The sequence below is a fragment of the Malaciobacter mytili LMG 24559 genome (assembly GCF_003346775.1).
Taxonomy (GTDB): Bacteria; Campylobacterota; Campylobacteria; order Campylobacterales; family Arcobacteraceae; genus Malaciobacter; species Malaciobacter mytili.
On sequence record NZ_CP031219.1, the window covers coordinates 2,421,114 to 2,651,799 of the forward strand.

General features: G+C 27.6%; 189 protein-coding genes and 3 tRNA genes (2 of these 192 only partly in view). 64 read left to right on the forward strand and 128 right to left on the reverse strand.

The features are described from left to right. Together acnD and prpF are read left to right on the forward strand one after the other, a co-directional pair. Positions 1-411, forward strand: the 3' portion of a protein-coding gene (gene acnD, locus AMYT_RS11895; RefSeq protein WP_114842742.1) for a Fe/S-dependent 2-methylisocitrate dehydratase AcnD. The gene continues 2,184 nt to the left of window position 1, outside the view; only the last 411 of its 2,595 coding nucleotides appear in the window; its start codon lies beyond the left edge, outside the window; its stop codon occupies positions 409-411. Between the two features lie 211 nt (positions 412-622). Further along, positions 623-1,801, forward strand: coding sequence for a 2-methylaconitate cis-trans isomerase PrpF (gene prpF, locus AMYT_RS11900; protein ID WP_114842743.1), 1,179 nt, complete (start codon positions 623-625; stop codon positions 1,799-1,801). Between the two features lie 64 nt (positions 1,802-1,865). Here prpF and AMYT_RS11905 read toward each other — a convergent pair whose 3' ends face one another. The 5 genes from AMYT_RS11905 to murI all read right to left on the reverse strand — a co-directional run bounded on the left by AMYT_RS11905 (position 1,866) and on the right by murI (position 7,154). Then, a complete protein-coding gene (locus AMYT_RS11905) occupies positions 1,866-2,408 on the reverse strand; it encodes a hydrolase (protein ID WP_114843197.1) in 543 nt (180 codons plus the stop codon). Positions 2,409-2,436: 28 nt separating this feature from the next. Next, entirely contained in the window at positions 2,437-3,375 is a 939-nt protein-coding gene (gene hemC / locus AMYT_RS11910) for a hydroxymethylbilane synthase (RefSeq protein ID WP_114842744.1), read from the reverse strand. 3 nt (positions 3,376-3,378) lie between these two features. Further along, positions 3,379-4,215, reverse strand: a complete 837-nt coding sequence (locus AMYT_RS11915) for a DsbA family protein (protein WP_114842745.1) — start codon at positions 4,213-4,215, stop codon at positions 3,379-3,381. A 69-nt stretch (positions 4,216-4,284) separates the two neighbouring features. Beyond that, on the reverse strand, positions 4,285-6,360 hold the full coding sequence (locus AMYT_RS11920) for a DNA polymerase III subunit gamma/tau (protein ID WP_114842746.1): 2,076 nt from the start codon (positions 6,358-6,360) through the stop codon (positions 4,285-4,287). Further along, positions 6,357-7,154 carry a glutamate racemase gene (gene murI / locus AMYT_RS11925; protein ID WP_114842747.1) on the reverse strand — a complete coding sequence of 266 codons (798 nt, stop codon included), beginning with the start codon at positions 7,152-7,154 and terminating at the stop codon, positions 6,357-6,359. The genes AMYT_RS11920 and murI overlap by 4 nt, the downstream gene beginning before the upstream one ends. Positions 7,155-7,250: 96 nt before the next feature. Between murI and AMYT_RS11930 the strand changes: the two genes are divergently transcribed. Then, positions 7,251-7,910 carry a uracil-DNA glycosylase family protein gene (locus AMYT_RS11930; RefSeq protein ID WP_114842748.1) on the forward strand — a complete coding sequence of 220 codons (660 nt, stop codon included), beginning with the start codon at positions 7,251-7,253 and terminating at the stop codon, positions 7,908-7,910. A gap of 233 nt (positions 7,911-8,143) precedes the next feature. Here the strand turns inward: AMYT_RS11930 and rho are convergent, their stop codons facing one another. Both rho and AMYT_RS11940 read right to left on the reverse strand, forming a co-directional pair. After that, on the reverse strand, positions 8,144-9,499 hold the full coding sequence (gene rho / locus AMYT_RS11935) for a transcription termination factor Rho (RefSeq protein ID WP_162919506.1): 1,356 nt from the start codon (positions 9,497-9,499) through the stop codon (positions 8,144-8,146). Between the two features lie 165 nt (positions 9,500-9,664). Continuing rightward, on the reverse strand, positions 9,665-10,261 hold the full coding sequence (locus AMYT_RS11940; RefSeq protein ID WP_114842749.1) for a peroxiredoxin: 597 nt from the start codon (positions 10,259-10,261) through the stop codon (positions 9,665-9,667). Between the two features lie 136 nt (positions 10,262-10,397). Here AMYT_RS11940 and metK point away from each other — a divergent pair, with 136 nt between their 5' ends. The 8 genes from metK to AMYT_RS11980 all read left to right on the forward strand — a co-directional run bounded on the left by metK (position 10,398) and on the right by AMYT_RS11980 (position 15,478). Next, on the forward strand, positions 10,398-11,555 hold the full coding sequence (gene metK, locus AMYT_RS11945) for a methionine adenosyltransferase (RefSeq protein WP_114842750.1): 1,158 nt from the start codon (positions 10,398-10,400) through the stop codon (positions 11,553-11,555). A 101-nt stretch (positions 11,556-11,656) separates the two neighbouring features. Next, positions 11,657-11,932 carry an NADH-quinone oxidoreductase subunit I gene (locus AMYT_RS11950; RefSeq protein WP_114842751.1) on the forward strand — a complete coding sequence of 92 codons (276 nt, stop codon included), beginning with the start codon at positions 11,657-11,659 and terminating at the stop codon, positions 11,930-11,932. A 119-nt stretch (positions 11,933-12,051) separates the two neighbouring features. Continuing rightward, on the forward strand, positions 12,052-12,465 hold the full coding sequence (gene ndk / locus AMYT_RS11955; RefSeq protein ID WP_114842752.1) for a nucleoside-diphosphate kinase: 414 nt from the start codon (positions 12,052-12,054) through the stop codon (positions 12,463-12,465). Between the two features lie 10 nt (positions 12,466-12,475). Beyond that, positions 12,476-12,853, forward strand: coding sequence for a DUF177 domain-containing protein (locus tag AMYT_RS11960; RefSeq protein WP_114842753.1), 378 nt, complete (start codon positions 12,476-12,478; stop codon positions 12,851-12,853). Positions 12,854-12,864: 11 nt separating this feature from the next. Next, a complete protein-coding gene (rpmF, locus tag AMYT_RS11965) occupies positions 12,865-13,017 on the forward strand; it encodes a 50S ribosomal protein L32 (protein WP_114842754.1) in 153 nt (50 codons plus the stop codon). Beyond that, positions 13,017-14,009, forward strand: a complete 993-nt coding sequence (gene plsX / locus AMYT_RS11970; RefSeq protein ID WP_114842755.1) for a phosphate acyltransferase PlsX — start codon at positions 13,017-13,019, stop codon at positions 14,007-14,009. Before rpmF ends, plsX begins: the two co-directional genes overlap by 1 nt. Positions 14,010-14,024: 15 nt before the next feature. Continuing rightward, positions 14,025-15,023, forward strand: a complete 999-nt coding sequence (locus tag AMYT_RS11975; protein WP_114842756.1) for a beta-ketoacyl-ACP synthase III — start codon at positions 14,025-14,027, stop codon at positions 15,021-15,023. A gap of 98 nt (positions 15,024-15,121) precedes the next feature. Next, positions 15,122-15,478 (forward strand): hypothetical protein, encoded by a 357-nt coding sequence (locus tag AMYT_RS11980; protein WP_114843199.1) that lies wholly within the window; start codon positions 15,122-15,124, stop codon positions 15,476-15,478. Here AMYT_RS11980 and AMYT_RS11985 read toward each other — a convergent pair. From AMYT_RS11985 to AMYT_RS11995, 3 genes are read right to left on the reverse strand one after another with little or no spacing between them, the layout of a single operon-like run. Next, a complete protein-coding gene (locus AMYT_RS11985) occupies positions 15,473-15,793 on the reverse strand; it encodes a branched-chain amino acid transporter permease (RefSeq protein WP_114842757.1) in 321 nt (106 codons plus the stop codon). The genes AMYT_RS11980 and AMYT_RS11985 overlap by 6 nt on opposite strands. Beyond that, entirely contained in the window at positions 15,790-16,473 is a 684-nt protein-coding gene (locus AMYT_RS11990) for an AzlC family ABC transporter permease (RefSeq protein WP_114842758.1), read from the reverse strand. The genes AMYT_RS11985 and AMYT_RS11990 overlap by 4 nt, the downstream gene beginning before the upstream one ends. Further along, entirely contained in the window at positions 16,473-16,913 is a 441-nt protein-coding gene (locus tag AMYT_RS11995) for a hypothetical protein (RefSeq protein ID WP_114842759.1), read from the reverse strand. The genes AMYT_RS11990 and AMYT_RS11995 overlap by 1 nt, the downstream gene beginning before the upstream one ends. A gap of 44 nt (positions 16,914-16,957) precedes the next feature. On the opposite strand from AMYT_RS11995, the gene AMYT_RS12000 reads away from it, so the two are divergent. Then, a complete protein-coding gene (locus AMYT_RS12000; RefSeq protein WP_114842760.1) occupies positions 16,958-17,599 on the forward strand; it encodes a transglutaminase-like cysteine peptidase in 642 nt (213 codons plus the stop codon). Here AMYT_RS12000 and AMYT_RS12005 read toward each other — a convergent pair. Next, entirely contained in the window at positions 17,581-18,147 is a 567-nt protein-coding gene (locus tag AMYT_RS12005; RefSeq protein ID WP_114842761.1) for an aminotransferase class IV, read from the reverse strand. The two genes, AMYT_RS12000 and AMYT_RS12005, sit on opposite strands and share 19 nt — an antisense overlap. A gap of 73 nt (positions 18,148-18,220) precedes the next feature. Here AMYT_RS12005 and AMYT_RS12010 point away from each other — a divergent pair, with 73 nt between their 5' ends. After that, positions 18,221-18,985: a dienelactone hydrolase family protein gene (locus tag AMYT_RS12010; RefSeq protein ID WP_162919507.1), complete on the forward strand. Its 765-nt coding sequence runs from the start codon at positions 18,221-18,223 to the stop codon at positions 18,983-18,985. On the opposite strand, the gene AMYT_RS12015 is transcribed toward AMYT_RS12010, so the two are convergent. The 3 genes from AMYT_RS12015 to AMYT_RS12025 form a co-directional block, all read right to left on the reverse strand. Further along, a complete protein-coding gene (locus AMYT_RS12015) occupies positions 18,975-20,048 on the reverse strand; it encodes a Cj0069 family protein (protein ID WP_114842763.1) in 1,074 nt (357 codons plus the stop codon). The two genes, AMYT_RS12010 and AMYT_RS12015, sit on opposite strands and share 11 nt — an antisense overlap. 71 nt (positions 20,049-20,119) lie before the next feature. Beyond that, positions 20,120-21,073: an aminodeoxychorismate synthase component I gene (locus AMYT_RS12020; protein ID WP_114842764.1), complete on the reverse strand. Its 954-nt coding sequence runs from the start codon at positions 21,071-21,073 to the stop codon at positions 20,120-20,122. An 8-nt stretch (positions 21,074-21,081) separates the two neighbouring features. Continuing rightward, positions 21,082-21,957 (reverse strand): aspartate carbamoyltransferase catalytic subunit, encoded by an 876-nt coding sequence (locus AMYT_RS12025; protein ID WP_114842765.1) that lies wholly within the window; start codon positions 21,955-21,957, stop codon positions 21,082-21,084. A 154-nt stretch (positions 21,958-22,111) separates the two neighbouring features. Here AMYT_RS12025 and AMYT_RS12030 point away from each other — a divergent pair, with 154 nt between their 5' ends. From AMYT_RS12030 to gdhA, 3 genes are all read left to right on the forward strand, one after another. Beyond that, complete coding sequence (locus AMYT_RS12030) at positions 22,112-23,305, forward strand: aspartate aminotransferase family protein (RefSeq protein WP_114842766.1); 1,194 nt, start codon at positions 22,112-22,114, stop codon at positions 23,303-23,305. Beyond that, positions 23,283-24,458, forward strand: a complete 1,176-nt coding sequence (locus tag AMYT_RS12035; protein WP_114842767.1) for a TolC family protein — start codon at positions 23,283-23,285, stop codon at positions 24,456-24,458. Before AMYT_RS12030 ends, AMYT_RS12035 begins: the two co-directional genes overlap by 23 nt. A 300-nt stretch (positions 24,459-24,758) precedes the next feature. Continuing rightward, positions 24,759-26,111, forward strand: a complete 1,353-nt coding sequence (gene gdhA, locus AMYT_RS12040) for an NADP-specific glutamate dehydrogenase (RefSeq protein WP_114842768.1) — start codon at positions 24,759-24,761, stop codon at positions 26,109-26,111. Between the two features lie 32 nt (positions 26,112-26,143). Here the strand turns inward: gdhA and pyk are convergent, their stop codons facing one another. After that, positions 26,144-27,592, reverse strand: a complete 1,449-nt coding sequence (gene pyk, locus AMYT_RS12045; protein ID WP_114842769.1) for a pyruvate kinase — start codon at positions 27,590-27,592, stop codon at positions 26,144-26,146. A gap of 144 nt (positions 27,593-27,736) precedes the next feature. Here pyk and AMYT_RS12050 point away from each other — a divergent pair, with 144 nt between their 5' ends. After that, positions 27,737-28,744: an SAM-dependent methyltransferase gene (locus AMYT_RS12050; protein WP_114842770.1), complete on the forward strand. Its 1,008-nt coding sequence runs from the start codon at positions 27,737-27,739 to the stop codon at positions 28,742-28,744. 26 nt (positions 28,745-28,770) lie between these two features. On the opposite strand, the gene AMYT_RS12055 is transcribed toward AMYT_RS12050, so the two are convergent. After that, positions 28,771-29,142 (reverse strand): DUF779 domain-containing protein, encoded by a 372-nt coding sequence (locus tag AMYT_RS12055; protein ID WP_114842771.1) that lies wholly within the window; start codon positions 29,140-29,142, stop codon positions 28,771-28,773. A 36-nt stretch (positions 29,143-29,178) separates the two neighbouring features. After that, positions 29,179-30,675: an aldehyde dehydrogenase family protein gene (locus tag AMYT_RS12060; protein ID WP_114842772.1), complete on the reverse strand. Its 1,497-nt coding sequence runs from the start codon at positions 30,673-30,675 to the stop codon at positions 29,179-29,181. Between the two features lie 195 nt (positions 30,676-30,870). Between AMYT_RS12060 and AMYT_RS12065 the strand changes: the two genes are divergently transcribed. The 4 genes from AMYT_RS12065 (at position 30,871) to AMYT_RS12080 (ending at position 34,051) form a co-directional block, all read left to right on the forward strand. Further along, positions 30,871-32,790, forward strand: coding sequence for an FIST N-terminal domain-containing protein (locus AMYT_RS12065; RefSeq protein ID WP_114843200.1), 1,920 nt, complete (start codon positions 30,871-30,873; stop codon positions 32,788-32,790). Then, positions 32,771-33,430, forward strand: coding sequence for a response regulator transcription factor (locus tag AMYT_RS12070; RefSeq protein WP_114842773.1), 660 nt, complete (start codon positions 32,771-32,773; stop codon positions 33,428-33,430). The genes AMYT_RS12065 and AMYT_RS12070 overlap by 20 nt, the downstream gene beginning before the upstream one ends. An 81-nt stretch (positions 33,431-33,511) precedes the next feature. Further along, positions 33,512-33,712, forward strand: a complete 201-nt coding sequence (gene thiS / locus AMYT_RS12075) for a sulfur carrier protein ThiS (protein WP_114842774.1) — start codon at positions 33,512-33,514, stop codon at positions 33,710-33,712. A gap of 6 nt (positions 33,713-33,718) precedes the next feature. Next, complete coding sequence (locus AMYT_RS12080; RefSeq protein ID WP_114842775.1) at positions 33,719-34,051, forward strand: YraN family protein; 333 nt, start codon at positions 33,719-33,721, stop codon at positions 34,049-34,051. On the opposite strand, the gene AMYT_RS12085 is transcribed toward AMYT_RS12080, so the two are convergent. From AMYT_RS12085 to AMYT_RS12105, 5 genes are all read right to left on the reverse strand, one after another. Next, positions 34,041-34,709 (reverse strand): DUF502 domain-containing protein, encoded by a 669-nt coding sequence (locus AMYT_RS12085; protein WP_114842776.1) that lies wholly within the window; start codon positions 34,707-34,709, stop codon positions 34,041-34,043. The two genes, AMYT_RS12080 and AMYT_RS12085, sit on opposite strands and share 11 nt — an antisense overlap. Before the next feature lie 76 nt (positions 34,710-34,785). Continuing rightward, positions 34,786-37,305: a methyl-accepting chemotaxis protein gene (locus AMYT_RS12090; RefSeq protein WP_114842777.1), complete on the reverse strand. Its 2,520-nt coding sequence runs from the start codon at positions 37,303-37,305 to the stop codon at positions 34,786-34,788. Positions 37,306-37,398: 93 nt separating this feature from the next. Next, positions 37,399-38,580, reverse strand: coding sequence for a YbfB/YjiJ family MFS transporter (locus AMYT_RS12095; protein ID WP_114842778.1), 1,182 nt, complete (start codon positions 38,578-38,580; stop codon positions 37,399-37,401). Positions 38,581-38,652: 72 nt separating this feature from the next. Beyond that, entirely contained in the window at positions 38,653-41,043 is a 2,391-nt protein-coding gene (locus AMYT_RS12100; RefSeq protein ID WP_114842779.1) for a methyl-accepting chemotaxis protein, read from the reverse strand. A gap of 375 nt (positions 41,044-41,418) precedes the next feature. After that, positions 41,419-43,872: a methyl-accepting chemotaxis protein gene (locus AMYT_RS12105; RefSeq protein WP_114842780.1), complete on the reverse strand. Its 2,454-nt coding sequence runs from the start codon at positions 43,870-43,872 to the stop codon at positions 41,419-41,421. 342 nt (positions 43,873-44,214) lie between these two features. Here AMYT_RS12105 and AMYT_RS12110 point away from each other — a divergent pair, with 342 nt between their 5' ends. From AMYT_RS12110 to mqnE, 5 genes are read left to right on the forward strand one after another with little or no spacing between them, the layout of a single operon-like run. Beyond that, positions 44,215-45,309, forward strand: a complete 1,095-nt coding sequence (locus AMYT_RS12110; protein ID WP_114842781.1) for an aminotransferase class I/II-fold pyridoxal phosphate-dependent enzyme — start codon at positions 44,215-44,217, stop codon at positions 45,307-45,309. Next, positions 45,306-45,545, forward strand: coding sequence for a hypothetical protein (locus AMYT_RS12115; protein ID WP_114842782.1), 240 nt, complete (start codon positions 45,306-45,308; stop codon positions 45,543-45,545). The genes AMYT_RS12110 and AMYT_RS12115 overlap by 4 nt, the downstream gene beginning before the upstream one ends. Further along, positions 45,545-46,195 carry a carbonic anhydrase gene (locus AMYT_RS12120; protein ID WP_114842783.1) on the forward strand — a complete coding sequence of 217 codons (651 nt, stop codon included), beginning with the start codon at positions 45,545-45,547 and terminating at the stop codon, positions 46,193-46,195. Before AMYT_RS12115 ends, AMYT_RS12120 begins: the two co-directional genes overlap by 1 nt. Then, the gene (locus tag AMYT_RS12125) at positions 46,185-46,502 is read left to right on the forward strand and encodes a hypothetical protein (protein ID WP_114842784.1); all 318 of its coding nucleotides are present in this window, start codon (positions 46,185-46,187) and stop codon (positions 46,500-46,502) included. Before AMYT_RS12120 ends, AMYT_RS12125 begins: the two co-directional genes overlap by 11 nt. Positions 46,503-46,510: 8 nt before the next feature. Beyond that, complete coding sequence (gene mqnE, locus AMYT_RS12130) at positions 46,511-47,572, forward strand: aminofutalosine synthase MqnE (protein WP_114842785.1); 1,062 nt, start codon at positions 46,511-46,513, stop codon at positions 47,570-47,572. A gap of 44 nt (positions 47,573-47,616) precedes the next feature. Here mqnE and AMYT_RS12135 read toward each other — a convergent pair whose 3' ends face one another. From AMYT_RS12135 to AMYT_RS12150, 4 genes are read right to left on the reverse strand one after another with little or no spacing between them, the layout of a single operon-like run. Beyond that, positions 47,617-49,182, reverse strand: coding sequence for a hypothetical protein (locus AMYT_RS12135; protein ID WP_129085788.1), 1,566 nt, complete (start codon positions 49,180-49,182; stop codon positions 47,617-47,619). Positions 49,183-49,194: 12 nt separating this feature from the next. Continuing rightward, the gene (locus AMYT_RS12140) at positions 49,195-49,821 is read right to left on the reverse strand and encodes a lysophospholipid acyltransferase family protein (protein ID WP_114842787.1); all 627 of its coding nucleotides are present in this window, start codon (positions 49,819-49,821) and stop codon (positions 49,195-49,197) included. 2 nt (positions 49,822-49,823) lie between these two features. Next, positions 49,824-51,140 (reverse strand): tRNA (N6-isopentenyl adenosine(37)-C2)-methylthiotransferase MiaB, encoded by a 1,317-nt coding sequence (miaB, locus tag AMYT_RS12145; RefSeq protein WP_114842788.1) that lies wholly within the window; start codon positions 51,138-51,140, stop codon positions 49,824-49,826. A gap of 11 nt (positions 51,141-51,151) precedes the next feature. Next, positions 51,152-51,403 carry an HP0268 family nuclease gene (locus AMYT_RS12150; RefSeq protein ID WP_114842789.1) on the reverse strand — a complete coding sequence of 84 codons (252 nt, stop codon included), beginning with the start codon at positions 51,401-51,403 and terminating at the stop codon, positions 51,152-51,154. Positions 51,404-51,556: 153 nt separating this feature from the next. Here AMYT_RS12150 and nusA point away from each other — a divergent pair, with 153 nt between their 5' ends. Together nusA and cysS are read left to right on the forward strand one after the other, a co-directional pair. Next, positions 51,557-52,738, forward strand: coding sequence for a transcription termination factor NusA (gene nusA, locus AMYT_RS12155; RefSeq protein ID WP_114842790.1), 1,182 nt, complete (start codon positions 51,557-51,559; stop codon positions 52,736-52,738). Continuing rightward, positions 52,738-54,144, forward strand: coding sequence for a cysteine--tRNA ligase (gene cysS / locus AMYT_RS12160; protein ID WP_114842791.1), 1,407 nt, complete (start codon positions 52,738-52,740; stop codon positions 54,142-54,144). The genes nusA and cysS overlap by 1 nt, the downstream gene beginning before the upstream one ends. Positions 54,145-54,227: 83 nt before the next feature. Here the strand turns inward: cysS and rpsR are convergent, their stop codons facing one another. The 4 genes from rpsR to holA form a co-directional block, all read right to left on the reverse strand. After that, entirely contained in the window at positions 54,228-54,485 is a 258-nt protein-coding gene (gene rpsR, locus AMYT_RS12165; protein ID WP_114842792.1) for a 30S ribosomal protein S18, read from the reverse strand. 16 nt (positions 54,486-54,501) lie between these two features. Then, positions 54,502-55,038, reverse strand: a complete 537-nt coding sequence (locus tag AMYT_RS12170; protein WP_114842793.1) for a single-stranded DNA-binding protein — start codon at positions 55,036-55,038, stop codon at positions 54,502-54,504. Between the two features lie 23 nt (positions 55,039-55,061). Further along, positions 55,062-55,415: a 30S ribosomal protein S6 gene (gene rpsF, locus AMYT_RS12175; protein WP_114842794.1), complete on the reverse strand. Its 354-nt coding sequence runs from the start codon at positions 55,413-55,415 to the stop codon at positions 55,062-55,064. Between the two features lie 72 nt (positions 55,416-55,487). Continuing rightward, complete coding sequence (gene holA, locus AMYT_RS12180; protein WP_114842795.1) at positions 55,488-56,468, reverse strand: DNA polymerase III subunit delta; 981 nt, start codon at positions 56,466-56,468, stop codon at positions 55,488-55,490. Positions 56,469-56,551: 83 nt separating this feature from the next. Between holA and fliW the strand changes: the two genes are divergently transcribed. After that, positions 56,552-56,920: a flagellar assembly protein FliW gene (gene fliW, locus AMYT_RS12185; RefSeq protein WP_114842796.1), complete on the forward strand. Its 369-nt coding sequence runs from the start codon at positions 56,552-56,554 to the stop codon at positions 56,918-56,920. Here the strand turns inward: fliW and AMYT_RS12190 are convergent. Continuing rightward, positions 56,907-58,766: an RNB domain-containing ribonuclease gene (locus AMYT_RS12190; protein ID WP_114842797.1), complete on the reverse strand. Its 1,860-nt coding sequence runs from the start codon at positions 58,764-58,766 to the stop codon at positions 56,907-56,909. The two genes, fliW and AMYT_RS12190, sit on opposite strands and share 14 nt — an antisense overlap. A 61-nt stretch (positions 58,767-58,827) precedes the next feature. On the opposite strand from AMYT_RS12190, the gene AMYT_RS12195 reads away from it, so the two are divergent. From AMYT_RS12195 to AMYT_RS12210, 4 genes are read left to right on the forward strand one after another with little or no spacing between them, the layout of a single operon-like run. Continuing rightward, on the forward strand, positions 58,828-59,589 hold the full coding sequence (locus AMYT_RS12195) for a substrate-binding domain-containing protein (protein ID WP_114842798.1): 762 nt from the start codon (positions 58,828-58,830) through the stop codon (positions 59,587-59,589). Between the two features lie 10 nt (positions 59,590-59,599). Then, entirely contained in the window at positions 59,600-61,669 is a 2,070-nt protein-coding gene (locus AMYT_RS12200; RefSeq protein ID WP_114842799.1) for a sensor histidine kinase, read from the forward strand. 48 nt (positions 61,670-61,717) lie between these two features. Further along, positions 61,718-62,740: a ketol-acid reductoisomerase gene (gene ilvC, locus AMYT_RS12205; RefSeq protein WP_114842800.1), complete on the forward strand. Its 1,023-nt coding sequence runs from the start codon at positions 61,718-61,720 to the stop codon at positions 62,738-62,740. 44 nt (positions 62,741-62,784) lie between these two features. Further along, positions 62,785-63,849, forward strand: a complete 1,065-nt coding sequence (locus AMYT_RS12210) for a divergent polysaccharide deacetylase family protein (RefSeq protein WP_191287670.1) — start codon at positions 62,785-62,787, stop codon at positions 63,847-63,849. On the opposite strand, the gene AMYT_RS12215 is transcribed toward AMYT_RS12210, so the two are convergent. The 6 genes from AMYT_RS12215 to AMYT_RS12240 all read right to left on the reverse strand — a co-directional run bounded on the left by AMYT_RS12215 (position 63,846) and on the right by AMYT_RS12240 (position 70,584). After that, positions 63,846-64,616, reverse strand: coding sequence for a DNA-processing protein DprA (locus tag AMYT_RS12215; RefSeq protein ID WP_114842801.1), 771 nt, complete (start codon positions 64,614-64,616; stop codon positions 63,846-63,848). The two genes, AMYT_RS12210 and AMYT_RS12215, sit on opposite strands and share 4 nt — an antisense overlap. Before the next feature lie 156 nt (positions 64,617-64,772). Further along, positions 64,773-66,827 (reverse strand): TonB-dependent receptor plug domain-containing protein, encoded by a 2,055-nt coding sequence (locus tag AMYT_RS12220; protein WP_114842802.1) that lies wholly within the window; start codon positions 66,825-66,827, stop codon positions 64,773-64,775. 13 nt (positions 66,828-66,840) lie between these two features. Further along, the gene (locus tag AMYT_RS12225) at positions 66,841-67,818 is read right to left on the reverse strand and encodes an ABC transporter substrate-binding protein (RefSeq protein WP_114842803.1); all 978 of its coding nucleotides are present in this window, start codon (positions 67,816-67,818) and stop codon (positions 66,841-66,843) included. An 11-nt stretch (positions 67,819-67,829) separates the two neighbouring features. Beyond that, complete coding sequence (locus tag AMYT_RS12230; RefSeq protein WP_228197863.1) at positions 67,830-69,065, reverse strand: NnrS family protein; 1,236 nt, start codon at positions 69,063-69,065, stop codon at positions 67,830-67,832. Continuing rightward, positions 69,065-69,814 carry an ABC transporter ATP-binding protein gene (locus AMYT_RS12235; RefSeq protein WP_114842805.1) on the reverse strand — a complete coding sequence of 250 codons (750 nt, stop codon included), beginning with the start codon at positions 69,812-69,814 and terminating at the stop codon, positions 69,065-69,067. Before AMYT_RS12235 ends, AMYT_RS12230 begins: the two co-directional genes overlap by 1 nt. After that, positions 69,802-70,584 carry an ABC transporter permease gene (locus AMYT_RS12240; protein ID WP_114842806.1) on the reverse strand — a complete coding sequence of 261 codons (783 nt, stop codon included), beginning with the start codon at positions 70,582-70,584 and terminating at the stop codon, positions 69,802-69,804. The genes AMYT_RS12235 and AMYT_RS12240 overlap by 13 nt, the downstream gene beginning before the upstream one ends. A 102-nt stretch (positions 70,585-70,686) precedes the next feature. On the opposite strand from AMYT_RS12240, the gene AMYT_RS12245 reads away from it, so the two are divergent. Further along, entirely contained in the window at positions 70,687-71,322 is a 636-nt protein-coding gene (locus AMYT_RS12245; protein ID WP_114842807.1) for a Crp/Fnr family transcriptional regulator, read from the forward strand. A gap of 36 nt (positions 71,323-71,358) precedes the next feature. On the opposite strand, the gene nhaA (AMYT_RS12250) is transcribed toward AMYT_RS12245, so the two are convergent. The 8 genes from nhaA (AMYT_RS12250) to AMYT_RS12285 form a co-directional block, all read right to left on the reverse strand. After that, entirely contained in the window at positions 71,359-72,540 is a 1,182-nt protein-coding gene (gene nhaA / locus AMYT_RS12250) for a Na+/H+ antiporter NhaA (protein ID WP_114842808.1), read from the reverse strand. Positions 72,541-72,689: 149 nt separating this feature from the next. Then, positions 72,690-87,911, reverse strand: a complete 15,222-nt coding sequence (locus AMYT_RS12255) for an immunoglobulin-like domain-containing protein (RefSeq protein ID WP_114842809.1) — start codon at positions 87,909-87,911, stop codon at positions 72,690-72,692. 341 nt (positions 87,912-88,252) lie between these two features. Then, positions 88,253-95,563, reverse strand: coding sequence for an immunoglobulin-like domain-containing protein (locus AMYT_RS12260; protein WP_114842810.1), 7,311 nt, complete (start codon positions 95,561-95,563; stop codon positions 88,253-88,255). 240 nt (positions 95,564-95,803) lie between these two features. After that, on the reverse strand, positions 95,804-96,991 hold the full coding sequence (gene nhaA / locus AMYT_RS12265) for a Na+/H+ antiporter NhaA (RefSeq protein WP_114842811.1): 1,188 nt from the start codon (positions 96,989-96,991) through the stop codon (positions 95,804-95,806). A 60-nt stretch (positions 96,992-97,051) separates the two neighbouring features. Continuing rightward, entirely contained in the window at positions 97,052-98,350 is a 1,299-nt protein-coding gene (gene murC, locus AMYT_RS12270; RefSeq protein ID WP_114842812.1) for a UDP-N-acetylmuramate--L-alanine ligase, read from the reverse strand. 4 nt (positions 98,351-98,354) lie between these two features. After that, positions 98,355-98,933: a hypothetical protein gene (locus AMYT_RS12275; protein WP_114842813.1), complete on the reverse strand. Its 579-nt coding sequence runs from the start codon at positions 98,931-98,933 to the stop codon at positions 98,355-98,357. After that, entirely contained in the window at positions 98,926-100,056 is a 1,131-nt protein-coding gene (locus tag AMYT_RS12280; protein ID WP_114842814.1) for a succinyldiaminopimelate transaminase, read from the reverse strand. Before AMYT_RS12280 ends, AMYT_RS12275 begins: the two co-directional genes overlap by 8 nt. Positions 100,057-100,065: 9 nt before the next feature. Next, positions 100,066-101,490 (reverse strand): COG3400 family protein, encoded by a 1,425-nt coding sequence (locus tag AMYT_RS12285; protein WP_114842815.1) that lies wholly within the window; start codon positions 101,488-101,490, stop codon positions 100,066-100,068. A gap of 89 nt (positions 101,491-101,579) precedes the next feature. Here AMYT_RS12285 and tgt point away from each other — a divergent pair, with 89 nt between their 5' ends. Beyond that, positions 101,580-102,710, forward strand: a complete 1,131-nt coding sequence (gene tgt / locus AMYT_RS12290) for a tRNA guanosine(34) transglycosylase Tgt (protein WP_114842816.1) — start codon at positions 101,580-101,582, stop codon at positions 102,708-102,710. Here tgt and AMYT_RS12295 read toward each other — a convergent pair. Further along, the gene (locus AMYT_RS12295; RefSeq protein ID WP_114842817.1) at positions 102,700-103,458 is read right to left on the reverse strand and encodes a GGDEF domain-containing protein; all 759 of its coding nucleotides are present in this window, start codon (positions 103,456-103,458) and stop codon (positions 102,700-102,702) included. The two genes, tgt and AMYT_RS12295, sit on opposite strands and share 11 nt — an antisense overlap. Next, positions 103,445-104,236, reverse strand: coding sequence for an oxygen-binding di-iron domain-containing protein (locus tag AMYT_RS12300; protein ID WP_114842818.1), 792 nt, complete (start codon positions 104,234-104,236; stop codon positions 103,445-103,447). Before AMYT_RS12300 ends, AMYT_RS12295 begins: the two co-directional genes overlap by 14 nt. Before the next feature lie 310 nt (positions 104,237-104,546). Between AMYT_RS12300 and gatC the strand changes: the two genes are divergently transcribed. Further along, complete coding sequence (gene gatC / locus AMYT_RS12305; protein ID WP_114842819.1) at positions 104,547-104,837, forward strand: Asp-tRNA(Asn)/Glu-tRNA(Gln) amidotransferase subunit GatC; 291 nt, start codon at positions 104,547-104,549, stop codon at positions 104,835-104,837. A gap of 2 nt (positions 104,838-104,839) precedes the next feature. Then, entirely contained in the window at positions 104,840-105,181 is a 342-nt protein-coding gene (locus AMYT_RS12310; protein ID WP_114842820.1) for an arsenate reductase family protein, read from the forward strand. Between the two features lie 16 nt (positions 105,182-105,197). On the opposite strand, the gene AMYT_RS12315 is transcribed toward AMYT_RS12310, so the two are convergent. The 3 genes from AMYT_RS12315 to serB form a co-directional block, all read right to left on the reverse strand. Then, entirely contained in the window at positions 105,198-106,556 is a 1,359-nt protein-coding gene (locus tag AMYT_RS12315; protein ID WP_114842821.1) for a class II 3-deoxy-7-phosphoheptulonate synthase, read from the reverse strand. Between the two features lie 69 nt (positions 106,557-106,625). Continuing rightward, positions 106,626-107,618 carry a transaldolase gene (locus tag AMYT_RS12320; protein WP_114842822.1) on the reverse strand — a complete coding sequence of 331 codons (993 nt, stop codon included), beginning with the start codon at positions 107,616-107,618 and terminating at the stop codon, positions 106,626-106,628. 15 nt (positions 107,619-107,633) lie between these two features. Further along, positions 107,634-108,254, reverse strand: coding sequence for a phosphoserine phosphatase SerB (gene serB, locus AMYT_RS12325; RefSeq protein WP_114842823.1), 621 nt, complete (start codon positions 108,252-108,254; stop codon positions 107,634-107,636). A gap of 84 nt (positions 108,255-108,338) precedes the next feature. On the opposite strand from serB, the gene AMYT_RS12330 reads away from it, so the two are divergent. Together AMYT_RS12330 and ruvX are read left to right on the forward strand one after the other, a co-directional pair. Continuing rightward, on the forward strand, positions 108,339-109,250 hold the full coding sequence (locus AMYT_RS12330; RefSeq protein WP_114842824.1) for a methylenetetrahydrofolate reductase: 912 nt from the start codon (positions 108,339-108,341) through the stop codon (positions 109,248-109,250). Next, a complete protein-coding gene (gene ruvX / locus AMYT_RS12335; protein ID WP_114842825.1) occupies positions 109,247-109,630 on the forward strand; it encodes a Holliday junction resolvase RuvX in 384 nt (127 codons plus the stop codon). The genes AMYT_RS12330 and ruvX overlap by 4 nt, the downstream gene beginning before the upstream one ends. On the opposite strand, the gene acpS is transcribed toward ruvX, so the two are convergent. Next, positions 109,631-109,981 carry a holo-ACP synthase gene (gene acpS, locus AMYT_RS12340; protein WP_114842826.1) on the reverse strand — a complete coding sequence of 117 codons (351 nt, stop codon included), beginning with the start codon at positions 109,979-109,981 and terminating at the stop codon, positions 109,631-109,633. 32 nt (positions 109,982-110,013) lie between these two features. On the opposite strand from acpS, the gene AMYT_RS12345 reads away from it, so the two are divergent. Together AMYT_RS12345 and panC are read left to right on the forward strand one after the other, a co-directional pair. Further along, the gene (locus AMYT_RS12345) at positions 110,014-110,970 is read left to right on the forward strand and encodes an ABC transporter permease (RefSeq protein WP_114843202.1); all 957 of its coding nucleotides are present in this window, start codon (positions 110,014-110,016) and stop codon (positions 110,968-110,970) included. A gap of 9 nt (positions 110,971-110,979) precedes the next feature. Next, positions 110,980-111,798, forward strand: a complete 819-nt coding sequence (gene panC / locus AMYT_RS12350) for a pantoate--beta-alanine ligase (RefSeq protein ID WP_114842827.1) — start codon at positions 110,980-110,982, stop codon at positions 111,796-111,798. A 4-nt stretch (positions 111,799-111,802) separates the two neighbouring features. Here panC and AMYT_RS12355 read toward each other — a convergent pair whose 3' ends face one another. Next, positions 111,803-112,183 carry a SpoIIAA family protein gene (locus AMYT_RS12355; RefSeq protein ID WP_114842828.1) on the reverse strand — a complete coding sequence of 127 codons (381 nt, stop codon included), beginning with the start codon at positions 112,181-112,183 and terminating at the stop codon, positions 111,803-111,805. A gap of 131 nt (positions 112,184-112,314) precedes the next feature. Between AMYT_RS12355 and rimO the strand changes: the two genes are divergently transcribed. Both rimO and tilS read left to right on the forward strand, forming a co-directional pair. Further along, positions 112,315-113,658 (forward strand): 30S ribosomal protein S12 methylthiotransferase RimO, encoded by a 1,344-nt coding sequence (gene rimO, locus AMYT_RS12360; RefSeq protein ID WP_114842829.1) that lies wholly within the window; start codon positions 112,315-112,317, stop codon positions 113,656-113,658. Next, entirely contained in the window at positions 113,649-114,647 is a 999-nt protein-coding gene (gene tilS / locus AMYT_RS12365) for a tRNA lysidine(34) synthetase TilS (protein ID WP_114842830.1), read from the forward strand. The genes rimO and tilS overlap by 10 nt, the downstream gene beginning before the upstream one ends. On the opposite strand, the gene AMYT_RS12370 is transcribed toward tilS, so the two are convergent. The 11 genes from AMYT_RS12370 to AMYT_RS12420 all read right to left on the reverse strand — a co-directional run bounded on the left by AMYT_RS12370 (position 114,634) and on the right by AMYT_RS12420 (position 122,674). After that, the gene (locus tag AMYT_RS12370) at positions 114,634-114,906 is read right to left on the reverse strand and encodes a hypothetical protein (protein WP_114842831.1); all 273 of its coding nucleotides are present in this window, start codon (positions 114,904-114,906) and stop codon (positions 114,634-114,636) included. The two genes, tilS and AMYT_RS12370, sit on opposite strands and share 14 nt — an antisense overlap. After that, positions 114,882-115,238, reverse strand: a complete 357-nt coding sequence (fliS, locus tag AMYT_RS12375; RefSeq protein ID WP_114842832.1) for a flagellar export chaperone FliS — start codon at positions 115,236-115,238, stop codon at positions 114,882-114,884. Before fliS ends, AMYT_RS12370 begins: the two co-directional genes overlap by 25 nt. Before the next feature lie 112 nt (positions 115,239-115,350). Then, positions 115,351-116,709: a flagellar filament capping protein FliD gene (gene fliD / locus AMYT_RS12380; protein WP_114842833.1), complete on the reverse strand. Its 1,359-nt coding sequence runs from the start codon at positions 116,707-116,709 to the stop codon at positions 115,351-115,353. A gap of 12 nt (positions 116,710-116,721) precedes the next feature. Continuing rightward, positions 116,722-118,572, reverse strand: coding sequence for a flagellar hook-associated protein FlgK (locus AMYT_RS12385; protein ID WP_114842834.1), 1,851 nt, complete (start codon positions 118,570-118,572; stop codon positions 116,722-116,724). Positions 118,573-118,631: 59 nt separating this feature from the next. Next, positions 118,632-119,339, reverse strand: coding sequence for a flagellar basal body L-ring protein FlgH (locus tag AMYT_RS12390; RefSeq protein ID WP_114842835.1), 708 nt, complete (start codon positions 119,337-119,339; stop codon positions 118,632-118,634). Then, complete coding sequence (locus tag AMYT_RS12395) at positions 119,329-119,757, reverse strand: hypothetical protein (RefSeq protein WP_114842836.1); 429 nt, start codon at positions 119,755-119,757, stop codon at positions 119,329-119,331. Before AMYT_RS12395 ends, AMYT_RS12390 begins: the two co-directional genes overlap by 11 nt. Before the next feature lie 8 nt (positions 119,758-119,765). Continuing rightward, positions 119,766-120,299: a flagellar basal body-associated FliL family protein gene (locus AMYT_RS12400; RefSeq protein ID WP_114842837.1), complete on the reverse strand. Its 534-nt coding sequence runs from the start codon at positions 120,297-120,299 to the stop codon at positions 119,766-119,768. Between the two features lie 2 nt (positions 120,300-120,301). Further along, positions 120,302-120,790: a MotE family protein gene (locus tag AMYT_RS12405; protein ID WP_114842838.1), complete on the reverse strand. Its 489-nt coding sequence runs from the start codon at positions 120,788-120,790 to the stop codon at positions 120,302-120,304. A gap of 10 nt (positions 120,791-120,800) precedes the next feature. Beyond that, on the reverse strand, positions 120,801-121,205 hold the full coding sequence (locus tag AMYT_RS12410; protein WP_114842839.1) for a hypothetical protein: 405 nt from the start codon (positions 121,203-121,205) through the stop codon (positions 120,801-120,803). Between the two features lies 1 nt (position 121,206). Continuing rightward, on the reverse strand, positions 121,207-121,473 hold the full coding sequence (locus tag AMYT_RS12415; RefSeq protein ID WP_228197864.1) for a flagellar biosynthetic protein FliQ: 267 nt from the start codon (positions 121,471-121,473) through the stop codon (positions 121,207-121,209). Between the two features lie 4 nt (positions 121,474-121,477). Next, a complete protein-coding gene (locus tag AMYT_RS12420; RefSeq protein ID WP_114842840.1) occupies positions 121,478-122,674 on the reverse strand; it encodes a hypothetical protein in 1,197 nt (398 codons plus the stop codon). Positions 122,675-122,763: 89 nt separating this feature from the next. Here AMYT_RS12420 and AMYT_RS12425 point away from each other — a divergent pair, with 89 nt between their 5' ends. Both AMYT_RS12425 and fliM read left to right on the forward strand, forming a co-directional pair. After that, the gene (locus tag AMYT_RS12425) at positions 122,764-123,819 is read left to right on the forward strand and encodes a flagellar basal body P-ring protein FlgI (RefSeq protein WP_228197865.1); all 1,056 of its coding nucleotides are present in this window, start codon (positions 122,764-122,766) and stop codon (positions 123,817-123,819) included. 2 nt (positions 123,820-123,821) lie between these two features. Beyond that, on the forward strand, positions 123,822-124,919 hold the full coding sequence (fliM, locus tag AMYT_RS12430; protein ID WP_114842841.1) for a flagellar motor switch protein FliM: 1,098 nt from the start codon (positions 123,822-123,824) through the stop codon (positions 124,917-124,919). A 16-nt stretch (positions 124,920-124,935) separates the two neighbouring features. Here fliM and pyrC read toward each other — a convergent pair whose 3' ends face one another. The 5 genes from pyrC to AMYT_RS12455 form a co-directional block, all read right to left on the reverse strand. Then, a complete protein-coding gene (pyrC, locus tag AMYT_RS12435; RefSeq protein WP_114842842.1) occupies positions 124,936-125,961 on the reverse strand; it encodes a dihydroorotase in 1,026 nt (341 codons plus the stop codon). 1 nt (position 125,962) lies between these two features. Continuing rightward, entirely contained in the window at positions 125,963-126,301 is a 339-nt protein-coding gene (locus tag AMYT_RS12440; RefSeq protein ID WP_114842843.1) for a P-II family nitrogen regulator, read from the reverse strand. Between the two features lie 66 nt (positions 126,302-126,367). Then, positions 126,368-127,555, reverse strand: a complete 1,188-nt coding sequence (locus AMYT_RS12445; RefSeq protein ID WP_114842844.1) for an ammonium transporter family protein — start codon at positions 127,553-127,555, stop codon at positions 126,368-126,370. A gap of 114 nt (positions 127,556-127,669) precedes the next feature. Continuing rightward, positions 127,670-128,008: a P-II family nitrogen regulator gene (locus tag AMYT_RS12450; RefSeq protein WP_114842845.1), complete on the reverse strand. Its 339-nt coding sequence runs from the start codon at positions 128,006-128,008 to the stop codon at positions 127,670-127,672. A gap of 17 nt (positions 128,009-128,025) precedes the next feature. Continuing rightward, positions 128,026-129,240, reverse strand: a complete 1,215-nt coding sequence (locus AMYT_RS12455) for an ammonium transporter family protein (protein ID WP_114842846.1) — start codon at positions 129,238-129,240, stop codon at positions 128,026-128,028. 252 nt (positions 129,241-129,492) lie between these two features. Here AMYT_RS12455 and AMYT_RS12460 point away from each other — a divergent pair, with 252 nt between their 5' ends. From AMYT_RS12460 to AMYT_RS12470, 3 genes are read left to right on the forward strand one after another with little or no spacing between them, the layout of a single operon-like run. Beyond that, positions 129,493-130,350, forward strand: a complete 858-nt coding sequence (locus tag AMYT_RS12460; RefSeq protein WP_114842847.1) for a hypothetical protein — start codon at positions 129,493-129,495, stop codon at positions 130,348-130,350. Between the two features lie 14 nt (positions 130,351-130,364). Further along, the gene (locus tag AMYT_RS12465; protein ID WP_114842848.1) at positions 130,365-131,117 is read left to right on the forward strand and encodes a transcriptional regulator; all 753 of its coding nucleotides are present in this window, start codon (positions 130,365-130,367) and stop codon (positions 131,115-131,117) included. Continuing rightward, positions 131,117-133,651, forward strand: a complete 2,535-nt coding sequence (locus AMYT_RS12470) for a [protein-PII] uridylyltransferase family protein (protein ID WP_114842849.1) — start codon at positions 131,117-131,119, stop codon at positions 133,649-133,651. The genes AMYT_RS12465 and AMYT_RS12470 overlap by 1 nt, the downstream gene beginning before the upstream one ends. A 31-nt stretch (positions 133,652-133,682) precedes the next feature. Here AMYT_RS12470 and AMYT_RS12475 read toward each other — a convergent pair whose 3' ends face one another. Next, positions 133,683-137,135: an acyl-[ACP]--phospholipid O-acyltransferase gene (locus AMYT_RS12475; RefSeq protein ID WP_114842850.1), complete on the reverse strand. Its 3,453-nt coding sequence runs from the start codon at positions 137,133-137,135 to the stop codon at positions 133,683-133,685. Between the two features lie 216 nt (positions 137,136-137,351). On the opposite strand from AMYT_RS12475, the gene AMYT_RS12480 reads away from it, so the two are divergent. Both AMYT_RS12480 and AMYT_RS12485 read left to right on the forward strand, forming a co-directional pair. Continuing rightward, positions 137,352-138,842, forward strand: coding sequence for a SulP family inorganic anion transporter (locus AMYT_RS12480; protein ID WP_114842851.1), 1,491 nt, complete (start codon positions 137,352-137,354; stop codon positions 138,840-138,842). Between the two features lies 1 nt (position 138,843). After that, positions 138,844-139,683, forward strand: coding sequence for a universal stress protein (locus AMYT_RS12485; RefSeq protein WP_114842852.1), 840 nt, complete (start codon positions 138,844-138,846; stop codon positions 139,681-139,683). A 15-nt stretch (positions 139,684-139,698) separates the two neighbouring features. Here AMYT_RS12485 and rarD read toward each other — a convergent pair whose 3' ends face one another. The 10 genes from rarD to AMYT_RS12535 form a co-directional block, all read right to left on the reverse strand. Then, on the reverse strand, positions 139,699-140,577 hold the full coding sequence (rarD, locus tag AMYT_RS12490; RefSeq protein ID WP_114842853.1) for an EamA family transporter RarD: 879 nt from the start codon (positions 140,575-140,577) through the stop codon (positions 139,699-139,701). A 71-nt stretch (positions 140,578-140,648) separates the two neighbouring features. Continuing rightward, positions 140,649-140,879, reverse strand: a complete 231-nt coding sequence (locus AMYT_RS12495; RefSeq protein WP_114842854.1) for a thioredoxin family protein — start codon at positions 140,877-140,879, stop codon at positions 140,649-140,651. An 8-nt stretch (positions 140,880-140,887) separates the two neighbouring features. Continuing rightward, on the reverse strand, positions 140,888-141,838 hold the full coding sequence (locus AMYT_RS12500; RefSeq protein WP_114842855.1) for a permease: 951 nt from the start codon (positions 141,836-141,838) through the stop codon (positions 140,888-140,890). Further along, on the reverse strand, positions 141,838-142,239 hold the full coding sequence (locus AMYT_RS12505; protein ID WP_114842856.1) for an arsenate reductase ArsC: 402 nt from the start codon (positions 142,237-142,239) through the stop codon (positions 141,838-141,840). The genes AMYT_RS12500 and AMYT_RS12505 overlap by 1 nt, the downstream gene beginning before the upstream one ends. An 11-nt stretch (positions 142,240-142,250) precedes the next feature. Further along, on the reverse strand, positions 142,251-142,802 hold the full coding sequence (locus AMYT_RS12510; RefSeq protein ID WP_114842857.1) for a manganese efflux pump MntP: 552 nt from the start codon (positions 142,800-142,802) through the stop codon (positions 142,251-142,253). A gap of 9 nt (positions 142,803-142,811) precedes the next feature. Beyond that, complete coding sequence (locus tag AMYT_RS12515; protein ID WP_114842858.1) at positions 142,812-144,062, reverse strand: arsenic transporter; 1,251 nt, start codon at positions 144,060-144,062, stop codon at positions 142,812-142,814. Between the two features lie 61 nt (positions 144,063-144,123). Beyond that, a complete protein-coding gene (locus AMYT_RS12520) occupies positions 144,124-144,468 on the reverse strand; it encodes a gamma-glutamylcyclotransferase family protein (protein WP_114842859.1) in 345 nt (114 codons plus the stop codon). Next, positions 144,461-144,781, reverse strand: a complete 321-nt coding sequence (locus AMYT_RS12525; protein ID WP_114842860.1) for an ArsR/SmtB family transcription factor — start codon at positions 144,779-144,781, stop codon at positions 144,461-144,463. The genes AMYT_RS12520 and AMYT_RS12525 overlap by 8 nt, the downstream gene beginning before the upstream one ends. Before the next feature lie 77 nt (positions 144,782-144,858). Then, positions 144,859-146,952: a TonB-dependent siderophore receptor gene (locus AMYT_RS12530; protein WP_162919508.1), complete on the reverse strand. Its 2,094-nt coding sequence runs from the start codon at positions 146,950-146,952 to the stop codon at positions 144,859-144,861. A 121-nt stretch (positions 146,953-147,073) separates the two neighbouring features. Then, on the reverse strand, positions 147,074-148,147 hold the full coding sequence (locus AMYT_RS12535) for a hemolysin family protein (RefSeq protein WP_114842862.1): 1,074 nt from the start codon (positions 148,145-148,147) through the stop codon (positions 147,074-147,076). A gap of 221 nt (positions 148,148-148,368) precedes the next feature. Here AMYT_RS12535 and AMYT_RS12540 point away from each other — a divergent pair, with 221 nt between their 5' ends. Then, positions 148,369-150,822: a transporter substrate-binding domain-containing diguanylate cyclase gene (locus tag AMYT_RS12540; protein WP_114842863.1), complete on the forward strand. Its 2,454-nt coding sequence runs from the start codon at positions 148,369-148,371 to the stop codon at positions 150,820-150,822. 8 nt (positions 150,823-150,830) lie between these two features. Here the strand turns inward: AMYT_RS12540 and AMYT_RS12545 are convergent, their stop codons facing one another. Beyond that, a complete protein-coding gene (locus AMYT_RS12545; RefSeq protein WP_114842864.1) occupies positions 150,831-151,544 on the reverse strand; it encodes an LrgB family protein in 714 nt (237 codons plus the stop codon). Next, positions 151,534-151,887 carry a CidA/LrgA family protein gene (locus AMYT_RS12550; protein ID WP_114842865.1) on the reverse strand — a complete coding sequence of 118 codons (354 nt, stop codon included), beginning with the start codon at positions 151,885-151,887 and terminating at the stop codon, positions 151,534-151,536. Before AMYT_RS12550 ends, AMYT_RS12545 begins: the two co-directional genes overlap by 11 nt. Before the next feature lie 111 nt (positions 151,888-151,998). Between AMYT_RS12550 and AMYT_RS12555 the strand changes: the two genes are divergently transcribed. Next, complete coding sequence (locus tag AMYT_RS12555) at positions 151,999-152,607, forward strand: helix-turn-helix transcriptional regulator (RefSeq protein WP_114842866.1); 609 nt, start codon at positions 151,999-152,001, stop codon at positions 152,605-152,607. A gap of 3 nt (positions 152,608-152,610) precedes the next feature. Here the strand turns inward: AMYT_RS12555 and AMYT_RS12560 are convergent, their stop codons facing one another. The 17 genes from AMYT_RS12560 to AMYT_RS12640 form a co-directional block, all read right to left on the reverse strand. Then, positions 152,611-153,837: a dicarboxylate/amino acid:cation symporter gene (locus tag AMYT_RS12560; RefSeq protein ID WP_114842867.1), complete on the reverse strand. Its 1,227-nt coding sequence runs from the start codon at positions 153,835-153,837 to the stop codon at positions 152,611-152,613. A gap of 61 nt (positions 153,838-153,898) precedes the next feature. Next, complete coding sequence (locus AMYT_RS12565) at positions 153,899-154,558, reverse strand: response regulator transcription factor (protein WP_114842868.1); 660 nt, start codon at positions 154,556-154,558, stop codon at positions 153,899-153,901. Continuing rightward, a complete protein-coding gene (locus tag AMYT_RS12570) occupies positions 154,533-156,761 on the reverse strand; it encodes a sensor histidine kinase (RefSeq protein ID WP_114842869.1) in 2,229 nt (742 codons plus the stop codon). Before AMYT_RS12570 ends, AMYT_RS12565 begins: the two co-directional genes overlap by 26 nt. 83 nt (positions 156,762-156,844) lie before the next feature. Further along, positions 156,845-157,894 carry a type II asparaginase gene (locus tag AMYT_RS12575; RefSeq protein ID WP_114842870.1) on the reverse strand — a complete coding sequence of 350 codons (1,050 nt, stop codon included), beginning with the start codon at positions 157,892-157,894 and terminating at the stop codon, positions 156,845-156,847. 65 nt (positions 157,895-157,959) lie between these two features. Beyond that, a complete protein-coding gene (locus AMYT_RS12580) occupies positions 157,960-159,261 on the reverse strand; it encodes an anaerobic C4-dicarboxylate transporter (RefSeq protein WP_114842871.1) in 1,302 nt (433 codons plus the stop codon). Positions 159,262-159,302: 41 nt separating this feature from the next. Beyond that, positions 159,303-160,694 (reverse strand): aspartate ammonia-lyase, encoded by a 1,392-nt coding sequence (gene aspA / locus AMYT_RS12585; protein ID WP_191287699.1) that lies wholly within the window; start codon positions 160,692-160,694, stop codon positions 159,303-159,305. Between the two features lie 511 nt (positions 160,695-161,205). Then, positions 161,206-161,922, reverse strand: a complete 717-nt coding sequence (locus AMYT_RS12590; protein ID WP_114842873.1) for a fumarate reductase iron-sulfur subunit — start codon at positions 161,920-161,922, stop codon at positions 161,206-161,208. Further along, positions 161,922-163,904 carry a fumarate reductase flavoprotein subunit gene (locus AMYT_RS12595; RefSeq protein WP_114842874.1) on the reverse strand — a complete coding sequence of 661 codons (1,983 nt, stop codon included), beginning with the start codon at positions 163,902-163,904 and terminating at the stop codon, positions 161,922-161,924. The genes AMYT_RS12590 and AMYT_RS12595 overlap by 1 nt, the downstream gene beginning before the upstream one ends. A gap of 9 nt (positions 163,905-163,913) precedes the next feature. After that, positions 163,914-164,684 carry a fumarate reductase cytochrome b subunit gene (locus AMYT_RS12600; RefSeq protein WP_114842875.1) on the reverse strand — a complete coding sequence of 257 codons (771 nt, stop codon included), beginning with the start codon at positions 164,682-164,684 and terminating at the stop codon, positions 163,914-163,916. A 253-nt stretch (positions 164,685-164,937) separates the two neighbouring features. Next, a complete protein-coding gene (gene tkt / locus AMYT_RS12605; RefSeq protein WP_407657360.1) occupies positions 164,938-166,851 on the reverse strand; it encodes a transketolase in 1,914 nt (637 codons plus the stop codon). A 116-nt stretch (positions 166,852-166,967) separates the two neighbouring features. Next, the gene (locus AMYT_RS12610) at positions 166,968-185,777 is read right to left on the reverse strand and encodes an immunoglobulin-like domain-containing protein (RefSeq protein ID WP_114842877.1); all 18,810 of its coding nucleotides are present in this window, start codon (positions 185,775-185,777) and stop codon (positions 166,968-166,970) included. A 244-nt stretch (positions 185,778-186,021) separates the two neighbouring features. Then, positions 186,022-186,831 (reverse strand): sensor histidine kinase, encoded by an 810-nt coding sequence (locus tag AMYT_RS12615; protein WP_114842878.1) that lies wholly within the window; start codon positions 186,829-186,831, stop codon positions 186,022-186,024. A gap of 11 nt (positions 186,832-186,842) precedes the next feature. Next, positions 186,843-187,499, reverse strand: coding sequence for a WG repeat-containing protein (locus tag AMYT_RS12620; RefSeq protein ID WP_114842879.1), 657 nt, complete (start codon positions 187,497-187,499; stop codon positions 186,843-186,845). Positions 187,500-187,509: 10 nt separating this feature from the next. Next, on the reverse strand, positions 187,510-188,475 hold the full coding sequence (locus tag AMYT_RS12625; RefSeq protein ID WP_114842880.1) for an ankyrin repeat domain-containing protein: 966 nt from the start codon (positions 188,473-188,475) through the stop codon (positions 187,510-187,512). 10 nt (positions 188,476-188,485) lie between these two features. Continuing rightward, complete coding sequence (locus AMYT_RS12630) at positions 188,486-189,913, reverse strand: HlyD family type I secretion periplasmic adaptor subunit (RefSeq protein ID WP_114842881.1); 1,428 nt, start codon at positions 189,911-189,913, stop codon at positions 188,486-188,488. 2 nt (positions 189,914-189,915) lie between these two features. Further along, positions 189,916-192,069 (reverse strand): type I secretion system permease/ATPase, encoded by a 2,154-nt coding sequence (locus tag AMYT_RS12635; RefSeq protein ID WP_114842882.1) that lies wholly within the window; start codon positions 192,067-192,069, stop codon positions 189,916-189,918. 97 nt (positions 192,070-192,166) lie between these two features. Further along, a complete protein-coding gene (locus AMYT_RS12640; RefSeq protein WP_162919509.1) occupies positions 192,167-193,804 on the reverse strand; it encodes a TolC family protein in 1,638 nt (545 codons plus the stop codon). A gap of 121 nt (positions 193,805-193,925) precedes the next feature. Between AMYT_RS12640 and AMYT_RS12645 the strand changes: the two genes are divergently transcribed. Next, a complete protein-coding gene (locus AMYT_RS12645) occupies positions 193,926-194,648 on the forward strand; it encodes a response regulator transcription factor (RefSeq protein ID WP_191287671.1) in 723 nt (240 codons plus the stop codon). Here the strand turns inward: AMYT_RS12645 and AMYT_RS12650 are convergent, their stop codons facing one another. Together AMYT_RS12650 and AMYT_RS12655 are read right to left on the reverse strand one after the other, a co-directional pair. Next, a complete protein-coding gene (locus tag AMYT_RS12650; RefSeq protein ID WP_114842884.1) occupies positions 194,649-195,686 on the reverse strand; it encodes an AI-2E family transporter in 1,038 nt (345 codons plus the stop codon). A gap of 10 nt (positions 195,687-195,696) precedes the next feature. Beyond that, complete coding sequence (locus tag AMYT_RS12655; protein WP_114842885.1) at positions 195,697-197,580, reverse strand: sensor histidine kinase; 1,884 nt, start codon at positions 197,578-197,580, stop codon at positions 195,697-195,699. A gap of 159 nt (positions 197,581-197,739) precedes the next feature. Here AMYT_RS12655 and AMYT_RS12660 point away from each other — a divergent pair, with 159 nt between their 5' ends. Both AMYT_RS12660 and AMYT_RS12665 read left to right on the forward strand, forming a co-directional pair. Continuing rightward, the gene (locus AMYT_RS12660; RefSeq protein WP_162919510.1) at positions 197,740-199,863 is read left to right on the forward strand and encodes an ATP-binding protein; all 2,124 of its coding nucleotides are present in this window, start codon (positions 197,740-197,742) and stop codon (positions 199,861-199,863) included. After that, entirely contained in the window at positions 199,850-200,290 is a 441-nt protein-coding gene (locus AMYT_RS12665; protein WP_114842887.1) for an META domain-containing protein, read from the forward strand. Before AMYT_RS12660 ends, AMYT_RS12665 begins: the two co-directional genes overlap by 14 nt. A 25-nt stretch (positions 200,291-200,315) precedes the next feature. Here the strand turns inward: AMYT_RS12665 and AMYT_RS12670 are convergent. From AMYT_RS12670 to AMYT_RS12685, 4 genes are all read right to left on the reverse strand, one after another. Further along, positions 200,316-200,391: transfer RNA gene (locus AMYT_RS12670), tRNA-Cys, on the reverse strand. A 62-nt stretch (positions 200,392-200,453) separates the two neighbouring features. Next, a complete protein-coding gene (locus AMYT_RS12675; RefSeq protein ID WP_114842888.1) occupies positions 200,454-201,353 on the reverse strand; it encodes a DMT family transporter in 900 nt (299 codons plus the stop codon). A gap of 58 nt (positions 201,354-201,411) precedes the next feature. Beyond that, positions 201,412-201,500, reverse strand: a tRNA-Ser gene (locus tag AMYT_RS12680). 14 nt (positions 201,501-201,514) lie between these two features. Beyond that, positions 201,515-201,601, reverse strand: a tRNA-Leu gene (locus AMYT_RS12685). 202 nt (positions 201,602-201,803) lie between these two features. On the opposite strand from AMYT_RS12685, the gene ilvD reads away from it, so the two are divergent. The 4 genes from ilvD (at position 201,804) to AMYT_RS12705 (ending at position 206,936) form a co-directional block, all read left to right on the forward strand. Continuing rightward, positions 201,804-203,492, forward strand: coding sequence for a dihydroxy-acid dehydratase (gene ilvD / locus AMYT_RS12690; protein WP_114842889.1), 1,689 nt, complete (start codon positions 201,804-201,806; stop codon positions 203,490-203,492). Positions 203,493-203,612: 120 nt separating this feature from the next. Then, positions 203,613-205,031: a Do family serine endopeptidase gene (locus AMYT_RS12695; RefSeq protein ID WP_114842890.1), complete on the forward strand. Its 1,419-nt coding sequence runs from the start codon at positions 203,613-203,615 to the stop codon at positions 205,029-205,031. Between the two features lie 10 nt (positions 205,032-205,041). Further along, complete coding sequence (locus AMYT_RS12700) at positions 205,042-205,719, forward strand: response regulator transcription factor (protein WP_196779643.1); 678 nt, start codon at positions 205,042-205,044, stop codon at positions 205,717-205,719. Next, positions 205,716-206,936 (forward strand): ArsS family sensor histidine kinase, encoded by a 1,221-nt coding sequence (locus AMYT_RS12705; RefSeq protein WP_114842892.1) that lies wholly within the window; start codon positions 205,716-205,718, stop codon positions 206,934-206,936. Before AMYT_RS12700 ends, AMYT_RS12705 begins: the two co-directional genes overlap by 4 nt. Here the strand turns inward: AMYT_RS12705 and AMYT_RS12710 are convergent. The 13 genes from AMYT_RS12710 to AMYT_RS12770 form a co-directional block, all read right to left on the reverse strand. Further along, positions 206,923-207,345, reverse strand: a complete 423-nt coding sequence (locus tag AMYT_RS12710) for a hypothetical protein (RefSeq protein WP_114842893.1) — start codon at positions 207,343-207,345, stop codon at positions 206,923-206,925. The genes AMYT_RS12705 and AMYT_RS12710 overlap by 14 nt on opposite strands. Next, positions 207,323-208,222, reverse strand: coding sequence for an adenosylcobinamide-phosphate synthase CbiB (gene cbiB / locus AMYT_RS12715; RefSeq protein WP_114842894.1), 900 nt, complete (start codon positions 208,220-208,222; stop codon positions 207,323-207,325). The genes AMYT_RS12710 and cbiB overlap by 23 nt, the downstream gene beginning before the upstream one ends. Continuing rightward, positions 208,212-209,603, reverse strand: a complete 1,392-nt coding sequence (locus AMYT_RS12720) for a cobyric acid synthase (RefSeq protein ID WP_114842895.1) — start codon at positions 209,601-209,603, stop codon at positions 208,212-208,214. Before AMYT_RS12720 ends, cbiB begins: the two co-directional genes overlap by 11 nt. Before the next feature lie 8 nt (positions 209,604-209,611). After that, a complete protein-coding gene (locus AMYT_RS12725; protein ID WP_114842896.1) occupies positions 209,612-210,295 on the reverse strand; it encodes an SDR family NAD(P)-dependent oxidoreductase in 684 nt (227 codons plus the stop codon). Between the two features lie 16 nt (positions 210,296-210,311). Beyond that, positions 210,312-210,842, reverse strand: a complete 531-nt coding sequence (locus tag AMYT_RS12730; protein ID WP_191287672.1) for a hypothetical protein — start codon at positions 210,840-210,842, stop codon at positions 210,312-210,314. Between the two features lie 58 nt (positions 210,843-210,900). Then, positions 210,901-211,917, reverse strand: a complete 1,017-nt coding sequence (locus tag AMYT_RS12735; protein WP_114842898.1) for an aminotransferase class I/II-fold pyridoxal phosphate-dependent enzyme — start codon at positions 211,915-211,917, stop codon at positions 210,901-210,903. Further along, entirely contained in the window at positions 211,914-212,654 is a 741-nt protein-coding gene (locus AMYT_RS12740) for an adenosylcobinamide-GDP ribazoletransferase (RefSeq protein ID WP_114842899.1), read from the reverse strand. Before AMYT_RS12740 ends, AMYT_RS12735 begins: the two co-directional genes overlap by 4 nt. After that, complete coding sequence (locus tag AMYT_RS12745) at positions 212,651-213,142, reverse strand: bifunctional adenosylcobinamide kinase/adenosylcobinamide-phosphate guanylyltransferase (protein ID WP_114842900.1); 492 nt, start codon at positions 213,140-213,142, stop codon at positions 212,651-212,653. The genes AMYT_RS12740 and AMYT_RS12745 overlap by 4 nt, the downstream gene beginning before the upstream one ends. Before the next feature lie 2 nt (positions 213,143-213,144). After that, complete coding sequence (locus AMYT_RS12750; RefSeq protein WP_114842901.1) at positions 213,145-213,756, reverse strand: MarC family protein; 612 nt, start codon at positions 213,754-213,756, stop codon at positions 213,145-213,147. Between the two features lies 1 nt (position 213,757). Continuing rightward, on the reverse strand, positions 213,758-214,825 hold the full coding sequence (cobT, locus tag AMYT_RS12755) for a nicotinate mononucleotide-dependent phosphoribosyltransferase CobT (protein ID WP_114842902.1): 1,068 nt from the start codon (positions 214,823-214,825) through the stop codon (positions 213,758-213,760). A gap of 107 nt (positions 214,826-214,932) precedes the next feature. Next, a complete protein-coding gene (locus tag AMYT_RS12760; protein WP_114842903.1) occupies positions 214,933-215,124 on the reverse strand; it encodes a thioredoxin domain-containing protein in 192 nt (63 codons plus the stop codon). A gap of 55 nt (positions 215,125-215,179) precedes the next feature. Beyond that, positions 215,180-215,830, reverse strand: coding sequence for a response regulator transcription factor (locus AMYT_RS12765; RefSeq protein WP_114842904.1), 651 nt, complete (start codon positions 215,828-215,830; stop codon positions 215,180-215,182). After that, positions 215,805-218,018 carry a sensor histidine kinase gene (locus AMYT_RS12770; RefSeq protein ID WP_114842905.1) on the reverse strand — a complete coding sequence of 738 codons (2,214 nt, stop codon included), beginning with the start codon at positions 218,016-218,018 and terminating at the stop codon, positions 215,805-215,807. Before AMYT_RS12770 ends, AMYT_RS12765 begins: the two co-directional genes overlap by 26 nt. A gap of 99 nt (positions 218,019-218,117) precedes the next feature. On the opposite strand from AMYT_RS12770, the gene AMYT_RS12775 reads away from it, so the two are divergent. Further along, positions 218,118-219,524, forward strand: coding sequence for a DASS family sodium-coupled anion symporter (locus tag AMYT_RS12775; protein ID WP_114842906.1), 1,407 nt, complete (start codon positions 218,118-218,120; stop codon positions 219,522-219,524). Between the two features lie 18 nt (positions 219,525-219,542). On the opposite strand, the gene dsbD is transcribed toward AMYT_RS12775, so the two are convergent. Further along, entirely contained in the window at positions 219,543-221,276 is a 1,734-nt protein-coding gene (dsbD, locus tag AMYT_RS12780) for a protein-disulfide reductase DsbD (protein WP_114842907.1), read from the reverse strand. A 9-nt stretch (positions 221,277-221,285) separates the two neighbouring features. Beyond that, positions 221,286-221,645 (reverse strand): thioredoxin, encoded by a 360-nt coding sequence (trxA, locus tag AMYT_RS12785; RefSeq protein ID WP_114842908.1) that lies wholly within the window; start codon positions 221,643-221,645, stop codon positions 221,286-221,288. 148 nt (positions 221,646-221,793) lie between these two features. On the opposite strand from trxA, the gene AMYT_RS12790 reads away from it, so the two are divergent. After that, positions 221,794-222,147 carry a rhodanese-like domain-containing protein gene (locus AMYT_RS12790; protein WP_114842909.1) on the forward strand — a complete coding sequence of 118 codons (354 nt, stop codon included), beginning with the start codon at positions 221,794-221,796 and terminating at the stop codon, positions 222,145-222,147. Here the strand turns inward: AMYT_RS12790 and AMYT_RS12795 are convergent. From AMYT_RS12795 to AMYT_RS12805, 3 genes are all read right to left on the reverse strand, one after another. Beyond that, on the reverse strand, positions 222,144-222,539 hold the full coding sequence (locus tag AMYT_RS12795) for a rhodanese-like domain-containing protein (RefSeq protein ID WP_114842910.1): 396 nt from the start codon (positions 222,537-222,539) through the stop codon (positions 222,144-222,146). The genes AMYT_RS12790 and AMYT_RS12795 overlap by 4 nt on opposite strands. A gap of 68 nt (positions 222,540-222,607) precedes the next feature. Continuing rightward, positions 222,608-222,838 carry a hypothetical protein gene (locus tag AMYT_RS12800; protein WP_114842911.1) on the reverse strand — a complete coding sequence of 77 codons (231 nt, stop codon included), beginning with the start codon at positions 222,836-222,838 and terminating at the stop codon, positions 222,608-222,610. A 99-nt stretch (positions 222,839-222,937) separates the two neighbouring features. Continuing rightward, positions 222,938-223,744, reverse strand: a complete 807-nt coding sequence (locus tag AMYT_RS12805; RefSeq protein ID WP_114842912.1) for a phosphatidylserine decarboxylase — start codon at positions 223,742-223,744, stop codon at positions 222,938-222,940. Between the two features lie 158 nt (positions 223,745-223,902). On the opposite strand from AMYT_RS12805, the gene AMYT_RS12810 reads away from it, so the two are divergent. Beyond that, entirely contained in the window at positions 223,903-224,142 is a 240-nt protein-coding gene (locus AMYT_RS12810) for a hypothetical protein (RefSeq protein ID WP_114842913.1), read from the forward strand. 82 nt (positions 224,143-224,224) lie between these two features. Beyond that, the gene (locus AMYT_RS12815; protein ID WP_114842914.1) at positions 224,225-225,109 is read left to right on the forward strand and encodes a nucleoside recognition domain-containing protein; all 885 of its coding nucleotides are present in this window, start codon (positions 224,225-224,227) and stop codon (positions 225,107-225,109) included. Here the strand turns inward: AMYT_RS12815 and mltA are convergent. From mltA to AMYT_RS12840, 5 genes are all read right to left on the reverse strand, one after another. Continuing rightward, on the reverse strand, positions 225,106-226,215 hold the full coding sequence (gene mltA, locus AMYT_RS12820) for a murein transglycosylase A (protein WP_114842915.1): 1,110 nt from the start codon (positions 226,213-226,215) through the stop codon (positions 225,106-225,108). The genes AMYT_RS12815 and mltA overlap by 4 nt on opposite strands. Positions 226,216-226,267: 52 nt before the next feature. Then, entirely contained in the window at positions 226,268-226,567 is a 300-nt protein-coding gene (locus AMYT_RS12825) for a hypothetical protein (protein WP_114842916.1), read from the reverse strand. A gap of 11 nt (positions 226,568-226,578) precedes the next feature. Continuing rightward, the gene (gene dnaK, locus AMYT_RS12830) at positions 226,579-228,465 is read right to left on the reverse strand and encodes a molecular chaperone DnaK (RefSeq protein ID WP_114842917.1); all 1,887 of its coding nucleotides are present in this window, start codon (positions 228,463-228,465) and stop codon (positions 226,579-226,581) included. Positions 228,466-228,562: 97 nt separating this feature from the next. Beyond that, positions 228,563-229,126: a nucleotide exchange factor GrpE gene (grpE, locus tag AMYT_RS12835; RefSeq protein ID WP_114842918.1), complete on the reverse strand. Its 564-nt coding sequence runs from the start codon at positions 229,124-229,126 to the stop codon at positions 228,563-228,565. 9 nt (positions 229,127-229,135) lie between these two features. Continuing rightward, positions 229,136-229,927, reverse strand: coding sequence for a heat-shock protein (locus AMYT_RS12840; protein ID WP_114842919.1), 792 nt, complete (start codon positions 229,925-229,927; stop codon positions 229,136-229,138). A 263-nt stretch (positions 229,928-230,190) separates the two neighbouring features. Between AMYT_RS12840 and AMYT_RS12845 the strand changes: the two genes are divergently transcribed. After that, positions 230,191-230,568 carry a DUF302 domain-containing protein gene (locus tag AMYT_RS12845; protein WP_114842920.1) on the forward strand — a complete coding sequence of 126 codons (378 nt, stop codon included), beginning with the start codon at positions 230,191-230,193 and terminating at the stop codon, positions 230,566-230,568. On the opposite strand, the gene AMYT_RS12850 is transcribed toward AMYT_RS12845, so the two are convergent. Then, positions 230,565-230,686, reverse strand: the end of a protein-coding gene (locus AMYT_RS12850) for a DEAD/DEAH box helicase (protein WP_114842921.1). It continues 2,638 nt past the right edge of the window; 122 of the gene's 2,760 nt are visible here — the last part of the coding sequence; its start codon lies beyond the right edge, outside the window; it ends in the stop codon at positions 230,565-230,567. The genes AMYT_RS12845 and AMYT_RS12850 overlap by 4 nt on opposite strands.

Sequence of the window (230,686 nt, forward strand, 5' to 3'; positions counted from 1 at the left end):
GAGTATAACAATAGAAAACAACCACTTATTATTATTGCTGGTACTAACTATGGTCAAGGAAGTTCAAGAGACTGGGCTGCAAAAGGTGTTAGACTTGCAGGTGTTGAAGTTTTAATTGCTGAAAGTATTGAAAGAATCCATAGAACAAACCTTGTTGGTATGGGTGTATTACCATTACAATTTAAAGAAGGTGATACTAGATTTACTTACAATATTGATGGAAGCGAAGTTTTTGATATTGAAGGTGAAATCACTCCAAGATGTGACTTAACTGTTGTTATGACAAGAGCAAATGGTGAAGTTGTTAAATTCCCTGTATTATGTAGATTAGATACTTCTGCTGAAGTTGAAGTTTACAAAAATGGTGGTATTTTACAAAAATTCGCTAAAGATGTAATTGCATCTAAATAAAGAGGCTTTTGCCTCTTAATTGAGAGTTAAAAGAGAGTTTGAGATTTATTTTGGCTAAGTATTTAGCCCTTTAGTATTTTGCTTCTTTTAGGGTCTCCTTTAAAAAAAACATTTTTTAAAGGCACCGCTTAGCATAAATTCATTTTATGCGCTAAAAAGAAGACATTTATTGGTTCCTAAAAAATAGGAACTATTTTTAAGGATACAAATTATGAGTAATTACGCACCACAAATTACTATACCAGCTACTTATATGAGAGGTGGTACAAGTAAAGGTACATTTTTTAATATTGCTGATTTACCAAAAATTGCTCAAGAAAATCAAGAAGCAAAAGATAAATTACTTTTAAGAGTAGTTGGAAGTCCAGATCCATATGGGAAGCAAATAGATGGTATGGGTGGAGCTACTTCTAGTACAAGTAAGACTGTTTTAGTTGGAAAAAGTAGTGTTGCAAATCACGATGTTGATTACTACTTTGGACAAGTTTCAATTGATAAACCATTTATGGATTGGAGTGGAAACTGCGGAAACTTATCATCTGCTGTTGGACCTTTTGCAATTAAATGTGGATTAGTTGATAATGTGGTTGAAAATGGTATTCAAACAGTTAGAATATGGCAAGCAAATATTAAAAAAACTATTCTTTGTTATGTTCCAATGAAAGATGGAAGAGTTCAAGAAATTGGTGATTATGAGATTGATGGAGTTGCGTTCCCTGCTGCTGAAATCAAACTTGAATTTGCTGAACCTGTTGATCCATCAGAAGAGTTATTTCCAACTGGTAATTTAATTGATGATTTAGAAGTTCCAGGTATTGGTACTTTTAAAGCTACAATGATAACAGCAGGAATTCCTACAATTTTCTTAAATGCAGAAGAGTTAGGATATAAAGGAACAGAATTACAACCTGATATAAATTCAGATAAAGAAGCTTTAGCAAGATTTGAAACAATAAGAGCTTATGGTGCTATTAAAATGGGACTAATTTCAGATTTAAAAGAGGCTGAAACTAGACAACATACACCAAAAATTGCCTTTGTATCACCTGCTCAAAACTATATAGCTTCAAGTGGGAAAGAAATTACAGTGCAAGATATAGATTTAAATGTTAGAGCTTTATCGATGCAACAATTACACCATGCTATGATGGGAACTGCTTCGGTTGCAATTGGTGTTGCTGCTTGTATTCCTGGAACACTTGTAAACTTAGCTGCAGGTGGGGGAGAAAAAGATGCCGTAACTTTTGGTCACCCTTCAGGAACACTAAAAGTTGGTGCAGTTATTAAAAAAGATGGTGATAAATATTTAGTTGATAAAGCAAGTATGAGTAGAAGTGCAAGAATTATTATGGAAGGAAATGTACACGTACCTGCAAATACTATGAACTAAAAAAACTTTTTATTTTTTCGATTTACCTAAAAGGCCTAGTTATCTAGGCCTTTTTTTTTAGCTATTATTTTACTAGCTGAGAAATTTCTTTAAATACAGGATGTTTAGCATTTACTGTAAGTTCAAATAATAATGACTCATAAGTAGTTGGGATTACTCCTGCTTGAACTAATCTATCTATTGCTACTTTAGTATCATTTTCTTTTCTAGAACTAACACAATCAGTAACAAGTACAGGTTGTAATCCAGCTTCAAGTAAATCTATACAAGTTTGAAGTACACAAACATGAGTTTCAATACCTGCAACTATTACAAATTTTCTTTTTAAATCTTTAATAGCATCTAAAGTTGGTTCATTTTTACAACAAGAAAAAGTTGTTTTTTCAAAATGAGGATACTCATCTACTAGCTCTTTTAAACTAGGAATTGTTTCCCCTATTCCTTTTTTATATTGTTCATTTATAACAAAAGGTATTTCATGTAATTGAAGTCCTTTTACTAAAATTAAAAGATTTTTTTCTAACTCTTCATTATTTCTTATATGTGGAAAAAGTCTTTCTTGAACATCTACTAAACAAAATAGTGCATCATTTGCATGAATTCTCATTTTAACCCCTCTAATTAAAATTTGACCATTATTTAAATGCAACTGCCTCCGCTCTTTTTAATAATTCAGTTGCACCTTTTTTTATAAAAGCCTGTGCTAAATTTTGCCCTATTGTTTCAAAATTGTCAATATTTTCTACTATTTCATCACTAATAGTTTCACTTCCGTCCGGCATCCCTACAATTGCTTGAACTTTTATATTTTTTTCATCTAAAATTGTAGCTTTTACACCTATTGGAACTTGACAACCACCTTGTAAAGTATCTACAAATCCTCTTTCAATAGTTGATTCAATATGTGCATTTCTATCATTTAAAACTGATACTAATTTAATTATCTCTTCATTAGTAGTTGTCTCTATTCCTAAAGTTGCTTGTCCCATTGAAGGTATCATAGTATCTGTATCAATAGGAGTAAAATATTTTACTTCATTTTCAATTTTTAATTTTTGAACACCAGTTGCAGCTAAGATAATAGCATCATACTCACCTGCATTTAATTTTGCAATTCTTGTATTAATATTACCTCTTAAATCTTTTAGTTGAATATCTGGTCTTAAAAGTTTAATAGCCATTCTTCTTCTTAGACTTGTTGTTCCTATAACTGCACCTTGTGGTAATTCTTCTATTGTTTGATATTTATTACTTAATAAAGCATCTCTTGGGTCAAATCTTTTTGTAACTGCCGCTAAAGTTAGTCCATCTTCAAATTGAGTTGGTACATCTTTTAATGAATGAACAGCCAAATGAGCTTCACCATTTAACATAGCAACCTCTAACTCTTTTGTAAATAACCCTTTTCCACCAATTTTTGCTAAAGGAACATCTAAAATTTTATCTCCTTTAGTTACAAACTCCTGTAATTGAATTTCTAAATGAGGATAATGTTTTTGAAGTTCTGCTTTTACATATTCACTTTGCCATAGTGCCAATTGGCTTCTTCTTGTTGCTATTACTAATTTTTTCATCTATTATTTTCCTAATTCTTCATATTTTAATTTTGATTTATCTTGTTCACCATTAATAAATATAGTTGGAGTTCCTTGAACCATAACCTCTTCACCCATAGCTACATCTTCAAAAATCTCTTCTCGAAGTTTTTTATCTTCTAACTCTTCAAGTTTAATATCTGTTTTTATTAACTTATTAAAAGCTTCAAGAATTTTTTCTTTACTAGTCTCTTTTGAATCAAAAAAAGGCTCAAAATCAGCTTGATAAACTTTTAATTCTATATCTTTTACGCCTTTATTTTTTGCAATAACCATAGCTTTTGTAATAGTTTCTGCAGCTGGATGTATTCTTAAAAGAGGGAAATGATAATAATACAATGCTATTTTATTCTTGTGCTCTTTTACAAATTTAATAACTTCAGGAACATAATCTATACAAAAAGGACATAAAGGATCAGAGAAAATTACAATTTTATCTTTTGCATTTTCATTTCCAGCAATAAGTCTTTTTTTATCATAATATTTAGAAGTTAAAGTAGGAGTCATTATATCTTTTAATGATTTTCCTGTATTTATATCTAAAAGTTCAGGAGCAATAAAAGTTCCATTTGAAAATAAAACATCTTTAGCTTTTATACTTTTATCAGCAATTTTTGCTTCCACATCTATAATATAACCATACCAATTTTCAAGTGAAAGTTTTTTCTTTAAATTAATTGATAATTTTTCTACTTTTACTCTATCATTTTTTGAAAATCTATCTTTTTCAAAATTTAAAACTTTTTCATCAATATTATTTGCATATATACTACTAATTAGCAATGTACTTGCAAGTAGTGTTTTTGAAATAAAAGACATCAATATCTCCTTATAAAAATTAGATTATTATAATAAAAGGCAACTTAAATACTTTGTCACCTTAATTTCTTATGTTTTTGTTTTTACAGTTATTTTTCTAATATCAAAAAGTTCTTTTGCTTTATTTAACATTTTTGAATTTAAAATATCATTTATTTGTAATTCTTGTTGTGCAGGAGTAGGATTACTATTATTATACATACTAGCAACACAACCTGAACCTCCTACTAAATTCTCTTCAATATTTTCAGGTTCAGTTGATGTTATTTCTTGAATTTCTTCTTTTTCTTGAACTTTTTCTAGCTCAATTTTTTTTTTTGATGGCTCTTCTGAGTCATCTTTAATAAAATCAAGTTCTATATCACTTCCAAAAACATCATAAATAAATGTTTTTAAAAGTCCAAAGTGCTTAAATAAAAATTTTCTTTCTTCACCTTGGGCATAAGAGATAATTTGTAATTTTTTATTTTCATAACTTTTATATACAAAGTTATCTTCAAAACACTCCCCAAGCTTAATATCTCTATCATAAACTTTATTGATAACCTTTTCATACATATTAAAATATGCATCATCTTCTTTTTTTAAATTTTCATTTATAGCTTCATCTAAAGCATCAACTTGCTCTTCTTCAAAAGGATTAGCTTTTTTTATTGTATCTTCAACTTTTTCATAAAAATTCTCAAGACTTTTTGAAGTATCTTCTACTTTTGCAGGCTCTTGATTTGATGTTTTTTCAAAGTCAAATGAATTAAACTCTTCATCAAAAGGAGTGATAAATTCTACTGCATCTACAACTTCTAAAGGAAGAGTATTATTACTAAGAACTTCATCATATACATTTGGTTCATCAATTACTGTTTCATATTCATCATATGTAATAGAACTCTCTTCTACTTTTTCATTTAAATTAAAATTTTCTTTTGTCTGTTCTAATCTGCTTTCAACTATATTTTTTTCACCATCAACTTGTTTTTCATTGGAAATTGTTACCTCATAAATATGATTTTCATCATTTTTAGCATGTTCTACAATTTTTTCTTTTGATATTGCCTCTTTAACAACTGGTTTAACTTCAATTTGCTCAACTTGATTTATAATATCTTGAATTGATTTTAAATTAGTTGCTTCTTGCATTTTTAATAAAGTTAAAATTAAAACAAAACTTCCATCAGAATTTAAAGCTAATAGATGTTTAGCATCACCTAAAATTCTGAAAAATCTATCAAATAATAATAAATCAAATTTAGCATCTTTATCAAGCATTTTTTGTTTTAAATAAATTGTCATTTCATCACAAATTTGAGATACTTCATAGTTTTCTAAACTTTTTACTAAAGAAGTTATATCTTTTCTATTTAATACAATATCAAAAATTTTATCCATTACTTTTGGTTCAATTAAACCTAACATTTCCACAACAGCAATAGTATTTATACTTCCTTTTGAAAAAATAATTGCTTGGTCAAGTAGTGTTAAAGTATCTCTTAAACTTCCTTGTCCACTTCTAGCAAGTATTTCAAGTGCTTCAGTTTCATAATCAATATTTTCTTCATTTAAAATATGAGATAAATGATGAATAACATCAGAATTTGAAATTTTATTAAATCTAAAATGCTGAGTTCTACTTAAAATTGTTGCTGGTAGTTTAAGAGGGTCTGTTGTTGCTAAAATAAATTTTACAAAAGAAGGAGGTTCTTCAAGTGTTTTTAGTAAAGCGTTAAAAGCTTGAGTTGTAAGCATATGAACTTCATCGATTATAAATACTTTAAATCTTGCACTACTTGGTTTATATTTTGTATGCTCAATTAAATCTTTAATATCATCAATCCCTCTATTACTTGCAGCATCCATTTCTATAATATCAAGATGTCTATTTGCATTTGCACTTTGACAATTTTCACAAACTTCACAAGGTTTTGAAGTTGGTCCATTTGAACAAAGAAAAGCTTTTGCCATAATTCTAGCAGTACTTGTTTTTCCACTACCTCTTAATCCACTAAATAAATAAGCGTGTGATAACCTATTTGAGTCTAAAGCAAGTGATAAAGTTTGTGAAATTGTACTTTGTCCAACTAAATCTTCAAATCTTCTTGGTCTATATTTTAATGCTAAAACCTTTTTTTCAATATTTGTATTACTCATATTTCACACTTCCTTACTTTTATTTCATCTTTGTTTTTACTATCTTTAAAAATCTCTTTTATCATTATTTCGTTTATTGTTCCTGTGTAATAAATTGATATTTTTAGAGGGTCAATTTTACAATGACCTTTTTCTTTACATAATTGATTTAATCTTTTTGCAATTGCAGGACCAGTTTCTATTAAATTTATCTGCTCACACATAATCTCTTTTATACTTTCTTGAACTAAAGGATAATGTGTACAACCTAAAACTATAGTATCTACTTTATTTTCTTTCATTGGAGTAAGCCATACTCTAAGCATATCTTTAGTAGTTTCACTAAAAATTTCACCTTTTTCAATTTGCTCAACTAAACCAGGACAAGCTTGCTCAAATAAAGTAATCTCTTTATCTTTTGATAATTCATCTACTAAAGCTTGATACTTTTCACCTCTTAAAGTTACATTTGTTGCCATAACTCCAACTTTTAAAGTTTTTGTTATTTGTATTGCTGGTTTTATTCCAGGTTCTGTTCCAATAACTATTAAAGAAGGATAATTTAATCTTAAATACTTAATTGCAGCAGAAGTTGCTGTATTACAAGCTACTATAAGTGCCTCAATATTATGAGTTTTAATTAAATAATCTGTAAGTTCTATACATCTATTTAGTATTTCTTCATGGGTTTTAATACCATATGGAGCATATGCTGTATCAGCTATATATAAAATATCAGCACCTTTAAAAACTTCATTTATAGCTTTTACAACAGTTAATCCTCCAAGCCCCGAATCAAATGCCCCTATCTTCAACTTTTGCCTTATATCAAATTTAGATGATTATAACAAAAGTTTGATAATCACTTTGTTAAAATAAAAAAATATGAAATCCAAATTAAAAGGCTATTTTTGTTTTTTCATTTTCATCCTTTTAAACCTTTTATTTTTAACGATACAAAATATCTAATTATTGGAACTTTACCACCACCTAGATTTTGTACTAAAAATTTAAAAAAAAATGATGTGGACTTTTGTTATGGTTCACAAGATAATTTACTTTGGCAAGTTTTAGATAAAATTTATAAATTAAATCTTTTATATGATAACTCAAAAGAAGCAATAAAGCAAAGAAAAGAGTTTTTAATTAAAAAAAATATTGGTATTTGTGATATTGTTGAGTCTTGTTTTAGAGAAAAAATAGATGCAAGTGATTTGGGAATGAAAGATATAAAATTAAGAGATATTTTAAAATATTTAAATAAGTATAAAAATATACAAAAGATAATTTTTACAGGTAAAAATAGTAAAAACTCTCCCGAATATTTTTTTAGAAAAACTATTTTAAATAATTATAAATTAGAAGAAATAAAAAACTCAAAAATTAGAACTCATAAACTTATTTTTAATAATAGACAAATTCTTGTATATAGTTTAACTTCTCCTTCAAATGCTGCAAATCGCTCAATTGGTACAAATAAAGATTTTAAAGAAAAAAAGTTAAAAAATCCAAATTATAAACCTTTTGATTTTAGATATGAGGAGTATAAACTAGCTTTTTTAAATAGTTAATTTACTTCTAATTAAATTTTCTCTACAATTTCTTTTAAGATTGAATGACTATTCATTTATATAAAAAAGGGAAGGTTATGTTTATTACAGAAATAGTATTGTTCATTATATTTGGACTTGTTGCATTTGCAGGTTTTAGTTGGATTGTAGGTCTTTTTGTAAAAGAAAAATAAATTTTAATTTATAATAAAAAAGCAAAATTTCTGCTAATAGCAGAAATTTTAAGCTTTTATCTATTCATTCATTGAAGCAAAGAACTCTTCATTATCTTTTGTTTTTTGCATTTTTGAATATAAAAATTTAAGTGCTTCAACTTCATCCATTTGAGAAATTGCATTTCTTAAAATCCATGTTTTTTGTAGAACTTCAGGAGTTAATAATAACTCTTCTTTTCTAGTTCCTGATTTAACAATATCAAGTGCAGGATAAACTCTTCTATTTGCAGCATTTCTACTTAATACAACTTCTGAGTTACCAGTTCCTTTAAACTCTTCAAAAATAACTTCATCCATTTTTGAACCAGTCTCAATAAGTGCAGTAGAGATAATAGTAAGGCTTCCACCTTCTTCAATATTTCTTGCAGCTCCAAAAAATCTCTTTGGTTTATGAAGAGCATTTGCATCAACCCCACCTGAAAGAACTTTTCCAGAACTTGGTGTTACAGTATTATATGCTCTTGCTAATCTTGTAATTGAATCTAAAAGAATAACAACATCTTTTTTCATCTCAACAAGTCTTTTTGCTTTTTCAATAACTATTTCAGCAACTCTTACATGATTGTGTGCAGGTAAGTCAAAAGTTGAAGAATAAACTTCTCCTTTTACACTTCTTTGCATATCAGTAACCTCTTCGGGTCTTTCATCTATTAATAGAACCATTAAGTGTGTTTCAGGATGATTTCTTGCAATACCATGAGCTAACTCTTTAAGTAGTTCAGTTTTACCTGTTTTAGGAGGTGCAACAATAAGTCCCCTTTGACCTTTACCCATAGGAGCAAATAAGTCAAGTATTCTTCCAGTCATTTTTGAAGAATCATATTCAAATTTAAATCTCTTTGTAGAATATAAAGGAGTTAAGTTATCAAATAGTGGTCTATTTTTTGATTCATTTACAGGTAGATAATTTATTGCTTCAATTTTTAATAAAGCATAATATTTTTCGCTCTCCTTATTTGGAGGCCTAACCTGCCCTGTTACAATATCACCTGTTCTTAAAGCAAATTTTCTAATTTGTGTTGCGGATACATAAGAATCACTTGAAGTATCTGAAAAGTTTCCATCAATTGCCCTTAAGAAACCAAAACCACCCTCTTTTATTTCTAAAATACCTGTAAATAAGACGAATCCGCCTGCATCAATTTGATTTTTTAAAATAGAGAATACTAAGTCTTGTCTTTTAAGCTCTTGCGGATTTTCTACTTTAAGTTCTTTTGCAATTTTTAATAAATCTTCGAGAGGATATTCTCTTAATTTTTCTATCGTATGCCCTTCAACGGGAATATGTGTCCTTGCTTTTTTGCTAGCACTAGCACACGCTGTTGCTGCTTTCGAGCTTTTTGTTGTTTTTGATTGAGTATTTGACTCTTCCATAAGTTTATTTAACCTTTTAAATTCGATATACATAAAGTTATGTAGTTTTTGAAGTTTAGTTTAAAATTTTAAGTTGTGTAATTGTAGTCTTTATTTAAAAAAAAGTCAATTAAATAAAAGAGACACCATTTTATGGTGTCTCCAAAGGTTGCTATAAAGGAAATATTATAAATCACCTTCGTGTTTTGCTAAATATTCAGCAACACCTTCAGTTGAAGCTTTCATACCTTCATCACCTTTATTCCATCCAGCAGGACAAACTTCACCATGTTCATTAGTAAATAACATTGTGTCTACCATTCTAATCATTTCATCAATATTTCTTCCTAATGGTAAGTCATTGATTACTGCATGTCTTACAGTTCCATCTTTGTCAATTAAAAAAGATCCTCTTAAAGCAACTGAATCACCAAATAATACATCATAATCTCTAGAGATTTGTTTAGAAAGGTCTGCCACTAATGGATATTTAACTCTTCCAATTCCACCTTGCTCAACAGGAGTTTCTCTCCATGCAAAGTGAGAAAATTGAGAATCAACAGAAACACCAATTACAGATACACCTCTTGATTCAAATTCTTCAATTCTTTTAGAGAAAGCGATAATTTCTGATGGGCATACAAATGTAAAATCTAATGGATAAAAGAATAATACTGCACCATTCTCACCTATATTATTATATAAGTTAAAATCCTCTACAATTTGTCCATCTGCTAAAACAGCTGTTGCTGTGAAATCTGGAGCTTTTTTAGTTACTAACATGTGATTTCCTTTTCAATTAAATTAAGTTGCGTAATTATATAATAAAAATCTAAAAGAAACCATTACATTTTAGTTACATTCTAAATTTAAGAAAAATCTTACTTTATAATAAAATTTTTCCACAAAAGGGTATTTTATGACTAACAAATATATATTTACAAGTGAGTCAGTAACAGAAGGACATCCAGATAAAATAGCAGATCAAATTTCAGATGCAATTTTAGATTATATAATTGAAAATGATAAAAATGCTAGAGTTGCTTGTGAAACTCTACTAACAAATGGATTATGTTTAATTGCAGGGGAAGTAAAAACTTCTACTTATGCTCCTATTCAAGATATTGCAAGAGAAGTTATAAGACAAATAGGATATACAGACTCTTCTTATGGGCTTGATTATAGAAGTGTTGGTATTTTAAATGCCATTGGAGAACAAAGTGTTGATATTTCAATGGGAGTTGATAAAAGTACGGAAGATATTGGAGCAGGTGATCAAGGAATTATGTTTGGATATGCTTGCAATGAAACTAAAGAATTTATGCCTTTACCTATTTTATTAGCACATAAATTAACACAAAGATTAACACAAGTAAGAAAAGAAGGCATACTTCCTTATTTAAGACCAGATGGAAAAGCTCAAGTTAGTGTTGAATATATAGAAGGTAAACCCTCAAAAATTACAACAATTGTAATTTCAGCTCAACACTCTGATACTATTTCTATGAAACTATTAAAAGAAGATATTATAGAAGAGGTTATAAAAGAAGTAATACCAAAAAAGCTATTAAGTGAAAATGTGGTTTTTCATATAAATCCAACTGGAAGATTTGTAATAGGTGGTCCACAAGCAGATGCAGGACTTACAGGAAGAAAGATTATAGTTGATACATATGGAGGAAGTTGTCCCCATGGAGGAGGAGCCTTTTCAGGAAAAGATCCAACAAAAGTTGATAGAAGTGCTTCATATATGGCAAGATATATAGCAAAAAACTTTGTAGCTTCTGGGGCTTGTGAAAAGATGATGATTCAACTATCATATGCCATTTCTGTTAGTGAACCAATTTCTATAATGATAGATACTTTTAATACAAATAAAGTAGCAGAAGAGAAAATCTTACAAGCAATTAAATCAATTTTTAATTTAACTCCAGCAGGAATAATAAAACAATTAGATTTATTAAAACCTATATATAAAAAAAGTGCAACTTATGGACATTTTGGAAGAGAAGAAGAAGAATTTTCTTGGGAAAAATGCGATAAAATCGAGGATATTAGAAATTTTCTATCTATATAAATAAGCTTTAATTATATCTGTGTAATTGATAATAAGCCAAATTTAATTATATATTTATTTATAGTGTGATAAAGTTTCTTAAAATTTTCCAAGGAGATAATATGGCAGTTAAAATTACTGACATCTGTATTAGTTGTGATGCTTGTTTAGATGAGTGTCCAGTAGAAGCTATCGTTGATAATGATGAGAATCCAACAGGTGAAGATATTTATTACGTATATGCTGACAAATGTGTTGAATGTGTAGGACACCATGATTCTCCTGCATGTGCTGATGCATGTCCTACAGAGGGATGTATTGTTTGGGACGAGCCAGGTGTAGGTTCTGTTGAAAGTCCAGACAGAGGGGAAGCAGGTAGTCCTGTAGTAGAAGACTAATTATCTAGTTTTATACAAATTTTTAATAAAAAGGCAAGTAGATTTTAATTCTACTTGCCTTTTTTTAATTTTTTAGGTATAATCCGCGACTTAATAAAATTAGTAGAGGAATATACTTAATGGAACAAACATTATCAATCATCAAACCTGATGCAGTTGCAAAAAATGTAGTAGGAAAAATCTTAGATAGATTTGAGTCTGCTGGATTAAAAATTGCTGCAACTAAAAAATTACAATTATCAAAAGCTGATGCTGAAGCATTCTATGCAGTACATGCACAAAGACCTTTTTTCAACGATTTAGTTGAATTTATGATTTCTGGTCCAGTTGTTGTTTCTGTTTTAGAAGGTGAAAATGCAATGGCTAAAAATAGAGAATTAATGGGTGCAACTAACCCAAAAGAAGCAGCAGCTGGTACAATTAGAGCTGATTTTGCTGATTCTATTGATGCAAACGCAGTACATGGTTCAGATTCATTAGAAAATGCAGCAAACGAAATTAAATTTTTCTTTTCAGATAGAGAAATTTGCTAAGAATTAATCTATGAAAATTGAATTTAGAAAAGTACCTACAACTCCAAAAGAGTTTATTAATGATTTTGCTTCAGTAAAATTAGAGGGGACTTTTTGTAAAATTTCGCCAACTCTAATCAAAATTGATGCGTCATTGACAGGAGAAACTACTGTTCAATGTATAAGATGTGGTGAAGAAGAGAATATAAGCTTAGATGAAAAACTAGATTTTTTATTAAGTGATGGAATTTTTAAAGGTAACGAATCAGAAGATTTGGTTATCGAAATAGAAAATGGTATAATAGATTTTGATGATATTTGTGAAAGTGAACTTTCATCAATAAAAAGTGATTACCATATATGTAACAGTTGTTTAAAAAACAACGAAGAAATTGAAAAAGAATTTTAAGGAGATAAACTATGGCAGTACCTAAGAGAAGAGTGTCTCATTCTAGATCAGCTAAAAGAAGAACTCATTATAAAGTGGCTTTAAAAAGACCTATTAAAGATAGTGATGGAACTTGGAAAATGCCTCATACTGTTAACCCTACTACGGGTGAATACAAAAGCTAATGATTAAAATAGCAATTGATGCGATGGGTGGGGACTTCGGTCCAGAACCCATTGTTGATGGACTTGTTGCTGCATTAAAAAGCAACACTAACTTTACAGCTATAGCTGTAGGTAAAAAAGAAGAACTACTAAACCTTATACCTAATAACTTTTTAAGCAGAATAGAAATTTTAGATGCATCTGATGTAATTTCTATGAGCGATAGTGCAACTGATGCACTAAAAAGAAAAGAATCTACAATATATAAAGCAATTGATTTAGTTAAAGAAGGAAAAGCAGATGCTATTGTTTCTGCTGGTCACTCTGGTGCTTCAATGTCACTTGCCACACTTAGAATTGGAAGAATTAAAGGTATTTCAAGACCTGCAATTGCAACACTTATGCCAACTAGCGAAAATCAAAATACTTTAGTATTAGATGTTGGTGCTAATGTTGATTGTGATGCAAAAAATCTTTTTGAATTTGCTGTAATGGGACAAGTTTATGCACAAGATGTATTAAAACTTGACGAGCCAATTATTGGACTATTAAGTAATGGTGAAGAAGAAAGTAAAGGTAATGAAGTTACAAAAGAAGCATATCAGCTTATAAAAAGACTTCCAAATTTTGGTGGAAATGTAGAAGGAAATGATATATTTAAAGGTTCGGTAGATGTTGTTGTTTGTGATGGTTTTATAGGTAATATTTTACTTAAAACAGCTGAAGGTGTAGCTGATACTATCGGAACAATTATAAAGAAAAATCTAAAACGTTCACTTATTTCTATTGCTGGTGCAGTTTTAATGAGAAAAGTTTTCAAAAACTTAAAAGTAAGAGTAGATTATGCTGAATATGGTGGAGCACCACTTTTAGGTGTAAAAGCTCCTGTTATTATTGCACATGGTAAATCAAATGCAAAAGCAGTTAAAAATGCAATTTTTCAAGCAATTACAGCAGCAAGTTCTAACCTTAACCAAAATATAGAAGATAGAATAAATAAGTATAAACAATAAGTAAGGATTGTGTGTATGGCTTACGCAGCATTTAGGTCAATTGGTGCTTATATTCCACCAAAAATAATGACAAACCAAGATTTTGAGAAAATCATTGATACTAGTGATGAATGGATCACTAAAAGAACAGGAATAAAAGAAAGAAGAATTTCTGAAGAAAATGAAGCTTCTTCTGATTTAGGAGCAAAAGCTGCTCAAGTTGCAATAACTAGAGCAGGAATAGCTAAAGAAGATATAGATTTAGTAATTTGTGCAACAGTTACGCCAGATTATTTGTGTATGCCTTCAACAGCTTGTCTTATTGCATCAAAATTAAATCTACCTCCTGTAATGGCATATGATATTAGTGCTGCTTGTACAGGTTTTGTTTATGCATTATCTGTTGCAAAAGCATTTATTGAATCTGGTATGAAAAAAAATGTTCTAATAATTGGGGCTGAGACATACACTTCTATTTTAGACTATACAGATAGAACTACATGTTTTATTTTCGGAGATGGAGCAGGTGCTGCTATTATCTCTGCTACTGATAATAAAGATGAAGCAATTATAGATATTAACTGTTCAAGTGATGGTAACTATGATGATTTAATTAAAACTCCTGGTGGAGGAAGTAAACATCCTTGTTCACAAGAAGTTTTAGATAATAAAATGGCTTGTATTAAAATGAAAGGTAATGAAACTTTCAAACTTGCAGTTAAAACTTTAACATCAGATGTTAAAGATATGATGATAAAACATAACTTAACAAATGAAGATATTGACCATTTTATTCCACATCAAGCTAATTATAGAATTATTAAAGCAGTTGGTGATGCTTTAGGATTAAATGAAGAACAAACTGTTGTTACAGTTGATAAATATGGAAATACTTCTGCTGCTTCTATTCCAATGGCAATGAACTATGCATTTGAACAAGGTAAAATCAAAAAAGGCGATACAGTTCTTTTTGATGCTTTTGGTGCTGGTTTAACTTGGGGAAGCGCACTATTTAAATTCTCACCTAAAAACTAAAAATAGAGCTTTTTGCTCTATTATCTTTCAATTTGCTATATTTTAAATCATTTTTTTTATTTTTTGTTAAAATTCCAAAAAAACTTGGAGCAAAGATAATGATACTTGGGAAATGTCCTTATTGTAATGCAAATGTAATCTCAAAAAAAATCACAGCAAGAGGGAAAAATATTAAAGTATATAGCTGTGAAAATGCTAAAAAACAATATGATGAAAGTGAAATATATGTTTTTACTTCGGATTCTACATGTAGATTTAGAGTCTATTCAAATACTTTTTTAAAATGGAATAAAAAAAGTTTTTCAGAACTTGAAATGAAAAAACTTTTAAAAGATGGTCAAACTATTGTAAGACTTCATGGTAAAAAAGGAAGTAGTGAATATTTTAAGTATGTAATACCCCATAAAGAATATGGAGTATCAATACTTTGGGAAGAAGAGATAGAAACTTTATAAATATTGAACTAAAGCCATATAAAAAATTGTTCCACCAAAAATAGAGATAAGATAGTTTTTTATACTTAAATGCAAAAATGCCGTTACACAAATACCAAGCAACTCTTTAAATCCATAAGGATATATTTTAAAATCTATATCTTTTAAGGTATAAACTATAAGTATCATCATAATAACAGGTGGAAAATACTTTTCAATAAATATAATATATAAAGGTGGTTCTTTTTTTATAAAAAATATAAAAGGGAATACCCTTGTAAAGTAGTTTACAACTGCCATAACTAAAATGGCTAAATATATCTCTAAAGAACTCAAGCTTCAACCTTTTTTCTTAAAAAAAACATTAATATCAATGAAGACACAATAGAAACAATTAGCATCTTATCACTAGAAACAAAAATAAGTGCAAAGATAGAAGAGATGGCACCTATTATAAAAGGATAAATATTTTTTAAGTTTTTATATTGTTCTATACATAATACAACAAAAAGAGCAGTTAAAGAAAACTCCAAGCCTGCTGTATTAAACTTTACATAAGAGCCAATTAAAGCCCCACTAGTACATCCAATAATCCAATATAATTGATTTAATAGACCTAAAAATAAATAGTAGTGCTTTTTACTTAAACTCTCATCATCCTTTATTGTAGTTAATAAAGCATATGTTTCATCTGTTAAACCAAAAATTAAAAAAGGTTTAAAATTTCCACTATTTTTAAATCTTTTTAATAAAGATAATCCATAAAAAGATTGTCTAATATTTACAAACCAAGAAGCAATAGCAATATCAATTAATCCAGCTTTTGCATTAAAAAAGTTTATTGCTACAAACTGTAAAGCACCCGCATATATAAATATAGACATAATAGGTGCTAAATACCAAGGATAATTAAAACTTGTTAATAATAAGCCAAAAGCAAATCCTAAAACAATATATCCCATCATAACAGGGATTGAAATAGAAAAAGCTTTTTTTAATTCTTTTTCATATTTCATTATTTAATCAATTTAAGGTTTCTTGGATTGTTTTTAAAATTATTTAAAGATTTTTCTTTTGGTTTTGTATTAAATTTATCTACTGTTGCAATTGGATTTAAGTATAAAATTGAATCATCAATAATTATTTGAAAAATTGAATGTAAAGGAACTTGTACTGTTGAACCAAAATTTTCACTTCCAAATCCTGCTTCAAAAGATAAAATAGTTTCATTTATAATTTTTACAGTTGTATATGTATAATTTGATAAAATATATAAAGAAAATTTAGATAATTGTGATTTTATTGTACTTGGTAATTCAGGATTAAATTCCATCGCCTCTAAATTAGCAGTTATTGAGAATTCTTTATTATTTTTTAGTAAAAAATTTATTATCTCATTTATTTGAGAAGCTACTAAATCTTTATAACTATTCTGTTCTATTATTTCATTTATCATAAGAACTTTATCCTCTTTTTTAAAATAACTTGTTATTATAACTTATGAAACAGATAATTCTACTTATTTTGATAACAATTTCATCTTTACAAGCTAAAAAGGTAACCTTAACAAAAGAGGATTTAGCTCTAATTCAAAAGAAACCTACTAGTTCACAAATTATACATAGACTAATTAATTATAAAAGATTACTAGATACAACTAAAGATTTGGAATTAATAAAAAAGCTTTCTTATGTAAATAGTTTTTACAATAAAATTCTTCCAGTTAATGATGAGGAAAAATATAAAGTTGATGATTATTGGGCTACACCAAAAGAGTTTTTAATTGAAGGTAAAGGTGACTGCGAGGACTATGCTATTGCAAAATATTTTACACTCCTTACTTTGGGAATACCTAAAGATAAATTATATTTAGCAATAGTAAAAGTTAAAAATGCAACTTCATACCATATGGTTTTATTATATATTAAAAACAAAGATTCAATGCCTCTTGTTTTAGATAATTTAAGTTCAAAAGTTATAGAGTTTAATAAACGACCAAAACTTATTCCTAAAGTTATTTTTAATGAAAATAATATTTATATTTTAAAAAATAAAAAAATTTATAAAAAAGCAAATATACAGTGGCAAGGGGAAAATAAATGGGAAAAAATTCTAAAAAGAGTCTATAAAGACAATGAATAATCTTCTATAATATCAAAATCTATCATTGCATTTAAAAGTGCTATTTTAGAAGCTTTTTTTAATATATCAAAAGTTATATCCAACTGTTTTAAAAATCCACTATCTAAATATCTTTGTCTTGTTGTTCCTTGTAATAGAGGTTTTTTGGGAGTAAACCAAATATTATCAACTAAAACTGCAATATTTGAGATTGTAGTATCAGTTAAATACCCCTGTTTAAATATCATTACCTCATCACAACCTTGTTTATCAATATTATCTAAAATTTCTCTATTTAAATACTTTTTTGAATAGGAGATATTATCATTATTTACTATTTTAAAGCTTTTGATTTGTCTTTTTTTATATTCAAAATAATTAATATCTATAATCTCATCTTCATTATAAATAACTTTACATCTTAGAAGTTTATTACTTAAAGGATAGATATATTCACCCAAATCAAAATTTTTAGCTATTGTATTTGCTACTCTTTTATTATGATACTCTAAATTAAAAATTTCATAATCTTCACATTTTATTGTTTCAAAATATACTTTATTTTCCATATTAATGTTTTATTTTATTCCCAAGTTTTTTTCTTTTGTTATAATAGCCAAAAAATTTTTAGGACATATAAAAGTGAAAGAGTTAAAAAAGACTATAAAAAAATATGAGAATTTTGAAGATACCTATAAAAAAGGGTTTATTGGAATACCAAAAAACTTTTTTAATAATAATGAAGCTTTAATTTTAACTATTGAAGAATTTAAAGAAAAATTTTCAGACTTAAAAATAACTAAAAACTATCCAACTTTATTTTATATGCATGGCTCTGCTGGATTTTCCTATGGAAAAGAGTATTGCAAAGCTATAATAGAAGAAGGCTTTATCTTTTTTGCTCCAAACTCTTATGAACTAAAAAATAGACCAACATATAAAACTCCAACAAAAATAAGAAACTATGAAGAAGTTCATAAAGTAAGAGTTGCTGAAGTTTTTTATAATATTAATAGATTAAAAGAGTTTTCATTTATAAATATAGAAAATATTTTTTTAATGGGAAGTAGTGAGGGTGCATTAGCTGCTGCAAAATATAAAGGAAAAGAGTTTAAAGGAAGAGTTGTTGTTGCTTATGCTTGCGAAAATGGTTATTATAGTCGTGATTTTAAAATTGGAGCCAAAAAAAAAGACCCATTTTTAAATATAATTGGTACACATGACCAATATTTTAGCAAATACTCAAAATATGAAGAAAAAAAAGTAAATGGACATTGTGCTATGGCACTACTTGAATATAAAAATGCAAAAGTTGTACTACTTCCAAAAACAAAACATAATGTAATTGAAAATCCTTACACTATTTATGAAGTAGTAAACTTTTTAAAATTTTGGACTAATATGTAGCTTTTTTTAATAAAATATCTTTATCAAGTTTAAAATCAATAGCCTGAGGTTTAAATACCTTTGCAATATCTCTTGCATACTCTAATTGTGTTGTTATTCCCACACACGAGCAGTTTATTTCACTTAAAACATATATATCATTTAACTGTTTATCATAATCTAAAATATAATCCATTGTCCAAAGTAATGGAAAATCTTCATTTTTGCAATAGGGTTTTATTTCATCTAAACCTTGCATAGTTAAATCTATAACTTTTTTATATTTTGGTAAAGTTGGCTCTTCATATTTATATTGTGCGCCTGAAAATAAAGTTGCAGAAAATTCCCCCTCTTGAGGCTTTTTATGTACTACTGAAATTGGTCTATCATTAACAAGTAAAACTCTAATCTCACCTTCATTAATTCTACTTAAATATTTGCAAGAAACAAAACCTTTTTTATTTTTAAAATAGACTGCATTTTTTTCCTCTTCTTCAAATTTTAAAGAAAAATTAGCTAAAAACTCATCAAGATTACTAAAATGTTCTTTTTCATTATTTACAGCTTCAGTTGAAGAAATAGTATTATCTTCATTTAATGATATTAAATAAACCCCCTCACCTGTTGAACCATAATTTGTTTTAAGAACTCTTATTTTTTCCCTATTTAATACCTTTGGGAAATCTATTTTAAACTCTTTAAAATCTTGATAAAATTTAGTGCTTTTTTCACCTAACACAGTATCTTTTAATTTAAATAAAATATCTTTAAAATCTAAGTTAATCATTACATCTGGATGAGTATGCACTATTACTTGTTTATTTGCTAAGTTTTTTAAAAACTGAAAATACTCATCTATTTGTTTTAAGTTTCCAGGATTTATTCTACTAATTACACAATAAGCATTATTTACTAAATATTCAAATAACTGCTCTTTTTTATTTGGTATATAAAATACAATTTCAGTTTCTAAAGAAGTTGCTTCCTCAATAGCCTTTAATATTGGCTTAGTATCTGGTCTAAAGCCATCAAAACCTTTATCAGTTCCAGCAGCATACTCAATAACTACAACTTTATTTTTCATAATGTCTCCTACTATTTTTTAAAAAATATTATAGGAATTTTATAAAATTATAGTTACAGAATAATTACAGTTTAAGAGGGAATATAAATTTTATCTAGAAGTTCTTGATATTCTAAAGTTACATTTGAATCACAAGTTATTCCTCCACCACTTTTATAAAAAAACTCATTTTTATGTTTTTCAATAAATCTAATTAATACAAAACTTTGAACTTTTTGTGAAGTAAAAACTCCAGCAATTCCCGTATAAAAATCTCTTTTATATGCTTCTACTTTATTTAAAATATCAACTGTTATTTTTTTAGGAGTTCCTGTAATAGAACCTGCTGGTAAAATTGAAGTTATAATATCTCCAAATTTACTTTGCCAATTATCATCTAAAGTTCCATGAATTTTAGAACTTACTTGAAGAAGTTTTTTTTCACCTGCATTTATCTTCTCACAAAATCTAAACTTATCAACTTTAACTTTTGAAGAGACAATTGCTAAATCATTTCTTAGTAAATCAACAACCATTGTATGTTCAGCCATCTCTTTTATATCACCTAAAATTCTAGTTTGAGCATTTGGTATTTTTGTGTCAATTGTTCCTTTCATAGGATAAGTATAGATTTTATTTTTTTTAATTTCTATAAATCTTTCAGGAGAGAAACATACAAACTCATCTTTATATTTTAATTTAAACCTAGCTTTTGCTTTTTTATATATCTCTTCTAAAGATAAAGAAGTTTGTATTTTTGTTTTGCAAGTTAGATTTAAAAGATAGCTATTTCCATTTAATATTTCTTCTTGCAAAATATCAAATTTACTTTTATACTCTTTAAAACTTATAGGATATTTTTTTACTAAAATTTTTTCTTGAAGTTTTGATTGACTTTTTTCACAAAGCTCAAACTTTATATTAGAAGGTAAGTCTTTAAGTTTAATTATCTCATATTTACTTAAATCATAAGAAATCATAAAAAAAAATGGCTCATTTTCTGAGCCATATTTATTTAATAATAGTCTAATTTCCTCTTTTTTCAAAGAACTACTTATTTTAATAATTTTTTTAGAACTGCCATTCTTATAGCAACACCATTTGATACTTGTTCTAATATTTTATTTCTAGGATCCAATAGCATCTCATCATCAATATCAATATTTCTATTTACAGGACCTGGGTGAAGTAATAAAATATCTCTATCTTGGAAACTATCTTTTGTTATACAATAATCTTTTGCATACTCTTGCATAGAAGTATAATAAATTTCAGAGTGTCTTTCTAATTGAGTTCTTAAACTCATTACAATATCCACTTCATTGATTATTTCATTTAAAAATGTTACTTGTCTAAAAGCTGAATCTTCTGATTTAAAATGATCTGGTGCAACAATAATTGGTTCTATTCCAAATCTTGGTAAAAGTTCAAGATTAGATGATGCAACTCTTGATGTTTTAACATCTCCAACTATTGCTATTTTTTTACCTTCTATATTTGCATTAAAATGTTCACTTATTGTAAATAAATCCAATAAAGCTTGTGTAGGATGTGCATTTTTACCATCACCTGCATTTAAAATAGGACAATTTACATGCTCCACTAAACTTCCAGGTAATCCGCACTCGCTATGCCTTATAATAATAGCATCTGGTTTCATAGCATTAATGTTTGCAACAGTATCAAAAATAGTCTCACCTTTACTTCTTGAACTTGTACCAACATCTAAAGAAACTACTTCTGCACCTAATCTTTTCGCTGCTATTTCAAAAGAACTTCTTGTTCTTGTTGAGTTTTCAAAAAATAGTGTTACAACTAATTTACCTTGTAAAAAAAGATTAGATTGTAAATCCTTAAACATTCTAGCATCGTCAAAAAGATTTAAAATTTCCTCATTAGTAAAATCAGAAGGTGTAATCAAGTGCTGCATTTTTTTCCTTTAATTTTAGTTTTGATTATACCCAAAGAGCCATTAAAAAAATCCTTTAAAATGAAGATTTTTTTAACTTATTTTTTCAATTAACATTTTGTTCAATTAAATTAGATATAATCCTACTATTATATAAATTTCGTTAGGGAAAAAAATGTCAAAAGAGTTAGAAAATCTTGATAAAAGCTATGTGTTATCAACATATGCTAGAAATTATGTAAACTTTAAAAAAGGTATAAATGCTACATTATATGATGAAAACGGTAAAGATTATATCGATTTTACATCAGGGATTGGTGTAGTATCAGTAGGTCATGGTAATAAACAAGTTGCAAATGCAATTTGTGAACAAGTAAATAATATTACTCATATTTCAAATTTATATGTTATTGAACCTCAAGCAAAATTAGCACAACAAATCGCAAAATTAAGTGGATATGATGTTGCTACTTTTTTTGCAAATAGTGGAGCTGAAGCAAATGAAGGTGCAATTAAAATTGCAAGAAAATATGGGGAAACAAAATTTAAGAAAAAAAAATACAAAGTTATCACATTAGAACACTCTTTTCATGGAAGAACAATTACAACTGTTAAAGCAACAGGGCAACAAAAATTTCACTCGCCTAACTTTGCTCCATATCCAGATGGGTTTTCATATGATACAACTATTGATGATATTTATAATTCAATAGATGATGAAACTGTTGCTGTGATGATTGAGCTAGTTCAAGGAGAAGGTGGAGTTCAACCTTTTGAAAAAGCAGCTATTCAAGAACTTGCAAAGTTTTTAAAGCAAAATGATATTTTTCTAATTGTTGATGAAGTTCAAACAGGTGTTTATAGAACAGGTGAATTTTTAGCTTGTAACTTATATGAAATTGAACCAGATATTATTACACTTGCAAAAGGATTAGCTGGAGGTGTTCCAATTGGGGCAGTTTTAACTAAACATAAAGATATTTTTGAGCCAGGAGACCATGGTTCTACTTTTGGTGGAAACTATTTAAGTACAGCAGCAGGACTTGCGGTAGTTAATATTTTAGAAAACTATAAAAATAGTGGTAAACTTGATGAAACAATAATCTATTATGAAAAAAAGCTAAATGAAGTTTATGAAAGAAATAGAGATATTTTTCTTGATAGTGTAGGTCTTGGTCTTATGAGAGGATTAAGAGTAAAAGATGAAAAAACTCTATCAGATATAATTAAAAAATCTTTAGAAGAAGGAGTAATGGTACTTAAAGCTGGAAAAAATACTTTAAGACTTTTACCTGTTTTAACAATATCAAAAGAAGAGATTGACGAAGGGTTCAAAAGGTTAGAAAATGCACTTAGCAAAATCTCTTAAGATAAAACTACTTTTATGTAGTTTTATCCCTTTATATCTAAACTCATCAAATTTAGAAAATATTCTTTCAGAAGATAGGCTAAAAAAGTTTGAATTAGATGAAAAAAAAGTAATAGAAGATAGTAGTAAGCTAAGAAAAGATTGGATAAACCCTATTACTTATACCTACTCAAAAGTAGATGGACAGACAAATGATTATGAAAAATCTGTAATTAGAGTAGATCAGCCAATTTTTAAAAGTGGTGGAATTTATAAAGCTATTAAATATGCTGATGCTTCTGAAAAATACTCAAATTTGGGTATAAATATTGAAAAAAAATCTTTAATTACACAAGCTTTAAACCTATTATATAATATCCACAAGATGGATTTAGAGATTGAAAAAACTACTTTTATTTTAAAAAATGCACAAATAGATGTTCAAAGAAAAAAAGAGCAAGTTTTAAATGGCTTTTTAGATACTTCATATTTAGATAATGCAATTTTAGATGCAAATAGTGCTAAAAAGAACCTAATTGATTTAAAATATCAAAAAAAAGAACTAATAAATAAGTTTAATAATATAGCAAGTGGAGAGTATGAAAAGTTTGATTTACCAACTTTTGAATTGGTTTCAAAAGAAGAGTTTATAAATAAAAACTTAGAACTATTACAAGCACAAGCAAATACAAATACAAAATATGAATTAAAAGGAATGGTATTATCAAAATATTTACCAACTTTAAGTGCAACTTATGATTATACTAGAAACCACTCTTCTACAACTATTGTAGATAAGGAGACTCAAAGTGTAGGAATCTCTATTTCTATGCCCTTTGATGTACGAACTTTTAATGATATAGAAGCAACACAAATTGATTATTTAAAATCAAAACTAGAATTAAAAAATAAAATCTTAGAAGAAGAAAATTTTTATAAATCAAAATTAGCAAAAATAGAGACTATTGAAGAAAAAATAGATATTACAAAAGATGATTATAAACTATATAACTCTTTACTTGACACTATAATGGAAGAAAAAAATGCAGGCTTAAAAACTACAAGTGATGTGGAAACTCTTTTAAACTCTTCAAAAGTTAAAGAACTAGAATTAAAGATTTTTAAATTAGATAAACAAATCGAACTATTAGAAATCTATGCTAAATTAAATTAAATACAAAAGAAGAAGAATAATGTTCAATAATAAATATTTAACTTATTGAATTATTATTCTTCCTATTATCACTATCTTAATTACCTCAATACTCTTTTTATATAAATTTATTCCCTATGAAAATCAAGCTTTTAAAAGAGAGTTTCAAAAAAAATCACTTCCTTACTCAAAGTATTACTTGTCTTGTCTATTTTTTAATCAGATTTATTAAAATTGAAACTTTTTGTGATAAAATTTAACATTTTAGTTAAATTAACTTTAATATTAATTACACTTTTAGTTTATAAAAAAAGGAGAAATATGCCATACGTAAAAGAAGTTTTTAATTATTTAAAAAGATCAAGTCCATCTCAAACAGAATTTTATCAAGCAGCTGAAGAAGTTCTTGAATCACTAAGACCTTTAATCGAAAAATATCCAAAATATGCAAAACACAAAATTATAGAAAGAATTGTAGAACCTGAAAGACAAATCTTCTTTAGAGTAAATTGGGTTGATGATAATGGAGAAATTCAAGTTAATAAAGGATTTAGAGTTGAGTTTAACTCAGCATTAGGCCCATATAAAGGTGGTCTTAGATTTCATCCAAGTGTAAATGCTGGTGTTATTAAATTTTTAGGTTTTGAACAAATATTTAAAAATGCTTTAACAGGACTTCAAATAGGTGGAGGAAAAGGGGGAAGTGATTTTGACCCTAAAGGAAAATCTGATAATGAAATTATGAGATTTTGCCAAGCGTTTATGACAGAACTATTTAGACATATAGGTGCAAATACTGATGTTCCAGCGGGAGATATAGGAGTTGGAGCAAGAGAGATTGGATATATGTTTGGAATGTATAAAAAACTTGCAAATAGATATGAGGGTGTTTTAACTGGAAAGTCTTTATTATGGGGAGGTTCTTTAGGTAGAACACAAGCAACAGGATATGGAGCTGTTTATTTTGCAAAATATATGCTAGAAGCTAGAAATGAAACTTTAGAAAATAAGATTTGTGTTGTTTCAGGTTCTGGAAATGTTGCTATTTATACTATTGAAAAACTTTATCAAATAGGTGCTATTCCTGTAACTTGTAGTGATTCAAGAGGTATGATTTATGATAAAGAAGGAATAGACTTAGAACTTCTAAAAGAGTTAAAAGAAGTAAAAAGACAAAGATTAACAGAATATGTAAAACATAGACCAAATGCTATTTATACTCCTGTTGAAGAGTATAAAGAGGGAACAAATGCAGTATATAGTATCCCATGTTTTGCTGCATTTCCAAGTGCTACACAAAATGAATTAAATTTAAAAGATGCAAAGAATCTATTAGCAAATGGATGTATTTGTGTAAGTGAAGGAGCAAATATGCCTTCTACTCCTGATGCTGTAAATTTATTTATAAAAGAAAAAATAGCTTATGGTCCAGGTAAAGCTGCAAATGCTGGTGGGGTTGCAACAAGCCAATTAGAAATGGCACAAAATGCTTCAATGGTAAATTGGACTTTTGAAGAAGTTGAAGCAAAATTAGAGCAAATTATGAAAAATATTTTTGAAACTACTAGCAAAACTGCTGCTGAATTTGGTGAACCTACAAATTTAGTTCTTGGTGCTAATATTGCTGGATTTAGAAAAGTTGCTGATGCAATGATTGAACAAGGTTTAGTATAAACCAAAAAGAGTTTAAAAGAAGTAAGTTAAACTTACTTCTTTTGGTGAGGAAGATTTAAATAATATTCTATTTCGCTCTCAGTTAAAATTTTAATTGTATTTGTACTTCCTGGCATACCAACTGGGTATCCAACAGTTGCCACATAAGGACCTTTTTTATCTAATAACCCTTTTGAATCTAAAGTTTTTAGCATTTTTTGAAACATTTTTGAAGCTTGAGACTCTTTTATTGTATCAATTGGATAAATACCCCAAACTGCTGTTAATCCACTTAATACTCTTTTTTTATGCGTAAAAGTAAAAATCTTAGTTCTTGGTCTATATCTTGACATTCTAATAGCAGATTGTCCAGAACTTGTTAAAGCTAAAATTCCTTTTGCATTAATATCATCAGCAAGTTTTGTAACTGTAGATTGAATAACATCAAATTCATCGATATAATTCATCTTATCTTGTTTATCAAAAGCATAAATCTCTTCAGTTTTTGCAATAATATTTCTCATTGTTTCAACAACATTTACAGGGTCATCTCCAACAGCACTCTCTTCACTTAACATTACCACATCTGTTCCATCTAAAACAGCATTTGCAACGTCAGAAATTTCTGCTCTTGTAGCTCTTTCATTATGTGTCATTGATAAAAGCATTTGTGTTGCTGTAATTACTGGTTTACAAGCAATATTTGCTTTTTTAATAAGTCTTTTTTGAATTGTAGGAACTTCATAATAAGGAACTTCAATCCCTAAATCTCCCCTTGCAACCATTAATCCATCACTTGCTTCTAAAATCTCATCAATATTCTCAACTGCATCAAATTTTTCAATTTTTGCAATTAATTTTCCTTTATATTCACCTAATAGTTTCCTTGCACTTAACATATCTTTTTTATTTTGTACAAAAGAAATAGCAAAATAATCAACCTTATTTTCAACTCCCCATTCAATATCTTTTTTATCTTTTTTAGTAATTACATCAATATCAATTACTGTATTTGGGAAGTTTACTCCTTTTCTTGAACTTAAAATTCCATGATTTTCAACTTTAGCTTTAATTTCAATTCCAGTTTCAATAACTTTTGCTCTAATAGTTCCATCATATAAATAAATATACTCATCTTCTTTTACTTTATCAAGTAGCTCAGGATAATTAATAGATACAACATAACTTTTATTACTTTCTTTATAACCTACTATATCATCTTTTAAAAATGTAATAATATCACCTCTATGTAATTCAAAAGGCTCTTTAATATCTCCAATTCTTACTTTTGGACCTGAAATATCTTGTAATACACCAACTGTTGTATTTAAATTTCTCATAGCAGTTCTAATATTTTTTAAAGTTTGTGAATGATATTCATGATCTCCATGAGAGAAGTTTAATCTAAACATATTAGCACCAGCTTTTATAAGCCCTTCAATTACCTCAACACTATCACTAGCTGGCCCTAATGTTGCTAAAATTTTTGTTCTTTTTACCATGGGCTTCTCCTTTAATTATTTTTATTTCAAATGTATTATACCTAAAATCTATTACATTGTAGTAACAAACCTACTAGTAGATTTTATACAAATTATAAAATTATAATAACTACAATATAACAATTTTTTTGATAAAATCCCAAGATGAAAACATTTAGTAATTATATGAACTCTTGGCTATATGATAATGATGGCTACTATGCAAACTATAAAATTATAGGAAAAGAAGGAGATTTTTTTACCTCTGTTTCTACTACTTCTTTTTTTGGAGGAACAATTGCTAAAAAAATAGTAGATTCAATAGAAGAAAAATCTTTAAGCAAAACTTGCAGTATTGTTGAAATTGGGGCACATCATGGCTACTTACTTGCAGATATTATTCAATTTATTTATACTTTAAAACCTGCACTTTTAAACTCACTAAATTTTATAATTATAGAAAAATTTGAATCCTTACAAAAAAAACAAAAAAGTTATCTTTATGAATCTTTTGGTGATGCTATTAATTTAACTTTTTATAAAGACCTTAGTGAAGTTAAACTAAATGAGGCTTTTATTGTAGCAAATGAAATTTTTGATGCTTTTACTTGTGAGCTTGTTTATACAAAAGATAATATTTTACATCAAGCTTTTGTAAAAGAAAATACTATTTTGTTTCATCCTTGTAAAGATAAAAATATATTAAATTACTGTAAAAAGTTTAATATAACTAAAGGTGAAGTAGCCCTTTCTTATAAATCTTTTATTGAAACTTTAAATAAAAATATAGAAAAATTTATCTTTATTACTTTTGATTATGGGGATAATTATGCAAGAAATGACTTTTCAATAAGAGTTTATAAAAATCATAAAGTTTATGCTTTTTTTGATAAGAGTATAAATGTTTTACAATTTTATAAAAATAGTGATATTACATATGATGTAAACTTTAAATATTTAATAGATATTGCACATAAACTCTCTTTACAAACTAATTTTAAAACACAAGCTATGGCATTAATTGATTTTGGTATAGTTGAACTTTTAGAGCTTTTAAGAAAAAATGTAGATGAAAACAATTACTTAAAACAAACACAAAAAGTAAAACTACTAATTGAACCAACAGGAATGGGTGATAGATTTAAAATGCTTGAAATTAGGAAATTAAAATAATTTACTTAAAAAACTTATGAGCCAAATTAAATTGGCTCTAAGTTTTTATACTCTTCATCAGTAAAAATTCTAGATTTTGTAATAAATTGATACCCTAAATTTATCTCTAAAGAAAAAGAGTTTCCAAAGGCTGCTTTCTCTTCTTTTACATCAATTGTAATTTGAGAATGTCTAAAATACTCAAATTGGTCTTTATCCATAAAAAATTCACATCCACAAATTTCTCCAAGTTTTACATTTCTACTTGGAACATAAAAATCATCTTTTGCATAGCACATAGGAGCTGTACCATCACAGCATCCTCCACTTTGATTAAAAACCAACTCACCATGCTCTTTTTTTAACATTTCAATTATTTCACAAGCTTTAGGAGTTACTTCTACTCTATTAATTTTCATTTTATCTCCTCACATAGGCAAAAAGCCTATGGGTTTTTAAAAGAATCCTAACGCATTTTTGCTATATGAAGTTAAGATATTTTTTGTATGTCTATAAGAGTTTAACATCATCATATGTGTTTCTCTACCAATTCCAGATTTTTTATATCCTCCAAAAGAAGCGTGAGAAGGATATAGATGATAACAATTTACCCAAACTCTACCCGCTTGAATTGCTCTACTTAATTTATGAAGTTGATGGGCATCTCTTGACCAAACTCCTGCACCTAAGCCATAAACTGTATCATTTGCAATTGCAATTGCTTCTTCTTCATCTTTAAAAGTAGTTACAGCTAACACAGGCCCAAAAATCTCCTCTTGGAAAATTCTCATTTTATTATGACCTTTAAAAATTGTAGGTTTTATATAATTTCCATTAGGGAAAGTTGTACTTTTATACTCTTCTCCTCCAATTAAGCACTCAGCCCCCTCTTCTTTTCCTATTTTAATATACTCTAAAATCTTCTCTTTTTGATTTACAGAAGCTTGAGCTCCCATCATATTTGAGCTATCTAAAGGATTATCTTGTGTAATTTTTTCAACTCTTTGTAATACTCTTTGCATAAATGGTTCATAAATTGACTCTTGAATTAAAGCTCTTGAAGGGCAAGTACAAACTTCTCCACTATTAAAAGCAAATAAAACTAGTCCCTCAATTGCCTTATCAAAAAACTCATCATCTTTATGCATAATTGATTCAAAAAATACATTTGGTGATTTTCCACCAAGCTCTAAAGTAGAAGGAATAATATTCTCTGTTGCATATTGCATAATTAGTTGTCCAGTAGTTGTCTCTCCTGTAAAACCTACTTTTTTAACATCTGGATGAGTTGAAAGATATTTTCCTATTTTTCCCCCTGCCCCATTAATAATATTAACAACTCCTTTTGGTAAAACATCTTGAATTATCTCCATAAGTAATAAAATAGACATAGGTGTAGCACTTGCTGGTTTTAAAACTACACAATTTCCAGCTGCTAAAGCAGGAGCTAATTTCCAAGCTGCCATAAGTAAAGGGAAATTCCAAGGAATAATTTGAGCAACTACTCCATAAGGCTCATATATCTCTTGTGAAACTGTATCATTGTCCAAATCTGCAACAGTTCCAGCTTCACTTCTAATAACAGAAGCAAAATATCTAAAATGATCAACAACTAAAGGAATATCTGCATTTAGTGTTTCTCTAATTGTTTTTCCATTATCAAGTGTTTCAGCAATTGCAAGTCTTTCTAAGTTTGCTTCAATAGCATCTGCTACTTTATTTAGCATTGTACTTCTTTCAATAACAGTTGAATATTTATAACTTTCAAAAGCTTTTTTTGCAGCACTTACTGCTAATTCCACATCTTGTTCATTTGATCTTGGAATTTTTGTAAGAACTTCTCCACTAACAGGAGAAAGATTCTCAAAATATTCACCACTTTTTGGTTCAATCCACTCTCCACCAATAAAATTCTCATATTTTTCTTTAAACTGTGGTTTTTCATATACCATTTTTTATCCTTTTATTAGTTTTTTTCGTAGTGATTTTTCACTTTGAAAATAATACTACTTTTGTATAGCCATAGTTTAGCTACAAAATAGCTTTAAAATAGCGATATAAGAAACTACTAATTTATGGGATTTAAACTCTTTAATTAAAAGGATTTTTTTATAATTTCTACTCTTTTTTTGGATAAAATCTTTTTTATGAAATGTTATAACTATAATTTAAACAATAAAAATCTTGAAAATGTTATAAATTTTGAGAAATTTAAAGATAAAAAAAATATCTTAGTTCAAATCTTTTGTGGGAATAACCATAAAGTATTTAAAAAAATAAATAGCTATATACAAAAAAACCTGCCCCAAGCTACAATTATTGGTGCAACTACTGATGGAGAGATTATTGAAGATAAAGTTACTACTTTAAATAGTATTATTTCTATTAGTATTTTTGATAAAACCTCTTTAGTTAGTGATTTTTCAACTTTAGAAGATAGTTTTGAAAATGGAAAAGAGTTAGCCACTAAACTAATAAAAGAAGATACAAAACTTCTTATTTTATTTACAGATGGGATAAAAATGAATGCTGAAGAGTTCTTAAATGGTATTTCTTCTGTAAATAATAAAGTAAAAATTTGTGGTGGAATGGCAGGAGATAATAGTGAATTTATCCAAACTTTTATCTCTTGTCAAAATAAAATTTTAAAATTTGGCTCGGTGGGAGTTGCTTTAAATTCTAAAGAATTAAAAGTTTATAATGATTATCGATTTAATTGGTCTGCAATTGGAGTTGAACATACTTTAGATAAAGTAATTGGCAATAGAGTTTACTCTATTTCAGGTATGAATCCAATTGATTTTTATGCTAGATATTTAGGGACTGATGTTGCAAAAAATCTTCCTTCAACAGGAATAGAATTTCCTTTAATTATAAAAGATGAATTTTTAAATACTGCAAGAGCAGTTATAAAAAAACATAAAGATGGAAGTTTAAGTTTTGCTGGTAATTTAAAAGAAGGGGATATTGTAAAACTTGGTTTTGGTAATGCTGAAATGATTATGCAAAACCCAATAAAAAAACTAAAAAAAAGTTTAGAGAAAATAAATCCTGAAGCTTTTTTTCTTTTTTCTTGTATGGCAAGAAGAAGATATATGCCAAATTTTATACAAATTGAAATTGAACCTTTTAGTACAATTGCACCTACAAGTGGATTTTTTACTTATGCTGAATTTTTTCATAAAAAAAATGAAAATAAGCTTTTAAATCAAACTCTTACAATAATAGCCTTAAGTGAAAATACAAAAGAAAAAACTATTTATATAAAAAAGAAAAATAGTAAAAAAAATAGTGAATATGCAAGAACAGTAAAAGCCCTTACACATCTAATAGAACAATCTTCAAAAGATTATGATAAACAAACAAAAAAACTTCATAAACAAAAAAGCTACTCAAATAGTCTACTTTTATCCCAAAAACAGTTTTTAAGACATGCTGTACATGAAACAAATACTCCTTTATCTGTAATTATGGGTAATATTGAATTATATGAGATGCAATATGGTAAAAATGCCTATATTTCTAATATTGAAGTTGCAATGAAAAATATCTTTTCTATTTATGATGATTTAACTTATCTAATAAAAAAAGACCAATTAGATAATAGTAAAATAAAAATTGATTTTGTAGATTATATAAGAAGTAGAATAGATTTTTTTTCGCAAGTTGCTTTGCAAGTAAAATCAAATTTTATTTTCAATTTTACACATAAAGATATGCCTATGTTTTTCAATGAATCAAAACTTCAAAGAATAGTTGATAATAATCTAACAAATGCTATAAAATATACTTTTGAAAATGAAGATATTTTTATAAATCTTTCAAAAGAAAATAGTGATTATATTTTAAGTATCTCAAGTCACTCTTGTGTGATTCAAAACCCTAAAAAAATATTTGAAGAGTATTATAGAGAAGAAAAAAACCAAAAAGGCTTTGGGCTTGGATTAAATCTAGTAAAAAGAGTTTGTGATGAAGAGAATATTTTAATAGATGTAGTTTCAAATAAAGATATTACATGTTTTACATATAAATTTAAAGGAGTTGCAAATGAAGATATTATTGCTTGAAGATGATATTATGTTAAACAATGCAATAAAACAGTATCTAACTTCCGTAGGTCATGCAATTACAGCAACAAGAGATGGAGATAGTTGTCTTGATATACTTGATAATGAAAATTTTGATTTATTAATTTTAGATATTAATGTTCCAAATATTGATGGCTTAACCGTATTAGAAATTCTTCATAAACAAAAAAAATCTATTCCTACAATTTATATTTCAGCACTATTAGATATTGAAGATATTTCTAAAGCTTTTGATATAGGATGTAATGATTATTTAAAAAAACCTTTTCATTTAAAAGAGTTACATCTAAGAATTAATAGAATTTTAAAAAATTCAAGTTTACCTTTAAACCATAAAAGACTTTCAAAATCATATAGTTTTGATTTAGAAACAACAACTTTATATTATAATAAAGAGCCTCATATTTTACCTAAAAGACAACTTATGATAATTTCATTATTGGCTAAAAATAGAAGTTTGGTAGTAAATTATGATATGTTTAGAACTTATGCTTATAATGATGAAGATATTGATATAGGAACTATTAGAGCAGAAGTAAATAGAATCAAAAAAATTTTAAAAGAGGATTTTATTATAAATGTAAGAGGTGTTGGCTATATGGTTGAAAGACCACATTAGATATTTTTTTACATATATATTTTGATATACAATAAAGAATAATTAGATAAAATTTTATATAAACAATCAAAGGCGTAAATAATGCAAATTATAGTTAATGGTGAAAATAGAGAGTTTAATGACGAAATAACTCTACAAGAAGTTATTACTACTTTACAAATTGAAGATAAAGTAATGGCTGCTGCTGTTAATATGCAAATAGTAAAAAAAGAGAAATGGGAAAGTTTTAGATTAAGCAATGAAGATAAACTAGAACTTTTACAATTTGTTGGTGGTGGGTGAGTTACCTTGAGTAAAAGTATAGGTGATTTAGCAGAAGAAAAAGCTTGCAAATTTTTACAAAACAAAGGCTTTGAAATTTTGCAAAAAAACTTCTATGCTAAAAAATTAGGAGAGATAGATATTATTGCATCTAAAAATAATATCTATCACTTTTGTGAAGTAAAATCTGCAACTTCATATGAAACTGCTATTTTAAATATAACTTCAAAAAAACTTTCAAAATTAAAAAGAAGTATAAACTACTACTTACAAGTAAAAAACCTAGAGGTTCCTTACTGTTTAGATGCACTTATAGTTGTGGAAGAACAAATCTTTCACTTAGAAAATATTACTTTTTAAGATACTCTTCTATAGTTATAAACTCTTCAATATTTTTTGGTTCGATTTTTAAAATCTCAGCTAAAGATTTAACTCCCATTGATAAAAGATATTGTAAATTTGAATCAAAAGTTGCCTCTTGTATAACATATATCTTATCTTTAGGAACTTCAAACATATACCCTCCATTTGGAATAGGTGTCATAGATAAAGTAACCGTATAATGATCTTTTACAACACTTTGTTTTGTTGAATACATAAGTCCTATATTGTACCCTTGTGTTGTAAACCCTTTTATTAGTACAACTAAAACTTTTTTCTCACCTGATTTTGAAGTATTAAAGATATTTACTAACTCTTTTATTGTTTGATAACCTGGAATTTTTGAATAAATCCTTTGAATAAAATCCCCAAGACTTGTCTCTACAAAAATACCAATAATATATGCAATAAATCCAAGAACAATTACACCAATAACTGTCCATAAAAAAGGATGGTTTTGTGGATTTAAACCAAAAAGTTCAAACATATTACCAGTTAAGGCATTTATATTTTCATAAATCCAAAGTATTATAATTGTAATTGCAATAATTGGAGCTAACCAAAAAAGACCTTTTATAATAACTGTAAGAAAATGGTCTTTTCCATGAGAAAAATATTTCTTTATTTTATTTAACATATTGTTCCTTTGAAATAATATGTTAAATTATATCTTAAGTTGTTTAACCAAAAGTATAAAGAAAATTCTTTATACTTTATTTTTTCCCTTTAAACTCTTTTGTATTAGCATCTTCTACTATTTTTAAAGCTATTTTATTTGTCTGTAAAGATACATCTTGAGTTTGATTAGCAATTGATGCATTTTTTTGTGTTTGTTGGTCTAATAATGTAACTGCATCATTAATCTGCTCAATTCCACTTTGTTGTTCTTTTGAAGCTGCACTAACTTCTGTTATAAGTTCTATTGCTCCATTAATATTTTCATTTAAAGAAGTATATCCCTCAATCATCAATGCTGCTATTTTTTTACCTTCATTTGCTTTTAATGTAGCTTGTTCAACTATGTGTTTTATTTTATTTGCTGCTTCTGCACTTCTACTTGCTAAATTTCGCACCTCTTGTGCAACAACTGCAAAACCTCGCCCTGCTTCACCAGCAGTTGCTGCTTCTACTGCTGCATTAAGTGATAGAATATTTGTTTGAAATGCTATTTGGTCAATTACTGTTATTGCCTCATTTATGGCTTCTACTTGTGCATTTATATCTTCCATTGATTTTGTTGTATTTAATGCTAACTCTTGACCTCTTGTTACTGAACTTGTAAGTTCTTTTGCATTTTCACTCATCTTTTGTACATTATTTGAGTTATTTATTACTGTACTTGTTATCTCTTCTAAAGCTGCTGCTGTCTCTTCTAAAGATGCCGCTGCTTCATTTGCACTTGTATTTAAAACTTCCACATTATTTAAAAGATTTTTTGAACCTTTTTGTAAAATTAGTCCAGTTTCTTGATTTTCAATTAACATAGAAGTAATAGAATCACCTAAAATATTAATTCCATCAATAAGCTCTTCAATCTCCCCTTTTAGATTTTTCTTATCTACGCTATTTAAATAGTTATAATTTGAATACTCATTTAAAACTTCTAAAATAGAGCCAATATTACCTTCTAAATTATTAAGCATTTGATTAATTAACTCTTTTAACTCATTTAAACCTTTATTATCTGAGTTTAAAGTTATTCTACTTTTTAAATCTCCAGAATTTACAATACTAATAACCTTACTTGCATCTTCAATTAAAGCTTTTTCTTTTTCAATTGCTATTTTTATAATATTAATATTATCATTTACTACACTTGACATTATTCCAATTTCATCATTTGATTTAATCTCTAAGCTTTTAACTTCATCACTTTGTTTATTTAAGTATTTAAAAAAAGCAAGTAATCCCTCTTGAAAAGATTTTAAAGGAGATACTATAATTTTATTTATAAAAAATAAAATTACAAAAACTACTACTATTATAATAGCTAAAGAGATTAGGCTAATTAAGTTTCTTAAATTATATGCTGGAGTAAAGGCCTCTTGCTTATCAATTTCAGAAACAATTGCCCACGAAGTTGTATTAAATATATTTATTTTACTAAATACACTTAAAACTTCTATCCCCCTATAATCAATAATTATCTCTTTTCCTATTTCATCTTTAGTAAACTCTTTTAAGGCTTTTTTTGTAGCATCAGATTCTATTTTCCAAACACCAATAGTTGAGTTTAACTCTTGCACAACTTTATTCTCTATATCTTTTATAAACCTAGAGTTATTTCTCATTTTATAATCTTGCCCTACAAGATATACTTCTCCACTCTTTCCCAAACCTGATTCTTCAAATTTTCCATCAAGTCCCATTATTTTGTTGATTTTATTAACAGGCATTTGAAAGATTAAAACACCTTTTTTTTCATTGTTTATATAAATAGGTGTTGCTATAAATGAAGCACTTGAATTATAACTTGGTTCATATGGCATAAAATCTTCAAAAGCTAACTCTTCATTATTTAAAGATAAAGCTTTTTTATAAACTTTACCTAATCCAGTATTTGAATATACTCCCTCTTTTAAATTTGTAGCAAAATCTTTTTCTTTAAAATCTGTATAGATTAAATTTCCTTTTAAATCCACCATAAAAATATCATATAAAGAAAACTCTTTTAAAAATTTATCAAAAGTAGGATGATAAGCTTTATGATTATCCATATAAGTTGAAGAAAATTTTTCATCATATATTAGATTATTCTTTTCGCCAAGTTTTTCTTTATTATTGCTAATAAAAATATATTGGGCAATTTTTGCACTATTTAGTGTGGGGATATACTCTTTTATCTCTTTTCTTTGTTCACTATTTGGAACAGAATAATTTACAGAATTTATATAGTTTGATTGAAAATCTCCTTTTAAGTTTTTTTCAACCATATTAATATCTATATTAACTTCTTCTTCTAATTTATAAAATCCCTCTTCAAAACCTAAAAAAGCATCTTGTGTTATTTTAGAGTTTGAAAGTGATATAAGTAAAGATTCCAAAGACTCAAAATAGTGTCTAATTTCCTCATTTTTTGTAACATTTAATGTTGTTAATTTATTATATTCTGCTTGTAAAAGTGCATCTGTTGATTTACTAATAGATAAAAATATAATACAAATACCTAAAATTACCAATGAAAAAATTGAGATTAATGTTATTTTTGTTTTAATTGTAAAATCACTTTTCATAATTTACTCCTTTCAATTATATTTTAAAATCTTAACCAAAAGAAGTAACACGAAAGTACTAAAAAATAATAAACTATAAAAATAAATTCTAACTTAATTTAAAAAACATTTTTTAGCTATAAAAAGTAGTAAAATACCTATAAATACCATAAAGGCAGTTAAATATAAAGCATAATTATAGTTTCCAAAATGCTCTATTAAAACAACAGAGTACAAAGGAGCTATAACTTGGCCTATTCCATATGAAGTAGTTAAAGCACCCATTAAAACCACAGGATTTCCCTTTGAAAGTTTCCCTCCCAAATTCATAAAAAGAGCAACTAATCCTACAAAAGTTCCTCCATATAAAACTCCAGAAATTAAATTTAAATATATATTAGAACTAATAGTTGGAATTAAAATTCCAATTAACTGTATAATCATTGCAACTATAATAATATTGACACTACCATATTTATGAGCTAATCTCATCCAAATTATACATGAGAAGATTCCAGATATTCCAACAACTAGCCAAGTTAATCCTCCAAAACCTTCTAAACCTTTTAAAGAGTTTATAATATCAGGTAAAAAAGTTCCTTGAACTACAAAACCTATACCTTCAGTAAAATATGCAACAATTAAAATTAAAACAAAAGGAGTAAATAAAGATGTATCAAATTTATAATATGTATTTGTTGTTTTTATTTTTTTATCAAAAGATAAAATATATACTGGATATAAACTAAAAACTATTGCAAAAAAAACTAAGATAAACCAAGTATCTTGCCAAGTATTTCCATAATTAAGTGAAATTTTACTTATTATATCTGTAATAGCAATAGAAAATCCTATTCCTGAAAAATGTATTCCCATTGCTTTTGTTTTATCTTCAAAGTTTAATTTAGTCATCACTAAAGCTGAGCCAACTACTAAAACCATAGCTGCACCAAAACCAGCTATAATTCTAGAAATTAGCCATAAAGTATCATTTGTGGTAGTTGCTAAAACTAAAGTAGTTAAAATAGAAAGTATTAAGCCTATTCTAAAAAGTATTACTTTTGTATTTATATTTTTTATAAATACAGCAAGTATTGAACCACTTAAATAACCTGCAAAATTAACTGAAGCTAAAACTCCTGCAAAAGTAATAGTCAAATAATCTTCAAGCATTAAAGGAAGAAGCGAAGTAAAAACAAATCTTGCAACTCCAACACCAATAATCAAAGCTATTATACCAGCTAATAAAATAGAAAAATTATGATTTTTATCTAAAAGTATTTTTAAAAGTTTCATAAGATATAGTAACCAAAATAAGTAGCACTAAAATAGCACAAGTTATTTTTGGTTACTATTTTTTAGAAGAGTTTAAAAACTCTCCCAATCGCTATTTTTGCTATTATCAGTAAAAGTATTTTTAGAATTATTATTTTCTATTATAACTTCACTTTTAGCTTTTGATTTAGGTATAGTAATACTATTTTTACCAATAAATTCTTTTTTATCTGCATCTTCTACAATACTATCAGCAAGTACATTTGTTTTATTTGCTATTTCTTGAGTTTTTGTAGCAATAGAGGCATTTTTTTGTGTTTGTTGATCTAATAATGCAACTGCATCATTAATCTGCTCAATTCCACTTTGTTGTTCTCTTGAAGCAGAGTTTACCTCTGTAATAAGAGTTATTGTACCACTAATATTATCATTTAGTGCTTTATAACCTTCTATCATTTGAGTTGCAACTTGCTTACCTTCATTTGCTTTTAATGTAGCTTGTTCAACTATGTGTTTTATCTCATTTGCTGCTTCTGCACTTTTACTTGCTAAGTTTCGCACCTCTTGTGCAACAACTGCAAACCCTTTTCCAGCTTCACCAGCACTTGCTGCTTCTACTGCTGCATTAAGTGATAAAATATTTGTTTGAAATGCTATTTGGTCAATTACTGTTATTGCCTCATTTATGGCTTCTACTTGTGTATTTATATCTTCCATTGATTTTGTTGTATTTAATGCTAAATCTTGACCTCTTGTTACTGAACTTGTAAGTTCTTTTGCATTTTCACTCATCTTTTGTACATTATTTGAATTATTTATTACTGTACTTGTTATCTCTTCTAAGGCTGCTGCTGTCTCTTCTAAAGATGCCGCTGCTTCATTTGCACTTGTACTTAATGTATTTACATTTACTAATAACTCTGTTGAACCATCTTTTAATGTTAATCCATTTTGCTTATTTTGAACTAACATTTTTGTTATAGCATCTCCTAATTTATTTATGCCATCACTTAGTTCTCCTATCTCTCCTTTTGTATTGCCTTTTTCTACACTATTTAAATAGTTATAATTTGCATACTCATTTAATACTTTTAAAATATTTTGGATATTCCCTTCTAATTTCTCAAGCATACTATTTATTAAATCTTTTAATTGATTTAATCCTTGATTATTTGAGTTTAGTAAAATTCTATCTGTTAATACTCCTGTATTTACTGTATTTATTATTTCACTTGCATTATCTATTAATTTCTTCTCTTCTTCTAACCCTTTTTTTATCTTATTTATATTCTCATTTACGATACTTGACATTAATCCTATTTCATCTTTTCTATCTACTATTAACTCTTGTGTATCTTCTGTCTCTTTATTTAAATATTTAAAAAATGATAATAACCCATTTTGAAATACATTTAATGGTTTTACTACCATTATATTTATAAAAAAATATATAATAATTCCTATAATAACTATAAGAGATACTGAAGCAATAGCAATAATATTTCTTATTCTATTTGGTGTTATAAGAACTTCTTTTTTATCTATTTTTGAAATAATTGCCCACTTTAAATCTTTTCCCACTTTTATAGGAGCATAATATTCAAATACAGTTTGCCCAGAATAAGCAGTAACTTCTCCTTCACCACTCTTTCCAGATAAAGCAGCTTTTACAAATTCTGTTTCAATTTTATTTTTTTGTGGATTTTGTAATGATTTTTTTATACTATATAGATCAGGAAATAATACACTATCATTTCTCATTAAATAATCAGATCCAATTACAAGTGTCTCTTCACTAGCTCCAAAACCTTCTCTAAAATTCATTATTTCATTTATAGCTACTTCATCAAATCTAAAAACCAAAACTGCTTCTAATTTATCTTTTAAATATACTGGTGTTCCTATAAACATTTCTGGAGAATTTTTTGTTGGAAGATAAAGACTCATATCTTCAATAATTGGATGTTTTGTATCAACTACTTTTTTAAATACTCTTGCAAGACCTGAGTCTCTTAATTCATTATTTAACAAATTTGTTCCATAATCAGAATATTTTTTAGTAGAATAAAGAACTCTTGCATTTTCTGCACTTATAATTAATAAGTCTTTATATCCTGATTCTTTTATATAATTTATAAAAAAGTCATCATATTCATTTATAACTTTTTTTACATTTGAATTATGCACAGGAAAGTTATCTGTATTATTAAGGCTTAAACTTGATTTTATTTCTAATAATTCCTTAACAAAAGATTTTATACTTAAGTTATTACTTAAAATTTTAACATCTTCAGTTGTTTCTTGAAAAAATGTTTCAAGTTGATGTTGTTTTATTAAAGTTATAGTTTTTAACCTATCATAACTCTCCTTTTCTAAAACTTTTGTTGATTCTGTTACTGCAATAGTTGCTAATATAACTCCTAATAGTATAAGAGAACATAAGGTAATAACCAAGATTTTTGCTTTTATTGTTAGATTTTTCATTTGCTTTCCTTTTATATGCTAAATTAATTATCTATATTAAATAATTAAAATAGTGATTAAATTATCTTAATGTAATATTATATTAATAAAACTAAAAATAAAATTATATATTTAATTATTTATAAATAATATTTTTTATTGGAAATATAATCTAATTATGTAATTTATTTTAAATATTCATTTTGTAGTTATTTTGTAGTTACTTTTAATAAAAGATTATTTAATTGATATTTGATGTATTTTTAAAAAATAATTTCATATTTTTTTTATGAAAAAGAAAAGAAATTGCCAAATTTTTCATTTTTTTAGTAAAAATAATAAAAAATGACTATAAATAATTTTTAGAATTTTTAACTAAGAATTAAGTGAAAGAGTTTAAAAACTCTCCCACTCATCATCACTACTAGATTTAGAAGCAAAGACTTTTTCTTCTTTATGTGTTTTAATTGGCTTATGCTCAAAAGTAGGCTCTACTTTTTTTACAGTTCTTTGTACTTTTTCATAACCAAATTCATCTTTAGATTTGCCTTTTTTAGAAGATTGTACATTATTTTTACCATTAAATTCTTTTGCATTAGCATCTTTTACTATACCATCAGCAAGTAAATTTGTTTCATTTGCTATTTCTTGAGTTTGATTAGCAATAGAGGCATTTTTTTGTGTTTGTTGGTCTAATAATGTAACTGCATCATTAATCTGCTCAATTCCACTTTGTTGTTCTTTTGAAGCTGCACTAACTTCTGTTATAAGTTCTAAGGTATTACTAATATTGTCATTTAGTGCTTTATAACCTTCTATCATTTGAGTTGCAACTTGCTTACCTTCATTTGCTTTTAATGTAGCTTGTTCAACTATGTGTTTTATCTCATTTGCTGCTTCTGCACTTCTACTTGCTAAGTTTCGCACCTCTTGTGCAACAACTGCAAACCCTTTTCCAGCTTCACCAGCAGTTGCTGCTTCTACTGCTGCATTAAGTGATAGAATATTTGTTTGAAATGCTATTTGGTCAATTACTGTTATTGCCTCATTTATGGCTTCTACTTGTGTATTTATATCTTCCATTGATTTTGTTGTATTTAATGCTAAATCTTGACCTCTTGTTACTGAACTTGTAAGTTCTTTTGCATTTTCACTCATCTTTTGTACATTATTTGAATTATTTATTACTGTACTTGTTATCTCTTCTAAGGCTGCTGCTGTCTCTTCTAAAGATGCCGCTGCTTCATTTGCACTTGTACTTAATGTATTTACATTTACTAATAACTCTGTTGAACCATCTTTTAATGTTAATCCATTTTGCTTATTTTGAACTAACATTTTTGTTATAGCATCTCCTAATTTATTTATGCCATCACTTAGTTCTCCTATCTCTCCTTTTGTATTGCCTTTTTCTACACTATTTAAATAGTTATAATTTGCATACTCATTTAATACTTTTAAAATATTTTGGATATTCCCTTCTAATTTCTCAAGCATACTATTTATTAAATCTTTTAATTGATTTAATCCTTGATTATTTGAGTTTAGTAAAATTCTATCTGTTAATACTCCTGTATTTACTGTATTTATTATTTCACTTGCATTATCTATTAATTTCTTCTCTTCTTCTAACCCTTTTTTTATCTTATTTATATTCTCATTTACGATACTTGACATTAATCCTATTTCATCTTTTCTATCTACTATTAACTCTTGTGTATCTTCTGTCTCTTTATTTAAATATTTAAAAAATGATAATAACCCATTTTGAAATACATTTAATGGTTTTACTACCATTGAGTTTACAAAAGTAAATAAAGCAATACCTATTAATATAATAAGTAAAATTGAAGCAAGTGCGATTACATTTCTTATCTCATTTGGAGTAAGTAAAACTTCAGCTTCATCAATTTCAGCCATTATTGCCCACTTAAAATCTTCTCCAATTTTTACAGGTGAATAAACTGATAATACAGGATTATTGTTATAGTCAATTATAATTTTCGCGCCACTTTTTCCTTCTAGTGCTTCTTTTGTTGCTTCTGTATCTACTGAACCTTTATCAGGGTTTGAAAAAGAAGCTATTAATGTATGATTTTTAGGGTCTAAAAAGCTATCACTTCTCATAAGGTTATCAGCCCCTACTAAGTATGTTTCTTCACTCTCTCCAAAACCTTCTCTAAACTTCATTATATCATTTATAGATTTATCAGAAATTTGAAAAACTAATACTGATTTAATTTCTCCATCAATATATACAGGAGTTGCTAAGAACATTGCAGGTGCGCCGTTACTTGGGGCATAAGGTTCCATATCAACATATACTGGTCTTTTTAACTCTTTTGCTTTTTTCCAAGCATCAGCAAGGGCAGAATCTTTTAAAGAACCATTTGATAAATTTGCTCCATAATCTGACTCTTTTGCTGCACTATACATTACATGTCCATGCTGAGCACAAATTACAAAAATATCATAATACCCATAATCATTCATATAACTTTGAAAGAAATCTTCATGAGGCTTTGTCTCATCTTTTACCATCTCATTTGTAACAGGAAAATTATCTGTACTTTTGACACTTAATTCATTATGTGTTTCAGTTAAATCATTTATTATATTTTTAATATTCTCACTTTTTGCCAAGACTTTAATATCAGCAATTCTCTCTTGAAAAAATACTTCAAGTTGATGCGCTTTTATATCTTTTACTGTTTGAAGTCTATCAAAGCTTTCCTGCATTAACACATCTTTTGAATACTTTACAGAAATTATTGCAAGGATTACTCCAAGTAAAATTAGTGAACTTAAACCAATAAGTAATATTTTGGTTTTTATAGCTACATTTTTCATTATTTTCCCTTTTTTTGACTCTCTTTTTTATAATTATTACTTATTTATTCTTTAAAGTTGTTGTTTTTTAGACAAAGTGTCATACAAATAATTATTTTTTTATATAAATGTATAAAAAATGACCAAATGTTTATTTTTTAACAATATTATTATAGTCTTTTTAGATTTTGCTTTAGAATAAAAGTAGCTAGAAGGTCTAACTACTTTTATATGAGGAGGAGTACTTAAAAATTAGTACAAAAAAATTATAACTATATACAATAGCATAATAGTAGCAGTTAAAAAAATTTAACAAATTTTTAGAAATTTTGATATATAATAACTAAACTTATAGGAGAAATTTTGTACTCTAAAGAACTAAATTCCATAAAAAAATCAAATAGATATAGAACTCGAGAGATTTTTAATGAAAATTTAATCGATTTAGCTTCAAATGACTACTTAGGTTTTACTCAAGATAAAAAACTTTTTGAAAATGCTTATAAAAGAGTTCTAAAAGAAAACTACACTGCACCAAAAGCTTCACAACTTGTAAATGGCTACAATTTAATTCATAAAGAGTTTGAAGATTTATTATGTGAAAAAAATCACTTTGAAGCAGCGATAACTGTAGGTTCTGGATTCTTAGGGAATATCTCAATGATAGAGGCATTAGTTAGAAAAAAAGATAAACTTTTTATAGATGAAGACTACCATGCAAGTGGTATTCTTGCTACAAAATTACTTGAAGCAAATCAAGTAATTATATTTAATCACAATGATTATAAAGATTTAAAAGAAAAATTTGAAAAATATAAAAGTTCAAATAGAAATATAATTGCCATAGAAGGCGTTTACTCTATGCAAGGGGATTTAGCCCCAAAAGAGATATTTGAATTTGCCGATGAAAAAAATGCTTTATTAATAGTTGATGAAGCCCACTCAAGTGGAGTTTTAGGTGATAATTTACTTGGTATTTTTGATTATTATAAGATAAAACCAAAGTCAAATCATATAAAAATGGGGACTTTAGGAAAGGCTTATGGAAGTTATGGAGCCTATATTCTAGCAAGTTCTCATATTATAGAATATCTTCAAAATAGAGCAAAAGCCATCATCTACACAACAGCCCCCTCACTTTTTGATATAAGTTTAGCCTTACAATCTTTAAAGAAAATAATTACTCATAAAGAAGAAATTAAAAGTAAAATCCAAAAAAATCTAAATATAGTAAAAGAGATTTTAGATATTGATTCAAAAAGTTTAATTATACCTATTGATATAAAAGATAATAAAAAAGTAAAACTTATTCAAGAGGAGTTAAAAAAGAAAGGTTATTTAGTTGGAGCAATTAGACAACCTACAGTTAAAAGTGCAATAATTAGACTTATTGCAAAAATAGATATAAATGAAGATGATTTAAGATATGTCTGTAACTATTTAAAGGAAAATCTATGAAAAAGATAATTTTACTTAGTTTTATCACACTAATTACATACGCCAATGATAATATTATAAATCCAAAAAATTGTGAAATTGTGAAATTATCAAAATTCACTACTTTAGTCTCTTGTAATAAATTAGATTATATTGTACAAACAAAAGAGGCAAGAAGGGATGATGAAGACAATGTAAAAAAAATTATTGTTCTTACACAAAAAGAAAGCAAAATAATTTTAAGTGAAGGAAATTAATGAAAGAGTTAATAAAAGGTAATAAAAGATTTAGAGAACAAAAATTTCCCTCTTTAAAAAATGATATTCAAAAATTAGTTAAAGAGGGACAAAAACCTGATGTACTATTTATAGGATGTTCAGATAGTAGAGTTACTCCAGATATTATGCTTGATGTAAATCCAGGAGATATGTTTATTTTAAGAAATGTTGGTAACTTTGTACCTCCATTTAAATGTGATGAAGATTACCATGGAAGTGCAGCAGCAATTGAATATGCTGTATCAGTTTTAGAAGTAAAACATATTATTGTATGTGGACATTCACATTGTGGAGCTTGTCAAAGTCTATATAAAGAAATCCCACTAGAAAAAGAAAAAGTTGTTCATATTGTAAAATGGTTAGAGTTAGGTGCAGAAGCTAAAGCTAAAACTTTAAGTTTAATAAAAGACCCAGAAGATAAAGAAAAACTTTATAGTCTTACTGAAAAAATATCTGTAACTTACCAGCTAAAGAACTTATTAACATATCCTGATGTAAAAAGAAGAGTTGAAAATGGTAGTTTAAAAATCCATGGTTGGTATTATAAACTAGAAGATGGTTCAATTGAATGTTATGACCAGCAAAAAGAGAGATTTATATCTTTAGAAGAGTGTGTAAATGGAAAATGAAATTAGAAAAATACCTAAAAAAAGTAAAATTATAATCTTGATTTTAACTCTTCTTGCTATTATGTCATTCTTAGTAATTACATACTTAAAAGAGTTAAAAATAAAAGGGATATTAAACTCTTTAGGATATACTCAAATTAGCAGTGTAAAAGTAATTAATAAACTTAGTGTAGAAGATAAAGATACAAAAAGAAAAGGAACTGTTTATAAAGTTCTATTTTTCAATAATAAAACAAATCAAGAATGTATTGGATTTTTACACAAAGATAAATCAAACAAATACTTTGAAGATTTTGATTGTAAATAGGTAAATAAATGGATATTTTAAAAAAATTAGAAAATAAAGAAAGATTAAATTTTGATGATGCAGTAAAACTTTATGACCTAGATCTTTTTGAACTAGGAATGATTGCAAATCAAATTAGAGAAGAGAAGCATGGGAAAAAAACATACTTCAATATAAATAGACACATTAATCCAACAAATATCTGTAAAGATGTATGTCAGTTCTGTGCTTATAGTGCAAGTAGAAAAAATCCCAATCAATATACAATGACACATGAACAAATTTTAGAAGCAGTTGGAAACTCTTCTAAAAATGGGATAAAAGAAGTACATATCGTATCAGCACACAATCCACACACTGGTTTACAATGGTATTTAGATGTATTTAAAATCATAAAAGAAAAGTTTCCCTCAATTCATATAAAGGCTTTAACTGCTGCTGAAATTCATTTTTTAGCAACAGAATATAATTTAACATATGAAGATATTATAAGTAAAATGTTAGAACATGGTGTTGATTCTATGCCTGGTGGTGGAGCAGAAATTTTTGATGAAAAAGTAAGAAAAAGAATCTGTGGTGGAAAAGTAAGCTCAGAGCAATGGCTTAATATTCATAAACTTTGGCATAATCATGGTAAACATAGTAATGCTACAATGCTTTTTGGACATATTGAAACTAGAGAACATAGAATTGATCATATGTTAAGATTAAGAAATTTACAAGATGAAACAGGTGGATTTAATGCTTTTATTCCATTAGTTTTTCAAACAAAAAATAACTACTTAAAAGTAAAAGAACCACTAACTGGTCAAGAAATTTTAAAAACATATGCAATTGCTAGAATCTTGCTTGATAATATTTCTAATATTAAAGCATATTGGGCAACTTCAACAGTAAAACTTGCTTTAATTGCTCAAGAATTTGGAGCAAATGACTTAGATGGAACTATTGAAAAAGAGTCAATTCAAAGTGCTGCTGGTGCTCAAAGTGCCCATGGAGTTCAAGTACAACAGTTTGTAGATTTAATTAAAAACTCTGGATTTACTCCTGTAGAAAGAGACTCAGTTTATAATGAATTAAAAGTTTGGTAATATTAGGGCTTTGCCCTATTACCTACTAAAAATAGCTTAAATTTTTACTTTGGTTGATGAAATTGTAAAATAAATTCTAATTCTATTCCAGCTTCTGTTTTTACTATTGAAATAGGATAAGAAATATGAATTGAATATAGTTCATTATTTAGCATTTTAACCACATCAAAAAGTCTTGTTGGAGTATCTACTACAAAATTTACAATATAATTAAAAGTAACTACATCTGATTTAAAACTAGATTTAAAATTAATCTTTGCATCTTGTGGAAATAGTGTTTTTAACTGTTCTGTTACTCTAATAATAGGTATAAATTCATCAGTTATATATGTCTCTTCATATATTTTCATAGAAGAAGTTACAGGTTTTGCACCACTATTTGTAATAACTCCCTCATATACAACTTTTTTACTATTTAAAAATTCAATAGTTGAACTTTCATAATATTTTAAAAGTTCTGGTTGCATTGTTTTTATAAAAGTATCATTATTTAAAAAGTCGGCTACTAATTTAGAGCCTTCTTTTGTAATTTCTATTTCTTTTAAAACAACATCATATGGTATAGAATTAAATAATTCCTCTACTCTTTTTTTAACTATTAAATTCTTTTCTATGTGATTTGGTAGTTTAAATTGCTTGATAATTACTTGTTCTTTTTTCTCTAACTCTTTTTTATTTTCTTTTATTATTTCATTTAAAGGTATTGTTAAATACCCTACTAATCCTACAATAATAATAGATAAGATAGTTAAGATAATCTTAGAAGTATTTTTACTTTTTTTCTTTCTTGCTACAATAAAACTTTTATGCTGATGTTTATCTTTTACTAATTCAAAAAGCTCTTCTTCAATTGAAATTGGATGATAAAATACTTCCATCATCATCTCATCTTTTAACTGTTCTATTTGCTTTTCACTTAGTTGTTTAACCGTATATAATAGTCTTATTTCCTCTATGAAAATATCATTTGTATTTTCATAAAATTCATTAATAATACCATTTATTGTATCAATAACTTCAAAATAGTGAATTTCATCAAAAAGTTTTTGCCCTAATACATCATTATCATAAAATTTACTATTTTTTACATTTTCAAAAGTAGTAAACTCTTCAACCTTAGCAAAAACAATTTCACCTTTTGTATTTAAAATTACAATATATGCTTTATTATTAAAAAATAGTGCTATTAATGAATTTCTATATGGATTTTTTTCAATAAATAAGTTTAAAATATGAAATATTGAATAAACATAATCAATACCCGTAGCTTCAAAATAGTGTCTTGTTTCAAAAAGTTTATTTTTTAAAATTGCAACATCATATTCATTATTTAAATTTGTAGTGGAATAATCTTTTAATCGTTTAGATAAATTTCTTTTTACAAGCTTTGTGTCATCACTTATTAATAAAGTTGAAACATATGTTTTATCTATTTCTTTTTGAAAAGCATTTATTTTATGAACTGCATCTCTAGGTAAGATTTCCTCTTTTGATAAAAACACGGATTGAGATGATTCTACAATTTCATTATTTTCTAACTTCTTAAAATCTAGTTTTAAAGAGTTTGTGTTTTTAATAGCATTAATATATAAAGAGTGTTTATTAAACATAATCATATTTTCCTAGATTACAGCATTTATCAGCATTTTTTCTTTTATTAAAGCTTTTGCTTCTTCATTTTCTAAACCACTAATATCAAGTGGCTCTTGAATAAAAAACTCTAAAGTTCCAAAAGGTTTTGGAACAATAAATTTATCCCAAGATTTCATTTGCCAATATTTTGATGGTTTACAATTGAAAATAACAATCCTTGCATTTGCTTTATTAGCAATTGCAACTATTCCATCAGCAACAGAAAATCTAGGTCCTCTTGGACCATCAGGAGTTATAGCTATATCATTTTTTGCTTTTAACTCTTTAATTGTACTAATTAAAGCTTTAGCCCCACCTTTTGAAGAAGAACCTCTAATAGAACCAATACCTAAATATTCAACTGTTCTAGTAATGGCTTCTCCATCTTTGTGCTGACTAATAATAGCTTTAATTAGACTATTTGGTCTAAGTTTTTGATAATTAAAAGGTTGCATTAGTAATTCACCATGCCAAAAAGCCACAATAATAGGCTCTTTGGGATTAATCTTTGCATGATGGAATACTTTTTTATTTGTAAGATAAATAAATCTTACAATTAAATGCAATATAAATGGCATTACTGTTAAAGATATAAAAGTTTTAATTCTTTTTTTCATATCTATGCTACTACTTCACCTTTTAATGCTGTTCTTGTAACATCTGTGATTTTAACATCTACAAATTTACCAAGAAGCTCATCACTACCTTTTGCAAATACTTGAAGATAGTTATCTGTATATCCAGAAACCTCTGCATTTGGTTTTAGGCTCTCAACTAAAATATTTACAGTAGTTCCAATAAGTTTTGGCATACACTCTTCTAAATATCTTTTATGAAGTTCAATAAGTTCAGTTAATCTTGAACTTCCTATTTCATCATCTATTTCTAAATGCTGTAATTTTAAAGCTTCTGTTCCAGGTCTAGGAGAATATTTAAAGTTAAAAATTTGATCAAATTTCACTTCATTTACCACTTCTAAAGTATCTTCAAAATCTTCTTGTGTTTCCCCTGGAAAAGCTACAATAATATCAGTTGTAATTCTTAAATTAGGAACTAAATCTCTTAACTTTTTAGCTCTATTTAAAAACCACTCTTTAGTATATCCTCTTTTCATAGCTCTTAAAATCTCTGTCGAACCACTTTGTAATGGCATATGAATACATTTTGAGATTTTAGGATTTTTTGCAAACTCTTCTATAAATTCATCATCCATATGTAAAGGATGAGGAGATGTAAATCTTATTCTTTCTAAACCTTCTATAGCAGATACATCCCTTAAAAGTTGTGTAAAGCTATATTTTCCTCTTCCATCAGAAAATCTTCTACCGTAAGAGTTTACATTTTGACCTAAAAGCATTACTTCAACAGCCCCATCAGCAACTGCTTTTTTTATTTGATCAACTATCATTTCAGGAGGAATAGAAATCTCTTCACCCCTTGTACTTGGAACAATGCAATATGTACATGTTTTATCACAACCAATAGAGATATTTACACTTGCTCTATATTTATTAGTTTTTGCAGGTGCAAAATCATATGTTGATTCATCATTATCAATTGCAATTTCAACTGCACCTTTTACATCAACAACATCTTTAATTTTAGATATATTTCTAGCCCCTACAACAAAATCCACATAAGGTGCTCTTTTGATAATATCATTTCCAAGATGGCTTGCAGTACATCCACAAACACCAATTTTAGCACCTTGTTTTTTCTTAATATTAAATTGTCCAATTTCTGAGAAAAGCTTTTGTACAGGTTTTTCTCTAACAGAACAAGTGTTAATAATAATTAAATCAGCATCTTCTATATTTTGTGTTGTATCATAGTTTTTATATTTCTTTAACTCTGCTGCAATATGTTGGCTATCAGTATCATTCATCTGACAGCCAAGCGTTTGAATAAATAATTTTTTTGACTCTTCTTTACTCATATAAATCTTGCCTACTTAATTAAAAGTGCATGAACCTCATACATATACTCATCATCAGCTAATCCATACTTTACCTCTCTAAAGTATACATTAAATCCTTCTGCTTCTAAAGCATCAACTAATGCCATCATATCTTTATGCGAGTTATCTCTATCAAAATAGAATATTTTCTCACCAACTTTTGATAATTCCTCTTTAATTTTTTCTAATTGCACTTTTTTTGGTTTTTCAGTTAACTCATTTCTTGCAAATAATAATTCCATATTATTAAACCTTTTGTCATTTAAATTAGCTATATATTTTAGCTTAAATCGGCTTTAATTTGTATAAAAGAAGTTTTAGATATAATATCCGTCTAACTATAACATTGAAAAATCAAAAACAATCATTTCAATGTCAATAAACAAAGGGTTTTAATGGATAAAATTATTGATATTTTAGATTCAATTGCCTATGAAAAAGGCCTAAAAGTTGAAGATGTGGAGAAAGCATTAAAAGAGGCTTTAATTAAAACAGCCCAAAAGATGGTTGATCCATCATTAAATTTTGATGCACATATTGATAGAGTTAATAAAAAATTAGAATTATTTCAAAAAATTGAAGTTGTACATGATGAAGATAAAAGATTATTAGGTATAGCTGTTGATGAGTATAACAATGTAATTAACCCTGAAAATTTTATTTCAATAGAAGAAGCAAAAGAGATTGATTCTGATTTAGAAATTGGCGATTTTGTTAATTATGATTTAGAATTTGAAAATATGGGTAGAAATGCAGCTACAATTTTACATACAAATTTTGAATATAAAGTACAAAGGTTTATAGAAGAAAACCTAGTATCTAAATATAAAAACAAAGTAGGTAAAATTGTTCATGGTTCTGTTACAAGAGTAGATAGAAATGAAAATACTTTTATTGAAATAGGTGAAGTTAAAGCTATTTTACCAAGAAAAAATAGAATTAAAGGTGAAAGCTTTAAAATTGGTGATACTTTAAAAGCAGTTGTAAAAGCTGTTAAAATTGATAAATCTCTTGGACTAATCATTGAGATTTCAAGAACTTCTCCAAAATTCTTAGAAGCACTTTTAAGACTTGAAGTTCCTGAAATAAAAGATGATAGAATTAAAATAGAAGCAAGTGCTAGAATTCCAGGAAGTAGAGCTAAAATTGCCCTATCTACAACTGAAGCAAATATTGATCCAATTGGTTCAGTAGTTGGAGTAAAAGGTGTTAGAATTAGTGCAGTAAGTCAAGAATTACATGGAGAGAGTATTGATTGTGTTGAATATTCAACAGTACCTGAAATGTTCCTATCAAGAGCTTTATCTCCTGCAATTATTTCAAGTGTTGTGATTGAAAAATCATTAATTCCAAATAAAAATGATAAAGCAACAGTTACAATTCCAAGTGACCAAAAATCAAAAGCTATTGGAAAAGCTGGTTTAAATATTAGACTTGCTTCAATGCTTACAAAAACTGATATTGAGTTAATAGAAATTGAAACAAATAATGCTTTATCAAGTATCACAGGTGAAAATAGTATTTCAAATATTGAAAAAACAACTGATACAACAGATTTAGAGGCTTTATTTAAATAATGAAAAAATTACACTTATTCGATTCAGTAAAAAAAGAAAAAGTAGTATTTCAGCCAATAAAAGACAATGATGTAAAAGTTTATGTATGTGGACCCACAGTGTACGATGATGCACACTTGGGTCACGCAAGAAGTGCCATAGCTTTTGACTTATTACATCGAGTTTTAAAAGCAAATAACTACAATGTTACTATGACAAAAAACTTTACTGATATTGATGATAAAATCATCAAAAAAATGAATGAAACAAATAACTCTTTAGAAGAAATTACAAACCACTACATCAACTCATATAAAAAAGATATGAACTCTTTAAATATCCTAGAAAACACATTAGAACCTAAAGCAACACAAAACCTTGATGTAATGATTGATATGATAAATAACCTTCAAACTAAAGATATTGCCTATAATACTAGTGATGGGGTATATTTTGATACTTCTAAAGATGAAAATTATGGAACTATTAGCCATAGAGCTAGTGATGAAAACTCTCAAGCAAGAGTTGAAGTAAATGATGAAAAAAGAAATCAAAAAGATTTTGCACTTTGGAAATTTCAAAAAGAGCCAAATGAAGTAGCATATGAAGCACCATTTGGAAAAGGAAGACCTGGTTGGCATATTGAATGTTCAGCTATGATTGATAAACATTTAGCATATAAAAATAGTGAATATGCTATTGATATTCATGGTGGAGGAGCAGATTTACTTTTTCCTCACCACGAAAATGAAGCAGCACAAACTAGATGTTCTTCAAACCAACATCTTGCAAAATATTGGATGCACAATGGTTTTGTAAATATAGATGGAGAAAAAATGAGTAAATCTTTAGGAAATTCATTTTTCCTAAAAGATGTACTAAAATCTTATGCAGGTGAAGTTGTAAGATTTTATCTATTATCTGCTCATTATAGAGCAAACTTTAACTTTAATGAAGAAGATTTAATTTCAAGTAAAAAAAGACTTGATAAGCTTTATAGAGTTAAAAAAAGAGTTTATGCTCTTGGAAAATCAGTAGTTAATAAAGAGTTTAAAGAAGAACTTATGAATGCTTTAAATGATGATTTAAATACTGCAAAAGCTATTTCTATAATTGATGAGATGATTACAAAAGCAAATGATACTCTTACAAATGAACCAAAAAATAAAAACTTTAAAAAAGAACTTGTTGCTAATTTAGAGTTTATTGAGGAAATTTTAGGAGTTGCCACATTGGATGCTTATGAATATTTTCAATTTGGAATTTCGCCAGAACAAAAACAAAATATAGAAGCTTTAATTAAAAAAAGAGTAGAAGCAAAACAAAATAAACAGTTTGATGAAGCTGATAATATTAGAGAAGAATTACAACAACTAGGTATTTCTATTATGGATACTGTAAATGGTGTAGTTTGGGAAAAACTATAAGATTTAGATTTTTTTCTAAATTTTATTAGATATAAAAAAAGGGAAGAGTAACCTCTTCCCTTTTTTATTCCACTTTACAATAATTATTTAATGTGAGCTGGATCTGTAACAGCTTGTGTATTAACAATATATGGAACTAATGCCATATGTCTTGCTCTTTTAATAGCTTTTTCTACCATCTCTTGAGCATTTTTAGAGTTACCAGTAAGTCTTCTAGGCATAATTTTACCTCTTTCACTCATTGATAATTTTAATAACTCAGTATTTTTATAATCAATGAAATCAACTTTCATCTCAGTATATTTACAATATTTTTTTCCGTATTTTCTTTTTTCTGCCATTTTTTATCCTTATATTCTAGAAAGGTATTTCGTCTTCATCAATATCAATTTCAGGTATTCTATGCTCAGAATTAGCATTCATACCACCATAATTATTCCTTTGACCATAATCATTCTCTGAAGCAGAAAGATTGTATTGATTAGATGGATTAGATGGTTGAGAATATCCCATATTATTATCATAATTATAGTTATTGTCAGCCCCAGCTTGTGGCATTACACCCTCAGATTTTGTATCTAACATTTTCATAGTATCAACTCTTAAAGAGTGCTTACTTCTATTAGACCCATCTTGTGCTGTCCATTGCTCTAAAACTAATCTTCCTTCTAATAAAACTTTAGAACCTTTTCTTAAATATTGGTTAGCAACTTCAGCAGATCTACCAAAGATATTAAAATCTAAAAAACAAACCTCATCTTTTTGTTCACCCGTTGAAGTTTTATATTTATAACTAGTCGCAATAGCTGATTTTGCAATTGCTGCACCGCTTGGTAAATATCTAAGTTCAATATCCCTAGTAAGATTTCCTACCATTACTATTTTATTATACATTTAAAGGTCCTTATCTTTCGTTATTAGTTAGCTTTTTTAGCTGCCTCATCACTCATTTTTGTCCAAGCAGTAACTTCTTTTTTACTTTCATATTTAATAAAAATAAATCTTAAGATTTGCTCATTGATTCTGTAATTTCTTTCTAATTCTAAGATAGCATCAGCAGGTGATTTAAAATAAATTACGAAATAGTAACCTCTTTTGTTTCTTTCAATTTCATATGCTAATTGTCTAGAACCCATATCATCACAAGATACGATTTCACCACCATTTTTTTCAATATTAGCTTTTACTAACTCGATTTGTGCCTTTGTTTCTTCTTCAGTTAAAGTAGGCTTTAAAATAAACATTGTTTCATAATGTTTTAATTTTGACATTTGGTTTCTCCTTATAGTTTATGCCGGTATCTTTACATAATATCAGCAAGGATTTTTGTAAAGTTCGTGATTTTATCTAAACTTAACTGTGAATTTTCTTAGACTTGCCTGTAAAAATAGGTTTTGATTATCGATTTTTGAAGATTTTAATTGAAGTTCCAATTCCAAAAGATACTCAAACATCTCTTGAAATTTTTCAGGTTTTATTGAAATTGCAAGCTTAGTTTTCTTCTCCCAAATATTTTTAGGAGGTATAAATCCTAAAATTTCTTTTGCATTTGGAGCCCCAAAAACTCTTGCATATGCGCTTATCATAAAAAGTTGTTGTACAAAAGAAGTAACTTGATTTAAAAGATATATTTCATTCATTCCTTCTTCTAATAAAAGTTGTAATTCATTTGAAATATCATTTCCAAACATTAAATCAGTTAAAAAATCTTCAAAAGATACATTTCCTATACCAAAACAATGAGAATTTATTATATTTGTAGTAACTCTTTTATTTAAAACTGCAACTTTTTTTAAATCATTTATACATAAACTTAAATCTTGTCTATGCATAAAATAAAGATGATTTAAAGCACTTATATCATACTGCACTTTTAATTCTTTTGCTTCATGCTCTAAGATTTTTATAGCTTCATTTGTAAAAGGAGAAAACATTCTTACACTAATAGAATTTGTAGTAGTTGAAAAACAAGAACTCATTGTTTTAAATTCACTATCTCCCAAACAAGCCAAAATTAGTGTAGAATCTGGATTTATATTACAAGCATTTATAAGTTCTGTAAGTTCTTTTTTTTGTATTTTCTTTTCAGTTTTAATAACTATTAAATTAGTTGAAGAAAATAGTGATGATTGAAGTAGTTTATCTTTAATCTCTTTAAAATTGTAATCATCAAAATATACTCTTTCTATCTCATCTTTTTGAGCAATACTTTTTGCTACTATCTCTGTATAGTATTCTACTAAAAACGTCGATTGCCCATAAAACATATATGCATCAAACTTTTTATTTTGCTTTAATAAGTTATCAAATTCATTTTTATACATAAGTAGATAATACCTAAAATTAAGTTATTTTTCTATAAAATCAATCTAATTTGATAAATAAGAATTAATTAAAAGGTTTAAAATTGTATATAGTAAAAATGCCTATTTTAGGTTTTGATAACAATAAAAATATGAATATTAGTAAATTAGATAAAAATTTTGCAATTTTACAAATAAATGAAGAAACAAATATGCACCTGTTAGACTCTATTGCCATTAAAAATCTTGAGATAGATATTGAAGATAACTTCTCAAAAGAATTAGAACTTGAAAACACATCTCATATTTCAATTTATTTTTCAATAGTAATAAATAATCCAGTTTCAAAATCAGTAGTTAATTTAACTGCCCCAATAATTGTCAATGAAGATAAAAAACTATTAGGGCAATATATAATCAATCAGCCAATGAAAGCTATGTTTTTAACAATGGACGAACTTAATACTTTATAGAAGCAACTATTTGTTTTGTAATAATATCAGCAGATTTTATTACTACTCTTAGTTTAGTATATAAATTTTGTCCCTTATAATTATCTAAAACTACTCTCATGCCAGGAATTTTAGAACAAATTTTTGCTTGTCCTTTTTCACAATCAGTAATTACAGCTTTAAACTCTTCATTAATATTTTTATAGGCATATCTTGCGTATTTCCTATCTTCATAATCCCATACAAGTTGATCAACTTTTCTTTCTTGAATTGAAATATGTTCACAAATTTCTTCAATATTTGCAGGAGTTTGCTTACTTTTTAACATTCTATGTAAAACTAAATCTGAGTATCTTCTAATAGGACTTGTAAAATGTGAATAAGAATCAAATCCCAAACCAAAGTGTCCTAAATTTTTTGAAGAGTATTTTGCTTGTGTTTGAGCATGAATAATTAATTCATCTATCTCTTTTGCTAATACAGACATTTTTGCTTTTTGTTGGATATGAGTAATAGTATCATGTACATTTCCTTGAAGTTTAACTTCAACTCCAAGCATATTTACATCATCAATTAATTGGCTAATAGCTTTAAAAGGTGGTTCTTCATGTATTCTAAAAATACCAACTTTATTTACTTTTTTACTAGCTTCAATATTAGCTAATAGCATGCACTCTTCTACTAATTGATGAGAAGCAGTTGAAAACTCTTCTTCAATATCTTCAAGTTCAGCTTTATGATTAAGCTTTAATCTTAGTTCACTTGACCTAAAATCATACCCTTTTAATAATCTTTTTGCTCTAAAGGCTTTTGTAACTTCATAAAGTTTTATTAGTGAGTCAAAAATAGTTTTTTCTAAAGTTGTAAAAGTATCAAATTTTTTATCTAATACCCTATCAATTCTTCCATAAGAGAATTTTCTTTTTGATTCAATTATAGCTTCATATAATTTTGATTTTTTTACACTAAGCTCTTTTATATCTAAATGTATTTCAAATACATAAGCATATCTTTTTTCATTTTCTCTTAAAGAACACATATTTTCACTAAGTTTTTTAGGAAGCATTGGTAAAACTCTATTTGGCAAATATATAGAAGTTGATTTTAAAAAAGCTTGTTTATCTAAAGCTGAATTTTCTTTTACAAAATAAGAAACATCAGCAATTGCCACATATAAAATTTGATTTTCTTCATCATAATAAATTGCATCATCATGGTCTTTTGCACTTGCTGGATCAATTGTAGTAAAATTTAAATGTGTTAAATCAATCCTTTGATTTTTATCATCCATTTTTGCTTCAACTTCAAGCTCATTTTCAAGTCTAATTAACTCTTTATAAAGATATAAACTTATATATTCATCAATCTTAGGATTATTAATTTCTCCAATTTCTAATATAATTTCATAACTTTTATTATCTACTAAATAAACATAATTTTCTTTAAATTTTTTAGTATCTTTACAGTGAAGTAAAATCGACTCTTTAACAGTATATAATGCCTTATCTTTAACATATACTAAAGCTTCAGTTTTTTTATTTGTATCACTAAAAACTTCAATAATTTTTGCTTTAACTTTACTTCTTGGATTAAATACTTTTTTTGCTATTACAAGGTCACCTTCATAGGCACCATTTAAACTATCAAAATCCAATTTTATATTTTTATGTTCATTAGAAATATCTTCTAAAATAACAAAATTTTTTTCAACTTTTATAGTTCCAATCTTATATTTAGAATTTATTTCAATAGTGTCATTAATTTTAATTAAAACTTCATTTTCAATAAGTTTATTAAAAACTTTTAATTCATCTTCAGAAAAATCAAAATTTTGATTTATAATTTTTTTAAATAGTTCTTTATACAAGATTATTCCTTAGAAATATTATGTTAGAATAGTATCTAAATTCCTTTTAAGGCTTATTGTAATGATTAAAAAACTTGCATTATCTTTACTTATGTTTTTCTTTTTAAATCAAACACTTTTTGCAAAAGAGAAACCAACACTAATCTTTTATTGTGGAATAACAATGGTTAAACCTATAAAAGAAATGGCAAAAATTATTGAAGAAAAATATAATTGTGAAATAAAAATTTCACAAGGTGGTTCAAAAGATTTATATGATTCTTTAAAATTTTCAAAAAAAGGAGATTTATATCTTCCGGGAAGTGACTCATATAGATTAAATAATTTAAAAGATGGTTATTTACTTGATGGTGTTTATATTGGATATAATCAAGCAGCTATTTTTGTGCAAAAAAACAATCCTAAAAATATTAAAAACTTAGATGATTTTTTAAATACACAAAATTCTTCTGTTTTATGTGACCCAAACTCTGGAAGTATTGGAAGAATGACAAAAAAAATCTTTTTAAAATATAAAGATGAAGAGTTTTTAAATAAAGCATATGATAATGCTGTTGAAATTGGAACAGATTCAAGAAATTTAAATAAAGCACTTATTGATAAAAGAGCTGATATTTCTATTAATTGGAGAGCAACTGCTTTTTGGCCAGAAAATTACCAATCAATTGATATTATACAAATAGATGAAAAATATGCTCCTAAAAAGAAATTAGTTTTAAATCTTCTAAGTTTTTCACAAAATAAACAAATAGCAAGGGCTTTTATGGACTTTGCTAAAAGTGAAGAAGGTAGAGAAATTATGAAAAAATATGGATTTTTGTAAAAGGTAAAGTTTGTTAAAAAAATATCATTCAAGTACTCTATCAAAACTTATTTTATTAGTTAGTATTTTTTTTATAGGAATATTTTCACTTATAATAATTCACTTATTTTTCCTTGATTTAATGGAAAGATTAGATAATAAAACAAAAAATCAAAAAGCAAAAATACAAATAGGTGAATATATTGTAAATGATTTATATAAAATTCGGTCAGATTTTTATGAATTAGCAACTACAGCAACAAATAAAAAAGGTAGAGAACTAATTGCTAGAAGATTGGAAGAAAGAATAAATGATATTAAAGAAGCTTTACATATTTTAGAAAATGGTGGAACTTTAAAAAGAGTTATTAGATTAAATATTGCTGGACATAACCACACTACAAAGATAATCAATTATAAAAAAGATAATAATGAATCTTTTTCTTTAGAAGCAATTGATTTAAGACCAAAGTTAGAACAACTTTTACAAATGACTGAACATTTACAAAACTTACTTGATATTGCAAGTGAATATAGAAATAATAATGATCATAAAAAATTTACTGAATTTATTAGAAATATTACAAGGTACTATAAATCAACTCCTGCTTTTTTTATAAGAATTACAGAAAATACAAGAAGACTTTTATATGAAGGTGAAAATACCTTAGCTACTTTAGAATATACAATACAAGAGGAAAAACAACAATATCAAAGACTAGAAATTCTTTTAATTATAGTAATTATACTGTTAGTTTTAATTCTTGCATATATTATTGGTACACAAATAAATAAAAATTCAAAAGATTTAATAAAACTAAATAATGAATTACAGAAAAAAATGCTTCAATTAAAAATCCAAGAAGAAGCGACTAGAGGGATTTTAGATGGACAACCAAATATGGTTGTAGTAAGTAATGGAACAGAAATGATTGATGCAAATAGTGCTTTAATTGATTTTTTTGATGGTTATCACTCTTTTAATGATTTTAAAGAAGAACATGCTTGCATTTGTGACTTTTTCCAAAAAATGAATGATGATGATTTCTTAGAAGACAAAGATTATGATGGGTTAAGATGGTATGAATATATTATTGAAAATCCTAATAAAATGCACAAAGTTGCCATGAAAAACTTAAGTGGTTTACATTTTTTTACTATTACTGCAAAAAGAAAGGTTTTAGAAAAAGAAAACTTTATCATTATTATTTCATTAAATGATATTACAAATGAAATATCTGTACAAAAAGAGCTTGAACAATTAAATGATAATTTAGAAAATATAATTGATTATAAAACTAAAGAGCTTCAAGAATTAAATGAAAACCTAGAAAAAAAAGTGCAAAAAGAAGTTGAAAAAAATAGACAAAAAGATAAAAGAATGATTCAACAATCAAGATTTGCTGCTCTTGGAGAGATGATAGGTAATATTGCCCATCAATGGAGACAACCCCTTTCTGCTATTTCATCAACAGCTTCATCTATGCAACTTCAATTACAACTAAAACTAACAAATGAAGAAGAAATAGAAAAATCTTATAAAACTATAATCTCTTATGTTGAGTTTTTAACTCATACAATTGAAGATTTTAGAAACTTTTTTAAAGAAGATAAACAAAAAGTAGAATATGAAATTTTAGAAGTATTAAAAAAGACTTTAAATATTACAGATGCAGCATACAAAGATAGAAATATTCAAGTTATATTAAATAAAAAACAAGAATACTTTAAAAGCTTTGGTTTTCCAAATGAACTATCACAAGTATTTTTAAATATCTTAAACAATGCAAAAGATGCTATTACAAATAATAAAATAAACTATCCAATAGTGCAAATAAATATTTATGAAGAAGAAAACTTAAATATTATAGAAATCCTTGATAATGCAGGGGGGATTAACCAAGAAATTATTGATAAAATTTTTGATCCTTATTTTACTACTAAACATCAAAGTCAAGGTACAGGTATTGGTTTATATATGAGCAAAGAGATTATTGAAAAACATATGAATGGGATTTTAAAAGTAGAAAATAGAACTTTAATAGAAAAAGATAATAAACAGCAAGGAGCTTGTTTTATTATCTCATTACCAAAAATTTAGAATACTTTTTGTATAATTGCCCAAATTAACTTATATAGAGGGAAAAATATGACATTAAATGTTTACTATGACAAAGATTGTAATATCGATTTAATAAAGTCTAAAAAAGTTGCTATGATCGGATTTGGTTCTCAAGGTCACGCACACGCTGAAAACTTAAGAGATTCAGGTGTTGAAGTAATCGTTGGACTAAGAAAAGGTGGATCATCTTGGGCTAAAGCTGAAGCTAAAGGATTTACTGTAAAAACTATCTCTGAAGCAACTGCAGAAGCTGATGTAGTAATGATTTTATTACCAGATGAAAATCAAGCAGACATCTATAAAAATGAAATTGAAGCTAACTTAAAAGACGGTGCAACTGTTGCATTTGGACATGGTTTCAATATTCATTATGGAAGAATTAAACCTGCTAAAAATATTAATGTTATGATGGTTGCTCCAAAAGCACCAGGACACACTGTAAGAAGTGAGTTCCAAAGAGGTGGAGGAATCCCTGACTTAATCGCTATTCACCAAGATTCAACAGGAAATACTAAAGAATTAGCATTATCTTATGCAAGTGCTATTGGTGGTGGAAGAACAGGAATTATTGAAACTACTTTTAAAGATGAAACTGAAACTGATTTATTTGGTGAGCAAGCAGTATTATGTGGAGGAGTTTCTGCACTAGTTCAAGCTGGATTTGAAACATTAACTGAAGCTGGTTACCCTGCTGAAATGGCATACTTTGAGTGTTTACACGAATTAAAATTAATCGTTGATTTAATGTTCGAAGGTGGAATTCATGATATGAGATACTCTATTTCTAATACAGCTGAGTATGGAGATATGGTTTCTGGACCAAGAGTTATTAATGAAGAATCTAAAAAAGCTATGAAAGAAATCTTAAAAGAGATTCAAAATGGTGTATTTGCTAAAGACTTCATCTTAGAAGGTCAAGCTGGATACCCAAGAATGACTGCTGAAAGAAATAACTTATTTAATCATCCACTAGAAGTAACTGGTAGAAAATTAAGAGATATGATGCCTTGGATTAAAGCTAATAAAATAGTAGATCAAGACAAAAACTAAGAATTAAAGTAAGGTTTTTCCTTACTTTAAACTTTTATTTATCAATGACAAAAAGAAAACCAAGAAAACCAAAAACTACAACTCCAAGACAAAAAAGAAACTATAAAAAAGATAACTCAAAAATAAAAATAATTAATTTAGTTTTATTTATTTTGATTATTACTTTAGTAACATCAATTTTAAGTTACTTTTTTTTACTAAAGAATACTGAAAATAAAAATACACCTACACAGACAAAAAAAGCTGAAATAAAAAAAGATATAGATTTAAATAATTATGCAAATGAAAAATTAAATAAATATTTTATGGATGAATCAAATAAACTAAAATTTGAAGAATATACAGATGAATTTGATAAAGAATACCATCCAAAACAAGAAGAAAAAAAAGAAGAAGAAACTAAAATAGAAAAAAAAGAAGAGATAAAAAAAGATATACCAATAATTTCAAAAAAGCCTAAACTTGCAATTGTTATTGATGATGTAACTACAAGAAGACAAGTAAAAGATATTTTAAATGTTGGATATAAAATAACTATGTCTTTTTTACCCCCAACAAGACAACATAAAGACTCTGCAATAATTGCACAAAATTTGCCTTTTTATATGATACATTTTCCATTACAAGCTCAAACTTTTAAGTTTGCAGAAGAAAAAACTTTAAAAGTTGGTGATTCATATGAAAAGATTGAAAAAAGAGTTATTCAACTTAAAAAATGGTATCCAAATGCTATTTATACAAATAATCATACAGGAAGTAAATTTACAGAAGATGATGTAAGTATGGACTACTTATTTAAAGCTTTAAAAAAGCATAATCTCATTTTTGTAGATAGTAGAACAACTGCAAAAACAGTTGCTAAAAAATATGCTAAAAAGTATGATATGCCTTATATTGCTAGAAATATTTTTATAGATAACCAAAAAGATTTTAGCTATATTCAAAATCAATTAAAAAAAGCTATAAATATAGCAAAGAAAAATGGATACTCAATGGCTATTGGACATCCATATGATATTACAATACAAGTATTAAGCCAATCAAAACATTTACTAAAAGATTTAGAATTAATCTATGTAAATGAGCTTCCTTATCTAAAAAAAGATTAATTTAGATAAATTTTTCCTTCTTTTATAAAAATAAAACCATTTAATTCATACTCAAAAACTCTATTTCCAAATAAAAAAATAGCCTCTTCTAAACTTGGATGATTTTTACAGTATTGTAAAAATTCATCTTCTTTTTTAAAGCTATTAAATAACCCTAAAAACTCATCTATATCATAAATAGCTTTTACTTTATTTTCTTTTAGCAAAAGATTTGTACCTATGCTTTCATTTATTCTATGGGGAAGAACATACACTTCTTTTTTCATCGTTAATGCAAACTCCACACTTCTTAAACTTCCACTATTTATATCAGCATAAGTTACTATTAGAATATCTCCTAAAGCTACTACAATTTCATTTCTTTGAACAAAACTATAAGCTGTTGCTTTAAACTCTGGTTCATAGCTGCTTACAAGTAAACCTTTTTCTTCTATTTGATTTATTAGTTTTTTATTTATTGAAGGGTATTTATGATTTAATCCACAAGGACTTACTAAAATTGTATTTTCCACACCTGCAGCACTATGTGCAATAGCATCTACTCCTATTGCTCCACCACTTACTATACAAAAGCCTCTACTTGAAAGCTTTTGAGCTAAAGTATAAGTATATGCCTTAGAATAAGAATTTGGTTTTCTACTTCCTACAATTGAAACTTTTTTTCTTTTTAGTAAATCTATATTTCCTTTATAATAAAGCTTTTTAGGATATTTTTTCATAGAGTCTAGTTCAGAAATCTTATAATTTATTTTTTGAATATTTTGCATTTATTAAATCCAAGTTTAAGATTTTACTAATTTTTAATTTTAAAAACTTATATAATTATAAAAATTATATCTTAATAGTTGTTAATTTAAAATCTTAAAAAAATCTAAGCTTTGAGAGTTATTTCTCAAAGCTTAAAACTATAAACTCATACATAATTAAAAGTTAAATCTTAATCCAACAAACATATATGTACCAGCATTTACTCCTAACTCTTCTTCAACTTTTTTATCAAAAATATTATCTATTCCACCATAAACACTTGCCGTTTTATTTATTTTATAATTTAGACCTAAATCAACAAGCGTATAATCATCTGTTTTATCACTATTTTGACTATTTGTATATTGTTCACCAATATATCTAAAAGAAAGGTTTGTTTTTAAATTATTAGATATTTTGTAATCTAAGCCTAAATAAGCAGATACTTCAGGAGTAAAAGTAAGCTCTTTATTTAATGTTTTATCTTCTGTGTCTAAATATGTCAGATGGAAATTTGTATTAAAATACTCATTAAAATCATAATCAAGTCTTAATTCAAGTCCATTAATTTCAACTTTATCTAGATTTTCTGAAGTATAATATTTACTAGCTCCTGCACCATAAGAAACCAGTTCTATTTTATCTTTTATATTTGTATGAAATGCAACAATTTCAGATGAAAAATTATTATATTTGTTTGAAAGTGCTATTTCAAAACTTTGTGATTCTTCAGGTTTTAAATCATAAGAACTTGTTTTTGGTCCATAAATCACATCTGATCCAAATCTTTTTCCATCTTTATATACAGGAGAAACAACATAAAGTTCTGCAATGTCAGGAGCTCTAAACCCTTGAGAATAGTTAGCTCTTAAAGAAGTGTTTTCAGTAAATCTTTGAACAACTCCTGCTTGAAAAGTAACTTTACTATCTGCATTTGAAATATGATCATATCTCGCACCAATAGTTGCATTTAAAGAATCTGTAATACCAATTTCATCTTGTAAATAAATAGATTTATAAGTTACTTCTTTTGTAATAAAATCACTTGAATTTGCATTTGGATTAATTGCACTTGAATCTCTTGTCTCTTTTCTATACTCTGCACCAAATGTAAAAATATTAGAGTCATTTAAAAGATAGGTAGTTGTTGATTCCACATTATCAATTGTTACATTTGCACTAAATTTTTTATTTACTGGACCTGCAAAATTAACAGGTGTTGTTTCATTTCTTTTTTTATAATATGATCTATAAAATCTTAAATTTGTTGTTAAATCATTATTTACTTGATATTCAAAATCAGTAGATACATCAACTCTTCTATTATCATCTTTTGATAATATAGGAGTATTTTTTATAAGTCCTCCACCTGCAAATTTTGCATTTCCTAGGTAAACACCTTCTCTTTCTTCTTTAAAATAATTAAAATCTAATCCTGCTAAAAGCTTTGGTGTTAAATATTTTTCAAATCTTGTTCCAAAACTTAAAACAGTAGCATCATCCATATAAGTTATATCTTCACTTCCTAAAATACCATTTTGTGGATTTGCTCCTATTACACTTCCTGTATTTGGATTTACAGCAGATTGAGTATATTTTTTCTTTTTTGTAAAAGGAGTTGAATCTACAATAGAACCAAAAACTTTATAGTTAAAGTAGTCATTTTTCCCAATATTAGTAAAGTTAAAGTTTTTTTGTTTTGCATCACCTTTATTATTTAAGCCATATTTTAAATCAACTGCTGTTTGAGGTTTTGTTATTTTCTTTGTTATTATATTTATAACACCACCAATTGCATCTGAACCATAAAGTGTAGACATAGAGCCTTTTACTATTTCAATTCTTTCTATTATTGAAGCTGGTATTCTATTCATTTCATAAGGATTTTCTGTTTCAGCTGATAACCTTTTTCCATCTAAAAGAATAAGTGTCCCATTTGCTCCAACACCTCTTATAGAAATAGAAGCTTTTGAAGCAGAACTAGGGTGAGGAAATCTTGCAAATTGGGCATTTATTGATGGTATTTTTTCCAATACATCTTTTAATGTTGAAGCAGATATTTTCTCAATTTCTTCTTTTGTAACAACTATAATTGAAGCACTTACTCCCTCAATATTTTTTTCTGTTTTAGTAGCAGTTGTTACTAAAACTTCTCCTAAATTTGTATTTGCATAAGAATTATTTGTTAAAATAATAGCAGTTACACTTGATAAAATAAGACCTTTTTTCATTTAAATTTTCCTTTTAATTAGAGTTATAATATAAATTTTCATTTGGCAAATTACCACCTATAAGTTTTGCATTACTATTTTTTAAAATAGTAAAGAAAAACTCTAAATCCTCTTTGGCTTCAAAAGCAGATATACTTTCAAGCTTCACATATTTTATGGAGTCAGCTAAACCTTTTTCTTCAAGCATAGGAAGTGTTTTAACAACTAAAGTTGCAGCTTTTTGTGGATTTTGTTTATACCAAGCAAGAGATTTTTCATATTCTTGTAAAAATCTATTTATAAGTTCTTCTTTACCTTTTGTATTTCCTAAATATGCAATTCCAGCTTGTGGCACTTTTGATTTTGTATTAAAAAGTTTTCCCCACTCCTCTTGTAAATCAACACTTCTATATAACTCTGGAGCAACTATTTTTATAGGAAAAGAATCTGTTTTTCTCAAAGCTATAGAAATAGCAGGCTCTGCTAAAAGAGCATGATCTACTCGTCTTAAAATAAGCATTTGCATTGCATCAATTGGATTTGTTACATATTGAATTTTAAAATCTTTCTTAGGATCTAATCCATACTTTTTTGTAAGTTCTTGAAAAATAATATCTGGCATATCTGCTCTAAAAGGAATAGCTATTTCTTTACCTTTAAAATCTTTTAAGGTTTTTAAATTTGCATCTCGACTTATCATTGCAAGTATTCCCCAAACAGATACATTTAGAAGTTTTAAATCAACTCCTTTATTGTAAAGATTTGAAGCCACATTTGTAGGTAAAGCTATAAAATCAATATTTGAGTTTAAAATCATTGCTTTTAATTCATCAGGATTTTTCCATAATTTAAACTCGATTTTTTTATTTAAATCCTTTAGTGCATCATTTTCTATCATATGCATAATAGGGTGTGATACAGAAGCAAAAGGACCAGCTACAACTATTTTATTTTCATCTTTTGCAAAAAGTGATAATAAAAACACAAAACTAAATAATAAACTTTTTTTCATAATTTTCCTTTTTAACCTTTTATTCCATCTTCTCTTTTTGAGAGTAAAAATGGAAAAAAGATTTTCATATATATAATAAATGGTATTGCCCATAAAATAGAAGAAATAAGATATGCTTCAATATTAAACTCTTCATAAAAAGGTATTAAAGTTCTTATAAAAGTTGCTAAAAGGATTAAAAAAACTCCAAGGTTTAACCAAAGATTTGTAAAAAGCTTTCTTCCCGTATGAATAGTTGAAACAATTATCATCACAATATAAAAAACAAGACCAAAAGTACCACTTGTAAGAAAATGTCTAAAGTGATTTAGTGCATATAACTCATCATTTAAATAATCATAAGCCAAAAAAAGATAACCAAGAGCAGTTATTAAAATAATACTAATCATATAAATAACAAAAGGCTTTCTTAAAATATTGTAATCTTTTAAAATAAAATCATTTGATATATTTAAAATAGATGCAAAACAAGCAAGAGCAAGATATGCTAAAATAGAGTTTTGAGGGAAAAGAAACTCTATAAAAGTATATAAAAGTACACAAAAAATAGCTAGATTATATCTTGGAGCCTTTGAATAAAAAGTTTCATCAATATTTTCATTTTCCAAAAGTTCATTTATAGCTTCCATATTTATTCTTCTTAATGCAAGTAAAATTAAAACAATAAAAAATCCTAATGCCAAAAATAAAATAGATGATGACTCTATATTCAAATGCTCTGAAATACTTAAAAAAAACATACTTTGTATAAATAATAATGCAATAAGATTAAAAGCTAGTGAAATATGTCTTTTATTTACATCTTTAAATACTGGTTTAGCAATTAATAAAATTATATAAAAGCTTAAAAAAAGGTTTAAAAAAGCTACAAGATATACCCCTAAAAAGGATATAAACCAAAAGCTTATTCTTGAAGTTAGCCATAGTAAAACTATAAAAAGAAGTCTTCTTCCTACAATTGGAACAGCCCCTGGAAACATCTCTGGAACACCAGTTAAAAAAAAAGCAATTATACCTGCACTTCCTATTCCAAAAAGCATTTCATAAATATGCCAAATTAATAAATTATCAATAAACTCTAAAGAGATCAAACCACTAAAAGTAAAGCTCCAAAGAATAATAGAAATTACAATATAAGGAGCAAGAATTAAAAATATAGGTCTAAATCCATACGCTAAATATATGGGAAAATCTCCTTTTGGATAATATTTATAGTGTTTAGATGCATACTGCTTTTTATTTTCCATTATTTTAATTCCAATTCAAAAGTATTTATAATATATTCATCACTTAAAAGTTTTGCAGTTTGTTCATAAACAAAACTATCATCTCTTTTATCTCTTGCTTTATCAAACTTAAATTTTTTTACTATATGTCCTACAGGCTCAGCTTTTAAAACTAAAATTTCATCACTTAGTTTTATTGCTTCCATTAAATCATGTGTAATAAATAAAATACTTAATTTCTCTTTTTCAATTATTTCAATAAGTAAATTTTGAAGTTCTTTTTTCAAACCAATATCTAAAGCTGAAAAAGGTTCATCTAAAAATAAAAGTGAAGGTTTTACAACTAAAGCCCTTGCAAAGGATACTCTTTGTTTCATACCTCCACTTAAATCTTTTGGAAATTTATATAAGTCATCTTCTTGTAATCCAAACTTTATAGCAATTTGTTTTGCTAAAACTTGGGCTTTACTTTTTTTAACATTTTTTGCAAGAAGACCTAAACAAATATTATCAAGAACATTTTTCCAAGGAAGAAGTCTTGCTTCTTGAAATGCAAAAGAACTACTTTTAAAACTATTTTTTATTCTTCCATCTTCAAGTGTCAAAAGTTTTGCACAAAGATGAAGTAAAGTTGTTTTTCCACCACCACTTGGACCTACAATAGAAATTACTTGAGCTTTTTTTAGTTCAAAATTTATATTTTTTAAAATTTCTTTAAAACCAAAAGAGAAAGAAACATCTTCTACTAATAACTGTTCTAATTTCTCCATGCTTCAACCTCTCTTTTAATTGGCTCTAAAATTAAGTACTCAATTAATAATAAACTTCCTATCATAATAACAACCAAAGCAAGAGCTGTTGCCGTATCTAATTGACTTCTTGCAATTGCTAAACTAGCACCAATTCCCTCATTTGAAGAGAGTAATTCTGCCATTACAACAATTTTCCAAGACATTCCCAAGGCGCTAATCCAAGAGGGAAAAATATAAGAAAAAATATGAGGAAAATATAAATCAACCATCTTCATTTTAAAAGATAAATTAAAACTATCTGTCATTTGTTTTAAGTCTCCTTCTAAAGTTCTTGTCCCTTGTAAAGCACCTACGAAAATAATAGGGAAAGATGCAACTATAACAGTAAAAATTACAGTCATATCACTCATTCCAAACCAAATCATTGCTAAAACAATCCATGCAATGGGTGGCATTCCTACAAGAATTGTAACTATTGGTCTACTCATCATAGATGTAGTTACAAATAATCCAGCTAATAAACCTAAAAATGTTCCAATAATAAGTGAAATAAAAAAACCGATTAAAGCTCTTTTTATTGTTATTAATACATTAGTAATGGTTTCATCATTTGTAATAATTGAGATTAAAGTTAAAATTGTCTCTTTTGGACTTGGTAAAATCAAATTTCCATATAATTGATTACCTAAATCCCAAAGGGCAAAAAAAAGAAAGATTGAAGAAATAGAACCCCAACCACTCCAAAGATAAGAAGGAAAATCTTTTATAATTTTTAATATAAATTTCATATGCACCTAAATTAAATATTTTTTCTAATTTTAATGAAAACAATAGTGATTATCAATGACTTAAATCAACAAATCTTAAGTTGATATAAGTTAAGATTTTTTATGTATAAAGATATATTAAAAAAAATAGACTTTTTTAAACTATTAAATGAAGAAGAAATTGAATTAATCAATAACTCATGCAAAATAATCACATTAAATAAAAATAATATACTTTTTTATGAGGGTGATTTTGCAAAATCTTTTTATATTATGCTTCAAGGAAGATTGAAACTGTATAAAACTGGAACTATGGGAAATGAGATAATAATTCATAGTTTTAATAAACCAACAATATTTGCTGAAATGGCAACTTTTCAAGAATCAACTTTTCCTGCAACAGCTATTAGTACTAGTAATCTTACAAAAGTTGCAATTTTAGAAAAAAAAATATTTATTTCTCTTTTACAAAATAATGCTAATTTATCATTTCATATTATAGGTTCACTTATAAAAAAGATGAAAACTTTAGAACAAACAATTCACCGTAATTTAGTATATGATGCAACACAAAAAGTATGTTCACTTTTAAAAGAGAAGCCTAATATATTAATTGAAAAAAAACATTCTGAAATTGCTAATAAATTAAATATGGCACCTGAAACACTATCAAGATCACTAAAAAAAATTAAAGAAAAAGGATATATAAATCAAAATAATATTGTAATAGATAGTTCTTTTTATGAAATATTACATTAAATTTACAATTTTTTTAAAATAAGTCAAAGTATAAAATTATACTTTTGACTCACTGTTTGAAGTAGTTCTTTTAAGAACTAAATAACCAAATATTCCAGAAATAAAAGAACCTAATAAAATAGCTAGTTTATCAGTAAAAGCGAATAATGAATCATCTGTAAAAGCCAATGAATCAACAAATAAACTCATGGTAAATCCAATACCTGTTAATATTGCTACTCCATAGAGCTGTTTAAAGTTTGCTCCCTCTGGCAATGTTGCTAATTTTAATTTTATAGCAATATATGAAAATCCAAAAACACCAATTTGTTTACCTAAAAATAATCCAAGCATAATTCCTAAAGGTACACTTGTAGCTAATTGATTTATAGAAATATTTCTTAAATCTACTCCTGCATTTACAAATGCAAAAAGAGGTAAAATTAAAAATATAACCCAGTAGTGTAATGAATGTTCCATCTCTTTTAACATAGAAAATTCTTTACCATTTTCATCTCTAGATTTTAAAGGAATAGTAAAAGCTAATGCAACTCCAGCTAGTGTAGCATGAACTCCTGATTTTAATACAGATACCCATAAAATTACCCCAAGAAGAATATAAGCGGCTGGTTTTATAACTTTAAATCTATTTAAAGCAATAAGTCCAACTAAAGCCACACTTGCAATAACAATTGAAGTGATAGATAAATCTGTAGTATAAAATAATGCAATAACAACAATGGCACCTAAGTCATCAATAATCGCTAAAGCCATTAAAAATATTTTTAATGAAACAGGAACTCTACTACCAAGAAGTGATAAAATACCTAAAGCAAAAGCAATATCCGTTGCAGTTGGTATTGCCCAACCTCTCATGGCAACTTCATCACCAATATTAAAATAAACATATACTAAAGCAGGTACAACCATACCACCAACTGCTGCAATTGCAGGAAGTGTTATTTGTTTTACACTAGAAAGATGTCCTTCAAGTAATTCTCTTTTTACTTCAAGACCAATAAGAAAGAAAAATATAGCCATAAGACCATCATTTATCCATAGAAGTAAAGGTTTTGCAATATTTAATGCTCCAAATCTAATCTCCACTGGAGTATGTAAAAATGCATCATAAATAGGCGAAAAATCTGTATTTTTTAATATTAATGCGGCAATAGTTACAAAAATAAGAACTATTCCCGCACTTGACTCTTTCTTAATAAAATCTTCAATTGTAAACATAAATCTCCTCTTTTTTTATTTTAAGTTTATACAATTATTCTTTGAATAACTTTAAAATGTAAGATTATTATATCTTTGTTTTTTTAATGAAATTTAAATAAAATTCTTTTATATCTAAATTATAAAAAGAGAAGATTACTCTTCTCTTTTTAAATAGTTGGATCTACACTAATATCTTCATCTATTAAAATCTTGATATTTGAATTTCCATTTTGATAAACATTAAATTTTTCTCCATCTATTGTCTCTTGAGTATTTGATTTTTCCCAATTACCTTCTAATTTAACTCTATCTTCTTTTGATTCATCTCCAAATATTTTAAGAAGATGTTGATTATTTGTTAAATCTTCAACACTTTCATCTTTTATAATAATACTATCAAGTGTATTATTAGTTAAATCTATCTCATTTGTAGTAGGCTGTGTGCTATCATTTATAAAGTTACTTAAATTTATCACTTGATCTAAATACATATTATCTGGTTCATTAATAGTTGTATTTATTGCATTATCATCTACAACTACCTTTTCATAACCATCACCACCACTTACAACTTTATCAATAGAAACTTCAAAATGATTTTCTCCTTCATTTTTTCCTAAATCTACTGTTACACTTACAACTGATGTTCCAGAACCATCTAATGAAGAAGAGTTATTTCCTATCCATCCAATAATAAAACTATTATCATCTGTTACTTCTACACTTATACTATCCCAAGCTAAATTATCAACTGAGTCTAATAAACTACCTGTTCCATTTGTTACACATACTTGGTCAGAAATAGCTTTTCCATTACTATCAAAAATACGATAATAAATAGGTGCATCGCTTGAAGCTGTATCATGCCAAACTGCAACAAAATTTCCATCACCAAGTGCTTTTACAATTGCAGGACCAGCATATGTATGTCCAGAAGCAGTACTTGTATTAACTTGCGTTTCACTCCCTGGTATTACTTTACCTGTTGAAGAATCAATTACTGCTATCATTGGAGCATCATTACCTGAATTATCTGTATTTCTTACCCAGCCAACTACAATATTTCCATTTGATAAAGTTTCTAAATTTAATAAAGGAACATTAATAGAACTCCATCCATCTATACTATTTTGTGTTAAAACAAATTGATCTGTAGCTGCAGTTCCATCTTCATTAAATACTCTTGCATAAAGTTTTCTATAACTTCCCGCATTATCAGAACCTGCACCTCCATACCAAATAGTCATAAACTTACCACCATCTAATTCAACTATTCGAGGAGCAGATTCATAAGCTCCTGGATTATCTTTTCCTCTTACATCAACATCACTTGCCACACTAAAATCACTATCTGTTGGATTTTTAGTTGGGTCTATAATATTTACTATTGGTTTATGTCCACCTTTTCCATATTCATTTGCTATACCTACTACTACTTTTCCATTAGATAACTCTTCCACATATATATTTTGTTCATGATTACCCCATGTAGTTTGATCAACATTACCCTTTCCAACTCTAAACTCATCACTTACAGCATTTCCATTTGCATCAAAAATTCTTCCATAAACAGTAGCATTACTTCCACCACCTATATTTTTAACATAAACAGCTAACAATCTACCATCTGATAAAACTGTAAGAATAGGTGCACTTTCATGAGTTGTTGTATCATTTTGTTGAATAGAAACATCTTTATTTACAAAAAACTCTGAACTACTTGAGTCTTTACTTGGGTCTATTACTGTCATTATTGGTTTTTGGCTACCATCATACGCTGCATATCCAATTATAATATTTCCATTATCCATAACTTTTATATCAAGTCCTTTTACAAACCAATAGTCACCATTTAATTCTGATGCACTTTTATCACTTATTGTAAAAGTATCTACTTTTACATTTCCAAAAGCATCATATATTTTACCTTTTAAATAGTTTGAAGTATTACTTGATGTATTATCACCCCATACATATAATACATCTCCATTATCAAGTTTTGTTACTATTGGTGCTGATTGATTTCCACTTCCATGTCCTGTATTTATTACAGTTACATCTCCTGTAGAATCAGGTTCTACTAAATAGTTATCATTTACAATTTCTACTTCAAAATCTACTTCAGTTGCTCCTTTTGGTATAGTAACCTCTTTTACTTCTACTATATCTTCATTTGTAGTTGGATCTTTATAAGTATATTTTACTGATACTTTCATATCTTCAAGTGCTACAATAGGATTTCCATTATCATCTGTTAAAGTTACTTTATATTTAGCACTTTCACCTTCGATAACGTCTGTTTCTATTCCTTCAATTTTTACATTTATATTATCTACATCATCTTTTATTGTTGTCTCTACTGATGAATCATCAATAGCAACTTTTTCAAATTGATCTGTATTTGTTACACTATCTATAGAAATTTCAAATTTCTCATCACTTTCTTTATATACATTATCTACAGTTTCAACTTCAAAACTTGCTTCACTTTCTCCAGCTTTAATTGTTACTGTTTTTACTTCTGTTATATCTTCTCCTGAAGCTGTTGTATATGTATATGTGAATTTTACTTCCATATCCTCTTTTGCAATTACTGCTTTTCCATTTTCATCAGTTAAAGCTACTTTATATGTGGCACTATTACCCTCTTCAACTGTTGAATCTCCACTTAATTTTATATTTACAGTATCACCTGGAGTATCATCTTTAATAATAGTTTCAACTCCTATTTCATCTATTGTAACTTTTTCAAATTGATCTGTATTTGTAATACTTACTATTTCTATATAAAATTTCTCTGCATCTTCTGCATATACATCATCAAGAGTTTTTATATCTATGCTTGTAGAGCTTTCTCCTGCTTTTATAGTTACAGTTCCTACTTTTTCTATATTTTTACCATCTAATGTTGTAAATGTATATTTAAAAGTTACTATCATATCCTCTTTTGCTATTACTTTATTTCCATCATCATCTGTAAGTGTTACTTCATATGTTGCTGTTTCACCTTCACTTATTGTATCTCCTTCTTCTATAACTCTACTTCCATCTGCATTAAATTTTTGTGTATATATTGGTCTTTCTGATGAAGAACTACCTTCCCAAGTTACTATATAAGAACCATCTGCTAATACTGTTATTTGCGGATTAATATCAAATCCTGCTGTATTACCTATTGATTCTAATTTTACATTTTCTCCATCCATTGTTCCATCAGGATTAAATTTTTGTACAAAGATTGACCAATCTCCACCTGCATCTACTCCTTGCCATGTTACTACATAAGATCCATCTTTTAAAGCTATTATTTGTGGTGATATATCAGCGCCCACATTATTATCTACTTTTTCTAATTGTACTGTTTCTTCAACTTTACTTCCATCAGAATCAAACTGTTGTACAAATATTGAAGAAGTTCCTTGACTATCACTTCCACTCCATGTTATTACATACCCTCCATTTGCTAAAATAGTTATTTGTGGATTAAAATCATTTCCTGTTGTATTATCCAAGGCTTCTAATTGTACTACTTCTCCAGCTTTACTTCCATCAGAGTTAAACTGTTGTACAAATATTGAAAAATCTCCTTGACTATCTAATCCTGACCATGTTACTACATAAGATCCATCTTCTAATGTTTCTATTTGTTGATGAGCATCATTTGTTCTTATAAAATCTGAGGCTTCTAATTGTACAGCTGAACCATCTTTACTTCCATCAGAATTAAACTGTTGTACAAATAGTGAATAATTTCCTTGGCTATCTTTTTCTCTCCAAAGTACCACATATCCTCCATCATTTAATTCAGTTATTTTTGCCATAGAATTAGGAGTACTCTTTATTATTTCTATTTCACCTACTTTAACTCCATCTGCATCAAACTGTTGAATAAATATTTCTCCATTCGCTTTACTTCCAACTGCTGCATATCCTCCATTTGCTAAAAGAGTTATGTCTATTGTAGAAATATCTGTTCCAAATCCTATAGTCTCTCCTACTTTACTTCCATTAGAGTTAAACTGTTGTACATAAGTACCATAATCATAATTTGCACAACTTAATATATATCCTCCATCTTCTAAGCTAACTATTTTTGCTGAATCCTTTGCACCTTTTACTTCTACAGTATCTCCTATTTTTTCATCATTAGCATTATATTGTTGTAAAAACAAAGAAAGTTTTCCTGTACTATTTTGTGCAAACCAAGTTACTACATATCCTCCATCTTTTAAAGCTGTTATTTGAGGACCAAATCCTATATTCACAACCTTTTCTGTTGTATATTCTCTTTCTTCACCACTTGCAACTAAATTTATATTTACATTATCGGCAGGAGTATCATCTTTAATAATAGTTTCAACTCCTATTTCATCTATTGTAACTTTTTCAAATTGATCTGCATTTGTGATACTTACTATTTCTATATAAAATTTCTCTGCATCTTCTGCATATACATCATCAAGAGTTTTTATATCTATACTTACAGAACTTTCTCCTGCTTTTATAGTTACAGTTCCTACTTTTTCTATATTTTCACCATCTAATGTTGTAAATGTATATTTAAAAGTTACTACCATATCCTCTTTTGCTATTACTTCATTTCCATCATCATCTGTAAGTGTTACTTCATATGTTGCTGTTTCACCTTCACTTATTGTATCTCCTTCTTCTATAACCATACTTCCATCTGCATTAAATTTTTGTACTTTTATACTTCCTTCATTCCAATATCCAGAAGAAGTAACTATATATGATCCATCTGCTAATACTGTAACTGAATGTTCATATGAATCATATAGTACTTCTGTAACTTCTGTAGCAGGTGTTCCATCAGAATTAAATTGTTGTGCAAATAAAGTAAATTTTCCTTGACTATTGTATGCAGACCATGTTACTACATATGATCCATCTAATAGTTCTGTCATCTTTAACTTTAAAGCCCAAGATGTTCCATTTGCATCTATTTGTACAACTTCTCCACTAAGTGTTCCATCACTATTAAATTTTTGTATATAAAAATTTGTATTAAGATCAGCTTCATCTTGTCCCCACCAACCAATAATATATGTTCCATCTGCTAACTCTGTTATCTGAGGAGTCTCTTTATTATAATTATATTTATAGTTTGGAGCTTTTAGTTCAATAGTACTTCCACTTAATGTACCATCACTATTAAATTTTTGTGTAAAACAAGACCAAGTTCCTTGTTCATTTTCTCCATACCATGTCACAATATAAGAGCCATCACTTAAACTCTCCATTCCTTGGTGTTGATCTCTTCCATCTGTTTTATTTACTCCTTCAAGTTGAATCATTTCTCCTACTTTACTTCCATCAGAGTTAAATTGTTGAACAAATATTGACATATCACCTTCACTATCATTTCCCCACCAACTAACAGCATATGAGCCATCTGCTAAAGTTACAATTTTTGGATCATATTCCCATTTTGCAGAGTTTAAATTAACTATATTTCCATCAGTTGTTCCATCTGCATTAAATTTTTGTACATTAATAGATAGATTATTATCTTTATTTTGCCAAACTATAATATATGATCCATCAGGAAATGTTGTTATATCTTTATATATGTTGCCTGAAGAATCTTTAAAAATATTCATTTCTATTATACTTCCATCTTTTGTTCCATCAGGATTAAATCTTTGTGTATATAAAGAATTATTATTAACTAATTCATCAGAACTTTTTCCAAGCCAAACTACTATATATGAACCATCTTCAAAACTTTCTATTTGAAGGTTTTCTCGCCTAGCAGCTTCATGGGCATTCTCACTAAAAACTACAGTATCTCCTAATTTATTTCCACTATTATCAAATTTTTGTACAGATGTTTCCCAGAATCCATCACTATTTTTTGTAATCCAAGTCATAGCATATGTACCATCTTCAAATGTTGTAATATCTGCATATGAACCTTTAACTATAGTTTCTAATTTATATTCTCTTTCTTCACCACTTGCAACTAAATTTACATTTACATTATCTACATCATCTTTTATTGTTGTCTCAACAGGTGTACTATCAATAGTTATCTTTTCAAATGCATTAGTATTTGATACAGTATTTATATTGATTTTAAAACTTTCATCACCCTCTTTATATACATTATCTACAGTTTCCACTTCAAAACTTACTTCACTTTGTCCAGCTTTAATTGTTACTGTTTTTACTTCTGTTATATCTTCCCCTGAAGCTGTTGTATATGTATATGTAAATTTTACTTCCATATCCTCTTTTGCAATTACTGCTTTTCCATTTTCATCAGTTAAAGTTACTTTATATGCCGCATTTTCTCCTTCAGTAACACTTGTATCTCCACTTAGCTTTACTTTTACCACATCTTCATCATCACTTATTGTTGTTGAAACTGCTGTACTATCTGCTTCTAGTTTTTCAAAGCTTGCTCCACCACTTACTTCTTTTATTGAGTTTGAAATTGAATCACTCTCTTTATATACATCATCTCTATTTACTGTTGTTGTTGCAGTTCCACTTGACTCACCTGCTTTTATTGTAATTGTTTCACCATTACTTAATGTGATTTTTACATCTTCTTTTGCTACAACTGAAGTTCCATTCTCATCTACTAAGTTTACTGTATATGTGATCTCTCCACCATCTTCACTTACGCTTGATGTTGCACTTAATTTTGCTTTTACCACATCTTCATCATCACTTATTGTTGTTGAAACTGCTGTACTATCTGCTTCTAGTTTTTCAAAGCTTGCTCCACCGCTTACTTCTTTTATTGAGTTTGAAATTGAATCACTCTCTTTATATACATCATCTCTATTTACTGTTGTTGTTGCAGTTCCACTTGACTCACCTGCTTTTATTGTAATTGTTTCACCATTACTTAATGTGATTTTTACATCTTCTTTTGCAACTGTTGCTGTTCCATTCTCATCTACTAAGTTTACTGTATATGTGATCTCTCCACCATCTTCACTTACGCTTGATGTTGCACTTAATTTTGCTTTTACCACATCTTCATCATCACTTATTGTTGTTGAAACTGCTGTACTATCTGCTTCTAGTTTTTCAAAGCTTGCTCCACCACTTACTTCTTTTATTGAGTTTGAAATTGAATCACTCTCTTTATATACATCATCTCTATTTACTGTTGTTGTTGCAGTTCCACTTGACTCACCTGCTTTTATTGTAATTGTTTCACCATTACTTAATGTGATTTTTACATCTTCTTTTGCTACAACTGAAGTTCCATTCTCATCTACTAAGTTTACTGTATATGTGATCTCTCCACCATCTTCACTTACGCTTGATGTTGCACTTAATTTTGCTTTTACCACATCTTCATCATCACTTATTGTTGTTGAAACTGCTGTACTATCTGCTTCTAGTTTTTCAAAGCTTGCTCCACCACTTACTTCTTTTATTGAGTTTGAAATTGAATCACTCTCTTTATATACATCATCTCTATTTACTGTTGTTGTTGCAGTTCCACTTGACTCACCTGCTTTTATTGTAATTGTTTCACCATTACTTAATGTGATTTTTACATCTTCTTTTGCTACAACTGAAGTTCCATTCTCATCTACTAAGTTTACTGTATATGTGATCTCTCCACCATCTTCACTTACGCTTGATGTTGCACTTAATTTTGCTTTTACCACATCTTCATCATCACTTATTGTTGTTGAAACTGCTGTACTATCTGCTTCTAGTTTTTCAAAGCTTGCTCCACCACTTACTTCTTTTATTGAGTTTGAAATTGAATCACTCTCTTTATATACATCATCTCTATTTACTGTTGTTGTTGCAGTTCCACTTGACTCACCTGCTTTTATTGTAATTGTTTCACCATTACTTAATGTGATTTTTACATCTTCTTTTGCTACAACTGAAGTTCCATTCTCATCTACTAAGTTTACTGTATATGTGATCTCTCCACCATCTTCACTTACGCTTGATGTTGCACTTAATTTTGCTTTTACCACATCTTCATCATCACTTATTGTTGTTGAAACTGCTGTACTATCTGCTTCTAGTTTTTCAAAGCTTGCTCCACCACTTACTTCTTTTATTGAGTTTGAAATTGAATCACTCTCTTTATATACATCATCTCTATTTACTGTTGTTGTTGCAGTTCCACTTGACTCACCTGCTTTTATTGTAATTGTTTCACCATTACTTAATGTGATTTTTACATCTTCTTTTGCTACAACTGAAGTTCCATTCTCATCTACTAAGTTTACTGTATATGTGATCTCTCCACCATCTTCACTTACGCTTGATGTTGCACTTAATTTTGCTTTTACCACATCTTCATCATCACTTATTGTTGTTGAAACTGCTGTACTATCTGCTTCTAGTTTTTCAAAGCTTGCTCCACCACTTACTTCTTTTATTGAGTTTGAAATTGAATCACTCTCTTTATATACATCATCTCTATTTACTGTTGTTGTTGCAGTTCCACTTGACTCACCTGCTTTTATTGTAATTGTTTCACCATTACTTAATGTGATTTTTACATCTTCTTTTGCTACAACTGAAGTTCCATTCTCATCTACTAAGTTTACTGTATATGTGATCTCTCCACCATCTTCACTTACGCTTGATGTTGCACTTAATTTTGCTTTTACCACATCTTCATCATCACTTATTGTTGTTGAAACTGCTGTACTATCTGCTTCTAGTTTTTCAAAGCTTGCTCCACCACTTACTTCTTTTATTGAGTTTGAAATTGAATCACTCTCTTTATATACATCATCTCTATTTACTGTTGTTGTTGCAGTTCCACTTGACTCACCTGCTTTTATTGTAATTGTTTCACCATTACTTAATGTGATTTTTACATCTTCTTTTGCTACAACTGAAGTTCCATTCTCATCTACTAAGTTTACTGTATATGTGATCTCTCCACCATCTTCACTTACGCTTGATGTTGCACTTAATTTTGCTTTTACCACATCTTCATCATCACTTATTGTTGTTGAAACTGCTGTACTATCTGCTTCTAGTTTTTCAAAGCTTGCTCCACCACTTACTTCTTTTATTGAGTTTGAAATTGAATCACTCTCTTTATATACATCATCTCTATTTACTGTTGTTGTTGCAGTTCCACTTGACTCACCTGCTTTTATTGTAATTGTTTCACCATTACTTAATGTGATTTTTACATCTTCTTTTGCTACAACTGAAGTTCCATTCTCATCTACTAAGTTTACTGTATATGTGATCTCTCCACCATCTTCACTTACGCTTGATGTTGCACTTAATTTTGCTTTTACCACATCTTCATCATCACTTATTGTTGTTGAAACTGCTGTACTATCTGCTTCTAGTTTTTCAAAGCTTGCTCCACCACTTACTTCTTTTATTGAGTTTGAAATTGAATCACTCTCTTTATATACATCATCTCTATTTACTGTTGTTGTTGCAGTTCCACTTGACTCACCTGCTTTTATTGTAATTGTTTCACCATTACTTAATGTGATTTTTACATCTTCTTTTGCAACTGTTGCTGTTCCATTCTCATCTACTAAGTTTACTGTATATGTGATCTCTCCACCATCTTCACTTACGCTTGATGTTGCACTTAATTTTGCTTTTACCACATCTTCATCATCACTTATTGTTGTTGAAACTGCTGTACTATCTGCTTCTAGTTTTTCAAAGCTTGCTCCACCGCTTACTTCTTTTATTGAGTTTGAAATTGAATCACTCTCTTTATATACATCATCTCTATTTACTGTTGTTGTTGCAGTTCCACTTGACTCACCTGCTTTTATTGTAATTGTTTCACCATTACTTAATGTGATTTTTACATCTTCTTTTGCAACTGTTGCTGTTCCATTCTCATCTACTAAGTTTACTGTATATGTGATCTCTCCACCATCTTCACTTACGCTTGATGTTGCACTTAATTTTGCTTTTACCACATCTTCATCATCACTTATTGTTGTTGAAACTGCTGTACTATCTGCTTCTAGTTTTTCAAAGCTTGCTCCACCACTTACTTCTTTTATTGAGTTTGAAATTGAATCACTCTCTTTATATACATCATCTCTATTTACTGTTGTTGTTGCAGTTCCACTTGACTCACCTGCTTTTATTGTAATTGTTTCACCATTACTTAATGTGATTTTTACATCTTCTTTTGCTACAACTGAAGTTCCATTCTCATCTACTAAGTTTACTGTATATGTGATCTCTCCACCATCTTCACTTACGCTTGATGTTGCACTTAATTTTGCTTTTACCACATCTTCATCATCACTTATTGTTGTTGAAACTGCTGTACTATCTGCTTCTAGTTTTTCAAAGCTTGCTCCACCACTTACTTCTTTTATTGAGTTTGAAATTGAATCACTCTCTTTATATACATCATCTCTATTTACTGTTGTTGTTGCAGTTCCACTTGACTCACCTGCTTTTATTGTAATTGTTTCACCATTACTTAATGTGATTTTTACATCTTCTTTTGCTACAACTGAAGTTCCATTCTCATCTACTAAGTTTACTGTATATGTGATCTCTCCACCATCTTCACTTACGCTTGATGTTGCACTTAATTTTGCTTTTACCACATCTTCATCATCACTTATTGTTGTTGAAACTGCTGTACTATCTGCTTCTAGTTTTTCAAAGCTTGCTCCACCACTTACTTCTTTTATTGAGTTTGAAATTGAATCACTCTCTTTATATACATCATCTCTATTTACTGTTGTTGTTGCAGTTCCACTTGACTCACCTGCTTTTATTGTAATTGTTTCACCATTACTTAATGTGATTTTTACATCTTCTTTTGCTACAACTGAAGTTCCATTCTCATCTACTAAGTTTACTGTATATGTGATCTCTCCACCATCTTCACTTACGCTTGATGTTGCACTTAATTTTGCTTTTACCACATCTTCATCATCACTTATTGTTGTTGAAACTGCTGTACTATCTGCTTCTAGTTTTTCAAAGCTTGCTCCACCGCTTACTTCTTTTATTGAGTTTGAAATTGAATCACTCTCTTTATATACATCATCTCTATTTACTGTTGTTGTTGCAGTTCCACTTGACTCACCTGCTTTTATTGTAATTGTTTCACCATTACTTAATGTGATTTTTACATCTTCTTTTGCAACTGTTGCTGTTCCATTCTCATCTACTAAGTTTACTGTATATGTGATCTCTCCACCATCTTCACTTACGCTTGATGTTGCACTTAATTTTGCTTTTACCACATCTTCATCATCACTTATTGTTGTTGAAACTGCTGTACTATCTGCTTCTAGTTTTTCAAAGCTTGCTCCACCACTTACTTCTTTTATTGAGTTTGAAATTGAATCACTCTCTTTATATACATCATCTCTATTTACTGTTGTTGTTGCAGTTCCACTTGACTCACCTGCTTTTATTGTAATTGTTTCACCATTACTTAATGTGATTTTTACATCTTCTTTTGCTACAACTGAAGTTCCATTCTCATCTACTAAGTTTACTGTATATGTGATCTCTCCACCATCTTCACTTACGCTTGATGTTGCACTTAATTTTGCTTTTACCACATCTTCATCATCACTTATTGTTGTTGAAACTGCTGTACTATCTGCTTCTAGTTTTTCAAAGCTTGCTCCACCACTTACTTCTTTTATTGAGTTTGAAATTGAATCACTCTCTTTATATACATCATCTCTATTTACTGTTGTTGTTGCAGTTCCACTTGACTCACCTGCTTTTATTGTAATTGTTTCACCATTACTTAATGTGATTTTTACATCTTCTTTTGCTACAACTGAAGTTCCATTCTCATCTACTAAGTTTACTGTATATGTGATCTCTCCACCATCTTCACTTACGCTTGATGTTGCACTTAATTTTGCTTTTACCACATCTTCATCATCACTTATTGTTGTTGAAACTGCTGTACTATCTGCTTCTAGTTTTTCAAAGCTTGCTCCACCACTTACTTCTTTTATTGAGTTTGAAATTGAATCACTCTCTTTATATACATCATCTCTATTTACTGTTGTTGTTGCAGTTCCACTTGACTCACCTGCTTTTATTGTAATTGTTTCACCATTACTTAATGTGATTTTTACATCTTCTTTTGCTACAACTGAAGTTCCATTCTCATCTACTAAGTTTACTGTATATGTGATCTCTCCACCATCTTCACTTACGCTTGATGTTGCACTTAATTTTGCTTTTACCACATCTTCATCATCACTTATTGTTGTTGAAACTGCTGTACTATCTGCTTCTAGTTTTTCAAAGCTTGCTCCACCGCTTACTTCTTTTATTGAGTTTGAAATTGAATCACTCTCTTTATATACATCATCTCTATTTACTGTTGTTGTTGCAGTTCCACTTGACTCACCTGCTTTTATTGTAATTGTTTCACCATTACTTAATGTGATTTTTACATCTTCTTTTGCAACTGTTGCTGTTCCATTCTCATCTACTAAGTTTACTGTATATGTGATCTCTCCACCATCTTCACTTACGCTTGATGTTGCACTTAATTTTGCTTTTACCACATCTTCATCATCACTTATTGTTGTTGAAACTGCTGTACTATCTGCTTCTAGTTTTTCAAAGCTTGCTCCACCACTTACTTCTTTTATTGAGTTTGAAATTGAATCACTCTCTTTATATACATCATCTCTATTTACTGTTGTTGTTGCAGTTCCACTTGACTCACCTGCTTTTATTGTAATTGTTTCACCATTACTTAATGTGATTTTTACATCTTCTTTTGCTACAACTGAAGTTCCATTCTCATCTACTAAGTTTACTGTATATGTGATCTCTCCACCATCTTCACTTACGCTTGATGTTGCACTTAATTTTGCTTTTACCACATCTTCATCATCACTTATTGTTGTTGAAACTGCTGTACTATCTGCTTCTAGTTTTTCAAAGCTTGCTCCACCACTTACTTCTTTTATTGAGTTTGAAATTGAATCACTCTCTTTATATACATCATCTCTATTTACTGTTGTTGTTGCAGTTCCACTTGACTCACCTGCTTTTATTGTAATTGTTTCACCATTACTTAATGTGATTTTTACATCTTCTTTTGCTACAACTGAAGTTCCATTCTCATCTACTAAGTTTACTGTATATGTGATCTCTCCACCATCTTCACTTACGCTTGATGTTGCACTTAATTTTGCTTTTACCACATCTTCATCATCACTTATTGTTGTTGAAACTGCTGTACTATCTGCTTCTAGTTTTTCAAAGCTTGCTCCACCACTTACTTCTTTTATTGAGTTTGAAATTGAATCACTCTCTTTATATACATCATCTCTATTTACTGTTGTTGTTGCAGTTCCACTTGACTCACCTGCTTTTATTGTAATTGTTTCACCATTACTTAATGTGATTTTTACATCTTCTTTTGCTACAACTGAAGTTCCATTCTCATCTACTAAGTTTACTGTATATGTGATCTCTCCACCATCTTCACTTACGCTTGATGTTGCACTTAATTTTGCTTTTACCACATCTTCATCATCACTTATTGTTGTTGAAACTGCTGTACTATCTGCTTCTAGTTTTTCAAAGCTTGCTCCACCACTTACTTCTTTTATTGAGTTTGAAATTGAATCACTCTCTTTATATACATCATCTCTATTTACTGTTGTTGTTGCAGTTCCACTTGACTCACCTGCTTTTATTGTAATTGTTTCACCATTACTTAATGTGATTTTTACATCTTCTTTTGCTACAACTGAAGTTCCATTCTCATCTACTAAGTTTACTGTATATGTGATCTCTCCACCATCTTCACTTACGCTTGATGTTGCACTTAATTTTGCTTTTACCACATCTTCATCATCACTTATTGTTGTTGAAACTGCTGTACTATCTGCTTCTAGTTTTTCAAAGCTTGCTCCACCACTTACTTCTTTTATTGAGTTTGAAATTGAATCACTCTCTTTATATACATCATCTCTATTTACTGTTGTTGTTGCAGTTCCACTTGACTCACCTGCTTTTATTGTAATTGTTTCACCATTACTTAATGTGATTTTTACATCTTCTTTTGCTACAACTGAAGTTCCATTCTCATCTACTAAGTTTACTGTATATGTGATCTCTCCACCATCTTCACTTACGCTTGATGTTGCACTTAATTTTGCTTTTACCACATCTTCATCATCACTTATTGTTGTTGAAACTGCTGTACTATCTGCTTCTAGTTTTTCAAAGCTTGCTCCACCGCTTACTTCTTTTATTGAGTTTGAAATTGAATCACTCTCTTTATATACATCATCTCTATTTACTGTTGTTGTTGCAGTTCCACTTGACTCACCTGCTTTTATTGTAATTGTTTCACCATTACTTAATGTGATTTTTACATCTTCTTTTGCAACTGTTGCTGTTCCATTCTCATCTACTAAGTTTACTGTATATGTGATCTCTCCACCATCTTCACTTACGCTTGATGTTGCACTTAATTTTGCTTTTACCACATCTTCATCATCACTTATTGTTGTTGAAACTGCTGTACTATCTGCTTCTAGTTTTTCAAAGCTTGCTCCACCGCTTACTTCTTTTATTGAGTTTGAAATTGAATCACTCTCTTTATATACATCATCTCTATTTACTGTTGTTGTTGCAGTTCCACTTGACTCACCTGCTTTTATTGTAATTGTTTCACCATTACTTAATGTGATTTTTACATCTTCTTTTGCAACTGTTGCTGTTCCATTCTCATCTACTAAGTTTACTGTATATGTGATCTCTCCACCATCTTCACTTGCTGATTCACTTGCACTTAATACTGCTTTTACTGAAATCTTTTCTTCTATCAATTCTTCCATTTTATCTCTATCAATAATAGTTAGATCTTGTAGAGTTTCACTTTCTTCTAACCTACTTCTACCATTTAAAGTATTACTAATATATTCTTCATTTAATTGATTGTTTCTAAAATTTGCAATATTATTTATCATTTCATTTCCAGCAGCGGCTGCTTCTATTGTAGTTGATAAAGATGCAAAATCATCTATTATTACCCCATCTTTAATATCTTCACCTAGGGAAGAGTTGGATAACATTTCTTTTAAAGTTCTTATTATATTATCACCTTCAAAGTTATCATTTAATACTGTTTTATTTAATTCTTCTAAGCCCTCTGGAGTATTAATAATACCAAGAACACTTATCTTATTTGATATTGTCTCAACAACATCTGTTAAAATAAATTCTATTTCTGGATTTGTTTGAAAAAGTAATTTTATTGATTTATCATTATTTATTAATTCAATTTTATATACTAATCCTTCACTATTATCAATAAAAAGTTGTTCTGTTTCTTTTAATTTGATAGCTATATTTTTATTTAATTCCAAAACTTTAGTTTCTTGAGTACTAATATCTTTTATAATAACTTTTAGCATAATAAGTCCTTTTTTTTAATTCTGAAATTATTATAAAAGTAAATAGTTTCTAAAAAGTTTCTTATTATAGAATTTATAATATTTAAAATTATTTATTTTGGCTATGAAATTATTATTTAGACACATATTTGATTATTTAATGATAATTAGTGTTTTTTATTATTATTAATTGTTATTTTTTTAGATATAAATTTTAAAATTTATTTTTATTTTTTACACAAACCTAGAATTTTCTTTAAATTAATTGATTAATTTTTATAAATAATTATCTTTTTACACTTTTATTACATATAATTTAGCTATAAAATGCAAAAAAAGAGAAGAAAAACTTCTCTTTTTTACTAAATATCTGAATCTACAGATATATTTTCATCTATAAAAACTTTAATATTAGAAGTAGTTGAAGTTAAACCTTTATAAATATTAAATGTATCTCCATCTATTATTTGTGTTCCTTCTTTTGTCCAATTTTGTGAACCTCCTTCTAAAGTAACTTTATCTCCTATCTCATCTCCAAATATTTTAAGAATATTATTTTCACTTATATCTAATATATCTTCTAACTTTAGAGTAATATGGTTTGCTTTTCCATCTTCTAAATCAATAATTCCAGGATTTTCTACTTTTGTAAAACTTGAAATATCAATTTCATTTTCTAAGTATATATTTCCAATACTTCTTACATTACTAGTAGAAGAATCAGTTATTATTGTTTCAATACCTGCTTTTTCTAAATTTACTGTTTCATATTTATCTGTATTTGTTATACTTTCGATTGAAATTTTATATTTTTCTAATCCCATATCACTATCATTTACTGCTTTAACATCAAAGCTTACTTCACTTTCTCCTTTTTTTACTGTTACTGTTTTTACTTCTTCTATATCATCACCAGTTGCTGACATATATGTATATTTTAAAGTTACTACCATATCTTTTTTTGCTACTAAAGCATTGCCATCATCATCTGTAAGTTTTACTTTATATGTTGTATTTTCTCCTTCTCCTACAGTTGATTGTGTTAAAGTCTTTGTACCATCTGCATTGAATTTTTGATTAAGTACTTTAAAAATAGCATTACCTATATGTTCATACCAAGTTATTAAATAACTTCCATCTTTAAATGAAGTAAATTCAGGACTACCAGCCATATTAGAATTCTTATTTACTTCTACTATATCTCCATCTTTTGTTCCATCACTATTAAACTTTTGCATATATGTATTTCTCAAAAGTCCATTTACAGTTTTTCCCCCTGTTGCCCAAGACATTACAAATGAACCATCAGATAAACTTAATATTTCTGGATTTGCATCATATAAGTTCTTATTATCTACTATTATAGGTTCTCCTACTTTTACTCCATCTTCATTATATTTTTGTACAATAATCGATACAGATGAATTTTCTGGTAATTTAAGCGTATAAGTTACTACAAATGAACCATCTGCAAGTTCAATTATCTTAGGTTTAGTACCATTTATAACATCATCTTGTACTTCAACTTGATCTCCTTTTTTTGTTCCATCAGCATTAAATCTTTGAAAAAAGACTGCCCTTTTGCCTGATGTGTTATAACCTTTATAAGTGATTATAAATTCACCATTTTCTCCATACTTAGTAAGATGTTGGTTTCCATCTACTCTTTTATTATATTCAAGTTGGCCAATTTGATCAACAACAGGATCAATTTGATGATTAGCTTTATCATATCTTCCTTCAAGTACTATAGGATCTGTTAATTTTACTCCCTTTGCATTAAATTTTTGTACAAAAACTGAATGATCTCCTTGACTATCTTTTCCACCCCAAGTTATTACATATGAACCATCATCAAAAGTTTCAATTATTCCTGGTGATGCATTTGTTTTATGAAGAGTAATTTCTTCTCCATCTTTACTTCCATCTTTATTATATCTTTGAGCAAGAAGAACTTTTGAACCTGTCCTCAAGGTAGTAATAACTCCTCCATCACTTAATTCTCTATAAGTTACAGCACCATTACTAGGAAGTTTAATATACTCCCCATCTCTACTTCCATCTTCATTATATCTTTGTATAAAAGAAGTAGTTCTTGTCCCAGGTGATACAGTTGTAGCTGCATGAAATGTCATAATAAATTTTCCACTATCTTTTAAAGGAATTAAATCCATACTAGTAGTAGTATATAAATTTTTAGTCATATGTATTAGTGCTCCACTTTTTGTTCCATCTGAATTATACTTTTGTCCCAAAATCCCATGGTAACCTGGTACTGTCCAAGTTGTTATATATGACCCATCAGCAAAAGCCATAGATTGATGATGACCATAAGAATTACCTACTGCTTCTACATTATAAGTTGAAATACTACTATTATCTGCTAATAATTTAACATTTAAATTACCAGATATTTCATCAGCATTGATTGTTGTTGTTATTGCTGTTTTATCTAAAGTTATATTTTCAAATTGTGAAGTACTTGTTGCACTATCTATTTCAATTTTATATATTTCTGCCTCTTCTTTATTGCCATTTTCTATTGCTTTTACATTAAAGCTTACTTCACTTTCTCCTTTTTTTACTGTTACTGTTTTTACTTCTACTATATCATCTTTACTTGCACTTACATATGTATATTTAAAGCTTACTTCCATATCTTCTATTGCTTTCACTACATTTCCATCATCATCTGTAAGTTTTACAGTATATGTTGTATTTTCTCCTTCTTCCACAATTACTTTTATATAATCTTTACTTCCATTATCATTTAGTTTTTGTGTATATACTTTTGACTCGCCAGAAGAATTTTCTCCTGTCCAAGTCACTACATAAGTTCCATCTTCTAAATCTATAATTTGAGGATTGCTAACTTTAAAATTTAAATCTCCATTAAATTCTAATATATTGCCATTTTTTGTTCCATCACTATTAAATCTTTGAACAAAAACTGTTTCTGATTGTTCTGACTTACCAGACCAAGTAACTATATATTCATTATTATATAAACTCGTTATTTGTGCAGAATGTTCTGAAAAGTTTGTAGCATTTAAAGACTCTAATATAACTATCGTTCCAGCTTTAGACCCATCACTATTAAATCTCTGAACAAATATTGAAAAATCCCCATCACTATCTTGTCCTTCCCAAGTTACCACATAACCACCATTTTTTAAACTTATTATTTGTTGATTTTTATCAAATCCATCTGTTTTATTTGGAGCTTCCAATTTAACTATATCAGCTTTTGTTCCATCACTACTAATTTTCTGAACAAATACAGATAAGTCTCCACCTTGATCAATTCCACTCCAAGTTACTACATATGAACCATCAACTAAACCTATAATTTGTGGTTCCATATCATGCGTTAAACTACTTGTTACTCCATCTAATTTTAATAAATTTCCATTTTTTGTTCCATCACTATTAAACTTTTGAACATAAATTGATAAATCTCTATCATTCCCAGAATGCCAAGTTACCACATATGAACCATCTGTTAAATCTGTTATTTGTGGTGATTTTTCATGCCAAGAAGAAATACTTCCCTCTTCTAGATTTAACATATTTCCATTCTTTGTTCCATCACTATTAAACTTTTGAATAAATATTGAAGAATCTCCTTGAATATCTACTCCTTTCCAAGTTACTACATAACTTCCATCAACTAAACTTGTTATTTGTGGTGTCTCATCAGTTCCATATGCTACATTTGAAGCTTCTAATTTAACAATATCTGCATTTTTCGTTCCATCAGCATTGAATCTTTGAACAAAAATAGAGAAATCTCCACTAGAGTCACTTCCTTCCCATACTACAATAAAAGAATTATCTGCTTGTGAGACTAGTTGAGCATTTCTATCCGTTCCAGTAGTCATACCTATGGCTTCAAGCTTTACTAATTGTCCATCTTTTTCGCCACTACTATTAAATTTTTGAACAAATATTGAACTATCTCCATCACTATCTTTACTTTCCCATACAACAGCATAAGAATCATGTAAAGAAACTATTTTTGAATTTTTTCCACTTCCTACTTCCACAATATTATAACTTCCTGACTCAATATTATTACTATTTAATTTTATATTTACATTATCAGGTATTGTTTCATCTTTAATCGTTATTTCTACTGGCTTATCATCAATTGTAAGTTTTTCAAATTGATCCATATTTGTAATACTTTGTATTTCTATAAGAAACTTTTCACTGCCTTCTTTATATACATCATCTACTGCTTTTATATTAAAGCTTACTTCACTTTGTCCTTTTTTTACTGTTACTGTTTTTACTTCTACTATATCTTCTGCACTAGCACTTATATATGTATATTTTAAAGTTACTACCATATCTTCGATTGCTTTTACTACATTTCCATCATCATCTATAAGAGTTACTTTATATGTTGTATTTTCTCCTTCTGCTAAAGTAGCTCCTTTATAAACTGTAGCTTTTGTTCCATCACTATTAAACTTTTGAATATATACTGATGAGTCATTGTTAGTATTCATATTTGTACCTTCCCATTTTACAATATATGAACCATCTTTTAATATATAAACTGAAGGTCTCCAATCTTCTTGCATATTACCTCTAAGTCTAATTATCTCACCATCTTTATTTCCATCACTATCAAATCTTTGAATATATACTCCAAGTTTATCATTTTCATCTCTTCCAGGCCAAGATACTATATATCCACCATCCTCTAATCTAGATACAGAGGTACGATAATCTTGTCCTGTAGTATTATTTAAAGCTTCTAGCTTTATAGTATCTCCACTTTTTGTTCCATCACTATTAAATTTTTGAACATAAATTGATAAATCCCCATCACTATCTTCTCCAGCCCATGATAAAACATATGAACGATCAGTAAGCACTGTAATTTTTGAACGTATATCACTATCATCTGTAACACCACTTGCTTCATATTTTTCTAAAGTTCCATCTTTTGTTCCATCTTTTTTAAATTTTTGAACAAATATTGATCTATCCCCATCACTATCTTGCCCACTCCAAGTTACAATAAACCCACTACCAAATCTATTTGTATAAAGCATCCCATCAACTTGTGATTTATCACTTGTACCATCTAATTGAATAATATCTCCATTTTTTGTTCCATCTGCATTATATCTTTGAATAAAAATTGAGCTATTTCCTTTAGAATCTCTTCCTTCCCAAGAATATATATAAGAATCATCACTTAAAGTTAATATGCTAAAATTATCATTATTTGTTGTATTACCTATATCACTAACTGTTGTAATTTCACCATTTTTACTTCCATTAGCATTATATTTTTGAATATTTATAACTTGTTCTTTATTACTATTTTGTCCCTCCCAAGTTAAAATATATGCTCCACTAGCCAAAGTAACAATATATGGATACCAATCATGTCCTGTAGTAGTACCTGCTGTTTCTAATTTTGTTATAATTCCATTTTTAGAATCATCCCTATTAAATTTTTGCATATATACAGAATAGTCTCCATCACTATCTATTCCACTCCAAGATACTATATATGATCCATCTTTTAAGATCGATATAGATGGAGCTATATCCTCTCCATTATCATTATCAAAAGCTTCTAATTTTACTTTTTCACCATCAGTTTTTCCATTTAATGTATATTTTTGTAAAAATATAGATGCATCTGCATTACTATCTATTCCACTCCAAGATACTATATATGAACCATCTGAAAATCTTGTAATAGAAGAATGTTTTGCATCTTTTATCTCTTCTGCATACTCTATTTCTGCTAATTCTGAACAATCTGAATTTACCAATTTTACATTTACATTGTCTTGATTAGTTGTAGACTCATCAGTAATTGTTGTTTCTACTGCTGTTTTATCTAAGGATACTTTCTCATAGTTTGTAGTTCCTGTTGCACTATCTATTGCAATTTTAAATTTTTCACTGCCTTCTTTATATACATCATCTACTGCTTTTACATTAAAGCTTACTTCACTTTCTCCTTTTTTTACTGTTACTGTTTTTACTTCTACTATATCATCACCACTTGCACCATCACTTGGATATGTATATTTAAATGTAACTGTCATATCTTCAATTGCTTTTACTACATTTCCATCATCATCTGTTAAGCTTACTTTATATGTTGCATTCTCACCTTCTACTACACTACTAGCTCCACTTAATTTTACATTTAAGTTATCTTTTTCACTTGGATCTGGATTTGTGGGATCACTATAATCAGTAATTGTTGTTTCTACTGCTGTTTTATCTAAGGATACTTTCTCATAGTTTGTAGTTCCTGTTGCACTATCTATTGCAATTTTAAATTTTTCACTGCCTTCTTTATATACATCATCTACTGCTTTTACATTAAAGCTTACTTCACTTTCTCCTTTTTTTACTGTTACTGTTTTTACTTCTACTATATCATCACCACTTGCACCATCACTTGGATATGTATATTTAAATGTAACTGTCATATCTTCAATTGCTTTTACTACATTTCCATCATCATCTGTTAAGCTTACTTTATATGTTGCATTCTCACCTTCTACTACACTACTAGCTCCACTTAATTTTACATTTAAGTTATCTTTTTCACTTGGATCTGGATTTGTGGGATCACTATAATCAGTAATTGTTGTTTCTACTGCTGTTTTATCTAAGGATACTTTCTCATAGTTTGTAGTTCCTGTTGCACTATCTATTGCAATTTTAAATTTTTCACTGCCTTCTTTATATACATCATCTACTGCTTTTACATTAAAGCTTACTTCACTTTCTCCTTTTTTTACTGTTACTGTTTTTACTTCTACTATATCATCACCACTTGCACCATCACTTGGATATGTATATTTAAATGTAACTGTCATATCTTCAATTGCTTTTACTACATTTCCATCATCATCTGTTAAGCTTACTTTATATGTTGCATTCTCACCTTCTACTACACTACTAGCTCCACTTAATTTTACATTTAAGTTATCTTTTTCACTTGGATCTGGATTTGTGGGATCTGGCTTTGTAGGTTCAGTTGGATTAATATCATCACTTTCAGAACTACTAGGATTTATATAATTATCATTATCTAATATATTTCCACTTTTGTTAGTCTTTGATTGGATATTTTCATTTGGTGTTTCATCTAATCTTGTTCTTTTTGATAAAAGTTCATTTTTGATATTTTCATTACTTAATAAAAAGTTTTTAAATACTGAACTATCTGATTTTATTTCTTCACTAGCAGCTGTTACTTGCATTGATGCTGTTAAAGAATTAAAATCATCTATTATAATTGTATCTTTTATATCTGTATTAATGGAAAAAGTCAAAAGTTGTTTTTTAAAACTTGCTATTATTTCTTCATCTTTTAGAGAATTACTTAAACTATTAAACTTCTCTAAACTTTCTTTAGTATTTAATATACAAAGAACAGATTTTGTATCATTTACATTACTTATAATTTCTACAAAATTTTTAAAAATAATTTTAATTTGAGGGTTTGTTTCTAATAAAATTATAAGTGATTTTCCATTATCAATTAAAGAAATAGAGTATTTTAATCCATCACTATTATCTAAAAAGAATTGTTCACCTTTTTTAGCATTTAATATAATATCTCTAGAAATAGTTTTTATTTCCATATTACCAAATTGATTTTTTACAATTAATGTTACCATAAGAAACTCCTTTTATCATCTTGAGCTAATTTAATGATAAAAAAGTTTCTAAAAAGTTTCTAAAATAAAATAAAATAATAATTATTATCATTAAATTTAATAAAATAGATTATTATAAAGACACTCAAATATTATTTTTGTTTTTTATTGGTTATTTGGAAGATTATTTTATATAAGATTTTTTTTAAAAAAATTTTAAAAAAAATTTAAATAATTTGTATATTTTATAAAATTTCTCTTTTATATAAAGCAGAATTTTTTACTTTTTGCATATTTTAGAATAAAATATCCTAAAACTCCAGAAAGAATTGAGCCAATTAATATTGCTAATTTATCAGTATAAGCATAAATATTTGAATCTTGGTAAGCTAAAGAATCAATAAATAAACTCATAGTAAAACCAATACCAGTTAATACAGAAACACCATACATTTGTAACCATGTAGAGCATCTAGGAAGTGCAGCTAGATTTAGTTTTACAGCTAAAAATACAAAAAGCATAACACCCAATTGTTTACCTAAAAATAATCCTAAAATAATTCCTAAAGAAACAGGTGTAAAAACCTGTTCGAAAGATAAACCTTTTAAATTTACTCCCGCATTTACAAAAGCAAAAATAGGTAAAATAGTAAATGCAACCCAAAAGTGAAGATTATGTTCTAAGTTTTTTAAAGGAGAAACTGCTTTATTTTTATCATTTTTTATAGATAAAGGAATAGTAAAAGCTAAGATTATACCAGCAAGTGTGGCATGCACTCCTGATTTTAAAACAGATACCCAAAGAATAATACCTACTAAAATATATGCTGTTGGTCTTATAATATTTAATCTATTCATAATGATTAATACCACTAAACAACTAAAAGCTGCTAAAAATGAAAGCATTGATAAATCATCAGTATAAAAAATCGCAATAATTAAAATAGCTCCCAAATCATCAAAAATAGCTAAAGCCATTAAAAATATTTTTAAGGAAACAGGTATTCTTTTACCCAATAAAGATAAAATTCCCAAAGCAAAAGCAATATCAGTTGCAGTGGGAATTGCCCAACCTCTCATGGCAAATTCATTATCATAATTAAAAACTATAAAGATTAAAGCAGGGACAATCATCCCTCCAACTGCTGCAATTGCGGGAAGTGCTATTTTAGATACAGAAGAAAGATGCCCAGCTAATAACTCTCTTTTTATTTCTAACCCAATAAGAAGAAAAAAAACAGTCATAAGTCCATCATTTATCCATAAAATAAGAGGTTTTTCTATAAGTAGTATTTCGCCAAATTGAAATTTTATTGTAGTTTTTAGTAAAGCATCATAAAAATCTGAAAAAAAAGAGTTTCTAAAAAGAAGTGCAATAATAGTAACAAAAATTAAAATTATTCCCGCAGTAGATTCTTTTTTTATATATTCTCTAACTAAAATTTTCATATTCTGCCCTACTTATATAAAAAATCTCAATATCTTTTTTATATATTAGGGCAAAACTAATTATTTTTTTCTTAATTGATAAGTTATATCTCCAGCACCAACGCCTAATACAATCCCATCACTATATTTATAAACAACTTTTTCATCTTTTATTAGATGTATTTCTTTATCTACTGCTTCAACTTTATCTACAAAAATAGGATTATAAGAAGCAAACTCTTTTTCAAAGTCTATTTCCACTATTTCTTCACCAGCACTATATACAGGTAAGATTACTAAAGCATCACAGCCATTAAAACATTTTTTAAACTCTTCAAGATTGCTTACTGTTCTACTATATTTATGTGGTTGCCAAACAACAACTATTTTTTCCATATTTTTTAAATTTGAGTATAAAGAGACAGATTTCATAGTAGCTGCAACTTCTGTTGGATGGTGTGCATAATCATCTATTACAACAAATTGTTCGCTTTTATGTACAATATCAAATCTTTTTTTAATACCTTTATAGTTTTTAATATTCTCTTTTATTTCAACTAAAGGTAGTTCATTTAATGCAGCAAGAATTGCTAAAGAAGCATCTATTGCAATATGATAACCAAATCCCCAAACTTCAAACTCACCTAAATCTTTTAAATGAAATTTAGTATAAGGTTCACCATTTTTTAAAGTATATGAAACTTCCGTAATATCAACACTTGGATGAAGTTTTATAGCATCTATATCTAAAGTTGATAAAAACTCATCTTCAGCATTTATTACTCTTATTTTTGCAATTTTTAAAAATGATTCATAAGCATGATAAAATCTTTTTAAATCATAATTATAATACTCCATATGTTCTGGTTCAGCATTTGTAACTATTGCACAGTAAGGATTAGAAAGTAAAAAACTTCCATCACTCTCATCTGCTTCAAAAGCAACAAGATCATCCACATATCGAAAGTTAGAATCAAACTCTTTTGAAATTGCACCTATTAAAGTCGAACTTTTTAAAATAGAAGCCAAAATAGCAGTTGTTGTACTTTTTCCATGAGCTCCTGCTACACAATAGTTTTTCTTATCACCTAAAACAATAGGCAAAGCCTCTTTTCTTGGAATTGTTTTAATCCCATTTTTTAAAGCTTTTATAACTTCAACATTATTTTGTTTTACAGCTGCTGAGTAGATAACTATATCTTGATTATCAATAATTGAAGCATTATGAGGAGTAATTACTTTTATTCCCTCTTGTTCAAGTTGTTGTGTAATAGGAGAGCTTTTCATATCAGAACCACTTACAAAGTGCCCATCATGTTTTAAAAATCTACCAAGTGCAGAAAGACCTATTCCACCAATTCCAATAAAGTGTATATTCATATAATTAATCCAATAAATATTTTAAATTTTCATATTCTTTTTCTAAAATTGAAGCATTTTCTTTTAAAAAAAGTTTTGGAGCAAAGTTAAAATTAACAATAAAATAACCATGTGTTTCATCTTCTAATACATTGTTTATATCAACTTTTTTCTCATAAAAAGTATCTAAATCCATACCTTTTGCAAGTGCAATTACATGGATTTTTAAGGCATCTTCCAATCTTTCATCATCTAAGATATTATATAAAACAAAGAAAAGTTGTTTAGCACCTTTTATATCACCATAACTCCATTTTTCTATGGCATGCTCATAAAAAGATCTTACATAGAAAAGTTGTTCTTCTTTTAAAGCTAATTTTTTCCCACTATTTACTATCTCTTCTACTTTTGAAAAAGAGATTTTTAAAATAGCTTCATAAACTTCATTTACCTTATCTTCATCTAAATCTAAGATTAAAAAAGAGTCTAAAACTTCATATAATGCAGAAATATTTTCTGTTTTAAGTGCATCTACTCTTGTTTGTTCTAAGTAGTTTAAAAAATCAGGATTTGTTCTTGCTTGATTTAACTCTGATTTATCCATCAATAAAATCCTTCAATCTTTTTAATACTTCTTTAGTTTTTTGTGCATTTTCAACAAGGGCAATTCTTACATATCCTTTTCCAGCACCATTTCTTCCCAAGAAACTTCCTGGAAGAACTTTTATATTTTTTTGTTTATAAAGCTCTTTTGTAAACTCTAATTCATCTTCTACTTTAAGCCAAATATAAAAAGTAGCTTGTGGAGTTTGTATTCCTAAAATCTCTTTTGCTATTTCAAAGTTTTCTTTATAGATTTTTCTAAACTCTTGTACATGAACTTCATCATTCCAAGCAACTGCAGCTGCATTTTGTAAAGGAACAGGACTTGCACATCCCACATAAGTTCTATATTTCATATACTCTTCTAAAATATGTTTATCTCCCGCTATAAATCCACTTCTAAGTCCAGGGGCACTACTTCTTTTAGAAATAGAGTTCATTACAAGCACATTTTTAAACTCACTATTTCCAGCTTTAATACTAGCTTCTAAAAGTGATACAGGTTTATCATTTTCATCAAAGAAAATCTCACTATAACACTCATCATTTACTAAAATAAAATCAAATTCTAAGGCTTTTTTAACCCATAAAGCTAACTCATCAATATGCATTTTTGCAGATGTTGGGTTATTTGGATAGTTTAAAATAACTAAATCACATCTTTTTAGTTCATCATCACTAAGTATTGCTTTAAAATTATTTTCACTATTTAAATCTAAATGTATTACCTCAGCTCTACTTGCAATTGCTGCACCTTCATAAATTTGATAAAAAGGGTTTGTAAAAGCCATAACAGGATTTTGTTTATCAAAAAGTGCAAATTGAGGAAAGTTAAATAAAACTTCTCTTGTTCCAAAAGTAGGAATTATTTCATCTTTTGAAAGCTTTACATTAAATCTTTTTGATACAAAATTTATCATAGCTTCTTTTAGTTCAGGAATACCCGCACTTGCAGGATATTTTCTAAGTAAATCTGAACTATCTTTTAAAGCATTTTGAATAAATAAAGGAGTAGCAAACTGTGGCTCTCCTATAGTTAAAGCTGAAGGCTCAAAATCTTTATTTGGCTCTATATTTTCTAATAGTGCACTTAACTTTTCAAACGGATAAGTTTCAAAATTCATCTATTTCCTTTAATCTTCAATAATTGGAATTAATAATTGGTTATATTTTGACATATCAAAAGATATTAAATCTGAGTTTGTATATAAGAAATTCCAAGAGAATCTCTTTTGAAACATACTCTTTTTTAAAGGTAAAATCTGTAAGATATTTTCCTCTTGTCTAAGTTGTCTAATTGGATTTTTTTCACAAGATACAACTTCGATTTTTTGACTAAATATTTTAGATAGATTTTCAAAATGATCTAATAGTTTTGATTTATCTTCTACTCCTACGGGGTCCATATCAAAAATCTTTGTTTTTGTCTTTAATTGACTTGATACATCAAATACAATAGGAGAAATTTGCTCATATGATTTTGTATCATTTAATACAATTAAAGTATTTTTTGTAGAACCTATTGGTTCTTTTCCTAGTTTAAATAAAGGAACTTTTGAATTTATTAATTCAGAAGCTATTTCTTTATTTTTAAACATCTCATTTGTAAGCATCATTAGACCAATATCTAACTTTTTAAAATCCATTCTTCTAATTTTTGAAAATCCTAAGTTATGATAATCAATTATTATCTCAACAGTTTCATCTTTTTTAAATTCTGATTTAATAAAATCCATAATTCCTACTGTGGTAGGTCTTGTAATTCTAATTATCAATTTTTTATTTTTTAGATGCTTATGTAGATATTTTGCTTCATAAACTGCTTTTTCCACTCTATTTTTTGCCATAAGATAAAGGTCTAAATATAAATATAAATTGTGTCCAAAAGGCATAGGAAATTGCCCTCTTGTTTTACCTATGGCACTATATACTTGCATTAATACTTTTGGTTCACCAATTACTAAAATCGTATCATTTGGTTTTAAAATTAGTGAGGGTTTTAAATCTTCTAATTTTTCATTTCTATATAAAGCAAAGATTCTCCAATTTTTTTGCTCTATTGAACCAATATATCTATATGCATAAGAGCTTCCAAATGGAATTCTAATTTCCATAATTTCCCCATGTTTTAGACCAATATTTTGAGCAACAACAGGGATATTTGGTAATCTCTCAACCATTCCATTAGCTAAAACTTCAATTCCTTTATATACATTTATATAAGGATCATCAATTTCCAGATTCCAATAATCCAAAATATTCATTTGAAGATTATGTTTGTGTGATTTTATATTTTCAATAACACTTAACATTTCATCTTTTGAGTTAAGTACAATCAATACTTCATAATGAATATCTTTATCTAAAACCATTGCTAGTTTAGATTTTGATGTTGGATCAAACTTATAAAAAGTAAAATTCGATAATTTTTGTTGTGGCACTATTGCATCATTTACATAAACAATATCATAATAGTTTTCACCTGTATTTGATTCAACTATTCTTTGCATTAGGTTTTTAGCAACAATTCCATCTAATATAACTAGTATCTTTTTCATAGTAGATATTATATCTTTTTATCTCTAATCATTTTCTTTTACCAAAAATTTGATACAATCCGTTTAGATTTTATAAGGATATTTATTAGATGCAATTTACTATAGACGCAACACAAAACAAAGCAAGAGCATGTACAATAAAAACTGCTCATAGCACAATCTTAACACCAGTATTTATGCCAGTGGGAACTCAAGCAACTGTAAAAGCATTAGATGCAAATGATATGTTAAGTTTAGGTGCTAAGATTATATTAGGTAACACTTATCACTTATATTTAAGACCTGGAAGTAAACTAATAAAAAAATTTGGTGGACTTCATGGCTTTTCAAAATTTCCAAATTCATTTTTAACTGATAGTGGCGGATTTCAAGCCTTTTCACTTAGTGATAATTCAAAACCTGATGAAAATGGAATTATGTTTAGATCTCATATAGATGGAAGCAAGCACTACTTTACTCCTCAAAGTGTTTTAGATACACAGTATGACTTAGGTAGTGATATTATGATGATATTAGATGATTTAGTAGCACTTCCAAATACAAAAGAAAGAATTAAGAAATCTATAGAACGAACTACTAAATGGGCAAAAGAGGCAATTACTTACCATAAAGAGCAACAAGCAAAAGGAATTGGAGTAAATCAAAATATTTTTGCTATTATTCAAGGTGGAACAGATAAAGAGTTTAGACAAATGAGTGCCCAACAACTTTGTGCTTTAACTGATTTTGATGGATATGCAATTGGTGGATTAAGTGTAGGAGAGCCAAATCAAGATATGTATGATACTGTTGAGTGGACTACACAGTTTATGCCAGAAGATAAACCAAGATACCTTATGGGAGTTGGAACACCTGAAGACTTAATAGAAAATATTCACAGAGGAGTGGATATGTTTGATTGTGTTATGCCTACAAGAAATGCTAGAAATGGTACATTATTTACAAGCTTTGGAAGAGTAAATATAAAAAAAGCTTCATATAAAGAAGATGCAACACCTATTGATGAAACTTGTGAGTGTTATACTTGTAAAAATTTTAATAAAGCCTACTTAAATCACTTATTTAGAGCAGGTGAAATTACTTATTTTAGATTAGCTTCAATGCACAATATTCATTATTATTTAGACCTAATGAGACAGGCAAGACAAGCTATTTTAGAAAAAAGATGGGAAGAGTTTAGAAAAGAATTCTATGAAAAAAGAGGGGTTACTATAAGCTAGTTATAGTAACCTTATTTCTTCCTCTTTCTTTTGAAATATATAAGTTTTCATCAGCTATTTTAAAAACTTCTTCTTTAGTTAAAGTTTTATCTTTAGTAACAATAGCACCAATTGAGACTGTTAAATATTTATGTGGATTTAAAAAGTGCTCAATTTGCTCTTTTAAAATTGCTTGTTGAATAGATTCTGCTAATTTTAAAACTTCATCTCTTGTTTGAAAACAGCTTATATAAACAAACTCTTCTCCTCCATACCTAAAAGCAAAATCATTTGCTCTTCTTGCATATCTATTTAAGACTTTTCCTACACTAACTAAAGCTTCATCACCTTTTGCATGACCATATGTATCATTGTATTTTTTAAAATAATCCACATCAATTAATAAAAAGTTAAATTCATAGTTTTGTCTTTTTGCTCTATTAAATTCTTGAAGAAAAATTTCATCAAAACCTCTTCTATTTCTTAAAGAAGTAAGAGCATCTGTTGTTGAAAGCTCCTCCAATAAAATAAGATTGTTTTGAAGTTTTTCATTTATTAATTCTAAATCTTTAGTTCTTTCTTTTACTAATTCTTCTAGCTTTTCATTTATTTCATTAAGATTTTTATCTTTTTCTTCTAACTTTTTTATCAAAAAATCATAATTTTGTTTAATAGAATTAAATTGATTTAAAGTCTGTTCCATAAGCTTGATTTTTCTTTTTAGCTTTTTATTCTCTACTTCAAAATCAATTACATCATTTGCAACCACTTATATCTCCATATATAATATCTAGTCCACATTTTAACTCTTTTAGATATGTTAAAGCCTCTTGAACATAATCACTATTTATAATTGAACCATGTTGAGGCAAAATAGCTTCGATTTTTTTATCTTTGATTTTATTTACAAACCCTCTTGTGGCCAAATTTGATGCCATATAATCTATATGAAATAAATTCATATTAGAAATATGTTTATCAAAATCACTTACAACTAATTCCCAATCAACATCAAGTGCTGCCCAAATATCTCCTGAGAATAGAAAATTTGAAGTTTTATCATATGTGGCAAAAGCTCCTGAAAAATGTAAAAAAGGAGCTTCTATAAACTCTAATTCTTCTCCAGATTTAAAAATATATTTTTTACATGTATTTATATTAAAAAACTCATAATCATCTTTTCCATAATGGGGTAATAAAACATTTGTTCTTTCTGTTGTTATAACTTTTAAGTTAGGAAGAATTTCTAACCAATCAATCATTGATGCACAAACATCAGGGTCTTGATGACATACGATTATTGCTTTAATCTCTTCAAGTTTTACAACTTGTAAGGCTCTTTTTTTTACAACTTCAAAAAAAGCTCTACTTCCTGGGTCTACAATAATAGCTTCATTACCACTTTTAATTAAATAAACATTGCATCTAAAAGCTGTTTCATTATCTATTCCCAGCCAAAAGATTTCATAATTATCTTTTTTAAATAAACAAGTTACTTTTTCTAAATCAATTTCATAATTTTTATATGTATCTATTAAATTTGACATTATGATTAACAAAACTCCAATTATTAATGACACTATAATAACATAATTTTTATAATAATATTTTTAAGTAAAATAAATAAAAGATTAGAATAATTTTAAAATAACCTTAAAATAACCCTTTTAAATCCCTTTATTTAAGATTTATTATATTTAAAATAATTTTTAAGTGTCATTTTTTTATTTAATATTTTTCTTTTAAATAGTGTCAAATAAAAATTTATAACTTTTTTTGATAGTTTTTTTTGATTAAACCCTTAACAAACTCTTTTTAGATATAATACTGGCAATTTAAACTTCGTGAAGGAAAAAAATGACAGTTGATGATAAATTAATTGAAAAATTAGCAAAACTATCTAGCTTAGAAATTGATGATTCAAGAAAAGAAAAACTTAAATCTGAACTTGCAGATATTATTAACTTTGTAGAAAATTTAAATGAAATTGATGTAAGTAATATTGATGCAACATTTAATACTGTTGAAGGTGGGACACCTTTAAGAGAAGATATTTCTACTCAAGACCTACAAAGAGCTAAACATATTTTAGAACATGCTCCAAAATCAGAAGATGGTTATTTTATAGTTCCAAAAATCATTGAGTAATTATGATTATAGTTTATGGTATAAAAAACTGCGATAGCGTAAAAAAAGCTCTTAAGTTTTTTAAAGAAAACAATCTTGAAATTGAATTCTTTGATTTAAAAAAAGAGCAACCTTCAAATGAAAAAATAAAAAGCTGGGTAGAAAAAAGTTCTATTGATAAAGTATTTAACAATAAAGGCACAACTTATAGAACTTTAAAATTAAAAGATTTAAACTTAGATGAAAATGGTAAGTTTGAATGGCTTTGTAAAGAAACAATGCTTATAAAAAGACCTATTATTGAGTTTGAAAATAGTGTTATTGTAGGCTTTAACGAAGAAGAGTATAAATCAATATTTATATAAAAGAGGAGTTCCTCTTTTATAATCCTTTTCTTGCTTCTTTTAATGTATCAGCAATCATAAATGCTAACTCTAAAGCTTGGTCTGCATTTAATCTTGGGTCACATTGAGTATGGTATCTACTTGCAAGTGCTTCTTGAGTAACAGCAGAAGAACAAGACCCTGTACACTCAGTTACATTTTGACCTGTCATTTCTAAGTGAATTCCACCTGCATATGTACCTTCAGCTTTATGAATTTGGAAGAATTGCTCAACTTCTTTTAAAATTGCAGCAAAATCTCTTGTTTTATATCCATTTTCAGCTTTTATAGTATTTCCATGCATTGGGTCACTTGACCAAAGTACATTTCTACCTTCTGCTTTAACTTTAGCAAGAAGTTTAGGGAAATGATCACCAATTTTTTCAGCACCCATTCTTACAATAAGATTTAATCTTCCTGCTTCATTTTCTGGGTTAAGCGCATCAATTAGTCTTATTAGTTCATCTTCTTGCATAGATGGACCTACTTTACATCCAATTGGATTTTTAATACCTCTAAAATACTCAATATGGGCATCATTTAATCCTCTTGTTCTATCTCCAATCCATAACATATGAGCACTACAATTGTACCAATCGCCAGTTAGTGAGTCTTTTCTTGTTAAAGCTTCTTCATAGTTTAAAAGTAAAGCTTCATGAGAAGTATATAAAGTCGTCTCACTTAGTTGATTTGTATTTGCTGATGTAATACCACAAGATTTCATAAAATTTAAAGCTTCAGCAATTTTAGTTGCTAGTTGCTCATATTTTTCACCTAAAGTATTATCTTTAACGAAATCTAAATTCCAAGAATGTACTTGGTTTAAATCAGCCATTCCACCTCTTGAAAAAGCTCTTAAAAGGTTAAGTGTTGCGGCACTTTGATTATATGCTTTTAAAAGTTTTTTAGGTTTTGGAACCCTTGCTTTTTCTTCAAAATCAATTCCATTTACAATATCCCCTCTATATGAAGGAAGAGAGATACCATTTAATTCTTCAAAATCTGCACTTCTTGGTTTTGCAAATTGACCTGCTACTCTTCCTACTTTTACCACAGGACATCCCCCTGAGAAAGTAAGAACAACAGCCATTTGCATCATTACTTTAAATAAATCTTTAATATTATTTGCATTAAATGCATTAAATGACTCAGCACAATCTCCACCTTGTAGTAAAAAAGACTTCCCATTTACTACATCAGCTAATTTATTTTTCAAGCTTCTTGCTTCTCCCGCAAAAATAAGTGGAGGATATGAAGCTAATTCTGCTTCAACTTTTGCTAATTTTTCTAAATCCGCATAAGTTGGTTGTTGCTTTATTGGAAAATCTCTCCAGCTACTTGGACTCCAGTTATTCATTATAAACCCTTTTTATTCTAGTTAAAAAAGTTTAACACAAACTTTCTTAATAAAATTGCTTTGATATACCTATTTTGCTAACTTTTGTAATAAATCAGCAAATGAAACTTTAAATGCTTCTAACCCATCAGTTAATAGTTGATTGTAAATTTTATTCATCTCAATATCAACTTTTTTTAATTCTTTAAAATATTCATCACACTCAACTTCAGTTGGAATTTTTGAAGCTTCTTTTGCTCCATCACTAACCCAATCTTCAATTGTATTTAAAGGTGCTGTATTTACAGAGTTTGGATATAAAAGATTATCAACATAATAGCTTGGTGCTAGCTCATCACCTTTTACTCCTGTACTTGCAAAAAGTGTTCTTATATTTTCATTTTCAAATTTATTTATTTCATGATAACACTTAGTTGCATTCATTATTCCTAAAGTCGATCTTTTTAGACCCTTATTTGAAAATAAATCATCACATAATCTATCAAATCTTGAAACAAATACAGAAATAACAGCTTTTGTATCTTTATTTGATTCTTTAATTCCTGCATCTAATGCTTTTGCACACTCTATTGCTTGTTCAACTGAAAAGATTAGTGTTGCATTAACATGAATACCTTGAGAAGTAAGCTCTTTCATAGCAATATACCCAGCTTTTGTTGCTGGAACTTTTATCATTACATTCTCACAATTTATTAATGAATTTAGTCTAAGTCCTTCTTCAATTGTACCTTGTGCATCATCACAAAGTGTTGGATCAACTTCTAAAGATACAAATCCATCATTGTTATCTTCATCATATAAAGGTTTTAAAAGCTCAGCTGCTCTTTTAATATCCCTAACTGCTAACTCTTCATAAATTGTTTTTGGTTCATTTGCTTTTAGCATATCAAGTTGTTGTCTATAAGCAGTTGAATTTGAAATTGATGATTCGAAAATAGCTGGATTTGAAGTTGCTCCATGAATTATCTTATCATTAATTATAGTTTGAAATTTATTTTCTAAGAAATCTCTTTCTATAAAATCGCACCATAATGAAAAGTTTATATCCTCTTTTAAACTCATTTTCTTCTCCTTGTATTAAATACTATTTAAAATTTCAGTTAAGTCTTTTTTATCAATAATAATATTTGCTTCTTTTTTTAATACTTCTTTTGCACAAAAAGCTACTTTTTTAGCAGCATAAGGAAACATACTTACATCATTTGCCCCATCTCCTGCAACTAAAGTATTTTCAATTGATACTCCTAGCATCGCTTGCACTCTTTGAATCATATCCCCTTTTGAAAAACCAAACATCATATCGCCACCTACAAGACCAGTTAAGATTCCATTTTTTTCATGTAAAATATTTGAAAAATCTGCATCTAATCCTAGCTTTTCTTTTGCAGGAGTTGTTCCAATTCTAAATCCACCTGAGAAACAAATAACTTTATATCCCATTTTTTTAAGCTCACTTACAGTTTCATAAGCTCCTGGCATAAGTGGTAAGTCTTTACATATTTCCACTGCTTTTTTATATTCTAAACCTTTTAGTAAAGATACTCTTTCAACTAAAGATTCAAAAAAATCCAATCTTCCTGCCATCGCTTCTTCAGTAATCTTTGCAACTTTTTCTTCAAGTCCTAAAGGTTTTGCTAAAAAATCGATTGTTTCCCCATCCATCAATGTAGAATCAAAATCAAAAACTGCTAATTTCATACCTATTTTTCCTAGTTAGATAAATACTTTTATTCTTTAAAGGGTATAATAATATCTAAAATATACTAAAAGGATAGTTTTTCAATGTTTGAAATACTGATACAAAAGTTACAAGAGGATAAATACTTAACACTTGAGACAACACCTCAACATGAACCAACAATGCACAATATTATTGAAAAAATTAAAAAATTTGATTTACAAAATAGAGTTGATGGTTTCTCAACAACAGATAATCCTTTAGCAAAATTAAAATATAACGCACTATTTGCAAGTATAAGACTGCAACAAGAATTTAAAAAACCTGTAATAGCAACTATGAGTATGAGAGATAGAAATAAAATCTCTTTACAATCTGATTTATTAGGAGCAAATGAGTTTGATGTTAGAGCTATTTTGGCCCTTACAGGTGACCCTGCAAAAATGAGTGACCAACCACATACAAAAGGAGTATTTGAGTCAAACTCTTCTATGCTTTTAAAAATGATTAAATCATTTAATTATGGTATGGATATGGCAGGAAGACCTTTTAAAATTGAGCCAAAACAAATATACCCTTTTGCAGTTTCAAACTCTTATGCAAAAAACTTTAGTTCTTTACAAAAAAAGATGCACAATAAGATTCAAAATGGTGCAGTGGGAATTATCACACAACCTGTTTTTGATATAGATAATGCAAAAAAACTTTTAGAAACTTTTGAATTGGCAAAAGAAGAAGTAACAGGAAATAAGAAAAAAGCTCAACTTATTTTTGGAGTTTTCCCTATAACTAAACTAAGAACAGCCCTATTTTTATCTGCTCAAGTTCCGGGTATTCATGTACCACAAGAGTGGATTGATAAACTAGAAGCAGCAAATCAAATATCTGAAGAAGAAGAGTATAAAGTAGGTATGCAACTAAGTAAAAATATTTTTGATGAATTAAGAAGATTACATCCAAAAATCCACTTAATGACTGCAAATAGATTTGATTTAGCTGATGAGATTTTAGATTGAAATTAGCTAGTATTGATATAGGTTTAAAAAGAATAGGTGTTGCGCTTTGTCTTGCTTCAAATATAGTAACACCTCAAGTTGCTATTTTAAGAAAAAACAGAAACCAAGCGGCAAATGAAGTAAAAGCTTTTTTAAAAGAGTGGGAAATTGAAAAACTAATAGTTGGTTATCCAAGTGCTAGTGAAGAGATGCAAAGAAGAATAAAACACTTTGTAAATTTACTTGAACTTGAAATAGAAGTTGCATATTTTGAAGAAAATATGAGTTCTATTGAAGCCGAAGATTTAATCAAAGGAGATATAAAGTATAAAAGAGATGGAAGAGTTGATTCTATCGCTGCTAAAATTATACTTGAAAGGTATCTTGCAAAAAAGCAGTAGTTACTTTTTAGTATTGTGTACTACTGCTATTACTATTCCTTCGTCATGAGTAATTGAAAGATATGATTTTTTAATTTTATATTTTTTTCTTATTTCTTTTTTATATTTTAGCTTTGGTGCACCAAGGGCACTTTTAGAGATTTTTATATCGTGAAAACCACACTCTCTTCCAATACCTGTGCCAATTGCTTTACTTGCTGCTTCTTTAGCAGCCCAAAATCCAGCAGCAGTCTCTACTCTTTTAATCAAGGCAATTTCATCTTCACTTAAAAATCTTTCATAAGCTCTTTGCCCAAATCTTTCATACATTCTTTTTATTCTATTTATAGAAGTTACATCAATTCCAATCATTTTTTAAACCTATCTTTGTGTATAATACAACTATGAAAATTGCACTAAAAAAAATATTATACCTAATCATTATGCTATTTATTATTAGCCTTATCTCTTTTCTTGCTATTAGTTTAGCTCCAAACTCATTTTTTGCAAGTGGAGAGCTAAATCCAAATATTACTCAAGAAGCAATTGAGCAATTAAAGGCCGTTTATGGTTTGGATAGATCTTTATATATACAATATTTTTCTTGGCTTTGGGCTATTTTACAATTGGATTTTGGTATTTCATTTTCTAGTGGAACTTTAGTAAAAGAAGAAATTTTAAGTAGATTACCAATTACTCTTGCTTTAAATATTACTTCAATGATTTTTATTTTTATTATTTCTTTATATTTAGGAATAAAATCAGCAATAAGTAAAAATAGCTTTTTTGATAGATTTTCAACACAACTTTCACTTCTTAGTTTTGCTATGCCCTCTTTTTATCTAGCACTAATAGCTATTTTAGTTTTTGCGGTAAATTTAGAGTTACTTCCAATAGCAGGTCTTAGTTCAGTTGCAAATGATGGAAGTTTAAATTATTATTTAGATTTAGTTTGGCATTTAATTATGCCTATTTTTGTAATTGTATTTGGTGGAATTGGAAGCTTGACTTTATATATTAGGTCATTAGTTGTGGAAATTTTAAAATCTGATTATATTTTTTTTGCAAAAAGTAGAAATTTAAGCAAAAAACAAATTTTAAGATACTATATTTTGCCAAATCTTTATCCACCAGTAATTACACTACTTGGATTATCACTACCTGGGATTATAGGGGGAAGTGTAATTTTAGAATCAATTTTTTCTATTGATGGAATGGGTTTACTTTTTTATAAGAGTGCTTTAGCACATGATTACCCCGTAATTATGGGGATTTTAATTATTGGTGCGTTTTTAACACTACTTGGAAATATATTAGCTGATTTAGTGCTTTTAAAACTAAATCCAAATTATAATGAATAAGGAAAAGAGTTGAAAATTTTAACAACAATTGAAGAGTTACAAGAAGTAAGAAAAGAAATCTCTTCTTCAGTTGGTTTTATCCCAACAATGGGAGCATTACACGATGGACATATTTCACTAATAAAAAAAGCAAGAGCTGAAAATGATATTGTAATTGTCTCTATTTTTGTAAATCCTACTCAATTTTTGCCAGGGGAAGATTTAGATAAATATCCAAGACGGGATGAAGCAGATAAAAAAATCTGTCAAATGTGCAAAGTTGATTATTTATTTATGCCAAAAATTACTACAATGTATGAAAAAGAAGAGGTTTTAATAAAAGCTCCAAATAGAAGTTATGTTCTAGAAGGAGAGACTAGACCTGGACACTTTGATGGAGTGTTACAAGTAGTTTTAAAGCTATTTAATTTAGTAAAACCAACTAATGCTTATTTTGGTAAAAAAGATGCACAGCAATTATCACTAATTATTCAAATGGTTAAAAATTTATTTTTAGATATAAATATTATTGCATGTGATATAGTAAGGGAAAGTGATGGTCTTGCTATGAGTAGTAGAAATGTATATTTAACTCCTGAGCAAAGAAGTGAAGCTTTAAAAATCTCAAAATCTTTAAGAAAAGCGGGAGAATTAGTAGGTAAAAAACAACTAAATGTTGAAACTATTAAAGCTACTATGAAAGAGGTTATGAGTGGTCTTGATATAGAATATATTGCTGTTGTTAATAGAAATTTTGAAGAATTAACACAAGTAGAATTATCAAATACAATTATCCTAGTAGTGGCTAGATTTGGTAATACTAGACTACTAGATAATCTTTGGTTATAAAATACTATACTTTTAGCCATAAAATAGCTTCTTCTTCACTTTCAAAGAATTTAACTTCACCTTGAATAAACCAAGAAGCTATTTTTGAGATATATTCTTGCCATTTTTTATTTCCATAAATTGCGATTTTTTCAAACTCATTATTATGTTTTAATCCTAGTTTAAAATCATCCCAAGCAGCTCTTAATTCCCATCCTTCAAGTTGTGTTGCATCTATAAATACTTTAACTTTTGCATCTTTTACACCATTTAAAGCATTATCAATCATTGGAGTGATTTTTTCATAATCTTCATGAGTTAATTTACCAATAGCCTTTAAAGCCAAATAAAACTCATTATCTATTCTATTTATACCAATACTAAGACCATGTTTATACACTTGCATAAAAACTCCTTTATTTAATTTAATTGTTTAATATTATCAAAAGTTGAGATTTTGTTTAATAAAACTATTATCTAAACTTTATAATAAAAATTATGATAAAATCACGAAAAAATTGAGGTAAAAAATAACATATGAAATTTTCAACGCAAAAACCACAAAAAACTTTACATATGGTAAGTTTAGGCTGTACAAAGAATCTAGTAGATTCTGAAGTAATGCTAGGTAAATTAAGTGATTATAAACTTACAGATGATGCTCAAAATGCCGATGTAATTATAGTAAATACTTGTGGATTTATTGATAGTGCAAAAGAAGAGAGTATTAATACTATTTTAAATTTACATGAAGAAAGAAAAGATGAATCTGTTTTAGTAATGGCAGGTTGTTTAAGTGAAAGATATAAAGAAGAATTACAAAAAGAGTTACCAGAAATTGATGTATTTACAGGAGTTGGTGACTATGATAAAATAGACCAACTTGTAAATGAAAAAAGATCAAACTTTACAAATGAAGTATTTTTACAAAATGAGACAAATGAAAGGGTAATTTCTGGGTCTAATTACCATGCTTATATTAAACTAAGTGAAGGATGTAACCAAACATGTTCTTTTTGTGCAATTCCAAGCTTTAAAGGTAAATTACACTCAAGAACTTTAGAATCACTAGTAAAAGAAGTAAAAGCTTTAGTTGCTAAAGGATACTGTGATTTTACATTTGTTTCACAAGATAGTTCTTCATTTTTAAGAGATTTAGGTATTAATGATGGACTTGAAAGATTAATAGATGAAGTGGAAAAAATAGAAGGTATTAAAACAGCTAGAATTTTATATTTATATCCCTCAACTACTACTTTAAAACTAATTGATAAAATTGCTGATTCTAAAGTATTTTTAAACTATTTTGATATGCCTTTACAACATATCTCGGCTTCTGTTTTAAAAATTATGAAAAGAGGTAAAGGAGTTGAAAAATTAAGAGAATTAATGCAACATATGAAATCAAAACCTAACTCTTTTGTAAGAACAACTTTTATTGTGGGACACCCAGGGGAAACACAAGAAGATTTTGAAGAGTTATGCTCTTATGTTAAAGAGTTTAAATTTGATAGAGCAAATGTATTTTCATATTCTGATGAAGAAGGAACAACTGCTTTTGAAAGAGAAGATAAAGTAGAACAAGAACTTATTGATGAAAGAGCAGAGATTTTGGGAGAAATTATTGCTTCAACTACACAAGAGAGCTTAGAAAATGAAGTTGGAAAAGTTTTTGAGGTTTATATTGATGGAGAGAGTCAAGAGCATGAATATTTATTAAGTGCTAGAAAAACTCTTTGGGCTTGTGATATAGATGGAGAGATTTATATCAATGATAATGAACTTGAAGAACAAATTGAATTTGGAAAAATGTATAAAGTTAAAATCACTGAACTTGTAGGTGATAAACTTATAGCTACAGTTATTGAAAAATGCAACTAAATTTAAAAAAACTTAACACAAGCAGAAACCTATTGGCTTTTTCTGCTGGTGTTGATTCTACAGCTTTATTTTTTTTACTACTTGAAAATAAAATAGAATTTGATATTGCAATTGTAAATTATAATCAAAGAGAACAATCTAAAAAAGAAGTTTTATATGCAAAAGAACTTGCAAAAAAATATAATAAAAAAATCTTTTTAAAAGAACTAGAGTATGAAGAAATTAGCAATTTTGAAAAAGTTGCAAGGGATATTAGATATAGTTTTTTTGAAAATATTATAAAAGAGTTTTCTTATGAGACTTTAATTACTGCTCATCAATTAAATGATAAATTAGAGTGGTTTTTTATGCAGTTATCTAAAGGCGCAGGAGTATTTGAACTTTTAGGCCTACAGGAGTATCAAAAAAGAGAATTTTATACTATAAGCAGACCTCTACTTAATATCTCTAAAGAAGAGTTAGAAAGCTATCTAATAGAAAATCAAATCAAATACTTTATAGATAATACTAACTTTGATGAAAAATATAAAAGAAACTATTTTAGACATAACTTTAGTGATAAATTTTTACAAAATTTTAAACAAGGAGTTTTAAGAAGTTTTGAATATATGCAAAATGATTTAGACTCTTTAAATATACAATTAGAACCTATTTATCAAAAAGAACAACTTTTTATTTTTAAAAATTTAAAAGATAAAAATTTAAATATAAAAGTAATAGATAAATGTTTAAAAAGAGTTGGAATACTTATTTCCAAAGCACAAAGAGATGAGATTTTAAAACAACAGCAAAGTGTAATTTCAAATAAATTTGCTATTTGTATCCAAGAAAAAACTATTTGGATTTGCCCATATATAAAAGATACTATGAGTAAAAAATTTAAAGAAGAGTGTAGAGTTTTTAAAATACCTAAATTATTAAGAAGTTATCTTTTTTCTAAAGGGATTATGCCAAAAGAGATTTTAAAAGATTTAGCTATTTATTTTTAGCAAACTCTTTTAATTTTTTAGTATTTGTTAATTCAATTCTTGTTTCATCTCGATAAGATTTTAAAAAATTTATATTTTTAAAAATAAGTTCTGATAATCTTTCTAAGTCATTAATTTCTAAATCAAAATCATTTATAGTATTTGTAGTAAAATATTCATTATGCCATCGCACTAGGCCATCAGCTTTTTGTTCTGAATCAAGCGAGTCAATATAATTTAACTCACTTAATGCTTTTAAAGACCAGTTTCGTCTTTCCATGCGTCAATTAAACCTTGAGTTACTTTCATTACTTGATTTATAGAGTTTACATTATCATCAATTCCAGCAGAGAATAAAGTCTCAATTTGATATAAATAAAGACCATCTAAATAATATGCAACATCTCCTCCATCAAAATCTAAAACATTTCTTAATTCATCGAAGATTGCAATTGATTTATTTATATATGTAAACTTTTGTTCTACATCACCATTTTCCATTGCATTCTTTACAAAAGATAGATACTTTAGTAATCCTTCATAAAGCTTTAATATCAATACATACGGATCATCAGATACAGCACTATGTTGTTGGTAAGCTTCAATTCCCATTAAATAACTCCAAAAGTCTTTGTTCTTAAAGAGTTTAGTATATTATATATTTACTTAAATTTAGTTATGTTAGGGGAAAGTTCAAATAGGCTAAAGATTATTTAGCCTATTTTTAGTTTTGTGCAGTAGATTGTAAAATCATTTGTTTTAAACCAGAAAATGAATTTTCCATTTGAGAAATAATTGCACTATATTGAGCAAATTGTAAAGCTAATTGTCTATATTTATTATCTAAAGATTCAACAGCATTATCTTTTTCTGTTGTTAAAGTCTTTTTTCTTTCAGTTAAAAAAGTATCATATCTTCCTACAATACCTTCTGATAAAGTAGTATCAGTTAAGAACTCTTTTAATTGTGTACCTAACCCTTTTGCTTCTGCTTTACCAATAAATAAATCTTTTAATCCTTCAAAATCATTATCAATTGCCGCTTGAAAATCTGTTGTATTAACACTTAATTTCCCTTCTTTATCAACTTCAAAACCATAATTAAATAAAGATTTATCATCAGTTCCATATTGACCAAAAATCTTTTCTTTAATTGCACTTTGTAAGTTTCTTAATGCAGATTTATCAGAAATTTGTAAATCTTGATTTGAAATTGCTTCATCAAGCATTGTTACAAATTCATTATATTTATCAACAAATGAATTTACTTGTGTTGAAATTTGAGCTTTATCATCACTTATATTAATTGAAGCTTCACCCAATTTAAGTGCAGTGATTTTTAATCCTCCATCAACTGTAATAACATTTGAAGATACATTATAATCAACACCATCAATTGTTGCTTCAAGATTTTGAGCTTTTAAGATATGATTTGTTGCATTTTCTATTGTACCATCAGTTGTATAACCTAAAGCTTGACTAGCTTGTCCTGTTATTGTAATAGCATTATCAAGACCAGTATCACTACTTTTAATTATCAGTCTATAAGAGTCACTACCCACTTGTTCTAAACTAGCACTCATTCCTGTTTTACTATTAATTTCATCAGCTAACTCTTGATAAGTTTTTCCAGCTGTATCAAATGAAGTAGTAGTCCCACCAATTGTAATATCCAATGTTCCTGCATCAACAGTTCCATTTTTTGTTGTAGTATCAATTACATTTGATTGAAAAACATCTTTTTGTGCAAGTTTTGAGATATTTACAGTTGTAATACCATTATTTAATTTAGAAACATCTGGTGCTTCAAAAATTACTGAATCACCTGTTGTAGAAGCAGCTTTTTGTTCAAAAGCATCTGTTCCACCAGAAACAAATAAGTCAAAAGGCTTAATAGCTTCTAATAATTCATTTAATTTATTTTGAATTTCTGTAAATTTTTCTCTTTCTATACCCAAATTTTCTAAACTTGTTTCAAGAGGTTCAACTTGTGCTTTTCTCTCTGCTGCTTTTAATTTATCAATTAATTCTTGGTTTAAAGCTGTACTTTGACCACTTCCTAATCCTAAAATTCCTTCAGCCATGATAAACTCCTATTATCTTTTTAACCCTAAAATAGTTTGTAACATTTCATCAATTACTGTAACTATTTTAGCATTTGCAGTATATGCCGATTGAAACTTAATTAAGTTCAACATCTCTTCATCTTTATCAACTTTTGTCAAATTATCATAACTACTTTGAACAGATTGTGTAACAGCCTTTTGAGTCTTTAATAAAAAGTTATTACTCTCTTTATCAGAAGAAACATTTATTCTAAGTTCTTGATAGAATTCTGAAAAAGAAGAGGCATTAACACCTGCAATATCTTGTCCTTTACCTTCAAAAGAAATATTATTTTTCCATTGTAAAGTTGCTAGATAATCTAGTTTTGTTTGGTCTAGATTATGTACATTTTTTTCATTGAAGGTTAAAGTTTTTACATTTCCTCCAGAGAATAATCCTACAGAGATAATATTATTTTGATCTCCCGTATATCCATCTGTTGAAATTTCACCTTCTATATAAGTAGTATCTCCTGTTTTAACAAACTTATCAGTAATATCACTTAAAGTTCGTGCAAGGGCATCTAATTTATCTTTATATACAGTAAACTTATTGTTATAAGAATCTGTTGTTAAATTTTCACTTTGAGCTTTTAATACCCCAGAAGAGATAGATATAGGCGCATCAAAAGCATAAATTTGAACGCTATTTTCTCCATCTTTACTTTGATGTTCATCCCTGTAAACTTTTGATTTATTTGTTACAGTTGTAGGGTCATTAATATCTGTTTGCTCCGTTACAACTATTCTTCCATTAAAATTTCCTGCTTCTCCTGGATCTTTAGCTTCTATTAATAAATAGTTATCTTGTAAATCATTTGTTGTTTTACTTCCATCAGGATTTTTTGTATAAGTACCATTATAAGCAACAACAGTTTTTGATAATTCTGGGTCATTGTTAATTTTAGATACTAAAGCTCTTAAATAATTAGTTTCATCAACCGTTTCAAAAGTTCCATCACCATCTATATCAATTGATTCTCCATATTGTATAGATACTTCTGAAGTATTATTTAATTTATAAGTAATTGTATCATCATTATCAAAAGTTACCCCATTTAAAATAGAACTTGTTTTACCATCTGAATTTAAGTATCTATCTTGTTGTGGAGTAAAACTATCTTCAACTGTTATATCCCTAATAACTGTATTATTACCTATGGCAACAACATTACCAATTTTAAGAGTATATGTTCCATTTATATCTTCTGAAGATATATTTGCATATTTAGATAACTCTAATTCTAATTGATCTCTTCTATCTAATAAATCATTAGAAGCAATTTTATGCTGTCCTAATTGCTCATTTATTTTTCCAATTTCTTTTAAAATGGCATTTACATTATTAACATTGTCTTGCATAGAAGTTTTAGTTAAAGCTTCCGCTTTTTCTATATCTTCATATAGAGTTTTCATACTATTAACTAATAAACTACCATGAGTAATTAAATCTGATTTATAGATTTCAGAATTAGGGCTTGATCTTAAATTTTCAATTGATTGAAGATACCTAGTTAAATCTTTTGATAAACCACTTGTATCTGTCTCTTTAAAAATTGCTTCAATATCACCTAACATCTCATTTCTTTGAGTATAGTAACTTTCTCTTGTTGTTTCTCTCATAAGATTTTGAGACATATAAATTGAAGTAATTCTATAAGCTCCGCTAGCTTGTACCCCTCTACCATAGAATCTTGAATCTAAATGTTCAAGTTCTGTTTGGTCAATTACTCTTTTTTTATATCCAGGAGTATTTTCATTTGCTATATTATTAGAAACATTCTCTACTGCTATTTTAGAAGCATAAAGACCAGACTGTGCTACATTTAATGCATTTAGCATAAATACTCCTTTTCTATGATAATTTTACTAATTATCACATTACAATTCTTAAAGTTAGTTTAAAAAGGCCAAATTGCTTGTATAATTTTTGTACCCCATGGGGTATGCATTACATCTTTTTCCTCACCATTCTTTTTATAAAGTACCTTTAAATTGGCTATTTGAGAAGAAGAAATTGAATTATCCGGAGTTATATCATAAGGCCTGATTACTCCTGTAATAATTACTTCTTGTTTTTGGCCATCAATTAAAAGTTCTTTCTCTCCTCTAATAAAATAGTTACCATTTTGATAAGTTTCTTGAATTATTACTGAAACTGTTGTTGAAAAAGACTCATCTAAAGAACTTTTTACTTCACCTTTATTTGAGCTTGTATTTTCTGTATTAAAATTTACCCCTGCAACTCTATTAAATTTATCTGCATACTTTTGAACAGTTCCACTTAAAATATTACCATTCATAGGAGTAACTAATCCTCCTCCTAGACTTGTATTATCATTTCGTGTTAATTCTCTTTTATTTTTTGTATCAGAACTTAAAGATTCACTAATTTTTACTTGGATTATATCACCAATTTGTAAATCTTTTTTATCAGCAAATAGTGAGGGACCACTTCTTGTATATAAAGAGCCTTTTTTTCTTTCAACTACTTTAGATTGCTTTGGTAGCTGCATTTCAGGTTTAGTAAAATCTAGCTTTTCATTTTTTGCACACCCTATAAAAACAAAAGGGATTAACAATGAAAAAACAATTTTTTTATTCTTCATTATATTTACTTTCTACTATATACTCTAAATCAATTGCAATTTTAATATCATCAAGAGTTCTTTTAACTAAGGCTAAAGTTCCATATCTTACTAATAGTGGATCAATATTTGTATCAGGGTCACATACTATTACTATTTTTTTAGAGATTATTTTTACATTTCTAACTTTTAATTGTCCTATTAAATCAACAGCACTCTCAACTTCTCTATATATAAGTTTTTCTATTTTTTGCTTTTTAGTTTTTTCTTCAAAAGCTTTATCATCTTCTATTTGAGTAAGCTGTTTTTCTTTCTCTTCAATAGCATATTTTTCACTCATATGAAAATAATAAGCAGTAAACATTATAAATAGTACAATTAAAGATAGTATTCTTATAATTAATCGTTTTTTTGAAGTTCTTTTTACTGCAATAATCATTTTGTCCTCTACTTAATTACAAATGTTGTAAAATATAGTTGCTTAATACTATCTTTTTTAATATCTTCGTTTGTGGCAGTCATTTCATTTAAAATAGAGTTAATCTCATCTATTAATTCTTCTTTCAACAATGCTTTTCCACCAACTGTTAATAACTCTTCAGAACTTCTAGCACTAATTTGTGAAATAACTATATCAACTATTTGTGCTTTATGTTCTTCTACTATTGCTTCAATATTTTTTTCTGTACTACTTAAAGTAAAAGATAGTTTCATTAATTTTTCTCTACCTTTTGAAGTAGTAACATTTAATACTAAATCATTAATTGATGTTCTAAAAGTATCCCCCACTTCTTTTTTTGCATCAGCATTCTCTTCTTGTGTGGCAGCACCAGCTTGACCATTTAATGCTCCATTAGAAAAAAGAAAATAAGCCATTCCACCAACAGCTAGTATTAATATTACAATTAAGGCAATAAGAACTACCATTAGTCCTTTTCCACCTCCACTTTTTTCTGATACTTTATTTTCTTCTTCAGCCATATCTATCCCTTTTTATTTTGATTATTATAATCTTTTAACATAAGTGTTAGCATTGAAGCATTTTTAACACTTAAAAATTTCATTATTAGAGTAACTTTTTTCTCTTTAAGTTTCAAGATAATATCAAAAACATCATCAATATTACCCTCATCTATCATTTTATTAAAAATTTCCGCTGTAACTTTAGGCTTCATATTATTATATATTTTTGCCGTTTTAGTTTGAACTTCACCTTTTATATCTTGTAAAATCTCTAAATTTTGATTTTTGATTTTTTCTATATCTGCTTTTTCTTTTTCAATCTTTGCTAAAATCGCATCTAACTCTTGTTTTCTTTGTTTATACTCTTCTTCTTTTTTAGTATAAAAAGAGTTTAAATCCTTTTTTAATTCTCTTATTTCAATTTTTTGTTTTAGGAATTTAGAAGTTGATTCATCTGCACAAAACATAATATTAAAAAACACTATAAAAAATAAAACTATTCTTAGCATTTAAACTCCTTTATCCCATAATATATTTACTTTGCATAAATTCAGAAGCGGCTTCTTCTTCTGCTGCAAGTATTCTTTTCATTTTTTCTTTTTTTTCTTCTTGTAAAATATAGTTAAATTGTTCACTTTCTTTTTGAAGTTCTATTAATTCTCTTACTACTATCTCATGCCTTGCTTCAAGCTGTTTTTTTCTTGCTTCAAGTTTAGCTTTATGCAATTTCATACTATTTTTATGCATTTGCAAAATCATAAAATCTGAAATTGCTCCTTGGGGTTGTACAGAAGTAGTAACAATTTTTGTTTGAGTTATAAGTATCTCAGCTTCAAGAGCATTTATTTCTTGCATTAGCTGGCCTTTTTCCATTAGTTTTCTATCAATTTGCACTTTTTTTAAATTATATAATTTATCAATCATTTTATTTCCCGAAAACTAACATTAAATCCCATAAATCCTTTGTATATGTAGAGATATGATCTCCCATCCAAGGAAGTGAGATTAGAACAAATACAGATACAAAAATCATCTTAGGAACGAAAGATAAAGAAGCATCTGAAACTTGAGTAACAGCTTGAAAAATTGAGATTAAAAGACCAATTACCATACTTACGATTAAAGAAGGCATTCCTAAAATTAAAATTATCTTTACTGTATTTTCAGCAATTGCAATTAAATCCATTTCCATTTTGTTAGTCTTTAATCTTTATTGTAATCTCCAATGTTTTATTATTTAGTAGTTTGTGAATTAAACCTACTAACTCCTCTGTACTGCTTTTATCAAGAGTAATTGTCTCACTATTACTTGTTTGTACAGGTGCTATTTTTTCCTTAGCTGGCATAGAGTTTGAAGGAGTTATATTATCAGTTAATCCTTCTAAAGCCGATAAAATATCATTCTCATTTAATTGGTCTAATTCCGAAAACTCGTTTGCCATATTTTCTCCTTTAAAACTCTCTTTAATAGTATTTATTTTTTCATTTAAATTATCATTACTTATTATATCACTTTTTTCTTCATTAAATGATTGTATTGGTAAATTCATTAATTCATCTAAATCAGATAAATCTTCTTCAGAAGCATTTTGTTCATCTAAAGCATTTAAAAGTTCATCTTGAATATCATCAGAAATACTTGCTTCATTTAGTTGTTTTTCATAATCATCTAAAGGTAGATTCATTAACTCATCTAAATCACTTAAGTCTTCATTTTCAAATTCATTATTATCTAAATTTTTTAAAAACTCATCATCAAAATCATGCATATCTTGTTCAACAGTAGGTTTTACTTCAGCATAAGTTAGGGGTTTTTCTTCTTCATTTAAATAATCATCAAAATAATCTTTTGATGAAGTTGCTATTTCATTATCATCTAAATCTGGACTTTGTTTAAAAAACTCATCCATATCTTCAGGTTCTTCATTTGGGTCAATATGTGTTAAAAGTGAACTTAATTCATCATCCAATTCATACTCTTTATCATCTTCATAAGCTTCACTTACTATATCTCTAATAGAATCTTCTACCCCATCATCTATCATACTTCTTGGATTTGATTCAAGCTTTCTAATAATATGAGTTGTAAGTTCTTCTAAAGAATCGACTGACATATCCCCTATTCCATGGTCAAGAAGATATTCTTGTTCAATTCCATCTTTTGGTTTTAAAAATTTAAATTTTGAATTTAGTGATTTTTTCTTAATTATCTTTGAATCATCAATTAAATATATATTTTCTGGGTTTTCTTCAATGGCATCTTTTAACTCATCTAAGCTATTTAATTCTACAATAGAACTATTATCATCTAGCCTAAATTTGATATTTGCACGTTCTAGAAGATTATTTATCTCCCTTTTGAAATCTGAATTTCCATAAATATATATATTCAAATAGAACCTTAAAATAATTTTTATGTAGATTATACCTATATTTTATATAATTTTAGATAAAATTAATTGAAATTGTAAAAGGGTGTTTCTTGAAAGGTATATTAACTATTCTATTTATTCTAACATCATCAATTTTTGCACAAACAATTAAAGATATTTCAAATGTTGTTGGAATTCGAGATAACCAATTAATTGGATATGGATTAGTTGTAGGTCTGGCTGGAACTGGTGATAAAAGTCAATTTACAATGCAATCTTTACAAAACCTATTAATGAATTCTTATATTAAAATTCCTACTTCTTCAATTAAGTCTAAAAATATTGCAGCTGTTATGGTAACAGCCAAACTTCCTCCTTTTGCTAGGCAAGGTGATAAAATAAAAATTGATATTTCGGCAATTGGTGATGCAAAATCAATAGATCATGGGCAATTACTACTTACTCAACTAAAAGGTGTTGATGGGAATGTTTATGCCTTAGCACAAGGTTCAGTTATTGCAGATGCTAAAAACCTTACTACTGGATTTATTTATAATGGTGCAACAATCGAAAATGAAATTGATTTTTCATTAAAAGATGAAGATGATATAATTCTAAGTTTATTTAAAAATAGTGCAAAACATGCAGATTTAATAGAGACTAAAATTAATGAAAGATTTGGTCAAAAACTTGCAACTGCACTAGATACAAGAACTATAAAAATTTTAAAACCAAAAGATATGTCAATTGTAAAATTTTTATCAATTGTTCAAAATATAGAACTTGATGATTCATTTAAAAGAAAAATCATTATTGATATGAATAGAGAGATAATTATAGCAGGAGCTGATATTCCTATTGACCCTGTAACTGTTAGTAGAGATAACTTTACTTTAAGAATTAAAAAAAGTGAACTTTCAAATGAACAATGGAATGATCTTGCAGTAAATAAAGGTCAAGATATTGGTGATAATGTAAAAATAGGAGATACTCCTGGAAGAGTTAATATTGATAATGCACTTATTAATACCCAAGCTACTCCAACAATATCTGATTTAATGAGAGCAATGAAGATAATGAAATTACCAATAGCTGATATTATTGAAACTATAAAACTTATAAAAGATTTAGGTTCAATTGATGCTGAAGTTGAAATAAGAGGATAAAGATGGCTGAATTTTTAAGTCAAGATGAAATTGATGCTCTTTTAGATATAGCCGAACAGGGTGAGGATATTGACACAACTGTCGAAGATAAACCCATATCAAAAGAAAAAAACTATTCTATTTATGATTTTAAAAAACCAAATAGAATTTCAAATGAACAATTTAAAGCTTTTTCAACTTTACATGATAAGATGTTAAGGGATTTAATTACAGATTTATCAGCTATGCTTAGAAAGATAGTGGATATTAAACTTTATTCTATTGAGCAGATGACTTATGGAGAGTTTATTCTTTCTATTCCTCAATTAACTTCATTAAATACTTTATCAATCAAACCTTTAGAAGGAAGAATTGTAATAGAGTGTAACCCAGGTATTTCCCATAAAATTATTGCGGAACTTTTAGGTTCAGGTGCAGTTGCAGCTAGTGATAATTTAGATAGAGAATTAACAGAAATTGAAGTGGAAATTTTTGATCACTTTTATAGAATGTTTGTAAAACACCTATATAGAGCATGGGATGAAGTAACAACTCTTAATTTTAAAATAGAATCAAGAGATACAAATGCAAATGCAATTCAAATTATCTCAGACCATGAAATTGTTTTACTTGTTGTACTTGAAATAACAATTGATGAAGAATCAGGTTTCTTATCAATTTGTTACCCTATTTCATATATTGAACAGTTGTTAAATAAAATTGTTGAGAGAATTTTCTCTGAAGGTAAAAATAGAAAAATTAGTAGAAAAAAAGATATTACAACACTTATTTCTGGTGCAAAAATGAGAGTTGAAGCTATTATGGCTGAGACTGAAATGTTTGTGGAAGATATATTAAATCTAAAAAAAGGTGATGTAATTGTATTTAATAAAAATGCCACTTCATCAACTTCAAAAATCTATATAAACAATAAAGAGAAATTTGTGGGGCTTTCTGGTTTATCAAATAATAGAAAAGCTGTACAAGTGGAATCAAATATTGACCATGAAAAACAAGAGACTTTAGAAATCTTAAGACTTATGAGAGAAGATAGAGAGATAAAAGCTAAAGAGACAAATGAAAATATTAAGCGTCTTTTAGCTGAAAAAGGGATTTTTTAGAAAAGGAAGCTAAAGCTTACTTTTCTATACTTTCAATACTCCAAGGAAGTATTTCACCTGCATACATTGGAACAACTGTCTCATTTTTATATTCATAAAAAGCTGGCACAGTAAAATCTTTTTTTATTAAAGTTATCTTTTTATCTATTGCTTTAAAGTTATAAACTTTTTGTGCATTTAAACTAACAAAAGCATTTAGATTTTCTAACTTTTTATGTTTTTCAAAAAGATCTGTTAATACTTGTAAAGCAATTGGTGCAGTAAATACACCAGCAGCACATCCACAACACTCTTTTTTATGTTTTGGATGAGGAGCACTATCACTTCCAAACATTAATTTAGGATGAGCTTCTAAAGCAGCAGTTAATAAAGCAGTTCTATCTTCATATCTTTTTGCAATTGGTTTACAAAATAAATGAGGATTTAAAGCACCACCTGCCACATCATCTAGTGTAATTAAAAGATGGTGTAAAGTTACTGTAGCATATAAATTTTCATATTTATCAAGTAATTCTACTGCATCTTTAGTTGTTATATGCTCCATAATAATTTTTAAATTAGGAAAATTTTGTGCTAAAGATTCATATATTGGCATAAACTCTTTTTCTCTATCCATAACAAAACCATTTGTTTCACCATGAACACATAAAGGAATACCCAATTTACTCATATTTTCAAGAGTAGGTCTAAGATTTTCTATATCCATAGATGATACACCTGTTTCAGAATTTGTAGTAATCCCAGCAGGATAAAGCTTTATTCCAATAATATGCTCACTAATCTCTTCTAAAAATTCATATGAATAATCATTTTTAAAAAATAGAGTCATAAAAGGCTCGAAACCATCACCTTTACATGCTTCATTTATTCTATCTTTATAAGATAATAATGCCTCTTTTGTTGTAACAGGAGGAACAAGGTTTGGCATAATTAAAGCACCTGAAAAACTCTTAGAAGTTAAAGGTCCTACAAGTGCTAACATATCTGCATCTCTTAAATGAAGATGCATATCTAAAGGTGAATTAATTTCAAACTTTTGCATATTAAATTGCTTCCTCGTCTTCTTCACCAGTTCTAATTCTTACAACTTTTTCAATAGTACTAACAAAAATCTTTCCATCACCAATTTTTCCAGTTTTTGCTGATTCTGTAATAATAGCAATTGTATTATCTACATCTTCATCTGAAACAATTAATTCTAATTTTATTTTTGGTAAGAAATCCACAACATACTCTGCACCTCTATATAATTCAGAGTGACCTTGCTGTCTTCCATAACCTTTTACATCTGATACTGTCATACCTGTAATTCCAGCTTCACTTAAAGCATCTTTAACATCTTCTAGTTTAAATGGTTTAATTATTGCTTCAATTTTTTTCACAACTCTTTCCTTATTTTAGTTATTGTATTTTAACAAAATTTGTTTAAATTAAAATTATCTTAAGTTTTAGAATGCTCTTTTGAACTCAGGATATGCTTCAAGTCCACACTCTTCAACATCTAGTCCTTGCATCTCTTCATCATTGTGAGCTCTTAATGGAACTATTTTATTTAAAATATATAAAACCACAAATGAAACTACAAAAGCAAAAACACCTATAATTAAAATACCTTTTATTTGACCTAGAAGTGTAATACTTTCACCATTACTAGCAAAAATACCAACTGCTAATGTTCCCCAGATTCCATTTACTAAGTGAACAGAAAGAGCACCCACTGGATCATCAATTTTTAATTTATCAAAAAATGATACGGCAAAAACAACTAATGCCCCACCAATTGAACCAATTAAAATTGGAGTATAAATATTGTATAAATCAGGACCTGCTGTTATTGCAACTAAACCACCTAAAGCGCCATTTAAAATCATTGTTAAATCAAGCTTTGAATATTTAATATACATTATAATTGCCACCATAATTGCACCAGCTAGTCCTGCTGTATTTGTATTCATAATTGTAAGTGCAACTGCATCTGCATTCTCTTTACTTGCTATTGAACCAACAGAACCACCATTAAATCCAAACCATCCAATCCATAATAATAAAGCACCAAGAGTAACTAAAGGGATATTTGAAGCAGGGATTACTCTAATTCCACCCTCTTTTGGGTATCTTCCCTTTCTTGCTCCTATTATTAAAATAGCAGCAAGTAGTGCCCATCCACCAGTACTATGAATTACCGTTGAACCTGCTAAGTCATACATACTTAATTCTAAAATAGTTCCTTGTAAAAAGTTTGAACCCCAAGTAATATTTACAACTGTTGGATAAATAAATGCTGCCATTATTACAGTAAAAAATGTTAAAGGAATAACTTTTGCTCTCTCACTTACTCCCCCACTCATTATATTTACAACTTTTCCAACAAAGGCCATTTGAAATAGAAAAGCAGCCCACTTGCTCATACTATCACTTCCAAAAGCACCAAAAGCAATTGAGTAGCCAACTAATAAAAATGCCATTGAGGCAACTGCATATATTAAAGTGTTAATTGTCAATACTGCTGTAACGTTTTTAGTTCTAACAAGTCCTGCTTCTAGCATAGCAAAGCCTGGAACCATAAAGATAATTAGTGTCATTGCAAAGATTGCAAATAAAGTATCTATTATATAAGATATTGATTCGATAGCCATAATTATTCCTCATAATTTATATTATGAAGTAATTATATACTCAAATAATATGAATAGAAAGTATTTTACTGTATATTTTTTATACATTTATTTAAAAGAGGGAGAATTCCTCTTTTAAACTGCCTCTGCTCCCCTTTGCTCAGTTCTAATTCGAACCACTTCATCTAAGGGTATAACAAAGATTTTTCCATCTCCAATCTTTCCAGTTTTTGAAGATTCTATAATTGCTTTTATTGTTGCTTCCACATCTTCATCATTTACAACAACTTCAATTTTATTTTTTGCAAGAAAATCTACAATATATTCTGCACCTCTATATAATTCAGAGTGACCTTGTTGTCTTCCATAACCTTTTACATCTGATACTGTCATACCTGTAATTCCAATATCAACCAATGCTTCTTTTACATCATCCAATTTAAAAGGTTTAATTATTGCTTCAATTTTTTTCATATTCTAATCCTTATAGTTTATGCTCTTTTGAATTCAGGATATGCTTCTAAACCTGTTTCATGTATATCAAGCCCATTTACTTCCACTTCTTCACTTACTCTTAATCCCATTACCATATCAAGAATTTTCCATACAATAAAAGAAGATACAAAAACAAAAATACCAATTATAACTACACCTTTTAATTGTGCGATAAAAGATACTTCAGGATTAAAAATACCTACTGCAAGTGTTCCCCAAATTCCTGCTACTAAGTGTACTGATAAAGCCCCTACAGGATCATCAATTTTTAATTTATCCCATAATGGAACTGCAACTACTACTAAAACTCCACCAACAATACCTTCAATAAATGAAACTACCATTCCTAAATCAGGACCTGCTGTAACAGATACTAAACCAGCTAATGCACCATTTAATACCATTGTTAAATCAACTTTTCTATAAATAAGTTGAGTTAAAATTGCTGCTGCAATTGCACCAGCACAAGCAGCCATATTTGTATCAGCAACAACCATTGCAATACCATCAATATCAGTTTTCGAACCTAACGCTAGTTGAGAACCACCATTAAATCCAAACCATCCCATCCATAAAATAAATGTACCAAGTGTTGCTAGAGTTAAATTTGAACCAGGAATTGGTCTTACAGTTCCATTTCTTCCATATTTACCCTTTCTAGCACCTAAGATTAGTACTCCAGCAAGAGCAGCCCATCCACCAACAGAGTGAACAATTGTAGAACCAGCAAAGTCAGAAAATCCAGTAAGTAATCCACCTAACTCACTTCCTCCCCATGTCCAGTGACCTTGAATTGGATAAATTAAACCACTTAAAACAACCACAAAGATTAGAAATGGCCATAATTTCATTCTTTCAGCAATTGTTCCTGAAATTACTGATGCAGCAGTTGCTACAAACACAACTTGAAAGAAAAAGTCAGCCATTACAGGGTAACCCATATCTTCATTTGTTTTACCTGAAAGCATCGCTCCACTTCCAATAAAAGATGAACCTTCTCCATACATTAGGTTATAACCAACAAAATAGAACATAATACAAGAAATAGCAAAAAGTGCAACATTCTTTGTTAAAACCGTAGCATTATTTTTTGTTCTAGTAAGTCCTGCTTCTAACATAGCAAAACCAGCCGCCATCCACATAACAAGAATTCCTGCAATTATAAATAGGAATCCATCTAAGATATATTTAACATCTGCAAAATTTTCCATAAGTCTCCTTTGGTTTTTCTACTGTCAGTATAAAAGAAAAAAAAGATTTTGTAAACATTATCAATGGTTATTTTATATACAATTTTTAAATTATCAAATATACAGTAATCTATTTTGACAAATCTACTATATTGAGGATGTAAATACTCTATTTTTAGTTTTTATACAATTGGATATTTTCTATACAGTTTATCCACTTAATATTTTTATTTTTTGATATAATAAAAATAGCTAAAAAAATGGAGAAAAAATATGAAAGAGTTTTTAGAAATCTATGAAGAGAATAAAGAAAAAATTGATTATTTTATACAAGAAAGTTTAAAAAATATTGGTAAATTATCCTCTCATAAAAGATACAACTTTGCACAACTATTTAATATTTTTCCTTCATTAGAATTAGTATATATTGTAAATAAAGAGACAAAAATACAAATCTCTGATGATATATATAAACATAAAACAGACTCAAAAGGTAAAGATAAAGATAGATCATATCTAATTACAAAACTAGAATTTAAAGATAATAACTTTGCTTTTTCAAGACCTTATATAAGTAGTGCAACAAGAAGCAACTGTATCACTGTATCGGTTAAAGAAGGTGAAGAGATAATCTTTTTGGATTTTAGATTAGATATTTTACTAGAAAAATTAAATTTAATAGAGCTTCACAAACCTTTTCACAGTATTACAAAAGCTTTTTATATGTTTGTAGGTATCTCAATGATAACTCTTGCAACAATTACAATTTTATTTTCACTATATGATTTTATATATTATTTAATAGTTAAGCAAGATATTCAACTGGAACTAATGTTTAAACCTATAATTGCACTAACTTTAGGTATTGCAATTTTTGATTTAGCTAAAACAATACTTGAACAAGAAGTATTTTTTAAATCCTACTCTAAAAACTCAAGAGTAGAAACTAAAATGATTACTAAATTTTTAATTACTATAATTATCGCTTTATCAATTGAAGCTTTAATCGTAGTATTTAAAATAGCAATTAATGATTATGATAAAATGATAAATGCCTTATATTTGATAACAGGTGTATCATTTATATTAATTGCTTTATCAATATTTATATACTTTACAAAAAGAAAATAGTAAAAGGATTTAATATGGAAGATTTTATCGCAGAGTCACAAAACTCCAAAGAAATTTTAAATTCAGCAAAACTTTTACAATCTGTAAATATTCATGCTTTAATCTTTGGAGAAATTGGAGTTGGCAAAAAGACTTTAGCCAAATATATTGTCCCTAATGCAGTACTTTTTGATGCAAGAGAATTACAAAATGATATTGTTCAGAATTTAATAGATATAAAAAAAGAATCAATAATTATAGATAAAATTGAAAATGTCACTAATGTTGATTTACTTATAAAGTGGATTGAAGACAATGAAATAAGAGTTATAGCCACAACAAAAGCTTCAAATTTAAATCCCAAATTTCTTGAACTATTTTCTATTACTTTAAATATCCCTCCTTTATCTCAAAGGGAAGAAGATTTAAAACTTTTAACTCAAAAATTTTCCAATGAAGCAAGCAAAGTTCTAAGAGTAGATAAAATTATCCCTTCAAAACTAATGTTAAATACTACAAAAAATGCACATAGTTTAAGAAAATCAATCTATTTTTCATATTTATTTGAAACAATTGGAGAAGATGAGATTTTAATGTTTTTAGAAAACTATATGCTTGCAAACTTAAAAGGTGATAATTCATATAAAGACTTTTTATATCTTTTTGAAGTACCTTTATTAAAAGCATCTAAGAAAAAATATAAATCACAAGTACAAATGGCTAAACATTTAGGTTTAAATAGAATTACTCTAAGAAAAAAACTAGAAATACATGAAGAGTTACTATAATGTTAAATGAACTAACTTTACAAATAGAAGATTTAATTTCAAATAATGCAAGTGATTTTGAGATTTCTAAAGTATTTAAAAATCATATTAAAAACTACAAAAACTCTATAAATACTATCTTAGAAACCACAGGTGGAAAAGATTTTTTTGTAAAAAACACAAAACATACTGATAAGTTTTTAATTCTTTTATACAAATATATACTTAGAAAAAATTTTGGTTCATATCAACCAATGAGCACTTCAATACCTATTACTTTAGTTGCACTTGGAAGTTATGGTAGAGAACAACTTTGTATTTATTCTGATATTGATTTAATGATTTTATATGAAGATGTAAAAGGATATAACTTAAGACAAATGATGGAAGAGTTTATTACTCTTGCTTGGGATTGTGGATTAAAATTAGGTTCAAGAGTGCATGAATTAAGTGAAATACAAGAGGCAGTAAAAGAAGATATTACTATTAAAACTTCTATTATTGAATCAAGGATGATTTATGGTTCAAAATATCTTTGGTATGCCTATGAGAAGACTTTAAATAAGATTAGAAAGACAGATGTAAAACAGTTTGTTTTACAAAAATTAGAAGAGCATAAGCAAAGACTTTTAAAATATCCTCTTAGAATGGAGCCAAATATTAAAGATGGATATGGGGGATTAAGAGAGTCTAATATGGTATATTGGATGGCATATATTGCTTATGGAGTAAAAAGTACAAAAGATTTAATAAATAAAGAAATCTCAGAAGATGAATATAAAAAATATAGAAGCTCCCTAGAGTATCTTTTTCAAGTAAGAAATGCTTTACATAATATTTCTAAAAAGAAACTAGATTTAGTAAACTTTGATGTTTTACCAGAACTAAGTTCAAAACTTGGGTTTGTTAATAAACCAAGATATACAAAAGAGCGACAATGTATGTCTAAGCTTTTAACATCATTACATAATATTCACTTCTTTTCATCTGTTATGGTAAAAAAATTTACAAGAATTTTACTAAATGAAAAGACAAGTATAAAATTTATAAAAAGTTGTAGAATAGAAAAAAATCTTTATTTACATGAAAATAAAATTTATACTTCATATAATAGAAAACCAATATTTTTAAATAACTTTTTAAAAGAGTTAATCTCCTTGCCAAATGAAGTTCAAGCCTTTGATAACTCATATATTTATTATGCAAGTAAAACAAAATTGCCCACAAAACAAACTAAAGAGTTAAAGAAAAATATTAAAACTTTACTATATAAAGCAAATCTTTATCCAATTATTAAGCTTTTATATAATGCAAATTTATTTCAAGCAATTATTCCTATTTCAAAAAAGATTATAAATCAACCTCAATTTGATGGATACCATCAACTTCCAGTTGATATACACTCAATAAAAGCTTTAAGTAAAATAGAAAATATTGAAGATGTATATGTAAAAGAGATTTATAACTCACTAAGTGAAAGTGAAAAATCAGTGGCAAAACTTGCTGCATTATTGCATGATGTGGGTAAAGGAAGAACTGTTGATCATCATATTTCAGGAGAAAAGCTTTTTAAAAATTTTGCTTCTTCTTTAGGCTTAGAAGAGAGTCATATTCAAATGGGTGCTACTTTAGTTAGATACCATAATAAAATGAGTGCTTACGCAAAAAATGAAGATATTTATTCAGAAAAAATCATTTTAAGTTTTACAGGATTATTAAAAACTAAAACTATGTTAAAAATGCTTTATGTACTAACTTATGCTGATATTTCAGCAGTGGGAGAAAATGTATATAATAGCTCAATTGCTTCACTATTAAAAGAGTTATATTCACAATCTTTACCAGCTTTTGAAAATGAAGACTTATTAAATGAAAGTGCAAGAAGAATTGCAAAATTAAATGCTATAAAAAATCTAAAAAGATATAAAGAACTCTCACCTTTAATGCAAAGAAAAATAAACTATATTTCATCAAATCAAATCTTCTTAAGACTAAAAGCTGATGATATTTTAGAAATGGCAATTAAAGCTAAAGATGTAAAAGATTATATATATAAAATAATCAATGAAGAACAACTAATAATTAGAATTATTAGAAAAGAACCATTAAATCTTGGTTTTTTACTTGGAAAACTAGAGTTTTTAAATATTTTTAGTATGAATATTTTTAAACTTTATGATGAGAAAAAAGCTTTTGAGATTACTTTTAGTGAAAAGGTAGAAGAAGGTGACCTTTTATATATAAAAGATATAATTGAAAACTCTTTTGATATGAGTAAAACTACAAAACTAATTAAACCATTGATTAAAAAAAGTGAGATTATTGTAAATTGTAATCATAGTGCTTATCTTGCCTCACTACAAGTAAGAGCAAAGGACCAAAAAGGTCTTTTTGCCTATATTGCAAAGATTTTTGATGATTTTAATATTGAAATTGAAAGTGCAAAATTAGCAACTACAAAAGGTTATACACGAGATTTGATTTTAATTGAGAAAAATGGAAATTTTTGTGCAAATCAAGAAGAGATAGTTTCTCTTATTTGTTCACAAGAGTAAGAAAAACTAGGTACTAGTTTAAAACTAGTACCTATAAAACCAACTTCTTTATTTCATTGAAATCTTTTTTCCCACTTCCAAGTTTTGGTATTTTTTCAACTATTTTATAGCTACTTGGTATCATTAGATTATTATCAAAACTTTCAATTATTTGTTTTTTTAAAATCTCTAAGTTTTCTGTAGTAATATTTGATAAAAGAAGAATAATTTTTTCACCTTTTTTTTCATCTTTAATTGAAGTTGCAACTATCTCTACCTCATCACTTAAAAACTCTTCTATTTTTTTTTCAATTAAAGATAAACTTATCATCTCTCCACCAAGTTTTGCAAAACGAGAGTATCTATCTACTATAGTTAGAAAACCTTCATTATCAAGTTTACCTTTATCTCCGGTAACATACCAAACTCTATTATCAATAGTTTTTAAAACCTCTTTTGTTTTCTCTTTATCTTTTAAATAACCATTCATAACTTGAATTCCACTTATTAAAACCATTCCCTCTTCTTCTATTTCTAGCTCTTTAAAACTCTCTGGATCAACTATTTTTATCATAGTTCCAGGTATTGGCATACCTACACTTCCCTCTTTTGTACCTTTTTGTATAATAAAATCAGAATTTAAAATATCAGGTAAATTACAAGTAGCCACTGGAGAAGTTTCAGTTGTGCCATATCCTTCTAAAATCTCTTTATTAAATTTCGTTTTAAACTCTTTTTTTACTTTTTCATTTAATTTTTCAGCCCCAGCAATTACAAATCGTAATGATTCAAACATTAAAGCATCAACTTTTTTACTTATAGTATAAAGCCTAAAAAAAGTTGAAGTTCCACACATAATTGTAACTTTATATTTATATACCAATTTTCCAATAGTTGAACTATCTGTTGGATCTGCACAACAAACTGTAAAAATTCCTTCTAGTAAAGGCATAAAAGTAGTAACAACTATACCAAAAGCATGAAATAAAGGAAGTGAACCTAAAATTATATCTTCTTCATTTACATTTAAAATATTTGCAATTTGAGAGCAATTTCCTACTATATTATCATGGGTTAATTCTATTGCTTTAGGGATATTTTCACTTCCACTACTAAACATAATTAAAGCTGTTGAAGTTTTAGATACATTTTTTATATGAAGAGTTTTTAATACTAAAGTAGGTAAAACTCTAACACTAATTAAAGTTAATAAACCTTTTATTTTTGAAATTTTTTCTTTTTCTTCTTCTAGGTATATAAGCTTAAATTCATTTTCTAAGTTTTGTAAATCTAGACCTTTTTCTTTTAATTTTTTTATAAATTTACTAGAAGTTATAATAGTTTTTACTTCTGCTTTTTTTAAAGAAGGAGTTAAAACTTTAAAAGAAGAGGTATAATTTATATTTACTATACTTTTTCCTAACATTAAAAGAGAAGTATTTATAAAACTTCCTGCACTACTTGAAGGAAGCATTACTCCTATATTTTGCTCAGATATATTTTTAAATAAATCTTTAAATAAAATAGAAGCAGTAAGGTATTTTGTTGCACTTAAAGTAACCCCTGTTGAATCAGTTATAATATTATCATTTTTTAACTCTTTTAATCTATTAAAAATCTCACAAGGAATAGTTTCTAACTCTTTAATATGTTCAATCCAAGCCTTTGTAGATAGGGAAATTACTTCATTTTTTACACTTGTTGTAGTGGCATTTTGTTTTTTTATAGGTGTTGAAAAGTTTACAGTAACTAGGTTTGTTTTTCTATTTTTAATAAACTTTTTATTTGCTCTTGAAAACATACTTTCCCATAAACCTCTAATATAAAAACAAACTACTTTTACATCACTTGAAGTTAAAGCTAAAATCTTTTCAAAGCCTTTTTTAAACTCTCCTAAGTGCCCATTTCTAGTAATTCCCCCCTCAGGGAATAAAACTACAACTTCACCTTTATCTAAAATTTTTGCTATTGTTTTAAGGGCTGCTTTACTAGAAGTATTTGAAATAGGTATTGCTTTAAAAATTTTTAAAATCCAAGTTAAATACCATTTATCATAAATTGGTTTATACATTACAAATCTTATTTGTCTAGGGCTTGACATAAAAATTACTGCCCAGTCTAACCATGAGACATGATTTCCTAAAAGTAAAACTCCCCCTGTTGAAGGAAGATTTTTTACTTCATTTACTTCAAGTTTATATTTTAATCCCACTACAAATTTTAAAAATAGTAATATTAAAGATTGAGGAAGTTTATAAATTGTATATGCAGTTCCTACAATTGTAATAAGTAAGATTATATAAATAGTATTTAAAGGGTCTAAATGATAAAAAGATACTACTGTTGTTAGGCATAACATTAAAAACATTCCTACTGAATGAAACCAATTATTTCCAGCTAAAATCGTACCTAATTTTTTTCTATTTGCATTAAATTGAATTAGGGAATTTAAAGGAACTACAAATAGACCTCCAAAAATCCCAAAAACTAAAAAACAAAGAAACAATAAAGTAGTTGATTCAACCAATGTTGCCAAAAATATAGTAATAGCCATCCCTATAGAAGCAAAAGGGATTGTCCCTATTTCTATATAGTGTTTAGAGATTCTTGAGTAAATATATGAACCAATTGCTATTCCTATACCAGAAGCTGCTAAAACTGCATTAATTACAAAAACATTACTAATTTGTAAATACTGCTTTGCAAAAGAAGGAAATACTGCTAATAATCCTTGAGAAATTGCCCAAAAAATACTTAAACCAATTACACATAAGAAAATAACACTATTTAAAGAAAGAAGTTTTATATTCTTTACTAATAGTTTACCTTTAAAAAAATCTTTTTTATCAAGTTTTAATTTTCTATTTTTATTAAATGAGAGTTCAAGCTTTCTAAAAACAAGTAATGAGACCATCATCTCTAAAAAAGCAATAGGCAAAATATAATAAGAAAGGGGGATTATAGCACTTAAAAGTTCCTCTTTTGTTTTTAAATTATCTAAAGAGTTTAAAATATAATAGTTTTCAAAAATATATGAAGCACTTGCAATTGAAAAAAGTATTGCTATCATAGATACAGCTTGTAAAGAAGAGTTACCTTTTGAAAGGTTATCTTTTCCATAAATATCTAAGATTATTCCAAATTTTGCGGGAGAATATATTGCACTTTGAGTTGCAAGTAAAATAAGAGTAAACATAGCAAAATAGAAACTTCCACTATAATAAGCAATTACCATTAAAACTGATAAACAAAAAGAAGAAATTCCTCCAATTACTAAAATATCCCTTTTATTATATTTATCAGATAAGTAACCACTAAATGTAAAAAGTAATAAAAAAGGAATAATAATTAAAGCATTAATTATAGATATCCAAACTACTTGTGTACTTCCATCAAAAACTTTAAAAGCTATATTTTGAAGTAAAACTTTATGACATACATCCACAAGAACATTACAAAAAACTACAAATAAAAAAGAGTTTTTTATTAAATTTATATTATTCATTTTTAAGCCTAATTATTTTTCTATTTAAAATTATAGTTTTACTATTTTTTAGTCACAAAGAAATTACATTTTAAAAATAATAACCAATATTATTTAAATTGTCAATTTTTTTATTATAACTTTTGCTTTCTTTAGCCTTAATAGGCATACAATAAAAACTTAGATAAAATATATATCTTACACATAACATAAAAAAATCAAAACACAAGGAACACAATGTATCAAACCATAAAAAAAGAGTGGTTTTCAAATATTAGAGCAGATTTATTATCAGGAACTGTTGTTGCACTTGCACTTATTCCTGAAGCCATTGCTTTTTCTATTATTGCAGGAGTGGACCCAAAAGTTGGACTATATGCTTCTTTTTGTATTGCTGTAGTTATTGCTTTTGTAGGAGGACGTCCTGGAATGATTAGTGCAGCAACAGGGGCAATGGCACTAGTGATGGTAGATTTAGTAAAAGATTATGGCTTACAATATTTACTTGCAGCTACACTTTTAACAGGATTTATTCAAATACTCTTATCATATATTGGTATTCATAAACTTATGAGCTTTGTAGCCCGTGCTGTTGTAGTTGGCTTTGTAAATGCTTTAGCTATTTTAATTTTTGTAGCACAACTTCCAGAACTTACAAATGTAACTTGGCATGTATATGCACTAACAGCAGTAGGACTTGCAATAATTTATCTATTTCCATATATTCCTAAAATTGGAACTATTATTCCTTCACCTCTTGTTACAATAGTAGTTATAACTATTTTTGTATATTTTATGGGAATTGATGTGAGAACTGTGGGAGATATGGGAGCATTACCGGATACTTTACCTATATTTTTACTTCCAAATATTCCTTTAAATTTTGAAACTTTACAAATAATCTTACCTTATTCTATTGCTTTAGCAATTGTTGGTTTACTTGAATCTTTTATGACTACAACAATAGTTGATGAGCTAACAGATACTAAAGGTGATAAACAAAAAGAAGCAAGAGGACAAGGAATAGCAAATATTGCAAGTGGTTTTCTTGGTGGAATGGCAGGTTGTGCAATGATTGGGCAATCTGTTATAAATGTTAAATCAGGGGGAAGAGGAAGACTTTCTACTTTTATTGCTGGATTTTTACTTTTAATTATGGTTGTATTTTTAAGTGATATTATCTCAATAATTCCAATGGCAGCTTTAGTTGCTGTTATGATTATGGTATCTATTGGAACTTTTGATTGGGGTTCTATAAAAGGTCTTAAAACACTTCCTCTTTCTACAAATATAGTTATGCTTACAACTGTAATAGTAACAGTTTATACACATAACTTAGCCCATGGAGTTTTTGCAGGAGTTCTTTTAGCTTCACTATTTTTTGCAAATAAAATTTCACACTTTATGTATTGTGAAACATCTTATAATGAAGATAATTCTATAAAAACATATAAATTTGTAGGGCAAGTATTTTTTAATAGTGCAGATAAATTTTATAGCACATTTGATTTTAAAGAAGTATTAGATAAAGTTGTGATTGATTTAACAAGGGCTCATTTTTGGGATTTATCAGCTGTTTATGCCTTAGACAAAGTTGTAATAAAACTTAGAAGAGAGGGGTGTGATGTGGAAGTAATAGGAAAAAATGAAGCAAGCTGTACTATTATAGATAGATTTGGTATTCATGATAAAAAAGAAGAGATAGAAAAAGTAATGGGAGGACACTAAAATGAGATATATTTTATGTTGTATAGATAATAAAAACTTTTCACAAGCATCTTGTGATTATGCAGTTAAAATTTCAAATACTATGAACCTTCCATTAAAGTTTCTAAGTATTATTGAACATCACCATAAAGCTTATAAACTTAATTTATCTGGAAATATTTCCCTTGGTGAAAAAGATGAGATTTTATATGAACTTACAAGTGAAGAGGAAAATGAAAGTAAAGAAGCCATTAAAAATGCTAAAGAACTTTTAGGTAAATTAAAACAAAGAGCCCAAGAAAACTGTAAAAATAAAATTGAAACTTTACTAATTCATGGGGAAGTAGTTGAAAATATTTTAGAACTTCAAAATGAAATAGAGGTTTTAGTAATAGGTATTAGAACTAATGTTGAGCATGCTATTGGGCAAAATGTAAAAGAGATAATTAGAAGTATTCATAAACCCGTATTATTAGTAAATAGTGAATATATTGAACCTAAAAATCTACTCGTAGCTTATAATGGCTCAAATGAGTCTATTAAACTTCTATTAGAGACTTCTTCAAATCCTATTTTTAAAGAAGTAAAAAGAGATATAGTAAATTTAAATACAGATAGTTCTAAATCTATAGCTTTATTGGAAGAAGCAAAAAACATCTATGAAAAAAATCAAATAGAGGTTTCAACTCATACAATAAAATCTGAAAATCCAAAAGATTTAATAGAGTATTTTGAAACAAATAATTTTGATATTTTAGCTATGGGAGCTTTTGGGCACTCAAGATTTAAAGAGCTTATTTTTGGAAGTTTTACTACAAAAATCCTTTCAAATATAAAAAAACCAATTTTACTATTTAGATAAAACTAGGGATTAACCCTAGTTTTTTTCCTTCTTATTTAATCTACCAAAAGAAAATAAAACTAAAGCTATCCAAATTAAAATAAAAGTGAAAAGCTTATTTATACTTAACTCTTCATTATAAAGTGTAATTGCAATTATAAAAGCAACTGTAGGACCTAGATATTGTAAAAAACCTAAAGTTGTAAGACTCATTCTTGTTGCTGCACTATTAAACCACAATAGAGGTAAAACTGTTACAAGACCACTTAAACTTAAAATAAAAAGGTTATAGTTATCTAAAGTATTAAAATAGCTTTGATTATTATCTACAAGATAAAAAAGATAAAAAAGGGCAATTGGTAACATAATAATAGTTTCTATAAAAAGACCTGGGATTGAAGCTATTTGCACTCTTTTTCTAAGCATTCCATAAAAACCAAAAGAGAAAGCTAAAACCAGTGCAATTATAGGAATAGATCCTAAAGTTAGCAATTCATATATAACTGAAAATAAGGCTAAAAGAATAGAAAAGCCTTGAAGTTTATTTACCCTTTCACTAAAAAATAAAAAACCTAAAGCCACATTTACTAAAGGAGTTATAAAATATCCTAAACTTGCTTCTACTATTTTATCAATAGAAATAGCATAAATAAAAGTAAACCAATTAATAGAGATTAAAATTGAAGCAAAAATAAGATATTTCATCTTTGCAAAACTTTTTAAAATTGGTTTTAATGTAATAAATTGTTTGCTTATACTTAATAAAATAATAAGTACAAAAACAGAAAATACTACCCTATGAGCTAAAATCTCAAAAGGAGGTATCATTGATATTTGTTTATAATAAATTGGACATAAGCCCCAAAACAAAAATGCACTAATAGCGTAAAAAAGTCCTATTTTTTCTTGTTTCAAATTATACTCTTTAAAATTTTTGAAACTATAACAAAATATGTGAAAAAAAGAACTTATTACTTAAAAACTTTTTAATTAAAAAGCTTTATTATCTCTTCTACACTTAATACTTTTCCTGTACTTTTTACCTCATTATCAATAACAATTGCTGGAGTATTCATAACTGCATATTCCATTATTTTAACAATATCTTCCACTTTTTGTATTTGTGCAAAAACTTTTGCTTGTGCAACTGCTTTTTTTGCATTTTCTTCTAAAGTTTTGCACTTTGTACATCCTGTACCTAAAATCTCTATTTTCATTTTAACTCCTATAAAATAAAATTAAATAAATATCCTACAAATAAAATAGAACATCCCACAATAAAAAAGAAAATACTAATAAGTTTTACACTTAAAACTCTTTTTAAAATCATAGCTTCTGGCAAACTTAAAGCAACAACTGACATCATAAAACTAAGGGCCGTTCCTAAAAGCATACCTTTTTGAGTAAGAACTTCTATTAAAGGTAAAATTCCAACTGCATTACTATACATTGGAATTCCCATTATAACGGCAATAATTGGAGCATACCAACTATCTCCACTTGCATATTTAGAAATAAAATCAGTAGGAATATATCCATGGATAAAAGCCCCTATTCCTACTCCTATAATTACATATAAATATATTTTCTTTAAAATATCAAAACTATTTTCCCAACTTAGCTTTAATCTTAAAATAAAAGCTGTTTTTTCTTCATTATAAAACTGTTTTATGGGTTTTACCTCTATTAAAACCTCTTTTTCTAAATTTAATACTCCTATTATCAATCCAGCAATAACTGCTATTAAAATTCCTAAAGAAACATATAAAAAAGCTATTTTCCAGCCAAATAAAGAAAAAAGCATTGCAATTACAACAGCATCACTTAAAGGAGCAGAAATCAAATAAGAAAAAGTTACTCCTAAAGGAATTCTAGCTTGCAAAAAACCCAAAAATAAAGGTACTGCACTACAAGAACAAAAGGGAGTTAAAACTCCAAAAATAGCTGCTAGAATATGTGCAAATACTCTATTTTTAGAAGTTATATAATCTTTTATCTTTTCAATAGGGAAATAACTTCTTATAAAAGTAATTATATAAATAATTGAAACTAAAAGAATAAATATCTTAACTGTATCATAAATAAAAAAATGCAAAGCCTTGTAAAAAGCACTATTTAACTCTAAGTTAATAATCTTTAGAAGAAAAGTAACTAATTCTTCCAACCATACAAACATTATTTTAAAGCCTCAACTACTTTAGGTAAAAGTATTTGCTCAATTTGTTCATATGTTTTAATAAAAGCTTCAAAGTCTTTTCCATCTGGGTCTTCAAAACCTATATGAATTACTTTTACAGCCTGGGGAAACATAGGACAAGTTTCATTTGCATGGTCACATACAGTTACAACTAAATCATATTTATTATTTAAAACTTTATCTATTGTTTTACTATGATATTGTTCTTGCCAAATACCCTTTTCTTCTAATAGTTTTTTGGCATTTGCATTTACTTTCCCACTTGCTCTTACTCCAGAACTATCTGCACTAATTCCTTCTAATTTGGCATTAATTAAAGCTTCAGCAATAATACTTCTACAGCTATTTCCCGTACATAAAATCAAAACTTTTTTATCCATAATATTCCCTTTTAAATAATATTTAATCCCTCTAATAGAATTTTAATTCCTAAAATAATTAAAATAATACCACCTAAAAATTCTGCTTTTGATTCTAAAAAACCTCCAAGTTTTTTCCCTATAAATACAGCAACAACACATAAAATAAAAGTAATTAAGGCAATTTGACTAACAGCATACCAAATATTTATTTCTTGAAAAGAAAAAGTAATACCAACAGCTAAAGCATCTATACTTGTAGCAATAGCAAGTAAAAAAAGTGTATTTGTTTTTAAATCACTTAATTCTTCTTCAAAATTGGCCTGTCTTGCTTCTTGTATCATCTTATAACCTAAATAACAAAGAATTAAAAAAGCAATATAGTGATCAATACTATCAACTAATGAAGCAAAAAGAGTTCCTGCAAAATAACCAATTAAAGGCATTAGTCCTTGAAAAAAACCAAAGAAAAATGCAATTTTTAAAGTTGTTGAAAAATTTACATTTTTATATTTACTTCCACTTGCAATACTAACTGCAACACTATCCATTGCTAAAGCTATTGCTATTAAAATTATTTCCAAAATATTCTCCTATAAACTTAATAATACAATTAATAAAACAGGTGGTGTTATAATAAATCCAAATTTACAATATTGCCAATATGAGATTTTTACACCTTTTTTTGCCAATACATGCAACCATAAAAGAGTAGCTAAACTTCCAAAAGGAGTCATTTTAGGCCCTAAGTTACACCCAATAATATTAGCATATGCTAAAGCTTGATTTGAAAAATCTCTTAAAGCAATATCCATAATCATAACTGTTGGCATATTATTCATAATTGCAGATAAAAAAGCAGAAATAAATCCTGTTGCTACAATAGAAACCATATCTCCTTTAGTAGCTAAAATCTCTAAAAGTGATGTTAAATAAGAAGTTAATCCAGCATTTTTTAATCCATATACAACAATATATAAACCTATACTAAACCATACTACTTGCCATGGAGCTTCTTTAATAATATGAATAGGTTTTACTGTTTTAAAAGAAGTAGCAATTAATAAAAAAAGTATCCCCCCACCTAGTGCAAAAACACTAACTGGCAAATTATACATATCTCCAATAAAATATCCTATTAAAAGAAGCACTAAAAAAGCCCAAGATAGTTTAAATAATTTTTCATTTTTTATGGCACTTTTTGGCTGTTTTAATAAAGAAATATCTACTTTTTTAGGTATATCTTTTCTTAATATTAACCATAAAAAAATAGTTGAAGCAATAACACTTACTATAAATGGAATTATCATTTTTGATAAATATTGCATAAAACCTATATCAAAATAGTTTGCTGTTACAATATTTGTAAGATTTGAAAAAATAAAAGGCAATGAAGCACTATCACTTATAAATCCCCCTGCAAGTAAAAAAGCTACTATTGTTTTCATCTGCAGTTTTAAAATTCTCATTTTTGCAAGTAAAATTGGAGTTAAAATAAGTGCTGCTCCATCATTTGCAAAAAGTGCTGAAACAAAACTTCCAAGTAAAATAGAGTAAATAAACATTAATACTCCATTTCCTTTTGATAGTTTTGCCATTTTTAAAGCACACCATTCAAAAAAACCTATTTCATCTAAAACCATAGATAAAATAATAATTCCAATAAAAGATAAAGTTGCATCCCATACAATATTGGTTACATCCAATACATCATCAAAGTTTACTACACCTAAAATAAGTGCAAAAATAGCACCAATTATTGCAGTCGTTCCTATTTGAAGACCTTTGGGCTGAGTTATTACAAAAAAAAGTGTAATTAAAAATATAGCACTTGCAATTATCATCTAAACTCCATATTTATATATCAAGATATATTGATATAATTTCTTTAAAAAAGAGTGTGATTCACTCTTCTATAATTTCATCTTTTAAAACATAAATAAAAGTATCTACTTCTACTTCATCATATCTTTCAACTACCACTTCTTGTCTTTGAAATTCAGCACCTTCAAACTCATCTAAATAATCCCAATAGTTTATTAGATTGTTTGAATAAAATAAAAATCCATGAATAGTATCATTACCTTCATTAAGTTTAATTCCAGGATAGCCCATACTAGCACTCCACCCAGCATCAATTAATCTTCCTTTTACAGTTGCAGGTACAAATTTGCCAACTATATTTTCCAAAACATGTCCATTGGGACAATTTGGCATTAAAGTTCCATACACAAAAAGTGTTTCAGTCATCTTTCTCCTTAATACAACTTTTTTTTAAAGTAGGCAAAGTTATATCTAAATACATAATCTCTTTAATACAAGCTTGTCTAAACTCATCAAGAGGACTTCTTACACTATAATATGCCCATCTTCCTTCTCTATTAACTTTTAAAAATCCAGCTTCTTTTAGAATTTTCAGATGTCTTGAAAGTCTTGATTGTATCATTGAAAAAGAGTTTTCCAAATCACAAACACAACAAGAACCATAGATATTTATAAATTTAAGAAGTTTTACTCTTGTTTCATCATTTAAAGCAGAGGTAGTTTGTAAAAATATATCCATTATTCCTCCTCTTTTTTGGAATAATAATATATTTTTACTTATATATCAATATATCTTGATATATTAGAACTATATTTTTAAAAGGTTTTTTTTAGATTAAAAGTTATTTTCCTTGGTTCTCCAATAGCTATTTTATAATCTTCTATTCCAGATTCATAATATTTTTTATCAGTTAAATTTTCCACATTTAAAGAAATTTCCCAATCTTTAATATTATAATGTAAACCTAAATCATATCTTGTAAAAGAAGGAAGTTCTACAGCTTTTAAAGAAGAAGAACTAGTATAAATTTTATCTTTATAAACAATTCCAGCACTTATACCCAAATTCCCATTATAAATTTTTTTTGCAAAATTATATCTTGAAAACACATATGTAGTAATTTTAGGAGTATTAGAAGGAATATTGCCAACATCATTGCCTGTTATATATTTTGATTTATTATAAGAATATCCTGTTTTTATTTGCCAGTTTGATATAGGTAACCATTGAATATCTACTTCATAACCTTTACTTTCAACTTCTCCTTTTAATTCATAATATCCAAGATTATCCAATTGTGCAACATTTTCTTTATTTACCTTGTATAAACTAAGTGAAGTATTTAATTTTTCACTTAAATTTAATTTTGTACCAATTTCTATTTGTTCTGCTTTTTCTGAATCTAAGCCATTTCCAGAGGAGTCCACTCTTTCTGCAGTTGTTGGGTCATAATTTTGACCATAACTTGTGTAAAAAGAAACTATTTCATTGAAATTATATATTGCACCTAAGGAACCTACTAAATTAGAAGTTTGAGTGGTATTATTATCGTTACAATTTCCTCTTTGACAAAAAAAATCTATTTTAGTTTTATCTAATCTTGTAGAAGCAACCAATGTAAAATCATTTGTTATATTAAGTTTGTCTTGTAAATAAATCCCTACACTTTTATATAATGTTTTTCTTTTTGTTCCTTCTTTTTTTGTAGCACTAGCTCCATAAATTGGATTATAAATATTTATATTTGAAGAAACATTATTTCCAAAAATCTTTCTATCAAAATCTGTTTTTCTATAATTTAAAGATAAACCAGTTATTAAATTATGTCTAATTTTACCAGTATTTATATCATACTTAAAATTTGTATCTAAACTATGCCAATCTCTTTTATTATATTGATGTCTATTTCTTCTTGTTAATGTTGTATTCTCTATATTAAGTGCATTATTAACTTTTCTATTTTCATATAATTTTCTTTCATCTTCATGCCAAACACTTCTTAAAGATAAGTTATAAGATAATTTATCATTTATAAAATTATCATAATTTAGATTAAAAGCCTTTCCTTTATCATTATCAAAATCATCTTTTTCTTGATATACTGTATTTATACTAGCTGCTGTATTTATATTTTTATTTGCAACAAAAAGTCCATCATCAGCACTACCTTTTTCTTTACCATACTCTAAAGCTACTAATAAAGAACTATCATCATCTATATTCCATAGAAAGCTAGGATATAGATGAAAGTTTTTTTCATTTACATTATCTCTATATGAATCATAACTTTCATAAACTGTAATAAACCTATAAAATAGATTATCTTTTAAACTTCCAGTTGCATCTAAAGTTGTACTAACTCCATTATCTTTAGCAAAATTAGATTTATTTGACATATATGTTTGAAAAGAACTTTCAAACATAACTTTATTTTGAGCTTGTGGTTTTTTAGTTTGAATATTTACAAAACCTCCTGCTTTCATATTCCCATATAAAACAGAAGCTGCACCTTTTACAATTTCAATCCTTTCAATATTAGCAGTAGTAGGAGAACCAAAAGTACTTATTAGTCCAGGCATTCCATTTACTTGAATATTTTGCAAATCAACTTCAAATCCTCTTATTATTATACTATCTGCTCTTTTACCAGCTTTTGTAACTCCTGTTGTATAATCATAAGTATCCTCAACTCTTTGTGCTTGTAAGTCTTCAATTAGTTGATTTTTTATAACTAAAGAAGAATAAGGATTTTGTCTATCATTAAATTCAGATTTTAAACTTGTAGAAGAAAATTCTTCAAAATAAGATTTTTGACTTCCAATAACTAATACACTTTCTAATTCCTGTGAGCTAAATACTTTTATAGTAATAAAAAGACTAAATAAAACTCTAAATAAACTTTTTTTCATTTTTTTCCTTATATATTTTAGAAAAAAGTTTACAAAAAAATTATTTAAATTAATATTAATATAAATTATCATTATCAATAAAGTATATTTAAGCAATATATCATCATTGATATATTGCTTATTAGTTATTTTGTTCTTCTTTTCTTTTTTGAAGCATCATTTTATTTTGAAATAGTCTATTTCTATTTTTTGCAAAGGCTTGCATATCTTCAATTTCATCCATCTCATCAACTATTTCAACACCTAATAAAGCTTCAATAACATCTTCTAAAGTTACAATACCACTTGTTTGTCCATATTCATCATATACAACAAAAAGATGAGTTTTTCTTTTTACAAAAAGATCAATTAAATTTGAAACAGGTATATTTTCAGATACTTTATAAACATTCATTAGAACTTCTTTTATCTTTTTATCTCCTCTTTCTTCTAAACTCTCTTCAAGTAAAGTTTGATTTAAAACCATCCCAACAATATCATCAATATTATCTTTATAAACTGGTATTCTTGAGAAAATATATAAATTATCATCTTCTAAAGCATCATTAATTGTAGTCTCTTCATTTAAAGCAAAAACTACACTTCTTGGTGTCATTACATCTTTTGCTTTTACATTTTTTAGTTTAAAAAGATTTTCTATTAAATTGCTCTCTTTTGAAAGAATAGAACCATCTTTTTCTCCCATAGCAACAATTGCCATAATTTCATCTCTTGAAATATTATGTTTTTTACTTTTATTTTTTGAAATAAATTCTGTAATAAAAGTAGAAAACCAAACTAAGGGATATGAAACTTTTATTAAAAAAGAGATTATATATGCTGATGGAACTAATAATTTTTTCCAATAAATTGCACCAATTGTTTTTGGAATAATTTCTGAAAAATATAAAATTAATAAAGTTAAAACAAATGCAATTAAGGTTTGCCATTCTTCACCAAATAAGGTTTGTGCTTGGGCACCAACACCAGCTGCACCCATTGTATGTGCAAAAGTATTTAAAATTAAAATTGATGAAATAGGTTTATCAATATTTGATTTTAATTCTTTTAAAATCTTAATTGATTTTGATTGACTATCTTGTTTTGAAAGTGACTCAATGTAACTATTCGTACTAGAGAGTAAAACTGCCTCTAAAATTGAACATAAAAAAGAGACAAATAAAGCTATTAATAAATAAATAATAAGTAGTGTCATATTATTTACTTCTTAAATAAATGTAGATTATATAATCTATATCTGGTCATTTATATTCCTATAATTAAATTATTAAAGCATACTATATCTCTGTTAAAAATTAGCTAACTTTTTTATAATTTTACCATTTGAATATTAACAGATTATCTAGTTTAAATATTTAATTTTAATTTTCTTAAAATTATTATATACTTAACAATCTAGCATTAGAAGGATGCTTTATGAAAATACTAATTATTTTTTTAATTTTTTTTAACTTTATATATGCAACAAGCCTTACATTAAATAGTAATATTAAATCAAATATCGACATATTATCTTCAAATTTATCTATATTTCTAGATGAAAAAGAAATAAGTGAAAAAAGTATAAAAAATTTTCTACAATTATATTATCAAAATTATAAAAAGATTATTGCTTTTGAGATTTTAAAAAATAATTCTTATATCTATAGTTCTTATAAAGAAAATTATTCAATGTATTTTTTAAAAAAACAAGAAATTCCTTTAAAATACAAAGAAAATAAAAACTTCTATAAAAAATCAATTTTAAACCATAAAAAAGAGGAAATTGGAACTTTAATTGTCTATTTTGAAAATGAATTAAATCTTACAGTTGAAGATCTTTTATATTTACAGAAAAAAAGAGTATTAAAAGTTCAAAATGACCCTAATTTATTACCATATAATTTTTATGAAGATGGAATAGCAAAAGGCTATGCTATTGATTATATAAATCTAATAGCAAATAAGCTTGCTTTAGAAGTGGAATATATTTCTGGGCCTACATGGAATGACTTTTTAAATATGCTAGAAAATAATCAACTTGATTTAATGATAAATGTTTTAAAATCAAAACAAAGAGAAGAAAGATTTTTATTTTCTTCAAAAGCTTTTACTGACCTAGAACCTGCAATGGTTACAAGAATAGAAAATGAAGATGTTTTTACTTTTAAAGAATTAGAAGGAAAAACTATGGCTTTAGTAAAAGGCTACCATAGTTATGATAGAGTAAAAAAACAATACCCTAAAATCAATATTTATCCCACTAATAATACTTTAGAAATGCTTCAAGCAGTTTCCACAAAAAAAGCAGATGCAGCTTATGCTTTAAAAGAGGTTCTTGAATATACTATAAATAAAAATCTACTAACAAATTTAAAAGTTTTAAAAAACTTAGATGATAAAACTTTAGGTTTTTATTTTGCTTTTAATAAAGAAAATACTATTTTAAAAAATATTATTGCAAAAGCTGAAAAACTTATAACAACAGAAGAGAAAAAAGAGTTAGAAAGAAAATGGTTTTATAAACTTCAAGAGATTAAAAAAACTAGTAAAAACTATCTTTTTAATGAAGCAGAAAAAGCTTATTTAGCTAAAAAAGAGGTTATTTATACATGTGTTGATCCTGATTATTTACCTTTTGAACAAGTAAGTAAAAGTGGTGAATATAGAGGAATAATTGCTGAAATATTAGAAAATCTATCTAAAAAAACAAGTATTAAATTTGAACTTTATAGTAGTAAATCTTTTATAGATTCAATTAATCTTGTAAAAGAAAAAAAATGTGATATAGTTCCCTTTGCTGCAAAAACAAATAGTAGGGAAAAATATCTAAACTTTACACAAGCTTATTATAAATTCTCAAATGTAATAGTTACTAAAAACAACCAGCTTTTTATAGACTCTTTAGAAGAGATTAAAGATAAAAAAATAGGTATGATAAAAAACTATGCAGTTGTTGAACTATTTAAAAACAAGTACCCAAATCTTCAAATTGTTGAAGTAAATAATAATCAAGAGGGGCTTGATAAAATAGTAAATAATGAGATATATGCTCTTGTTAGTTCCCTTCCTTCAATTGCATTTACTTTACAAAAATACAATTATCCAAATTTAAAAATAGTTGGAAAAGCTTCAATTGACTCACTAGCTAGATTTGCAGTAAGAGATGATGAAAAGATTTTACTTGATATTTTAAATAAAGCTTTAAATTCTTTAAAAAATGAAGAAAAAGAAGCAATAGTAAATAGATGGATTACTGTTGTAAAAGAAGAAAGATTAGATACAAAACTTTTAATTCAAATTGCATCTTCTATTTTTGTTATAGCAATAATTATTATTTTGCTTGTAATTTATCGTTCAAATAGATACTTAAATATTTTAAATAAAGAGTTAGAAAAACTATCTGTTACTGATAAATTAACAGGTATTAATAATAGAGCAAAGCTAGATTCTATTTTAGATAAAGAATTAAAAATTACAAAAAGATATAAAGAGCCTCTTAGTATTATTATTTTAGATATAGACCACTTTAAAAAGATAAATGATAAATATGGACATATTTGTGGAGATGAAATTTTAAAAGAGTTTGCAACTATATTAAAATCAAATATTAGAGAGACTGATAGAGTTGGAAGATGGGGAGGAGAAGAATTTTTAATAATCCTTCCCCATACAAATGAAAATGAAGCTACAATTTTAGCCGAACATTTAAGAGAAACTATTGAAGACTTTTCTTTTTATAAAAATATCAAAGTAACTGCGAGTTTTGGGGTATATGAGTGTACGGTTTTTAATGATATACAATGTATAGAAAATGTTGATAAAGCCCTATATTCTGCAAAAAATAGTAATAGAAACTGCGTAAGAACTCACTCTTCTTTAAATAGTTAGAATTCTAACTATTTAAAAAAAGAAATAGCAATTGGAAGAAAAATTGCTGTAAAAATCCCACATAACCCCATAGCTAAAGCTGAAAAAGCAGCTGCTTTTTCTCCTATTTCGATAGCTCTTGCCGTTCCTATTCCATGAGAAATAAGACCTAAAGCAAAACCTTTTGAAGTTTCATGTTTTATTTTTGCTATTTTAAAAATAAGTGTTCCTAATAAAGCACCTATAATACCTGTAATAATTACAAAACCTACAGCTAAAGAAGGAATTGCTCCTATTTGTTCAGAAGTAATAATAGCAATTGGTGCAGTTATAGATTTTGTTGTCATTGAAAGAATTGTTACTAATTTTGCATCCAATAGCCAAAGTAATATTACTGCAATTACTATTGAAAAAACTCCTGCAACTATTAGAGTTATTAAAATTGGAATAAATAGTGATTTTATATATTTTAAATTATTATATAAAGGTAAAGCTAAAGCAACTGTTGCAGGGCCAAGAAAAAAATGTATAATTTTTACTCCCTCAAAATACTCTTTATAAGAAGTATTTGTAACTAATATTACACTCATAATAATTGCATATGCAACTATAATAGGTTGTAAAAGAGTATTCTTATTAAATTTTTCATAAACAATTATTCCTATTTTAAATGAAGCTAAAGTTAAAATTAGCCATGTTAAAGGAGTGGAATGAATATATTCAATTACTGCATTAAAGTTCATTTTGACTCCATTTATTTGTTAGATAATCCATAAGTTTTGCACTAAAAAGTAAAGCAATAATTGTACCTAAAACAAGTGAGATTAAAATAGCCCAAAACTCTTTTTGTAAAATATCTGCTTGGGTAATAATTCCCATAGCAGCAGGAATAAACAGCATAGGTAAATATCTTAAATGTATAAATACAGCATTATCTAAACTTTTAAAACTTCCTTTTCTTATTATTAAAAAAACTAAAAGAAGTATCATGCCTATTACAGGACCTGGAACTAATAGTGAAAAAAGTTTAGCTATGCATTCCCCTAAAAATTGAAATACTAATAAAACAATAATTCCTTTTAACATCTTGTATCCTTAAAAAAGAGGGAATTATACTTCTTTATAGACTTTTTGTCAATATAATATATAAAAATAGACTTTTTGTATTTTAATTTAAATTTATGATATTATATCTTTATGAATAAAAAACTAAACTCATATAAAACACTTTGTGATGCCATTGGCAAACTTTTCTATCCCCATGTTGAAGTTGTACTTCATGATTTAAAACTTCAAAAACTAGTGCATATTGTAAATGCTTTTTCTGAAAGAGAAATAGGAGATAAGATTTTAAATGATGTAAAAGATATAAAAGCTTTAACTTCAGATATTGTAGGTCCTTATGAAAAAATTAATATTGATGGGAAAAGAGTAAAAACAGTTTCAACAATAATTAAAGATGAAAAAGATGAACCAATAGGAATGGTTTGTATAAATTTTGATATTGAAGTTTTTGATAAAGTTTTTGAATCTATTAAAGGTTTTTTAAACCTTGAAAATAACTCAAATAGACCTAATCTTCTTTTTTCTCAAGATTGGAGAAGTCATACAAATAGTATAATTAATAAATATTTAGAGCAAAAAGGTAAAAAAATAGAAGATTTAAAAATAAAAGAAAAAAAAGAGTTAATCTATTTTTTAAATAAAGAAGGAGTTTTCTCAATTAGAAATGTAATTGCATATTTATGTGAGCTTTTAAATATTTCAAGAGCAACTATTTATAAATGGCTAAAAGAGTTAAATTAACTCTTAAGCCTTTACATAAATTCTTTCATCAAATTCTTCTTCACTTTTTGCAACTACAACACTAACCATTGCATCTCCTGTGATATTAGTAACAGACCTTGCCATATCTAAAATTCTATCAATTCCTGCAATAATTGCTACACCTTCTAAAGGAAGTCCTACTGAAGTTAAAACTAAAGTTAGCATAATTAATCCAGCACCAGGAATACCAGCTGTTCCTATTGAAGCTAAAGTAGATGTTATAATTATTGTTAAAATATTTGCAAAAGTTAATTCAACTCCAAAAAGTTGTGCAATAAACATTACGCAGATACCTTGATAAATTGCTGTTCCATCCATATTTATAGTTGCACCTAAAGGTAAAACAAAACTTGCAATTGATTTTGAAACACCAAGATTTTCAATAACATTATTTGTTGTAACAGGAAGAGTTCCTGAACTACTTGTTGTTGTAAAAGCTACAATTTGAGCAGGTAATATTCCTTTAAAAAAAGTTAGTATATTTAGTTTTGAATATAAAGAAATTATTCCTCCATAAACTAAAATCATATGAAAAATACTTGCAATAAAAACACATGCAATAATTTTTACTAAACTTAATAAAAGATCAGCTCCATATGAAGCACTAACAAAAGCCATTAAACCAAAAACTCCAAAGGGAGCAAATGAGATAACAATATCTGTCATTTTAAACATTACTTCAGAAAAAGAGTTAAAAAAGTTAGAAACTATTTTTCCTTTTTCTCCTGCCAAATTTATAGAAATACCTAGAATTATTGCAAAAAGAATAATTTGTAAGATATTGCCTTCAGCAAGACTTAAAACAGGGTTTGTTGGGATAATATTTAATAAAGTATCCACAAGACTTAAAGCTTCATTTGAAGTTTTTATACTCTCTTGAGAGCTAATAGCCACATCAACACCTGGCTTAAAAACATATCCAAATAGTAATCCTATTGAAATTGCAATAGAAGTAGTTCCTATATAGATAAAAAAAGTTTTTAAACCCACTCTTTTCATTTTAGATAAATCATCCATAGAAGTAATACCACTAATTAAAGTAACAAAAATTAAAGGTACAATTAACATTTTGATTAGATTTAAAAAAAGAGTTCCTAAGGGTTTGAAGATTAAAGCATCCTCTTTAAAGATTAGTCCGACAATCAATCCAAGGATTAAACCACAGAATATTTTTTGCCATAGAGGGATTTTTTTATACAAAATCAACATCTCTTCTCCTTATATATAAATATCTATTGTAAAGAAGAGATATGACCTAAATTAGGCTTTTTTAAACTATCTTAACCTCTTGTGCATTTAAAGAATAGCCCAAGCCTTTTACTATTTTTATAGATTTTTCTGGGATTTTTTTTCTTAATCTTTTTACTAATGCTCTTATATTTATTAAAGTAGTTGGTTCCCCTTCCCAAACATACTCTTCTATTTCATCAAAGCTAAAAACTCTATTTATATCTTTTCCTAAAAGTTCTAAAAAAAGAATCTCTTTTTTAGCAAGTTTAATATCCTCTTCATCTTTAGTTAAAGAGTGTTTTGTATAATCAAATAAAATATTATTTCCAAAATCTAAAAGCTTTGGTTCATATTTACAGAGTTTTTTTATTTTATGAATAAGCTCATACATAAAAAAAGGTTTTTTTAGATATTCATCACAACCTGTTTCATATGAAGTTTGAATTTTATCAAGTTCATAATTTGAACTAATTATAATTACAGGGATACTATCATTATATGTTCTAAAAGCTTCTAATACAGAAATACCATCTAATGAAGGTACATTTATATCTAAAATTAGGCATTGATAGCCATTTGCACAAGCTTCTAAAGCTTCTTCTCCATCACTAAATATATCTACTTTATAACTTTCATTTTTTAAAGCACTAGCAACTAAATTAGCTAATCTTTCATTATCTTCTAGCAATAATATTTTCATCATTAACCCCTAACTTAATTATAAACTTTGCTCCATTTTTTGTATTTTCCACATTGATTTTTCCATCCATTTTATCTTCAATAATAAGTTTTGCCATATATAACCCTATTCCATGACCATTTTGTTTTGTTGTATAATATGCTTCAAATACATTATTTATATGCTCTTTTGGTATTCCGCCACCATTATCTTCTATTTCTATTAACACTTTATTATCTAAATTTTTTATATCAATATTTATTATGCCTTGTTTTATTTTATTTTGTTTTCTTCTTTTTATAATTGCATCTTTTGCATTATTAACAATATTTAAAAGAGTTTGCATTAACTCATTTTTATATCCATAAATAATTAAGTTTGTATTTGGCTTTACATTTACATTAACTTTTATATAATTATACTTTATATTATGCTTCATAATTTCTAGCATCTTTGAAACTGCTTCATAAATATCAAAAGATACTTTATTTGCCGAAGGCATAATAAAATTTTGAAAATCACTTATTGTTTCAGCCATATATTTAACTTGAACCATAATATCATTTACAAAAGCATTATTCTCTTCATCAATTTTCCCTTCACAAGAATAAATTTGCTCTTGGGCAATAGTTGTTATTTCTAAAAGAGGTGTTTTCCATTGATGTGCAATTGATGAAAAAATTTCACCAATTTCTGCTAATTTTGACTGTTGTATAATAAACTCTTGATGTTTTATTTTTTCTCTTAATGCAAGTTTTTCTTTTGTAACATCAGTAAAGACTACAACTGTTCCACTTGTTTTATAAATATTTTCTGTGTAGTCTGTTTTATTTATCATATATATATGTTCTGTATCATCCCTTGATTTTAATACTAGCTCATTTTCATCAAAGGCATTTTTATTTATAAAAGTTTTTAATAATTTAAAAAGATTTGAAACATTTTGGTTTTCTACAAAATCTCTTAATCTTTTTCCTTGCATTTCTTCACATGACATATTTAATAATTCATTAAACTTTGAATTTGAATCAACAATATAGCCCTTATCATCTTCCCATATTATTGGACTATTAATTGAGTTTAATAAAACTTTATCAAACTGCATTCTTTGTTTTAATTTTTTTGCACTTTTTATTCTTAAATATAAATTGTGCATTAATCCCAAAATTAGAAAAAGTAAAAAAGGTGCAATTACAAAAACAAAATTTATAAACTCTCTATTTCTTTCAAAAAAAGATATAGGAGCATTTACATAAGTAAAATTTTTATCCAATCTTGAAAGGTTTATATTAAACTCTTTTACTTTTCCATAATCAAATACATATTTGTATGAATTATCTACTTCTATTTTTGGTGTATTTACCTGTTTTTGTAAAATTCCTTTTATTCTCATAGCAGAATTAATTCCAAGTTGCTTTATATCTACAAGTTTTCCCCCTAAAGCACCTTTTTTTATAAATAAATCATCTGTTACAAAAACAGGAATTTTTGCATTTTGTATAAATGAAGCAATTTCATAATTTTGATATAGTTTCCCTGTGCTGTCATTATAAAATCTTACAAAAAATAATGCTTCATCTTTTTTATATATTGAAAATTTTTCTATTAAATCCTCAAATCTAATTTTTCTTATATACTCTATTTCTATTTTTTCCGAAACTTTTTTTATTGCATTTTTAATAAAAATCTCCGAATCATCTCCATTTGCACTTTGATCATTTAAGATATATAACTTTTTAATTGTTGGCATTAAAGTTTTGATAATATCAATATTTTCTTCAATAGCTCTTCTTTCCATCATACCTGAGACTTTACCCTCTAAGCCATACTCTTTAACTTCTTCTTCAAAAAATTGCTCAATTCCTAGAAAGTATATGGGTTGCTTAATATTTAATTCTTTATAGTTTTGTAAAATAAAAGCATATGCAAATTTATCAATAGCCACAACTAAATCATATTTATGTTTTGTTAATTGTAATTGGTATAGTTCTTTTAATTTATCAAAGTAGTCTTTAGAAGAAATTCTTTTTGAATCCATATATAAAATTGTAGTATCTATATTGGATTTATAAAATAGCTTTTCCATACCATCTATAAGCTTATCACTCCACTCAAAACCTTTATGGTATGAGTTTAATATTAAAATATTTTTCACACTCTTTGCATATAGAAATGAAGTTTGTGTAAAAAGTATTACTGCAAATATAAACAGTATGCGTTTCATTGTCTTACCTTAAAATTATCATAAAATTTTAACATAATCTCTATTAATTAAGATGAAAAGAGAAACTCTCTTTTCACCACTTCTTAATATTTAAAAAACATATCTTGTAATGCTTTTTTGTCTTGAGTTTTTGTAAGACCTAACATTAAAAGAACTCTTGCTTTTTGTGCATTTAAATTATCTGTAGCAATAAATCCATATTTTTCATCATCAACTTCACCATGTAAGTTTGTTCTACCACTTCCTACTCTTGAAGTTCTAGCAACAACTATACCTTTTTTAACAGCTTCACCTAAAGCCTCTTGTGTAGTTGGATAAGGATTTCCATTACCCATACCTGCGTGAATAATACCTTTTGCACCAGCTTTTACAGCTGCATTAACAAAAATTTCACTATCATTTGCATGAGCATATAAAATTTCTACTTTTGGTAATGAGTTAATTTTTTCAATATCAAATTCAGATTGATATGTATGTTTTCTAATTGGTGTCATATAAAAATGAACATCTCCATAATAAACTGTACCAATTTTTCCTGTATTTGGAGACACAAATGCATTAACAGCTGAAGTATTATATTTTGTAACTTCTCTTGCACTATGAATTTCATCATTCATTACAACTAAAACACCTTTTTCATTACTTTCTTTATTAATAGCAACACTTACAGCATTATAAATATTCATTGGTCCATCAGCACTCATTGAAGAACCAGATCTCATAGCACCTACAAAAACAATAGGTTTTTTACTTTTAACAGTTAAATCAAGAAAATAAGAAGTTGCTTCCATTGTATCTGTACCATGTGTAATAACAACTCCATCAACATCATCTCTTTTTAGTAATTCATTTACTCTTTTAGCTAATTTTAACCAAACCTCATTATTCATCTCTTGAGAACCAATATTTGAGATTTGCTCACCTTTAATATTTGCCATTTCATTAATTGAAGGAACTGCTGAAAGTAATTTATCAACTGTTACTGCACCTGCTGAATAAGCACTTTTTACTGATGATTCACCTGAACCTGCAATTGTTCCACCTGTAGCTAAAATCGCGATATTTGGTTTTGCTAAAAGCATTGATGCTCCTACTAATGATAACGCCGCAACTCTTTTTAATAATTTAGTCATCGTATTTCCTTTTTATTTTTTTGTATGAGATATGCAAGGAAAATTTCCTTGCATAGATTCTTTTATTAAAGTAACATTCCACCAACAATAAATCCAAATACAACACTTAAGGCAATTGCTATAATACCTGGTATCATAAATGGGTGATTAAATACTAATTTACCAATTCTTGTAGAACCTGTATCATCCATCTCAACAGCTGCTAACAGTGTTGGATAAGTAGGTAATACAAATAAAGCACTTACTGCTGCAAATGATGCAATCGCAGTAACAGGATCAACTCCAAGTGCAAGCGCTGCTGGCATTAAAGCTTTAGTAGTTGCACCTTGAGAATAAAGTAACATACTTGCAAAGAATAATGTTACAGCTAACATCCAAGGATAATCATTTAATAAATCACTAGCAATTGTTTTAATTCCATCAATATGAGCTTCAACAAATGTAGTTCCTAACCAAGCAACCCCAAGTACACAAATACAAGCACTCATACCTGATTTAAATGTTGAAGCACTAATGATTTTTCCTGTATCAATTTTACATAATAGAGTAATTAATGTTGCACAAGCTAACATAAATACCATAATCGCTTCATTTCTAGGTAACGCTGGATCAACAATAATCCCAACTTTTTTACTAATTAAAGTTGCATATGTAACAACAGCGAAGATAGTTACACAAAAGATTGCAACTGAAAGTTTTGCACCTTTTTTAATCTCAATATTAGATTCACCTCTTAATTTAATAAGACCTTTTTCAAGTCTTTCTTTATAAACAGGATCATCTTTTAAATCTTTACCCATAAAGTTACTAAAAAATGCAGTAATCATACAAGCTGCAAAAGTTGTTGGAATAACAATTGCTAATAACTCTAAGTACCCTACTCCTAATGGCTCTAAAATACCACTAAAGAAAACAACTGCTGCTGAAATTGGTGAAGCAGTAATTGCAATTTGAGATGCAACAACAGCGATACCTAATGGTCTTGAAGGTCTAACACCTTGCTCTTTAGCAACCTCAGCAATAACTGGCAGAGTTGAATATGCTGTATGCCCTGTTCCTGCAAGTAATGTCATAAAATATGTAACAGCAGGAGCTAAATATGTAATATGTTTAGGATTTTTTCTTAGAATATCCTCCGCAATTTTAACCATATAATCTAATCCACCTGCAATTTGCATAGCTGCAATAGCTGCAATAACAGACATAATGATTAGAATAACATCGATTGGAATACTTCCTGGTTTAAGTCCAAAAAATAGACATAAAACAAGAACACCTAATCCACCAGCATACCCTATTCCAATACCACCAAGTCTTGCTCCCAAGAAAATGGCGGCTAATACTACTACAATCTCTAAACCTAACATAGCATCCTCCTTAATTTTTAATTACTACTTATTTAATAAAACTATCTAACCCTTGGTTTAATCATATTTTCTGGTTTGATAATATCGTCTAATTCTTCTTTACTTAAAAGCTCTCTTTCTAAAACAATGTCATATACTGATCTATGTGTATCTAAAGCTTCTTTTGCAACAGAAGTTGAGTTTTCATATCCAATATATGGGTTTAATGCAGTTACAAGCCCAATACTATGTAATACTAATTCTTTACATCTATCTTCATTTGCAGTGATTCCATCAACACATTTAGAAGCTAAAGTTTCAAAAGCATTTTTCATCATATTAATTGAGTTAAATAAATTAAATGCAATTACTGGTTCAAATACATTAAGTTGTAATTGTCCACCTTCACTTGCAAGTGTAATTGTTACATCTGTTCCAATTACTTGGAATGCAACTTGATTTACAACTTCAGGAATAACTGGATTTACTTTACCTGGCATAATTGAAGAACCTGGTTGCATTGCTGGTAAGTTAATTTCATTAATTCCAGTTCTAGGTCCACTACTTAATAATCTTAAGTCATTACAAATTTTTGAAATTTTTGTTGCAACTCTTTTTAATACTCCAGAAATTTGTACATAAGCACCAGTATCTTGTGTAGCTTCAACTAAGTCTTTAGCTGTAACAAATGGTCTTCCTGTTACTTCTTGTAATTTTAATTCTACTTCATGAGCATAATCTGGATGAGAGTTAATCCCTGTACCAATTGCAGTTGCTCCTAAGTTCATCTCTCTTACTAATTGTTGTGCTTCTAATAATCTTTGAATATCTTCATCAATCATTGTTACATATGTATGGAACTCTTGTCCTAAAGTCATAGGTACAGCATCTTGAAGTTGAGTTCTACCCATTTTAATTACATCTTTAAATTCATCAGCTTTTTTTGCAAATGATTTTCTTAAAATTTTCATTGAATCAATTAATTCAAAGATTTTTTCATAAAGTGCAATTCTAAATGCAGTTGGATATGCATCATTTGTTGATTGAGATTTATTTACATCATTATTTGGGTGAACAATTTTATACTCACCTTTTTGATGTCCAAGTATTTCTAAAGCTTTATTTGCAATTACTTCATTTGCATTCATATTAATAGAAGTACCTGCTCCACCTTGAATCATATCAACAATAAATTGTTCATGAAGTTCACCACCAATAATTTCATCGCAAGCTTCACAAATTGCATTTTTTTTGTTTTCTGCTAATAAACCTAATTTATGGTTTGCTAAAGCACAAGCTTTTTTAACTTTTGCTAAAGACACAATAAATGTAGGGAATTGTGATAATGTAATTCCAGTTATATTAAAGTTTTCTTTTGCCCTTGCAGTTTGTACTCCATAGTACACGTCATTAGAGATCTCTTTATCACCTAAAAGATCATGCTCCATTCTCATTGTCATAATAAATCCTTTAAATAAAATTATTAAAAAAACAATCCTTAATTTTAATTTAAATTAAGAGTTTAATTTTTTACTTAAAGGAATTCTATACCTGTAAAGTGAACTAAAAGTGACTTTTTGAACGATTATTCACTTTTTGAATATTATTTATAATATTTTGTAATTTTTTGTGATTTTATTTTTAAATATGGATTTTATAGGTTTTTTTTAAGTTATTTTGCAGTGACTGTTTTCTACTATTTTATAGTATGCTTTTCTTCGTTAATGAGCGTTATTTAAACTTACCAGTCACACTTTAAAAACATTAGTCGACTATTGTCAAGGATGAGAGAGAACCCTGTGACTGGTAATTTACTATCTTCGTTTTTTCGTAAATTATTTATAAAGGTAGATTTTTTGGAGAAGTAGGCTCACAGTCAAAGAGTTTTACCTCCAAAAAATCACGTTTTAACTTCTGTAAAAAGCCCTGATGGGAAAAGGACTTTTTATTTTTGGTTGTTTGATACTATTTTACAGTAACTAATTTTCTTCGTAAATATGCAATTTTATTTTGTAAAGGAAGGTGTTTTGGACAAGTATCCTCACAACCAAGAAGAGTCATACATCCAAAAATTCCATTATCATCTCCTACTAATTCATAGTAGTCTTCCATTGTTCTTTCATCATGTGGATCACATTCAAATCTTGCAACTCTATTTAAACCAACAGCTCCAATAAAGTCCTCTTTAATAAGTTTTGTTCCACATCCTGCCACACAACATCCGCACTCAATACATCTATCAAGTTCAAATACTTCATCTGCTACATCTGGATCTACTCTTTCTTCTAAATCAGCAATATCTATTTCTTTATTTGTATGAATCCAGCTTTCAACTCTTTTAGTCATAGCTTCCATCCACTCACCTGTATTTACAGATAAGTCTTTAATTAATTTAAAAGCAGGAAGAGGTAAAAGTATAATTTCACTATCTAAATCTTTTGTTAGTGTTCTACATGCTAATTTTGGTCTTCCATTAATCATCATGGCACAACTACCACAAATACCCGCTCTACATACAAAGTCAAAGCTTAAACCTGCATCCATTGTTTCTCTGATTTGAGTTAAAGCTAAATAAATTGTCATACTATCTGTTTCTGTTAATTTGTACTCTTTAAAATATGGTTTGCTTTCACAATTTTGTGGATCATATCTTAGTACTTTTATTGTTAATTGCCGTGCCATTATTTAACTCCTAATCTTTTATTTTTTCTTTTATACTCTTGTTGTAATGAAAATGGCATTAGTGCATGTTGAACTTCATATCTATCTTTACCACTTGCTTCCATATCTTCTTTTAATTTATCAACTTCAGCTTGTCTAATTGCAGATAATTCATTTTCAATAATCATACCTTTAGCTCCATATCCTCTAAATCCTGGAGGTATTTCCATTGTCATAATATCTAAGTCTTCATACTCAATTGTAGGTAATGTATCTCCTTCTTTCCAAGAAGTAAGAGTTCTTTTTAACCATTTAGCATCATCTCTTTTTGGATAATCTTCTCTTGTATGAGCCCCTCTACTTTCTGTTCGCTCTAATGCACCTTTAGCAACACATAATGCAACTTTTAACATCATAGGCACTCTATATGCTTCTTCAAGTTCAGGGTTTGCTGTTAATTGTTTATTTGTAACTGTAATATTTTTTACTCTTTTTAATAAATCTTCTAATTCATCAACAGCTTTAGTTAGTCCTATTCCATCTCTAAAAATACCTACGTACTCTTGCATAAGTCTTTTCATTCTATTTTTAATTTTGAAAATATCTTCATTACCTTTTAAAGATAATAATTCTTTTATATAGTTTTCTTTTGCACTTACAAATTCTTCAACTGTTTTTGTATCAATATCAATTTCACTATCTAAACAAAAATCTGCAAAATAGTTACCTACAATCATACCTGCTACAACTGTTTCTGATACTGAGTTTCCACCAAGTCTATTAAATCCATGCATATCCCAACATGCAGCTTCACCAGCACTAAATAAACCTTTTAATGTAGGAGATTCACCTGTTGGTTTAGTTCTAATACCACCCATTGAGTAGTGTTGCATTGGATGAACTGGTGCCCAACCTTTTTTACCTTCATCTGCTGGATCAATTCCTGCAAAATATTGACAAATTTCTTGAACATCTCTTAAGTTTTTCTCAATATGTTCTCTTCCTAAAATAGAAATATCTAACCATAAGTGTTTTCCATAAGGAGAATCAACACCTTTACCTTTTCTAATATGCTCCATCATTCTTCTTGAAACAACATCTCTTGAAGCAAGGTCTTTTTTCTCTGGCTCATAATCTGGCATAAATCTGTGTCCATCAACATCTCTTAGAACACCTCCATCACCTCTACATCCTTCTGTTAATAAAATCCCTGATGGGAAAAGTGGTGTTGGGTGAAATTGTACAGCTTCCATATTTCCAAGTTTTGCAATACCTGTTTCAAGTGCAATAGCAGTACCAATACCTTCACAAATAACTGCATTTGTAGTAATTTCATAGATTCTTCCATATCCACCAGTTGCAATTAATGTTCCTTTTGCAACATAAGCGATAATTTCACCTGTAACTAAATCTCTTACAATTGCTCCATAACATCTATTATTTTTATGAATAAGTCCTATTGCTTCTTTTCTATCTTCAATATTTACTTCTCTTTTAATCGCTTCATTTGCAACTGCAAAAAGCATTGTATGTCCAGTTGCATCTGATGTATAACATGTTCTCCATTTTTTAGTTCCACCAAAATCTCTTGAGTTAATTAATCCATGTTTATCATCATCTTCAAAAATTGTTGTTTTTTTAGTATTAATAACTGCTTCATGGTTACCTTTTCTAATTCTAGTCCAAGGCACACCCCAAGCTGCTAGCTCTCTAATAGCTTTTGGCGCAGTTGTAACAAACATTCTTGCAACTTCTTGATCACATCCCCAGTCACTACCTTTTACAGTATCTGCAAAGTGAACATCTTCATTATCACCTTCACTCATTTTTGCATTACCTAAACTAGCTTGCATTCCACCTTGAGCTGCTGCACTATGAGATCTTTTAACTGGTACTAAACTTAATACTGTTGTACTTAAACCTTTATTTGCTGTGGCAACGGCAGCTCTAAGACCTGCTAATCCTCCACCTATTACTAATGAATCACAATATTTAATTTTCATTTTAAACCCTTATTTCTCAATTGTATGTAAGCTAGTTACTTCTGGTTTATATTTTTGACCAGGAGCTATATCATTTTCTAATCCGATTTTAATATATGCTAATAATGTAACTACACCTAAAGTTAAAAATACAAAACTTAAAATCTTTTTCACTTTTAATAGTTTTGCTCTTGTCTCTTTTGGATTTTCACCATCAAACCATCCCCATTTCATAGCAGCTCTGTATAATCCTACTGAACCATGAATTTCAACACAGATTAATAAAACAACATATAATAACCACATATGATTTTCTACTACTCTATATGCAGATGCAAATGGACCAATATTTTGAGGTTGTGTAAACATAATAAATAAGTGAATCATTGCAGCAAACATCATTACTAAACCACTTATCCATTGAAACATCCACATTGATGTATCACTATGTTTCATCATTTTTGAGTGTTCATTTATTTTTAAATAACTCTTATAACTAATTGGAAACTTTCTAACCCCTAAAATTGCGTGAATAATAAAAATTGCACTAATAGCAAAAACTAATACACTAACAATTGCAGGAATTCCACCTTCAAATAAGAATTCTAATTCGAACAATTTTGTTACTTTGTACATTACATCTTTACCAAGTAAAATTGTAGAAACAAATAACATATGTCCCATCATAAATAGTGCTAAAAATACACCAGTCCCTGTTAACCACATATCTAATTTTGCAGGAGTTCTACTCTTTTTACCTTGAGTTGTTACTCCTGTATATGCTTCAATAACATTTTCCATTGATTACCTCCATATAATCTTATAATAACCTTATCTTTTTTATTTAAGTAATTTTATAAAGGTAATATGACCTGAAAGTTATCTTTTCAGTAAATTTAACAATTTTTTTTGCTTTTTATTAAAAAATATATAAGTAGTTATAAGAAAAGTCAAAATATGGCTTTTTAAGGGATTATTTTTGTATAGAAAGTTGTGTATATATATAATATTGTAGGAAAATGTAAAAATAGATGAGAAATCTCATCTATTTTTATTATAAATCATTTTTAATTTTTTCTTTTAAAGATTTAATAGTAAATCCAAATTCTTCAAATAATTTATCAGCTGGACCGCTTGCTCCAAAAGTATCCATACCATAAACCACATCAGCAAATTTATAGTATTCTAAACCTCTTGCTGCTTCAACAGCAAATACTTTTGTATTTTTATTAATTACTTTTTCTATATACTCTTTATCTTGTTCAATAAATAAATCAAAACAAGGAACAGAAACAACATTTGCTAAAATTCCTTCTTCTTCTAAATGACAAGCAGTTTTTAAAGCTAACATAACTTCACTTCCCGAAGCCATAATTGTAATTGTTGCACCTTCTCTTTCTTTAAGTAAATATGCACCATTTGCAACTTCACCAAAAGCTTTTTGAGGTTTTAATACTTCTAAACCTTGTCTTGAACATACAAAGGCACTTGGAGCATTTAATTTTAAAGCTACTTTCCAAGACTCAACATTTTCTGTAGCATCTGCTGGTCTAAATGTATAGAAGTTTGGTAATGCTCTAAATTGAGATAAATGTTCAATTGGTTGATGTGTTGGACCATCTTCACCTACTCCAATAGAGTCGTGTGTCCAAATAAAGTGTTGTGGTATATTTGATAAAGCAGCAATTCTTGCACTTGGTTTTAAATAATCAGAAAATACAAAGAATGTTGCACTATATACTCTAAATAATCCATATAAATTCATAGCATTACAAATTGACGCCATTGCATGTTCTTTAATACCAAAGTGAATATTTCTACCATTTGGAAAATCTTTCATATCTTTTAATTCTGTCTTATTTGAAGGAGCTAAATCAGCACTTCCACCTAAGAAACCTGGAATTGCTTTTGCAATTGCATTTAAGATTTTATGATTAGAATCTCTTGTAGCTATTTTTTCAACTTCAGAGAAATCTGGATATTCAATAGCATCAAAATTTGGATTAGCTAAAGCTTCAATTTTTGCTTTTGTCTCTTCACTTAATGATTCATTCCAAGCATTTTCTGCTTCTGCACCTTTGATTAGTTTATCAAAAGCACCTTTTATATCATAAGGTACAGCAAAAGTTTCATCTGGATCAAACCCAGCTTTAATTTTAGAAGCTCTAATCTCTTCTTCACCTAATGGAGCACCATGAGAATGATGACTTCCTTCCATAGTTGCACTACCTTTAGCAATTGCAGTTTTAGCAATAATTAAAACTGGTTTATCACACTCTTTAGCTTTTGTAATTGCATTATCAATTTGAGTAAAGTTATGTCCATCTATTTCTATTACTTCAAAATTAATTGCATCAAATCTTTTTTTAACATTTTCACTCCAAGCAATAGAAGTATCACCTTCAATTGTAATAGAGTTTGAATCATAAATAATTACTAAGTTATCTAAGTTTAAGTGACCTGCTGTTGCGCAAGCTTCATAAGAAATACCCTCTTGTAAATCTCCATCTCCACATAAACAATAAACTTTATGATTTATTACATTCTTTCCTAAAAGGTTTTGTGCATATTTTGAAGCCATTGAAAAACCAACTGCATTTGCAATACCTTGACCTAAAGGTCCAGTTGTAATTTCAACTCCATGAGTATGTCCATATTCAGGATGACCTGGTGTTTTTGAATGTAATTGTCTAAAATTTTTCATATCAGAAACACTTACATCAAATCCCCATAAATGAAGTAATGAATAAACAAGTCCTGTTGCATGCCCACCAGAGAATACTAATCTATCTCTATTTAACCATTTATCATTTGAAGGGTTGATATTTAAGTGATTACTTAAAACTGTTGCAATATCAGCTAATCCCATTGGTGCACCTGGGTGTCCTGAATTTGCTTTTTGTACCATATCAGCTGCTAAAAATCTAATCGTATTAGCTTGTTTTTGAAGTAGCTCTTTTGACATAATTTTCCTATTTTTTTTGAGTTTATACTTTTAAAGAAGTGTCGATTATATCTAAATTTCTTTAAAAAAAATATGAAGTAATAAAAAGATGTAAAAGAGAAGTTTAAAACTTCTCTTTTTTAAATATCTGAATCAATAGAAACATCTTCATCAATTAGAACTTTAATATTTGATGTTCCATTTGTAGTTCCTTCATAAACATTGAAGATATTTCCATCACTATCTGTAATTTGACCACCAGATTTCCAGTTATTAGCTCCACCTTCTAGTGTTACTTTATCTCCACTATCATCTCCAAAGATTTTAATAATATTGTCATTATCTGTTAATTCTTCTATACTTTGTTCATCTATTATTAGATGATTTGCTAAATTATTTGTTAAATCAATAATTTCAATATTATCTACTTTAGAAGAAATAGCAGAAAGGTCAATATCTTCTCCATCTAAAATTCTTAAGCTATCAACTCCTTCTGCTCCATCAATACTATCACCTAAATGAAATATAATTTCATCATCTCCACCTTGAGCATTAATAGTAGCAGATGAACCATTTGAATCAAATTTTTCATCTGCATTTGTTCCTATCATATTTGAAGAAGTTTCCACTTCTATTTTTGCTGTTGAAGAGATAGTATTTGTTGAATTATTTTCCTCTTCTGTTGAAGTTACACTTGCACTAATTGTAGTAAGTTGGTTTGAACTTAATTCTTGTGTTGAAACAAATGTATATTCTTTTTCACTTCCTTCATTTGATGGTAAAACAACACTTCCATTTGTAATAGTATACTCATTACCCATACTATCTTTTATAATACTAATTGATGATGGAATATTACTTAAAGTAATATCTGATAATACTTCACTTCCATCTTTATCACCTAAAAAGGCTGCTAAAGTTATAGTGTAGTTATATACAGTTATATTTGTAGTTGAAGTATTAAATGCATTTGGGTCACCAATTATACTTCCATCTGCAAATTTAATATTTTCAAAACTAGAAATTTTATATTTTATACCATCTTTATTATTATCATAATCTGCTTTTGTATAAGAAGAAAGAATTAAACTATCATTTCCCTCTTCTCCTCTTAGGTATCCATATACTTTTCCATCAACTTGAAGTATATCATCCCCACTTCCAAGCCAAACATCTCCACCACTATTTATATTACCTTTAATATGAACTTTATCATTACCATATGAAGTAAGAATATTTTCATTTAAAGTCCCTTCTACTAATACAGTATCATCTCCATTACCTGTATTTATATATCCGCCTGAATTTATATTTCCTTTAATTTGCACTTTATCATTATCATTACCAGTTAAAATATCATTATTTAAATCACCATTTACAGTAACTTTATCTTCTCCATCACCAGTATATATATCTGCATTTGAGTTTACACTTCCATTGATTACCACTTCATCATTTCCACCAGCAGTAGAAATATCTCCATTTAGATTTCCATTTACTTTGATTTTATCATCATTATTTCCTGAATATATCTCAGAATAATAATTTACACTTCCACCAATTTCTAATTGATTATTTCCATCACCTAAATTTACATCTCCTGAAGTATCATATTTTACATAAACAGTATCATCTCCATTAAATGTTCTTAAATTTCCATATGAATTTATACTTCCATTTATATATAAACTATCACTATTTTGCGTTAAGTCTTTATTATAATTTAAGTCATACATACTTGATGATAAAGAAGTTGAAATACCGTTCCAAGAATCAAATCCTAAATCTAAACTTCCTTGACTTCCAACAGTTACAACTTCACTTCCATTTTCTTCTATACTAAAATATAATGATGGAGTACTAGCTTTTGTGTCAATATTATTTACAATATTAATATTTACATTAAATGATGTTGTATCATTGTTGCTATCACTTGCAATTACTTTAAATGTTTCTTTATTTTCAACTATATTTTTATTTACACCTCTATATGTATAATCTCCTGTTTGGAAATTAAACTCTAAAGTTCCTCCTGCACTTGTATTTATAGTTAAAATATTATTTGTTGCATTACTTAAAGAATAAGTTATACCATCAACAATAATACAATCAATAGAAATATCTCCATCTCCACCTGTAATATTATCAGACACATTTCCAGACACACTTGCTTCAACTGTATTATCTAAAGTTGCATTTAAATCTTTTGCATCATCTACAATAATCACATCAGAACTTGAATTAGAAATTTCCTCTAAATAAGTTGTTAATGAATTATTACCAATACCAATTGAATAGATTTTATCAATATTTAAATCTTTCCATAAAGCTACAATATCATCATTTACAGAAGCTAAATTTGAACCATTTCCATATCTTTCATAAATTCCATCATTATTTGTATCTAACATATAATAAGTTGGTTTTCCATCAGAAACAAAATAAGAGATAGTCTCACCATCTAGTGGTGCAGGATTTGCTTTTAAAGCCTCAATTACACTTAATAAAGCCCCATCATAATTTGTTCCACCATTTGCTTGTAAAGTATTAATTAAAGTTATTGCATCTTTTGCATCTATCCAAACTTCATTGTTATAAGATAAAACATTTCCTTCTGCACTAAATGTACTTAATAGAACCTTTACATCACCAATTTTATCATAGCTATTTATCATATTTATAATAGATTCTTTTGCTAATTGTAATTTGTTATCATTACCCATACTACCAGAAACATCTATTGTAATAGCCAGATTTACATTAACTTTATCAAAATCCAATGTAACAGTCTCATCATTTGAATAAGGTATGCTATCACTAGCCGCTGCTTCTTTATAATTAGAACCATCCGTATTATCATTTGTTTCTGTTGCTCTTGCAGTAATTGTTAAGTTAAAGTCACTTGCTTTTTCAAAAGGCATAGTTAATTTTAAAGAATCAGCAATTGAAGTCTCATCTGCAGGAACTTCAACACTATATGAACCATCACTATTTTTTGTAATTGTATATTTATCACTACTTAATGTTGCTTCACTTGGAACTCCATCAATTCTTACACTTAATGTTTCACTTCCATCTACATCTGCTAGGGCTGCATTTATATCCACATCATACTCTAATACTTTAGTTTCAGCTTTTACAAGTTCACCATTAACTACTTCATATACGCCATCTTTAAATACAAGTTTTTCAATACTATATAAATTATCTCCTGTTTCATAAGTATCTAAACCTTGATTATCTGGGTGAGACCAACCTTTATCTTTATCATATCTAGTATCAATAACATTAATTCTTACATTTGCACCTTCAGTTATAAATGTTATTTTATAATCATTAAAGTTTCCTCTATAAATTGCTGTATCATTTCCATCAGTTGTTGAAGGAAGTGCACTTTCATGTCCACCATAAATAGCATCATCTCCCTCAGCACCAAGGAAAACATCATCTCCATCATATCCTACTAATTGATCAGATAAATCTTTTGCATCTAAATAATCATCAGTATGATTAAATGTTGTAGAGAATAACTGATCTTGTAAATCAGTTCCCTCTTTTATATTTTGTGCACTATTTTTTAAACCTTGAACATAGCTATCATAATCAAAGTTTGAATTACTATCTCTAATTACTGGACCACTTACATCAATTTGTGCTGTTGGTTTATCAGCAACGGCAACTACTTCAATAAAAGTTGTTTGAACTTCACTCCAATTTTGTCCATTGCTTACTTTAAATCTAAAGTCTGCATCTTCATCAGTATTTGTAGTTGGTTCAAAAGTTAATTTACCAGCTTCTATATCTTCTTTACTAATTTGCGTATTAACAGAAATCTCTTGTCCATTTAGTTTTAATACTCCATTTAATGGAAGTCCCACAATCATAACTTTTGCAAAACTTGTAGTTGTAGTATCACTATATGTTCCAAAATCATCAACTTTTATAGTATATATTTCATCTTCTTTAGTAGAGATATTATCATCTGTTGTCTCAACTTGTGTTTCATTTGGTTTTGAAGTTGCACTTGCTTTATTACCTGCTAAGTCTTCTGTTGAAGCTGTAACTGTAATATTTTTAATATCAAAAGAGCTTACATCAATATCATCTAACTTATAATTTCCATTTGAATCTATTGTTGTAGTTATCTCTTTTGTATTTACTCCATCAGAAATAACTATTTTTACTTCTTGAGTAAATTCAACATCTGTAACTTTTCCAGCAATATCAATAGTATTAGTTTCAGAATTAAACTCTTTTATAATTGAATTATATTCATAACTAACTGGTTCAACAAAAAATCCATTATCACTTGCATTGCCATTTGTACTATGAGCATCAAAAGCAATATAAGCAAACTCACCAATTTCTGAAATAGTAATAGTTGTATCTCCTGTTGAAGAGAAAATACCTTTTCCAGATGCTATTTCATTACCATTTTTATCAAATGCTATCCATTGACCTTCAAAAGAAGCAGAATTATTAGACACATTTAAATTAAATGTTGCACTTGTTGCCACATCATTTAATGCAATTACTAAAGTTTCATTATCATCAATACCTTTTTCACTCTCATTACTATTAAATTGTACTCCTAAACCATCTTCTGTAGAAACTACTTTTTCATTTGTTCCAAATTTTAAATGACCAATAGACTTTCCATTTCCAGTCATAAAATTATCACCATTATAAGCATATGCTGTATATGTTGCTTCTTTTGTAGAAGTAATCTCATCTTTATCAATAGTAATTAAAGCTTTAGTATCTTTTCCTACACTATCATCTGCACTTGCAGTATTTCCAAACTCATCTTTAGATGAAAGATTTACAGTTAATGTTCCATCTTTTAAAGAGCTTACATCATAGTTTTCAATTGTAAAAGTACCATCATTATTTACAGTTACACTACTTGGGTCTATTATTAAAGTAGTTGTTCCATCAGTTACACTTAAGCTTGTAATAGTTGCACCTGGTTCTATTTCTCCTTTAATTGTTGCTAGTTCAACTGTTCCTTCACTTGCATCAATTACACTATTTGGGTCATTTGAATCAATTATGAAAACTTTCGCCGTTGTAGTTCCATCATCATAATCAGCTGGATTTAGCTCACATCCACCAATATCTAATCTTAAAGGCATAGTATTACTATGTTTATTTCCATCAAATACTACTACTTCAAAATCTCTTGGTGTTCTATCACTACTTGTACTTGTAAATGTTAAAGACTCTAAAGCCTTTTCATAATCTTCAATAGAAGCAACTCCACTTAAAGTTACAACTGCATTTTCAATATTTACACTTATATTTGAAGGTAAATTACTTATATCTATTACATCCCCATCTTTATAATTTGTAAGAGTAACAGTTGCACCTTCTAAAGTTGTATTATCAACATCACTTAACTCTATATTTTTAATAATATTATCACTGCTATTTGCCCATGCAGGACCACTTCCTTGGAAAGATTGTAAATAATAATCTGAGCTATCATCACCATTATTAGGTGAACCATCTTTATATTGAATAGCACTAAATTCTATTTTATCAAATACTACATTTCCAGTGCTTATTTCAAATGTTGGATTATTTCCATCTCCATCTAATATACCTTCTTTTACTAATTTACCATCTTTATATAGTTTATAGTAACCTTGCTCTCCCTCACTATCTATTAATTGAGCAAAAGAGAATTTTGCATAATTTAAGTTACCCTTAAACTCTAAAACAATTGATTCAGATGTATTATTATTTTCATCATAATTTATTTGATTTGGAACACTTAAGTTTGTACCCACATCACTTGAATCATTTACCCCAAGTTTATAATCCGCATCTTTTACTAAGTTTTGCTCTTGTCCATCAAAACCTAAAGCTGTTATTTTTACACTATTTCCTAAACTATCACTATTTGTCCAAGAAGCATTACTATTTGAATCTGCATTCCATTCATATTGTTTAGAAGAAAGATTTATTTTTCCTAAATCTACAAAATACTCTTCTCCCACATTTAACATTTCACAAGTTTTAATAGTAATAACTACATCATCATAATCTTTATCACCTAAAGATAAATCTTCAAAACCAAGAACAATTCCACCATCACTTGATTTTGCAGCAATTACATGGTCTTTTCCATCAGCATTTAATTCATTATCACTATAATAAACTGTTTGTTTTACACCATCAACTAACATTTCACTATTTGCGTTAAATGTAATAGTTGAATTCATTGTGATACCTTTATCTTCTCCATCAGGAATAATAAAGAATCCAACTTCACCTGTAAGATTTGTAAGAGTACCTAACATTTCAGATTGAGAACCAACCATACTTTGATCTTCAACATAGATGATTTTTGCTACTAAATTTCCAGCTTCATCTTTTGTATAAAAACCAATAACATTATGATGCCCTGCTCTTCCGCCATTGTATTCAACACTCATAGCAGATTCAGTAGAACCCATATCTATTTTTAAATTTCCATTATTTTCTGAGAAAATAAGTTCTTTATCTTTATTTGTTAAATCATCAGGGCTAAGAGTATCTACTTTATTATCATTGTTTGTATCTAATAGACCATCTATTGTATTATATGATTTATTATTTGCACTAATTGAATTAATTTTTGGTGCATCATTTGCCCCTTCAACTTTAACTGTTAGTGTAGCTTCATCACTTGGATTTATTCCATCACTAAGTACATATGTGAAAATATCATCTTCTATTTTATTTGTATTCCAACTATCAGTAGTATTTTCATCCACATCATATGTGTATTCACCTGTTTTATTGATAGTTAAGGTTCCGTATTTACCTTGAATTGTTACATTATTTCCATTTGTAGGAATAGAAATAGTATTACCTTCAAATTTAATTGCACTGATAAATAAAGCATTTGAACCACTATCAGCCACATCATCTGTAATTATATTTCCACTTGCACTTTGTCCATCATCTGCTTCATCTTCTGAAGACACAAATTCATTTCCTGTTTCAGTTGCTTTTGCTGTGTTATTAGTTGCATTTGGTGCAATATCATTATCTATAATTGTACCTGTTACACTATCTTGTACTCCATTTTCACCATGAGGTAAAATAGTTCCTAATCCTGCAACATTTGTACTAATTGATTTAATTGATAATGTATAGCTTTCATTTCCTTCAGCTAATAAATCATCAACTACACTATTTATAATTTGTGCACTATTTTCTCCATTTGCACTTCCTGTAATTACCACTTTAATAGTTTTTGAAGAGAAATCATCAGCTTCTGTAGTATCAGAAGTATATTCTAATTCTACAGTTACAGTTTGTCCACTTCTTAAAGTAATAGGATTTCCATCTTGATCAACTAATTGTAAGTTATGAGTTAATAAAGCTCCCTTTGCTTCTGTAACTTGAGAATCTCCTGTTAATTTAACATATGCTTGGAAACTTGAATCAATATCTATTGATAAATTACCTGTTGCATTATCTCCATCTCCATCAGTTACTGTATATGGAATTTCAATTTTATTAATACCCGTATCAGGAACAAATTGCGTTACTTCATATGTTGGATGGTCACTATTTACATTATTTGCTTCAAGTTTTACTAATATTTTTCCTGTTGCTTCATCTTTTCCTAAAATTACTTTTCCATTGTTATATACTGTCCATACTAAATTTGGACCTGTTCCGTCTCCACCATTTATAACAACACCTAAGCCATCACTTGGGTCTTTATCTCCCCATTGGAAAGATAAATTTCCTCCATCAAGTTTTGGTCCTGTTCCATCTGCTGGTCCATCTGCACCAAAAGTAAAATCTAGTTCATTTCCTCCACTATTGATAATTAATACCCCATGGATATTAACTATAGTTGCTAATAATTCATCAGATAAAGAGTTTACATTTTCAACAATAAATGTATCATGTCCATTTGCTACATCAGCAATTTGCTCTAAACTTCCTAAAGGATTTCCATCTAAATCTACATTATTTCCTATTCCTATAGAGTAAACATCATCAAAGTTATTCTCAGCAAACTCTTTCCACTCTGGATAAATACCTGAAATTCCATCATTTCCATTCATATCTCCTTGAGTTGGATTACCATCTGAAATAAAATAGAAAATATCTTGGTCAGCATCAGGTTTTTTATCCGTATCTGTATCATAGTTGTCAATTGTGTCTCTTAATACATCTTCATAATCTGTCATACCAGAAGATGATAAACCATTAATATAGTTTTTTGCACTTTGAATATCAGTAAACCAATGACTTACTGTTGCATCACCATTAAAATCAACAATTTTAATATTAACTTCACCCATCTCCTCATATTTTTCTATTAATTTTATAGCAGCTTCTTTTGCAAGGTTCATTCTTGTATAACCCATACTTTGAGACCTATCTATTGCAAGAACTAAGTTTGTACTTGTATTTGAGTATTGAGCTTGGGCTTCAACATTAACATCTCCTGCAGTTGGTACATCATCAGCTATATCTATAGAAATTTTACCTTTTACTATTTCATTAGATGAAGGGTTTTTTGCTTCAATTTGAAATTGAATATTTGAAATTAAATCTTCACTTGAAAAATCAGGATGGTCTACACTATCTTTTAATTCAAATGTATATGTTCCATCTTCATTTAATGTGATTTCAAAAACCTCTCTATTATCACTAGAAACACCTGTTAATGTTTTCCCATCATCAGAGATTTGGATATTTATTCCTTTACCTTCTGAAGTTAAAGTTGTAGATTGAGAAGAACTAAATTTTACATCAATAGTCACATCATCTGCATTATTCATATTTAAATCGCCATTTACAACTTTTACATCTGGGTCATATGAATCTAAATCTGAAGTTCCCTCTAATGCATCTTCATCAACTAAAACTTTTTCTGCATCAAATTTTAATTTATCATTATCTTTTATTGTTGTTGTTACTTCAGCATTATCTATAACTACTTTTTCATAGTTACCACCTAATGGATTTGAAATAATTACTTTAAAACTTTCATTATTTTCTGCAAAATTGTCATCATAAGCTAACACATTAAAATCAACTGATGTTTCACCTACTGGAATTGTAACTTTTACTGTATTTGTAACTATATCATTTGTTTTAGCACTAATATATGAGTAAGTTACATCAAGTGTTAAAGGTGTACCTTTAGGTGCTTGTTCAACACTTACAGTATATGTAGCATTTTGTCCTTCAATAACCTCAGAAGAGCCCTCAAGTTTTACTTTTACTGGGTCTTCATCATCTTTGATTTCTGTACTTACTTCACTTGTATCTGCTTGCAGTTTTTCAAAGCTTTCACCACCAGTTACACCTTTGATTGAGTTTGTAATTGAATCTGTCTCTTTATATACATCATCTCTATTTACTGCTACAGGAGAAGAAGTTCCTTCTGATGAATTTGCTTCTATTGTAATTGTCTCACCATTTTCTAATGTTACTACTACTGCCTCTTTTGCTACTACTGGTTTACCATCTGCATCTACTAGTTTTGCTGTATATGTGATACTTCCACCATCTTCACTTGTACTTGTTGTTGCTTCTAAGATTACTTTTACTGGGTCTTCATCATCTTTGATTTCTGTACTTACTTCACTTGTATCTGCTTGCAGTTTTTCAAAGCTTTCACCACCAGTTACACCTTTGATTGAGTTTGTAATTGAATCTGTCTCTTTATATACATCATCTCTATTTACTGCTACAGGAGAAGAAGTTCCTTCTGATGAATTTGCTTCTATTGTAATTGTCTCACCATTTTCTAATGTTACTACTACTGCCTCTTTTGCTACTACTGGTTTACCATCTGCATCTACTAGTTTTGCTGTATATGTGATACTTCCACCATCTTCACTTGTACTTGTTGTTGCTTCTAAGATTACTTTTACTGGGTCTTCATCATCTTTGATTTCTGTACTTACTTCACTTGTATCTGCTTGCAGTTTTTCAAAGCTTTCACCACCAGTTACACCTTTGATTGAGTTTGTAATTGAATCTGTCTCTTTATATACATCATCTCTATTTACTGCTACAGGAGAAGAAGTTCCTTCTGATGAATTTGCTTCTATTGTAATTGTCTCACCATTTTCTAATGTTACTACTACTGCCTCTTTTGCTACTACTGGTTTACCATCTGCATCTACTAGTTTTGCTGTATATGTGATACTTCCACCATCTTCACTTGTACTTGTTGTTGCTTCTAAGATTACTTTTACTGGGTCTTCATCATCTTTGATTTCTGTACTTACTTCACTTGTATCTGCTTGCAGTTTTTCAAAGCTTTCACCACCAGTTACACCTTTGATTGAGTTTGTAATTGAATCTGTCTCTTTATATACATCATCTCTATTTACTGCTACAGGAGAAGAAGTTCCTTCTGATGAATTTGCTTCTATTGTAATTGTCTCACCATTTTCTAATGTTACTACTACTGCCTCTTTTGCTACTACTGGTTTACCATCTGCATCTACTAGTTTTGCTGTATATGTGATACTTCCACCATCTTCACTTGTACTTGTTGTTGCTTCTAAGATTACTTTTACTGGGTCTTCATCATCTTTGATTTCTGTACTTACTTCACTTGTATCTGCTTGCAGTTTTTCAAAGCTTTCACCACCAGTTACACCTTTGATTGAGTTTGTAATTGAATCTGTCTCTTTATATACATCATCTCTATTTACTGCTACAGGAGAAGAAGTTCCTTCTGATGAATTTGCTTCTATTGTAATTGTCTCACCATTTTCTAATGTTACTACTACTGCCTCTTTTGCTACTACTGGTTTACCATCTGCATCTACTAGTTTTGCTGTATATGTGATACTTCCACCATCTTCACTTGTACTTGTTGTTGCTTCTAAGATTACTTTTACTGGGTCTTCATCATCTTTGATTTCTGTACTTACTTCACTTGTATCTGCTTGCAGTTTTTCAAAGCTTTCACCACCAGTTACACCTTTGATTGAGTTTGTAATTGAATCTGTCTCTTTATATACATCATCTCTATTTACTGCTACAGGAGAAGAAGTTCCTTCTGATGAATTTGCTTCTATTGTAATTGTCTCACCATTTTCTAATGTTACTACTACTGCCTCTTTTGCTACTACTGGTTTACCATCTGCATCTACTAGTTTTGCTGTATATGTGATACTTCCACCATCTTCACTTGTACTTGTTGTTGCTTCTAAGATTACTTTTACTGGGTCTTCATCATCTTTGATTTCTGTACTTACTTCACTTGTATCTGCTTGCAGTTTTTCAAAGCTTTCACCACCAGTTACACCTTTGATTGAGTTTGTAATTGAATCTGTCTCTTTATATACATCATCTCTATTTACTGCTACAGGAGAAGAAGTTCCTTCTGATGAATTTGCTTCTATTGTAATTGTCTCACCATTTTCTAATGTTACTACTACTGCCTCTTTTGCTACTACTGGTTTACCATCTGCATCTACTAGTTTTGCTGTATATGTGATACTTCCACCATCTTCACTTGTACTTGTTGTTGCTTCTAAGATTACTTTTACTGGGTCTTCATCATCTTTGATTTCTGTACTTACTTCACTTGTATCTGCTTGCAGTTTTTCAAAGCTTTCACCACCAGTTACACCTTTGATTGAGTTTGTAATTGAATCTGTCTCTTTATATACATCATCTCTATTTACTGCTACAGGAGAAGAAGTTCCTTCTGATGAATTTGCTTCTATTGTAATTGTCTCACCATTTTCTAATGTTACTACTACTGCCTCTTTTGCTACTACTGGTTTACCATCTGCATCTACTAGTTTTGCTGTATATGTGATACTTCCACCATCTTCACTTGTACTTGTTGTTGCTTCTAAGATTACTTTTACTGGGTCTTCATCATCTTTGATTTCTGTACTTACTTCACTTGTATCTGCTTGCAGTTTTTCAAAGCTTTCACCACCAGTTACACCTTTGATTGAGTTTGTAATTGAATCTGTCTCTTTATATACATCATCTCTATTTACTGCTACAGGAGAAGAAGTTCCTTCTGATGAATTTGCTTCTATTGTAATTGTCTCACCATTTTCTAATGTTACTACTACTGCCTCTTTTGCTACTACTGGTTTACCATCTGCATCTACTAGTTTTGCTGTATATGTGATACTTCCACCATCTTCACTTGTACTTGTTGTTGCTTCTAAGATTACTTTTACTGGGTCTTCATCATCTTTGATTTCTGTACTTACTTCACTTGTATCTGCTTGCAGTTTTTCAAAGCTTTCACCACCAGTTACACCTTTGATTGAGTTTGTAATTGAATCTGTCTCTTTATATACATCATCTCTATTTACTGCTACAGGAGAAGAAGTTCCTTCTGATGAATTTGCTTCTATTGTAATTGTCTCACCATTTTCTAATGTTACTACTACTGCCTCTTTTGCTACTACTGGTTTACCATCTGCATCTACTAGTTTTGCTGTATATGTGATACTTCCACCATCTTCACTTGTACTTGTTGTTGCTTCTAAGATTACTTTTACTGGGTCTTCATCATCTTTGATTTCTGTACTTACTTCACTTGTATCTGCTTGCAGTTTTTCAAAGCTTTCACCACCAGTTACACCTTTGATTGAGTTTGTAATTGAATCTGTCTCTTTATATACATCATCTCTATTTACTGCTACAGGAGAAGAAGTTCCTTCTGATGAATTTGCTTCTATTGTAATTGTCTCACCATTTTCTAATGTTACTACTACTGCCTCTTTTGCTACTACTGGTTTACCATCTGCATCTACTAGTTTTGCTGTATATGTGATACTTCCACCATCTTCACTTGTACTTGTTGTTGCTTCTAAGATTACTTTTACTGGGTCTTCATCATCTTTGATTTCTGTACTTACTTCACTTGTATCTGCTTGCAGTTTTTCAAAGCTTTCACCACCAGTTACACCTTTGATTGAGTTTGTAATTGAATCTGTCTCTTTATATACATCATCTCTATTTACTGCTACAGGAGAAGAAGTTCCTTCTGATGAATTTGCTTCTATTGTAATTGTCTCACCATTTTCTAATGTTACTACTACTGCCTCTTTTGCTACTACTGGTTTACCATCTGCATCTACTAGTTTTGCTGTATATGTGATACTTCCACCATCTTCACTTGTACTTGTTGTTGCTTCTAAGATTACTTTTACTGGGTCTTCATCATCTTTGATTTCTGTACTTACTTCACTTGTATCTGCTTGCAGTTTTTCAAAGCTTTCACCACCAGTTACACCTTTGATTGAGTTTGTAATTGAATCTGTCTCTTTATATACATCATCTCTATTTACTGCTACAGGAGAAGAAGTTCCTTCTGATGAATTTGCTTCTATTGTAATTGTCTCACCATTTTCTAATGTTACTACTACTGCCTCTTTTGCTACTACTGGTTTACCATCTGCATCTACTAGTTTTGCTGTATATGTGATACTTCCACCATCTTCACTTGTACTTGTTGTTGCTTCTAAGATTACTTTTACTGGGTCTTCATCATCTTTGATTTCTGTACTTACTTCACTTGTATCTGCTTGCAGTTTTTCAAAGCTTTCACCACCAGTTACACCTTTGATTGAGTTTGTAATTGAATCTGTCTCTTTATATACATCATCTCTATTTACTGCTACAGGAGAAGAAGTTCCTTCTGATGAATTTGCTTCTATTGTAATTGTCTCACCATTTTCTAATGTTACTACTACTGCCTCTTTTGCTACTACTGGTTTACCATCTGCATCTACTAGTTTTGCTGTATATGTGATACTTCCACCATCTTCACTTGTACTTGTTGTTGCTTCTAAGATTACTTTTACTGGGTCTTCATCATCTTTGATTTCTGTACTTACTTCACTTGTATCTGCTTGCAGTTTTTCAAAGCTTTCACCACCAGTTACACCTTTGATTGAGTTTGTAATTGAATCTGTCTCTTTATATACATCATCTCTATTTACTGCTACAGGAGAAGAAGTTCCTTCTGATGAATTTGCTTCTATTGTAATTGTCTCACCATTTTCTAATGTTACTACTACTGCCTCTTTTGCTACTACTGGTTTACCATCTGCATCTACTAGTTTTGCTGTATATGTGATACTTCCACCATCTTCACTTGTACTTGTTGTTGCTTCTAAGATTACTTTTACTGGGTCTTCATCATCTTTGATTTCTGTACTTACTTCACTTGTATCTGCTTGCAGTTTTTCAAAGCTTTCACCACCAGTTACACCTTTGATTGAGTTTGTAATTGAATCTGTCTCTTTATATACATCATCTCTATTTACTGCTACAGGAGAAGAAGTTCCTTCTGATGAATTTGCTTCTATTGTAATTGTCTCACCATTTTCTAATGTTACTACTACTGCCTCTTTTGCTACTACTGGTTTACCATCTGCATCTACTAGTTTTGCTGTATATGTGATACTTCCACCATCTTCACTTGTACTTGTTGTTGCTTCTAAGATTACTTTTACTGGGTCTTCATCATCTTTGATTTCTGTACTTACTTCACTTGTATCTGCTTGCAGTTTTTCAAAGCTTTCACCACCAGTTACACCTTTGATTGAGTTTGTAATTGAATCTGTCTCTTTATATACATCATCTCTATTTACTGCTACAGGAGAAGAAGTTCCTTCTGATGAATTTGCTTCTATTGTAATTGTCTCACCATTTTCTAATGTTACTACTACTGCCTCTTTTGCTACTACTGGTTTACCATCTGCATCTACTAGTTTTGCTGTATATGTGATACTTCCACCATCTTCACTTGTACTTGTTGTTGCTTCTAAGATTACTTTTACTGGGTCTTCATCATCTTTGATTTCTGTACTTACTTCACTTGTATCTGCTTGCAGTTTTTCAAAGCTTTCACCACCAGTTACACCTTTGATTGAGTTTGTAATTGAATCTGTCTCTTTATATACATCATCTCTATTTACTGCTACAGGAGAAGAAGTTCCTTCTGATGAATTTGCTTCTATTGTAATTGTCTCACCATTTTCTAATGTTACTACTACTGCCTCTTTTGCTACTACTGGTTTACCATCTGCATCTACTAGTTTTGCTGTATATGTGATACTTCCACCATCTTCACTTGTACTTGTTGTTGCTTCTAAGATTACTTTTACTGGGTCTTCATCATCTTTGATTTCTGTACTTACTTCACTTGTATCTGCTTGCAGTTTTTCAAAGCTTTCACCACCAGTTACACCTTTGATTGAGTTTGTAATTGAATCTGTCTCTTTATATACATCATCTCTATTTACTGCTACAGGAGAAGAAGTTCCTTCTGATGAATTTGCTTCTATTGTAATTGTCTCACCATTTTCTAATGTTACTACTACTGCCTCTTTTGCTACTACTGGTTTACCATCTGCATCTACTAGTTTTGCTGTATATGTGATACTTCCACCATCTTCACTTGTACTTGTTGTTGCTTCTAAGATTACTTTTACTGGGTCTTCATCATCTTTGATTTCTGTACTTACTTCACTTGTATCTGCTTGCAGTTTTTCAAAGCTTTCACCACCAGTTACACCTTTGATTGAGTTTGTAATTGAATCTGTCTCTTTATATACATCATCTCTATTTACTGCTACAGGAGAAGAAGTTCCTTCTGATGAATTTGCTTCTATTGTAATTGTCTCACCATTTTCTAATGTTACTACTACTGCCTCTTTTGCTACTACTGGTTTACCATCTGCATCTACTAGTTTTGCTGTATATGTGATACTTCCACCATCTTCACTTGTACTTGTTGTTGCTTCTAAGATTACTTTTACTGGGTCTTCATCATCTTTGATTTCTGTACTTACTTCACTTGTATCTGCTTGCAGTTTTTCAAAGCTTTCACCACCAGTTACACCTTTGATTGAGTTTGTAATTGAATCTGTCTCTTTATATACATCATCTCTATTTACTGCTACAGGAGAAGAAGTTCCTTCTGATGAATTTGCTTCTATTGTAATTGTCTCACCATTTTCTAATGTTACTACTACTGCCTCTTTTGCTACTACTGGTTTACCATCTGCATCTACTAGTTTTGCTGTATATGTGATACTTCCACCATCTTCACTTGTACTTGTTGTTGCTTCTAAGATTACTTTTACTGGGTCTTCATCATCTTTGATTTCTGTACTTACTTCACTTGTATCTGCTTGCAGTTTTTCAAAGCTTTCACCACCAGTTACACCTTTGATTGAGTTTGTAATTGAATCTGTCTCTTTATATACATCATCTCTATTTACTGCTACAGGAGAAGAAGTTCCTTCTGATGAATTTGCTTCTATTGTAATTGTCTCACCATTTTCTAATGTTACTACTACTGCCTCTTTTGCTACTACTGGTTTACCATCTGCATCTACTAGTTTTGCTGTATATGTGATACTTCCACCATCTTCACTTGTACTTGTTGTTGCTTCTAAGATTACTTTTACTGGGTCTTCATCATCTTTGATTTCTGTACTTACTTCACTTGTATCTGCTTGCAGTTTTTCAAAGCTTTCACCACCAGTTACACCTTTGATTGAGTTTGTAATTGAATCTGTCTCTTTATATACATCATCTCTATTTACTGCTACAGGAGAAGAAGTTCCTTCTGATGAATTTGCTTCTATTGTAATTGTCTCACCATTTTCTAATGTTACTACTACTGCCTCTTTTGCTACTACTGGTTTACCATCTGCATCTACTAGTTTTGCTGTATATGTGATACTTCCACCATCTTCACTTGTACTTGTTGTTGCTTCTAAGATTACTTTTACTGGGTCTTCATCATCTTTGATTTCTGTACTTACTTCACTTGTATCTGCTTGCAGTTTTTCAAAGCTTTCACCACCAGTTACACCTTTGATTGAGTTTGTAATTGAATCTGTCTCTTTATATACATCATCTCTATTTACTGCTACAGGAGAAGAAGTTCCTTCTGATGAATTTGCTTCTATTGTAATTGTCTCACCATTTTCTAATGTTACTACTACTGCCTCTTTTGCTACTACTGGTTTACCATCTGCATCTACTAGTTTTGCTGTATATGTGATACTTCCACCATCTTCACTTGTACTTGTTGTTGCTTCTAAGATTACTTTTACTGGGTCTTCATCATCTTTGATTTCTGTACTTACTTCACTTGTATCTGCTTGCAGTTTTTCAAAGCTTTCACCACCAGTTACACCTTTGATTGAGTTTGTAATTGAATCTGTCTCTTTATATACATCATCTCTATTTACTGCTACAGGAGAAGAAGTTCCTTCTGATGAATTTGCTTCTATTGTAATTGTCTCACCATTTTCTAATGTTACTACTACTGCCTCTTTTGCTACTACTGGTTTACCATCTGCATCTACTAGTTTTGCTGTATATGTGATACTTCCACCATCTTCACTTGTACTTGTTGTTGCTTCTAAGATTACTTTTACTGGGTCTTCATCATCTTTGATTTCTGTACTTACTTCACTTGTATCTGCTTGCAGTTTTTCAAAGCTTTCACCACCAGTTACACCTTTGATTGAGTTTGTAATTGAATCTGTCTCTTTATATACATCATCTCTATTTACTGCTACAGGAGAAGAAGTTCCTTCTGATGAATTTGCTTCTATTGTAATTGTCTCACCATTTTCTAATGTTACTACTACTGCCTCTTTTGCTACTACTGGTTTACCATCTGCATCTACTAGTTTTGCTGTATATGTGATACTTCCACCATCTTCACTTGTACTTGTTGTTGCTTCTAAGATTACTTTTACAGTATCTATAGTATCTACTACTTTTGTAGAAGTTGTAGCTGTTTTATCTATATTCTCAAATCCACCACCAGTTGTTTCACTAATAGTTGCTATTATTGTTGTATCTACTTCTTTATATACATCACTATCAGGTGTCACTGTATAATCAGCACTTCCAGTTTTTTCTCCATCTTTAATTGTAATTACAACTCCATTATCAAGTGTAATTTTCATTTCACCTTTTGATGGATAATCTAAAGTTGCTGAGTAAGTAATCGTTGTATCATCTTCTGTGATTTGTGCAGTTGCATCTAGTAATACTTTTACAGTATCTATTGAATCCACAATTGTAGTACTAGCACTTGTATCACTATTTACAATATCAAATCCTCCACCAATTGTGTCTACAACTGAAACATCAATTACTTGGTCAGGTTCAGCATATACATCACTATCAGGTATTACTTCATAAGATACACTTCCAACTCTTTCACCAGCAGGAATTGTAATTGTTAAATCATTACTTAAAACTATTGTCATATCAGTTAATGCTGGAGTTGATAAAGTTGCAGTATAAATAATAACATTATCATCTTCTGTGATTTGTGCAGTTGCACTTAATGTTATATTTACAATCGTATCTAAAGAATTATTATCTTGAACAGAAGGAGTTGTAGTATCAATTTCTGTATTTAATCTTGTTCTACCAGATAATGCATCAACAGAATCTGTTTCTACAAAAGATATTGGTCTAAAAGTAGAAGTATCACCTTCTGCTCCACCTGCAGCTGCTGCTTCTAAAGCTGAAGTTAAAGACCCAAAGTCATCAATAACAATACCATTTTTATCCAAAGAAGTAATAGATGAAGTTGCTAATAGTTCTTTTAATGAGTTAATTACATCATCACCTTTGAAATTAGTATTCATAACGGTTGATTGTAGGTCATATATCCCCTCAGGATCATCAATCATACTTAATACTGTCTTTTCTCCATTTTGATTTAAGATTAAATCAACCATATTTTTAAATACGATTTTTACTGGAGGGTCAATATTAATCACTAACTGAATAGATTTATCTCCATCCAATAAATTGAACTTATATCCTGAAGCAGAATAGTTATCAAAGTAAAATTGTTGTCCCGCTTTAGGTTCAATTACCATATTTTCTTTAACATTTATTACCTCATAAGTTCCATTTGGTTCTTTAATGATTAAATTCAACATAACAGACTCCTGTATTATTACGATTATTTTTCGGTATAATACAAAAAAAAAGTTTCTTTGAAGTTTCTGTAATTAGTTATTTTTTTATTTTTAAATATTATATTTTTTTATTTTTTCTAAAGTCTAGGATAGTTAATTTAAACTAGAGTGCCTTCAAATCGTCACTTTTGTGTCTTTTTTTTAAAAAAATAAAAGAGATATAAAAAGAAGAATTTAAAAAAGTTTCTATATAGTTTCTAAATTTTTACAAATCAGTATTTAAAGGAGTTACTATAGTAAAAATAGCGCCATTTTCACCATTTACTACTTCAATATAACCATTCATATGTTTTTCAATAATTAGTTTTGACATAAATAAACCTATCCCAAAACCATCTTTTTTTTCTTTTGTATAAAAAGGTTCAAAAATAGCATAAGGATTTGAATCTTTTATTCCACCTGCATTATCTTCAATAATTAATATTGCATTATTACTTTCTTTATTTAGAGTTATTTTTATAAGTGGATCTTTTATGTTTCTTAAAAATAATATTTCTTTAGCATTATTTATTAAATTTATTAGAACTTGTGAATACTCATTTTTATATCCATAAATTTCTGGATTTTTTTTCACTATTATTTCTAGCTTTATATTATGTTTTTTTAAAGTACTACTTAAAATATTAATAGCAAAGTTTAATTGAGTTGATAAATTAAATGTCACTTTTTGTTTATCAGTAGAAAAAAAGTTTTTAAAGTCATTTATAGTTGTAGACATATATTTTGTAATTTCACTTAATTTTTCTATTGAATCTAAAATCTCTTTGTTTTCTACATTTTGACCCATTTTAAGTTTTGCATCTATAGGCATAAATAAAGAATTGATTTCCATTAAAGGTTGTCTCCATTGATGGGTAATAGACCCTAATAGTTCTCCCATAGAAGCCATCTTGCTTTGTTGAAAAAGTATCTCTTCACTTTGTTTATTTTTTTTAACAACTTGCTTAATTTTCTCTTCTAATTCTTTATTCTGTTCTTCTAAGTTTAAAAAATCATCTAAATTTGTCTGTCTCATATTTACTTCTTTTAAAGTTCTGATTTATTTTTGAAAATAGTATGATTATTTTTTATTAGAGTAAAAACATCATCAATAAACTCTGAAATATAGTCATATTCACTAGTTATTACCTCTTTACAAGTTTTATTTATAATTCCCCATTTATTATCTTTTTTTACTCTTGCATAATCTTCATCAAAACTAAAAACTTCATCATAAATAAAATCACTTAATAAGTTCATATTTTTATCAATACATGCGAATTTATTATTTGCTGATGACTTAACAAAACTAATATCAAAAATAAAATCTCTTGCTTCTAAGAAAATTGGTTTTTGAATAAGTTGCAAATTTTTATTTATAAAACCAAATTTATCTTTTTCTTTTACCACAGCAACACCATTATAAAACTCTTTTATTTCATTAAATATATCTGGTAATAAAATTTTTCCATTAATATCAACTATTCCATATCTATTTTCTTTTTCAAAAATAAAATACTCTTTATTTTCTAAACTATCTATTTGAGATATATAATTATAAGAAGGCTTTAAAACTACAATATTTTTATCTTTAATTCCATATTTACCAGTTTTATTATCTTGAAAAATAGTATAATTACTACTATAAAAACATCCAGAAAAAATAAAAATATAAAAAATAAAAACAAATATCTTTTTTGACATTTTATACCTCCTAATTAGAAATACTCTCTACTTTAAACTCTAATTTATCAAAAGAAGTTTTTTCTAAAACAACTCCATCTGAAAAGAAGTTTTTTTCAATCCAAATTATATTTTCTCGTATAGTTTTATTATTTAGTTTCTTCATATACTCAAAAACTTTATCTGCATCATTTTGTAGAATTAAAAGCTCTTTTTTACTACTAGAATAATCAATATAAATATTTAAAATCTTTTCTTTATATTTTAAAACTTCTTCTATATATTTTGGAAAAAATTCATTTAAAATTCTTTTATACTCTTCACTTAAATTTCCATTTTGAAAAATATTTTTACTTTTAAAAGTAAAAGTTTGAGTATTTTTATTATAGTTTGCATTCCAAGTTTTTAAATTAGGGAAAAGCTTACTTAAACTAATAGATAACTGATTAAAGTTTTTTTCTTCTTCAAATGTATCTATTATTTGTTCTTCTACTTCATCAAATAGTTCTTCCTTTTCTTTACAAGATTCTTGTAAGTTTTCACCTTTTAATAAAGAAAGAATAATTTCATCATTTTTTAGTAAAGCATAATCTAATGCTGATTTATTAAAACTATCTACAAATTTAGCATCTGCCTTACTACAAATTAATAATTTTGAAATATCACTATACCCACTTCTTGTACTATCAAGTAAAGGGGTATCTTTATAAATATCTATTGTATTTACATCTGCACCATTATTGATTAACTCTTTTGCAATATCAAAATAGTTAAATCTTACTGCTAAATGTAAAGGAGTATATCCATATAAATCTTTTTTATTTATATTTTTAGAAATTAGCTCTTTTACTAACTCTATATTATTAGCTCTTACAGCTTCATGTAAAGCATAGTTTTCTTCTAAAATTAATTCTTTTTTATTTGATATGGTTTGATTTGAAAAAGAACATCCAGAAAAAACTAGTAAAGTTATAAAAAAAAATAAAGTACGAATCATTATTAACTCCTTATCTTTCAGTTAAGGCATTTTGTTTTACTTTTAAAATTGGTTTTAATATAAAATCTAAAATTGTTTTTTTCCCTGTTACAATATCAACACTGGCAATCATCCCTGGAATAATTGGAAGTTTTTGACCATTTCTTTCTAGATAGTTTTTATCTGTTTTTACAACAATTCTATAATAAGATTTTCCATCTTTTGAATCTTTATCTACAATACTATCTGCTGAAATTTCAACAATTTTTCCATCAAGTCCACCATAAATAGAAAAATCATAAGCAGTTATTTTAACTATAGCTTTTTGACTTGGATTAATAAAAGCAATATCTTTTGGATCAATTTTTGCTTCTACTAATAAAATATTACTATCAGGTACTATCTCTACTAAGTCTGTACCTGATTGAACAACTCCACCAATAGTATTTAAATATATTTGTTTAACAATACCATGCACTGGTGAAACTAAAACCGTTTTTGCAACTTTATCTTTTTCTGAAATTAATTTTGCTCCAAATTTATTTAATTCACTTAAAGTTTTTTGTAATTGATTTGAAGCCTCAGATTTAAATGAATTGATTTTTTCATCAATTTTAAATTCTGCTTCTTTTATAGCAGATTTTGAACGAGGGATAGATAACAATGCAGCTTCTAAATCTCCACTTGTTTTATTATATTCTTTTTCAATATTAAGTACATCATATCTTGATTTAGCACCTTTTTGTGCCAATTGTTGTATTGTTTTTCTTTGTTCTTTAATAATCTTAAAACTTTTTTTTAGATTTTTAACAGTATTTTCAATTTCAACTAATTCTTGCTGTTTTTGTTCCAATTGATTTCTTAATACTTTAACAGAAGATTTAAGTTCTCTTATTCTACTTTCTAAAAGATTCTCTTCTGATTTTGCATATTCCATTCCATTTTCCAAAATCTCTTTAGGAAATTGCAATTTAGGAGTATCTTTATTTATATCAATTTTTGATTCAACTTCTAATCTAACTCTTACAGCTAATAAACTTAAATATGATTGTTTATTTTCTTCAAAAGAGGCTTGAAACCTTGTAGTATCAATTTTAAGTAAAGGAGCACCTTTATTTACTATTTCTCCTTCTTTAACTAAGATTTCAGAGATTACTCCACCATCAAAAGATTGAACTTTTTGAATTTTATCAGAAGGGATTACTTTTCCCTCTCCTCTTGCTAACTCATCTATTTTAGCCAAAGAAGCCCAAAGTATAAAAGAAGTGAAAATTAAAACAATAATTATAAATAAAGTATTTGACAATTTACTAGGTTTCTCATTTGCATAACTATAACTAGTATATACAAAATCTAAATCTTTCTTTTGGCTATCTTCTAAGCCATAAATTTCTTTTATCCAATTAATTAAACCAAATTTTGATTTAGAAGGTGTTGTTTTTTTTTCGTTATTTTGCATAATTACTTACTCATTTTATTAAATACTTCTTCTTTTGGTCCATCTAAAATAACTTGACCATTTTCAACAATAATCACCCTATCAACTAGTTGTAAAAGTGATGTTTTGTGAGTTACAACTATTAGAGTTTTATCTTCTACTATTTCTTCAACTCTATTTATAAACATCTTTTCAGTTTGTCTATCCATTGAGTTTGTTGGCTCATCTAACATTAAAATATTTGGATTTGAAATAAGTGCCCTTGCAAGGGTAACAGCTTGTCTTTCACCACCACTTAAACCTTCACCTCTTTCTCCAACAATTAAATCATATCCAGCTTCATGCTTTCCTAAAAACTCATTTAATCCAGCAATTTTTGAAACTCTTAATAACTCCTCATCAGAAACATATTGTTCTCCAATAGTAATATTATCTTTAATTGTTCCCATAAATAAGAATGGTTCTTGAGGAACAGAACCTATTGCATTTCTTAAATCAACAGGATCAATTTGCCTAATATCTACACCATCTATTAAAACAGAACCTTTAGTTGGCTCGTATAAATTCATAATTAACTTTAATAAAGTAGATTTCCCTGAACCAATTTTTCCTAATATTGCTACTTTTTCACCTTGGTTAATAGTTAAATTTATATTTTTTAAAGTTAAATGATTTTGGTCTTTATATGAAAATTGTACATCTTTAAATTCAATAGATCCATTTAAATTTGGTCTGCTAATATATGTTTTATTATCTTTTTCCACTGGCATTTTCATAACTTCATCAAGATTATTTAAAGAAAGCATTGTTTTATCATATTTAATAATCATTCCAACAAGTTGTGAAACTGGGGCAATTACTCTTCCATTTAATATCATCGAAGCAATAATAGCACCCATTGTCATCTCACCTTCACTTGCTAAATATACCCCACCAGCAACTATTAATATATTTGAAAACTGTGAAATAAAAGCAGTGAAAAATGTAATAGTTTGAGATAAAAATTGCCCTTTATCAGCATAATAAGTTGTTTTATTAACTGATTTATCCCAATGTGTTCTCATTCTATTTTGAGCTTTAATACTTTTAATAATTTCTAAACCTGTAACAGTTTCTATTAGAGTTGTTTGTTTTATTTGTTCTTCTTTTACAGATTTTTCAATTATTTCTTTTAAAGGCCTTTGCATATACCAAGAAGTAAGTATAGAAATCACTACCGTTGCAATAGTAACATAGCCTAAAGGGCCTCCAATATAAAATATAACAATAATAAAAATAATAACAAAAGGAAAATCCACAACTGCTGCAATAGTTGCACTTGTAAAAAATTCTCTTATACTTTCAAAAGATTGTAATCTACTTACAAATTGTCCAGTTGATGCTGGTTTTGCATTTATTTTTATATTTAATAATTGATTAAAAATTCTATTTGAGATAATAGTATCTGTTCTTTTACTAGCAACTCCTAAAAAATAACTTCTTAAAAGCTTTAAAATAAAATCAAATAGCATTACTATTGAGATACCTATAAATAAAACCCATAAAGTCTCTATTGCATTATTAGGAAGAACTCTATCATATACATTCATTGTAAAAAGAGGTGTTGCTAGTATAAAAAGATTTATAAACAAAGATACAATTATTACTTGTTTATAAATTCCTGAATTTCTTTTTAAAGTACCCCAAAACCACTCTTTTGGTTGTTCAACAATAATCTCATTTTCTATTCTATTATTAAAGTTAAACTCAGGCTTTACAATAATTAAACTACCTGTATATTCACTTTGAAGTTTTTCCATAGTAATAGTAATTACTCCTGAACTTAATCCAGGTAAGATTACTTGTGCTTCTCCTTTTTGTAAATCATAATCAATTAAAACACAAGCTCTTTCTTTTTCAAGTAGTAAAACAGAAGGTAAAGCTAATTTTGTAATATCTGGAATATCTCTTTTAACTATTTTTGTTGTAAGACCTATCTTTGATGAAGCTTGTAGAAACATATCTACATTCATAGAAGATTTATGTATTGGTAAACCAAAAGTTAAAGATTGTGCAGAAGTTTCCCTTTTATGATATTTAGACAGAAAAAGTAAACATTCTAATAAATTATCCACTTGCCTTTTGTCTTTTAAGTTTTTTAGACTTTCTGTCTCTTCTACCTTCTCTTCATTTTCCACTTTGTACCTTTTTATCACAATTATATTGGTATTATTTTGTATAAATTAGTAAAGTATAACATATAAAATTATATATTATACTTTCTAATATATTTTTTTAATTATCAAAGTATTTAATTACTAATGTTTCACCAGCTTTTATTGAATTTGATGTTAAATTATTTGCAAACATAAGGTTTTTAACCGTAATATTATACTTTCTTGAAATAGAGAATAAAGTGTCTCCATATTTAACTTTATGTTTTATATCAGCCTTTACTGTATTATTTGGAATTGTTGTATTTGTTGTATTTTTCTTATTATACTGAGATATATCTGAAGTTTTTAACTCTTTACCAATAATTTCACTTACATTAGTCTCTAATAGCTCCTTTAATTCATCAGAAAATTCTTCTTTTTTTATATCAGGTGAAATTTTATAAACTTTTGGTTTTATCACTTCACAATTTTGATTTTCTTGAGTTAAAAGTGTAGGAGTTAATAAAGAAAGATTATAAAGCAATCCATAATAATTTGAATATAAATCATACTCTCTATAAATTAAACTTTGAATTGATTGATAAAGTTCTGTTTCTGCATTTAAAATATCAACAAATGTTCTAGTTCCTGCTTCAAATTCATTTTTATATACTTCTACAATATTTGCATTTGCATCAATATATTTTTTAAGAACTTCAATTCTTTTTTTGTTGTTATAAAACTTTTGATGTTGATTTTTTATATCTTCAACTATTTTTTCAGTTATAACATCTAAAGTCTTTTTTTGTTCTTGTAAAAAAATTTTTTCTTGTTTTGTCTTAACTTTATTTGCTCCTCCATTATAAAGGTTCCAATCAAAGTTAATTCTTGCATATGCTTCATTTTCAATTCCATTTTCTGGTAATTCTAAATCATTATCCGTACTTACTTTTAATTCAAAATTTATTTTTGGTAAAAATGAAGAGTTATTTTGAGCAATTTTTTCTCTTTGAGATTTAATTTTTTCTATTTGTTCCTTAATTTGATGGTTTTTCAAGATAGCTTCTTTTACAGTAGCTTCTATATCTTTTGGGAAAACCTTTTCATCAATAATTGGTCTACACACTTTTCCATCAACATCAATACCTACATATTTTTTTAAAGCATTAAGTTGCTCTTTTCTACTATTTTTTTCTTCATAATATTTATCTGTTGCAAATTGCAATTTTGAAGATACTTGATAAGTTTCTAAAACTTCACCACTTATTTGCTCTTTTTCTTTTGCAATTGTTAGATTTTTTTCATTTGTTTTAATTAAATCATAAGATAAATTTATTAGTTCATCAAACTTCACTAAAGTAACATATGAGTTTGCTGTTTCTAAAATAGTGTTTTCAATAGCATTTAAACTTCTAAATTTATTTGCTAAATTTTCATGTTCCATTTGTCTAACTTCACTAGGAGTTAAACCACCATCATAAATTAATTGTCGTAATGTTAATCCAGCATTATAACCATCTTTTATACCTGAAGTATGAGGCCTGTCATTATATTTATCTTTAACTTTTGATCTTTCTAAATAAGCATTAAAATCTAAAGTTGGTAAATACTTACTCTCTTTCTCATCTACATAAAGTTTATATGCTTCTTGATTTTTTCTTTCTGCTAAAATATCAGGGTTATTAGTTAGTGCTTTTTCCACACTATCTTTTAAACTTAAAGCATTTAATACTGAAGTAGAAAAGAACAAAACTATTGGAATTAAAATCTTTTTCATAATTAGTCCTTTCATCCTATGTTAATAATTTTTATAATTATTTCAGAAGTTTTATTTAAAGTAACTTAAATTATTATACTATTATAATTATAAAATAAATTAATTTATAAAAAGGTTCAAGTTGAATAACTCAATTATAGAAACAAATCACCACTACAAAGACGCTTTGACTAATCTTACCATATTATATGTAGAGGATGAAGAAATTATAAAAGAAAATATTACAAAAGTATTAAAGTTATTATGTAAAAAATGTATCTCTTTTAGTAATGCCCATGATGCATTAGAATATTTTAAAAAAAATTCAATTGATATTATTATTACAGATATTAATCTTCCTAATATGGATGGAATTGATTTTGTAAGGCAATTAAGAGATATTGATGAAAAAGTTCCAATTATTTTCCTTACTGCATATTTGGAAACAGATTATCTTTTAGAAGGAATTCGAAATAGAATTATTGATTATTTAAATAAACCTGTTGATTTTGAAGTATTATTAAACTCTCTTTTAAAAGCAACTAAAGATATTTTAGATAATGGAAGATATAAAATAAAACTAAAAAACTCTTTAGAATATGATGTTCTTAATAAAAAACTTTTAGATTTAACAAAAGGTGAATATATAAAATTGACTTCTAATGAATCAAAATTATTTGATTTATTGATAAAAAATAGACATAGAGTTGTAAAAATAGATGAAATAAAAGATACAATTTGGCAAGATAGCTATGAAGCCACAGAATCAGCTTTAAAAAATCTATTAAATAAACTAAGAAATAAAATAGGGAAAGAGTCTATTTTAAATATTTCAAAAGTAGGATATAAAATAGAAGTATTATAATTAACTTCTATTTTTCTTGCTACTTAAATCGGATAATAAAACTCCTATCCATCTAGTATTTTGTGTAGATTCAAAGGCAATTTTTAAAGTCATTGTAATTGGTACTGCTAAAAACATACCCACTATGCCAAGTATCCAGCCCCAAAAAATCAAAGAAAAAAAGATAATCATAGGAGAAAGACCTAACTCTTTACCCATAAATTTTGGTTCTAAGATGTTACTTATACTTATATTAATCACCACATAAAATAACATAAGCCAAAGAGTATGATCTAAATGCCCACTAACTAAAGATAGTAAAACAGCAGGAATTGCAGCAACAATTGAACCAACAACTGGAATAAAATTAAATAAGAAGGCTATAACTGCCCATAAAATAGGATAATCAACTTTAAAAAAGAACAAAACAACAAAAATAAAAAAACCTGTTAAAAAACTTGTAAAAGTTTTAACTATAAAATATTTTTGTAAATTATGTGAAAAAAGTTTAAAACTATATAATTTTTTACTATCACTATTAAAAATCACTTTTAGTTTTTTTTCAAAAACTTTTGTTTCAGATAAAATAAATGCAACACCAATAAATACTAATAAAGCCTTTGAAAAAATAGCACCTATATCTCCTATTAAATTTGTAGTAAATTTAAAAAAGTAACTGAAATTTAAAGCTTTTAAAATTTCTTCTTTATTTATATTAAAACCATACTCTTCAATATAATTTATAATCAATAAAATCGAAGCTTTTATCTTTTTTTCATATATTGGTAAATTACTTGAAAAACTTGTTAATGAAGTATTTATCATATATGTTAAAAGTAGCGAAATAATTATTAAGATAGAAAAAAGAAGAAAATATGAGGGAAGTTTAGGAATCTTTCTTTCTTCCATAAAATTTAAAAAAGCAGATAAAATAGAAGCAATAAAAATAGATAGAAGTAAAATAATAACAACTTCAGAAGCAGCTTTAAAACCTGCAATAATAATAATCGAAGTTGCCACATAAAAAAAATAATACATTATATTTGATCGTTCTAACATTTAGCTCTCTTTATATAAAAATTTCTATTGTAAATTTAGCACCTTTATAGTTTTTATTTTTATATGTAAATTCATAGTTTTGCACACTTAAAGTTCCATTTAAATGCTTAGTCACTATTTCATGACTCATATAAAGTCCAATTCCAGTACCAATACTTTTATCTTTTGTTGTAAAATATGGTTCAAAAACTTTTTCTAAATATTTTTCATTTATCCCGCCTGCATTATCGTATATTTCAATAATAGCAGTTTTTTCATTATGAGAAACATTTATAAAAATAAATCTATCATATTCTACTTTTACAAGTTCATCTCTAGCATTATTTAAAATATTTATTAAAACTTGTAAAAATTCATTTTCTAAAGTTACTATTTGAATATCTTTAATATTTTGTACTATATTAATATTTTTTGTCTTAAATTGAGCATCTAACAATTTAAAAGTTTTTAAAAATAGCTCTTTTATATTTGTTAGTTTTTCATTTTTAATTGGACTAAAAAAGTTTTTAAAATCATCTATTGTTTTAGATAAATATTGTGCTGAATCATTTATTTTTTCTGTTGCTTCAAAAAAATCTTTATCACTTAAACTATTTAACTCTTTTTGAAAACTAATTCCTGTTGCAGCAGTGGAGATAACAGATAACGGTTGTCTCCATTGATGGGCAATATTTGCTATCATTTCACCCATACTTGCCATTTTAGACTGTTGAGCTAAAATATTTTGTTGATTTTCAATCTCTTTTTTATAAATTCTAAAATTATCCTCAATAAGCTTTGAGATATATATAGAAATTGCTAAAAATATTAAAGTTAATACAAAAGCTACAACTAAAACATTTGAAATATAGTTTAAAAACTTAGTATCTATCTCTTTCTTTTTTTGTTCTAAATTATTTTTTAAATCATCTTCATAAAAACCTGTTCCAATTATCCAATTCCAGTTTTTTATACCTTTTACATAAGATATTTTTTTTGTTGGAAGATTTGTACTTGGTTTTCTATATTGAATATATGAGTAATATCCTTCCCCATTTTTTGCAATAAATAAAATATCTTTTGAAACATTTTCAATATTTTTTGCATCATCAATTAAAAGAGCATTTTTTCCTATATATTTAGGATTTATATGACTTAAATAGTTAAAATCATAATCCAAAATAAAAATATACCCTTCATTTTTATATCGAATAAGATTTATATAATTTAAAACTTTTCTTTTTACTTCATTTTCATAATCTTCAACATACTCACCTGTCCCAATAACAATATTGTAAGGCTCAAAATATTTATAAAAACTTATTTTACGATATGATTTTAAATCATTTGGCTTATACCAATAATAAGTATCAAATCTTTCACTTTTATTTTTTATTGTTTCAGAAATAGTTTTTACAAACTCATAACCATTTGCATCTTTATAATTTAATAAATTTTTACCTTCAAACTCAGGGTTTAAAGGCTGAAGATGTTTTATTCCATTTATATCATCAATAAAATAATACCCTCGCCCTTCATTAAAAGTAATTGAGCGTAAAGTATCTTTTATAATTTCAAAAATCTCTTCTTTTGATTTTTTATTCTTATATTTTTCATAAATATCATTTGCTATTTGATAAGCTTCATATACTCTATTTTTTATCTGATTTTTTAAAGAATTATCAGTTGATTCTTTCATATATAAAATATAGTTATAAACTCTTTCAACTTCTTCTTGAATATTCTTTTTATTCTCTTTTATAAATTCACTATTTAATAATTTTTTTTCTTGTTCAAAAGTTCTTTTATTTTCTAAAAAAAGTAATATTGTAATCACCAATGAAATAATTATTGTTAGTAAAGGTAAACTATATCTAATAATTCTTGTTAAATTTTTCTCATTCTTATAATTCACAAGCTTCTCATTTATTATTTTTTTAATTGTAGCAAGTTTCTACTAATATTGTCTAAATAAAAATAGATTTTTTACTTTTTAAATCCAGTTTAATTAAATTATTTCAATTTAATTTAATAATTATTTTTATATGCTACTTATTATATGCAAGGAGTTTTTATGTTTGGCTATAACTACTTTAAATATCTTATCAATACTATACTTACAATACTTTTATTAGGTGCAATAATCTCTTTTTTACTTTATCAAAAACTTATAAATTATGAAAAAGAAGCAATTTATGAAAAACACAAAGATATTGCAAAATTCGAGTTTGAAAGAAATGAACTACTAATTAAAACTACCCTAAATAAATATAAAGATGAATTGCAAGCTTTAAATAATATTATAAAAGAAAATAATCTTTTAAATAAAGACTTAAATATTTTAAAATCATATATGAAACTATTAATTGATTCTAATAATACAGTTTTTCAATTACGATATATAAATGAAAATGCAGATGAAATTATAAGATTTGATAGAGATAAGACCAATAAAATTATAGAAATAAAAAAACTTCAAAATAAAAGCCATAGAGATTATTTTACTAAAACTAAGAGATTAAAAGAAAAACAATTTTTTATATCAGATTTAGATTTAAATATTGAGTTTAAACAAATAGAAGTACCATATAGACCCACAATTAGAGTAGCAACACCTATTTATGAAAAAGATGTTTTTAAAGGAATTTTAATTATCAATTTTAATGCCTCAACTTTAGTTGAAAAAATTACTAAAAATGAAAAGTTTGATGTTTATTACTTAGATAGTCTTAAAAATTTTCTTCTACATCCAGATAAAAATAAATCATGGAGTACACAACTAAAAAGAAATTATAAAGTAGAAAATGAAATTGAAAATATTGATGAGTTAATAAAAAAACCATTTTTAGATAAAAATCAAAAATATTATAGTAAAAAAATAACCATTACAGAAAATAGTTTTTATATAATTTTAAAGGTTAAAGAAGCTTATTATAAAAAAGCTATTAATAAAATCAAATCTGATATTTTATCTTTATTTTTTATTGTTGCACTAATTGGTTTTCCTTTTGTAATAATTATTTCATATATTCAATCTTCCCAAACTGTTTTATTAGATTTTATAGTAAACTCTATTCCTCATCCTTTTTTTATAAAAGACTCAAAAGGTAAATTTATAATTGTAAATGATGAAACAATTAAATTTTATAATTTTAAGAATAAAAGTCAATTAATAGGAGCAAACTCTTATAAAATAATTGATTCTTCTCCTTTAAACTGCCCAAATAAAGACTATTTGGCCTTAAAAAAAGGAAAACTTAAAACCATAGAAAAAATCAAAAAAGATGAAAATAGAAATTTCTATTTTGAGATGATTAGAGTAAAAATACCTTACTATGGTATTTTTAAAAAGACTTATTTATTAGGAATAGCTATTGATATAACTGAAATAAAAGAGTTAAATGAAGAACTTAATAAAAAAGTAGAAGAAGAAATTGGCTCAAGAATAAAAACAGAACAAATTCTTGCTCAACAATCAAAGATGGCACTTATGGGAGAGATGATAGGGAATATTGCCCATCAATGGAGACAGCCTTTATCAACTATTACAACAGCTTCAACAGGTATGCAACTTCAAAAAGAAATGGGTATTTTACAAGAAACAGAGTTAATAAAAGGCTTAGAAAGTATAAATGAATCTGCACAATATTTATCTAAAACAATAGATGATTTTAGAAACTTTTTTAAACCATATAAAGTACATACAAACTTTACAGTTGAATTTATAATAGATAAAGCTTTAAAATTAGTTAGCGCTCAATTTAAAAACAAAGATATAAAAATCATAAAAAATATTGAAAATATTGAGTTAAATAATTTAGAAAATGAATTTACACAAGTAATTTTAAATATTTTAAATAACGCTAGAGATCAACTACTAAAACAAAATCAAAAAGAAAAATTAATAATTATTAATTCACAAATAGTAGAAGAGAATGCAGTTATTATTATCAAAGATAATGGTGGTGGCTTAGATGAAAAAATTATGGATAAAATTTTTGAACCTTATTTTACTACTAAAGAGGAAAGTAATGGTACTGGCATAGGTTTATATATGTCAAAAGAAATAATCGAAAAACATATGAATGGAAAGCTTTTTGCAACAAATGAAAAGTTTATATACAATAAAAAAGAGTATAATTTTGCTGTATTTAAAATACAATTACCAATAAAAAAGGATAAAAATGAAACTATTTAAAACTCTTAGTGTAATCTCTATAATTGTCTTGTTATTTATAGGTTGTACAAAACAAGATACACAAAAAGTTGAAAATACACATCAGAAAATTACTAATAAATACTGGAAATTAACTCAAATTGAAAATAGTGCAAGTATGGTTTATCCAAAACAAAGAGAAGCTCATATTCTTTTAAAAGAACAAAAAGTTGCAGGTTCTGATGGATGTAATAGAATTATGGGTTCTTATACTCTAAATGAAAATAAAATTACATTTTCAAGGGTTGCTTCAACAATGATGGCTTGTCTTCAAGGAATGCAACAAGCATATAAGTTTAAAATTAATTTAGAAAAAGCACAAAATTTTAAAATAGAAAATGACAAATTATTGATTTTTGATAAAGATTCAAATAAGATTTTGGAATTTACTGCGATTTACTTACAATAAAATTATTTTTTTGTAGTTATAAAGTTGGAGGAGGTAGCCGGACTCGAACCGACGCATAGAGGATTTGCAATCCACTGCATTACCAACTTTGCTATACCTCCGAAAAAGTGGAATGAAATTATAGCAATAAAAGCTTAATTTTTTTTTAAATATTAAACTTAATTTATTTTTTCTTTTTTCTTTCATACTTTATTAAATAAAGTCCTGCAAAAATCACAATAAAGGCTCCTAAAATAGTGAGCCTATCTGGAATATCATTAAAGATTATCCACCCTAAAAAAGTAGCAAATATTATTTCTAAATATTGAAAAGAAGCCAATACAGAAGCATTTGCATAATAAAAAGCTTTTGAAATTAAAAGTTGTATAAAAGTTGTTAATATTCCTAAAGCTAAAATAATCCACCAATAAGACATATCAATACTATTAAATTTTAAAATCTCTAAAGAAAAACTTTCACCTATTAATAAACAAATAGATAAAAATAAAGAAGCAACTATTCCTATATAAAACTGTATAGTTACGCTATTACCTAAATTTGAACTAAGTCTTATAAACATTAAATATAAAGCATATAAAATTGCGGATAATATTGGTAAAAAAGCGGCTATTCCATACATTGATAAATTTGGCCTAATAATTATCAAAGTTCCAATTAACCCTAAAATAACAGCAATTATATGTTCTTTAAAAACCTTTTCTTTTAAAAAAATAATAGATAAAAGAGTAAGAACTAGTGGTTCTATAAAAAATAATGCAATATTATTTGCTAAAGGAAGATATTTTAACCCCCAAAAAAGCAATAATATAGAAGTAGAAACAAAAAAGCCTAAATATAAATAATTTAATTTAAATTTTCCAATTTTTTCTTTTATAAAAAAAGTTAATATAAAAATAAATAAAGCTTGCAGTGTAAATCTAAGCCAAGCTATTTGTGTTGGACTAAGTGTTGTTGAAAGATATTTTGCAATTGTATCTGTAAAAGGCAATAACATTACGCCAATTACCATAAAAAGCATAGCTTTATTAACATTTGGTATTTGAGTTAAAGTACGATTATTCATTGCGAAATTATATTTAAATTTGCTTAGGTTAAGATAATTTTTTGATTTAGAAGTTAAGTGGCAGTGAGTGTGGGATTCGAACCCACGGAGGCGTGAACCTCGCCGGTTTTCAAAACCGGTACTTTCGACCAACTCAGTCAACTCACTACAACATTAAAAAGTGGTGCGAATGGTGAGAATCGAACTCACACTCCGAAACCGGAACGGGATTTTAAGTCCCGCGCGTCTACCTATTCCGCCACACTCGCACTTGTGTGATTTAAGTTTTGATGGGCTTTTCAAGCCGTTCTACTTAAATTGGACTGGAATTATAATAGAAAAAAAAACATTTGTCAAGAGTTTTTTTAAAAAATTTTAAAATTTTCTTTTTTTTCTTTTTTTTATCTAAATAAAACACCAAAATTAGTATAATCCACATATATAATAATAGTTACACTAAAGGATAAATATATGAGAAGTGATGAAGTAAAAAAGGGTTATAGTAGAACTCCACATAGATCATTATTAAGAGCAACGGGACTTAAAGATGATGATTTTAATAAACCATTTATTGGAGTTGCTAACTCTTTTATTGAAATTATCCCTGGACATTTCTTTTTAAATAAAGTATCAGAGATAATAAAAGATGAGATTAGAGCAAATGGTTGTGTTCCTTTTGAGTTTAATACTATTGGAGTTGATGATGGTATTGCTATGGGACATGATGGAATGTTATTTTCATTACCAAGTAGAGAATTAATTGCAAACTCTATTGAAACAGTAATGAATGCTCATAAACTAGATGCAATGATTGCTATTCCAAACTGCGATAAAATTGTTCCAGGGATGATTATGGGAGCATTAAGAGTTAATGTACCAACTATATTTGTATCAGGTGGACCTATGCAAAAAGGTCATACTAAAGATGGTACTCCTATTGATTTAGCAACAGCTTTTGAAGCGGTTGGAAAACATGAAGCTGGAGAGATGAGTGATGAAGAGCTAAAAGATATTGAGTGTAATGCCTGTCCTAGTGGAGGAAGTTGTTCTGGAATGTTTACTGCAAACTCTATGAATACACTTATGGAAGCTATGGGAATTGCACTTCCTGGAAATGGAACAATTTTAGCTTTAACTGCACAAAGAGAAGAGTTATATAGAAAAGCAGCTAAAAGAATATGTGAAATAGCACTTGATAATGCTTCAAGAGAAAAATTTAAATTAAAAAATATTTTAAATGAAAATGCAGTAAGAAATGCCTTTGCAGTTGATATGGCAATGGGTGGAAGTTCAAATACTGTATTACATATGCTTGCAATTGCAAAAGAAGCAGGTGTAAACTTTGAATTAAAAGATATTAATGCAATTTCAAAAAAAGTATCTCATATTGCTAAAATTTCTCCTTCATTAAGCACAGTTCATATGGAAGATATTAATAAAGCCGGTGGTGTAAATGCAGTTATGAAAGAGATGACAAAAAGAGGTGATGATATTTTAATAGATAATCTAACTATCACAGGTGAGACTACTTTAGAAAAAATCAAAGATGCTTATATTAAAGACACAAATATTATTCATACAATTGATAATCCATATAGCCAAGTTGGTGGATTAGCAATTTTATATGGTAATTTAGCAGAGCAAGGAGCTGTAATTAAAACAGCTGGTATTACTGGAAGTAGAGTATTTACTGGACGTGCTGTATGTTTTGATGGGCAACCAGAAGCAATTGCTGGAATTGTTGGTGGTAAAGTAAAAGCTGGTGATGTTGTTGTTATTAGATATGAAGGACCAAAGGGAGGTCCAGGTATGCAAGAGATGCTTGCACCTACTTCTCTAATTATGGGGATGGGATTAGGAGATAAAGTTGCACTTATTACTGATGGTAGATTTAGTGGGGCAACAAGAGGTGCTTCAATTGGACACGTATCTCCTGAAGCAGCAGAAGGTGGTATGATTGGTTTACTTAAAGATGGAGATGAGATACATATTGATGTTGATCAGTATATCTTAAGTGTAAATTTAGATGATGAAGAAATAGCAAAAAGAAAAGCTGAATTTAAACCTCTTAAAAAACCTTTAAACTCTTCTTGGTTAGGTCAATATAGAGCGCTTGTTACAAATGCAAGTAGCGGTGCAGTTTTAAAAACAGACCTTTAATAAAAAAAGAGGAAATTCCTCTTTTTTTAGTTATTATATTAACTCTTTGTTAACTTTTTATTGTAAAATAGTTTACACTTAACTTTTATAATTTCATTATATATTTAAAAAAGGATAAGTATGAAATCAAAACTATTTATTATTTCAGCACTTTTAGCTACAAACTTATTTTCAAATTCAATTGATTTTAATATGGCACCTCAAGAAGTAAAAAGAGTTGCACCAAATTCTGTAAATGAAATTTTTTCTTTTAACTCTAGTGTTCAAGAGGCTATGAAATCTGTTGTTAATATTTCTGCACAAAGACATGTTAATGCTTCTTTGGATAATTTCCCATTACAAATGTTTAATGATCCAATTTTTAAAAGATTTTTTGGAGATCAATTTGGAAATCAATTCCAACAAAATAGAATCCAAAGATCGCTGGGTTCTGGAGTAATTTTATCTAAAGATGGATACATTGTTACAAATAACCATGTTATTGAGAATGCAGAAGAGATTAGCGTTACAATTGGTGAAGATCCAACTGAATATAATGCAAAAGTTATTGGTAAAGATGCCGATAGTGATATTGCAGTTATAAAAATCGAAGGAGATAACTTTGATGCAATAAAAGTTGGATATTCTAGAAATTTAAAAGTTGGTGATATTATTTTTGCGTTAGGAAACCCTTTTGGAATAGGAAGCACTGTAACACAAGGTATTATTTCGGCACTTAATAAAAATAAAGTTGGAATAAATAGATATGAAAACTTTATTCAAACAGATGCTTCAATAAACCCTGGGAATTCTGGTGGAGCACTTATTGATAGTAGAGGTGCATTAATAGGTATTAATAGTGCAATTATTACAAAAAGTGGTGGGAACAATGGAATTGGATTTGCAATTCCTGTTAATATGGTAAAAGATGTAGTTGAAAAACTAATTAAAGATGGAAAAGTTACTAGAGGTTACCTAGGAGTTGTAATTGATGATTTAAATGCTGAATTAGCAAGGGTTTACAACCATAAAAAAGGTGCTTTAATTTTAGATGTTTCTCCTGATACTCCTGCTGAGAAATTTGGTTTAAGAAGAGGAGATTTAATCTTTGCAATTAATGATAAAGTTATAAGAGATAGAGCTGATTTACAAAATGTTATAGCAGCATTTAAACCAAATCAAAGAATTACTCTACAAATAGAAAGAGATAAAAAGAATTTAAAACTAGATATAGTTTTAGGAAATAGAGATGGTCTTATTGTTTCAACTGCAAATAATGGTAAATTCTTAGGAGGATTAACTCTTTCAGAATTAGATAATAATATTATTGCAAAATATAGAATTGGAAGGAATATTTCAGGGGTATTAATCACTGAAGTAGAACCAAAATCAAAAGCTGAAAAAGTAGGATTTCAACCAGGCGATGTTATTATACAAATTGAAGATATTGAAATTAAATCATTTGTAAATATACAACAAGCAATAAGAAAATACAATAACCAACATAAAAGAGTTTATGTAAATAGATACGGTCAAACTATTTTATTGGTTATAAAATAAAGGATTTACTATAATAAAAGTTATGATGATAGAAGATGATTTAGAGTTAGCTCAAATCATCACAGATTATTTAAAATCATTTGATATAGAAGTTACTAATTTTGATAGTCCATATCTTGGGCTATCAACTTTAGGAATACAAAAAGATTATGAACTATTAATCTTAGATTTAACTCTACCAGAAATAGATGGACTTGAACTAATACCTAAAATAAGAAAAGTTTCTGATATTCCTATTATTATCTCTAGTGCAAGAGATGACATTTTAGATAAAGTTATGGGATTAGAAAGAGGAGCAGATGATTATTTGCCAAAACCATATAATCCAAGAGAATTACAAGCAAGAATTAAAGCTATTTTAAAAAGAATTGCAGTTCCTACTGAAAATGTACAAACTACAAATAACTCAGCTTTTACAATAAAAAGTGATGATTTGCAAATTGTATTAAAAGGTGAAGTTTTATCTTTAACTCTTGCAGAATTTGATATTTTAAAACTATTAATTGAAAGAAATGGCGCAGTTGTTGCAAGGGAAGATTTTATTTATGCAAGTGACCATATAGAAGATGATAGTAGTTTAAAAAACATTGATGTTATTATCTCTAGAATTAGAAATAAAATTTCTAAAATAGATGATAGCAAAACATATATAAAATCAGTTAGAGGTATAGGGTATCAACTTATATGATTAGAAATATATCTATTTCAACATTTATTAATCTTATTTTTACAATTGCAGTTATTGCAATAGTTATAACTTTTGGTTTATTTATCAATCTTGATATGCAAAAACATAAGATTACACAACAAAATAGATATGAAATAATAGGTGAAAACTTCCTAACAATTATAAATAAAAACCCATCAAATACTGAATTACAACAGTTATTTAAGCAATTTAATGTAAAAAATGTAAAAAATAGAGATAAAAAAGTAAAAATTCTAAATGATGCAGAAGAACTTGCTATTAAAAAAACTTCTTTAGGAACTTATAGAATTTACTATTATGCCTCAGATTATTATCTTTATGCTCAAAGATTTGGTTATAACCTTATGCTTAAAGATTTAAATTCAAATAAATATAATTTTGCTATTATTATTGCTATTTTACTACTTTCACTACTTACTATTTTCTTTTTATATTTTATTTTAAAAAGAAAATTAAAACCCTTAAAAGAGTTAAATTATGAAATTACTAAATTTTCAAAGGGTGATTTAAATATAAATATAAAACCACGATCAAATGATGAAATAGGAGAAATTGCAAAAAACTTTCAAAATGCTATTACTCTTATTTGTAAACAAACAGAATCAAAAAATCTATTTATGCGAAATATGATGCATGAGCTTAAAACGCCAATTACTAAAGCTATGTTTATTGCTGAAACTTTAGAAGATGAAAAAAGTAAACTAATGCTTCAAAAAGCTTTTAAAAGGATGGATGATATTATAAAAGAACTAGCAACAGTAGAAAAAATCACTTCAAAAACTTCTGTGATATATAAAGAAAATACTTCATTTTTTAAAATATATCAAAAAACTTTAGAGATTATGATGATAGAACCTTCAAATATATCTTCAAAAATCAAGGATTTTAATTTTGAAGTTGATATAAATCTTTTTAGTGTTGCACTTAAAAACTTAATAGATAATGGTATTAAATTTTCAAAAGATAAGAAAGTAAAAATTCTTGCAGAAAGAAAAAGAATAGATGTTATTTCAAAAGGAAGTAAGCTAAAACACCATCTTGATTATTATAGTGAGCCTTTTTCACAAGAGGAAAAAAGAGCAGATGGATTTGGATTAGGTCTTTATATAGTAAAAACAATTGTTTATATGCATGGATATAAATTAAAATATTCCCATAAAGAAGGAGAAAATTACTTTTCTATTATCCTTGAGTAACTTCTTTCATAATTTTAAACCAATTTCTTGAAAAATGCTTCTTAATATAGTTTTGTCTATGGGGAACTATACAACCTGCACAATTTTGATGAATATATCCCTCTCCTATAAATTGAGAACCATCTTTTGAGTCTATACTACAATAAGAGTATAAAGTTTTATCCTCTTGTTTTTTAAATCCTTCATCATTAAATCTAAAATTAGGACAGGCACATAAATAGCAATTTAACTCTTCATAATCATGGCATTTTTTATTATCTTTATATAAAGGACAAAATTCAGGTTCATTTTTTAGCATATTTTCAAATTTAAAATACTCTATAACCTCATCATCACTTTTATCTTTTAATTTTTCCATAATCTTTGCATGTTTTTTACCATGGGCTTCAAACCATTTTATATAAGACATATAATACTCCCAAAATTATCATTACTACTAAATCAAGTTTTATTTTTAAATCAAGTGCTTTTAAAACATCACTTTTTTCTATATTCTCTTTTCCCACACCAAAAAATGGCTTATTTTTTATTTTGCCAAAATATGAAGTAGGTCCTCCAAGCTTAATATTTAAAGCTAAAGCCATTGAGGCAATTGGAAGTCCAGCATTTATACTTTCATGTTTGCTTCCATATTTTTTAAACTCTAAAAGAGCCTTTTTACTTTTAAAAATAATAGCTATTAAAATAGCTGTTATTCTTGAAGGAATATAATTAGCCAAATCATCTAATCTAGCACTAAATTTTCCAAATTTTTCATATCTTTTATTTCTATACCCTACCATAGAATCAAGAGTATTTATAGCCTTATATATATAAGCCCCAACAAGACCAAAACATACTAAATAAAAAAGTGGAGCAATAACTCCATCACTTAAGTTTTCAGCATATGTTTCAATTGCAGCTTTATTTATATCACTCTCACTCATAGTTTTAGTATCCCTACTAACTAACATAGAGATTTTATATTTTTTTTCTTCTAATGTAGTACTTTGTATTACATCTTTTACACAATCATATAACATTTTTGAAGAAAGAGTAAAAGAAGCAAGAAAACCTTGAATAAAAATATTATCTATAAAACTTAAAAGAAAAACTACAATAAAAACCACACTTAAAGTAAAAAAAGTAAGTAAAATTCCTGAAAAAATAGAATCTTTATAAAATCTTTTTTCAAAAAATTTTATAATATCTCCAATATAAATTATAGGATGTTTAATTTTTAGTTTATCAAACTCTGCAAAAAACATATCAATAATATAAGCAATTAAAGCAACACTATAAAACACTACTTACTATCCTTTTTATATCTAGTTTGCTTTTCATCTTATTTACAAATTCATTGATTTTTTCTTCTTTATATTCTTTAAAATTGAAACCTTTATACTCTTTATTTATAGAGTTAAAATAAGCTGTTCTAAAATTATCATTATCAAAAATACCATGTATAAAAGTACCTTTAAACTTATCTTTTTCATACATTAAAGGATATTTTTTTGAAACTCCATGATGTATTTCAAAACCTTCTACTTTAAATCCAAAAAGTTTATAATTACTTTTTTTTAAGATTTTTTCTTTTTCAAATACTATTTCATCATCTATAAAACTAAAACCCTCTTCTTCTATGGCTTGGGTATTTTCTAAGGCATAAATATCTTTTAAAAGAGTAAACATCATCTCATACCCACCACAAATAGCAAAAAGTTCTTTTTTAAAGTTTTTAATACTTTCAAAAAGTCCAGTTTGTTTTAGCCATTGTAAATCTTTTATTACAAGTTTACTTCCAGGAAGTATTAATAAATCAAATTTATCTAAAGAGATATTAGAACTAATAAATTCTACAAAAACTTCTTCATCTGCAATAAGAGGTTCAATATCATTGTAATTACTCATTGTTGGATAAGCAACTACTGCAATATTTAATTTAATATTTTGTTTTTTTTGAATAAAGTTTTGTAAACTTGCACTATCTTCAAATCCCAAATTAAAAGCACTATATGGTAAAACTCCTAAAACTGGGATTTTAAACTCTTCTTCAATAATTCTTACTCCCTCATCAAATAAAGACATATCCCCTCTAAATTTATTTATAATTACACCAATTACATTATCTCTTAGTTTTTTAGGAAGTAAATGATAGCAACCATAAATAGAGGCAAAAACTCCACCTTTTTCAATATCAGCTACTAAAATAATCTTTGTATTGTAAGTATTGGCAATAAAAATATTTGATAAATCTTTATCCATAAGATTTAATTCAACAGGGCTTCCTGCCCCTTCACTTATAACACAATCATATTTACTATTTAAATATTCATAACATCTTTTAACAGCAGGTTTTAAAAGGTCTAAATCCCTATAATATTCCCTTACATCTTTATTGGTAACCACTTTACCCTCAACTATAAGCGAAGCACTATTTCCTCTACCAGACTTTAATAAAACTGGATTTAAATGATAAGAAGTGGGTACTTTTAAAACTTCACTTTGAAAATATTGTGCAATTGCAATTTCACTTCCATCATCACAAACTTTTGAGTTATTAGAAACATTTTGTGCTTTAAATGCAGCAACACTAAAGCCTTCATCTTGTAAGATTTTTCCTATTACAAAAGTTAAAGTTGATTTTCCAGCATCACTGCTTGTACCAAAAATTGAAAGATTTTTCACACCCCATCCTAAACATAAATCATTTTTTTTGTCATTCCACCATCAATTACAAAATTACTTGCAGTAATAAACCCTCTATTTTTAAGTAAAAACTTTACCATATCAACAATATCATTAGAAGTTCCTACTCTTTTACAGGGATGTTGTAAGTTATCTTCTACTGTTGGAATATAGTTTTTATCTGTATTTATCCACCCTGGACTAATAGAGTTTACTTTTACATTAGGTAATGAAATAGCTAAAGCATGAGTTAAAGAAGTAATCCCACCTTTTGAAGCACTATAAGCCTCAGTTGCTTTTTCTGACATAAAAGCTCTTGTGGAAGAGATATTTATAATATGTCCAAAAGACTCTTCTAATAGTAAACTAAACTCTTTACTTAAAATATAAGGAGCTGTTAAATTTACACTAATAATTTTTTCCCACTGTTCTAATTCTTGTTCTTTTAAAGGTTTTGAAGAAAAAATAGCAGCATTATTTATAAGTGCATAAAGGGAAGAGAACTTCTTTTTTATTTTTTTTATAGTCTTTAATAATTGTTGTTTATTTGATAAATCACATTTATAAAACTCTATACCTTCTAAAGTATTTTCTTGTATATCAAGATTTATAACTTTATACTTCTTTCTTAGTTTTTTTGCTATTTGTTTTCCTATACCACTTGAAGCACCAGTTATAAGTATATTTTTCATTTTAAAATCTACCTTTTTATTTATATTCTAAACTACTATATTTAACCTTTTTATTTTTAAAAGGATCAATTATTGCTTCTATTTCCTCAAAGCTATATTTTAAAGGAAAACCTATTTTTGAGTTTGTTGCTGTTGTTTCTAATTTATAGAAAGCTTTTTTATCAAGATATAAAGCTTTTTTATCTTTTAAAGTTTGTTGTAAATTTACTATTACAAAAATATGTTTTGGAACTAAAACAAAATAAGCCTCATACCCTTTTACATAAAGTAGTGAAATAAGAAGATTTGATTTATCATCACAATCCCCATAATTTTGAGTAACCACTTGTCTAGCACTTCTTGCTACATTTTCATTGATTTTATAAGGAATATTTGTAGTAAAATCTAACATACTTTGAACTTCACAAAGTTTATCTTTATTGCAATGTAAAGTTAGTTTTTCAGCTAAAGATTTTGTAAAAGCATCAACTTTTACTTGATTTACATAGGTTTTATCTTCTATATCTAAATATTGTCTATCTACTATAATAAAAGATTTAAATATCATATATAAAACTAATCCTAAAAAAATTAGAGATACTAGTATAGAGATATAATAAAAAGATCTATTTTGAAATAACATCTAAAGCCTCTTTAAAAGCTTTTAAATCATTTTGCGATTTAACAGCAATACGAACAAAACTCTCATCTAAAAAGTCAAAATTACTACAATCTCTAATCATGATTTTATAGTTTTTTAACTCTTCTTGTAGTTTTTTTGCCGTATAGTTTTTTAGTTTTGCTAAGACAAAATTAGCACTACTATTAAAAATATACTCAACTAAAGGAGATTCTTGTAAAATTTTTTCTAAATAGATTTTATTTTTTACATTTATTGCTTTTGCAACTTTTATAAATTTTTCATCTTTTAAAGCCTCTTGCAAATAAATACTATCAAAATGGGATAATTTCCACAATGGCTCAAATTTTCTTAGCTCTTGTATATTTAATCTATTTGAAATTAGTGTACCTACTCTAATACCTGCACTACTATAAAATTTTGTCATTGATTTTAAAATATATAGTTTTTCATATTTATGTATATATTTAATAGCAGATTTTCCCTCACTAAAATCTAAAAAACTCTCATCAATTAAAACTGTGGCATTTTGTTTTTGCCAATACTCTAAAAGTTTTTCAAGGTCATATAAAGTTCCATCGGGAGTAGAAGGGTTTACAAAAATTACAAAACTATTTTTCTCAATAGAAACATCAAGTTTTTCAAGTCTATTTATAAGATTGTAATCATATTTATAAATATTGCAAGCTTTTTTATACTCTAAATATGCAGGGCTGTAAATTGTACAATGATTTAAATTTAAATGCCTAAAAAGTGTGAAAATAGCACTACTTCCACCATTATAAAGTTCAAGTTCTTCTTCTTGTATTTTATAGTTATTTGCTATTGCTTTATATAATTTATCATACTTTGGGTATGAACTAATTTCTAAAAAGTTAAAATCACAAAGAATTTCAGGTTTAATAAAATTTATATTTGAAGAAAGATCAATAACCTCTTCTACTTTACAAGAAATACTTTTTGCAAAGCTTTGAATATCTCCCCCGTGTTCATAAGTTTTCAAAGTACAAATCCTATATTTAAAAGTAAAAGTTCAGTTATTTCAAGAGAACATCCCAAACAATCACCATTTACAAAACTAAATCTTTTATATAATATTTTTAAACAAACAAATAAAAAAAATAAACTTAAAAGAAAAAGTATAAAAGAGTTTGTTTTTAAAATAAAAGCTAAAAGCACAAAAATAAGTACAGCTATTCTTATTTTATTTACCCCTTGTGCTTCAAAAGCTTGAGACATAAAACTATCTTTATTAAATTTAAAAAAAGGCAAAATATAAGTTAAGCTAAGTCGTGAAAACATAAAGGCAATTATTATAATTTCATACTTTTTTTCATAAAGTAAATAAGCAATAATGCTAACTTTTAAAAGAACAAAGCAAAAAGTAGCAATAGCACCTATTGCTCCTATTGTTGATTCTTTCATTATTTTATAAGCATCTTTTCCTGAATAACTTGCAAACCAAGCATCAACAACATCTGTTATTGCTTCTGTATGTAAATATCCATATAAAGTAAGTGAAAGTACAGCACTTACCACACTTGCATATAGAGGATGAAAAAAACTACTTAAAAATATAAAGATTAAAATAGTAGCACAAGAAAGAAGTAAACCAATTAAAGGAAGAAAAAACAGACTATACTTAAAAGTATTTTTATCAATAGTCATCTGCTTTACAAATACAGGGAAAACAGTAAAATATGAAAGAGTAAAAGCAAAAGAATTAAAAATTTCTCTCATTTTAGTTTTCTTTCAAGGCAATATTTTACCTCTATAACTTCATCACAATTTTTTGCTAAAAATTGTCCAATTAGTCCAGAAATATCCACAAACTCTCTACTATATTTTTCCATGGGAATTACGCCATTATTTATATCATTTAAGATAAAAACAATATTACAATTTATACTAAAAAGCTTTTGAAGTTGTTTTTCCATCTCTTCATAACCTAAAGGCATATTATTTAAAATAAACATTGTTATGCAGTCAATTAAATAAGTCTCATTTTCCTTTATTACTTTAGTTAAATCTTTTGGCTCTTCGATTGTAATAAACTCATTTCCTCTTTGTTTAATATGCCTATTTACTCTTTCTTTCATTGCTTCGTCTTTATAAGAGTTATCATAAGTTGCAATATAATAAGGTTTAGAAGTTGCAAGTTTAAGTGCTTTTGCACTTGCACAAGAGGTTTTGCCTGATTTTTGTCCACCAAAGTAAAAAGATTTCATTTTTATCCTAAATTTAAAAAGCTTTTTATTCCACCAAACATAATTTGAGCAGAAAGAGCAGCAAGGAAAAGTCCCGTGATTTTTGAAATAACTAAAATACCTTGTTTTCCCACAATTTTTTCAAACTGACTTGAAAGATATAACATAACTCCAATAGTTACAATTGCGCAAACTAAAGCAAAACTTCCTGTCATTAACTTAGAAAAAGTATTAAATTCTGCTCCCATTACAAGTAAAATACCAATAGTACCAGGGCCTATTGTTACAGGTATTGCCAAAGGAACAACAGCTAAATCAAGCACAGACTTATGTCCTATTTCTTGCCTATCTTTATTTCCTTTTACAAGTTCAACTGCCGTTAAAAATAGTAAAGCTCCTGCACCTATTTTAAATGCATCTAAAGTAATACCAAATATTTGAAAAATATATTTACCAAAAAATAGTAAAACTAAAGACATTACAATAACTGAAATTGTAATTTTAATTGCTAAAGTGTGTTTTTCTTTTAAATCACTATCATTTGTTACTGTTAAAAATACAGACATAACAAAAAAAGGAGTCATAATAAAAAACATTTTTAAATATATTGATATAAAATATGCACCAATTTCCAATTTATTCCCCTAAAAAATTTTCTATTTTTTTAATAATTTCATCTTTTTGTAAACCATTTATACAAGCATAAATAAGTGCCCCACCAGCACCTACTCCCTCTTTTGCTTCCCCTTTATCATAAAGCTTTAATACTTCACTTTTACTTGAAGCGAAATCAAAATTGGCATTATAAGCATTGATTTTAAAGTCAAGTAATTCTAAAAGAGCTTTTATATTTGCATTTGTATCTTGTGCTATCCATTTAGTAGTACATAAAGCTAAAATTGAACTATCTATTTGTCCACCCATTGTTTTAAGTATTGAGTTTACAACTAATAAAACACTTGCCATTTGAGTTCCCCCTGCAAGTATTAATTTATGCTTACTTGCTTGAAGACCTAAAATAAATCCTGCATTAAAAATAATCATATTATCACTAACTAAAGATAATCTTTCAAAAATATCCATTGAAGGTGTTATTTTTGATAAAGCAGTTTGAATAACCTCATCTTTTAAACCTTTTGGAGCATCTTTAAAAGAACTTGAAAAGAACTCTTTGCAGTCATATCCCAAAGCAAGAGCTGTTGCAGTTGCTGTTGTAGTTCCAGCAGGAATTGTTTCAGCTAAAATTGTATATTCACTAGAACTTTTATAATTTTGTCCAAATTCAACTGCTTTTTGAAAAAGAGTAAGAGCATCTATATTTGCACCATCTTTTATATTTTCACTTGGTTTTATATTAAAATCATATATTTTAAAATAGTCTATTTTAGGCATTACTTCAAAACCTAAATTTAAAAACTCTAAATTTTCAAAAGCTTTTAATTCATGTACTGCTCTTGTAATTAAAGCAGGTGTAGGTATACCTTTTGTAGTAGTTGCAATATTATCCAAAGATCTAACTTCACTTGTAGCTAAAAATTCAGCATCAAGAGTAGGCGTTAAATACATTTTACCAGGAATACCTGCTTGGGAAATTCCGGGAATTTGTGCTGTTTTAGTAACTGCGCAAGAAAGTAAAAAAGAAGCTTTTTTACCTCTTAAATATTCTATAAAATCCCTATTTCCTAAAATTGTATTAAAATTCATTTAAACCTTTCTTATTATTTTTGCAAGTATAACAAAGTTTTATTTATACTCTTTAAGCACTTTTAAAAAAGCCCTTGTGTTGCTCCACCAATTATTTATCTTCCTATTTACTTAGCTTCTTTTGAAATGATATATGTAGTTAAAGTTCCATATACTTTTAAGTTTACTAATTCATCTTTTTGTTTTATATCTTTTTGTACTAATATAAAATTTGTTTGCATATAATTTAAAACATACTTATCTTGAAAAGTTACATCTTTCATATATTCACAAATTGGGTAATTTTCTTGAGTAAACATAACTAATATTTCTCATTTAAACTTCTCCTTTTAAGCAACTTTAGCCAAATTTTACTTATACTAAAAAGTTTAGTTTATAACCTACTCCCCCTTGGGAAATTATAGTTTCTTCAGGAAGTTTTTTTCTTATTCTTTTTATTAAAGCTCTAATATTCTCATTTGTGGTTAAATCACCTTCCCAAACATATTGTTCTATTTGTTCAAAACTAATAACTTTCCTTCTATTTTTAACAAAAAGATTTAAAAGTAAAATCTCTTTTTTTGAAAGTTTTACCTCTTGTTTATTATTATCAAATAAAAGCTCTTTTGATATATCATAACTAAACTGCTTTTTAAGTCTTACAATAAACTCTTCTTTAATACATAATTTATCTAATTTTTTTTCTAATTCATACATATAAAAAGGCTTTTTTAAATACTCATCACAGCCCCTTGTATATGCTTCTTTTATTGTCTCTAAATCTACATTTGCACTTATTATAATTGAAGGGATTTTTTCATCAATAGCTTTTATTTCTTTTAAAAGTGTTAAACCATCTATTCCTGGAACATTTATATCTAAAATAAAACAATCATAACCATTGTAAATTGCTTCTATGGCTTTTTTACCATCATCAAACCAATCAACCTTATAGTTTTTCTCTTCTAAACTTTCAATAATAAGTTTTGAAAGTCTTTTATTATCCTCCAATAATAGAACTTTCATAATCCCCTTCTTTAGAAGTAGTACTTTTTATTGCTATTAAAATTTGTGCTCCTTCTTTGCACTCTAAGGCTTCTATATGTCCTTGCATTTTATCTTCAATAATTAGCTTTGCCATATAAAGACCAAAGCCATCTCCATTTTTCTTATCAGTATAAAATGGTTCAAAAATAAGATCTAAGTTTTCTTTTTTAATACCTACACCATTATCTTTTATTAAAATATATACTTTATTATTTTCACTATAAATATCAATTGTTATAAGTCCATCAATATTTTTCTTTTCTCTTTTTTTATTTATACTATCTTTTGCATTATTTATAATATTTAATATAGATTGCTTAAACTCATTTTGATAACCATTAATTTTTAACTCTTTATCTTTTTCAAAATTAATTTTTACAGTTATATAGTTATATTTAATATTATGTTCTATTACATTTAAAAGCTCTTTTATAGCCTCTTGAACAGCAAAATCTTTTTTTTCAGTTGAAGGTTTAATAAAGGCTTTAAAATCATCAATTGTTTCTGTCATATAATGAACTTGAGTCATTATCTCTTCTACAAACTCTTGAGTTTCATTTTCAGATAATTCACTTTTTTTTCTTTTATGTAAAAGTTCTTGAGCAATTGTAGAAATTTCTATTAAAGGAGTTTTCCATTGATGGGCAATTGAAGTTATCATCTCCCCTACTTCAGAAAGTTTTGATCTTTGAATTAAAAACTGTTCATCTTTTTTTCTTTGGATTTCTAAAGTTCTCATTTTTGTAATATCACTAAGAATAGTTACTATTCCAGCTTCATTATTATTTTTATCAAAATAGACTTTTCTTCTAATAAATAGATGTAAGTTTCTTTTATTTATTTTTATTTTTACTTCAATTTCATCACATAAAAAATTATCAAAACCTTTTACTTGCTCATAAAGTTGAGGAAGAACTTTTTGCATCTCTTTTCCAATAATATCTCTTTTTGCAACTGAAAGAAGCTTACATAAAGAATCATTACACCCTAAAAGAATACCCTCATTACTCTGCCAATAAATTGCACTTTTAATATTATTTAAAAGCACATTATCAAGTTTTGTTTGCTCAACTAATTTTATTTCTAATTTTATTCTTTTTACAATATTTACAATAAGTCCTATAATAAGCAAAACTAAAAAAGGTATCAATACAAAAGTGCTATCAATAATCTGTCTATTTTTTTCAAAAAAGTTTTGAGGTTTATTTACAATAGTTGAAAACATTGGAATTTTAGATTTATCTATTGCATATTTTTCCATTACTTGATAATCAAAATAATATTTTGAACTTGGCATATCAATAGAAAGTGTTTGAATTTTTTTGCCTTTTATTATCTCTATTGCTTTATTAATAGCAAGCAAGCCTTGTTCTTGTGGGCTTACCATAATTCCACCAACTACTCCCTCACCTAAATGTATCTTATTTACGGCAAAAACAGGATATTTTGACTCTTTAAAAAGTTTTCTTATATTATTATAAGGAATATATCTTCCATATTTATCTATATATAAACTTGTAAAAAGTATTGCACTATTTGAAGGAAGATTATAAATATCTTTTCTTAACTCTTCTAAATCTATTTTATCATTAAAAATAATTTTAAAATCATCTTTAAATTCTAAGGTTGCATCTAAAATTTGTTTTTTAATAGCACTTGAAGAAAAGCTACTATCACTTATTATATATAAAGTTGAAAGATCTTTAATAGCATCTTTTATAAACTCTATATTTCTTTTTATCTCTTTATATTCAACAACACCTGTTACATAAGGTTTTAAATAAGAAGGAATATCTTTTTGTTTAAAATTTTCTACGCCACAGAAAACAACAGCAGTTTTATTAAAAATTTCTTCATGATTTTCTAAAACAAAATTATAAGCATAGTTATCAGCAGCAATAATAATATCATATTTTCTTGTGGAAAATTTCTTTTTATATAACTCTTTTAAAGTATTAAAATACTCTTTAGTATCAATTTTTTTACTATCCATATATTCAATAGATAACTCATATAATAAGTTATCTTTAAGTCCTTCTTCAATACCTTCTGTAATCCCATCACTCCATTTTAATCCACTATTATATGAATGTAGAAGTAAAATACTTTTTTGTTCAAGTGCTTGTAAAGAACTAATAAAGAACAAAATAATTAAAAATAGTCTCATGTTATATCTTTTAAATTTTTTCTTAATTTTAACAAAAAAGTCCTATTTTTATCCCGAAACTTAATTTACAATTTAAAATAAAAAAGAAAAGGAGATAAAATGTCACAGACAACTAAATCAATTATTCCATTAGCTGTTTTAGTAATCTTTTGGTTTCTTCCAGCGCCAGAAGGTTTATCTATTCAAGCATGGCACTTTTTAGCAGTATTTTTCGCTGTTGTAGTAGGATTAATTATAGAGCCTGTTCCAGCTGCACTTATTGGATTTGCGGGAATTTCATTTGTTGCAGTATTTGGGCTTGCAGGAAATAGTGCAAAAGCAAATATTGCATGGGCACTTTCAGGTTTTTCAAATACAGTTATTTGGTTAATTTTTGCAGCTTTTATGTTTGCACTTGGTTATAAAAAAACTGGTCTTGGAAGAAGAGTATCTCTTATTATGATTAAATATATGGGAAAAAGCTCTTTAGGACTTGGTTATGCTGTTGCATTCTCTGATTTAGTATTAGCACCATTTATGCCTTCAAATACAGCAAGAAGTGCTGGTACAATATACCCTGTGGCAAGTAATATTCCACTAATTTTTAATTCAACACCTGATAATGAACCAAGAAAACTTGGTGCATATATCTCTTGGGTTGCAATTGCTACAACTTGTGTTACAAGTTCAATGTTTCTAACAGCTCTTGCACCAAATCTTTTAGCAGTTGATTTAATCAATCAAGGAAGTGGAAACTTGATTTCTTGGTCAGCTTGGGCATCAATAATGTTACCACTTATGATTCCTTTATTTTTATTAACACCTTGGTTGGTTTATGTAATTTACCCACCAACACAAAAAACTTCACCTGAAGCTCCAGCTTGGGCAGCAAAAGAGTTAGAACAATTAGGAAGTATTTCAAAAAAAGAACTTTTAATGGCAGGACTTGCAGTAGTTGCTTTATTACTTTGGATATTTGGTAAATCTTTTGGTATTCATTCAACAACAGCAGCAATTGCAATTGTATCTATTATGGTACTTTCTGGAATTATTACTTGGGATGATGTTATTTCAAATAAAGCAGCATTTAATGTTCTAATTTGGTTCGCCTCTTTAGTTGCTATGGCAGCAGGATTAAAAAAAGTTGGTGTTTTAGATTGGATTGGTAAAAATGCAGAAGTTTATCTATCAGGATTAACTCCAACTATGTTAATACTTTCAATGCTAGTACTGTTTTTTATACTACACTACTTCTTTGCAAGTACAACTGCACATACTACTGCATTGATGCCAATTTTTATTGCAATTGCTATGAAACTAATGACACCTGATCAATTAGTACCTTTCTCTATTTTATTAGCAGGAAGTTTAGGAGTTATGGGTATTATCACACCTTATGCAACAGGACCTTCACCTATTTGGTATGGAGCAAACTATATTTCACAAGCAACTTGGTGGGGATTAGGTGCTATTTTTGGAGCCTTATATCTAGCTGCCATTTTAATTGGTTCATTTATATTTATCTAAAAAGAGGCAAACCTCTTTTTAGAAACTTTTATTAATAATTTGTAAAAACTCTTCTGGAGTTTTAAAGCCAACTATTTTTGCTTCTTTTACTTCTTGATTTTCTTTATTCCAAAATATTAAACCAGGAGGTCCAAAGATACCATATTTTTTTTGTAGTTCTTTATCCTCTTTTGTATTTTTTGTAACATCAGCTTTTAATAAAGTAAAACCTTGAAGTTTATCTACTACTTCTTTATTTGTAAAAGTAATCTCTTCAAGTTCTTTACAAGCAACACACCAATCAGCATAAAAATCTAGCATTACAGGCTTTGAAGAAGCTTTTATTTGTTTATCTAACTCTTGTAAGTTTTTAACTTTTATCCAATTTAAAGAAGAGTTTGTTTTAAAATTAGAGCCTGCTTTAATTTGTGTAAATTTTTCTAAAGGTTTTAAAATATCTTTGGCTCCACTAATTGCGCCAACAAAACTTATTACCCCATAAATAAAAATTATACTTGTAATAGTTTTTGCCACAATATGTTTATACTCTTTTAAATATATGGCACTACCAATTAGTAGAAAAGACCATAAAAATAAAGTATATTCAGGAATTACTCTTTCTAACATCCAAATTGCAATTCCTAACATAACAATACCAAATATTTTAGAAACACTATCCATCCAACCACCAGGTTTTGGCATAAATTTTCCAGCACCAAGACCTATTAAAAGTAAAGGTAATCCCATACCAAAACTTAATACAAATAAAGCAAGTCCACCTAAAATTGCATCACCTGTTTGACCTATATAAACTAAGGCTCCTGCAAGGGGAGGTGCAACACAAGGACCAACTATTAAAGCAGATAAAAATCCCATAATTGCAATACCAAGTATTCCTTGTTTTTCTTTTCCATCTGTTGTTTTATTTATTTTATTTTGAATACTTTGTGGTAATTCAAGCTTATAATATCCAAACATTGAAAAAGCAAGTGCCACAAAAATAAGTGCAAATACTATTAAAACATATGGGTTTTGTAAAGCTACTTGTAAATTAGCTCCAAATAATCCTGCAATAATTCCTGCTATTGTATAAGCTAAGGACATAAAGAACACATAAATAAAAGATAAGAAAAAACCTTTTAGTGGTGTTAAAGTGGAATTATTTCCAGCTTTTACAATAATAGAAGATAAAATTGGAATCATTGGAAAAACACAAGGAGTTAAAGATAAAAGTAATCCAAAACCAAAAAAAGTAGCCAAGACTAAAAAAATATTTCCACTTAAAAGTGTATTTGCAATAGAGTCTGTTTCACTTATATTCACATCTTCTTTTAGTTGATTTTTACTAACTTGAGAGTTATTTTTATTTATTGTATAAGTTTCACTCATAGGCGCATAGCAAAGACCTGCTTTGGAACAACCTTGGAACTGAACTTCAATTTCATAAAAACTTGAATCTATTTTACTTTTTAAGAGTTCTTTAGGAATTTGTATATTTTGATTTACAAAATGAACAATAAATCCATCATATTCTACAGGTTTTGGAAGATTTATCTCTTTTGTTAATTCTATTTTCTGAGGCTTTGTTATAAATACTTTTAACTTATCATCATATAAATAGATAGCTTTACCTAAATTCAAAGTAAAAATTATCTTATCTTCTTGTTCTATAAACTTTGTTTTAAAAGCTTGTTCTGGTTCTAAAAAATCATCATTAATTGAAGCAAAAAGAGACAAAGAAAAAAGCACTAATAAAATTAGTCTTTTTAGCATTATTTATCCTTAAAAACTATTTTTTGTATCTAATTTTAATTGAGAAACTGTTCTAATTCCCACATCTTTTTTTACAAATTTTCCATTTTTAAAATATACTAAAGTAGGAATTGTTTTTATTGCAAATCTAGAAGCTAATATAGGTTGATCATCAACATCAACTTTATATACAATCACATCTGAAGTATTTTCTTTTTCAAATTTTTCTAAATTTTTAGACATAATTTTACATGGAGGGCACCAAGTTGCATAAAAATCAACAATTACATTTTTCCCTTCAATTTTATCTTCAAAGTTATCAATAGTCAAATGTTCTGCTGCAAAAAGTGAAGCAAAACTAAAAACTAATGCAATAAAAATCTTTTTCATAAATTAAGTCCTCTTATGTTTTTTAGTATTATAGTAAATAAATGTAAAGAGTTTGTTAATAGATTGTTGTAGTAATTAAATTAACTTTAAGATTATAAGTTTTATTAATACTAAGATGTTAAAATTTTTCTTTTTTATTGGAGTTTAAATGGAAGAAGTAACAGATTTAATACCAAGAAAAGTTGAGCTATTAATTAAAGATAATATTGTAATGATAGATATTAGAAGAGAAGAAGAATTTGCTCAAACTGGGGTTATAAAAAATGCTTATAAACTAACTTTTTTTGATAGATATGGGAACTATGATTTAGAGTATTGGATGCAAGAGTTTGAAAAACTTGTAACTTCTAAAGAACAAACTTTCGTTCTTATTTGTGCACATGCAAATAGAACAAGAACTGTAGGTAATTACTTGGTTGAATTGGGTTATAAAAATTGTGCACATCTTTATGGAGGCATGGCACTTTGGTTACAAGAAGCAAGAGAAGTAGTATTTAATTAAAATACTACTTTTTTATCTTCATTTTTCCAAGAATTAAATCCACCCTTTAGAAAATAGACTTTTTTATATCCTGCTTTAACTAACTCATTTGCTAATTTTTCAGCAATTTTACCATCTTCACTCACTAAAGCAAAACTTTGATGGGCACTTTTAACCACTTTTGTTAGGTTATATTTCCATTTTTTTAATTTTTTTTCTTCAAAGCTATCAAAAGGTATTCTATATGAATTAGGAATAATTCCTTCTTCTTTTTGTTTATCAATAGCTCGTATATCAATAATAATTGCATTTTTTGAAATTAATTTTTCTAAAGTAGCAACAGCAACTGTTTTTGCTTCATTTGCAAAAATTGTACTAACACTAATAAATAAAAGTAAAAGTAGTTTTTTCATAAGTTATCCTTTTAAAAGGATTATAACAAAAAAAATTATAAAAAGAGATAATTTATATTTTATCTCTTTTATTCTTCTTTTTTCTTTGCACTTTCTTCTTGCAAAATTTCAATAACTTGATCTAAATTTGCATAAGGAATGTGAGATTTCCACTCTATATCTTTACCATTTAGTGCAATTCCAATACTTATTACATCAGCTGTTTCTTTTCCATATGGTTCAGAAATATTTGAGATAATAATTTTCCCTTTTTTTGTACCTGCTAAATCTAATGTAGCTATTTCTGTAGTCATTGACATGGATTTTCCTTTTTATTTTTTTTCATTTTGGCAAAAATAAACTTTTAGTTAAATTAAATTTTAACAGTTTTTCTTCAACTGAAGCTATTTATAAAAGCACTATTTAATAGTAGCTATTTTTTGCCCAAATTTTATTTTTTTATTTTCTAAATTCTCAAGTTCAACACTATCTTTTTCCCAAACCATTACAACTGTTGAACCCATTTTAAAATATCCTAAAGTATCACCTTTTGTTACTTCTAAATCATCATAAGTTATAACATTTATATCTTTAGTATTTTTATTTGTTTCTACACTTGGTTCAAAAGTAAATACCATTTGTCCAACATTTAAAGCACCTACAAAAACCATATAAAAAATCTTTTTATTTGCTACACATTCTAAAATAACTCTTTCATTTTGTACAAATAAATCTAGTTCTTTATTTAGGTATTTAATATTTACAGGATAAAGTTTTCCTGGAACATGAATAAGCTTTTTAATTTTACAATCTATGGGAGAGTGGTATCTATGATAATCACTTGGAGCTAGATAAAAATTCATATATGAAGCATTATAAAGTTTATCAAATTTATCACTACAATAATATGTTAATAAATCTTCAACTGAGTATTCCATCCCTTTTATTTGAAAAAGGGTATCTTTATGCAAAGTCCCAGCTTGTGTTATAAAACTATCAGCAGGAGAGATAAAACTTTTTGTATCTTCATCTATTTGTCTTGGAATTGCCAATTCTCTTGTAAATAAATCTGTTAAAGATTTATAATATTTTGCATTTCTAAATTCACTCATATCAATTTTAAAAATTCTTACATATGTATTATTTATGATTTTTTGAAAAAAAGATGGAAACTCTTTTTTTGCAACTTTTCCAAAATATTGTGAAATTAAATTTGTAATATGCATTTTTTTCCTTGTAGATTTCATTTAATCTAATATTTTATCTAAATCTCACTTGATTTTTAAAATAAATATATAAATTTTTAATGTAAGAATTTTTGCTGTATCTTTAAGTTATTATTGCGTTTATGAGTTAGCTCTAATTATTTATAAGGAAATTTTATATGTATAAAATCGTAGTAGCCAATCAATGTGGTTGTTTTAAAAGAAGTGAATTAGAAAATAATATCTCTTTTCTTTCAAAAGACGACGCACTTTTAAAAGCTGTTGAGATGAAAGATATTATGAATGATGAGTTCTGTCATAAACATGAGTTTCAAGTTGAAGAACTAGAAAATAATTTTGTAATTTCATTTTATACTCCACAAAAAACTTCTTGCTGTGGTGATGGATGTTGTAATTAATTACAATATCCTCCACAAATAACTTTTATCTTTACTTTTAGTTTTTCTGCTACAATTTCAAAAAATTTTTAAAGAGTCATTTATGGATGTAAAAAAAACACTATTTTCTTCACTAAAAAGTGCTTGGATAATTTTAAAATTTGTTATTCCAATTTATATTTTAGCTGAAGTTTTATATTACTATAACACTTTAGCTTATATCTCTTTTTTAGTTGAACCTTTTACTTCTTTTTTAAATCTTCCTAAAGAAGCAAGTTTATCTATTATTAGTGGTATATTTTTAAATCTTTATGCAGCTGTTGCTTTTGCTGCTCCACTTGAGATGGATACAAAACAATGGACTACCCTTGCAATATTTTTAGGTATATGTCACTCATTAGTAGTTGAAAGTATTATTATGAAAAAAATTGGTTTATCAAGTTTTTATTCATATAGTTTAAGATTTTTTGCTGGTCTTGCTGTGGCTTTTTTAGTAACTTTTATTCCTTTAGATTATTTTAGTGCAAATATTCCTTTGGAAGGTTTTAAACAAAAAAGTTATGAAAGTTTAACTCAACTTTTGCAAATATCAATTTACAATGCTTTTATACTTTCATTAAAAATCATTATTCTTATTACCATTTTAATTTTTATAATGGACTATGTTAAAGTTAGAATTGCATTTATTAGTAAAGGCAAAAATATTAGCAAAGGTTTTTCTTTAGTTGTAGGGATATTTTTAGGGATTACTTATGGAGCTGGAATACTAATAAAAGAAGTGGAAAGTAATACTTTAAATAAAGAAGATATTTTCTTTATAGGTACTTTTTTAATGATATGTCATGCTATTATTGAAGATACTTTATTATTTTTGATTTTTGGAGCTGATTTTACAATTATTATTTTTATTAGAACCCTTGCAGCAATTTTAATAAGCTATTCATTTTTATATCTTTTTAATAAAAAACTACAAAAAATAGGTGCTTAATTTAGCACCTGTTTTTTATCTTTAGGAATTAAAATATAAAGTTTACCTTTCTCTTTCATTCTTCCTGCATACTCTAAAGCTTCATCTCCATATCCCCAAAAAAAATCTGCTCTAATTTCACCTTTTATTGCTCCACCTGTATCAGCTGCAACTGTTAGTTTATTGATTTTTTCTTTAGTTACAGGGTTTAAAGTTGAAATAAATACAGGCATACCAAGAGGAATATACCTTCTATCAACTGCTAAATTTCTTTTTTTAGTTAGTTCTACTCCTAAACTTCCCGTTGCTCCTTGAGAAGACTCTCTAAAGAAAATATAACTTTCATTATGATTTAAAATCTCATCAACTTTTTGAGGATTATTATCAAAAAACTCTTTCATTCCCTGAATTGAAGCATTGTTTTTTGTAATAAATCCATTTTGAAGCATAAACTTTCCAACAGATTTATATCTTCTTCCATTTTGATTATCATAGCCTATATTAAGAACTGTTCCATCTTGAAGTTTTACTTTTCCTGAACCTTGAATATGAAGTAAAAATAGTTCAAATTTATCATCAACATAACAAATAGGTTCTAAATTTTCATTGGGAGTTAATTCTAACTCTTCTCTACTATCATATGGAATTAATTTATTACCTACAACTTTCCCTCTTAATCGATATTTTTTAAGTTCAGGATAAACTGAACTTAAATCCACAATAATCATATCTTTTGGTGTTTTATATATTGGGTATTTAAACCTTTCATCTTTATTTAAACTTCCATTTAATAAAGGTTCATAATAACCTGTGATAACCCCTTCATCTTCCCCTTTGCTATCCACTAACTTATAAGCATGAAAATTTGAGATAAAAAAATCTCTTCCATTTTGTGTAGAAAGAGCCTCTTGACAAACACCTTGAAAAAGTTCATTTTTTTTAGATTTTTTGCAAGCTTTTACAAAAACTTCTAAAGCTTTATTTAAATCATCATTGTAAAAATCCTCTATCTCATAAAAACTTACTCTTTCTAGGGAAGCTTTAGAAATATTATCATACTTTGTTAATTTAGTAGAACAACCTGTAAAAATAAAAATAGTAATAATAAAAATTAGTAAATGTTTCAAAAAATACTCCTTAATTGAAGAGCTATTTTAACATCTTAAAGTAAAAGTTTAATTACAAAGAACAGCTAGTTGTAGTTTGAGGATGAACTTCTTTTAATCCACAAAATTTGCAAGAATATTCTATTTCAACAACTCCAGAGCAACCATGATTTTTTAAAACTCTTTTTGAAATAGCTTCATTTTTAAATATAGTATTTGTTTTCTCATCAAAAAAACTTCTAGTTTTTTCCCCACAGTTCGGACACAATCCACTATTTAACTTATTTATTCTTTGTTGTTTTGTTTTAAAGTATAATAAAATAGAAAAAATTGCTAATAAAAAAGCAAGAAGTAAAAAAATAAGTGTTTGCATGAAGTAGAGTTTTACTCTACTTCAGCATCGATAACATCATCGTCATCTTTTTTAGCTTTTTGATTTGGTTGAGCTTGCTCTTGGTTAGCTTGCTCTTTTTTATACATAGCTTCTGCTAATTTATGTGATTTTTCAGTTAAAGCTTTAACTTTTTCTTCAATTTGTTCTTTAGTAGCATTATCATCTTTTAATAATTGCTCTAAATCAGCTGCTGCATCAACAATTGCTTTTTTCTCATCTTCAGAAACTGCACCTTCATTCTCTTCTAAAGTTTTTCTTGTAGAGTGAAGTAAAGCATCTGCTTGATTTCTAACTTCAATTACTTCTTTTCTTTTTTTATCAGCTTCTTTATTTGCTTCAGCTTCTTGAACCATTTTTTCAATTTCTTCATCACTTAATCCAGATGAACCTGAAATTGTAATTTTATTCTCTTTTCCTGTACCTTTATCTTTTGCTGATACATTTAAAACACCATTTGCATCAATATCAAATGTTACTTCAATTTGAGGCACTCCTCTTGGAGCTGCTGGAATATCTGAAAGTTCAAACATACCTAAAGATTTATTATCTTTTGCGAACTCTCTTTCCCCTTGAACTACATGAATAGAAACTGCTGGTTGGTTATCATCAGCTGTTGAGAATACTTGTGATTTTTTAACAGGAATAGTTGTACCTTTTTCAATTAATCTAGTAGCAACTCCACCTAAAGTTTCAATTCCTAATGATAATGGAGTAACATCTAATAATAATACATCTTTAACATCACCTCTTAATACTCCAGCTTGTACAGCAGCACCAGCAGCAACAACTTCATCAGGGTTTACACCTTTATTTAAATCTTTTCCAAAGAACTCTTTTACAACTTGGTTTGCTTTTGGTAATCTTGTAGATCCCCCAACCATAATTACTTCTTGAATCTCATCTTTATCTAATGAAGCATCTTTTAATGCAACTTTAATATGTTGTAAAGTTTCTGCAATCAAATGCTCAGTCATAGACTCAAATTTTGCTCTTGTTAATGATTTAACTAAGTGAATTGGTCCTGCATTACCCATTGAAATAAATGGTAAGTTAATTTCTGTTGATTCAGCAGAAGATAGCTCTTTTTTAGCATTTTCAGCTGCATCTTTTAATCTTTGTAATGCCATTTTATCATTTTTAATATCAAACCCATTTTCACTTTGGAACTCTTTTGCTAACCAATCAATAATTGCATTATCAAAGTCATCACCACCTAAGAAAGCATTTCCATCAGTTGAAAGTACTTCAAATGTTCCATCACCAATTTCTAAAACAGTAACGTCAAAAGTTCCTCCACCTAAATCATATACTAATACTTTTTCTTCACCTTTTTTATCTAATCCATATGCAAGTGAAGCTGCTGTTGGTTCATTAATAATTCTTAATACATTTAATCCAGCAATTGTTCCAGCTTCTTGAGTAGCTTTTCTTTGTGCATCATTAAAATATGCAGGAACAGTAATAACAGCATCAGTAACAGGAGCACCTAAATACTCCTCAGCATCAGCTTTTAATTTTCCTAAAATTTTTGCAGAAATTTCTTGTGGTGTATAGATTTTTCCTGCAATATCAACTGCTGCTGCACCATTTCTATTTACGATTTTATATCCTACTTTAGATTGTGCTTCTTTAGCATTTTCTTCATCCATCATAAGACCCATAATTCTTTTTACAGAATAAATAGTTTTTTCAGGATTTGTAATAGCTTGTCTTTTTGCTGGATCACCAACTAAAACTTCACCTTTATCTGTAAATGCTACAATAGAAGGAGTTGTATTTTTACCTTCTTTATTAGGAATAACTTTTGCTTCCCCTCCTTCATATACTGCCATACAAGAGTTTGTTGTTCCTAAGTCAATTCCAATTACTTTACTCATATCTTATCCTTATCAAGTTTTAATTTTATTTTAAAATAATTTTTCTAATCTATCTAGTTTAGTGACATTACGGTCAAAAGCTTTTTTTAAAAAAAAGTTACTTCTTACAAATAGACACCATTGCTGGTCTTAAAAGTCTCTCTTTAAACTTATATCCTTTTTGTAACTGTTGTACAATTTGTCCATCTTCATGTTCAGGGCTATCCACTTGCATAACTGCATCATGAAAATTTGGATCAAACTCACCATCAGTTTCAACGGCACTAATATCATGTTTTTCAAATACAGTATTAAAGTTTTTAATAGTAAGTTCAATACCTTCTTTTAATTTTGCAAGTAACTCATCTGCACTTAAATCTGCATTTGCTGATTGTAATGCCATCTCTAAAGTATCAATTGGTGCTAATAAATCTTTTGCAAATTTCTCTGAAGCATAATCAATAGCTTGATACTTCTCTTTTTCTAATCTTTTTTTAATATTTTCAAAGTCTGCGTGAACTCTTAAATATTTATCTTCTGCTTCTTTTAATTTAGCTTCAAGTTCAGATTTTACACTTTCAATTGTCTCTTCTTTAACCTCTTGAGAACTCTCTTGTGTAGAAGTCTCTTCTTGATTTACTACTTCTTCTTGTTGTAATTCTTCTTTTTTTTCTTCACTCAATTTTTACTCCTAAGACATACTAATTTGATTATAAAAGTATTCATAATCTTTTGACAATTCACCAATAACTAACATTTTAGAATCATTGCCATTTACATTACAATGGTGACATATACCAATATAACCCATAGGTAATAACTCTTCATAATAGATAGCTTCTTGGCACTTATCTATAACTTCTCCATTTAAATATGAATTAATAACTCTTTCATCGAAGTCATAGCTAAGTGCTATATTTAAAAACTCTTTTGAATTATAAATAGAAAAATCTCTATTTTTTAAAAATATAGATAATTGTTCATATAATTCATAAGCTCCAACATCCCTTGAGATTTTTAAAATATGATTAATTTCTAAATCTATTAAATCAAGTAAAAATCTATAAAGTGCTGAAGAAAATTTTATTGTGATTGGAAAATTATCAAACTCCAAAATCATATATTTATCTTGGATATTAATAATATTTTTTAATTTATCACTTTTTAACTTTTTAATAAAAACAGTAAGACCTATTCTTTTTGCTAAATACTCAATTGTTTCTAAATCAATAAAAGATAATCTAAAGTTTAATTTATTATCCCAATATTGCTTTAAAGCTTCAGTTGTTGGAGTTCTTCCACTACTTGCATGCTCTTGGGCTAAAAATCCCTCATCACCTAACTTTTTAAAGTATCCTCTAATAGTTGCAGGTGAATATGCAATATCATACATTGTTTTTAACTGACTAGAACCAATAGGCTCTAAATGTTCAATATATGCTTTGATAATAGACTGTAATAAAAACTCTTTTTTATCAATCATTTTAAAACCAATTTTTAATTTTTAGCACTCTTAATCTTAAACTGCTAAAGAATTATAACTTATTGAGTGTATATTTGTCAAGTGTTTTTTAATCTTTTTATATAAATATTTAAAAATAGCTAAAAAAACTCCTCTAATAAATTTATTTTTCTTATAAATAAATTTTTATTTTTTAAAGTTTTTAATTTTTTTAAAGCTTTTACAATATACTAATATTAAGCTCTTTTTGCTAAAATACAAAAAATTAATCATAAGGTAAAGTTATGAAATATATTAAAACTACAACAAAAAATGTACAAGAGGCGGTAGAAGCTTTACATAAATCAATTAGTGAAAATGGCTTTGGGCTACAACATATTCACAATGTTACAGAAAAATTAGCAGCAAAAGAGGTTGAGTTAGGAAGACAATGCCAAATCTTAGATATTTGCCAACCACATATTGCAAAGGAAATCTTAGATATTGATCCAAGCGTAAGTGCTATTTTACCTTGTAGTATCTCAGTTTTTGAAGATAATGGGCAAACATATATCTGTGTAGTAAAACCCTCAGCAATTTTTCCTTTATTAAATAACCAATTAACAGAGGTTATCTCTAAAGTTGAAAAAACTATATTTAAAATAATTGATGAAGCTATTTAAACACTAAGAGTAAACTCATCATACAACTGTTCATCTAGTTGTTTTTCTAGTTGTAAAGTTAAATTGATGGGTTTTTCACCCTTATAAGATATAGTATTAGCAACTCCTAAATAAATAA

Excerpts from the sequence above, each read along its gene's own strand:
- prpF (WP_114842743.1), top strand. The coding sequence starts at position 623 with ATGAGTAATTACGCACCACAAATTACTATACCAGCTACTTATATGAGA.
- AMYT_RS11905 (WP_114843197.1), bottom strand. The coding sequence starts at position 2,408 with ATGAGAATTCATGCAAATGATGCACTATTTTGTTTAGTAGATGTTCAA.
- hemC (WP_114842744.1), bottom strand. The coding sequence starts at position 3,375 with ATGAAAAAATTAGTAATAGCAACAAGAAGAAGCCAATTGGCACTATGG.
- AMYT_RS11915 (WP_114842745.1), bottom strand. The coding sequence starts at position 4,215 with ATGTCTTTTATTTCAAAAACACTACTTGCAAGTACATTGCTAATTAGT.
- AMYT_RS11920 (WP_114842746.1), bottom strand. The coding sequence starts at position 6,360 with ATGAGTAATACAAATATTGAAAAAAAGGTTTTAGCATTAAAATATAGA.
- rho (WP_162919506.1), bottom strand. The coding sequence starts at position 9,499 with ATGGAAGAGTCAAATACTCAATCAAAAACAACAAAAAGCTCGAAAGCA.
- AMYT_RS11940 (WP_114842749.1), bottom strand. The coding sequence starts at position 10,261 with ATGTTAGTAACTAAAAAAGCTCCAGATTTCACAGCAACAGCTGTTTTA.
- metK (WP_114842750.1), top strand. The coding sequence starts at position 10,398 with ATGACTAACAAATATATATTTACAAGTGAGTCAGTAACAGAAGGACAT.
- AMYT_RS11950 (WP_114842751.1), top strand. The coding sequence starts at position 11,657 with ATGGCAGTTAAAATTACTGACATCTGTATTAGTTGTGATGCTTGTTTA.
- ndk (WP_114842752.1), top strand. The coding sequence starts at position 12,052 with ATGGAACAAACATTATCAATCATCAAACCTGATGCAGTTGCAAAAAAT.
- AMYT_RS11960 (WP_114842753.1), top strand. The coding sequence starts at position 12,476 with ATGAAAATTGAATTTAGAAAAGTACCTACAACTCCAAAAGAGTTTATT.
- rpmF (WP_114842754.1), top strand. The coding sequence starts at position 12,865 with ATGGCAGTACCTAAGAGAAGAGTGTCTCATTCTAGATCAGCTAAAAGA.
- plsX (WP_114842755.1), top strand. The coding sequence starts at position 13,017 with ATGATTAAAATAGCAATTGATGCGATGGGTGGGGACTTCGGTCCAGAA.
- AMYT_RS11975 (WP_114842756.1), top strand. The coding sequence starts at position 14,025 with ATGGCTTACGCAGCATTTAGGTCAATTGGTGCTTATATTCCACCAAAA.
- AMYT_RS11980 (WP_114843199.1), top strand. The coding sequence starts at position 15,122 with ATGATACTTGGGAAATGTCCTTATTGTAATGCAAATGTAATCTCAAAA.
- AMYT_RS11990 (WP_114842758.1), bottom strand. The coding sequence starts at position 16,473 with ATGAAATATGAAAAAGAATTAAAAAAAGCTTTTTCTATTTCAATCCCT.
- AMYT_RS11995 (WP_114842759.1), bottom strand. The coding sequence starts at position 16,913 with ATGATAAATGAAATAATAGAACAGAATAGTTATAAAGATTTAGTAGCT.
- AMYT_RS12000 (WP_114842760.1), top strand. The coding sequence starts at position 16,958 with ATGAAACAGATAATTCTACTTATTTTGATAACAATTTCATCTTTACAA.
- AMYT_RS12005 (WP_114842761.1), bottom strand. The coding sequence starts at position 18,147 with ATGGAAAATAAAGTATATTTTGAAACAATAAAATGTGAAGATTATGAA.
- AMYT_RS12015 (WP_114842763.1), bottom strand. The coding sequence starts at position 20,048 with ATGAAAAATAAAGTTGTAGTTATTGAGTATGCTGCTGGAACTGATAAA.
- AMYT_RS12025 (WP_114842765.1), bottom strand. The coding sequence starts at position 21,957 with ATGCAGCACTTGATTACACCTTCTGATTTTACTAATGAGGAAATTTTA.
- AMYT_RS12030 (WP_114842766.1), top strand. The coding sequence starts at position 22,112 with ATGTCAAAAGAGTTAGAAAATCTTGATAAAAGCTATGTGTTATCAACA.
- AMYT_RS12035 (WP_114842767.1), top strand. The coding sequence starts at position 23,283 with ATGCACTTAGCAAAATCTCTTAAGATAAAACTACTTTTATGTAGTTTT.
- gdhA (WP_114842768.1), top strand. The coding sequence starts at position 24,759 with ATGCCATACGTAAAAGAAGTTTTTAATTATTTAAAAAGATCAAGTCCA.
- pyk (WP_114842769.1), bottom strand. The coding sequence starts at position 27,592 with ATGGTAAAAAGAACAAAAATTTTAGCAACATTAGGGCCAGCTAGTGAT.
- AMYT_RS12050 (WP_114842770.1), top strand. The coding sequence starts at position 27,737 with ATGAAAACATTTAGTAATTATATGAACTCTTGGCTATATGATAATGAT.
- AMYT_RS12055 (WP_114842771.1), bottom strand. The coding sequence starts at position 29,142 with ATGAAAATTAATAGAGTAGAAGTAACTCCTAAAGCTTGTGAAATAATT.
- AMYT_RS12060 (WP_114842772.1), bottom strand. The coding sequence starts at position 30,675 with ATGGTATATGAAAAACCACAGTTTAAAGAAAAATATGAGAATTTTATT.
- AMYT_RS12065 (WP_114843200.1), top strand. The coding sequence starts at position 30,871 with ATGAAATGTTATAACTATAATTTAAACAATAAAAATCTTGAAAATGTT.
- AMYT_RS12070 (WP_114842773.1), top strand. The coding sequence starts at position 32,771 with ATGAAGATATTATTGCTTGAAGATGATATTATGTTAAACAATGCAATA.
- thiS (WP_114842774.1), top strand. The coding sequence starts at position 33,512 with ATGCAAATTATAGTTAATGGTGAAAATAGAGAGTTTAATGACGAAATA.
- AMYT_RS12085 (WP_114842776.1), bottom strand. The coding sequence starts at position 34,709 with ATGTTAAATAAAATAAAGAAATATTTTTCTCATGGAAAAGACCATTTT.
- AMYT_RS12090 (WP_114842777.1), bottom strand. The coding sequence starts at position 37,305 with ATGAAAAGTGATTTTACAATTAAAACAAAAATAACATTAATCTCAATT.
- AMYT_RS12095 (WP_114842778.1), bottom strand. The coding sequence starts at position 38,580 with ATGAAACTTTTAAAAATACTTTTAGATAAAAATCATAATTTTTCTATT.
- AMYT_RS12100 (WP_114842779.1), bottom strand. The coding sequence starts at position 41,043 with ATGAAAAATCTAACAATAAAAGCAAAAATCTTGGTTATTACCTTATGT.
- AMYT_RS12105 (WP_114842780.1), bottom strand. The coding sequence starts at position 43,872 with ATGAAAAATGTAGCTATAAAAACCAAAATATTACTTATTGGTTTAAGT.
- AMYT_RS12115 (WP_114842782.1), top strand. The coding sequence starts at position 45,306 with ATGAAAAAGATAATTTTACTTAGTTTTATCACACTAATTACATACGCC.
- AMYT_RS12120 (WP_114842783.1), top strand. The coding sequence starts at position 45,545 with ATGAAAGAGTTAATAAAAGGTAATAAAAGATTTAGAGAACAAAAATTT.
- AMYT_RS12125 (WP_114842784.1), top strand. The coding sequence starts at position 46,185 with ATGGAAAATGAAATTAGAAAAATACCTAAAAAAAGTAAAATTATAATC.
- mqnE (WP_114842785.1), top strand. The coding sequence starts at position 46,511 with ATGGATATTTTAAAAAAATTAGAAAATAAAGAAAGATTAAATTTTGAT.
- AMYT_RS12135 (WP_129085788.1), bottom strand. The coding sequence starts at position 49,182 with ATGTTTAATAAACACTCTTTATATATTAATGCTATTAAAAACACAAAC.
- AMYT_RS12140 (WP_114842787.1), bottom strand. The coding sequence starts at position 49,821 with ATGAAAAAAAGAATTAAAACTTTTATATCTTTAACAGTAATGCCATTT.
- miaB (WP_114842788.1), bottom strand. The coding sequence starts at position 51,140 with ATGAGTAAAGAAGAGTCAAAAAAATTATTTATTCAAACGCTTGGCTGT.
- AMYT_RS12150 (WP_114842789.1), bottom strand. The coding sequence starts at position 51,403 with ATGGAATTATTATTTGCAAGAAATGAGTTAACTGAAAAACCAAAAAAA.
- nusA (WP_114842790.1), top strand. The coding sequence starts at position 51,557 with ATGGATAAAATTATTGATATTTTAGATTCAATTGCCTATGAAAAAGGC.
- cysS (WP_114842791.1), top strand. The coding sequence starts at position 52,738 with ATGAAAAAATTACACTTATTCGATTCAGTAAAAAAAGAAAAAGTAGTA.
- rpsR (WP_114842792.1), bottom strand. The coding sequence starts at position 54,485 with ATGGCAGAAAAAAGAAAATACGGAAAAAAATATTGTAAATATACTGAG.
- AMYT_RS12170 (WP_114842793.1), bottom strand. The coding sequence starts at position 55,038 with ATGTATAATAAAATAGTAATGGTAGGAAATCTTACTAGGGATATTGAA.
- rpsF (WP_114842794.1), bottom strand. The coding sequence starts at position 55,415 with ATGTCAAAATTAAAACATTATGAAACAATGTTTATTTTAAAGCCTACT.
- holA (WP_114842795.1), bottom strand. The coding sequence starts at position 56,468 with ATGTATAAAAATGAATTTGATAACTTATTAAAGCAAAATAAAAAGTTT.
- AMYT_RS12195 (WP_114842798.1), top strand. The coding sequence starts at position 58,828 with ATGATTAAAAAACTTGCATTATCTTTACTTATGTTTTTCTTTTTAAAT.
- ilvC (WP_114842800.1), top strand. The coding sequence starts at position 61,718 with ATGACATTAAATGTTTACTATGACAAAGATTGTAATATCGATTTAATA.
- AMYT_RS12210 (WP_191287670.1), top strand. The coding sequence starts at position 62,785 with ATGACAAAAAGAAAACCAAGAAAACCAAAAACTACAACTCCAAGACAA.
- AMYT_RS12215 (WP_114842801.1), bottom strand. The coding sequence starts at position 64,616 with ATGCAAAATATTCAAAAAATAAATTATAAGATTTCTGAACTAGACTCT.
- AMYT_RS12220 (WP_114842802.1), bottom strand. The coding sequence starts at position 66,827 with ATGAAAAAAGGTCTTATTTTATCAAGTGTAACTGCTATTATTTTAACA.
- AMYT_RS12225 (WP_114842803.1), bottom strand. The coding sequence starts at position 67,818 with ATGAAAAAAAGTTTATTATTTAGTTTTGTGTTTTTATTATCACTTTTT.
- AMYT_RS12230 (WP_228197863.1), bottom strand. The coding sequence starts at position 69,065 with ATGGAAAATAAAAAGCAGTATGCATCTAAACACTATAAATATTATCCA.
- AMYT_RS12235 (WP_114842805.1), bottom strand. The coding sequence starts at position 69,814 with ATGGAGAAATTAGAACAGTTATTAGTAGAAGATGTTTCTTTCTCTTTT.
- AMYT_RS12240 (WP_114842806.1), bottom strand. The coding sequence starts at position 70,584 with ATGAAATTTATATTAAAAATTATAAAAGATTTTCCTTCTTATCTTTGG.
- AMYT_RS12245 (WP_114842807.1), top strand. The coding sequence starts at position 70,687 with ATGTATAAAGATATATTAAAAAAAATAGACTTTTTTAAACTATTAAAT.
- nhaA (WP_114842808.1), bottom strand. The coding sequence starts at position 72,540 with ATGTTTACAATTGAAGATTTTATTAAGAAAGAGTCAAGTGCGGGAATA.
- AMYT_RS12255 (WP_114842809.1), bottom strand. The coding sequence starts at position 87,911 with ATGCTAAAAGTTATTATAAAAGATATTAGTACTCAAGAAACTAAAGTT.
- AMYT_RS12260 (WP_114842810.1), bottom strand. The coding sequence starts at position 95,563 with ATGGTAACATTAATTGTAAAAAATCAATTTGGTAATATGGAAATAAAA.
- nhaA (WP_114842811.1), bottom strand. The coding sequence starts at position 96,991 with ATGAAAATTTTAGTTAGAGAATATATAAAAAAAGAATCTACTGCGGGA.
- murC (WP_114842812.1), bottom strand. The coding sequence starts at position 98,350 with ATGAATATACACTTTATTGGAATTGGTGGAATAGGTCTTTCTGCACTT.
- AMYT_RS12275 (WP_114842813.1), bottom strand. The coding sequence starts at position 98,933 with ATGGATAAATCAGAGTTAAATCAAGCAAGAACAAATCCTGATTTTTTA.
- AMYT_RS12280 (WP_114842814.1), bottom strand. The coding sequence starts at position 100,056 with ATGAATTTTGAAACTTATCCGTTTGAAAAGTTAAGTGCACTATTAGAA.
- AMYT_RS12285 (WP_114842815.1), bottom strand. The coding sequence starts at position 101,490 with ATGAAAAAGATACTAGTTATATTAGATGGAATTGTTGCTAAAAACCTA.
- tgt (WP_114842816.1), top strand. The coding sequence starts at position 101,580 with ATGCAATTTACTATAGACGCAACACAAAACAAAGCAAGAGCATGTACA.
- AMYT_RS12300 (WP_114842818.1), bottom strand. The coding sequence starts at position 104,236 with ATGTCAAATTTAATAGATACATATAAAAATTATGAAATTGATTTAGAA.
- gatC (WP_114842819.1), top strand. The coding sequence starts at position 104,547 with ATGACAGTTGATGATAAATTAATTGAAAAATTAGCAAAACTATCTAGC.
- AMYT_RS12310 (WP_114842820.1), top strand. The coding sequence starts at position 104,840 with ATGATTATAGTTTATGGTATAAAAAACTGCGATAGCGTAAAAAAAGCT.
- AMYT_RS12315 (WP_114842821.1), bottom strand. The coding sequence starts at position 106,556 with ATGAATAACTGGAGTCCAAGTAGCTGGAGAGATTTTCCAATAAAGCAA.
- AMYT_RS12320 (WP_114842822.1), bottom strand. The coding sequence starts at position 107,618 with ATGAGTTTAAAAGAGGATATAAACTTTTCATTATGGTGCGATTTTATA.
- serB (WP_114842823.1), bottom strand. The coding sequence starts at position 108,254 with ATGAAATTAGCAGTTTTTGATTTTGATTCTACATTGATGGATGGGGAA.
- AMYT_RS12330 (WP_114842824.1), top strand. The coding sequence starts at position 108,339 with ATGTTTGAAATACTGATACAAAAGTTACAAGAGGATAAATACTTAACA.
- acpS (WP_114842826.1), bottom strand. The coding sequence starts at position 109,981 with ATGATTGGAATTGATGTAACTTCTATAAATAGAATAAAAAGAATGTAT.
- AMYT_RS12345 (WP_114843202.1), top strand. The coding sequence starts at position 110,014 with ATGAAAATTGCACTAAAAAAAATATTATACCTAATCATTATGCTATTT.
- AMYT_RS12355 (WP_114842828.1), bottom strand. The coding sequence starts at position 112,183 with ATGCAAGTGTATAAACATGGTCTTAGTATTGGTATAAATAGAATAGAT.
- rimO (WP_114842829.1), top strand. The coding sequence starts at position 112,315 with ATGAAATTTTCAACGCAAAAACCACAAAAAACTTTACATATGGTAAGT.
- tilS (WP_114842830.1), top strand. The coding sequence starts at position 113,649 with ATGCAACTAAATTTAAAAAAACTTAACACAAGCAGAAACCTATTGGCT.
- AMYT_RS12370 (WP_114842831.1), bottom strand. The coding sequence starts at position 114,906 with ATGGAAAGACGAAACTGGTCTTTAAAAGCATTAAGTGAGTTAAATTAT.
- fliS (WP_114842832.1), bottom strand. The coding sequence starts at position 115,238 with ATGGGAATTGAAGCTTACCAACAACATAGTGCTGTATCTGATGATCCG.
- fliD (WP_114842833.1), bottom strand. The coding sequence starts at position 116,709 with ATGGCTGAAGGAATTTTAGGATTAGGAAGTGGTCAAAGTACAGCTTTA.
- AMYT_RS12385 (WP_114842834.1), bottom strand. The coding sequence starts at position 118,572 with ATGCTAAATGCATTAAATGTAGCACAGTCTGGTCTTTATGCTTCTAAA.
- AMYT_RS12390 (WP_114842835.1), bottom strand. The coding sequence starts at position 119,339 with ATGAAGAATAAAAAAATTGTTTTTTCATTGTTAATCCCTTTTGTTTTT.
- AMYT_RS12395 (WP_114842836.1), bottom strand. The coding sequence starts at position 119,757 with ATGATTATTGCAGTAAAAAGAACTTCAAAAAAACGATTAATTATAAGA.
- AMYT_RS12400 (WP_114842837.1), bottom strand. The coding sequence starts at position 120,299 with ATGGCTGAAGAAGAAAATAAAGTATCAGAAAAAAGTGGAGGTGGAAAA.
- AMYT_RS12405 (WP_114842838.1), bottom strand. The coding sequence starts at position 120,790 with ATGCTAAGAATAGTTTTATTTTTTATAGTGTTTTTTAATATTATGTTT.
- AMYT_RS12410 (WP_114842839.1), bottom strand. The coding sequence starts at position 121,205 with ATGATTGATAAATTATATAATTTAAAAAAAGTGCAAATTGATAGAAAA.
- AMYT_RS12415 (WP_228197864.1), bottom strand. The coding sequence starts at position 121,473 with ATGGAAATGGATTTAATTGCAATTGCTGAAAATACAGTAAAGATAATT.
- fliM (WP_114842841.1), top strand. The coding sequence starts at position 123,822 with ATGGCTGAATTTTTAAGTCAAGATGAAATTGATGCTCTTTTAGATATA.
- pyrC (WP_114842842.1), bottom strand. The coding sequence starts at position 125,961 with ATGCAAAAGTTTGAAATTAATTCACCTTTAGATATGCATCTTCATTTA.
- AMYT_RS12445 (WP_114842844.1), bottom strand. The coding sequence starts at position 127,555 with ATGGCTATCGAATCAATATCTTATATAATAGATACTTTATTTGCAATC.
- AMYT_RS12450 (WP_114842845.1), bottom strand. The coding sequence starts at position 128,008 with ATGAAAAAAATTGAAGCAATAATTAAACCTTTTAAATTGGATGATGTA.
- AMYT_RS12455 (WP_114842846.1), bottom strand. The coding sequence starts at position 129,240 with ATGGAAAATTTTGCAGATGTTAAATATATCTTAGATGGATTCCTATTT.
- AMYT_RS12460 (WP_114842847.1), top strand. The coding sequence starts at position 129,493 with ATGAAAGAGTTTTTAGAAATCTATGAAGAGAATAAAGAAAAAATTGAT.
- AMYT_RS12465 (WP_114842848.1), top strand. The coding sequence starts at position 130,365 with ATGGAAGATTTTATCGCAGAGTCACAAAACTCCAAAGAAATTTTAAAT.
- AMYT_RS12470 (WP_114842849.1), top strand. The coding sequence starts at position 131,117 with ATGTTAAATGAACTAACTTTACAAATAGAAGATTTAATTTCAAATAAT.
- AMYT_RS12475 (WP_114842850.1), bottom strand. The coding sequence starts at position 137,135 with ATGAATAATATAAATTTAATAAAAAACTCTTTTTTATTTGTAGTTTTT.
- AMYT_RS12480 (WP_114842851.1), top strand. The coding sequence starts at position 137,352 with ATGTATCAAACCATAAAAAAAGAGTGGTTTTCAAATATTAGAGCAGAT.
- AMYT_RS12485 (WP_114842852.1), top strand. The coding sequence starts at position 138,844 with ATGAGATATATTTTATGTTGTATAGATAATAAAAACTTTTCACAAGCA.
- AMYT_RS12495 (WP_114842854.1), bottom strand. The coding sequence starts at position 140,879 with ATGAAAATAGAGATTTTAGGTACAGGATGTACAAAGTGCAAAACTTTA.
- AMYT_RS12500 (WP_114842855.1), bottom strand. The coding sequence starts at position 141,838 with ATGTTTGTATGGTTGGAAGAATTAGTTACTTTTCTTCTAAAGATTATT.
- AMYT_RS12505 (WP_114842856.1), bottom strand. The coding sequence starts at position 142,239 with ATGGATAAAAAAGTTTTGATTTTATGTACGGGAAATAGCTGTAGAAGT.
- AMYT_RS12515 (WP_114842858.1), bottom strand. The coding sequence starts at position 144,062 with ATGATAATTGCAAGTGCTATATTTTTAATTACACTTTTTTTTGTAATA.
- AMYT_RS12520 (WP_114842859.1), bottom strand. The coding sequence starts at position 144,468 with ATGACTGAAACACTTTTTGTGTATGGAACTTTAATGCCAAATTGTCCC.
- AMYT_RS12525 (WP_114842860.1), bottom strand. The coding sequence starts at position 144,781 with ATGGATATATTTTTACAAACTACCTCTGCTTTAAATGATGAAACAAGA.
- AMYT_RS12530 (WP_162919508.1), bottom strand. The coding sequence starts at position 146,952 with ATGAAAAAAAGTTTATTTAGAGTTTTATTTAGTCTTTTTATTACTATA.
- AMYT_RS12535 (WP_114842862.1), bottom strand. The coding sequence starts at position 148,147 with ATGACACTACTTATTATTTATTTATTAATAGCTTTATTTGTCTCTTTT.
- AMYT_RS12540 (WP_114842863.1), top strand. The coding sequence starts at position 148,369 with ATGAAAATACTAATTATTTTTTTAATTTTTTTTAACTTTATATATGCA.
- AMYT_RS12545 (WP_114842864.1), bottom strand. The coding sequence starts at position 151,544 with ATGAACTTTAATGCAGTAATTGAATATATTCATTCCACTCCTTTAACA.
- AMYT_RS12550 (WP_114842865.1), bottom strand. The coding sequence starts at position 151,887 with ATGTTAAAAGGAATTATTGTTTTATTAGTATTTCAATTTTTAGGGGAA.
- AMYT_RS12555 (WP_114842866.1), top strand. The coding sequence starts at position 151,999 with ATGAATAAAAAACTAAACTCATATAAAACACTTTGTGATGCCATTGGC.
- AMYT_RS12560 (WP_114842867.1), bottom strand. The coding sequence starts at position 153,837 with ATGTTGATTTTGTATAAAAAAATCCCTCTATGGCAAAAAATATTCTGT.
- AMYT_RS12565 (WP_114842868.1), bottom strand. The coding sequence starts at position 154,558 with ATGAAAATATTATTGCTAGAAGATAATGAAAGATTAGCTAATTTAGTT.
- AMYT_RS12570 (WP_114842869.1), bottom strand. The coding sequence starts at position 156,761 with ATGAAACGCATACTGTTTATATTTGCAGTAATACTTTTTACACAAACT.
- AMYT_RS12575 (WP_114842870.1), bottom strand. The coding sequence starts at position 157,894 with ATGACTAAATTATTAAAAAGAGTTGCGGCGTTATCATTAGTAGGAGCA.
- AMYT_RS12580 (WP_114842871.1), bottom strand. The coding sequence starts at position 159,261 with ATGTTAGGTTTAGAGATTGTAGTAGTATTAGCCGCCATTTTCTTGGGA.
- aspA (WP_191287699.1), bottom strand. The coding sequence starts at position 160,694 with ATGAGAATGGAGCATGATCTTTTAGGTGATAAAGAGATCTCTAATGAC.
- AMYT_RS12590 (WP_114842873.1), bottom strand. The coding sequence starts at position 161,922 with ATGGCACGGCAATTAACAATAAAAGTACTAAGATATGATCCACAAAAT.
- AMYT_RS12595 (WP_114842874.1), bottom strand. The coding sequence starts at position 163,904 with ATGAAAATTAAATATTGTGATTCATTAGTAATAGGTGGAGGATTAGCA.
- AMYT_RS12600 (WP_114842875.1), bottom strand. The coding sequence starts at position 164,684 with ATGGAAAATGTTATTGAAGCATATACAGGAGTAACAACTCAAGGTAAA.
- AMYT_RS12610 (WP_114842877.1), bottom strand. The coding sequence starts at position 185,777 with ATGTTGAATTTAATCATTAAAGAACCAAATGGAACTTATGAGGTAATA.
- AMYT_RS12615 (WP_114842878.1), bottom strand. The coding sequence starts at position 186,831 with ATGAGACAGACAAATTTAGATGATTTTTTAAACTTAGAAGAACAGAAT.
- AMYT_RS12620 (WP_114842879.1), bottom strand. The coding sequence starts at position 187,499 with ATGTCAAAAAAGATATTTGTTTTTATTTTTTATATTTTTATTTTTTCT.
- AMYT_RS12625 (WP_114842880.1), bottom strand. The coding sequence starts at position 188,475 with ATGATTCGTACTTTATTTTTTTTTATAACTTTACTAGTTTTTTCTGGA.
- AMYT_RS12630 (WP_114842881.1), bottom strand. The coding sequence starts at position 189,913 with ATGCAAAATAACGAAAAAAAAACAACACCTTCTAAATCAAAATTTGGT.
- AMYT_RS12640 (WP_162919509.1), bottom strand. The coding sequence starts at position 193,804 with ATGAAAAAGATTTTAATTCCAATAGTTTTGTTCTTTTCTACTTCAGTA.
- AMYT_RS12650 (WP_114842884.1), bottom strand. The coding sequence starts at position 195,686 with ATGTTAGAACGATCAAATATAATGTATTATTTTTTTTATGTGGCAACT.
- AMYT_RS12660 (WP_162919510.1), top strand. The coding sequence starts at position 197,740 with ATGTTTGGCTATAACTACTTTAAATATCTTATCAATACTATACTTACA.
- AMYT_RS12665 (WP_114842887.1), top strand. The coding sequence starts at position 199,850 with ATGAAACTATTTAAAACTCTTAGTGTAATCTCTATAATTGTCTTGTTA.
- AMYT_RS12675 (WP_114842888.1), bottom strand. The coding sequence starts at position 201,353 with ATGAATAATCGTACTTTAACTCAAATACCAAATGTTAATAAAGCTATG.
- ilvD (WP_114842889.1), top strand. The coding sequence starts at position 201,804 with ATGAGAAGTGATGAAGTAAAAAAGGGTTATAGTAGAACTCCACATAGA.
- AMYT_RS12695 (WP_114842890.1), top strand. The coding sequence starts at position 203,613 with ATGAAATCAAAACTATTTATTATTTCAGCACTTTTAGCTACAAACTTA.
- AMYT_RS12705 (WP_114842892.1), top strand. The coding sequence starts at position 205,716 with ATGATTAGAAATATATCTATTTCAACATTTATTAATCTTATTTTTACA.
- AMYT_RS12710 (WP_114842893.1), bottom strand. The coding sequence starts at position 207,345 with ATGTCTTATATAAAATGGTTTGAAGCCCATGGTAAAAAACATGCAAAG.
- AMYT_RS12725 (WP_114842896.1), bottom strand. The coding sequence starts at position 210,295 with ATGAAAAATATACTTATAACTGGTGCTTCAAGTGGTATAGGAAAACAA.
- AMYT_RS12730 (WP_191287672.1), bottom strand. The coding sequence starts at position 210,842 with ATGATATTTAAATCTTTTATTATAGTAGATAGACAATATTTAGATATA.
- AMYT_RS12740 (WP_114842899.1), bottom strand. The coding sequence starts at position 212,654 with ATGAGAGAAATTTTTAATTCTTTTGCTTTTACTCTTTCATATTTTACT.
- AMYT_RS12745 (WP_114842900.1), bottom strand. The coding sequence starts at position 213,142 with ATGAAATCTTTTTACTTTGGTGGACAAAAATCAGGCAAAACCTCTTGT.
- cobT (WP_114842902.1), bottom strand. The coding sequence starts at position 214,825 with ATGAATTTTAATACAATTTTAGGAAATAGGGATTTTATAGAATATTTA.
- AMYT_RS12760 (WP_114842903.1), bottom strand. The coding sequence starts at position 215,124 with ATGTTTACTCAAGAAAATTACCCAATTTGTGAATATATGAAAGATGTA.
- AMYT_RS12765 (WP_114842904.1), bottom strand. The coding sequence starts at position 215,830 with ATGAAAGTTCTATTATTGGAGGATAATAAAAGACTTTCAAAACTTATT.
- AMYT_RS12770 (WP_114842905.1), bottom strand. The coding sequence starts at position 218,018 with ATGAGACTATTTTTAATTATTTTGTTCTTTATTAGTTCTTTACAAGCA.
- AMYT_RS12775 (WP_114842906.1), top strand. The coding sequence starts at position 218,118 with ATGTCACAGACAACTAAATCAATTATTCCATTAGCTGTTTTAGTAATC.
- dsbD (WP_114842907.1), bottom strand. The coding sequence starts at position 221,276 with ATGCTAAAAAGACTAATTTTATTAGTGCTTTTTTCTTTGTCTCTTTTT.
- trxA (WP_114842908.1), bottom strand. The coding sequence starts at position 221,645 with ATGAAAAAGATTTTTATTGCATTAGTTTTTAGTTTTGCTTCACTTTTT.
- AMYT_RS12790 (WP_114842909.1), top strand. The coding sequence starts at position 221,794 with ATGGAAGAAGTAACAGATTTAATACCAAGAAAAGTTGAGCTATTAATT.
- AMYT_RS12795 (WP_114842910.1), bottom strand. The coding sequence starts at position 222,539 with ATGAAAAAACTACTTTTACTTTTATTTATTAGTGTTAGTACAATTTTT.
- AMYT_RS12800 (WP_114842911.1), bottom strand. The coding sequence starts at position 222,838 with ATGTCAATGACTACAGAAATAGCTACATTAGATTTAGCAGGTACAAAA.
- AMYT_RS12805 (WP_114842912.1), bottom strand. The coding sequence starts at position 223,744 with ATGCATATTACAAATTTAATTTCACAATATTTTGGAAAAGTTGCAAAA.
- AMYT_RS12810 (WP_114842913.1), top strand. The coding sequence starts at position 223,903 with ATGTATAAAATCGTAGTAGCCAATCAATGTGGTTGTTTTAAAAGAAGT.
- AMYT_RS12815 (WP_114842914.1), top strand. The coding sequence starts at position 224,225 with ATGGATGTAAAAAAAACACTATTTTCTTCACTAAAAAGTGCTTGGATA.
- AMYT_RS12825 (WP_114842916.1), bottom strand. The coding sequence starts at position 226,567 with ATGCAAACACTTATTTTTTTACTTCTTGCTTTTTTATTAGCAATTTTT.
- dnaK (WP_114842917.1), bottom strand. The coding sequence starts at position 228,465 with ATGAGTAAAGTAATTGGAATTGACTTAGGAACAACAAACTCTTGTATG.
- AMYT_RS12840 (WP_114842919.1), bottom strand. The coding sequence starts at position 229,927 with ATGATTGATAAAAAAGAGTTTTTATTACAGTCTATTATCAAAGCATAT.
- AMYT_RS12845 (WP_114842920.1), top strand. The coding sequence starts at position 230,191 with ATGAAATATATTAAAACTACAACAAAAAATGTACAAGAGGCGGTAGAA.